This window comes from Kitasatospora sp. NBC_01266 (assembly GCF_036242395.1).
Classification (GTDB): domain Bacteria; phylum Actinomycetota; class Actinomycetes; order Streptomycetales; family Streptomycetaceae; genus Kitasatospora.
On sequence record NZ_CP108458.1, the window covers coordinates 2056779 to 2285793 of the forward strand.

Consider the following 229015-nt stretch of genomic DNA (forward strand, 5'->3'; position numbering starts at 1 on the left):
CATCAAGGGGTTGTGCACGCCGCACCCGCCGCGCGGGAAGGTGGGGTGGGAGAGCGGCCACTGGGCCGCGGCCGTGAACCGCCCGGCCCCGCAGGGCCGCACATCCGTCAGCAGCACCTCGGCCACCGAGAGGCGGTGTACCAACTCGCGCGGCACCGTGCGCGACCAGCTGAGGGGGCGGGTCGCCCCGGTGGCCGAGCGGTGTCCGCCATTGCGCGACGCGGATTCCCAATTATGCATACGAATAGCACATATCAAGCCTTCCGAAAACGCATGTGGGGTCCGTCCGCGAGCGGGGCGGAGCCGCTACTTTGTTCCCGTCAACGGGCGGCATCAACCTAGGCAGAGAACACGTGCAAGAACGGGCGACGACGACGCGCAGGGCGGTCCTGGAGGCGGCAGCGCACCTCTTCGACGAAAAGGGCTACGCCGGAACGAGCATCAGCGACATCAGCGCGCTGTCCGGGCGCACCAGCGGGGCGATCTACTTCCATTACACGAGCAAGGAGCACCTGGCGCGGGCCGTCATCGAGGAGCACTTCGCCACCTGGCCGGAGCTGATCGGCGGCGCGGCGCGGGACGAGCCGCCGCTGGAGCGGCTGGTGCTGCTGAGCTTCGCGGTGGCCAGGGCCTTCCGCGACGACGTGGTGGTGCGCGCCGGCGCCCGGCTCTGGTCCGAACGGAAGGCGATCGACGCGGTTCTGCCGGTGCCCTTCATCGGCTGGATCGACACGGTGGCCGAGCTGCTCCGGCAGACCCACGCGCAGGGCGGCCTGGCCGCCGGCCTCGACCCGGTGCCGACGGCGCACGCCGTGGTCTGCGCCTTCTTCGGCCTGCACACCGTCTCCGACGCGCTGGACGGCCGGCGCCGGATCGAGGCCCGGCTGACCGACCTCTGGCTGCTGCTGCTCCCCGCGCTCCAGGCGCGCCCGGACCCGGCGGCACTGCTCGCGCGGGTCCGCGAGCGGCTGTCGGGGACGACGCCGGCCGAGCCGTCCCCCGGCCTGGCCGCGACTGCGACTGCGACTGCGGGCGCGGGCGCGACTGCAGGCGCGGGCGCGGACGGCCTTGCGGGTGCGGCGATCGCACAGTCGGGTGGTCGCTAGGCGGCGCGCCCCGGGGCCGGGTGGTCGGTGCCGGGCCTCGGCTGGCGGTGCTGGCGGACCAGGCCGGCAGCCTCGCGGTGGGTGGCGCCACGCTGTGCCGGAACGCGGGGGTGGCGGCCGGCCCGGCGGCGCTGCTCCACCAGCCCGGCGAACTGGGCGGCCAGGTGACTGCCGGGCAGCGGCTGGTTGATGACCATCAGCGCGCCGCCCGGGGCCGTCTGGAGGCAGACCGTGTCGAGCTTGATCCGACCCAGCAGCGGGTGCTCGAAGGACTGGACCGAACTGTCGGACCGGCCGACGTCCGCCTGGGACCAGAGCCGGCGGAACTCCGGGCTGCGCCGGCACAGGCCGCTCACCAGCTCCGCGACCTCGGGCTGGGCCAACTGCTCGACCGCGTGGGTGCGGAAGCGGATCACCGTGTCACGGGCCCGCTCCTCCCAGTCCGGGAAGATCTCGGGTGCCCGCTCGTCGAAGGTGATCAGCAGCAGGTTCCGCTCACCGGCCCGCAGCGTCCCGAAGTGCGGCAGCAGCACCTCGAAGGCGCTGTTCCAGGCCAGGATGTCGAAGCGGTGGCTGAGGATGTAGGCGGGCAGTGCGGTCAGCCGCTCCAGTAGCTGCCGGTACTGCTCGGGAACCTCCTGAGCGGTCGTCACCCGGCAGCGCACCGGCGGTGTCTCACCGGCCAGTTGGAACAGGTGCGCGGTCTCCTCCTCGGTCAGCCGCAGCGCCGTGGCCAGGCCCTGAAGGACGTGGCGGGAGATTGGGATCGGCCTCGCCTGTTCGAGCCACTGGTACCAGGTGGGGCTGATCCCGGCGAGCTTGGCCAGCTCGGCCCGGCGCAGCCCCGGGGTCCTGCGGCGTTCGGTGTCCGTGGGCAGGCCCACGGTGGCCGGAGTGGTCCGGTCACGACGACTTCTCAGGAACACTGCCAATTCGCGGCGCTGTGGCTCAGCCACCTGACCATCCCCCGTCGAGGTGCGAAAACTGCTGACGTCGCTGACGCCCTGCGGAACCAGGGCCTCACACAGTCTGCAACAAGCGTGCCGCACCGTCTCTTCCCTTCCGGGCCGCACCGGCGGCCCCGCCGCACCGGCCCCGCGCCGCACGGCAGTTGCTGGGTGGTAGCGGCAGTGACACCCTCGGCCGCCGCAGTGCCGTGTTTCGGGCCGATGAACTCCGAGGCCAGTTCGGGGATCCGCGCACCGCGACCGGTCGGGGTGGAAAGTCGGACGCCACCTCGGGCATGCGTCGGCGCCTGTCCGTTGCTTACTGTCTCGAACAGCCCGACGACCACTGCCGTGCGCCTCTCCTCGCAACGACGCGATCACAGCACGCAGGAACCACCGGAGCGCCTCCGGTGGCGGACCCGTGTCCCGGCCGGCTCCTGACGGCCCTTCGAGCACCACGAGCCGGATGCGCACGGTCCACCTCTCGACCCGTGAGCGACGAACAGCCCTGGAGCGACCTGATGTCCAGTAGCGCCGACGTTCCGGACCAGCCGATCGTGGCGGACCCGAGCCGACCGTTCGAGCCTCCGAGGCCCACCCACGCTTTCCCGTGCCCGCGTCGCGCGGCACGGCCTGCCGCGCGACGTGCGCCGCAGCCGTGCTCCGCGCCGACCCGGACCACCGCGACCCGGACCACCGCGACCCTGAGCACGCCGGCCCGGCTCGCCGAGCGGGTGTTCGGCTACCTGCCGCGCGCCGACCAGCGCCGGTGGGCGCACGCCTACCTCTCCCGGCTGCTCGCCGAGCCGTCGTCCCGGTCCGCGGTGCTGCCGCAGGTCACCGATGCCGACCGGGGCCTGCGCCGGTTCATCAACAGCAGCCCCTGGGACTGGCAGCCGGCCCGGCGGGTGCTGGCTTCGGTCGCCGCCGAGGCGCTGGAGGCGCGGGCGCTGACGGTGGGCGTGGTGCGGATCCCCAAGCGCGGACCGCACTCGGTGGGCGTCGGCCCGCGCCCGGTCCCGGGACTCGGACGCACCGTCAACTGCCAGCTGGCGGTGGGACTCTTCCAGGCCGGCCCGGAGCACACCGTGCCGCTGGACTGGGCGCTGGTGCTGGACGGGCCCTGGGCCACGGACGCCGCTGCGCGGTCCCGGGCCCGGATTCCGGCCTCACATACCGCACGACCGCTCGTGCTGGAAGTTCGCGACCTGGTGACCACCGCGCTGGACCGCGGCCACGGCGTGGGCACCCCGCTGACGGCCGAGCTGCGCGAGGTCCCCGACATCACCCCGCTGGTGGTCGAACTCATCGCCCGGGGACAGGACTTCGTCATCGAGGTGACACCCGGGCAGCCGCTCCGCGAGGCCCTGACCCGGGCCGCGGTCGGGACGGCGGCCGAGGCGCGGCCGCTGACGGCGCAGACCCTGGTCCAGCGTGCCGCGCTGCGGCCGACCATCGCCCGCCGACCGCTCGCCCGCTGCGCGCTCCCCGGCGGTCCGGCGACCGGCCAGGTCACCGCCCGGGCCGTGCGGCTGCCCCTGGGCGGCGGGGAAGGCGGCGAGCCGCTGCCCGTGCTGCACCTGCTGAGCCGCCGTCCCGTCCACCCCGACGAGCCGCGCCGGTTCTGGCTCAGCAGCCTGCGCGAAGGCTCCGCCGAGGCGCAGTCGGCGCTGACCGGCCACGCCCGGCGCACCGGCGCGGTGCTCGACGAACTCGCCCAGGACTTCGGCGCGCTGGCCTTCGAAGGACGCTCGTATCCGGGCTGGCACCACCACATGACCATGGTGTCGGCCGCCTACCTGTACCGCAGCCTGGCCGGCCGCTCCGCCGCCGCGCCCGCCGACCGCTTCGAGGAGTCAGCTTGAGAACGCAGTGGCAGAGCGACACCGCCCGGTCGGACGAGGAGCAGCCACTGGCGTCGGCGCTCAGCCGAGCGGCCACGGCCGGCAGCGAGCCGGTCAGCATGCCGCTCGCCGCGCTGCGGCCGGCCGACTCGCCGCGGGCCGGCGAGCTGGACCCGCAGCACGTGCGCCGGCTCATGACGGTGCGCGATCTGCCGCCCGTACTGATCCACCGGGCCACGCTGCGGGTGATCGACGGCATGCACCGACTCGCCGCCGCCCGGCTCGCCGGACGTACCGAGGTCACCGTCCAGTTCTTCGACGGCAGCGACGACGAGGCGTTCGTGCACGCCGTACGGTCCAACATCCATCACGGCCTGCGGCTCTCCACGGCCGAGCGGTCGGCCGCCGCCCAGCGGATCATGGAATCCCAACCGGCCCTGTCCGACCGGGCGGTGGCCGCCACGGTCGGCCTGTCGGTGAAGACGGTCGCGGCGGTGCGCCGCCGTGCAAGCGGGGAGATTCCACAGTTGGACGCCCGGGTCGGCCTTGACGGGCGGGTGCGGCCGCTGGACGCGGCCCGGGGCCGCCGGGAGGCCGCCGCGTACATCGAGGCGCACCCGCACGCCTCACTGCGCCTGATCGCCGCGCAGACCGGCATCTCGGTGGGCACCGCACGCGATGTCCGCGACCGGCTGCGCCGCGGTGAGGATCCGGTGGGGCGTCGACCGGGGCGCTGCGCGGGCGGCGGGCCGCCGGCGGAACCGGGCGCCGTGGCACCGGCGGCCGTGGCACCTCCGGTGGCGGCAGCGCCGCGCACCGGCCCGGCGGACGCGGAACGGCCGCGCGAGCGCCCGGAGGACCGGCGGCACGGCCTCACCTCCGTGCCGACCGCCCAGCCGCCGCGCCGGGGCGGCCTCGACCCGCTCGCGGCGCTGGCCAAGGACCCCTCGGTGCGCTTCTCCGAGCCCGGCCGGATGCTGCTGCGGCTGCTCGACAACCGGGTGCTGGCCGGCCCCGAGGCCCAGCGCCTGCTGGCCGCCGTCCCCGAGCACAGCCGGGCCGCCCTCACCGCGGCCGTGCACCAGCACGTGAACACCTGGCTGGCCTTCGCCGACGTGCTGGCCAAGGCCGCCTGACCCGCTCGGCGCCCTCGCCGGCGCGCCACCGCGAACGCGGCGGAGCCGTCCACCCCGGATCCTCGGGGCGGGCGGCTCTGCCGCGTTCTGGGTGCCACAAGTCCGTTCCAGCGGGGCCCAGTTCGCGTGTTGCACGCCCCCACTCGTTGCCTAATCTCTGTCTTGCAAGCGAGACAACGGGACGGAGAAAGGGAACTGATGACGCGTCAGGAAACACCGAAACTGATCGACCGGCTCCCGGTCTCGCCGGAGACCACCGAGTGGCTCGGGCGGGTGGCGGAGATCGCCCCGATCATCGACAAGTTCCGCGAGGAGGGCGAGCGTCAGCGCTTCTCTCCGCTGCCGGCCTACGAGGCACTGCGCGACGCGGGCATGCACCGCATGCTGGTGGCCAAGGAGTTCGGCGGATCGCAGGTCTCCCTGCAGACCGGGTCCGCGGTGCTCCAGGCACTGGCCAGGATCGACCCCGCGGCCGCCTGGCAGATGGGCGTGCAGGCCGCGATCGGCCGGATCTCGGACTACCTGCCCGATGCCGCCGCCCGCGAGATCTTCGGCGGCCAGGACGGCCTGGTGGTCGGCTCGGTCAACCCGACCGGCAAGGCCGAGGTGGTGGAGGGCGGTTACCTGCTGCGCGGCAGATGGGGCTTCGCCAGCGGTTCGGCCCACGCCGGCTGGCTGGTCTGCGCGGCGACGGTGACCGAGGGCGGCACCCCCCGGACCACCGCGACCGGCCCCGAGCTGCGGATGCTCTTCGTCCCCAAGTCCCAGGTCACCATGCTCGACACCTGGCACACCCTGGGCCTGCGCGGCACCGGCAGCGAGGACTACGAGGTCGACGGCGTCTTCGTGCCGCAGGACCGCACCGCCTCGCAGGCCGACATGCAACTGCCGCCGCCCGCCCGGCCCTCACTCGGCTACGCCATCGGCTACTACGACTTCGGGCTGTTCGGCTCCTCCTCGACGGTGCTCGGCGCCGCCGCCGGAGCGCTGGACGCCTTCAAGACCCTCGCCGCCGCCAAGGCCCCCGCCGCCGGCACCAGCACCCTGGCCGCCAGCCACACGGTGCAGGAGCAGTTGGCCCGCGCCGAGATCCTGGTCCGCTCCTCCCGGCTGCTGCTGGCGGACGCCGCCTGGCACGCCGGCGAGTACGGCCGGGAGGGCGGGGACTCGCTCAGCGCCACCGTCCGGCTCGCGGCGGCCACGGTAGCCGAGAACGCCTGCACGGTGGTCGGCATCCTGTTCCGGCTGGCCGGCACCAGCTCCCTCTACGCCGAGAGCATGCTCGAACGCTACTTCCGCGACGTGCACTCGGCGACCAAGCACATCACCCTCTCGCACTCCAACATCGAGATGTCGGGCCAGTACCTGCTCGGCGGCGGCCTCAAGATGCGCCGGTGACCGCCGAGTTCGCCGGCAACGCCGCACCCTCCGCACACCGCTCGCCCCTACCTGACGAAGGATCAACCATGAAGACCATGAAGGCGCTCCAGCTCATCTCCCCCCGCAAGACCGTGCTGGCCGAGGTGCCGCGCCCCGAGGCGCCGACGGACGGGCTGCTGCTGCGCACCCGCTGCGTCTCGATCTGCTCGACCGACATCTCCTTCTACGAGGGCCACCTCTTCCCGTCCGACTACCCGGTCATCCTGGGCCACGAGTACCTCGGCGAGGTCGTCGAGATCGGCGCGGCCTTCAGCAACCCCGACATCAAGGTCGGCGACCGGGTCGTGTACTGGGGCCAGACGGACTTCGGCGGCTTCGCCGAGTACCGCTCGGTCCGGCCGATCTTCTCCGGCGAGGTCAAGGAGGACGTCTTCTGGGCGGACCGGAACTTCTCCGACGACCTGCGCGCCGCCGCCGTCAAGGTGCCCGCCGAACTGGACGACCTCCAGGCCTCGTTCATCGAGCCGGTGACCGGCGCGCTGCGCTCGATCCTGGCCAACCCGCCGAAGATCGGCGACCGGGTCCTGATCATGGGCACCGGCCCGATCGGAATCATCGCCGGCAGCGTCATCAAGCGCCTGCTCGCCCCCAACGCGGTGGTCTCGGTGGACGCCAACCCCGAGCGGAACAAGCACGCCGAGCAGCACTTCTCGCAGCGCGCCTACCTGCCGCAGGAGTTGATCGACGAGGTGGAGGAGAACACCTTCGACTACGTCTTCGACGCGCTGCCCACGGTGAAGGTGGACGACGAGGAGAAGGACCCGCGCCGGGTGGCCATGCGCCGGCTGAAGCCCAAGGGCACCTACGTGCTCTACGGCGCCTCGCAGGAGATGCAGAAGTTCGACACCTGGCTGATGCTCGCCAAGGGCATCAACATCACCGCCTCCCCCTTCGACGTCACCGCCTTCCCGATGCACAAGTCGGCGAACGTCATCCAGGCGGCCATGCAGATGCTGCTGTCGGGCATCGTGGACGGCAAGAAGCTGCTCTCCACGGTGCACCACTTCGACGACTACGACGGCCTGGTCGACATCTTCGAGTCGTACCGGTCCACCACCGACCTCAAGACGATCGTCGACTTCCGCAAGGCCGCCTAGCCAACCGCCGCACGGCGCCACGACCCCACCCGCTCGGGGGCGGGCCGGCCACCAGGTCCGGCCCGCCCCCGAGTGCGGCCCCGAGGAGGGGAACTCCCCGTGCAACATCCGACGACAGCTCAACCGCCGCTCGGACCGGCGGACTTCGTCATCGTCGCCAACCGGCTCCCGGTCGCCCTGCACCGGGCCGCCGACGGAAGCGAGCAGTGGCGGCACAGCCCCGGTGGGCTGGTCAGCGCCCTGGAGCCGTTCCTGCGCGCCCACCAGGGCGCCTGGGTGGGCTGGCCCGGCGTCGCCGACGCCCGACCGGACAGCTTCACCGACCAGGGGATGCGGCTGCATCCCGTTGCGCTCAGCCAGGACGAGATCCGCGACTACTACGAGGGCTTCGCCAACACCACCCTGTGGCCGCTCTACCACGACGCCGTGGTGGCGCCGGTCTTCGACGAGGCCTGGTGGGACTGCTACGTCCGGGTCAACCGCCGGTTCGCCGAGGCGGCGGCGAAGGTCAGCGCCCACGGCGCCACGGTCTGGGTGCACGACTACCAACTGCAGCTGGTGCCCGCCTTCCTGCGTGCACTGCGGCCCGACCTGCGGATCGGCTTCTTCCTGCACATCCCGTTCCCGCCGGTCGAGTTGTTCGAGCAGCTGCCCTGGCGCCGCGAACTGGTCGAGGGGCTGCTGGGGGCCGATCTGGTCGGCTTCCAACTCCCGGGCGGTGCGCTGAACTTCCGGAGGTTGGCCGGACGGATCAGCGGCCGGATCGGCCAACGGGCGCACGCTCCGCGTCTGGTGGACCGCGAGGTGCGCGCGGCCGCGTTCCCGATCTCGGTGGACGCCGCCGAACTCGACTCGCTGGCGCGCACCGAGCAGGTCCGCGAGCACGCCGGCCGGATCCGCGACCAGCTCGGCGGCCGACGGCTGCTGCTGGGCGTCGACCGGCTCGACTACACCAAGGGCATCGACATCCGGCTGCGGGCCTTCCACGAACTGCTGGCCGAGGGCCGGTTGAACGCCGCGGAGGTCGCCCTGGTGCAGATCGCCACGCCGAGCCGCGAGGAGGTCGCCCCCTACCGCCGGATGCGGGATCGGGTCGAGCAGGCCGTCGGCCGGATCAACGGCGAGTTCGGCGAGGTCGGCCGGCCCGCCGTGCACTACCTGCACACCACCGTGGGCCGCGAGGAGCTGGCCGCCCTCTACAGCGCCGCCGACGTGCTGCTGGTGACCCCGCTGCGGGACGGCATGAACCTGGTGGCCAAGGAGTTCGTGGCCTGCCGACCGGACCTGGGCGGGGCCCTGCTGCTCAGCGAGTTCGCGGGCGCCGCAGCCGAGTTGACCAGCGCGTTCCTGGTCAATCCGCACCACCTGGAAGAGGTCAAGACCGCCCTGCTGGCCGCGCTCTCGGTCTCGCCCGAGGAAGGCGGCCGACGGATGGCGGCGATGCGCCGCACCGTCCTGGCCAACGACGTCGACCGCTGGGCGCGCTCCTTCCTGACCGCCCTGGCCGGGCCCGCACCGCAGCCGGAGCTCTCCCGGCAGGCCGAGGAGGCAGAGCTGTGGCCCGTGCCGGCCTGAGCGCGCCCCGTCCCGCGCCCGACCCCGCCCCGAGGAGACAACGGCCATGAGCCGCACACCGATCAGCGTCCGCAAGGCCGTCATCCCGGCGGCCGGCCTGGGCACCCGCTTCCTGCCCGCGACCAAGGCGACGCCCAAGGAGATGCTGCCCGTCGTCGACAAGCCCGCCATCCAGTACGTCGTGGAGGAGGCCGCCGCGGCCGGCCTGAGCGATGTCCTGATGGTCACCGGCCGGGGCAAGCGGGCCTTGGAGGACCACTTCGACCGCAACGGCGAACTGGAGGAACTGCTCGCCCGCAAGGGCGACCTGGGCCGCCTCGACCTGGTCCGCGAGTCCTCGGACCTGGCCGCCGTGCACTACGTCCGCCAGGGCACCCCGCAGGGCCTGGGACACGCGGTGCTGTGCGCCGCCAACCACGTCGGCGACGAACCGTTCGCGGTGCTGCTCGGCGATGACCTGATCGACCCGCGGGAGCCGCTGCTCCAGCGGATGGTCGAGGTGCGCGAGGAGTACGGCGGCAGCGTGATCGCGCTGCTGGAGGTCTCCCCCGAGGAGATCCAGCGCTACGGCTGCGCGGCGGTGCGGGCGACCGGGGAGGCCGACGTGCTGCGGGTGACCGGCCTGGTCGAGAAGCCCGAACCGGCCCTCGCTCCCAGCCGGTTCGCGGTGATCGGCCGCTACCTGCTGGACCCCGCCGTGTTCGAGGTGCTGGCCAAGACCGGCCCCGGCCGCGGCGGCGAGATCCAGCTGACCGACGCGCTGCAGACCCTGGTCGAACAGCCGGCCCTGGGCGGCCCGGTGCACGCGGTGGTCTTCACCGGCCGCCGCTACGACACCGGCGACCGGGGCGAGTACCTGCGCGCGGTGGTCCGGCTCGCCTGCGAACGCGCCGACCTGGGGCCGGAGTTCCGCAGCTGGCTGCGCTCCTACACGGCCGGTGAGATGCCGCACTGACTCGCGCCGACTCGCGCTCACCCGCCGCACCCTTTCTGCTCACCAGTCCCAGCCCGGTTCCTTGTTGACCAGATCCGATGGAGATTCGGAGATTCCGATGCCTGTTGCACCCGAGGACTTCACCCGCGCCATGGCGCGGGTGCCCGGCCCAGTGGTGGTGGCCACCACCGTCGACCCCGACGGCCGCCGATTCGGCTTCACCGCAAGCTCGTTCAGCTCGCTCTCGATGACCCCGCCACTGGTGCTGATCTGCCTGGACAAGTCCGCCAGCACCCACACCGCGTTCACCTCGGCGGACCGCTTCATGATCAATGTGCTGGGCCAGGACCAGGCCGACGTCGCCCTGCGCTTCGCCCGCTCGGGCGTGGACCGCTTCGAGGCCGGCGACACCAGCCGGCTCGAACTCGGACTGCCCGGCATTCCCGAGGCCGCGGTGCGGGTGGCCTGCACGCTCGACCGGGTGATCGACGGCGGCGACCACAGCATCCTGCTCGGCCGGGTCGAGTCCACCCATGTGGGCGGCCAGGACCCGCTGCTCTACTGTGACCGCGCCTTCGCCCGCCCGGCCCAGGTCGACAAGGCGGTGGCCGCCTCCGGTGCCCGGTAGCGCCCTGCGGATCGCCCTGCTGGGCACCGCCCACATCCATCTGGCCGACCACCTGACGGTGCTGGCCGCACAGCGCGGCGCGGCCGCCGGGGCCGGGCTCTGCGCCGTCCACCACGGCCGCTCGCCGGGCGAGGGGCGCCTGGCCGGCGCGGTGGCCGAGGCGCTGCGCGGGGTGCCGGTGGCACCGTCGGCGGCGGAGGCGCTGGCCGGCGCCGACGCGGCCCTGGTCTGCTCGACCACGGCCGAGCACGGGCCGCTGCTCGCCGCGATCGCGGCGGCCGGGCTCCCCGCGCTGGTGGAGAAGCCGCTGGCGACGACCGGCGCGGCCACCGCCGCCCTGCTCCGGCTGACCGGCCGGACGGCGAACCCCGCCGTCCCGGCGATGTTCCTGCGCCGGGCGCCCTCGCTGCGCCGGGCCAGGACACTCCTGACCGCCGGCCGGATCGGTGAACTCCGGTTCGCCGAAGCCTGGTTCTGCCATGGCGGACTGCCGGCCGGCAGCTTCACCGGCACCGCCGCCTGGATGCTCGACCCGAGGCGGGGCGGCACCGGTGCGTTCGCGGACCTCGGTATCCACCTGCTGGACCTGCTGCGCTGGTTGCGCCCACGAGCCGCCATCACGGTGCACGCGGCGCGGCTGCGCCCGCTGCGCGGCGGGCGGGTCGGCCTGGACGAGGGCGGCACGGCCGAACTCGACTGGGGCGGGGTGCCGGTGGCGCTGCGGACCGACTGGGCCGCCGCTCCCGGCGGTCCGGCCGGCGGCGTCGGGATCGGCCTGCGGCTGCGCGGCAGCCGTGGTTCGGTCACCGTGCGCGGCGGCTCGCTGCTGCTGGCCACCGCACACGGCGTGCACGCCGAACGACATGCCGAACCGGCCGCCGGGCACGCGCTGTCGGCGTTCCTGGCGAGCCTGCGCGGCCGCACCTGCTGGCAGGCTCCGACGGCCCGGGACATCCTGGCGAGCGCCCACGCGCTCGACCGGATCGCCGAGGTGGCCGGAGTTCAGGCCGGCGCCGGTCACTGACCGGGGCTCAGCCGGGCCCTGTCGGACTCTACTGGTGCGGGTGCGCAGACCTGACCGATCGTCAGGATGCTGCCCGCTCGCGGAACGCCGCCTTCTTGGCCTGGTTGCCGCAGGCGTCCATCGAACACCAGCGCCGGGTGCCCGGACGGGAGCTGTCCAGGAAGAGCGCGGCGCAGGAGTCGCTCGCGCACTCGCGCACCCGGTCGGACAGCGGCGAGGCGGCCAGGTCCAGGGCATCGCGCGCGACCAGCGCGAGGGTGGCGGCGACCGGGTCGTCGGCGCGCCAACCGAGGCTGCCGCTCGCCTCCAACACGGGTACCGGAACAGATTGTTCGGCCGCCTGGTTGACCAGTTGCCGGGCTTCGGGCGGGCAGTGGGCCAGCCCTTCGGGAGTGCGGGCGGCGAGCAGCAGGGCGAGTACCGCCTCGCGCAGCTCGCGCGCCCACCCCAGCAGTTCGGTGGACGGGACGGGGGCCGGCGCATCCGGTGCGCACGGCCCCAGTTGCCGCACCCAGGCGGCGAGCGCCGCCGGGTCGGCGAGTTCGTCGACGGCCTCGGCGGTGCCGCGCAGCCGCAAGGTCCGGACGAAGTCCAGGCAGATCCGACCCGCTCCCTCCCGGAAGCGGAACGTGTCGGTGGAGTCAGTGAGAGCAGCCATGCGAACCAGCCTATCTCGGAACTGGTTTTACTGGTACGGTGGAACCAGTTAAAGTGGTTCTCACAACCCGGGCCCACTGCGGTGGACCCCGCACGTCCAGCGCACTCCCGGAACCAGCACGCCCGGCACGCAGCTCGGCAGCACACCGCCCGGCGCCCCCTTCAGGTACTCCTGCTTCCCGTACCCGGCGCCCGGCCCGCACCTCCGGTCCCGCTCCTTCCGCTCTCCTCAGTGCGAGGTTTGTGTCGTGTCTTCCTCCCAAGCGCCCAACGCCCAGCCGGGCCTGGGCCGTCGGCTGATCCTGCTGCTCGCCCTGGCCTGCGGCATCGCCGTTGCCAACGTCTACTTCCCCCAGGCCGTCAGCCCGCTGATCGCCAAGGGACTGCACGTCAGCCCGGGATCGGCTGCCCTGGTCGTGACCGCCGCCCAACTCGGTTACGCGGCAGGCATCTTCCTGCTGGTTCCGCTCGGTGACCGACTGCGGCACCGCAAGCTGATCGTCACCCTGCTGGCCCTCACCTGTGTGGGCCTGCTGGTGGCCGGCGCCGCCAACTCGCTGGCCCTGCTGGTCGGCGCCAGCGCCATGGTCGGCCTGACCACGGTGGCCCCGCAGATCATCATCCCGATGGCCGCCGGCCTGACCGCCCCCGAGCGGCGCGGCGCCGTCACCGGCACCCTGCTCAGCGGGCTGATCGGCGGCATCCTGCTGGCCCGCACCTTCAGCGGCACGCTGGGTCAGTGGCTCGGCTGGCGCGCCCCGTACCTGATCGCGGCCGGCCTGGTGGCCCTGCTCGCCGTCATCCTGGCCTTCGCCCTCCCGGACACCACCCCCGCCACCAAGGACCGCTACCCCGTCCTGCTCGGCCAGGCCTGGCGCCTGCTGCGCAGCGAGCCGCAGCTGCGCCGCTCGGCCTTCTACCAGGCCACCGTGTTCGCCGGCTTCAGTGCCGCCTGGACCGCGCTGGCCCTGCTCGTCACCGGCCCCGTCTACCACCTGGGCGCCCCGGCCGTCGGGATCATCGCCCTGGTCGGCGCCGGCAGCATGTTCTGCACCCCGCTGGCCGGCCGCCGCATCGACCGCAACGGACCTGACGCCGTCAACCTGATCTGCATGATCGGCGCCGTCGCCGCCGCCGCCCTGCTCCTCGTCGGCAGCCTGGGCGGAGCCATCGGCCTGATCGGCCTGGGCGCCGGCATGCTGCTGCTGGACGTCGCCATGCAGTCCGGCCAGGTCGCCAACCAGGCCCGGATCTTCGCCCTCAACCCGGCGGCCCGCAGCCGCCTCAACACCGCCTACATGACCTGCTCGTTCCTCGGCGGCAGCGTCGGCTCCTGGGTCGGCGTGCGTGCCTACAGCGCCTTCGGCTGGAACGGCGTCTGCGGCCTGATCGCCATCTGCGCCGGCCTGGCCCTGGTCCGGCACCTGCTGCGCCACACCGCCCTCGCCCCGGTCGCCCCGGCCGCGCCCGAGCCGGAGCCGGTCGCCGCCTCCCGCTGAAACACCTGAACAGAAGCACTGTTGACGTCCCGTCAGATCCTTTCTGGCGGGACGTCAGGCATGCCGGAACGCGTCCGGCCTCGCCACGCGTTCCTCTCAGCAGAACCGACTGCGCAAAGTCGTCGCCCGACCCGACGGTCCGGGCCCGTGCCGAGATACCGTTTCCCTGCTGGCACCGCCCGTTCGGCTCGCCCAACTGACGCACGAATGTTTCCAGTTGGCCGCCCACCAGCTTCTGATTCCGACCGGCGCCGGGCGCCGGGCCGCTCTTCCTTTCCGAGTCACACCGTTGTGGAGGTCTGCTCATGAGCGCCGCTGACTACATCATCGTCGGGGCCGGCTCGGCCGGCTGCGTCCTCGCCGACCGGCTGAGTGCCGACGGCACCAAGCAGGTCCTGCTCATCGAGGCCGGGCCTGCCGACCCCGAGCAGAACCCGGACGTGCAGGTCCCGATCCTCTTCCCGCGCACCTTCGGCAGTGAGCTGGACTGGGGCTTCGAGACGGTGCCGCAGGCCACCCTCGCCGACCGCGCCATCCCGATCCCGCGCGGCAAGGCGCTCGGCGGCTCGTCGGCCATCAACGCCCAGCTGTGGACCCGCGGCCACCGCGCCGACTACGACGGCTGGGCCGCCGACGGCTACCCGGGCTACAGCCACGCCGAGTTGCTGCCGTACTTCGAGCGGGCCGAGGAGCGGATCAAGCTGGCCGGCCTGCGCTACCCGGTGCCGGTCACCCCCGCCTTCCTGGACGCCTGCGCCCGGCTCGGCCACGCGCCGTCCGCCGAGCAGCAGGAGGGCTACGCCGTCGCCCGGGCCACCCACCGGGACGGCCTGCGGTTCAGCTCCGCCGACGCCTACCTGGGTGCCGCTCGCGACCGCGCCAACCTGACGGTGCGCGCCGACGTGCAGGTGAGCCGGGTCCTGTTCGAGGACACCCGCGCCGTCGGTGTCGAGCTGGCCGGCCCCGCGGGCACCGAGGAGATCCACACCGAGGGCGAGGTGATCCTGGCCGCCGGGGCGGTCGGCAGCCCGCACCTGCTGCTGCTCTCCGGGGTGGGCCCGGCCGAGCAGTTGGCCGAGCACGGCATCACGCTGGTCGCCGACGTCCCCGGGGTGGGCCGCAACCTGACCGACCACCTGCTGATCCCGCTGGCCTTCGAGGCGCAGGGCTTCAGCTCTCCGGGCAGCGACGCCGGACCGGAGCAGATCGAGCGGTACCTCAAGGACCGTACCGGCACGCTGGACTCGATCATCTCCGAGGCGCTGCTGTTCCTGCGGACCGACGAGGAGCTCACCGCCCCCGACATCGAGGTGGTCCACCTGGTGGTCCCGATCGGCGAGCACCAGCGTCCGGCGGACGACGGCCTGGCGCTGGGCGTCATCCTGCTGCGCCCCGACAGCCGGGGCAGTGTCAGCCTGCGCAGCGCCGACCCCGCCGACGCCCCGCTGATCGACCCGCACTACCTGACCGACGAGCAGGGACACGACCTGGCGACCCTGGTGGCCGGCGTGCGCAAGGCCCAGGCGATCCTCCAGGAGCCGGAGTTCGCGAAGTGGCGCGGCGAGGCGCTGACCGACGGCGCGCTCGCGGAGAGCACCGAGGAGATCGTCGACTACATCCGGCGCACCGGTGGCAGCATCCACCACCTGGTCAGCACCTGCCGGATGGGGCCGACGGAGGCGGACGTGCTGGACCTGTCGTTCAAGGTCCGCGGCACCTCGGGCCTACGGGTGGTGGACGCCTCCGCGATGCCGAGCATCGTCCGCGCCCACACCCACGCCCCGGTCACCATGCTGGCCGAGCGCGCCGCCGACGTGATCCTCGACGAGCGCTGAGCTCTCAGCCGAGCCCACGGCCACCGCCTGACGCACGGGCGGTGGCCGTGGTCACGACGTGCGCCACGGAATCAGCCCGCGGTCAGCCGGACCTGGCCAGCAGCGTCCACGGCTCGGGGCTGGCCAGCGCGAGGCGGGGCTTCTGCGCCGCCCAGTAGCGGACCGAGGCCGCCATCACCTGCGCCGGGTCCTCGACCGTCCGGGTGGGCTCGAAGGGCTCGGTCATGCTGGTGTAGCTCTGGAACATGGCGAGCAGCTTCACCGCCTGGCTCTGGAAGGGCGACAGGTACTGGTCGGCGAGCGGCCGGAAGAAGCGGTCCCAACTGTCGCCGGAGACCATCGGCGGGCGTTCGATGGGTGCCACGCCCTGGGCGGCCCGGCACTCGTTGAGGGTGTCGCAGATGACCGCGACCAGCGCGTCGAGGGTCAGGCAGGCACGGCCGGCGGCGACCACCTCGGTGCGCGGGTGCGCCGGGGGCACACCGAGCGCGGCCGTCGCGATCACCTCGGCGACCTCGTCCACCGGGCTGATCTCGGCGTAGCCGGCCGGGTCGCCGACCACCACGGCGGCCAGCCCGGAGACCAGCGCCTGCAGCAGCGTGTAGGGGCCGGAGAAGCGGGCGATCTCGCCGCTGCCGCGCCGGCCGACCACCAGCGGCGGGCGGACCAGCGTCAGCGGGCCGGGGTGCTCGGCGCGCGCCACCGCCTCGCAGGTCGCCTTGGACCACTCGTATCCGTTGCGGTAGCCCTCGAACTCGGCGCCGCGCAGGTCCTCGGGGTTGCGCACGCCGCCGACGTAGGCGGTGGAGACCTGGATCAGGTGGGTGTCGCGGTCGGCGAGGCCGATCACCGCCCGCAGCGGTTCGATGTTGGCGGCCACCGCCTCCTCGCGCCCCAGCGTCCAGCGGGTGCTGGCCGCTGCGTGCACGATCACGTCCCAGTGGCCGGCGAGGGCGGCGGGCGGCGGCTGCTCGCCGATCCGCCAGCGCACCAGGGAGTCCTCCTCGGCCCGCCGGGCCACCCGGACCAGGGTGTGCTCGCGGTGGCGGCCGGCGGCGCGCAGCCGCTGCGCGACTTCGGTGCCGATCACTCCGGTCGCGCCGGTGAGAAGGACTCGCATGGCTCCGCCTGTTCGTCTCGGTCGGTGATGGGCAAGGGCGGTGGTGGGCAAGGGCGGTGTTAGGCAAGGGCGGTGGTGGGCCGGGTCAGCGGTGGTCGGGGTCGGGGTCGGGCGGGTGCTCGGGGCCGGGCAGGTGGGCGGGTCCGGTGGTGGTCATGGTGCGGGGGCCAGCACCAGGCAGGCGTTCTGGCCGCCGAAGCCGAAGGAGTTGGAGAGCACATGGGCCGCCCCGATGGCGCGCGGCGCACCGCCGACCAGGTCCACCAGGTCGGCCTCCGGGCTGCCGATGAGGTTGGCGACCGGCGGCACCGTGCCGCGCGCGGCGCAGCGCAGCGCGAGCGCGGCCTCCAACGCGCCCGAGCCGCCGATCAGATGGCCGGTGACGCCCTTGACGGCGGTGACCGGAGGTGGTGCACCGTCGAAGCAGTGGTGGATCGCCCGGGCCTCCGCGCGGTCGTTGAGCACCGTCGAGGTCCCGTGGGCGTTGACGTGGCCGATGTCCGCCGGGGCGAGTCCGGCGTCGGCGATGGCCTGCCGCATGCAGCGGGCCGCGACCTCGCCGTTCTCGTGCGGGGCGACGATGTGGAAGGCGTCGCAGTTCTCGGCGTAGCCGGCGATCTCACCGTGGATCACCGCGCCACGGGCGCGGGCCGCCTCCCAGCGTTCGAGGACCAGGACGGCCGCGCCCTCCGCCATCACGAACCCGTCCCGGTCCGCGTCGAACGGCCGGCTGGCCAGCGCGGGGTCGCCGTTCCTGGTGGACATCGCCCGCATCCGGGCGAAGGCCCCCATCACCACGGTGGTGACCGCCGAGTCGACCCCGCCGGCCACCGCCACGTCGAGTTCGCCGTAGCGGATCTTCCGGGACGCCTCACCCAGCGCGGTGCTGCCGCTCGCGCAGGCGCTGGAGTAGGTGGTGCAGGCGCCCTGGAAGCCGTAGCGCAGCGCCAGTCGGCAGGCCGGCGAGTTGGCCATGGTGCGCGGCACCGTGTGCACGGGCATGTCGCGCGGCCGGTCCGCGTGGCTGATCGTGACGGCTTCCATGCTCGGCAGGCCGCCGATCCCGGTGCCGATCTGCACGCCCACCCGGTCGAGCCGCTGGTCGGCGGGCAGTTCGGCCTCGGCGAGGGCGTCCGCCGCCGCGCAGAGCAGCAGTTGGGTGGTCCGGTCGATCTGGCGGGACTCGCGGCGGGTCAGGTAGGCGTCCAGGTCGAACGGCGGGACCAGGCAGGCGAAGTGCACCGGCAGGTCCTGCTCGACCAGCCGCTCGAGGCGGGTCGCGGTGGATCTGGCGGCCAGCAGCGTGGCGAACGCGGCGTCGAGGTCGTTGCCCGCCGGGGACTTCAGGCCGATCCCGGTGACGGCGACCCGGTGCCCGCCCGAGGGATGCCGCCCGCTCACCGGGGTCCCGCCAGCCGGATCTGCAGCAGATCGATCGCGTGGCCCACGTTCTGAGCTGCCGTCAGATCCTGCAGCTCGATCCGCAGTTTCAGGCTGCGTTCCAACCTGGCCCCGATCTCCATGAGTTCCAGGCTGTCGATCCCGTAGTCGTCCAGCAGGCTGGTCCTCTCGTGCACCTCGTCGGGCTCGGTCCCGAGCACGTCCGAGATGACCGTCCTGACCGTTTCGGCCAGTTCCTCGCGAGTGGGCATGTCGTCGTTCCTTCCGCCGCGTTCTGCGGCAGTTCCGCCGGGTGGCGTCAACCAGCACTTGCGGCCGGCACGGTGCGCTCGGCCACCTCGATCGCGGTGTCCAGGATCTCGGCCGCCCGCGCGATGTCGGCCGCCGTGCTGACCAGTGGGGGCAGCAGGCGCACGGTGGTGGGGCGGCCCAGGCAGGGCGAGACCAGCAGTCCGGCGCCGGCCAGCTCCATCACCACCCAACCCGCGGCCTGCGGCGAGCTGAAGTCGATCCCGCGCAGCAGCCCGCGACCGCGCACCTCGCGCACCACGCCCGGGTGGCGTTCGCGCAGCCCGTCCAGTGCCCCGTCCAGCAGCCCGGACAGCACCCGGCCGTGGTCGGCCAGTTGCTCGATCGCGGGCAGCACCTCCGGCAGCACCGCGCAGGCCAGCGGGTGGCCGCCGAAGGTGGCGGAGTGCAGGAACGGGTCGGCGGCCAGCGGGGCGTACATCCGCTCGGTGCAGAGCAGCGCCGACAGCGGGAGCACGCCCCCGCCCAGCGGCTTGCCGAAGAGCACCGCGTCCACGGGCAGGCCGTCGGCGAGCGCGACCGAGCGTGCTCCGCACCGGCGCAGCCCGCACTGGATCTCGTCGGCGATCACGAAGGTGCCGTGCCGGGCGGCGTCCGCGCACCACTGCCGCAGCACCTCGGTGGCCAGCGGCACGGCGCCGTTCTCGCCCTGCACCGGTTCGAAGACGACGGCGGCCACCTGGCCGCCCGCCACCTCGCGCAGCACCGCCTGCGGATCCTGGGGGTCGAGGTGGACCACGTCCGTCAGGCAGCCGAGCAGGCCGACCCGGTAGAGCGGGCTGTGGGTCAGCGCGAGGGCGCCGAGCGACTTGCCGTGGAAGCCGCCGCGGACCGCCAGCACCCGCCCGCGCCCGGTGGCCAGCCGGGCCAGCTTGACGGCCACCTCCACCACGTCGGCGCCGTTCAGCCCGAAGTAGACCTTCGGCAGCGCATCGCCCAGGTACCCGGAGAGGCAGGCGGCGGCCCGGGCCGCGACCGGATTGGCCAGACTCCGGGTGGAGGTCGGCATGGTGTCGAGCTGCCGGCGGACCGCCGCGACCGCGGCCGGGTGGCGGTGCCCGAGCAGGGTGACGGCGTAGGAGCCGAAGTCGAGCACGGTGCGGCCGTCGGAGAGCGTCACCCGGCAGCCCTCGGCGCGCTCCTCCACCGCGCCGCGCCCGGCGAAGTTCCCGGTCAGCGCGAGCTTCGGGGAGAGGTGGCGGCGCAGTTGGTCGAAGGCCTCGGCGGCATCGGCGTGGCCGGCGCGCGATGTGCCGCTCACCGGACGGCCTCCGGCTCGGCCGGCTGGCGAGCGGGCAGCTGCTGGTCGGCCCCCTGCTGATCGGGCAGCTGCTGGTCGGGCAGTTGCTGGTCGGCTGTCTGCTGGTCGGGCAGCCGCCGCTCCAGCAGCCGCTGCTCGAGGGCTGCGAGCATCTGGGCGGCGCTCTCCCGCAGGGCGTCCGCCGCCACCGGGTTGAGCATCTCGGCGAGCAGCGGGATGCCGATGTCGAAGTCGACGTGCAGCGAGACCGTGCTGCCGCCCGAGGGCTCGGCCGCCACCGCCCAGTGGCCGACGAACTCCCCCAGGTCGCCGCTGATCTGCTCGAAGTCGAAGCGGCGCGCCTGCCGGTCGATCACCTCGGTCTCGGTCCAGCGCAGGACCGAGCCCTTGAGCCGGACCGACCAGGCGGTGGTCCGGTGGCTGTCGTCGCGCTGCTCGACGATCTCGACCGAGTCGACGCTCTCCATGCAGTCCGGGTAGCTCAACACGTCCACCACCGCCGCCCAGGCGTCCTCGGGCGGCACCCCGATCCGCAGATCCACTTCAACGCGTGGCATGACGCGACCTCTCTTCATGGCGTTCGGCTTCGGGACCTGCGGGCTCGGGACGTGCGGGCTCGGGAGGTCCAGGTGCCGCAGCGTGCGGTCGCAGCGCCTCGGCGAGCGCGGCGGACAGCGCCCGTGGCAGCAGCCGCCGCAGCACCGCGCGCGGCAGCGGGCGGACATGGGTCATCGCGTACCACTGCTCGACCAGCTCGCAGCCGAGTTCGAGCTTGGGCTGGTACGCGGTCTGGGCGAACCGGATGCGCCGGCAGCCGGTGGCCATCGCGAGCCGGATCGCCGCGTAGTGCACGTTGTGGTAGAGCCTGGCCTCGTGTGCGAGGCGGTAGTCCAGGCCGATCCGGGCGCCGGTCGCCCCCGAGCCCGCGAAGAGGCAGAGCAGGAAGGCGACCGGCCGCTCCCCCTCGAAGCAGACGACCAGGCGCCGGCGCAGGTCGACCCCGCCCTGCACGGCGGCCAGGAAGGAGGCGTCGAGCAGGTCGAGCGTCTGGTCGGCCCGGTCCATCACCTGCCGGTAGAGGGCGAGGAGTTGCGGCAGCAGGTGCTGGAAGTCGTCGAGCACCTCGATCCGCAGCTCGCTCCTGGCCTCGAACTTGCGGATCTTGCTGCGGGCGTTGCGCCGCGGCTTGGCCGGCAGCGCGGCCAGGTAGTCCTCGAACGAGCCGCTCTCCAGCGGGAGTTCGGTGTCCGGCAGGCTCGGCAGGAAGAAGAAGTCGGCATCCTGGAGCGCCGTCCGCAACGGGTCCAGATCCGCCGGTGCGAAGTCCTTGAAGACCACCGTGCCCAGCCGTTCACGCCGCGCGAAGTCGAGGACCGCCGCCACCAGCAGCCGGCTGGCCTCCTCCCCCAGCGCACCCGGCGCCAGCACGTGACCCTGCCCCAGCAGGTTGCCGCAGAACAGCATCGGCACCCGCAGCAGCCCGGGGGCCAGTCGGCGCAGCGGCGCGAGCAGGCGTCGCTCGCGCGGCCCGACCACCCGGTCCAGCCACAGCTCGCGGAACAGGCAGAGCGGTAGCACGGCCGCCAGTACATCGCCTTGACGGATCGTCAGATAGGAGTAGCCGTCCGGCCCGACCCGGCTGCGCTCGAGCGCGGTGAAGACGCCTCGGGACCACATCGGGTCGTCGGCGGGGGCGAGTTGCTCCCAGAGGTCGAGCGGCAGTTGCTCGACGCTGCGCAGCAGCTCGACGCGGTACCCGGGTTCGCGCTCGGCGGTGGACTCCGTCGCAGTCACCGGCTCAACCGATCCGCAGCGGACGGCCGTCCAGGAAGTCCCGCAGCGGGCGGGCCATCCGGCTGCGGGCCGGCGGGTGGAAGGTCAGGCCGACGGCGGCCGAGGCCAGGTACGAGCCGTCCGGGGAGCCGATGAACGCCATGCCGCCCAGCGCCGCCAGGCAGACCCTGGTGGTGCTGGCGATCGCGTCCTGCGCGGCATAGCGCACGCTCAGCGCCTGGACCAGCAGCGCTTCGCTCCACTCCTCCTCGGCCATCGCGCGGGCGACGGCCTCGACCGCGAGCATCGCCGCCTCGACCGCGACCAGGTAGGGGGTCGGATCGTCCTGCTCGCCGCCCCGGCGCCGCAGCGTGCGTTCCACCAGCGCGCTGGCCACTCCCAGGTAGCCGGCCGTCAGCAGCACCTCGAACCAGAGGAAGCCCGCCACGTTCAGCGCGTCCGGCACGGCGTCGGCGGTGACCTCGGTCGCCATCACCATCGCGGGATCCAACTCGACTTCCTCGAGGATGACTTCGTCGCTCTCGGCGCCCGCCAGGATCGGTGTTCCCCAGAACGGGCGCACCGTGATCCCCGGCGTGCCGGCCGGGATCAGCGCGATGCCCAGCCGGTCCACGCCGTCCTCGCCGCGCAGCACCACCGAGGCCGTCAGCAGGTCCATCGAACGGGAGAGGCTGCACGGCATCTTGCTGCCGTTCAGCACGATCCGGTCGCCGCGCCGCTCGGCGGTGATGTGCGGGCTGAGGATGTTCTGGCCCGGCCGGCCCTCGGCGAACCCCGAGGCCACCAGCATCCGGTCCTTCGCGACGGCCTCCAGCAGCAGCCCTTCCAGCCCGTTGCCGTACTTGGCGGCCTCGACCAGCCCCGCGATCGAGAAGTGGTGCATGGTGGTGGCCACCGCGAGCGAGGGACAGCGGGCGCCCACCGCGCGCTGCACCCGGACGGCCTGCAGCGCGCTCGCCCCGGCGCCGGCGTTGGCCGTCGGCACCAGCAGCCCGGGGCCGCCGGCCTCGCGGAACGCCTGGATCGCCGGGCTCGGCGACTGCTCCAACTCCGCCAGCGGGTACCGCGCGAGGGCCTGGTCCAGGCCGGGCATGAGCTCTTCGAGTGCGGCGCGTTCGCGATGCAGGAAGTTCACCGGGCGGGTCCTTCGGGAAGTGGCTGGGCGGAGCGAGGGCTTGGGCGAACGGGGCGCCAGCGGGCTGGCTCGGGGGCTAGCCCGTGGTGGTCAGCGGCAGGCGGTCGAAGGAACGCAGGGCGGCGGACCCCCGCCGCACCGGTGGTCCGGCCAGGCCGAGCGCCGGGAACCGGGCGAAGAGCCGTTCGAGCAGCACCACCCCCTCCAGCCGGGCCAGCGCGGCACCGAGGCAGTAGTGCGCGCCCGCGCCGAAGCTGAGCACCCGGACGTCGGGGCGCCGCACCAGGAACGCGTCCGGGTCCGGATACCGCGCGGGATCGCGGTTCGCGGCGCCGAGCACCACGGTCACGCTGCCGCCCGGCTCGATCGCCACCCCGCCCACCTCCAGCGGCCGGGCGGCCAGCCGCTCGGTCATCAGCGCCGGCCCGTCCCACCGCAGCGACTCCTCGACCGCGCCGGGCAGCAGCGCCCGGTCGGCGCGCAGCAGCGCCAGCTGCTCGGGGTGGGTGAGCAGTGCGAACACCGAGCCACCGAGCAGCCCGACGGTGGTCTCGAAGCCGGCCACGAAGACCAGCAGGAGCAGGTCCACCAGTTCCCGGTCGGTCAACTCCGCCGCCGCGGGGCCGGCCTGGGCGAGCAGGGTGGAGGCCAGATCCGCGGCGGGCCGCGCCCGCCGCTCGCGCAGCAGCCCGGTGAAGTACTCGCGCAGGGCCAGCACCGCCTGGTCGGCCAGCTTCCAGTCCGCCGCCGTCCGCACCGGCTCCAGCAGCCGCGCGGCGTCCCGCCCCAGTTGGTGGAACCGCCCCTGCTCCGCCGCGGGCACGCCGATCAGCCCGCCCACCACGGCGACCGACAGCGGATAGGCCACCAGTTCCTGGAAGTCGGCCACGCCACCGTCCGAGCCCGCGTCGGCGAACCGGTCGAGCACCGCGTCCACCTGCTCGGCCACGCTCGCCGACAGCGCCGCGATCCGCCGGGCGCTGAACGCCCTGAACAGCGGCCGACGCAACCGTTCGTGGGCGGCGGCGTTCGTACCGAGGAGGCAGGAGTAGAAGAAGTCCGCGGCGGGGTGCCCCAGCCAGTCGGGCCGCTTCCGGAGCAGCCAGACGCGGTCGGGTACCACGAAGTCGGGATTGGTCAGGACGGCCTGGCAGTCGGCGAACCGGGTCAGGAAACGGGTGTCAAGGCCTTCCCGCTGACAGTGGTAGACGGGGGCGGCTTCCCGGAGCAGTGCGAGCGATGCGTAGGGACTGTCGCCGTCCTCCGGCGACAGCGCCGAGAGCAGGGCGACCTCGGGGCTTGCCGGACTGTCCAGCAGGCTGTGCGCCGGACCATCCACCGGGCTGTTCAATGCGCTCGCTCGCCTTCGCCTGCGGCTGTGCATACCGAATTCAGCGGACGAGGATCGAGAAGTTCGCCAACGTCCGGATTCACCCTACCCTCAGCCAAGCAGCCTGCACCATGGCACAGTTGATCGAAGAAAAGGAGTCCCAAAAATACCGGTGCGATAATTCCGGATATCCCTTCCATCTTTTGTACGACTGTTTCTTGGGCACGTGCCGCCGAGACCCCGAGACCCCGCAGGCCCCCCGGCCCGAGCAGTCTCGGGCCGGGGGCCTGCGGGGTCGTGCGGAGTTGTCCAGGCAGCTCAGCGATCGGTCGTCCCGCTCCAGTAGGGGTCCGCCGTCGCGCCGGTGTACGGGTACGCGCCGGTGTACGGGTACGCGCCGGTGTCCGGGTACGCGCCGGTGTCCGGGCAGTGGTGCGCGTAGGCATCCGGGCGGGCGTCCTGAACGTGCCGCGGCTCCGGCGCCAACTCCGTTGCCTCGAACCGATGCTGCGGCGTGCCACGGCCCGCCGCCCGTCCCGGGCGCAGCGGCCACCAGATGCTCCGCCCGAGGATCGCCGCCAGCGAGGGCACCAGCACGATCGACAGCAGGAAGGCGGAGAGCAGGATGCCCAGCGCCATCGAGAAGCCGATCTGCTGGGTCGACGGCGACGGGTTGACCGCGAGGGTGCCGAACGAGGCGGCCAGCACCACGCCCGCCGTCGCGATGGCCGGCGCGGTGTGCCGCACGGCGCGGGCCACCGCCGCCCGGGCCGGTCCCGGCTGCTCCATCTCCTCCCGGATCCGGTCGCTGATCAGGATGTTGTAGTCGGTGCCCAGCGCGACCACGAAGAGGAAGAGCACCAGCGGGAGGGTGAAGTCGACGCCCGGCTTGTGCATCGCGTGCTGGAACAGCAGCGCGGCGGCGCCCAGGGTGGCCGCGAAGCCGAGGCCGACGGAGAGCATCAGGACCATCGGCGCGAGCAGGCTGCGCAGCAGCATGAGCAGGATCACCGCGATCAGCGCCGCCGCCACCGGGAAGACCAGCCGCAGGTCGTGGCCCAGCGCGGTGGAGACGTCGGCGAAGATGGCCGGCGTGCCGCCGACATGCGCCACCAGGCCGGGCGGCGTGTCCTTGGCGACCGCCGCGCGCAGCGGTCCGGAGACCAGGTCGCGGGCCTGCTGGGACTGCGAGTCCGCGGTCAGGAACAGGTCGATCCTGGCCGCCTGCCCGCTGCCGCTCAGCACCGGCGCGGCCACCTGGCCGACCCCCTTGACCTGCGCGAGGTCGTGGGCGAGCGCATCGACCGCCCCGCCGCCCAGCGTGCTGCCGTCGGTGGCCTCGACGAAGACGCTGGTCGGGTCCGACACGCCGGCCGGCAGCGCCCGGGAGATCTCGGCGGCGGTGCTCTGCGCGGCGGTGCGCGGTCCGCCGCCGCTCTGGCTGTAGTCCATCGTGATCCCGGCCAGCCCGGTGGCCAGCGCACCCAGCAGGGCGAGGGAGGCGACGGCCAGGACCACGGGCCGCCGCGCCACCAGGGCGCCGAACCCGGCCGCCGCGCCCTCGCGGGGTGCGCGCTTCAGGGCGCGCGAGGGCCAGAACAGCTTGCGCCCGGCGGCGGCCAGCACCGCCGGCATCAGCGTGAGGCTGGCCAGCAGCATCACCAGGACCGAGACCGCGACGGCCGGGCCGAGCACCCGGAACTCCCCGAAGCTGGCCACCCCGAGGGTGGCGAAGGCGGCGACGATGGTCAGCGCGGCCGAGCTGACCGCGGTGCCGACCCGGCCGCTGACCTCGGCGGCGACGGCGCGGTGGTGGCGGTCGGGGTGGGCGCGCAGCTGCTCGCGGAAGCGGAACAGCATGAAGAGGAAGTAGTCGATGCCGATGCCGAGCAGCACCACGCCGATCAGGCTCGGCACGCTCGGGTCGAGCTTGATGCCGGTGAGCAGCGCGGTGCCCACCACCGCCCCGCTCGCCGCGCCGCCGATGATGGACACCGCGATCAGCGGCACCAGGGCGGCCAGCACGCTGCGGAACACCAGCACGTGGATCAGCAGGATCAGGCCGACCATGCAGCCGGAGGCGATCGCGGCGAGGTTCTTCCCGGCGTCGGTGGAGTCGACCTGGTCGGCCAGGCCGCCGGTGAAGCCGGTCCGCAGGCCGACGCCCGCGAACTCGGCCCTGGTGCTGTCCCGGAACGCCCGGAAGGTGTCCTGCAGACCCGGGTCGGCCGAGTTGCCGGTCAGGTTGGCGGAGAGCAGCTCGAAGGACCGGTCCGGCGCCACCATGCCCGGGCCGATCTGCGGGATCTGCGAGTAGTTCCGCTGCAGCGGCGGCGCGTCCTTGGTCTTGGGCATGGTGACCTTCAGCCGGCCCAGCTTCTCGGCCTCGGTGCCGATCTGCCGCTGGTCCGCGGCGGTCAGCGGCCCGCCGTCCGCCCTGGCGACCAGTACGGTCACCGGGTTGGCGTCGGACTTCATCCCGAACTGGTCCTGGGCGATCTTCATGGCGGCGGCCGAGTCGTAGCTCTTCGGCAGGAAGTCGGCGGTCTGGGTCTGGGTCACCCGGTAGGTGAACGCCTGGCTCAGGATCATCAGGGAGATCCCCAGGACCAACCAGGTGGCGATGACTTTCCAGGGATTCCTGGTGGCGAACCCGGTCAGGGCGCGGATCACAATGTCCTCCGGCGATGGGGCAGTTGCCGGGGGGCTCCCGGCTGATCTCCAGACCATCACGGCGCACCCCCCGTTCTCGTCTGAGCGCAGGACGAGAACGCCACCAGGACCGGGGTCCGGCGGGCGGCCCGGACCAGGACCCTGGTCCTGGTCCGGGATCGGGCCGCGGTCCGGGCCCACGACCCCCAGCCACCTGCGAGAATGGCTGACGGACGACGGCGGTGGCTGCCAGCCGGCGGCCGGCGGCCCGCGGCCACCGGTGGACGGAGAGGACAGGCTCGGATGACGGGATCCCCGGAGCGGATCAGGGTGTTGATCGCGGATGACCAGCCGCTGGTGCGGCGCGGCCTGGCGCTGATCATGGCCCCCGACCCGACGGTCGAGGTGGTGGCCGAGGCGGAGCACGGCGAGCAGGCGGTCGAACTCGCCCACCGGCACCGGCCCGACGTCGTGGTGATGGACATCCGGATGCCGGTCCTCGACGGCGTGCGGGCCACCGAACGGCTCGCCCGGGAGCTGCCCGAGTGCCGGGTGCTGGCGCTGAGCACCTTCGACATGGACGAATACGTGGTCGCCGCCCTGCGCGCGGGCGCCTACGGGTTCCTGCCCAAGGACATCTCCCCGGAGGAACTGCTCGCGGCGGTGCGCACCGTGCACCTCGGTGAGGCCGCCGTCGCGCCGCGCCTGCTCACCCGGCTGATCTCCACCTACGTCACCGCGCCCCGGCACCCGGGACCGCCGCTCCAGGTCCCGACCCCGGCCGAACTGACGCCCCGTGAGGTCGAGGTGTGGCGCCTGCTGGCCGGTGGCCTGGACAACGCCGAGATCGCGCGGGCGCTGGGGATCAGCGTCTCCACGGTCAAGAACTACATCACCAGCATCTTCGGCAAGTTGAACGTCCGCGACCGCGCCCAGGCGGTGATCGCGGCCTACGAGTCCGGTCTGGTCGAGGCCCGGCCGGCGAGCTCGACAGGCTGACCGGGCCCGCGACGCGTGGTCAGATCACGCCGCTGCGCAGGGCGTAGACCACGGCGTGGGTGCGGTTGCGCAGGTGGAGCCGGGTGACCACGCCGTGCACCACGCTCTTCACCGTTCGCTCGGAGTAACTGAGCTTCGCGGAGATCTGCTTGGTGCTCAATCCCTCGGCCAGCAGGCGCAGTACCTCGATCTCCCGGTCGGCCAGCCCCGCGATGTTCAGGCCGGCCGGCACCAGCGCCTTGTCCCTGATCGATCTGATATGGGCGATCAGGGCCTGCTGCACCCCCACCGAGGCCTCCCGACCCCCGGCGGCGGCCTCCTGGACGGCGCGCTTGATGTCGTCGAAACCGCTCTCCTGCCGGTTGAGGTAGCTCACCAGGCCGAGGTCGATGGCCCGCAGCATGTGGTGCTCGGGAAACTCGTGGGCGACCAGCACCATCGGCAGCATGCGGTCCGGGGTTTCGTGCTGGACCCGTTCCACCCGCGACAGCGTGTCGCTGGTCACCTCGGTCGCCAGCACCAGCAGCACATCGGCGGGATGGCGCCAGGTCCAGTAGTTGGCGGTGACGTCCTTGCACGAGGAGAGCCACCAGACGGCGCCCTCACCGGTCACCTGATCGTTGGCGAGCACTGCCACCGTGACAGATTTCACCACTTTGTCAGTCATCAACTGTCCTCCGGCCACGCGTTGGACCAAATTCCCGGCGTGGGAATTCCCCAGGAGCCCGCCGCAGTCTTCGAGTGCCCCGGCCACTGCGCCGCTCTCACTTCCCTTGTGTGTCACTCCACTATCACCTCTGACGCCCAGTCACGAAAAATGGTTCGCCTGAGCACCTGCCGCGACGATCACCGGGGTGCTTCCTCGGGATCGACGAACCCGGCACTGGTGACACGGCTTCCAGCGCCCCGGGCGTTCACCGGTGCCCGGGGCGGGCCGACCACGGAGCACCCGGACCCGCGCCAGGGGTGGACCCGAACCACCCGAAGCAGCGGCATCCGCCGGCGCCAGGCCCCCGAACAGGCCAGATGCACCGAGACCGCGCCGAGACCTCGCCGTGATCACTCCCCGGCCCCGTCGCGGTTCACGCGCCCGCTGTCCCAAGGTGCAACGCTCCCCGCCCCAAAGGGCAGCACTGCTTGCGTTACGTCAACGTTGCGGTTCATCGTGGAATCGGGCCGAACCCCGCAGGCAGCGCTAACAGCTGTGCAACAGACCCGAATTGAAACCCTTCCAGACGTACTTCGGACAGAGAGGAAGCCTGCGGTCATGACCCCCCACGGGATATCGACGGACAACGCGGCGCGACAGCAGCCGGAAAGACCACCGGGCGGCCGTTCGCCGACCGCCGCGCAGTTGATCTCCCGAATGCCGTCGCCGAACTCGCTCAGCAGAAGCAGACGTTGGCCACCCGACTGGGCTGGGCGGCCAATGTCCCGAAATAGCCTCACGGACGACGCTGCAACAACCGCCGCAATCGCCGCAACCGCCCCGGCCGCCCCCAGTAGAGGCGGCTCAAGGCGGCGGTCGGCGCGGCGCGCTCAGGAGTTGAGGATCTGACTCTTCTGCGTCTCGAACTCGGCCTCGCTCAGCAGCCCCTGAGCCTTCAGGTCACCGAGCTGCTTGATCTGGGCGATCTTGTTGTCCATCGTGTCCGCGATCGGGGCGGCCGGGGACGGCGCGGCGGCCGGTGCGGGCGCCTGGGCCTGCTCGGCGTACGCCTGCTGGGAATCCTGCTCCGCCCAGCGGCCCGCCTGCCGACGCGACACGCGGTTGGAGACGGCGGTCGCCGTCCCGGCGATCACAGCGGTGCGGGCGACCCCGCGGATGAGGCGTGGCATGTGCTTCTCCTTCCAGCGCGGCCGGACGCGTCAGCCGCGCGCCTCGGCCGCCTCGAGCGCGGCGAGGACCTCCTCGTAGGGGATCCGCCCGCCGGCCACCAGCCGGGCCCCGCCGCGCCGCAGGGCGGCGGAGAGGGGTGCGGCCCAGAGGTTCTCGTAGACGACGATGCCCGCGGAACTCCCGGGGTCGAGCGCGTGGCCGGCCTCGCCGATGTCCTCCTCGTCCAGCAGGCCCGACGACGAGCCCTCGAAGACGGCCAGGTCGAGCGCGCCGTCCCCGGTCAGGTCGGCGAGTTCCACGGCGATGACGGACCCGTCCAGTTCCTTCCTCACGAAGGTGAGGTCCAGGATCCGGATGATCCCCCGGTCGACCAGGTCGACCAGCAGCGGCAGCCCCTCACCGGTCATCCGGCTGCCGGGAAACTCCACGATGAGGTAGTCGATGGGGCCCAACTCGTCATCATCGTTGCTCACGGTCGCTCCTCTCCTCACAAAGAGCGAAGTACCACCAGCAGCCCCCATCTGCTCGCCAACGCCCTTGCTTCCGGTTTACCACCGTTGCGCCGCCGATGCCCGCCACCGCCCGCGCGGCCCGGTCCACCGCCTCGCCGCTCCGGGCCCGCGAGGACTGTCCATGTCGGTTCGCCACACCCGCCGCCGGTCAGCGGCGGTCCCTGCCCACATACCGGCCCCGCCGTACGGCTCCTAGGTTTCGGAACAACTCCCGTCCGCCATCCGTCGTCCGTACAGCGGACGCTTCCGAGGAGGATCCCGAACCATGGACCAGCACGAGCTGACGGAGCGTCAATCCGACCTGGATCCGGCCTCCCCCGAGGAGTTCCGGATACCGGTGACCGGCGGTGGGCTCGCCGTGTTGCGCTGGCCGGCCCGGCGGGCCGACGCGCCGGTGGTGCTGGCCCTGCACGGCATCACCGCCAACGCGCTGAGCTGGGCCCGGGTCGCCCACCACCTGGCCGGGCAGGTCACCCTGGTCGCACCCGACCTGCGCGGCCGGGCCGGCAGCGGCACGGTGGCCGGACCGTGGGGCCTCGACGCGCACGCGGACGACGTGGTCGCACTGCTCGACGCCCTCGGCCTGGAGCGGGCGGTGGTCGCCGGGCACTCGATGGGCGCCTTCGTGTCCGTGCTGACCGCCGCCCGCCACCCGGACCGGGTGGCCTCGCTGGTGCTGGTGGACGGCGGTCTGGGCATTCCCGCCCCGGCGGGGCTGGACGGCGACGAGTTGATCGCCGCCGTACTCGGACCGGCCATGCACCGGCTCTCGATGACCTTCGCCGACCGCGCGGCCTACCGCTCGTTCTGGCAGGCGCATCCGGCCTTCGGCGCCGCCTGGAGCCCGTGGGTCGACGCGTACATCCAGCGCGACCTGGTGGGCGAGGAGCCCGAGTTGCGCTCCTCCTGCCGGCTGGAGGCGGTCCGCGCGGATGCCCGCCAACTCTTCGCGGCGCCGATCCTCGACGCCATCCGCGAGCTCGCCTGCCCGGCCGAACTGCTCTGGGCCGACCGGGGGTTGCTGGACGAGCCGCAGGGCCTCTACGACCGGCGGCGGCTGACCGCGGCCGACCTGGACAGCACCGGGGTGGTGCCGCTGCGGGTGGCCGGGACCAACCACTACACCATCCTGATCGCCGACCCGGGCGCCGCCGTGGTCGCCCGGCGGATCACGGCCGCCGCCTACTGATCTGACGTCAGGAGCTGTAACCGCAGGGCGAGTTGCAGTTCGAGCGCGCGGTCGGGGGAGCTCCAGTCGGGTCCGAGGATGGACTCGATCCGGTCCAACCGCTGGACCACGGTGTTGACATGGATGTGCAGCTCCTCCTTCGCCCTGGTCAGGTTGGCCCCGCAGGCGAAGTAGGCGCGCAGGGTGCCGACCAGGTCGGTGCCACGCCGGGCGTCGTAGTCCAGCAGCGGACCGAGCACCCCCCGCACGAAGCCGCCGACCTCATGCCCGTCACCGAGCAGCACGCCGAGGAAGCCGAGTTCGGAGGCGGCCGAGCCCTCGCCGGTGCGGCCCAGCACGTGCATGGCGCGCAGGCAGCGCACGGCCTGCGCGTGCGCGGCGGCCAGCGCGGCCGGGCCGGCGGCGGGTCCGGCGGCGGCGACCGTGACGGGGGCGCCGGTGAGCTGGGCCAGCTGGGCGGCGGCGGTCCGGGCGGCCTCGGCGGGCCCGGTGGTGCCGTACGGCAGCAGCAGGACCTCGGTGTCACCGTGCTCGGCGCTGATCCCGCCGCGACCGAAGAGGTGCTGCAGACCGGCGGCGGACAGCTTGGCGCGGGTCTCGCCCCGGCACTGGGCGACCAGCAGCAGCTGCGGGCGGTCCAGGTCGGTGCCGAGCCGCCGACCCCGGTCGACCAGCCCGGCGGGATCCCGGTCGGGCGCGGTGAGCAGCTCGGTGAGCAGCTCACCGCGGATCCGGTTCTCGGTCTCCGCGACGGTCCGGCGCAGGAGCAGCAGCAGCGCGGTGACCACCCCGGCCCGCTCGAAGAGGCGTCGGTCGGGGTCCTCCAGCCGGGGGTGGTCGAGCAGTACCAGACTGCCCAGCAGTTCGGGCCCGGCCAGCGCCGCGCAGACCCAGTGCGGGCCCAGCGGCGTGGCGCGGCCGGTCGCCCGGGAGTCGGCCGCGGCGGCGGTGACCGCCGCCGGAGCCGGCTGCGGGCCGTGGCCCGCGTGGGCGATCCGGTGGCCGCTGGGATCGTGCACGGCGATGGGGGCGCCCAGCAGCTCGGCGACGGCCGCCGCCACATCGGCCGTCGCACCGCCGCGCAGCACCAGGTCGGTGAGCCGGTCGTGGGCCTCCTCGGCCCGCTGCACGGCGGCGGCGTGCTCGCGGATGACGCCGTTGGCCTCGGCCAGCTCGGCCAGCGCGGCCCGGGTGTCGGCCAGCGCGTGGGCGGTGTCGATGGCGATGGCGGCGTGCGCGGCCAGCGAGCAGAGCAGCGCCACCTCGTCCGGTGAGAAGGTGCGCGCCGTGCGGTCGGCGGCGAACAGCACGCCGATGACCTTGCCGCCGTCCTGACTGCTGGAGCCGAGCAGCAGCGGCACACCCAGGATGGCGACCAGGCCCTCGTCCCCGACCCCGGTGTCGATCGCCGTGGTGTGCCGGAACCGCTCGTCGGTGCGGTAGTCGGGGGTGGCGTAGGGGCGGGCCGTCTGCGCGACCAGACCGCCGAGTCCCTTGCCCAGCGGCACCCGCAGGGCCTGGAAGAGCGGGGCGACGGAGCCGTCGGTCACCCGCATGTAGGTGTCGCCGGCCCGCTCATCGGGCAGCGTCAGGTAGGCGGTGTCGGTGCCGAGCAGCAGCCTGGCGCGGCGGACGATGGAGCGCAGCACGGCGTCGAGGTCGCGCAGCGCGGCGAGGTCGCTCGCGGTGTCGAAGAGCGCGGTGAGTTCGGCCTCCCGGCGGCGGTGCTGGCGCAGCGTGCGCTGCACCCGTAGGGCGAGCCAGCCGGCCTCGTCGATCTCGGCCAGCTCGTGGGCCGGCGCACCGCCGGCCCGGGCCTCGGCCACCGCCTGGCCGATCTCCTCGGCGCCGGCTCCGTCGGCGAGCAGCTCCAGCAGGCGGCGCAGGGCTGAGGTGACGCGGTGGTCGGACATGGTGGCCGCAATCGTTTCACAGGGGGTCCGGGGACGGCAGGGGTGGCTGTCAGCCGGCAACCGGCACCGTCAGTGGGCGGTCAGTGGGCGGTCCAACCGCCGTCCAGCGGCAGGGAAGCGCCGGTGAGGTAGCCGGTGTGCGCGGAGCAGAGCCAGAGCGCGGCCTGGGCGACCTCCTCGGGCTCGATCAGCCGCTTGATCGCCGAGCGCTCCAGCATCACCCGCTCGATGACGTCCTGCGCCGCGATGCCGTGGGCCAGCGCCTGGGCGGCGATCTGGTCCTCCACCAGGGGCGTTCGGACGTAGCCCGGGTTGACGCAGTTGCTGGTCACGCCGTGCGGCGCGCCCTCCAGCGCGACCACCTTGCTGAGCCCCTCCAGGGCGTGCTTCGCGGCGACGTACGCGACCTTGAACGGGCTGGCCCGCAGGCCGTGCACCGAGGAGATGTTGACGATCCGTCCCCACTCCTGCCGGTACATGTGGGGCAGCGTGCGGCGGATGATCCGGAACGGCGCCTCGACCATCACCCGCTGGATCAGCTGGAAGCGCTCCGGCGGGAACTCGTGGACGGGGGCGACGTGCTGCAGGCCCGCGTTGTTCACCACGATGTCGGCGTCGTCCGGCAGCCCGTCCACCGCGTCCGGGTCGGCCAGGTCGACCACCAGCGCGATGCCGCCGATCTGCTCGGCCACCGCCTCGGCCGCCCGCGCCGCGCGGTCCACCACGTACACCTGGGCGCCCGCCGCCGCGAAGGCCAGCGCGCAGGCCCGGCCGATCCCGCCGGCCGCCCCGGTGACCAGCGCGGTGCGGCCGGTCAGGAAGGGCTCGGGAACCGTGGCCTGCTGGATGCTCTCCATGACCGGCCACGGTAGGCAGCGGGGCGGGCCTCTCCTATGTGGGTGACCACCACAGTGGCCGGCCTGGTCATGGGTCAACCTGCCATGCGCACGGGCTCCTCGGGTGCCGGCCGGCTCGCACCCGAGGAGCCCGCCCGGTGGCTACGGAGCCGGCTGCGGCTGGGTGACGCAGTGGATGCCGCCGCCCTGCCCGGCGCCCGCCAGCAGGCTGCGCGCCGCCTCGATCAGCCGGGCCCGGGTCTGCTCGCCCTTGGCGGAGGCCCGTGGCCGGCGCGCCGGGCCACTGTCGGCCGTCGGCCCGGCCGGCCGGGGGTCGGCGGGGTGAACTTCCTCGGAACGCGTGGCCACGGCCCCACCCTAACGACTCGCCACATCGGTGCCACGGCTGGGCTCAGCCCGGCTCCGGCGGCCCGAGCCGCGCCGAGCCCCGGTCAGGCGGCCTGCCGCCGGCGGCGACGGCTGATGCTCTCGCCCCGGAGCAGGCTGCGCAGCCGGCCGAAACGGGAGAAGCGGTCGCGGTCGGCCGCGGAGGCCCGGTCCAGCTCCTCCATCAGGCGGCGGGAGCGGTGGTCCAGGTCCAGCTCGTCCAGGATCCGGTCGATCTCGGCCAGCAGGGAGCCGTGCAGCTGCCACGCCTGGGGGTGCTCCTGGACCCGGCGCAGCAGCAGCTGGGCGACGTTGTCCCGGCTGGCCCAGGCGGCGGCGAGTTCCGAGGTGAGCCGGCTCTCGGCCTCCTCGGCGTTGCTGCTGACCTGGGTGCTCACCAGGACGGCGAAGCTCACCAGCGCGGCCCCGACGTGACTCAGCAGCTCCTCCAGCTCCAGTGCCACGTCCGGCGGGAAGAGCGGTTCGTCCGCCGCCCGCCGCTTGGCCAGGTCGGTCAGCGAGCGGGCCAGCACCCGCACCACGACCACGCAGATCTCCAGGGTGTCCAGCCCGGTGCGCAGCACCAGCCGGGAGAGCAGCCCTTCGCTGATCCGCGGGTTCAGCCGCAGGCTGTCCTCGGCCTGGCGAAGCGCGGCGTCGACGTCCGCGATCGCCTGGTCGAGGCGGCGGGCCTCGTGCAGCCGCTCGGCCGCGCGCTCCACCCGGGCCGGCACGCCCAGCTCCTCACCGATCCGCAGCAGCAGGTGGCGGGCCCGGCGGGCCAGGTCCTCGATGGACTCGCCGGCCGTGTCCACCCAGACCGGCGGGGCGAACACCAGGTTGAAGAGCAGCCCCACCACCGCGCCCACCAGGGTCTCCAGCACCCGGTCCCAGGCCTGGGACGCCAACCGGGTCACCCCGAGCACCAGCATCGCGCTGATCGCGACCTCGTTGACGAACTCGTCGACCCGCACGAATCGCCCGATGGTCAGCGAGGCCAGGATGATCAGCCCCAGGCTCCACCAGCTCAGTCCCATCACCGAGCTGAAGCCGATGGCGATCACCACCCCGACGACGACCGAGTTCACCCGGCGGATGCCGGTGGTGAGGGTGGAGTACAGGGTGACCTGGACGACCAGCAGCGCCGTGAGCGGCGCGGTCAGCGGCGCCGGCTCGTTGCTCACCCGCAGCGCGACGACGTAGGCGAGGGTCGCCGCGACGGTCGCCCGCACGCTCTGCACGACCGCCGGATCGCGCCATCCGCGCCGGACAACCCCCACCACTGGCTCGGTCAAACCCACTCCTGGCATCCCCTCCTTCTTCCCGCTTCGGGGGCGAGTCGACACCAGGGGGGTCGAATCAGCCACACTTGCACCTGAAACGCCATCCCGGTGGCAGATCCACGACGCCGGGTACCCGTGTTCCGGGGGCGGACATGGGGCCAACCGGGCAAGCTGACTGCGATCCGCCCTCCGACGAGAAGGTAACTGCCTTGGCCACCGACTACGACGCTCCGCGCAACACCAACGACGACACGAACGACGACAGCATCGAGGAACTGAAGGGCCGCCGCGACGACAAGGCCGGCGCCACGATCGACATCGACAGCGAGGCCGTCGAGGGCATCGAGCTGCCCGGCGCCGACCTGTCCGGCGAAGAGCTCACCGTCCGGGTGGTGCCGATCCAGCAGGACGAGTTCACCTGCATGACCTGCTTCCTGGTCCACCACCGCACCCAGCTCGCCGGTGAGGACAAGAAGGGCCAGCCGATCTGCGTGGACTGCGCCTCCTGATCCCACGCGCTGCCGCCTGCTGGACACCGGCGTGTTCAGTGGGCGGCAGCGGGTACGGGGTCCTTATGGCACTCATTCGTGGACGCCGTGCCGGCGGCGGTCGGGCCCCCGCCAACGGGGACGACCAGGAGACCGCCGACGATCTCAGCTCGCTCACCGCCGGAATGGAGCACTGGGACCTCGGCCCGCCCGAGCAGGACGCCGCCCGGCAGGCGCGCGGGCGCCGGCGGATGACGGCGCTGATCCGCGACCTGGCGCACGGCAACGGCACCGGCCACGGTGAGCCGGGCCGGCGCGAAGCGGGCCGCGGCGTCGGGGTCGGTATCCGCGGGCTCACCGATCGCCTGCTGGCCCTCGCACCGCGCATCCCGGTGCGGGACCTCGCCACCCTGCGCGCGCAGCATCCGCACGTGAGCGGCCCCGAGGAGCTGGCCGACCGGCTGGTGGCCGGGGCGAGCCGGGCCTCCAGCGCCGTCGGCGCGGGGGTGGGCGCGGCCGCCATGGCGCCCGTACCGCCGGCCATGACCGTGGAGCTCGCCGCCGAGACGCTCGCGATCGCCGCGGTGGAGATCAAGCTGATCGCCGAACTGCACGAGGTCTACGGGCAGCGCCCGGCGGGCACCGGCTCGCAGCGCGCCACCGCCTATCTGGCCTCCTGGGCCAACCGGCGCGGCATCGACCGGGTGAGTCTGACCACCCCGGGCGGCCTGCTCGCGCTCAGCGCCGGCTCCCGGGTCCGCCGCCAGGTGGCCAAGCGGCTCACCCGCAGCTCGCTGCGGAAGCTGCCGACGCTCACCCCGTTCCTGCTCGGCGCGGTGGCCGGTGCCCGGCTCAACCGGCACGACACCCGCCGGCTCGCCGCCCGGGTCCGGGCCGACCTGCGGCGCGGCTACCCCGGCGGGCCCGGACACTGGGCCCCGCGGCCGCGATGAGTCCGCTGCGGATCGCCGTGGTCGGAGCCGGACCGGCGGGTCTCTACACCGCCGAGGCGGTGCTGAAGCAGACGGCGGCGGACGGGGCCGACGAGGTCGAGGTGGACGTGCTGGAGCGGCTGCCCACCCCGTACGGCCTGGTGCGCTACGGCGTGGCGCCCGACCACCCGTCGATCAGGTCGATCGCCGACTACCTGCGCCGGGTGCTCGAACACCCCCGGGTGCGGTTCCTCGGCGGGCTCTGCTTCGGCGTCGACGTGAGCCGCGAGACGCTGCTGGAGTGCTACGACGCCGTGGTCTACGCGACCGGCGCGACCCGCGACCGACGGCTGCGGGTGCCCGGCGAGGAGCTGCCGGGCAGCGCGGCGGCCGCCGAGTTCGTCCGCTGGTACTGCGGGCACCCGGATGTGGCTCCGGCGAGCTTCGACCTGGACGCCGTGTCGGTCGCGGTGATCGGCGCCGGCAACGTCGCGCTCGACGTGGCCCGGATCCTCGCCCGGCCGGCGGCCGACTTCCCGGCCACCGACGTCCCGGAGCCGGTGCTCGCCGCGCTGACGGCCAGCCGGGTCGAGTCCATCCACCTGATCAGCCGACGCGGACCCGCCCAGGCGAAGTTCACCCCCCGGGAGCTGCGCGCGCTCGGTGAGCTGCCGGGCTGCGACGTCCTGGTGGACCCGGGCGACCTCGACCTCGACGCCTTCGACCCGACCGGCGCGAGCAGCGAGGCGGCCCGCGCCGACCGGCGGATCCGCGACAACCTGGCGGTCCTCACCGACTGGGCGCACCGCCCGCCGCAGGGCCGCGGCAGACGCGTGTCGCTCGGCTTCTGGCGGCGCCCGGTGGAGCTCACCGGCCCCGACCGGGTCACCGCGCTGCGGGTCGAGCGGACGGCCCTCGACCCGCGAGGACGCCTGGTCGGCACCGGCGGGTGCGCGACCCTTCCGGTGCAGCTGGTGCTGCGCTCGGTCGGCTACCGCTCCGTACCGCTGCCCGGGGTGCCGTTCGACGAGCGGCGATCGGTCGTGCCCAACGCCGAGGGACGGGTGCTGGGGCCCGACGGCACCCCGCTGCCGGGCGAGTACGTCGCCGGCTGGCTGAAGCGCGGACCCACCGGGGTGATCGGCACCAACAAGTCCGACGCGGCCCAGACCGTCCGCGCCCTGCTCGCCGACCACCCGGTCACCGCTCCGACGTCCACCGCCGACCAGCCGGCCACTGCCCCGTCGGCCGCCGACCCGACGGCCCGGCGACCACGGCTGACCGAGCTGCTGGCCGCCCGCGGCGTGCGGCCGGTGAGCTACGACGCCTGGCTGGGCATCGACCGCCGCGAGCGGGAGCTGGCCACCGAGCTGGGCCGCGCCGCCCGGGTGAAGCTCTCCGGCTGGGCGGAACTGAACCGCGCGGCGGGACCGCAGGGGCGCACGACGGGACCGCAGGAGCGCGCCTGACCGGTGAAGGGTGCGCAATGCCATGCCCAAAGGTGAGCAATGCCACGCCCGTCAGCCGCTTAACACGCCCATGCCCTGATCACCGGATACGGAATGACAACGATCGGACAATCTGAGGTTCTTTTGAGGTTTGTGTCCGATTTTGTCGCTTAGTCTGCCCGGATTGCCCGGCCTGGACCGCGCCGACCCGGCGTCGGCGTTTCCCGGCTCGAGACGAAACGGAAGGACTGACACGTTGAGCGCGCCCGAGTCGACAACGGCGTCCCACCACAACTACCGCCGCACGCTCGGCACGATCAGCCTGACGGCCGTCGGCCTCGGCTCGATCATCGGCTCCGGCTGGCTGTTCGGCGCCGAGCGGGCCGCCAAGCTGGCCGGGCCCGCCGCGATCCTGGCCTGGGTGATCGGTGCGGCGGTGGCGCTGGTGATCGCCCTGACCTACAGCGAGCTCGGCTCGATGTTCCCCAAGGCCGGCGGCATGGTCCGGTACGGGCAGTACTCGCACGGCTCGCTGGCCGGCTACCTGGCCGCCTGGGCCAACTGGATCGCCATCGTCTCGGTGATCCCGGGTGAGGCGACCGCCTCCGTGCAGTACATGAGTTCCTGGCACTTCGGCTGGGCGCACCAGCTCTTCGACGGCGAGAAGCTCACCACCAGCGGGGTGGCGCTGGCCAGCGTGCTGCTGGTCGGGTACTTCGCGCTCAACTGGTTCGCCATCACGCTCTTCGCCAAGACGAACACCGCGATCACCGTGTTCAAGGTGGTCGTCCCGGTGCTCACCGCGGGCAGCCTGCTGCTGGCGCACTTCGACAGCCACAACCTGACCGCGCACGGCGGCTTCGCCCCGCACGGCTGGAACTCGGTCTTCACGGCGGTCGCGACCTCCGGCATCGTCTGGGCCTACAACGGCTTCCAGTCCCCGCTCAACCTGGCCGGCGAGGCCCGCAACCCGGGCAAGTCGCTGCCCAAGGCCGTGATCAGCTCGATCCTGATCGCGCTGGTGATCTACATCGCGCTGCAGGTCGCCTTCATCGGCGCGCTGCCGCACGACGGTCTGGCGCACGGCTGGTCGGGCATCGGCTACAAGTCCCCGCTGGCCGACCTCTCGCTCGCCTGGGGCCTGAACTGGCTGGCGCTGCTGCTCTACTCGGACGCCTTCATCTCCCCCAGCGGCACCGGCATGATCTACGCGGCCACCACCTCGCGGATGATCCACGGCGTCCAGGAGAACGGCCAGCTGCCGTCGATCTTCGGCCGGGTCGACCGCAAGACCGGCGTGCCGCGCCCGGCGCTGCTGCTCAACCTGTTCATCGCCTTCCTCTTCCTGGCCGTCTTCCGCGGCTGGGGCTCGCTGGCCTCGATCGTCTCGGTCGCCACCGTGATCTCCTACGTCACCGGCCCGGTCACCGTGATGGCGCTGCGCCGGCTGGCCCCCGACCTGGCGCGCCCGGTGCGGCTGCGCGCGATGCCGGTGATCGCCCCGGTCGCGATGGTCTTCGGCTCGCTGGTCCTCTACTGGGCCCGCTGGCCGCTGACCGGCAAGGTGATCGTGCTGATGGCCGCCGGCCTGCCGATCTGGGCCTGGTACGAGCTGCGCAAGCCGTGGGCCGAGCTGAAGCCGCACCTGAAGGCGGGCACCTGGATGATCGCCTACCTGCTGGTGATGGCCGCCGTCTCCTGGGCCGGCAGCACCGAGTACGGCGGGCAGGGCTACATCCCCGAGGGCGCGGACCTGGCGCTGGTCGCCGTGCTCGCGCTGGTCTTCTACTACTGGGGCGTCCGCAGCGCCTGGGCCAACCCGTCGCTGGCGCAGGTCCGCGAGGAGCTGGCGCAGGCCGCCGCCGAGCAGCCCGAGCCCGCGCAGCCGGCCGGCGTCTGAGGCCGCGGGACCCACGACAACGGGCGAGGCCTGCCGCAGCCGCGGCAGGCCTCGCCCGTTGTGCTACCCGACCATCCGTCAGCCGCAGAGGGCCGCCAGCTCGGCCGGCCGCTGTGGCGTGCCACCGAGCAGGCCGTCCAGCACGGCCGGGGCCAGGCCGAGCGCGGTGGTCATCCCGATGCCCGAGGTCACCGAGACCACCCGCACGCCCTCGGCGGGGGCGGCGACCAGGTAGGGGCGCACGCCGGAGGCGTACACGCCCCGCCAGCGCTCACGGACCGTCAGCTGCCCCACACCGAGCAGCTGGGCGGTCTCGCGCAGCACGGCGGCGTCCAGCTCCTCGGGGTCGAAGGGCGCCGGGGTGACGTCGTAGGTGTGGGTGTCGCCGATGGTCAGGGTGCCGTCGGGGCGCTGGGTGAACATCAGGTTGAGGCCGATCCGGATCAGCTCCGGGTGCTCGCGGGTGAGCCGCTCGCGCACCGCCGCCAGGCTCGGGCAGGCGGCGAAGCCGTCGTAGCGCAGCAGCGAGAAGCCGGTCTGCACAGCGGGCTCGATGTCCACCTGGTGCGGGTTGTCCACCCGCAGCATCCGCAGCACGCAGCGCCGCACGGTGGACTCGGCCGCCAGCTCGGGGAAGTGCCGGTCCACGTCATGGCCGGCGGCCAGCACCACCGCACCGGCCCGCAGCTCACCACGGCTGGTGCGGACCAGCCCCGGCTCGATCGTGTGCGCGGTGGTGGCCCAGTGGAACCGGACCCCGCGCTCGGCCAGGTGGCGCGCGATCGCGGGCACACACTCACGCGGGTCGACCCGCACGTCATCGGGCAGCCAGGCACCACCGACCACACCGGGACCGACCGGCACCCGCTCGGCCACCTGCGCGGCACTGAGCAGCCGCACCTCCTCGCCCCCGCGCACCTGCTGGAACTCGGTCAGCACGGCCAGCTCGTCCTCGGCCCGGGCAACCATCACGGTGCCGGTGCGGCGCAGCCAGAACCCGGCCCGCTCGGCCAACTTGATCCAGCGCGACCGGGCCTCCAGCCCATAGCCCAGCGCGACCCCGGCCTGCGCGGTGGCACAGGCATGCCCGAAGTTGCGCACCGAGGCCCCCGTGGCCCGCTCGTCACGCTCCACCACCGCTACCGACAGCCCGCGCTCCAGCGCCTCGTACGCGTGGGCGAGGCCGACGATCCCGGCGCCGACAACCACCACATCCGCCGAGCCCAGCGTGTCGTTCACGGTTCTCCATCCCGATGCGCCGGTGCGGTCGGCACATCCACTGCAAGCGTCAAGTTGTATGAACAACTTCCTTCGGGCTGAAACCTACGACCGCCCCCGGAACACCCCGAGAGACAGCCGATGAACACCCGGTGAACACCCGGGCGGCACCTCGGACCAGGCGGCGCTGGGGGCTCAAGCTCCGCGCAAGGAAGGGAAGCTGGCAGCAGAGAGCGCACTCAGAGATTTCGTACCTTCGGGGCCCCGCCCGCCGATCGGAGCCCCGGATCGCTGCTGCACTCAGCGGGTTGCCGGGACTTCGAGGAAGTCGTCGCCAGCACGGTGAACGATGGCGATGTCGTGACTGGCCAGCAGCTCTTGCAAATCCTGGTCAGGCAGCTCGGGAAGCAGAACAGCGCAGCGCGGATCCTCCGGATTCTCGTCCGTGTGCGCGAAGCGACGGTAGTCGAGCAACTGGCCAAGGGCCATCCGCACAGCTTCCCGACTGCTACTCCCCTTGGCCTCATAGAGGACATGCGCAGTCGCGTCGTAGAGATCCGTGATCAGGGTCGATGTCTTGCCCTTGATCCTTATCTGGAGGCGGCGCACGTCGTGCTCCTGGGCCGCGAGGTACTCCTCAAATGCGGCGCACAGCCCGGCCTCACGTCGCTTGGCAACGATCGCGGAGGTCGGCGCCCGGCGACTCTCGGCAGTCCGACTCTGCTCCGGCGGAACCAACCTACTCTCGGTCACCTCCAGCGGGATCTTCTGGGCCTTGGTCTCCTTGGCTGGCGGCACCATGTCTTCCGGCACCAGTGCAACGTCATCGGTCATCGGGCGCAGTCGGAAGACAATCGCCAGCCGCTCCTGACGCTCCACGTCCAGGGCCGGCCGCACCTCATAGGGGTTCTTGGGATCGAGGTAGAACTCCCCGACGTACCGGTGCTGCTTGGCGCCGGCCTTCAGCCCCTTGGGCTTGGGCACGGCGATGAAGAGGAGCAACCGCCGGTTCATGTCCTGGTGGTGCAGCACTGCGGCGTTGCCCTTCCCGGTCCTGCCGCCGAACTCCATCGGCCCCCGCTGGCCCGCTCCGGTGTACTCGAATACCTTCCCCAGCTCATCCCCTTCAGCGAGCCAACCATCGTGGTACCCGAAGCTCACGCCGACCTCATGGTCAGAGAAGACGAGGACGTTCTTCTCGTCCACAGCCGGACAGATGCCCCCACTGTACGGACTTCCCCCATAGAGCTTGTGAATTTGCTCTCGGGTAGCAATCTGACCGATCTGCAACTCTTTCTGCCCACTCGTCATGCCCCAACGTTAGTCCGGCTCCCCGTTGCCCTGGCATCGGCCTCGCCGCGCCCGCCCGCCCTGGTCGCCGTCGCGGTGGGGCGATACCGTGCGCGAGGGTGGGCGGCGCGGGGTCGCTCGCGGTCGGGGGAGGGAACCCGGATGCAGGACGTGGTCAAGGGCAGCACGATGCCGGTGCTGGAGATGCAGTTGGGGGCCGGTGAGTCGATCGTCTCGATGCACGGCGAGCTGTCCTGGATGTCGGCGAACGTCCAGATGTCGCAGACCACCAACTCCGGTGGCCCGGGCGGCGGTGGGCTGCTGAACACGCTGAAGCGGGCGGTCAGCGGCGGCGGGATCTTCCTGACGAAGTACCAGGCGCACGGCGCGCCGGGGCTGGTGGCCTTCGCCTCCAAGGTGCCGGGGCACATCGTGCCGGTGGACGTCATGCCGGGCCGCAGCGTGCTGGTGCACCGGCACGGCTGGCTCTGTGGGACGCCGGGGATCAGTCCGAGCATCGCGCTGCAGCAGTCGTTCCGCGGCGGGCTGTGGGGCGGCGAGGGCTTCGTGCTGCAGCGGCTGCAGGGGCAGGGCCGGGCCTGGATCGAACTCTCCGGCGAGCTCTGCCAGTACACCCTGGCGCCCGGGCAGACCATGCTGGTGCACCCCGGTCATGTGGGGATGTTCGACGAGTCGGTGCAGTTCACCATCACCCGGGTGCCGGGCATCGCCAACAAGATCTTCGGCGGCGACGGCTACCACCTGGTGGCGCTGACCGGGCCCGGTCAGATCTGGCTGCAGAGCATGCCGCTCTCCAGCCTGGCCCACGCCCTGCAGCCCTACCTGGCCGCGGAGGGCGCCGCGGCCGGGGCCGAGGGCGCGGGGCTGGGCGGGATCGTCGGCGGCATGCTGCGCAGCTGAGCGGGTCCGCCAACGCACAGGTGCTGGCCGGGACTTGCGCCCCGACCAGCACCTCGACCAGCGCGACTCAGAAGAAGTCCCGGTCGATGATCTCCTCGCGCTCGATGATCTCCTCACGACCGCCGCCGAAGAGGCCGTCGAAGAGACCCGGACGCTCGATGATCTCCTCGCGCTCGATGATCCGCTCACGACCGAACCGGTCGCGCTCGACGATCTGCTCGCGCTCGATGATCTCCTCACCACCGAAGAAGCCACGGTCGCGCTCGATGAACTCCTCGCGCTCGTAGAACTCGCGCACGATGTCTCCCCTGCTCAGGTCCGTATTGCTGACGATGCCACCGACGTTGCCGCCGACGCTGGCGCCGGCGTTCGGTGCTACAGGCGTGACGATAACGCACCACCCCTGGGCCGAACGCAACACCCGGGCAACACTCGTGTGCTGATGGCGTCACAGCCACGGGAGCGGCCACGGAAGCGGCCACCCGCACGGCAACGGGACGGTCAGATCTCGTCGCCGCCGAAGGTGTAGCTGCTGCCGTAGCCGGCCAGCACCCGGCGCATGCCGCGCGGCGGGTGCAGCCGGGTGGGCGAGGTGGTGTGGATCGGGAAGACGGTGGCGGGGCGCATCCGCTCCAGCATGTGGTGCAGATCGTCCTGGGAGGCGTGGCCCGAGCAGCCGATCTGGCGCAGCGGGATGCCCAGCGCGCCGAGCCAGTCGGTGAACGGCGCCCAGCGCGGCTCGAAGGGGCCGAGCGGTTCGCCGTTGGCGTGCACCAGGCAGGCGGCGGGGTAGCCGTCGCCGGCCGGCAGGTCGAGCAGCGAGGGCAGGTCGTCGGGGTCCGGCATCACCACGTAGCGGCCCGGCTCGGCGCGCAGTTCGGCGGCCGGCACCTCGGTCGGGGAGAGGACTCCTTCGACGCCGACCAGCCGCAGGAAGGCCGCGATCTGCTCGGTCCAGACGATCCGCCGCCCGGCCGCCTCGGCGATCCCCAGGAAGTCCTTCACCCGGTCGATGTCGCGCGGGTAGAGCGAGAGCAGCACCAGGCCGGCGGTCTCCTCCAGGGCGCGGGCGAAGTCGCGGGCCACGTCGCCCTCGCCGCGCTGGCGGCCGGTCGAGTTGTCCCAGCCGAGCGTGGTGCCCTCGGTGACCAGGACGGCGCTGCCCGCCGCCCGGTCGACGAAGTCCCAGGAGCGCCGCGGGTGGTGGCCGTGGAAGCGGTAGTCACCGGTGAAGACCAGGGTGCCGTCGGGCGTGTGCACCAGGTAGCCGCTGGCGCCCGGCACGTCGTGGTCGACCGGGACGCACTCCACCTCCATCGGGCCCACGGTGACCCGCTGACCGTCCGTCAGGCGCTGCCAGTCGGGCTCGCCGTGGGTCAGGCCCTGGCCGGTGGCGGCCAGCGCGGTCAGCACGTCGACCGCGTCGGTGTGCGCGTGTACGGCCACCTCGGGGCGGACGAAGCCGGCCAGGCCCACGTGGTCGATGTGCGGGTGGCTGACGAACACGGCCGTCTCGCCGACCTGTTCGGCCAGCGGGGAGCCGGGCTCCAGCGCGTCGGGGCTGAACAGGCCCGGCAGCGCCGGCGCGGCGCCCAGCCGCAGCCGGTCGGCCAGCTCCCGCCCGGGGCGCTGGCGCACCGGGCGGCGGAACAGGTCGGCGCCGGACGGGATGTCGATGCCGATGTCCAGCAGCACGCGGTACCCGTCCTGCTGGACCAGGATCTTGCTGCCGCCGATGACGCCGACTCCGCCCCAGAATTCGATGGTGGCCATAGGGGGTGATCAGTTCCTTTCGGTCGGCGCCTGGGCCGTGGCCCAGGTCCGGATGGAGTCGAGCAGCCCCTCCACAGCGGGGGCGATCGCGTCGGCGGGGCCGTCGGCCCGGCCGAACCGGTCGATGTAGGCGCTGTGCGCGCCGACCTCGCGACCGGGCTCGATGTCATTGCGCCAGTGGTCGCCGATCACACAGACGCGGCGGCCGTCCTGGCCGTTCGGGTTCTCCGCGCGTAGCAAGCGCCGCAGGCCCTCGGGCTTTCCGGTGCCGGAGACCACCGCGTCCAGCAGCGGCGGCAGTTCGAGCCGCCGCAGCAGCCCGTCCAGGCCCGCCGCCGGGCTGTTGGTGGCCAGCACCACCCGCACGCCCTCGCCGCGCAGTTCGGTGATCAGCTCGGCGTAGCCGGCCGGCACCTCCAGCGGGCAGCGGGCGGCGTCCAGCATCAGCTCGCGGGTCGCCGCGAAGGCGCGGTTCAGTTCGGGGGTGTCCAGCCCGGCCTTGCGGCCGAGCACCGCGACGGCCTCCCAGCCGTCGATCGCCTCGGCCAGCAGCGGCCCGGCGGCGGCGCCCACCGCCAGGAACCGCTCGACGCCGTCGAGCAGTTCGGCCCGGTCGGCGGCCGGCAGCGCGGCGCTCGCGTGCTCGGCATAGCGCCGGATCGGGGCGTCACCCCGGTACAGCGTGCCGTCGAAGTCGGTGATCAGCACGGGATATGACGTGGTGTCAGCCACGGACGCCTCCTGCGGTGGACATGGCGCCGGTGACGAAGTGCCGCTGCAGCACCAGGAAGAAGGCGAGCACCGGCACGGTGGTGAAGACCACCGCGGCGGCGAGCCCGGGGTAGTCGGTTCCGTCGGCCCCGGCGAAGGCGGCCAGACCCACCTCGACCGGCTGCACGTTCGGGTCCTGGGTCATGATGAACGGCCACAGGAAGGAGTTCCAGCTGGCCAGGAAGATCTGCAGGGCGATGATCAGCATCGCCGGGCGGACCAGCGGCATGCCGATCGACCAGAGCATCCGGAACCGTCCGGCGCCGTCCAACTCGGCGGCGTCGAAGAGTTCGGCGGGCAGGCCGAGGAAGAACTGCCGGACCAGGAAGATGCCGAAGACGCTGGCGCCCCAGGGCACGATCTGGATCCAGTAGGTGTCCAGCCAGTGGATGTCGGTGGCGATGAGGTAGTCGGGGATGATCAACACCGTGCCCGGCACCATCATCACCGCCATCACCAGCGCGAACAGCAGGCCCCGGCCGCGGAACTTCATCACCCCGAAGGCGAATCCGGCCAGCAGCGAGGTGGCCAGCGCGAGCACCACCGTGCAGGCCCCGATCAGCACCGTGTTGAGGAAGAGCCGGGGCCACGGCGCGGCGGCCCAGGCGCGGCTGTAGTTCTCCCAGTGCCAGTGCGGCAGCAGCAGGTCCGAGAGGGTGCTGGACTGCGAGGCCGAGTTCAGCGAGGTGACCAGCACGTAGTAGAACGGGAAGAGGAAGGCCAGCGCGACCAGCGCGGCCAGCGTGCGGCGCAGCGCGCCGCGCGGCCGGAGCGAACCCCGGCCGCGCGACACGGGCGGTGTTGCGAGGGTCACTGGCCCGCCTTCTGGTCCGCCAGGGCGGCCTGCTGGGCGGCGTTGGCCGCGGTGGCCGGGTCGACGCCCTCCTCCAGCACCTTCTGCAGCGCGACGACCTCCTCGCCCTGGGCCTTGGCGACCCACGGGAAGGCCGGCTGCGGCACGGCGTAGTCGAGCGCCGCGGCGGCGGTCTTCATGTAGGGGTTCTTGGCCAGGAAGTCGCCCATCAGGTCGAGCGCCTTCGAGGTGACCGGCAGGTACCCGGTGGTGCTGGACCACTGGGCCTGGCTCTGCGCGGAGGCCAGGAACTGCATGTACTTCCAGGCCGCCGCCTGCTGGGCCTTGGAGGCCGAGGCGAACATCGCGATGTTGGTGCCGGAGAGCACGTTGGTCGGCTGGCCGCTGGTGCCGGTCGGCAGCACCTCGGTGCCCAGGGTGAACTTGCCGCCCACCGCCTGGTTCTCGTAGTAGTAGCCGGCCGCGCTCGACATGTCGAAGGCGCCCTTCTTGGCCCCCAGCGCGGTCTCACCCGGGTAGTTGGTGCCGACCGCCAGCGCGCCGGCCTTCTTCAGGTCGGACAGGTAGGTCAGCGCCTGGATCGAGGCGGCGCTGTTGAGCTGCGGGGTGCCGTCGGCGGCGATGTCCGGGGTGCCGTTGGCCGCGCAGAGCGCGTCGTACAGGACCGCGCCGCCGGCCGGCGAGGCGGTGGTGCCCGGGTCGACGCTGATCGCGGTGACGCCGTTGCCGGAGACCGCCTTGGCGGCGGTGGCGAACTGGTCCCAGGTGGTGGGCGCGCTCTGGCCCTTGGCCTGCAGCATGTCCTGGTCGTAGAAGAGCACCTGGACGCTCTTGTTGAACGGCCACATCCACAGCTTGCCGTCGGGCAGCCGCTGGTCCTTCTGTACACCCTGGTAGAAGTCGCTCAGCCCGGCCGGGCTGTCGCTGCCCGCGTACTGGCTGACCGGCAGGATCACCTGGCTCTTGGCGTACTCGGCGGCCCAGCTCTCGTAGACCTGACCGATGGTGGGCGCGTTGTGGGCCGCGACGCCGGCCGTCTCCTTGGCGTGCAGGGTGCCGTAGTCCGGCTGGTACTCCAGGTCGACCTTGATGTTCGGGTTGGCCTGCTGGAAGGCGTTGGTCAGCGCGACCAGGGTGCTCTTCTGGGTGCCGCTGATCATGATCTGCATGAACGAGATCGTGGTGGTACCACCCGAACCCGCGTCGGCGCTGGACTTGCTGGACGAGGAGCAGGCACTCAGCGCACCGAGCACGGTGGCCGCGGCCAGCACGGTGGCGGCGGTGCGACGCAGCTTGCGGTTGGAGGACATCGAGGGTTCCTTTTCGCGTCTGGGGAGACCGACGGGGACAGGCGAACGGGACGAGCGGTACGGCGGGGAACGAACGACGAGCGGTGCGACAGGGGACGAGCGGCGGGTCGCACCCGGGTGCGGGTCAGAGGTCGGCGGCGATCCGGTCACCGAGGCGGCGCTGCAGCAGCGTGAAGGCGGCGGTGACCACGAAGAGCACCACGGCCAGCGCGGCACCGTACCCGGTGTCGAAGAGGACGAACGCCTCCTGGTAGAGCAGGTAGCTCAGCGTGGTGGTGGCGTAGGCCGGGCCGCCCTTGCTCATCTCGTAGAACTGGGTGAAGGCCTGCAGCGAGCTGATGCTGGTGATCACCACCGCGAAGAGCGTCACCGGCCGCAGCTGCGGCCAGGTGATGTGCCAGAACTCCTGCCAGGGGCCGGCCCCGTCGACCCGGGCGGCCTCGCTCAACTCCCCTGAGACGACGGCCAGTCCACCGAGGAAGAGCACCACGGTGAAGCCGACCTCGTGCCAGAGGCTGTAGACGATCACCGAGGGCATCGCCCAGGTGCTGGAGAAGAGGAACTGCGAGGTGGGCAGGTGCAGGTGCTTCAACACCTCGTCGATCAGCCCGAACTGGGGATTGAAGAGCCAGACCCAGGCGAGCGAGGTGGCCACGATCGGGGTGGCGTGCGGCGCGAAGATGGCGACCCGGCTGGCGTTCAGCAGCCGCCCGCCGCGCTGCAGCAGCACGGCCAGCGCCAGCGAGATCGCGGTGCCGCCGATCACCATGGCCGCGCAGTAGTAGAGCGAATTCAGGGCGCTGGTCAGGAAGCTGGGCGTGCTGGACTGGAACAGCGCCTTGTAGTTGTCCGCGCCGATGAAGCTGGACATCGACGGGTTGAGCGTGTTCCAGTGGAAGGTGCTGATGTAGAGCGTGTAGGCGGTCGGTCCGATGATGAAGACCGAGAAGATCAGCAGCGCCGGCGCCGTGTACAGCCACCCGGCCCATCCCTCACGCGGCCGGCTGCGCCGCCGGACCCGCTCGCTCAACTGCGCCATGGCACCGTCTCTTTGCACTCGTGCTTCTTCGACGGCTCAGAGTGAAACGCGCGTAGATAGCCTACAGATGGCTACCCGATGAACAATTGGCCAATCAGTATCGGATGATCAAGGACCTGTGAAATTCTGAAATATTGGCCACCCTCTACCCTCAGGCCGCTGAATACGGACCAATGCTGACAGATCGTCATTGGGTGATCGGGTCACGGTCGAGTCACGGTCGATAGGGCAACTGCGGGACCTCGAAGCAGTTGGTGTCCATGTCCGGAACCTGGGTGACCCAACCCGGCCCGCCCGCCGGGGTGCTGTCCTGCCAGCGGGCCACGTCCAGGCAGGCCCGGGTCGGCCCGCTGGGGCGCGGCTCGGGGGTGAAGTCGGCGGGGATCAGCAGTCCGTGGGCGTCATAGGGCTGGGCGCGGTTCATGAATCGCTCCGCACAGGCCCGGGTCAGCGCCGCCCCGCAGGAGTCCATCGCGTCGGTCAGCCACTGGGCCCCGGCCCAGCCCTCCAACTCCCAAGCCGACAAAAGCGGTTCGCGCTCCGGATAGTAGCGGCGCACGGCACTGCGGAACTGCTGGACTGCGGGGTACTGGGTGTCCGCGTAGTTGCGGCTGGCCGAGGTCGCCCACAGGGCGGCGCGGCAGCCCGGCGCCGCCGCGTAGTCGCGGCTGACCGTCTGGGTCCAGTTCTGCACGTTGGTGACCTTGGCGGCGAGTTTCACCCCGGCCGCGTCAAGTGCCTGGCAGAGCCCGGCGTTGCCCTGGGTGTCCATCGCGTCGAAGACGATCTGGGTCCCGTCGGAGGCCATCGCGGTGGCCACCGTGGCGAAGGCGGGCAGCGCCAGGTCCACCGTCTGCGTCAGTACGTGGTAGCCCTCGGCCGTCAGGCCCTGCTCGATCTGCTGCGCGTAACTCAGCGACTCCGCCTGGTTGTAGGCGACCACCGCGGCCCGCCGCACGCCCAGCCGCTGCTTGAAGAACCGGTAGACCTCGGTGGTCAGGAAGAGCGTCCCGTCCCAGCCGACCGACCGGCCGTCGCGCGGGGCGTTGCTCCCGTAGATCCCGTACAGGTGCGGGTAGCGCTGGTACTCGGTGCCCACCGGCTGGCTGCCCACGTCCGGCACCGCCTTGCCGCTGACGTACGGGGCGCCCGCGTAGTCCAGCACGCTGCCCGCGGCGAAGGCGAACACCCGGTCCTGGTCGATCAGTTGGTGGACGCATTGCTGGTTGCCGAGCCCGCTGCCGGAGTCGTCGCAGGTCACCACCCGCACGGTCCGCCCGTGCAGCCCGCCGGCCGCGTTCAGCGCCTGGAAGAAGGCCAGCGCGCCGTACCGGGGGCCGGAGAGCACCTCGGTGCCGAGCGGACTGGTCAGCGAGGTGACGATGCCGATCGTGATCTGACTCGGCGTCACCCCGGTGTCGCTGGCCGGGTTGCCGCCGGTGGCGGTCGGGCCCGGTGCGGCGAAGTCGCTCTCGGGCAGCCGGGTGCCGCAGCCGGACAGCGAGCCGCAGAGCACGAGCAGGGTGGCCGCCAGCGCGGCGGCCACCCTGCTCGGACGCGTGCAGGTCAGCTGCTGCACCCGGGCACCACGCTGGCCGCGGTGTTGCCGCTCTGCGCGACCAGCGCGCAGAGCGTGGCCTGCGAGACCACCCAGGTGCCGTTGATCAGCAGCGCCTGGCCCGCCGCGTTCGACTGCACCACCTGGCCCTGCACCGAGAGGTTGTAGGTGACCGTCGCGGTGCTGGCGGAGGTGAACTGGACGTTGGTGACCTGCGCGCTGATCTGCGAGATCTGCGGGTCGTTGGCGAAGCTCTGGAGCAGCGGCTGGAGCTGGCTGCCGTTCTGCAGCAGCGTGGCCTTGACGTTGATCGGCGTGCTCGCGGAGAAGAAGCTCTCCCAGTTCTGGGTGACCTGCGTGGTCGCCGCGGCCACATCGGCCGGCGCGGTGCCGGTCGGGGTCGGCGAAGCCGCGGAGGCGGAGGCGGCGGAAGCGGCCATGCTGCTCGCCGCAGGCGTCGGGCTGGCGCTCGAGCTGCTCTTCGTGCTGCTCGAACAGGACGCCACCAGCAGCAGCACCCCGAACACCGCGGCCACCGTCCGCAGGACCGGCAGACGTCCGGACGAGTGGGATCGCGGCTCTGCGGACGGGCTTCGCGCCGGGTCGGCCGGCCGGTCGTGGGGCATGGTGCGCATGGGTTTCTCCGCCTGGTGTCGCGCTGCGACCGAGTGTGACGCAGGTGACACTATGAAGGCCGATCGCCCGGTCACCCGCAACACGACAGCGAGGCGGCGGCCCCCTGACGAGCGACCCCTGACGGGGAGACCCCCTGATGGAGCGACAGGAGAGGACCGCGATGGACGGCTCGGGGCGCCCGGCCCTCACCCGCCTGCTCGCCGGCGCGCCGTTCGGCTGGCTGCTGGCGCTGCTGGGTGCGGCGCTGTGCGTGCTCGGCTGGTACGCCGTCTCCGGCGAGCGGCTGCCCGCCCGGCAGCTCCCCTACCTCGCCTCCGCCACCGCGCCGGGCGCGGCGCTGATCGTGGCGGGCGTGGTCTGGGCGGCGCTGCGCACACCGGGCGCGGGCGCGGTGACCGCCGCCGCTCCCGTCGCCGGTCCCCCGGCCGAGCGGACCGCCACCGAGGGGCAGCCGCCCGAGAGCGGCGACGAGCCGGTGGTGCCCGGCGGCGCCCTGGTCGCGGTGCCCGGCGGCACGCTCTGCCACCGCCCCGGCTGCCCGCTGGTGGCGGGCAAGCCGCAGGCCGTCCCGGTCGACGGCGAGGCGGTGCGGGCCCGCGGGCTGGCGCCGTGCCCGGTCTGCGAGCCGGACGTGCTGCCGGCCGAGGGCCCGGCCTGATGGCCGACCTCGGGCCGGCGGTCGACTTCGCGCTGGCGGGCGTGGCCGTCGGCAGCGCGGCGGCGCTCAGCGGGGTCGGGCTGGTGGTCTGCTACCGGCTGACCGGGGTGCTCAACCTCGCCCAGGGCGGCATCGCCGTCTTCATCGCCTATCTGCTGCGCGAGCTGGTGGTGGTGCGCGGCTGGCCGGTGGGCTGGGGCGCGGTGCTCTGCCTGCTGGTGGTCGCGCCCGGCCTGGGCGTCCTGCTCCAACTGGCCGTCTTCGGACCGCTGCGGCGGCGCCAGGCGGGGATCGGCGAGGTGGTGGTCGCCTGTGTCGGCGTGCTGGTGCTGCTGATCGGGGCGGTCGCGGCGGTCTGGGGCACCACGCCGCTGGCCGACGTGCCCGCGCTGGTCCCGGCGCGCACCGTCACGCTGCCCGGCGGCCATCTGCTGCGGGTGGACGCGGCGGCCCAGCTCGGCACCGTGCTGGTGATCGCGGTGGCGCTGTGGGCGGTGGGGCGGTGGACCCGGTTCGGGGTGCGGGCCAGGGCGGTCTCCGCCGATCCGGCGCTGGCCGAGCTGGCCGGGGTGAACGCCGGGCGGGTGGCGGCGGTCGGCTGGGCCTTCGGCTCCTTCATGGCCGCCCTGGTGGGCGTGCTGCTGGCGCCGTACGTGCTGCTCGACCCGTACGGGCTGCCGCTGCTGGTGATGGAGACCCTGGCGGTCGCCGTGGCGGCCCGGTTCTACAGCCTGCCGATCGCGGTGGCCGTCGGGCTGGCGCTGGGCATCGGCCAGTCCGAGCTGAGCTGGCCGCACCCGCCCGGCACGCTCGGGCCGCTGCTGAACGCCGTGCAGTCCAACCTCTTCGCGGTGGCACTGCTGGTGGCGGCCCTGGTGCCGTGGGGCTTCGTGCCGGGCTTCGACGAGCAGGGGCTGCTGGGCGGCGGCGGACTGCCGCAGCTCGGGGCGCGACGCCGCGGTGGCGGCGGCTGGGCGGCCGGTGCGTGTGCGCTCGCGCTGCTCACCCCGCTGGCGCTGCGGGCGGGCGGGGTGCGGGCCGTGCTGACCGTGCCGGGGCTGGCCCTGATCCTGCTCTCGGTGGTGCTGGTGACCGGCGGCGGCGGACTGGTCTCGCTGGCCCAGGGCGCCTTCGCGGGCCTCGGCGCGCTGGCCGCCGCGCTGCTCGCCTCCGGGCGGGTGCCGGTGGGCGCGGCGCTGGTGGTGACGGTGCTGGGGCTGGCGGCGGCCGGGCTGCTGATCGGCTGGCCCGTGGTGCACCGGCGCGGGCTGGTGCTGGCGCTGGTGACCTTCGCACTCGCGGTCGGGCTGAGCCGCTTCGTCTTCGAGCAGCCCTACGCGACCGCCGGGCTGACGGTGCGGCGGCCCGCCTTCCTCCGTGGCGACCACGCCTTCTACGCGGCCGAGCTGGCGGTGCTCGCGGTGGGAGCGCTGCTGGTGGCGGCGGTGCGGCGGGGGCGGCTGGGCCGCTCGCTGGTGGCGATGCGCGACCACGAGGCGGGCGCCTGGGCGGCCGGGGTGGCGGTCCCCCGGGTCAAGCTGCTGGTCTTCGGGCTGGGCGCGGGCCTGGCGGGTGCGGGCGGGGTGCTGCTCGCGCTGGGCGGCGAGGCCTTCGACGCCTCGGTCTTCGATCCGGTGCAGGGGCTGCTCTGGTTCGCGGCCGTGGTGGTGGCCGGGGTGGACAGCGCGGTGGGCGCGGTGCTGGCGGCGTTCGCCCTGGTGGGGCTGGACGCGGCGACCGTGCCGGGGATGTCGGCGGTGGTGGTGGGCGCCCTCGCGGCGGGGGCGGGGTGGCTGCCGGGCGGGCTGGCGGGGTGGGTGCGGCGGGCGGTGGCGGGGTGAGCGGGGCCGGGGTGAGCGGGGTCAGGGCGAGCGGGACCGGCGGGGCGACGCTGGCCGGGCGCGGGGTGGTGCGGCGGCTCGGCGGGGTGGCGGTGGTCGACGGGGTGGACCTGGTGGTCCGTCCCGGCCGGGTGACCGCGCTGGTCGGCCCGAACGGCGCGGGAAAGAGCGTGCTGCTCGACTGCCTCAGCGGGCTGGCCCGGCCCGACTGCGGGCGGATCCTGCTCGACGACCGCGACCTCACCCGGGCCCCCTGCCACCGGCGGGCCCGGCTCGGCATCGCCCGGACCTTCCAGCAGGTGGCGGTCTTCCCCGAGTTGACGGTCGCGGAGAACGTCCTGGTCGGCGCCGAGCAGCAGCATCCCAGCGGGCCGGCCGGCGCCGTGCTCCGGGTGCGGGCAGCGGCCTGGTCGCTGACCGGGGGCCGAGCTCCGGCGGCGGCTCCGGCGGCGGCTTCGGCGACGGCTTCGGCGACGGCTTCGGCGGCGGTGCACCACGGCCGGGTGGCCACCGCGCTGCGGCTGCTGGGCCTCACCCCGCTGGCCGACCGCTCGGCGGGCGACCTGCCGCTCGGGGTGCTCCGACTGGTCGAGCTGGCCCGCGCGCTGGCCGGGGCACCGCGGGTGCTGCTGGTGGACGAGGTCTCGGTCGGGCTCGACGCGGGCCAGGTCGCCTGGGTCGCCCGGGTGCTCGCCGGGGTGGCCCGCGAGGGGGCGGGCGTGCTGCTGGTGGAGCACGACCTCGGGCTGGTCGCCCGGCTCGCCGAGTTCGCCTACGTGCTGGACGCCGGCCGGGTGGTGGCCCACGGTCCGAGCGGGCGGGTGCTCGCCGACCAGCGGGTCCGGCGGCTCTGGTGAGCACCCGGGCGAGCGGCCTGGCCGCCGAGTTGCGCGGCGTGCGGGTCCGCGACGGGCTGGCGGAGCGGCTGCACGGGGTGGACGTGCGCTGCCCGAACGGGCGACTGGGGTTCCTGGTCGGCCGCAACGGCTCCGGGCGCTCCACCGTCCTGGCCACCCTGGCCGGCCTGGCCCGCCCGCACCAGGGCCGGGTCACCGTGGCCGGACGCGACGTCACCGCCCTGCCCGCCCACCGCCGGGCCGCACTCGGCGTGGTCCTGGTCCCGGCCCGCCGGGCGGTCTTCTCGACCCTGACGGTGGCCGAGACGCTGAGCCTGTCCGGCCGCCCCGAGCGCGCGGCGGCCGAATTCCCGGAGCTGAACGCGCTGTTCGGCCACCGCTGCACCGAACTCTCCGGCGGTCAGCAGCAGTTGGTCGCACTCACCCGAGCACTACTGAGCGACCCGGCACTACTGCTGCTCGACGAGCCCGAACGCGGCCTGGCCCCCGCCGTGGTGGCCCACCTGCGCCGACTGCTCACCGAGCGCGCCCGGACCGGCCGCGCGGTCCTGCTGACCGCCCGCACCCTGCCGGCCTGGGCGGACGACGACGCCCTGGTGCACGTACTGGAGCGCGGCCGGCTGGTCTGGCTCGGCGAGGCGGGTGAACTGCGGCACGGGCAGCGGACTTCCGTGAAGTGACGGTTGGTCAGGCCATCGCCGCCGGCCTGGAGCTGATCCTCACCGGCCTGCGAGCGCGCCTGCCGCGCCGAGCGTCACCAGCTTGCGGGCGCGCCTGCCGCGCTGAACTCCGCTACGCCGAGAGCAGCTCGGCACCCCCGGGCTCGAGCGGCGAGCAGAGCACCGCCAGCTCGTCCAGCGACAGGCCCAGCGCCCCGGCGATCGCAACCACCGTGAAGAAGGCCGGGGTTGGTGCCCGGCCGGTCTCGATCTTGCGCAGCGTCTCGGCCGACAGGCCCGCCTGCGCCGCTACCTCGACCATGCTGCGATCCCCCCGGGCCTGCCGGAGCAGGGTGCCGAGCCGTTCGCCGCGTTCGCGTTCCAGCGGAGTGAGAGGGGTGCGCACCATGCCAGTCAGTCTAGCTCCCGCGACCATCGAGACCGTGATAGAAATACCGGTATAAGAATTGGGTACGGTGGAGAGCAGAGGGCGGTCGGCCATGGTGGAGATCAAGACGGACGCGGCACTGGAGGCCATGCGCGAGGCCGGGCGGGTCGTCGGCGACGCGCTCGACGCCGTCCGGCGGGCGGCGGCGGTGGGGGTCTCGCTCAAGGAGCTGGACGAGGTGGCGCGCGACGTGCTGCGCGCCGCCGGGGCCACCTCGCCGTTTCTCGGCTACCGCCCCGACTTCGCCGACACACCGTTTCCCGGGGTGATCTGCAGCTCGGTCAACGACGCCGTGGTGCACGGCATCCCGACCGACTACCGGCTGCGCGACGGTGACCTGGTCGGCATCGACTGCGGGGCCCAGCTGGGCGGTTGGGCCGGCGACGCGGCGATCAGCTTCACGGTCGGCACGCCCCGCCCCGCCGACCTCGCGCTGATCGACACCACCGAGCGCGCACTGGCGGCGGGCATCGCCGCCGCCGTGGTGGACGCCCGGATCGGCGACATCTCGCACGCGATCGGCAGCGTGGGACGCGCCGCGGGCTACGGCATCCTCGCCGGCTTCGGCGGGCACGGCGTGGGCCGCAGCATGCACGAGGACCCGCACGTGGCGAACGACGGCCGCCCCGGACGCGGCATGCGGCTGCGGCACGGCATGGTGCTCGCCATCGAGCCGATGTTCCTGGCCGGCGGCCGGGACAGCTACCGGGTCGCCGCGGACGGCTGGTCGCTGCTGACCGACGACGGCAGCCGCGGCGCCCACGCCGAGCACACGGTCGCCATCACGCAGGACGGCCCGCGCTTCCTCACCCTGCCGTCCTGAGGCCGGCCCCGCCGACCTCACCTGCCTCGCCAGCCCCGCCGCCCCCGCCGACCGTGCGGGCCGCACCGATCCGCAGTACCCGCGCAGCCACGCCCAGGAGCCGAGTTCTCTTGACATCAAGATATACCGACGGCAAGCTTGTCCCGAAGATATCTTGATGTCGAGATAACTGGGAGCAAGCCATGACCAGCCCCGTCTGGGACCCTCAGCAGTACCTGCGCTTCGCCGACGAGCGCACCCGCCCGCTGCGCGAACTGCTCGGCCGGGTGCCCGAGTTGCCCGCCGCGCCCACCGTGCTCGACATCGGCTGCGGGCCGGGCAACTCGACCGCCGGGATCCGCCGCCGCTGGCCCGACGCGACGATCACCGGGATCGACAGCTCCGCCGAGATGCTCGCCACCGCGCGCGGCGAGCAGGGCGAACCGAGCGCGGACTACCTGCTCGCCGACGCCGCGAGCTACGACCCGGCACCCGCCGCGCCCGACCTGATCGTCTCCAACGCCACGCTGCAGTGGATCGACGGGCACCTGGCGCTGCTGCCGCGCTGGGCGGCGGCGCTGAAGCCCGGCGGGGTGATCGCCTTCCAGGTGCCGGGCAACTTCGAGGCGCCCAGCCACCTGCTGCTCGGCGAGCTGTGGCGCAGCGCCCGCTGGCGCGACCGGCTCGGCGAGGACGCGCCCCGGGCCGGCGTGCACCGGCCCGAGGAGTACCTGGCGGCGCTGCTGGCGGCCGGCTGCACGGCGGACGTCTGGGAGACCACCTACAGCACGCTGCTCACCGGCCCGGACCCGGTCCTCGAGTGGACGAAGGGGACGGCACTGCGCCCGGTGCTCAGCCGGCTCGCCGACGACGCCGAGCGCGCCGCGTTCGTGGCCGAGTACGCCGCCCTGCTGCGCGAGGCCTATCCGGCGGGGCCGCACGGCACGGTCTTCCCGTTCCGCCGGATCTTCGCGGTCGGCGAGCGGGTCTGACCCTCGCCCGCCGGGCGGTTACCCCAGCCACTCGCTCAACACGCCGGCACCCGCGCCGGCCTGGTCCGCTCCGCCCAGGCGGTCAGCGGCGGCCCGAGCAGCCCGAGCCCGGCGAAGAAGACAGCGAGCAGCAGCCAGCCGAGTTGCCCCAGTCCCAGGCAGAGCGTGGTCAGCACCGCCGGCGCCAGCGCCTGCCCGATGTCGAAGCCGAGCCCGAGCAGCCCCTGGTACTGCCCCTGCGCGTGGTCGGGCGCGAGGCCGAAGCCGAGCGCGAAACTGCCCGAGGACTGCCAGACCTCCCCCAGGCTGTGCGCGGCTATCGCCGGCAGCACCAGCAGGACCGCCGCCCAGGCCGGCAGGTCGGCGGTCAGCGCCATCAGCGGGCAGCTGACCAGGAAGAACAGCCCGGCCCAGCGCATCGCCCGGCCACCCTCGCCCGGCGTGCTCACCCGGGCTCCGACCGGTATCTGGAAGAGCACGCAGCAGAGCGAGTTGAGCGCGGAGACCGCCACGACCGTCCAGCGCGGCGCGGGCGTGTGCTGGGCCAGCCAGAGCGGCAGCAATAGCGAGGCCACCGGGTACTGCAGGCCCATCGCGCCGTCCACCGCCGCGATCAGCGCGAACGGCCGGTCCCGCAGCACCGTCCAACGGGCCTCCCGGTCCGGGCGGGGCAGCGCGGGGTAGGCCGGGATCCGGAACAGCAGCAGGCCGCAGCCCAGGTAGCTGGCGGCGTTCAGCAGGATCAGCGCGCTGTAGGCAGCCCGGTGTCGATCTGCACGGCGACGGCCGCGCCGACCGTACCGAGCACCACCCCGATGTTCACGAAGGTGCGCAACTTGGCCCGGAACTCCGCCGGTCGTTCGCCGCCGATCCGCGCGACCAGCGCCCCGCGCGCGGCGTTGCTGGCGGAGAGCGCGAGCAGGTCCAGGGTGGCGATCGCGGTGAAAGCGGCCCAGCCGTGGACGAAGAGGAAGGCCGTCATGGTCGCGGTCTGCACGGCCAGCGTCAGCAGCAGCACCGCGCGCGGCCCGCGCCGGTCGGCCAGTTCCCCGGCCGGCACCCCGGCGAGCAGGCCGATCAGCCCGGCGATGGTCAGTCCGAGCCCGATCCGCCCGGCCGGCAGGTGCACGACCCGGGTGAAGTAGAGCACCGAGGCGGTGTTGAACAGGCCGTTGCCGACCCGGTTCACGAAGCTGGACAGCACCATGGCGCGCTGCGGACCCCGCTCCGGCAGCACCTGGGCGAGCCGTGGGGCGGATATCCGTTCGATCATGGCGGTGAGTGTACTGACCACCGGTCAGCGCCGAGCCGGCCGGGGTCGGCCCACCGCCCCGCTCACACCCGGCGGATCTGACCCACCGTCAGGGAGCCAGCGCCTTGCCGAGCCGGCGCAACCCCTCGGCGATCTCCACCGGCGGGTGGGCGGTGAACGACATCCGCAGCGCCCGGTGGTCGGCGGCTCCGGCGAAGAACGGCGCCCCGGGCACGTAGGCGACCTCGTGCGCCACCGCCACCGGCAGCAGGGCGGTCGCGTCGTAGCCCTCGGGCAGCCGGACCCAGAGGAACATGCCGCCCTGCGGCCGGTTCCAGACGCTGCCGACGGGCAGTGCCTGGGGCAGCCCGGCGAGCAGCGCGTCGCGTCGCTCGCGGTAGGCGGCCTTCACCCGGGCCAGGTGGGCGTCCAGGTCGTTGTCCGCCAGATACCGCACGGCCGCGGCCTGGTCGACGGTGGAGGTGTGCAGATCGGCGGCCTGCTTGGCGATCACGCAGGCGCGCCGCAGCGCCTCGGGGGCGCGCAGCCAGCCGAGCCGCAGTCCGGGCGCCAGCACCTTGGAGAAGCTGCCGAGCAGCACCGTGCGGTCGGCCGCCTCCGGATAGCTCGCCAACCGCGCCACCGGCTCGCCCTCGAAACGCAGTTCACCGTACGGGTCGTCCTCGATGAGCCACAGCCCGTGCCGCTCGGCCACCTCGGCGATCGCCTGGCGGCGGGCGGCGGGTATGGTGCGGCCGGTCGGGTTCTGGAAGGTGGGGATCAGGTAGAGCAGCTTGGGCCGCTCGCGCTCGACCAGTTCGGCCAGCGCCGCCGGGTCGACCCCGTCCGCGTCGGTGGGCACCGGCAGCACCCGGGCGCCGATCAGGCCGAAGCACTGCAGCGCGGCCAGGTAGCTGGGGTCCTCGACCAGCACCACGTCACCGGGTTCCAGCAGCGCGGTGGCCAGCAGCGCCAGACCCTGCTGCGAACCGGTGGTGATCACCAGGTCGTCCGCCCCGGTGGCCAGCCCCTGCTCGGTGAGGCGGGCGGCGACGGCGGCGCGCAGGTCGCCGTCGCCCTCGGTGGTGGAGTACTGCAACGCCTGCCCGGCCCGCTCGGCGAACACCCGGTCGTAGGCGGCCCGCAGGCCGGCCGCGTCGAAGAGCTCGGGGGCCGGCAGGCCGCCGGCGAAGGAGATCACCTCCGGGCGCGGGCGGTCAGCGCGAGAAGATCGCGCACCGGTGACGTACCGACCCGGGCGACGCGGGCGGCCAGGGCGGGAGGAGCGACTCTGAGGCTCATGGGTGGTCAGCGTAGAGACACCGACAGACAGAAGATACCCCCGCTCACCTCGTGGGCGGGGGCACTTCTGACCTCATCGGCCGGGGGTGACTTCTGACCTCGTGAGCAGGCGGAAGTCCTGAGTTACCGTCAGAGAGCCAGGCCGGTCGGGTCGACACGGCACCGGACCGACACGGCGTCGGACCGACGCGTCAGATCAACGCAGCGTCAGATCGTCGCGACGTCGATCACGAAGCGGTAGCGCACGTCGCTCTTCAGCACGCGGGTGTAGGCCTCGTTGATCGCGCTCGCCTCGATCACCTCGATGTCCGCGCCGATGCCGTGCTCAGCGCAGAAGTCCAGCATCTCCTGGGTCTCCCGGATGCCGCCGATCATCGAGCCGGCCAGCGACTTGCGCTGCCCGATCAGCGCGAACGGCGCCACCGGCATCGCCTGCTCGGGGGCGCCGACCTGCACCAGGGTGCCGTTGGTGCGCAGCAGGCCCAGGTAGGCGTTGAGGTCGAGGTCGGCCGAGACCGTGTTGACGATCAGGTCGAAGCTGCCGGCCAGCCGCTCGAAGGTGTCCGGGTCGCTGGTCGCGTAGTAGTGGTCCGCGCCCAGCCGCAGGCCGTCCTCGCGCTTGCTCAGCGTCTGGCTCAGCACGGTGACCTCGGCGCCGAGCGCGTGGGCGATCTTGACGCCCAGGTGCCCGAGGCCGCCCAGGCCCACGACGGCCACCTTCTTGCCCGGGCCCGCCTGCCAGTGGGCGAGCGGCGAGTAGGTGGTGATGCCGGCGCAGAGCAGCGGCGCGGCGACGTCCAGCCCCAGGCCCTCGGGAATCCGCAGCACGTAGTTCTCGTCCACCACGATGTGGGTCGAGTAGCCGCCGTAGGTCGGCTCGCCGTCCCGGCCCTGGCTGTTGTAGGTGCCGATCATGCCGCCGCTGCCGGTGCAGTACTGCTCCAGGCCGGCGCGGCAGTTGTCGCACTCCCGGCAGGAGTCGACGAAGCAGCCGACGCCGACCCGGTCGCCGACCGCGTACCTGGTGACCCCGGGGCCGACCTCGGCGACCACGCCCGCGATCTCGTGGCCCGGGACCATCGGGTAGGTGCCCACTCCCCAGTCGGCGTTGACCTGGTGGATGTCGGAGTGGCAGATGCCGGCGAACTTGATGTCGATCAGGATGTCGTGCTCGCCCAGCGCGCGACGCGCGATGGTGGTCTTCTCCAGCGGTGCGCTCGGGGCGGGTGAGGCGTAAGCGGTGACAGTGGTCTGCGTCATGGCCACCAGCCTGCCGCCGACCGCTGCCGGGTACCAGGACCGGGTTCAACGTAGGCACACGGTTCCTACCACTGGCGGTAGCACCCTGCGGAGCGGGGCGCGAGCGCGGTCATACTGGACGGATGGACCAGCGCACCGAACTGAGCGAGTTCCTCCGCTCCCGCCGGGCCCGACTGCAGCCGCAGGACGTCGGGCTCATCTACTACGGCGGCCGCCGCCGGGTCCCCGGGCTGCGCCGGGAGGAGCTGGCCCAGCTGGCCGGGGTCAGCGTCGCGTACTACACCCGGCTCGGCCAGGGCCACGCCGAGAACGTCTCCAGCACCGTGCTGGACGCGATCGCCGACGCGCTGCGGCTCAACGGGGCCGAGCGCGAGCACCTGTCCCGCCTGGTGCGGCCCGTGCACCGCCGCTCCCGCGCGGCCGTGCGCCCGCAGCGGGTCCGGCCCGAAGTGCAGCAGCTGCTGGACACGATGCACGCGGTCCCCGCCTGCGTGCTGGGTCGGCGGATGGACGTACTGGGCTGGAACCCGCTGCTCTGCGCGCTCTACAGCGACTACCCCGCGCTCCCGGTCGAGCAGCGCAACCTGGCCCGGCAGGTCTTCCTCGACCCGGCCGCCCGCGAGTTCTTCGTCAACTGGCAGGGCAAGGCCGCCGATGTGGTCGCCTCGCTGCGCCTGGAGGCCGGCCGCTACCCGGACGACCCGCGACTGTGCGCGCTGGTCGGTGAACTCTCGGTGCAGAGCGAGGACTTCCGGCAGCTCTGGGCGACCCACAACGTGCAGGACAAGGGGTACGGCAGCAAGGATCTGCACCACCCGGTGGTCGGCCGGCTGTCGCTGCGCTACGAGACCTTCGCGCTGCCGGCCGACCCGGACCAGACCCTGCTCACCTACCACGCCGCGCCGGGGTCGAGCTCGGCCGAGTCGCTGCGGCTGCTGGCCAGCTGGTGGGCGAGCGAGCAGCGCGAGCGGTCGCGCACCGGCTGACGGCCCCGCTGCCCGGTGGCCCGGCGCCGCTCAGTAGACCAGATAAGCGGGTCGGTGCCCCTCGTCCTGGATCTCGCCGGCCGCCTGGGCCCGCAGCTTGTGCGACAGGTCGTCCAGCGCCCGCCAGGCGGCCACCTCCTCGCCGATTCTGGCCAGCGGGCGGTCGTCCGCACTGCGCAGCGCCTCGCCGTGACCGGCCAGCCCTGGCGCCCGGGCCCCGACCAGCCGGGCGTCACAGCGCGTGTGCACGCCGTCTTCCTCGAAACTCAGCTCGACATCCCAGTGATTACGCATGGCCCGCCTCCTGGTTCCCCTCCAGCCTGAACCCGGGGACCGGGGGTCGGCAAACGCCCGGCCCGCCCCGGCCACCGTGATCGGATCCGGCCACCCCCTTGTCGGCGCCCGCGCGGCCTGAGGATGATCTGACGGTACGTCCGCCATCGACGCCGCATCCTCCACTGGAGTCGCCTTGCCGATCCTGCCCGAGCCGCCCGAGCTCCCCGAACCTCCCGACCTCCCCGAGCCTCCTGAGCTGCCGGTATTCGGAGAGCTGCCGGTGCCCGGAGAGCTGCCCGACGCCCCGCACCTGCCGCTGCACCACATGCTCGAGTTCCACCACCTCGCCGAGCCGTCCGAACTGCCGCAACCGCCCGAGTTGCCCGAGCCGCCCGACCTCCCGGAGCCCCCCGAACTGCCCGAGCCGCCCGACCTCCCCGAGTGGACTGCTTGACGGAACGTCATCAACCCCCAATCATCAGAGCGCTCAGCGCCAACGATCACTCACTGGGAGACCTCACGACGCCCCGCCAGCCGGCCACCAGGCGCCGCCGGGGTCAGCGACCTCGGCACCGGGGATCCGGCCGTGGCCGACGGCCGGATCCGGGTCGGCAGCGTGACCAAGACCTTCGTCGCCACCGTGCTGCTCCAGCTCTCGGCCGAGGGCCGGGTCGGGCTGGACGACCCGATCGGGAAGTACCTGCCCGGCGTGGTCCCGAACGGCGACGCGATCACCGTGCGCGAGGTGCTCAACCACACCAGCGGCATCGTCGACTGCACCGAGGACCCGCGGTTCGACCTGACCACCGAGGACGATCCCGTACCAGCAGTCCGAGATCCCCGCCGCCACCCAGGCGGTGATGGGCCTGGCGCTGGAGACCTTCTGCGCCGCACCCAGCGCCGGCACCAGCACCGGCACTGCGGCGAAGTAGCCGCCCCGCGCCGGGTCCGCACGCACAGCCGCGGACCCGGCGCCCGGCTCACAGCCCGACGGCCCCGTCGATCCGCTCGCGCAGCAGGTCGGCGTGCCCGCTGTGCCGGGCGTACTCCCTGATCAGGTGCAGCAGCACCCAGCGCAGCGACACCGTCCCGCGCCACTCGTCCTGGCCCACCACGTCGAGGTCGGGCGCGGCGGCGATGAACGCGGCGGCGAACTCCTGCTCCACGGCCCAGACCCGCCAGGCCTCGGCGATCACCGCCGGATCGGGCAGCGCGCCGTCGAAGTCCCGGTCGGGGTGGGCGGGCGAGACGAAGAGCGGCGGCGCGTCCTGACCGGCCAGCACCCGGCGGAACCAGCGGCGCTCGACCTCCGCGAGATGGCGGATCAGGCCCAGCAGCGAGAGCGTCGAGGGCGGCACCGAGCGACGCGTCAACTCGTCTTCCAGGCCACGGCACTTGAGCGCCACGGTGGCCCGCCCGGCCGCCAGGAAGTCGAGCAGCAGGGTCCGCTCGTCACCGGTGGCGGGGCCGCTGTAGGTCCGGTCCCGCTGGGGATCGACGAAGAACTCGGCACGTCTGCGAGGGCTGCTCACGGCCGCCATCATGTCCCGGCGGGCAGTGCTGACGGGACACCGGGGGCACCGCCGGTCCCCTCCTGCGCCAGTGCCCGCACCGCCCGCCGCCGGACCGCCGCGACCGCCGGGCAGCCGTCGAAGGCCGCCGCGACCCGGATCAGCCACTCCGCCTCGGCATCCACCGTGCCGGGACCGGGAACGGGCTGCGGCACACCGGTCACCGTCGCGCTCCGGCAGCGCTGCCCGGCCCGCGCGGCCGCCAGGGCGGCGGCCAGCGTCGCCGCCTCCACCTCCGCGCCGTCCACCTGGCCGGCCGGGCCGACCGCCCGCACCTCCTCGGCGACCCAGGCCACCACCTGCGCACCCACGTAGGGGCGCAGCGCCAACTGACCGTCCCGGATCTCGATGATCCGCCGGTAGAGCGCGAACTCCGCGTCCCGCAGGGCCGGTCGCCGCCCGTCAGTGCCCTCGCCGAGGGCTATCTGCGGCATCGCGCCGTGCAGCGCCTCCCACAGCGGCCCGAGCGCCGTGTAGCGGCGACGGGCCCGCCACCAGCGCACCGGGGCGGTGATCCGCGCGCCCCAGCGGGTGCCGCCCCACACCGTCACCGTCGCCCCGCTCACCGTCAGGCTCGCGCAGATCAGGCCGATCACGTCGGAGACGGAGTCCTCGCCGCCCTTCTGCTGGGCGTGCAGCAGCACGTCGCGCACGTCGTCCAGCGTCCAGGCGCTCCACAGCACGCCGACGCCCGCCGCCAGGGTCATCAGCCACAGGCCGGTGCGCAGCAGGTTCCCGGCCACCTGCCGGGCCTGCCGGGTGAGCACCGAGCCGAGCACCACCAGGCAGCAGACCGAGAAGCCGCCGAAGAGCAGGTCGTAGCCGGCCAGCGGCCAGCACCGCCAGCCGCGCACCACGAACTCCTGGCCCTGGTCGGTGATGTCCGCGGTGCGGTAGAGCAGCGCCAGGCAGCACGGCGCCACCAGGACGGCCGCCAGCCAGCGCCGCAGCCGGGCCCGCGCGGCCACCGGATCGCCCTGCGGTCCCTGCAGCACCAGGGCGATCAGCACCAGCAGGCCGACCGCGCCGGTCTTCAGCAAGTCGCCGAACAGCAGGGTCAGTTCCCGGTTCGAGCCGATGCTCACCGCCGACAGCGTGCTGGGGGCCAGGATCGCCAGGCCGCCGGCCATGCAGAGCGCGAAGCCGCCCGCGTAAAGGCTCACCCGGTCGGCGCGGTTGCCGCGCAGCGCGACGAACCGCTGCACCGCGAAGGCCAGGAAGAGCGCGGCGGAGCCGTACTCCGCCAGGTCGGCGGGTCCGGGGGCGGCCACTAGACGCCCCCCGGTCTCCCGAACACCGACTCGGTCCACGAGGCCCGGCCGCCGCCCTCACCCCCGCGCCCGGTGGCGTCCAGCACGGCTCGGTGCAGGATCATCGAGGCGACCAGCTCCGCCTCGCGCTCCTGCGGCTCGGTGTACACCGTGCGTCCGAGCACCCGCTGCACCAAGTCCGAACCCAGGTGCGGCAGCAGCACCTTGGCGGCCGGCGCGCTCTGGTCGTGACGGCAGATCAGGTGCGCGGCCTCGTGCAGCAGGATGTGCTGCTGGTGCAGGGGCGTGGTGTCGGCGGAGTAGAGGATGCAGTCGGCCTGGTCGGTGGTGACCAGCAGGCCGCACGGCAGATTGGGGCGCCCGCTGACCGGGATCAGCTCGATCGGCCGACCGCGCCGTTCGGCCAGTCCGGCGACGAACCGCACGGCGTCGAACGGATCGGGTAAGTCCAGTGCCGCCACGGTCTGTTGGCACTGCTGCCAGGTCCGCCCACGCCGCGCCCGCCGCCCCCACACGTGCATTCCTCCCTCGCCGGGGCCGACGGGTCCGCCGCCCGTCCGACCCGCCGCCCGCTCAGCCCTTCTGACCGCCGCCCTCGCGCCGCGCGATGACGTCGATCATGTCGCTGATCGTCCCCACGCCCTCCGGCGAGAGGTTGACCGCGCGCAGCGCGACGCTGCGCACCCCAGCGTCCCGCAGAGCGCCGAGCAGTTCCAGTTCCTGGGCGATTCCGGCGCCCTGCTCGTCGTCGAAGAAGTACGCCACCGGGACCTGGAAGAACTGGGCCAGCGCCTCCAGATGCCGCTTGGTCGGATTGTCCCGCCGCCCGGTGCGCAGTTGCCAGAGGTAGGTGGCCGAGAAGGTTTCGCCGGTCGCCTCCCGGCAGGCCTTGGCGACCTCTTCGTGGCTGTACTGCTCGCGGTTGGGCCGCCGGACGACCCGGAACAGGCCGTCGATCTTCTCGGCCAGCGTGGTCGAGGCCCCCGTCATGATCGAACTCACCGTCGCGTCCCCCGTCGTCCGCTCTCCCGTCACCGCAAGGCCCGTCATCGAAATATCGGTCGTCGAAGTCCCGGTCCCGGCGTCAGGCGCCGTTCCCCGTACCGCGTCCTCGGCTTCCGTCATCGCACACCTCCCGGCCCGCCTGGCATGCACGGGTCCGACATCAGATGGCGTTCATCGTAGTTCACGCCGTGACCCGCTGTCAGTGCGGTGGTTCCGATACTGCCCAACCGTGCGGGCAACGCGCGTAGGCCCGCCGCGGGGGCCGCGACCGGTCCTCCGGTCACCCTTGCCAGCGGCTGCCGGACGGAGTTGGATTGACCGGTGCGGGACGAATTGCGCCGATTGGTCCGACCGGCGCTCGCTCCGGACCGAGGAGTGTCGCCATGATCACCGAACTGGCTGTCGAACATGTCGAGTTCACCTGCGGACACTGCTGGCACCGGTGGACCGCGGACTACGACGTCCAGCACTACCAGGACGAGGACGGGTCCGACTGGGAGAACTTCTCGCACTCCGGCGTCCCGACCCCCTCGCCGTACTCGACGGACGGCGCCCCGGCCTGCCCGCGGTGCCACCGCCACTGGGTCGGCCACCTCACCGAACGCCACCTGCTCCCGCTGCCGACGGCCACCCGGTAGCCGGTCACCCGGCAGCCGGCCGGTCAGCGCCCGGCGGTTCAGCCGGTGACCGTTCAACCGCTGACCGCCGAGCGGCTGACCGTTCAACCACTGACCGTTCAACCACCGAGGGCGGCGCCGGGTTCAGACCCCGACCGCCTCCTCCTCTTCCTCCACGATGTCCGCCGAGGAAGCCACCGCCGAGGAAGCCACCGCCGAGGGGGCCACCGCCGAGGGGGCCATCGCCGCGCGCTGCCGCCGCTCGTACCGACCCGCGCCCAGCAGCATCAGCAGCCCGGCCGCCAGCCAGAGCGCCAGCGTGAGCACCCGGCCGCCCAGCCCCGCGCCGCCGCCGAAGTAGAGCAGGTCGCGAGCCCCCTCGACGAACCCGGCGCCGTTCCAGAAGCCGTGCAGCGCACCGAAGAGACCGGGCTGCAGCTCGGGCCGGAAGATGCCGCCGGAGCTGGTGAAGTTGAGCATCACGAAGAGCACCATCAGGGCCAGCGTGGTCCACCGCTTGAGGAAGCTGTGCAGCCCGATCCCGACCAGCACGATGCCCGCCGAGTAGAGCCAGGCCAGCGCCCACAGACCCGCGTAGTCGTGGTCCACCACATGGAAGACCGGGCCCGCGGTCACCACGCCGATCACGCTGACCACCAGCGCGGTGCCCACGCCCACCGCCGCCCGCAGCCGCAGGCTCAGCGCGGCGCCGGCCGTCCCGATCACCGCGACGCTGCCGTAGGAGCCGATGCTGAGCGCCACCAGCAGGAAGAACAGGCCCTGCCCGGTCGGGTCGCCGGGCGCGGTCGGCACCAGGTCGGTGACCTGGAGCGGCGCCTCCCGCACCGCCGCGACCTGCCGGAACACCTGCTCGGCCGCCGTCGCCGAGGTGTCCGAGTTGGCCGAGGCGACCAGCAGTCGCGGGTCCTTGGCATCCGGCAGGAAGGCGCCGACCAGCGCGCGGTCCCGCAGCTGCTGCTCGGCCGCCGCCTGGCTGGGCAGCGTGCTGACCTCCAGCGCCGGGCCCGCCTTGGCCTGGATGCCCTGCGCCAGTGCGAGCGCCTGCGGCGACCGGCCGACCACCGCGACCTTCAGGTGGTGCGGGGTGGGCTGGTGGAACGCGCCCTGGTAGGCGAGCGCCATGCCGAGGCACATCAGCAGCGGCGTGAGCAGGTGGGTGAAGAGGTGGCGCAGCGTGTGCCACAGGTCGGGTCGGGCGGTCGCCGGGGCGGTCGTCGGAGTCACAGCGGGTCACCTTCCGTCAAGATAGGTGGTAAATGCAACCAGCTAGATGCACTTTACAACCGAATGTCCCGGGCGCCTATTCCGATCCCTCGGTGCGAAAATGGCCAGGCGGGGAGCGCGCCTCCGGACGGAGGGTCCAGGTATGGGCGAAGCCCAGCAGGAGAGAGCGCGGGGCGGCGGCACGGGCCGTCCCGGTGGGCTGCTGATGGTCCCGATCGCCACCGCCCTGATCCAGCACAACGGCCGCATCCTGCACTGGAGCGGGGACGCCGAGGCGCTGCTCGGCTACACCGCGGCGCAGGCCCTCGGCGCCCCGGCCGCCCAGCTGCTGGCCGACCCCGAGCACCGCAGCGAGGTGCTCGCGCTGTTCGAGCGGATCCTGGCCGGCTCCCCCTGGTCGGGGGTCTTTCCGGTGCGCCACCGCGCGGGCCACTACGTGAACCTGGAGTTCCGCACCCACCCGGTGATCGGCCCGGACGGTCAGCCGCTGGTGCTCGCGGTCGCCTCGGACGTCACCGCGGTGCGCCGGGTCCAGGCCGACCTCGCGGTGCTGGACGGCTTCTTCAGTCAGGCCCCGGTCGGCATGGCCGTCTACGACGACCAGCTGCGCTTCATCCGGCTCAACGAGGCGCTGGCGGCGATCAACGGCATCTCGGTGGCCGGCCACCTCGGCCGCCGGCTCACCGAACTCCTGCCCGGGATCAACGCCGCCGAGATCGAGGACGTGATGCGGCAGGTGCTGGCCACCGGGGAACCGGTGCTCGACGCCCGCTCGCACGGGCGCACCCCGGGCGATCCGGGGCACGACCACGCCTGGTCGGCCTCCTACTTCCGGCTGGAGGACCCGCCGGGGCAGGTCCTCGGGGTCAGCTCGACCATCATCGACGTCACCGAGCGCTACCTGGCCGAGTCCCGGGCCGCGCGGGCCCAGGAGCGGCTGGCCCTGCTGGTCGACGCGACCGCCTCGATCGGCACCACGCTGGACCTGCACCGCACCGCCCGGGAGCTGGCGGACGCGATGGTCCCCCGGGTGGCCGACCTGAGCGGCGTCTTCGCGCTGGAGCAGCTGGTCACCGGCGACCAGGCGGACGCCAGCCTCGGCCGGGTCCGCCGGCTGGCGCTGGCCAGCGGCGATCCCAGCTACCCCGTCGACCGCCTGCCGGTGGACGCGGTCTACGACATCGACCCCGACTCCCCGTACGCGCGGGCGATGAGCGGCGGACGCACCGTGGTGGTGCCGTCTTGGGACCTGCCGCCGCTCTCCGACGAGCTGCGCCCCGACTCGCTGCGCGCCTACCTGGGCGGGCGCTCGCGCTCGGTGCGGATCACCCCGCTGGTCGCGCGCGGCTCGGTGCTCGGCATGGTGGTCTACTCCCGGCGCGGGGAGCGGGAGTCCTTCGCCGAGGAGGACATCACGCTCGGCGACGAACTGGCCTCCCGGGCGGCGGTGGCGATCGACAACGCCCGGCTCTACACCCGCGAGCGCGAGGCGGCCGAGGACCGGAGCCGGGCACTGGACGAGGTCCGCACGGCCACCGAGCGGCTGGCCCTGCTGAACGAGGCCAGTTCGCGGATCGGCACCACGCTGGACCTTCACCGCACCGCCGAGGAGCTGGTCGAGGTGGTGATCCCGCGGTTCGCCGACTTCGTCACGGTGGACCTGCTGGACGCGGTGCTGCAAGGCGACGAGATGCCGGTGGTGCCGCCCTCGGGTTCGGCCACGATGCGCGCGGTGGCGGTCGGCGAACTCGGCGAGGACGGCCTGCTGACCGGTGCGGCCGACCCGGTGGGCGGCATCTCGCAGTCGGCGCGGCTGTACGCGCAGAGTCTGCGCAGCGGTCGCTCGATCCTGGTGGCCGAGGTGGACCGGGATTCGCTGACCCGGATCGTGGCCGCCCCCGAGCGGGTCCAGCCCGCGCTCGACTCCGGCCTGCACTCCTACCTGATGGTGCCGCTGGTGGCCCGCGGCCGGGTGCTCGGCGGGGCGGAGTTCATGCGGCTGCGCAATCCGCACGCGTTCAGCGCCGAGGATGTCGCGCTGGCCGAGGAGTTGGCGGCCCGGGCGGCGGTCTGCATCGACAACGCACGGCTCTACCGGCGCGAGCGGGACACCGCGCTGACCCTGCAGCGCAGCCTGCTGCCGCAGCGGGTGCACAACCCGCCGGGCCTGGAGGTCGCCCACCGCTACCTGCCGGCCAGCTCGCTCAGCGAGGTGGGCGGCGACTGGTTCGACGTGGTGCCGCTCTCCTGCGGGCGGGTGGCCCTGGTGGTCGGTGACGTGACCGGGCACGGCCTGCGGGCAGCCGCGATGATGGGCCAACTGCGCACTGTGGCAAGGACCTTGATCACACTGGACATGGATCCGGCCCGGGTGCTGCGCCGGCTGGACGAGGCGGCGGCCTCGGCCGGGGAGGGCGCGGGCGAGGGCCAGTACGCGACCTGCGTCTGCGTGGTGCTCGACCCGGTGGACCGGGCCTGCACGGCGGCCTGCGCGGGACACGTGCCGCCGGTGGTCTCCGGGCCGGACGGCTCGGTGCGGTTGCTGGAGCTGCCGACGGGCGCGCCGCTGGGCGTGGGCGGAGTGCCGTTCGAGAGCGTGGAGTTCGAGTTGCCGCTGGGCGGACTGCTGGTGCTCTGCACCGACGGGCTGATCGAGCGGCGGGACCGCGACCTGGACGAGGGGCTCGAACTGCTGCGCCGCACGGTCGCCGAGGAGAGCGACACCAGCCTGGAGCGGACCTGCGACGCCGTGCTGGCCACGCTGGTCACCGGAACCCGGGAGGACGACATCGCGGTGATCATGGCCCGCACCCAGCCGATCGGCCCGGACCGGATCGCCACCCTCTCGCTCACCGGCGACCACGCGATGGTCGGCCACGCCCGCCGGTTCGCCCGCCGCACGCTGACCGGCTGGGGCCTGAAGGGCCTGATCGACCAGACCGAGCTGCTGACCAGCGAGCTGATCACCAACGCCCTGGTGCACGCCGGAGCCCCCACCGAGCTGCGGCTCTTCCGCAACCAGGCGCTCACCGTGGAGGTCTCCGACGTGGACAGCCGCGCCCCCAAGCTGCGCCGGGCACTGGAGGACGACGAGGGCGGGCGCGGGATGCACCTGGTGAACGAGCTGGCGCACCGCTGGGGCAGCCGCGGCACCCGGCGCGGCAAGGTGGTCTGGTTCGAGCTGGAACTTCCACCGAGCAAGGATTTCTGACGTTCCGTCAGCCGTGCTGCGCGGTCAGCCCTGCCAAGCCGCCTCGGATCCGGTGAGCCGCGCGCGCAGATCGCGCTTGAGCAGCTTGCCGGAGGCGTTCTTCGGCAGCCCCGCCGCGAAGTGCACCGCCTTGGGCGCCTTGTGGGCGGGCAGCCGCTCCCGGGCGTAGGCGATCAACTCCTGGGCGCCGACCGGTTCGCTGACCACCACCACCGCCGTGACCGCCTCGATCCAGTGCGGGTGCGGGATGCCGATCACCGCCGCCTCGAGCACCGCCGGATGCCCGTAGAGCACGTCCTCCACCTCGCGCGAGGCGACCAGCACGCCGCCGGTGTTGATCACGTCCTTGAGCCGGTCCACCACGAAGAGGTAGCCCGCGGCATCGCGGCGGACCAGGTCACCGGAGTGGAACCAGTCCCCGTCGAAGGCCGCCGCGCTCTCCCCGGGCTTGTCCCAGTACCCGGCGCAGAGCTGCGGGGAGCGGTAGAGCACCTCGCCGACCTCGTCCGGGCCCACCTCGGCGCCCGCCTCGTCCACCACCTTGACCTCGACGAAGAGCACCGGGCGCCCGGCCGAGTCGGGGCGCTCGGCGTGCTCCTCGGGGCGCAGCACGGTGGTCAGCGGGCCGGCCTCGGACTGGCCGAAGGCGTTGTAGAAACCGGTGTCCGGCAGGGCCCGGCGCAGCCTGGCGAGCACCGGGGCGGGCATGATCGAGGCGCCGTAGTAGGCCTTCACCAGCCGGGTCAGGTCGGTGCCGGCGAACTCGGGGTGGGCCTCGATCGCGGTCCACACCGTGGGCGGGGCGAAGAAGCTGGTCAGCTGCTCGCCACCGAGCCGGGCCAGCAGCTCGCCCGGCTCGGCGGCGGCGACCAGCCGGTTCTCGGCACCGAGCAGCAGGTAGGGCATCAGGAAGACGTGCAGCTGACCCGAGTGGTAGAGCGGCAGGGCGTGCAGCGGGCGGTCCCGCTCGGTCAGGTCGAGCGCGACGACGGCCGAGAGGTACTCGTGGAGCAGCGCCCGATGGCTCATCATGGCGCCCTTGGGGGCGGCGGTGGTACCCGAGGTGTAGAGCAGCTGCGCCAGGTCGGTGTCCTTCACCCGGACCGCCAGCTCGGGGACCGGGCCCGCCGTCGCGGCCGCCAGCAGCTCGTCCAGGTCGGCCGCGGGCAGCGGGGCGAGCGCACCGGCGAGCGCCGCGTACCCGGCGTCGTGCAGCAGCAGCGAACTGCCCGACTGCGTGGTGAAATAGCGCAGTTCATCCAGGGTGACGTTGTAGTTGACCGGCACGTGGACCAGGCCGGCCCGGCCGCAGGCGAGGAAGAGGATCAGGTAGGCGTCGGAGTTGCGGCCGAGCGCGGCCACCCGGTCGCCCGGGCGCAGACCCCTGGCCAGCAGCCAGCCGGCGGCACGGGTGACGGCGGTGTCCAGCGCGCGGTAGGTCCAGTCGCGATCGGCGAAGCGCAGCGCGAGGCGGTCGGGCACCCGGGCGGCGGAGCGGCGCAGGACATCGGGAACGGTGCTCGCATGAGTCAGATCCATGCCAGTGGGTATATCCGCCCGAACCATCCGTGACGCCGCGCGAAGGTCCTTTGCCATGACGTGATCTGACGTTTCGTCAGCATACGTGCCGCCGCCACCGTGACCATGTTGCGATCTTCATAAAAAACGCACGGCGCGTCGACCTGCGACAGTACCTCCGATCTGCAATTGTCCGTCTATCGGACGGTCAGATCCGCTCTGCCGACTTCCCCATGCCCGTCAACCCCTTGTCGTGGCGGGCATCGACACGATGGAATACGCGAGCTTGTCGGGACGGGCGTTCCAGAAGCACACGTGCGTCCGACCCCGGTGCGTGCGGTCTGGCCGCGCCCCCTGACGTCTTATCAGACGAAGGGATGTTCATGATCGGCTGGCGCAAATCGCAGCTCGCAGCCGTCACGCTCACCGCCTCCGCCGTCGTTCTGGCCTTCGGGACCAGTGCGATGGGCGCCCCCACTCCGAACGCCCAGGCGGTTTCGGAGAGCGGCACACCGGCCCCGGTGATCGTGATTCTGAAGAACCAGCTCTCCAGCACCCCGGCGGACGCCGGCCACCTGGACGCGCGCAAGAAGGCCGCGAGCCAGGACCAGGCACCGCTGCTGGCCAAGGTGAAGGCCAACGGCGGCACCAACATCAAGAGCTTCGTGGTCGGCAACGCCTTCTCGGCCACGGTCAGCCCCGCGCTGCGGGCGCAGCTTGCCGCCGACCCCTCGGTCGCCTCGGTCATCGACGACCAGACCATCAAGGTCACCCCGCCCGCCCCGACCAAGGCCGGGACGGACAACGGCACCAGCGCCGGCACCGCGCCGACCGCCGGTGCCAAGTCCGCCCCCAAGGCCGCGGCCGCGCCGGACACCAAGGGCAGCGCCTACGACCCCAACGCGGTCTGCCCGACCGACCCGAACCAGCCGCTGCTGGAGCCCGAGGCGCTCTACTCCACCCACACGGAGAGCACGCCCGGCCAGCCGGGTGCGCACGAGATCGCCGACGGCAAGGGCGTCAAGGTCGCCTACATCGCGGACGGCCTGGACCCCAACGACCCGGACTTCATCCGCCCCGACGGCACCCACGCCGTGGTGGACTACAAGGACTTCTCCGGTGACGGCTTCTTCGCCCCCTCGGGTGCGGCGGAGGCCTTCGGTGACGCCTCGGCGATGATCGCCCAGGGCCGCACGAGCTACGACCTGTCGAAGTTCGTCAACCCGAGCCACCCGCTGCCGGCCGGCTGCAACATCCGGATCGAGGGCATCTCGCCCGGCGCCTCGCTGGTCGCGCTCAAGGCGGGCGGGGACCTGTTCCCGAACTCCGCGATCCTGCAGTCGATCGACTACGCGGTCACGGTCGCCCACGTCGATGTGCTGAACGAGTCGTTCGGCAGCAACATCACCCCGGACAGCGGCGCGCACGACACCATCTCGCTCTTCAACGACATGGCTGCCGCGGCCGGCGTCACGGTCACCGTCTCCTCCGGCGACGCCGGCGTGAACGGCACCATCGGCACCCCGTCCACCGACCCCAACGTGATCAGCGCCGGGGCCTCGACGGACAACCAGAACTACGCCCAGACCGGCTACGGCGCCTTCCAGTTCTCCAACGGGACCTGGGCCGACAACCGGATCTCGGCGCTCTCCTCCGGCGGTGTCACCCAGGCCGGACGGACCGTCGACCTGGTCGCCCCGGGTGAGTCGGACTGGGCGCTCTGCTCGCCGGACATCACCATCTACACCGAGTGCACCAACTTCAACGGCCAGGGCTCGGGCATCCAGCCGTTCGGCGGCACCAGCCAGGCCGCCCCGATGACCGCCGGCGCCGCCGCCGACGTCATCCAGGCCTACCGGGACAACCACAACGGCGCCTCCCCGTCGCCCGCCCTGGTGAAGCAGTTCATCACCGGCACCGCCACCGACCTCGGCCTGCCGGCCGAGGAGCAGGGCGCCGGTCTGCTGGACGTGCGGGCCGCCGTCGAGGCCGCCGCCGGCTACCAGAGCCCGGCCGGCGCCAAGGACAGCAACACCGTCGCGGTCACCACCGGTCAGATCAACGTGACCGGCCAGGCCGGCTCGAACCACACCACCGACGTCACCGTGGTGAACACGAGCTCCAAGCCGCAGACGGTCAGCGCCTCCACTCGCGTCTTCTCCCCGCAGAGCGACGCGCAGCAGACGGTGCAGATCAACTCCTCGACCGACCCGCAGTTCCCCTACGCCACCAACGGCGCTCCGTGGGTCTCGCACAAGGTCACCTTCAACGTCCCGGCCGGCGCCGACCGGCTCGCCGCGTCAATAGCGTGGCAGGGCGCGCCGCAGGCCTCCGGCAGCAACACCGTGACCCCCGTGGTCCGGCTCACGCTGCTCGACCCGTCCGGCCGCTACGAGACCAACACCCGTCCGCAGGGCGGCGCCACCTCGCCGAACTTCGGCGTCGTGGACGTCCCGCACCCGACCGCGGGCACCTGGACCGGCATCCTCTACACCCCGGCCGGCACCAACGGCTTCACCGGCCCGGTCCTGCTGGACACCTCCACCCAGCGCGCGGTCCCGGCCGGCGCGGTCAGCCCGCAGGTCACCAACCTGACCCCGGGTCAGACCAAGACCCTGCACGTCCAGGTGACCACCCCGGCCACCGGCGGTGACGCCACCGAGTCGGTCGTGGTCGCCGGCTCCAACGGCACCACCACCAGCGTCCCGGTCGTGCTGCGCAGCCTGGTTCCGCTCAGCGACAACACCGGCACCTTCACCGGCACCATCACCGGTGGCAACGGCCGCGCCTCCTCCCCCGCGCAGTCCTTCTCCTGGGCCTTCGACGTGCCGAAGGGCCACAAGGACCTGCGGGTCGGCGTGACCGTCGCGCAGGACCCGAAGGTGATCATGCAGGGCGTGCTGATCAGCCCCAACGGCACCCCGATCGACGCCGAGGGCAACGCGGTCACCGACGCCTCGGGCAACATCCTCTCCAGCGGTGCGGGCGTCTCCGCCACCGCCGTGGACCCGGCCGCGGGCCGCTGGCGCTTCGTGCTCAACGTGCTCAACCCGGTCAGCGGTGCCGAGCTCGGCCAGGCCTTCACCGGCGTGGTCGGCCTCGACCAGGACCAGGCCACCGCGCCCGGCCTGCCGAACAGCGCCGGCACCGAGCTGCCCGCCGGCCAGCCGGTCACGGTCAACGTGCAGTACACCAACAACACCGCCGCCGCCCAGCAGATCCAGGCCGACGGCCGGCTCACCACCAAGGTGAACCTGCCGCTGGTCCCGCTCGGCGCCTCGGCGACGGCCTCCCTGCCGCTGACCACCAGCACCCCGGTGCCGAGCTTCCTGGTGCCCCCGGGCACCGACGGCCTGACCGGTGTGGCGGCCTCCACCACCCCGGCCCAGTTCGAGCTGAGCGGCCCGACCGGTTCGCCCGACCTGTTCGGTGACCTCAAGAGCGCGCAGAACGGCTCGACCATCTCCACGGTCACCGACAACGGCAGCTCCGCGCAGCCGATCGTGCCCGGCATGTGGGGCACCTACGTGCAGCAGATCGGTCCGTTCCCGACCACCGGCGCCCCGACGGGCAGCTCCACGCTGACCGCCTCGGCGCACACCCTGGCGTTCGACCCGGCGCTGACCTCCAGCACCGGTGACCCGTTCGCCGCCGCGTACAACGCCACCGCGCCGGCCGTCACCCCGGTGACCGTCGCGCCCGGTGCCACCGGCAGCCTGCAGGTGACCCTGACGCCCAAGGGCGCCAAGGGCAGCGTGGTGCACGGCGTGCTCTACCTGGTCTCCGGCCCGGGTGGCGGCGTGCTCTCCAACAACGTGTACGCCACCACCGGGTCCGTCCTGGCGGAGATCCCGTACAGCTACACCGTGAACTGACCCTCGGGTCGGCGCACACCCCAGCTCCACACCGAGGCCGTCCCCGCGCACGCGGGGGCGGCCTCGGCCGTTGCCGCGGTTGCCCGGTGTGGCACCCTCGTGGGGTGAATCCCGCAGCTCAGCGCCTCCGCAATCCGATCGGCGCGCACGTCCCGGTGGCCGGGCGCGGCCTGGTCGGCACCGGACTCGCCTACAACGAGAAGATCGGCGGCGAGGCAGTCCAGGTCTTCGTGGCCAACCCGCGCGGCTGGGCCACCCCGGCCGGCGACCCCGCGCAGGACGAGGCCTTCCGGGCCGCCTGCGCCGAACAGGGCGTCCCCGCCTACGTGCACGCGCCCTACCTGATCAACTTCGGCTCCGACAGCCCCGCCACCCGCGAGCGCTCCACCGCCTCGCTGCGCCACTCCCTGCTGCGCGGCCACGCGATCGGCGCGCTGGGCGTCGTGGTGCACACCGGCTCCGCCGTCGGCACCGACCGCCGCGCCGAGGCGATGGCCCAGGTCCGTGCCGACGTCCGCCCGCTCCTCGCGGAGCTGGACGAACTCGGCGAGCAGGCACCCTGGCTGCTGCTCGAACCCACCGCCGGCCAGGGGCAGTCCCTCTGCTCCCGCCTGGAACAACTGGCCGAGTACGCCGAGGCGTTGGACCACCACCCCAGGCTCGGCGTCTGCCTGGACACCTGCCACGCCTTCGCCGCCGGCCACGACCTGGCCGCCCCGGGCGGCGTCGCGGCCGCCCTGGCCGTGCTGGAGTCCGCGATCGGCCCCGGCCGGCTGAAGCTGATCCACGCCAACGACTCCAAGGACGTGGTCGGCGCCCGCAAGGACCGCCACGCCAACATCGGCGACGGCCACATCGGCGCCGCCGCCTTCGGGGAGCTCTTCAGCCACCCCGCCACCGCCGGCGTCCCGCTGATCCTGGAGACCCCGGACCGCAGCGCCGCCCCGGGCTTCGGGCACGCGGCGGACGTGGTGCGGCTGCAGGAACTGCGCGCGGCGGCTGCCCGGCCGTGACGTAGCATCAACTTTCCGCTGTCGCACATCAGTCGGCTGCTCGTGCGCCATACGCGCGCCCCCTGCACCTGGTTCGCTCCCGCACCGCACCTGCGGTGCAAGGATTTTGCAAGGGTCAGGCAAGGCTTTCACCAGCGCCTCGGGAAAACCCCCAACCGGTCGCGAGTGAGCGACCGGACTTCGATGTGCCAAGGGGGAACTTGACCATGTCGTCGGTACAGCAACCGCCTGACTCGGCCCACCGTGAGCCGCACCGGTGGTGGACCATGCACGACTGCAAGAAGGTCCTGGTCGTGATCCACACCCAGGTCTACGGGATGCGGATCAAGGACCTGCTCGTGCTCTTCCACGGCGACCTGCGGGTCAGCGTGGTCTTCACCGTCGCACCGCACGCCTTCAATGACGGCACCGAGCGCGTCCTGGCCGCCCTGGGCGGCACGGTGCTGCCCTGGCAGTGCGCCATCGCCACCGAGTTCGACCTGATCCTGACCGCCGGTTCGCAGGGGATGGAGCAACTGCGCGGACCGCTGGTCCGGGTGTCCCACGGCGCGGGCCACATCTCGCTCTCCCGGCCGGCCGACGGCCCCGCGCGCGCCATCGGGAGCCTCAGCCGCAGCTACCTCACCTGGGACGGCAAGCTGGTGCCGCGGGCATTGGCCCTCGCCCACCGCGCCGACCTGGACACCCTGGCCGACAACTGCCCCGAGGCACTGCCGATCGCCGAAGTGGTGGGGGACGGCGGCTACGACCGGCTGGCCGCCGGGCTGCCGCACCGGGACGCCTATCGGCAGGCGCTCGGGCTCGCGGCGGACGAGCGCTTCGTCCTGATCTGCTCCACCTGGGGCCGCGGCTCCGCCTTCCACCGGCTGGACTCGCTGCTGCCCCGACTGCTCACCGAACTGCCGGGCCGGCAGTACCGGACCGCGCTGATGGTGCACCCCAACGTCTTTTCCGGCCACGGGAGTTGGCAGGTCAGATCCTGGCTGGGGAGTGCCACGGACGGACGGCTTGCACTGATCGCACCCGGGGCCGACTGGCAACCCCTGCTGATCGCCGCCGACTTCATCATCGGCGACCACGGCTCAGTGACCCTCTACGGGGCGCTGACCGGAGCCCCCATCCTGCTGGCGCAGTACCCCTACCGGCAGGTCAACCAGGCTTCCCCCGCCGCCCTGCTGGCTCGCACCGCCCCCGCACTCTCGCCGACCCGGCCGCTGCCCGAGCAACTGGCCTACGCCGCCGAGCAGTACCGGCCGCAGGAGTACACCGCGATCGCCGACCTGATCACTTCCGAACCCGGGGCGTTCAATCGGAACATGCGTCGACTCCTGTACCGCATCCTGGAGTTGGGCGAACCCGCGCATCGCCCCGAGACCGAGCCGCTGGCCCTGCCCAAGCGGCTCGACGCCAAGGAGGCCTGATGAGCGACCGGGTGAGAGTGGCGCTCACGCCGGACCCGGGTGGGCTGCTCGCGCAGCTGGAGCCGGCCGGGGCGGCCGACGCCGCACCGCTGCTCGCGCAGCTGACCGGCGGCCCGCCGCACCGGGGCCCAGGGGTGGTGGACGAGCACCTGAGCGCTGACCTGGCCGGGCCCTCGGCGCGGCTGCCGCTGGCCGACGTGCTGTACGGCGGGCCGCGCTTCGTCGGACGGGAGGCGGAGCTACTGGATCGCTACCCGGGCTGCCTGGTGGTGGCGACCGGGTGGGCGGACGGGGCCCTGCGCACCCAGGTGCGGACGGGCGCGCTGGTGGCGTGGCTGCCGGGGCTGGGCGGGCGCGGGGTGCCCGCCGGGATGCTGGGGTCGCTGCTGCACGCCTGGCTGGTAACCGGGGCGCCCGCCGGGGCGCTGGGCTCGGTGGCGCTGCTGGTCCCGGGCGGCGCGTTCCGGGTGGACGCTCAGCCGGCCAGCCGGCGCACTGCCTCGGCCAGCCGCTCGGCGTCGGGGGCGCCGAGCCGCCGATAGAGCACCAGGGCCGCCTCGTAGCGTTCCAGGGCACGCTGCGAGGCGCCCCTTGCCTCGTCCAACTCACCCTGAAGCTCCAGGGTCCGGGCCTCCCAGGCCGCGGATCCGGCGGCCCGGAACATCGTCGCGGCCCGCTCCAGCGCCTCCTGGGCGGCGTGCTGCTCACCGAGCGCGGCGTGGGCCCGGCCCAGCTGGGCGAGCGCCCGGGCGGCCTCGTAGGGCTCACCGAGGTCGAGCAGTACCTGGTACGCGTCGGTGAGGTCGGGCAGCGCCCGCTCCGGGTGTCCCCTGGTGATCGCGAGGTCGCCCAGGAGTACCCGGGTCAGCGCGGCGCCCCGGGAGTAGCCGACCGAGAGCCGCAGCTCCAGGTCCCGGTGGAAGCAGCCGGCGGCCTCGTCCAGCCGGCCGGCCAGCAGGTGCGCCTGGCCGATCCCGTGCAGCACCTGCGCCTGCCGCTTGAGGTTGCCGTTCGCCTCGGCCAGCGCGAGTGCCTCCTGGTAGCGGCTGATCGCCTCCTCGGGGCGCCCCAGGTTGCGCAGCCGGCCGCCGGTATCGGCCAGCATCCGGGCCAGGGCCCGCAGGTCACCGGTCCTGCGGGCCGCAGCGAGACCCAACCGGTGAGCTTCATCCTGGAGTTCAAAGGCACGCAGACGGTGGAAGAGCGGATACATCGCGTCCACCAGCTGCCAGGTGAGCACGTCCCAGCCCTGCTCGTCGGCCGCCCGGACCGCCGCCAGCAGGTGCCCTCGCTCCCGGTCCAGCCAGCGCACCGCGGCCGGCTCATCGGCTGGGTCGAAGGGCGGGCCGACCGGCGGGCCGGCGTACTCGCGGGCCAGACTCGCGTGATTGGCGGCCAGTAGCCGCTCGGCTGCGCTGGCGGTGGCCAGATACCAGTCCAGCACCCTTCGCAGCGCGGCAAGTTGATCCTGCTCCGACTCGTGTGCGCGGGCCCGCGCCCGCGCGTGCAGGCGGACCAGGTCATGGAAGCGGAACCGGCCGGTGCCCAGGTCCTCCACCAGGTTGGCTTCGGCCAACTCGTCCAGCCGCTCGTCAGCGTCCGGCGCGGAGCTTGCGAGCAGCGCGGCCGCGTCGTCGGCGGTGAAGTCGGTGAACGGGAGCAGTCCGAGCAGCTGGTAGAGGCGGGCCGATTCGGGGGTCAGGCCCGTACAAGAAGCATCCAGCGCGCTCTGCACCGCGGGCTCCCCCTTCAAGCGCAGCGCGGCCAAGCGCTCGCTGTCGTGCTCCAGCGCGGCGGCGGTGGCCGCCAGGGTCAGCCTGGGGCGGGCGGCCACCCGAGCGGCGACCAGCGAGACGGCCAGCGCCAAGCCACCGCAGCGGGCAGCCACGTCCTTGACGGCCTGCGGCTCGCGATCAGCCCGCCCCTCGCCGATCCGCCGGATGAGGATCTCGGCAGCCGCGTCGTCGTCCAACAACCCGAGCGGATGGAACGCCGCACCGTCCAGGGCCAGCCCGGAGAGGCGGTAGCGGCTCGCCACCACGACCAGCGCTTGCTCGGCACCGGGAAGCAGTTGGCGCACCTGAGCCGCGGTGACCACGTTGTCGATCATCAGCGCGAGCCGTCGCCCGGCACTGACGGACCGCCAGAGCGCCGCGGCCTCCGCCGCCGTTCCGGGCACCCCGGACACCCCGAAGGCGCGCACGAAGCCCCCCAACGTCTCGGTGGCGAGCGCCGGGCCGCCGGGCGCGTGGCCGCGCAGATCGGCGTAGAGCAGCCCGTCCGGGTAGTCGGCTGCCTGTTGCCGCAGCCACTGGAGCACCAGCGCCGTCTTGCCGACCCCAGCCGGGCCGTTCACCACCACCAGGCGGTGGTCGGCGCCCAGTTCGGTGAGTGCGGCCAGCTCCGCCGTGCGGCCGACGAACGGACCGGTCGGCGGCGGAAGTTGGCGGGGCACCGGTGGGGGCGCCGGCGCAGCCGCCGGCGCGGCGTGCAGGTGGACGGTGCCGTGCACCCGGCCGGCCTGCAGGACTCCGCCGGTGAGGTGAGCGGCGCCGGCGATGACGTTGCGGGCAGTCGTTCCGTCGTCTGCTGTTCCCATGGGCATTCCCCCTGGTCCACTCACCGACCTATCAACTGCCGACCAGTTGATGCTCTACTCGATCGTTCTGCCTCTCGTACTGTTCACAAATGGCAAGAGGTGATGCAGTGTTCTCTACCCCGCAACCACCCGTGCTAGAGCAGCTGCCGCCCTTGCACTCTGTCATGCACACCTGCGGGCCGGGCGGCACCCGACCGATAGGGGGAGCACCTTGCTGGCAGTACGACTCCTGGGAACGGTCGAACTCCTGGTCCAAGGGCAGCCGGCCCGGATCAAGACCGAGAAGGCCCGCTGCCTGCTGGCAGTGCTGGCCCTGGACGCCGGGCGCTCGGTGTCGCTGGACACCCTGGCCGACCGGCTCTGGGACGGGAACCTACCCGGTAACCCGGCCAACAGCCTGCACTCGCACGTCTCCAAGCTGAACAAGGCACTGCGCGTCGCAGCCGAGGACGAAGGTGACGGTCCGTCGGCTCGGATCGTCTCGCACGGCCGCGCCTATACCCTCGAGCTGGACCCGCAGAGCATCGACTGCCACCACTTCCGCCGACTGACCCAGTGCGCCCGCGCCGCCGCCGAGCAGGGCGACGACACCCAGGCCCTGGCGCAACTCGCCGAGGCCGACGCGCTGTGGACCGGCGAGCCGTTGGCGGGCCTGCGCGGGGAATGGGCCCACCGGGCCCGCACCACCCTGCTCGACGATCGACTTGCCGCCACCCTCACGCGCGTCGAAGTCGAACTGCGCATGCACCGGTTCACCGAACTGGTGGCGGAGCTGTCCAGCCTGACCGCCACCCGCCCCAGCGACCAGAGCCTGGTCGCCCACCTGATGATCGCCCTGCACGGCGCCGGTCGCCAGGACCAGGCTCTCGCGCTCTACCAGACCACCTTCCGCCTCCTCTACCAGGAGCTGGGAACGCGCCCGGGGCCCGAACTGACCGACCTGCACGCGAGAATCCTGGACGGGATCCCGGCAGCAACACTGGTACCCGGGGCCCGAGCCAAGGTGACCGCACCCGCCGCCGCACCTGCCGCCGCGCCCTCCACGCTGCCGCAACTGCGCCCGCTGGTAGGACGCGAGCAGGACCTGGCGGAGCTGGCCCTCGCGATCACGGGCGCGCGCGGGGTACGCGCGCTCTCCGTCACCGGCACCGGTGGGGTCGGCAAGACCGTGCTCGCCCTCCACCTCACCGAGCGGCTGCGCGACCACTTCCCGGACGGTCAGCACCTGGTCCGCCTGCACGGCTTCTCCGTCAGTCAGCAGCCGCTGACCACCGAGGCCGCACTGCTGGAGCTCCTGCGGGTCATCGGCATCCCGGCCGTGCTGCTTCCCGCCGGCCACCTCGAACGGGTCGAGCTCTGGTTCAGCATGCTCAGGGAGCATCGCTATGTGATCGTGCTGGATGACGTCGCCGAATCCGACCAGGTCAGGGAGTTGCTCCCGGTCACCTCGAATTCACTGCTGATCCTGACCAGCAGGCTCTATCTGAGCGAGTTGCCCGAGGCGCACCCGCACGAGGTGGGCGTCCTGCCGATCTCCGGTGCGGTGGAACTGTTCCAGCACCTGGTCGGCGAACGGGCGGCCGACCAGGATGTGGTCCGCGACATCATCGCGCGCACCGACTGCCTGCCACTGGCGATCGAAATCCTCGCGACCCGTTTCAAGTCACGGGCCACCTGGACCCTGGAGCAACTCGCTCATCGCCTGTCCCAGGCGTCCCCGGTGATCGACGAATTCCACTACCGGGAAAGAGATCTGACCAGATATCTGGAGGTCTCGTACCGGACTCTGACACCTGACCACCAGCGGGCTTTCCGACTGCTCGGCCTGCACCCCGGACCGCACTTCGACCGATTCGCCGCAGCGGCCCTGCTCGGGACGCCACTGCGTGAGTCCGAGCGGGCGGTGGAAGCCCTGCTCGACGGCCATTTGATCCAGGAGCCCTCCTTCGACTCCTACGCGTTCCATGACCTGCTCCATGAGTTCGCGGCCGGGCTGGCCGCGCTGGAGAGCTCGGCCACCGAGCGGGCAGCCGCGACGGACCGACTGACCACCTTCGCGCTCTCGGCAACGGACCGCGCCGACCGGTTGCTCTACCCGCACCGCCTGCGCCTGCCGCTCGCCGGGTCCGCGCCCGCGTCGGGCCCTGCCGCTGGTCCGGACCTCAACTCCCCCGCGCAGGCCAGATCCTGGCTCCGCCACGAGCAGACCTGCCTGCTCGCGATCCAGCGACAGGCGATGGACGAGGGCGACCTCACCGACGCCCACCGGCTCACCAACCTGCTGGCCGGCTTTCTCGACGCCGAGTGCTTCTGGGCCGACGCCGTCCGCCTCCACCAGGCCGCCGCCGAGCACTGGCACAGCACGGGCGAGCGGGTGGCCGAGGTCCGCTCCCTGCTCGACCTCGGCTACGCGCAGCAAAGGGGGGCGCAGTACGTACAGGCCGAGGCGAGTGCGGCTCGGGCGCTGAGCATTGCCAGGGCGGCCGAGGATCTGGAGGGCGTGGCGGAAGTACTGAACCAGAGCGGGGTCATGCACGCGCGGGCCGGCGACTCCGAGATGGCACTGAATCTTCAGCAGCAGGCATTGGCCGTCTGCCAGGATTCCGGAAATCTGCGGCAACGTGATCGGATCGTCAACAACATCGGAATCTCACATATGCATCTGGGCCACCACGCACGGGCGGTCGCCGCCTACGAGGAGGCGCTGGCCGGATTCAATTCCGCCGGAAATTCGCGACTGGCGGCCCAGTTGCTCAGCAATCTAGGCCAGGTCCGAGAGCAGGTAGGCGATATCGCCACCGCGCACGCCGCCTACGAGCGTGCTCTGCGGATCGGAGACGGAGTTCTCTCCGAACTGGAGACCGCCCTCATCCAGAACAACCTCGCACCGACTTTCAGGCTGCCGGCCGAGCTCGATCAGGCCCGCGCCCTCCAGGAAGCAGCCCTGGCCACCTTTCGGCGCCTCGGCGAGCGACGGAGCCTGGCCGAAGGTCTGCTCACCCTCGGCGGCCTCTACCAGCAGGCCGACCTCCCCTACGAGGCCGTGGCCATGCACCGCGACGCCCTGGCCCTCACCACCAGCATCGGCGCCGATTTCAAGCAGGCCCGCGCGCTGATCGGCCTCGGCATCGCGGAAGCAACGCTCGGTCGCGCCGAAGCCGCAAGGCGACACCTCACGGCAGCCGCGAACCTCGCGCGTCACATCCAGGCCCCCGTCGAGGAAACTCAGGCGCACGCAGCCCTCGCTCGACTGTCCAGCCGCCATGAGCACGGCTTTGAATTCCCGAGCCGGGGTCGCGACACGGCATGACTATCGAACACGCGAACGTTTCCATAGGGCATGACGAACAGCCCGTCGCTCGCTTTATCGTATTTTCATGCCGATACTGCGTGCTGTCAGCGCCCATCCAATCGGCATATGCCAACCCATCGAACATTTGCATCGCCCAGGGGCCAGCCGCTAGGTTCTCACTCATCTGAGGATCAGTCAGCTCCCAGATCTCGGTAGAGCCATCCCCTGGAGAGCAACAAGTGAAAGCCCTCTCGCGCGCCATTGCCCCGTTCATCCTGATCGGAGCAGTGGCCGCAGGCAGCACAGCCGTCATATCCGCGACGGAAAGCGGCGCGACCGCACACCCTTCGACAGTGGCCGTGGCCGGATCCGCGGACTTGGCCATGGCTCCGGCCTTCTCCATCGAAGCCAGCTGGGCCTCGCCCTGCTCCGACTCGTTCTGGATGTGACGACAGAGTCCCTCCCGCACCTCGTGCGGGAGGGACTCGTCTCATCCGGGGGCTTGCCCGCAGCGGGGCGACCCAGCGTCAGCTTCCTGCTTCGAACTCCCCCGCCCGAACGCCCGCCACGAACGCCCGCCACGCGTCGGCCGGAAAGGTCAGCGCGAGGCCGCCCTTATCCTTGCTGTCCCGCACCGGCATCAGGCCGCGGAAGCCATCCGCGACCTCGACGCAGTTGTTCGTGGAGCCGCTGTAGCTGGACTTCCGCCAGCCGGCCGTGTGGAGATCAGAGGTGTGCATCAGTTGGACCCTTCAACCCTTCCATTATTTCGCGCATCATGCGACGGCTCGCACTCGCGTTGAGCGCAGCGGACCGCAGGTTCTCGAAGACCGTGCGGTATCTTTCGGCACGCTCCGGGTGTCACGCGACCACCCGCCCGCGCAGGATGACGCGGCTCGGGTGGGCCAGCGCCGTCGGGTCGAGGGTCGGGTCGGTGTCGTAGGCGACGAGGTCGGCCGGCGCCCCGTCGGCCAGGCCCGGGAGGCCGAGCCAGGAGCGGGCTGCCCAGGATGCCGCGCCCAGTGCCGCCTGGGCGGGCAGGCCGGCGCGGATCAGCCAGGCGACCTCCGTGCTGACGGTGCCGCACGGGAGGCTGTCGGTGCCGGCCAGCACGGTGACGCCGGCTTCGTGGGCGGCCCGGACGTTGGGCAGCATGCCTGCCCAGCCGGCCAGCCAGGCATCCCGCGCGGCGCTCGGCTCCCCGGCCCGGCGGCGGTCGGCGCCGGCGCCGAAGACGCTGAGGGTCGGGACGAACGCGGTTCCCTGAGCGGCCATCCGGTCGATCAGGTCGGGGTCCAGGTGCATGCCGTGCTCCAGGCTGTCGGCACCGGCCAGCACGGCGTTGCGGCTGCCCTCGGCGGTCTGGCAGTGCACGGCGACCCGGCCGCCGATCGCGTGCACGGCCCGCACCACGGCGGTGAGGATCTCCAGTGGCACCGCCGGCTCACCGTGCTTCCAGTCGCCGATCACCTTGCACCAGCCCGAGGACGACCTGGCTTCCTCCACGGCGGCCCGCACCAGGTCGGCCTCGCTCACGTCGCGGCCGAACCCGGGGAAGAACCGGCCGGGGGTGGCCAGCCAGCGTCCGGCCGAGCGGACCCGGGGCAGTGCCGGATCCTGGTCCACCCAGGCCGGAATCCGGGCCGCCGAGCCGGGCGTCCGGACCAGCAGCACCCCGGCGTCGCGGTGGTCGGTCAGCTGCCGGCGGAGCACCTCGTCGCTGAACGGGAGGTCGCGGCTCTCGGTGCCCGGATGGGTGTGCACGTCGACCAGCCCGGGGAGCAACCAGCTACCGTCGACCACGAGTTCCGCGCCCGGCACCGGATCGGTGCGCAGGCGGTCCCCGTCGATCCAGAACGTCCGTCGCTCCCGTTCCGGGAGCACCACACCTCGCACCTGGAGTACCACCCGGCCACCGCCCCCGAACCCACGTGCACGTCATCGGCTGATCCGTCGATCCTACGGGCTGCTCGGCAGTGGCGGTCTGCCGTGGCGGCGACAGCGGAGTCCCGCGTGTCGGGCGGGCCCGGGGGATGATCCGGGACCAACCTGGAAGGTACGGGAGAAACCGGAGAACAGTGCGAGGAGTCGCGATGACCAGCAAAGGCTTCACCACCTGCCTGTGGTTCGACGGCCAGGCCGAGGAGGCGGCGAACTACTACCTGTCGATCTTCAAGAACTCGAAACTCGGCCGGATCGGCCGCTACACCGAGGCGGGCCCCGGTCCGGCCGGCGACGTGCTGGCGGTCGAGTTCGAGCTCAACGGGCAGAAGTTCGTCGGGCTGAACGGCGGACCGCAGTACACGTTCAACCCGGCGATCTCGTTCCAGATCAGCTGTGCCGACCAGGCCGAGCTGGACTACTACTGGGACCGGCTGACCGACGGCGGCCAGCCGGTGGCCTGCGGCTGGGTGACCGACCGCTACGGGGTGTCCTGGCAGGTGGTCCCGGAGATGCTGATCGGCCTGATCAGCGACCCCGACCCGGCGAAGGCCGAGCGGACCACCGCCGCGATGCTCTCGATGGTCAAGCTCGACATCGCCGCGCTCAAGCGGGCCCACGCGGGCGACTGACGCGCGGGCGGCTGAGCGGCGGGAATCCGAACACCGAGGAGCCGTCGGGCAGTTGGTTCGCACCAGTGCCCGGCGGCTGCTCGACGGCTGCTCGACCACAGAAAAGCGCCGGAACCCCTGGCGTGGAGTTCGGCGCTTCGTTTAGAGTCGCTCTTTCGGGAACTTCTGACGGACCATCAAAACCCTTTCCCGAAAAACATTTTAGCGCCCGGGGGGCCGAATTGTCAATCCGTGAAATCGATGTCGAGCAGGCCTGTGTCGACCGGCTCTACGCCTGCCTGGACGACCTCCGGGCCCGCGTCGGCGACCGGCTCGGCCGGACGTTGGCGCAGCTCGGCAGCGGTCATCAGGCACTGGTCGAGCGCGAGACCGCAGCCGCCGAGTACGCCGAGCAGTTGGCCCGGCTCAACGCGGTGGAAAGCGGCCTCTGTTTCGGACGGCTCGATCTGATGGACGGTCAGATACACCGCATCGGCCGCCTCGGACTGCGGGCGGAGAATTCCGGTGAACCACTGCTGATCGACTGGCGGGCCCCCGCCGCGCGGCCGTTCTACGTGGCCACCGGAATCGTGCCGGAAGGCGTCCGGCGGCGCCGGCATCTGAGCACGGACGGGCGGCGGGTGGTCGACCTACAGGACGAACTGCTGGAACTGACGGACCATCAGGAGCATGGAGAGCTGACCGGCGAGGCCGCGTTGCTCGCCGCGCTCAACGCGAGCCGGACCGGGCGGATGAGCGACATCGTGGCGACCATCCAGGGCGAGCAGGACCGGATCATCCGCGCCGACCATCGTGGCGTTCTGGTGGTGCAGGGCGGCCCGGGTACCGGCAAGACCGCCGTCGCGCTGCACCGGGCCGCCTACCTGCTCTACACCCGGCGCGCGCAGTTGGCCAAGCAGGTGGTGCTGATCGTCGGCCCGAACGCCGCCTTCCTGCGCTACATCGACCAGGTGCTGCCCTCGCTCGGCGAGACGGGTGTGCGGCTGGCGACGATCGGCGAGCTGTTCCCCGGGGTCGCCGCCGAGCGGGCGGAGCCGGCCCGGACCACCGAGGTCAAGGGCCGGGCGGCGATGGCGCGGGTGATCGCCGCCGCCGTGCGCGACCGGCAGTGGGTGCCGGGCTGGGAGCCCGAGGAGACCTTGCTCGTCGAGTACGAGGGCGAGGTGCTGCGGCTGGCCCGACCCGTCTGCGCGGGCGCGCGGGAGGCGGCCCGGTCCGCCGGCCTGACCCACAACCAGGCCCGGCCGATCGTCGAGCAGCGGATCGTGGCCGCGCTGGCCGAGCAGTACGCCGAGCTGATCGGGACCGACCCGCTGGGCGGCGAGAACCTGCTGGACGCGGGCAGCCTGGCCGCGATCCGGCAGGAGCTGCGGGCGAGCCCCGGGGTGCGGGCGGCGCTCGACCGGCTCTGGCCCAGGCTCACCCCGCAGCGGCTGCTGACCGAGCTGTTCGCCTCCCCGGGCCGCCTCGCCACCGCGGCGCCGCAGCTGTCGGCGGTCGAGCGGCAGGCCCTGCTGCGCGCGCCCGGCGGGGGCTGGAGCCAGGCGGACGTCCCGCTGCTCGACGAGGCCGCCGAGTTGCTCGGACCCGACGAGGAGCGGCGGCAGGCGCGGCGGGCGGACACCGAGCGCGCGCGGCAACGGCGGCTGGCGTATGCGCAGGAGGCGCTGGACGTGGCGTACGGCTCGCGCTCGGTGGACCTGGAGGACGGCGAGGAAGCTGAACTGCTCTCCGCCTACGACCTGGTGGACGCCGACCGGCTGGCCGAGCGGCAGCAATGGCGGGACCCCCGCACCGCCGCCGAGCGGGCGGCGGCCGACCGTGCCTGGGCGTACGGCCACCTGATCGTGGACGAGGCGCAGGAGTTGTCCGCGATGGACTGGCGCATGCTGATGCGCCGCTGCCCGAGCCGCTCGATGACCCTGGTCGGGGACGTCGCGCAGACCGGCGCGCCCGGCGGCGCCGACTCCTGGGCGGAGGCGCTCGATCCGTACCTGGCGGGCCGCTGGCGACTGGCCCGGCTGGACGTCAACTACCGTACGCCGGCCGAGATCGCGGCGGTGGCGGCGGACGTGCTGGCAGCGCTCGATGCCGGCTCGGCGGCGCCGAGCGCGGTCCGGGAGACCGGCGTGCGGCCGTGGCACGCGCCGGAGGAGGCGCTGCCCCGACTGGTCGCGCAGGAGACGGCGGCGGTCGGCGAGGGCTCGCTGGCGGTCATCGCGCCCACGGCGGACGCCGCCACCCTGGCGCAGCTCGGGCTGCCGGCGCTCAGCGTCCAGCGGGCCAAGGGGCTGGAGTTCGACTCGGTGATCGTGCTCGACCCGGCCGGCATCGTCGCCGAGTCGCCGCGCGGGCTGAGCGACCTCTACGTCGCGCTGACCCGGGCCACCCAGCGCCTGGGGGTGGTGCACCCGGGCGAACTGCCCGCGCCGCTGCGGGCGGAGCGGTTCGACCGCTGACTCCGCTCGCGCCGAGCGCCGACCGAGTACGCCACCGTCACAGCTCTTCCCTGGCCGGCTGTCTACTCGCCGGCTGCCGAAGCCGACGCCACCGATGCGGAGACCACCGAAGCGGACACCACCGAGGCCGACACCGCCGCCACACCCCGCCGCCCCCACCCGAGGTGGTTGAAGAGCAGGTTGAGCGTGACCGCCGCCAGGCAGCCCGCCGAGATGCCCGAGCCCAGGACGGTCGCGAGTTGCTGCGGGAAGGCGTGGTAGAAGCCCGGGTAGGCGATCGGGAAGATGCCGAAGGCCAGGCCCACCGCCACGATCAGCGCGTTCGGGCCCGCCGACAGGTCGGCCTTGCCCAGCGTCCGCAGGCCCGCCACCGCGACCGAGCCGAAGAGCACTACGCCCGCCCCGCCCAGCACCGGCTGCGGCACCAGCGAGACCAGGCCGCCGACCACCGGCAGCAGGCCCATCACGATCAGGAAGCCGCCGCCCAGGGCCACCACGAAGCGGCTGCGGATCCGGGTCAGCGCGACCAGGCCGATGTTCTGCGCGAAGGCCGAGCAGATGAAGCCGTTGAACACCGCGCCGAACGCGGTGGCCAGACCGTCCGCGCGCAGTCCGGCCGCGATGGTGCGGTCGTCGGCCGGCCGCTCGACCACCTCGCCGAGCGCGATCATGTCGGCGGTGGACTCGGTCATCGCGACCACCATCACCACCAGCATCGAGACGATCGAGGAGACCTCGAAGCGCGGCGCACCGAAGGCGAACGGATGCGGCAGCGCGAAGACCGGCAGCGCGCTGAGCGCGTGCAGGTCGACCTTGCCGAACGGGATCGCCGCCAGGGTCCCCGCCAGCAGGCCGAAGAGGATCGCGATCCGCTGCGCGAAGCCGCGCAGGAAGCGGTTGAAGAGCAGCACCGCGAGCAGCGTGAACGCCGCCAGGCCCAGGTCGCTCGGCGAACCGTAGCTGCGCGCCTGCGCGTTGCCGCCCTGCGCCCAGTTGCCCGCCACCGGCAGCAGTGAGACGCCGATCAGGGTGATCACCGTCCCGCTGACCACCGGCGGAAAGAATCTGACCAGGCGACAGAAGAGCGGCGCCGCCAGGAAGCAGCACAGGCCGGCCACCAGGGTGGAGCCGAAGATCAGCGGCAGTGCGGCGCCCTTCTTCGCCGCCACCACGGCCAGCACCGGCGAGACGGTGGCGAACGACACCCCGTTGACGAAGGGCAGTCGGGAGCCGATCCGCCAGACGCCGAGGGTCTGCAGCAGGGTGGCGATGCCCGCGATGAACAGGGCCGCCGCCAGCAGCGTGGTCAGCTGCGCGGGGTTCAGGCCGACCGCCCCGCCGATGATCAGCGGCGGGGCGGCGACCCCGGCATACATGCTGGCCACGTGCTGCAGGGCGACCGCCGACATCCGGCCGGGCGGCAGCAGCTCGTCCACCGGGTGGACGGCCGCGCCGGCCCGGCGGTCGGCGTCGAGCTGCTCGGGGTCCGGTTGGAGCGCAAGGTCCTGACGAGCCACGGCTGTTGTCCCTCCACATCGGATGGTGGCTTCGGGCCCGGGAACGACGACCGGAGTGCGGGACGGAGCACGGTGACGCTGGGACGACCCTGGCGGACGGCGCTGCCGTCGCCCACCGCCGACTCCTGCGGCGAACAGGAGACCGGCCCAAGTGAAACAGAACATCCACGATGCGGAAACTTGCTTCCGCGTTGGAGTGAATCTAGGAAGCCCGCCCTCGCTCGTCAATAGGTCCTGCCGGATCACCGGGTTCGCCCACCGACTCTTGGATGAACCTCCAAGGATCAGTACCGCATCCCCATCGCCGCCGTCACCTCCGCGAGCGTCACCTCCGCGATCTCGTTGGCCCGGGTGTTGCCCCGCGCCAGCACCGCGCGCAGGTGGCCGCGGTCGCCCGCCAACTCGGCCCGGCGCTTGCGGATCGGCCGCAGGTGCTCGTTCACCGCCTCGGTGACCAGTGCCTTGAGCGCGCTCGCCCCGCCGTCGCCGAGCTCCTCGGCCACCGAGTGCGGGTCCCGGCCCTGGCAGAGCGCGACCAGGCTGAGCAGGCTGGAGACCTCGGGCCGGCGCTCGGGGTCGAAGCTGATCCGGCGCTCGGGGTCGGTCTTGGCACCCCGGATCAGCCTGGCCGTCTCGTCCTCGCTCGCGCCCAGCGCGATCGCGTTGCCCCGACTCTTGCTCATCTTGCCGCCGTCGGTGCCCAGTAGCAGCGGCATCGCCGAGAGCAGCGCCTCCGGCTCCGGGAAGATCGGCGAAGCCCCGTGCGCGTAGCGGGCGTTGAACCGGCGGGCGATGGTCCGGGTGGCCTCCAGGTGGGGCAGCTGATCCTGGCCGACCGGCACCAGGTGCGCCTTGCAGAACAGGATGTCGGCGGCCTGGTGCACCGGGTAGGTCAGCATCAGGCCGCTGACCTGCGCCTGCCGGGAGTGCGCGATCTCGTCCTTGACCGTGGGGTTGCGCTGCAGTTCGGCGATGCTGACAAGGGAGAGGAAGGGCAGCAGCAGCTGGTTGAGCGCGGGCACCGCGCTGTGCGTGAAGATCACCGCCTGCTCGGCGTCAATCCCGACGGCCAGGTAGTCCAGAATCAACCCCTCGACGCGCTCCTGGAGTTGCTCGGCCACATCGCGGTCGGTGAGCACCTGGTAGTCCGGGATCACCACGAACAGCTCGGCGCCCTCGGCCTGCAGGCGTACCCGGTTCTGCAACGAGCCGAAGTAGTGGCCGAGATGGAGCGGTCCGGTCGGGCGGTCGCCGGTCAGCACGCGGGGGCGGAAGGCGGGGTGGCTGGTCATCTGGCTTCTCCTCTGCACGGGGCGGGGCGGGGAAGCCGCCCGGACGAGGGCCCGTGGGGAGCAAGCGAAAGGGCCGTCCGTCCGGACGGCCCAGGGCATGTCGAATGCGCGGCCGTCCTAGGACGGCCACCAGCTCAGCGAAAGCAGCGGTGCGCGCATGCCATCACTGTAACCCGTGAAAGCGTTCAGTGGGGCGCTGGTTCCCGTTCACCGGCCCGGGGTACGCCGCCGCTAGCGTGAGCGGCCTTCAACGACCCCTAGGCGAGGAGTTCCTGTGGACCAGCCCTTCGAAGCCCCTGAGCCGAGCACCGGCGGCGACCGCGACGGCACCTTCAGCCGCCGCACCGCGCTGCGGCTGAGCGCCACGGTGGGCGGTGCCGCGCTGACCGCCGGCCCGCTGCTCGCCGCCACCCCGGCCTCGGCTGACGGCAGCTCAGGTGACGGCTCGTCGGGTCAGAACTCGCCGCTGCTGCTCACCCGCCCCGAGTCGCTCGGTGCCCCGCCGGTCGAGGGCCTGCACCTGACCTTCGGCGCGGACCCGACCCGGCAGATGACCGCCTCCTGGAGCACCGAGGGACCGGTGCGCAACCCCCGGGTCCAGCTGGGCACCCTGGAGGGCGGCTTCGGGCGCACCGTGCAGGCCGACACCCGCACCTACACCGACGGCGCCAGCAACCGGGTGGTCTACACCCACCACGCCCGGATGGAGAACCTGCGCCCGGGCACCTACTACACCTACGCCGCGCTGCACGACGGCGGCCGTCCCGACGCCGGCACCTTCCGCACCGCCCAGCGCGGCCGGCAGGCCTTCACCTTCACCAGCTTCGGCGACCAGAGCGTGCCCGACACCACCTGGCAGCCGGACGGCAAGGGCGGCTTCACGGCCGTCGCCAACGGCATAGCCTCGCCGGCCGCGGCCGACATCGTGGGCGGCATCGAGCAGGTCGACCCGCTCTTCCACCTGCTGAACGGCGACCTCTGCTACGCCAACATCACGCCCGACCGGCTGCGCACCTGGCAGGGCTTCTTCGCCAACAACACCCGCTCGGCGCGGTACCGCCCGTGGATGCCGGCGGCCGGCAACCACGAGAACGAGAAGGCCAACGGCCCGATCGGCTTCTCCGCCTTCCAGACCCGTTTCGACCTGCCGGGCAACGGGGGCGACGACGAGACCGAGGGCCTGTGGTACTCGTTCACGGTCGGCTCGGTGCACGTGGTGGTGCTGCAGAACGACGACGTCGCCTACCAGGACGCCGGTGACACCTACGTGTACGGCTACAGCGGCGGCGCCCAGCGCGCCTGGCTGGAGCAGGACCTGCGCAAGGCGCGGGCCGACCGCTCGATCGACTGGGTGGTGGTCTGCATGCACCAGGTGGTGATCAGCTCCTCGGACGCCAACGGCGCCGACCGGGGCGTGCGCGAGCAGTGGGGCCCGCTCTTCGACCGCTACCAGGTGGACCTGGTGGTCTGCGGCCACGAGCACGACTACGAGCGCTCGCTGCCGGTGCGCGGCACCATCTCCGGCTCGGAGACGCTGACCCCCAACCCGGTCTCCACCGCGACCGACGTGATGGACACCTCGCAGGGCACCGTGCACATGGTGCTCGGCGGTGGCGGCAACTCCTCGACCAGCAACGGCAAGTTCTTCGCCCCGGCCAAGGCCAAGGTGATCACCGGGGTCGGCCCGGTGGGCAGCACCGGCAAGCGGGCGCCCATCTACGTGAACGAGGAGGCGCCCTGGGTCGGCGTGCGCGACGTCGACCACTCCTACGGCTTCGCCGCGTTCACCGTGGACCCCGGCACCAAGCCGGGCGGCACCACCAGCATCCACGTCACCTACTACACGGTGGCCCAGCCGGACGGGTCGATCAACCCGCTGGAGACCTTCGTCCTGCAGCGCAAGCGCTCCGACGGCCACTGACCGCTCGAGCCGCAGCCAGGCCGCGTCCACCACCGGTGGGCGCGGCCTGCCCGTTTCCGTTGACATCTCCTCCCTCGGGCGACAATCTAAGCAAGCGCTTAGTCAGTCTCACTCCCGAAGGACGCCATGACCGACAATCCCCCCGGACTCGACCTCGCCGCGCTCCAGGCCCACCTGGGCACCGGCCCGCTGAGCGCCGAGCTGATCGAGGGCGGCCGTTCCAACCTGACCTACCGGCTGACCGACGGCACCGAGCGCTGGGTGCTGCGCCGCCCGCCGCTCGGGCACGTGCTGGCCACCGCGCACGACATGGCCCGCGAGTACCGGGTGATCGGCGCGCTGCACGGCTCGCCCGTCCCGGTGCCGCGCACCGTGCGGCTGACCGAGGACCCGGCGGTGATCGGCGCGCCGTTCTACCTGATGGAGTTCGTCGAGGGCACCGCGCACCGCGACAGCACGGCCCTGGCCGCGCTCGGGCCCGCGCGGGTGCGGGCGCTCGCGGACCACCTGGTCGACACGCTGGTCGCGCTGCACGCGATCGATCCGCAGGAGGTCGGCCTGGCCGACTTCGGACGCCCCGAGGGCTTCCTGGCCCGCCAGGTGCAGCGCTGGGGCAAGCAGTTGGCCGCCTCCCGCAGCCGCGAGGTGCCCGGGATCCAGACCCTGGCCGAGCGGCTCACCGCCTACCTGCCGCACTCCCCCGCGCCCGCGCTGGTGCACGGCGACTACCGGCTGGACAACGTGCTGGTGGGGCCGGACGACCGGATCACCGCCGTGCTGGACTGGGAGATGTCCACCCTCGGCGACCCGCTCACCGACCTCGGGCTGCTGGCGATGTACACCGACCTGGCCGGGCAGTTCGCCGGGGTGATCCCGGGCGTCGCGCTGGCCCCCGGCTTCCCGGGCGGGCCCGAACTGATCGAGCGCTACGCGGCCGAGTCCGGGCGCGACGTGCGCCAGGTCGACTGGTACGTGGCCTTCGCCTCGTTCAAGCTCGCGGTGGTACTGGAGGGCATCCACTTCCGCTACAGCCAGGGACGCACCGTCGGGGCCGGCTTCGACCGGGTCGGCGAGCTGGTCCCGCTCTTCGTCGAACACGGCCTGACCGCACTCAAGGAGCGCTGAGCAGCATGGACTTCGCCTTCGACGCCCGCACCGAGGAGCTGCGCGAGCAGCTCACCGCCTTCCTGGCGGAGTGCGTCTACCCGGCCGAGCAGCGGCTGGAGACCAACGACGACTGGTCGACCCCGGCGGTGATCCGCGAGCTGCGCACCGAGGCCAAGGCACGCGGCCTGTGGAACCTCTTCTACGAGCTGCCCAACCTGCAGTACGCCCCGCTCGCCGAACTCACCGGGCGCAGCATCCTGTTGGCGCCGGCCGCGGTCAACTGCGCGGCGCCCGACACCGGGAACATGGAGCTGCTCGCCCAGTTCGGCGACGAGGCGCAGCGCAAGCAGTGGCTGGAGCCGCTGCTGGCCGGTGAGATCCGCTCCGCCTTCGCGATGACCGAGCCGGACGTGGCCTCCTCGGACGCCGGCAACATCGAGACCCGGATCGAGCGGGACGGCGCCGACTACGTGGTCAACGGCCGCAAGTGGTACATCACCGGGGCGATGAACCCCGAGTGCGCGGTCTTCATCGTGATGGGCAAGACCGATCCGACGGGCGACGCGCGCCGCCAGCAGTCGATGATCCTGGTGCCGCGCGACACCCCGGGCGTCACGGTGAAGCGGGCCATGACGGTCTTCGGCTACGAGGACCGCGACCACGGCGGCCATGCCGAGGTGCTCTTCGAGAACGTCCGGGTGCCGGCCGCCAACCTGATCGGCGAGCCGGGCTCCGGCTTCGCGATCGCCCAGGCCCGGCTCGGTCCCGGCCGGATCCACCACTGCATGCGGGCCATCGGGATCGCCGAGCGGGCACTGGAGTTGATGTGCCGCCGGGTCACCGAGCGGGTCGCCTTCGGCAAGCCGCTGGCGGCGCAGGGCGTGGTGCAGGACTGGATCGCGGAGTCCCGGGTGCGGATCGAGCAGGCCAGGCTGCTGGTGCTGAAGACCGCCTGGCTGATGGACACCGTGGGCAACAAGGGCGCGCACACCGAGATCCAGGCGATCAAGATCGCGGTCCCGCAGACCGTCGAGTGGATCCTGGACAAGGCGGTGCAGGCACACGGCGCGGCGGGCGTCAGCCAGGACACCCCGCTGGCCCAGCTCTGGGCCGGCAACCGCACCCTGCGGCTGGCCGACGGCCCGGACGAGGTGCACCGCCGCTCGCTGGCGCGGCGTGAGCTGCGGAGGTACCAGGGATGACCGACCTCGATCCGACGGCGCGGACGCGGGAGCTGCTGGCGGCCTTCCCGCCCTCGGAAGTCGACCGGCTCGACTTCCTGCGCGCGCGGTTCGATGCCGGACTGGCCTGGGTGCACTTCCCGGTCGGACTCGGCGGCCTCGGTGCGCCGCGGGCTCTGCAGGCCGTGGTGACCGCCGAGTTGGCCGCCGCCGGCGCGCCGGACAACGACCCGCGCCGGATCGGCATCGGGCTGGGGATGGCCGCGCCGACCATCCTGCGCTATGGCACGGCCGAGCAGCAGCGGCGCTGGCTGCGGCCGTTGTGGACCGGCGAGGAGGTCTGGTGCCAGCTGTTCAGCGAGCCCGGCGCCGGCTCCGACCTGGCGGCGCTGGCCACCCGCGCGGTGCTCGACGCGGACGGGGTCTGGACGGTGGACGGCCAGAAGGTGTGGACCTCCAGCGCCCACACCGCCCGCTGGGCGATCCTGATCGCCCGCACCGACCCGACCGTGCCCAAGCACCAGGGCATCACCTACTTCGTCTGCGACATGACCGACCCCGGGGTGGAGGTCCGCCCGCTGCGGCAGATCACCGGCGAGGCCGAGTTCAACGAGGTCTTCCTGACCGGCGTGCGGATCCCCGACACCGACCGGCTCGGCGCCGTCGGCGAGGGCTGGCGGGTCGCCCAGACCACGCTGAACAACGAGCGGGTGGCGATCGGCGGTCAGGCCGTCCCGCGCGAGGGCGGGCTGATCGGCATGGTCGCCGAAACCTGGCGCACCCGGCCCGAGTTGCGCACCCCCGAGCTGCACCAGCGGCTGCTCCAGCACTGGGTGGACGCCGAGGTGCTGCGGCTGACCGGCGAACGGCTGCGCCAGCAGCTGGCGGCCGGCCAGCCGGGCCCGGAGGGCGCCGGCGGGAAGCTCGGATTCGCCCGGCTGGCCCAGCAGTTGACCGGTTTCGAGGTCGAGCTGCTGGGCGAGGAGGGCCTGGGCTACGACGACTGGACGCTGCGCCGCCCCGAACTGGTGGACTTCAACGGCCGCGAGGCCGGCTACCGCTACCTGCGGGCCAAGGGCAACTCGATCGAGGGCGGCACCAGCGAGATCCTGCGCAACATCATCGCCGAACGGGTGCTGGGACTGCCGCCCGAGCCGCGCACGGACAAGGACGTCCCGTGGAAGGAGCTGTCCCGGTGAACCTGCTCTACTCCGAGATCGAGGAGGAGCTGCGGGCCAGCGTCCGCGACCTGCTGCGCGACCGCAGCCCGCAGGACGTGGTGCTGGCCCGGGTCTCGGCCGGCCTGGGCTACGACCCGGCGCTCTGGCGGGCGTTGGCGGTGGACCTGGGAGCGGCCGGGCTGCAGGATCCGGCGGTGGGCGGGACGCTGCGCGAAGTGGCCGTGGTCATGGAGGAGTTGGGCCGCTCGGTGGCGCCCACGCCGTTCCTCGGCAGCGCGGTGCTGGCGACGGCGGCACTCGGCTGGGAGCGGGTGGGCGAGCGGACCGCGACGCTGGTGGTGCCGTTCTCCGGCGGAGCGCCGAGCGTGCGGGCGGCCGGCGGCCGGCTGAGCGGGCGGGTCACCTCGGTGGCCGACGCACTCTCAGCCGACCTGCTGGTGGTGCCGGTGGTGGGCGGCTCGCTCTGGGTCGTCGAGCGCGCATCGGTGGACAGCGGGGTCACCGTCACCCCGCGCACCTCGCTGGACCTGACCCGGCCGCTGGCCGATGTCGAGTTCGAGGGCGCCCCGGGCCAGTTGGTGACCGAGGACCCGGCAGTGTTGGATCGCGCGCTGCTCACGGGTGCCGGGCTGCTCGCCTCCGAGCAGCTGGGGATCGCCGAGTGGTGCCTGGCCAGCACCGTCGAATACCTGCGCGAGCGGCGGCAGTTCAACCGCCCGGTGGGCTCCTTCCAGGCGCTCAAGCACCGGCTGGCCGACCTCTGGCTGGAGGTGGTCGGCGCCCGCGCCGCCGCCCGGGCCGCCGCCGACGCGCTGGCCACCGGCGCGGCGGACACCGAGATTCTGGTCGCGGTGGCCGCCTCGCACTGCGGCACGGTGGCGGTGCGGGCCGCCGAGGAGTGCGTGCAGCTGCACGGCGGCATCGGGATGACCTGGGAGCACCCGGCCCACCTCTACCTCAAGCGCGCCAAGGCGGACCAGCTGGCGCTGGGCACCCCGGGCCGGCACCGGGCCCGGCTGGCCGAGCTGGTGGACCTGCCGGCCTGAGACGCAGGGTGTCCCCGGGGAGTTCGCTTCCCGGGGACACCCTGCCTTCAGAGCCCGATCACCACGCGCCCGGTGGTGCCGCCTTCGGCCACCCGCTGCACGCCGTCCGCCGCCGCCTCGAACGGCAGCCGCTCGCTCACCAGCGGGCGCACCACGCCCTGCTCGGTGAGCTTGGTCAGCTCGTCGTGCGCGGACCGGACGGCAGCCGGGTCCTTGGTGTTGTAGAGGCCCCAGTGCAGGCCGAGGACCGAGTAGTTCTTCACCAGGGCGTGGCCCAGCTGCGGCGCGGGGATGGTGCCGCTGGCGAAGCCGACCACCACGATCCGGCCCTCGAAGGCGACGCACTTGGTGGAGCCGGTGTAGGCGTCGCCGCCCACCGGGTCGAAGACCACGTCGGCGCCACGGCCGCCGGTGGCCTCCTTGACCGCCGCCACGAAGTCCTCGGCCTTCCGGTCGATCACCACGTCGCAGCCCAACTCACGGGCCACGGCAGCCTTCTGGGCGCCGCCGACGACGCCGATCACGCTCGCGCCGGCCGCCTTGCCGAGCTGGACGGCCGCGCTGCCGACGCCGCCGGCCGCCGCGTGCACCAGCAGGGTCTCCCCCGCGCGCAGGGCGGCCCGGCGGTGCAGGGCGAACCAGGCGGTCTGGTAGCCGATGTGCAGCGCGGCGGCCTGGGCGTCGTCCAGCGCCTCGGGGGCCGCGAAGAGTGCCCGGGTGTCCAGCAGCGCGTACTCGGCGAAGGCGCCGGTGCCCGCCACCGGGTTGCCGATCACCCTTTCCCCACTGGGCAGTTCACCGCACAGCTCGACGCCGGGCGTGAACGGCAGCGGCGGCTTCACCTGGTACATCCCCAGGCACATCAGCGCGTCCGGGAAGTTGACGGCCGCCGCCCGGACCTTCACCAGCACCTGGTGCTCGCCCGCGACCGGCCGCGGCACGTCCTCGACCAGCCGCATCACCTCGCGCGGCAGCCCCAACTCGCCCACCTGCCATGCCCTCATGCCGCGTCACCCGCCACGAACTTGCGCTGCAGCCGGTTCATCGCCGCCAGCCAACCGTCCGGCTCGGTCGCCCGCGCCGCGTAGTAGCCGGCCACCTCGGGGTGCGGCAGGATCAGGAACCGCTCCTCGGCGATCGCCCGCAGCACGTCCTCGGCCACCGCCGCCGGCTCCAGCGCGGTGGCTCCCATCAGCGCCTGGCCCAGCTCACCGGACGCCTCCAGGATCTTGGTCCGCACCCCCTGCGGGCAGAGCGCGTGCACCTTGACGCCCCGGTGGCGGTAGGTGGCGGAGAGCCACTCGGCGAAGGAGAGCGCCGCGTGCTTGCTGACCGAGTACGGCGCCGAGCCGAGCATGGTGAGCAGCCCGGCCGCCGAGACGGTGGCCACGAACCGCCCCTCGCCGCGCTCCAGCCACTCGGGCAGCAGCAGCTCGGCCGCCCGCACGTGGGCCATCACGTTGACCTCCCAGGAGGAGGCCCACAGCGCCTCGGGCGCGTCCGCGCCGCCGCCGTGCGCCACCCCGGCGTTGGCGCAGTACACGTCGATGCCGCCCAGCTCCGCGCGGGCCGCCTCGATCAGCGCCGCGACCCCGTCCCGGCTTGCCGCGTCCCCGGGCACCGCCACCGCGCCGAGCCGAGCCGCCGTCTCGCGGGCCGCGTCGGCGTCCAGGTCGTTGACCACCACCGACGCGCCCTCGGCCGTGAAGGCCTCGGCCAGCGCGGCGCCGATGCCGCGCCCGGCGCCGGTGATGACGCAGCGCCGACCGGACAGCCCGGCGGTCACAGCCCACCGCCCAGCGTCACGCCACCGTCCAGCACCAGGGTCTGCCCGGTGATCCAGCCCGCCTGGTCGGAGAGCAGGAAGGCCACCGCGCCCGCGACGTCCTCGGGCACCCCGAGCCGCTTCAGCGGGTAGGGCGCGGCGGCCTCCTCCTCGCGTCCCTGGTAGAGCGCCTCGGCGAAGCGGGTCTTGACCACGGCGGGGGCCACCGCGTTCACCCGGACGTTCGGGCCCAGCTCACCGGCCAGCTCCATGGTGAGCCGGGTGAGCGCGGCCTTGCTGACCCCGTACATACCGATCCCGGGCGAGGTGCGCAGGCCCGCGATGGAGGAGACGTTGACCACCGCGCCGCCGTGCTCGCCCATCCAGGCCTGGTGGGCGAGCCGGGTCCAGGCGAGCGGCGCGAGCACGTTGACGGCCAGGATCTTGGCGGCGGCGGCCAGGTCGGTGTCCAGCACCGGGCCGAAGACCGGGTTGATGCCGGTGTTGTTGACCAGCAGGTCCAGCCGCCCGAAGGAGGCCATCACCTGCTCGACGGCGGCCTGCTGGTGCGCGGGGTCGTCGGCCTTGCCGGCCACGGCGATGGCGTGCGCCTCGCCGCCCAGGTCGCGCACGGCCTCGGCGAGCGGCTCGGGGTTGCGGGCGGTGATGCAGACCCGGGCGCCGCGGTCCACCAGCTCACGGGCGATCCCCAGGCCGATGCCCCGGCTCGCGCCGGTGACCAGGGCCACCTGTCCCTTGAACGTAAACGTCATGGCCGTCCTCTACTCCTAGGTAACTAAGCGCTTGCTTAGCATCTTGTCCCCGGGCCACACTGTCAACCGTCCGCCCGACTCCGCCGGGCCCCGTGCGAGGATGTTGACCATGACCACCGAGCCGCACCTCGCCGACCTGTGGCCCGGGGAGCGCCCCGAGGCCGCGCGCCGGCTGCTGCTCGCGGCCATCGACTCCTTCGCCTCCCGCGGCTTCCACGCCACCACCACCCGGGACATCGCCACCGCCGCCGGCATGAGCCCGGCCGCGCTCTACATCCACTACCCCTCCAAGGCCGCGTTGCTCGCCGAGATCAGCCGCAACGGGCACGCCGCCACCCTCACGCTGATCGAGGAGGCGGTCGCGCGGGACGCCGATCCCGCCACCCGGATGCGCGCCCTGGTCGAGCGGTTCACCGCCTGGCACGCGCGCGGCCACACGGTCGGCCGGATCGTCAACTACGAGCTGCGCGCCCTGCCGGAGGAGGACTTCGCGGTGGTCGCCGAGCTGCGCCGGCGGATGGAGGACGCGGTGATGCGGCTGATCGAGGAGGGCGTGTCAACGGGCGTCTTCACCGTCGCCGAGACCCGCACCGCCGCCCGCGCGGTCACCTCGCTGGGCATCGACGTGGCCCGCTGGTACAACGAGCGCAGCAGCGAGAGCCCCGAGCAGCTCGGCGCGCGGTACGGCGACCTGGTCCTGCGGATGCTCGGCGCTTCGGTCTGACCTTCCGTCAGATACTGCTGCTCAGCGTGTTGTTGAGGTGCGGCCCGAGGTAGCCCAGGTAGACCAGACCGCCGTGCCCGGTGGCGTCGTGGAAGTGCAGCCGCGGCGCCTTGGCGTTGCCCGCGCCGATCCGCAGGTGCGCGCCCATGAAGACGGCGCCGCTCGGGTCCACCGACTCCGGGACCGGGAAGGTCCGCTGCAGGCGCCAGGCCTTGCGGCCCGAGGTCTGCGGCGACTCGTCGCGCACCACCTTCCCCGGTGGGAAGCGGTGGCCGCCGGGCGGCGTCTCGCGGCACCAGTGCAGGAAGTCGCGCAGGTGCCCGCCGTCCCGCTTGGCCCGCGCGTAGTCCCGCAGTGCCAGCAGCGCGTCCCAGGCGGTGGCGGCCCAGTCCGCACCCAGCGCCTGCGCGTCCAGCTGCACGGTGACCCGGCGGCTGCCGGTGAAGCGCAGCTCGGGCAACTCGGCGAACCGGTCCAGCAGTTCCTCGAAGCTGACCGGCCCGCCGTGCGGTGCGCGCTGCGCGCGGTAGGCGGCGCGGTAGCCCGCCCCGGCCTCGCCGAGGTCGATCAGGTACCGCTGGACCTCGCGCAACCGGGCCTCGGCGTGCCGCAGTTCGTCGGCCCGCTCGGCCAGCTCCGTGCTCAGGTCGGCCGCGTGCTCCTCCTTCTCCCGCAGCTCCTGGCGCAGTTCGCCGATCTCCCGCAGCCGCGCGGTCTCCTCGTGCGCGGCCTCGTCCAGCAGGGCGTTCAGCACGGCGTTGTCCGCGCGCAGGTGCTCCAGCTCGGAGCGGCACGCGTCGGCCGCGGTGCTCGGCCGGGTGCGCAGCGCGGGCAGGGCCGCCAACTCGGCGGGCAGCGGGGCCCGGACCGCGAGCCGGCGCGGCAGCCTGGCCAGCAGCCGGGCCGCACGGGCCAGTTCGTCGCCCTGGCCGAGCCGGGGGAAGGCCGGGATCGCCGGATGCCGGAAGCCGTCCACGGCCTGCTCCGGTTCGACTCCGGGCAGGTAGCAGCGGGCGCCACCGGGCGGCACCCGGTGGTTCACCAGCACCTGGTTGACCGCCGCCGCCACCTCCGGGTTCAGCAGGTACCCGACGGCCAGTCCGGCCAGTTCACCCGCGAGCGGCTCGGCGAGGGCGGGCGGGACGGCGAGCAGCACCACGGGCAACCGCCGCCGCCGATCGCGCAGTTCGTCGAGCAGCCGGGGCAGGTCGGCCTCGGACAGCACGACGGGCCGGGCGGTGACCGCCACCGGGCCGTCCGTGGCCCGCACTTCGGTGAGCAGGGCGGCGGCCAGTTCCGGCGCCCCGCTGCGGGCGGGCTGTCCACCGGCGACGGCCGGCAGGTGCTCGACCTCGAGCCGCACCCACGGACCGGTGTCACCGGACCGGGCGCGGACCACCAGGGTCAGCTGGCGGATGCCGTCCGGGCCGCTCTCGCGCAACCGCCAGCGGGTGTACGCACCGTGCAGGTCGGCCGCCGAGTCGGTGTCCAGCCGGACCCCGGGCGGCAGGTCGTCGGGGTCGAGCTTCTCGACATCGCGCAGCCAGCGGCGCAGTTGGCCATCGGCGATCGAGCCGGTGCTGACGTAGTCGTACCCGCTGGTGACGACCATCCGGTAGTTGCTGGCGTCCACCGCACCGACTCTGCCACCCGGTCGACCGGGCCACCATCGATCGGCCGCAGCCCACCCGCACTACCTGGAGTCGGGTGGGATCGCCGAGGTCAACTCCTACCTGCCGCTGACGCCGGGCAGCCCCGCCGGGCCGTGAGCCGCTGGGCGCGGACCACCGCACCATGCGGCGCCGCACGCCAGACCACCGCGGCCGGGTCGGCCTGCGGTCCGGCGGGCTGGGGCGTGAAGCCGACGGCGGCGGTGCGGGCACCGTGCTCAACACGGGCGGCTCGGGCGGCTTGGGCGATCCGGCCGACGTGGCAGACGTGGGCGGTCAGGCCGGCCCGGGCGGCGGGGCCGACGGAGACGACCACCGGTGCGGCGACCTGCGCGGAGGCGACCACCAGCAGGGCTCCGGTCGCGCTCACGGCACCCAGCAGGACCGCCGCCAGCGGCCCGAGAAGGGACTTCTGCACAACGGGGCTCCTTGTCCTGGGGTGGATCCCGTGCTTCCCGCTTCCGGTAAATTTGTCGCGCACATGCCCACCTGTCAAGAGCGCCCCGCCCGCGAGCACATCGCGCCGGCCAGCCGGCGGGCCACCAGACCCGTGAAGCGGACCGCCTCGGCGGCCGCCGGCAGCGGGTCGTCGGCGTGCAGCCAGGACCGCTCGATGCCGCGGTGCGGCAGCACGGCGGGCGGCAGGCGACGGTGCACCCGGGCCCAGTCGAGCGCCGAGGGCAGGTCGAGCTGGCCCACCACGAAGGTGCGCGAGGTGAGTTGACCGGCCGCCTCGACCCGCCGTCCGGTCAGGTCCAGGTGCATGGCCCGCACCACGTCGACCCCGCGCAGGTTCTCGAAGGCGCGGAACTGGGCTCCGGTCCTGGGGTTGAAGTCGACCAGCTTGAAGCGGCCGTCCCGCAGGTCGAGCCGCCAGTCCAGGTCGGCCGCCCCGCTGTAGCCGAGCGCGCGGCACAACCCGGCCGCGAGCCGGGCCAGTTGTTCGTCGCGCTCGGCCACCGCGCGGGACGCGATGCCGCTCTCGGGCGGCCAGCAGCGCAGCTTGCGGCCGGTGAAGACCACCCGGACCGCACCGCCCGCGCCGCAGTAGAGGTGGGTGGTCCAGTCCTGCGAGGACTCGGGCGGCAGGTACTCCTGGGCCAGCACCGAGATCTCGCCGTCGCGCGGCACCACGGCGCGCAGCTCGTCCTCGTCGCGCACCAGCGTGGTGTGCCCGACCACCGGGGCCCGCAGCCTGGTGTACGCCTCCAGGTTCTTCAGCACCAGCGGATAGCCCCAGTCCCGGCAGAGTTCGAGCAGCGCGGCGCGGTCGGGCGGCGCGCAGGACCGGGGGGTGGGCACCCCGTACTGCCGGCAGATCCGGTACATCCCGGCCTTGTTGGCCAGCCGGCGCGGCAGCCCGGCACGGACCGGCGGCAGCAGGAAGGAGCCGGCCAGCCGGTCGGCGTGCTCGGCCAGCAGGACTGCCGCCTCATCGTCGGTGGGCACCGCCACCGCCGGGCGGCCGATCGCCCGGCCGATCGCCAGCAGCGCCGACACCAGGTGCTCCGGCGGCTCCAGGCCGCTGGTCGGATGGACGAAGCGGCCCGCCAGGTAGCGCGAGAGCGCGACCGGCGTGTAGCGGTCCTCGACCATCGCGTACACCGGCACGCCGGCCCGGGCCAGCGTCCGCACCACGCCCAGGCCCCCGTGGTGCTGCGGGTAGTGGCCCACCTTGACCAGCAACGCCGGTACGGTGCGGTCCAGTTCGGGACCGGCACAGGTAAGGGTGTCCATCATGGTTACCTCGATTCGATCCGGTGCCTCGCGGTCAGTGCTGCCAGACCCGCACCCAGTCCACGGTCAGCGCGGCCGAGTTGACCGAGGCCGGCGGCGCGCTCGGGTAGCCGACGGCCAGGTTGACCAGCAGTTCCATCGGGACGTCGGGGATCTGCTGCGGATCGGTCACCCGCCACTGCTGGACGCCGTCCACGTACCAGGTGATCGCGCCCGGCTCCCAGTCCATCGCGAAGACGTGGGTGGCCGCCGGAAAGTCGACCGGGCCGACGTTGTGGCCGACGTGCTGGTCGCTGCCGTCCGCGCCGCGCCAGTGCACGTTCATGGACACCTGCTGGGTGCTGCCGGCGAACTCGGCCACGTCCAGCTCGGGCGGGGTGGTCCGGGTGTCCGGCATCAGCCAGAAGGCCGGGAACATCCCGCTCTGCGGCGGGATCCGCAGCGCGGCGGCGAAGTAGCCGTGGGTGAAGGTCTCCCGGGGCGTGGCGTTCCAGGAGTCCCGGCCGGTGGTGATCATGCCGGAGGTCCACGGATAGGTCTTGCCGTCGCTGCCCACGGTGTCGCGGCGCGCGGCCGTCAGGGTGGCGGCGCCGTCGCCCACCGAGACCTGGCCGGGCAGGTACCACTCGGCCTCGTGGTTGCCCGCGTTGGTGCAGCCCCCGTCGTTCCAGTCGTAGCAGCGGGCCCAGCGGGCGGTGTCCAGCTCGGTGCCGTTGAAGTCGTCCTGGAGGACCAGGCGCCAGGGGCCGGCGGCGGCAGGGGCGGTCGCCGCCGCGGCGACGGGGACGGGCGGACCACCGCCGGTGGTCGAGCCGCTCAGCGCCGGGACGCCGCCACCGGTGCAGGCGGTGGCCAGCAGCAGCACACCGGCCGTCCCCGCCCGGGGCAGCGCCGCGCGCGGCGCGGTGGGCGCTGCCCCGGGTGGCCGGCCGCCCGACGAGCGCTCACCGCCACCGGCGGGACCCGCCGCGTCCGCCCGAGCCGGGCGGCGCGGGCCCCGGCGCCCCGGCCAGAGCGCGGCCACCGTGGTGACGACGGCCAGCACGCCCAGCGCACGCGGCACGGTGAACGCGTGGTTCAGCAGGAACGCCTGCGCGACCAGCACCGCCAGCGCCAGGCTCACGGCGGGCGTCAGCACCAGGTCCTCCAGCAGGTCCAGCGCGGTGCGTCCGCCCGCGTCCGCCGCCCGTGGCGACAATGCCGGGCGGAGCACCGCGGCCCCCGGGCAGACCAGCACGAAGGCGGCCGTCAGCACGGTGCGCAGCGGCCCGGCGGCCGGCAGTGCCGTGGCGAGCAGCGCGATCCATCCGGAGAGGGCGAGCGCGATCCGTACCGAGCGGTTCATCAGGGGGCTCCCGCGGAAGTGGACGGCAGGTAGCGGTAGACGTCGGCGTCCGGCCCCCGGTAGACGGGCGTCAGCTCCGGCGAGGCGTCGGCCGCGGCCTTCACCCGCGGCACCGTGTCGGCGGGCAGCACGCCGGTCAGGTAGCACTCGGCGCTCTGCCCCCGGGTGAGGATCAGGTAGGCCGGTCCGGAGAACCCGGCATCGGCCTGCGCCAGCGCGGCGGCCGGATCGCTGACCAGCAGCTGCCGCTGGCCCAGCGTGCCGTCGGTGAGCACCAGCTGCTGATGCTGGTCGTAGCGCAGCTCGTCGCCGGGCAGGTTGCCGGTGACCGAGACGATCCGCGCGCCGGGCGGCGCGCTGTCCACCAGCTCGCGGGTGGCGGTCACCTCGTCGCTGGTGAAGTAGTTCATGCTCTCCTTGCTGTCGTAGCCGAAGAGCAGCCCGCCGACCAGGCCGCAGGCCACCAGCAGCACCAGCGACCCGCGCAGCCGCGAGCGCGGGCCGGGTCGCAGGACCAGCGTCGCGGCCAGGAAGGCGATGGCGGGCAGCGCGAAGAGGTAGACCCGGAAGATCATCTCCCCGCCGTAGGTGTTGGCGACCAGCAGCAGCCCCGGGGCCACCGCGGCGGCCGGCAGGCCGGTGCGGCGCACCCACGGCCGGCGCACGAAGCCGCCGATCGCGAGCAGCAGGATCCCCGCCGACATCACCCGGTCCACCCAGGCCACCAGCACCTGGCCCGGCGCGGCGGCGCCCAGGCCCGCCAGCCCGGCGACCGCGTTGTCGTCCGGCCGGGCCAGCGCCGACAGGAAGTCGTGCAGATTGGCCGACACGTACGGCCAGGCCACCGTGGTGTCCCAGCCGACCGTCATGATCAGCGCCCCGGCCAGCACCGGCAGCACCACCCGGCGGTTGCGGCGCGGCAGCGCGAGGGCGAACAGGGTCACGATCAGCATCACCGGCGTCAGCTGGTGCGAGCTGACGATCGCGGCCTCCAGCAGCAGCACCAGGACGAGCCGGCGCCACGGCCAGCCGCCCGCGTCGGACCGGGCCGGCGGTGCGGGCGAACCGGAGGAGGAGGCCCCGACCGGTGCCTGCTGCCGCTGCAGCCGGCGCACCACCATCGCGAGCACCGTGACGTACAGCACGAACGCGAAGGCCTGCGGCGAGAAGTAGTCCTGCCCGACCCAGGAGGCCGAGAAGAAGATCCACACCGCGCCCCAGACCAGCCGCCGGTCCCGGGTGACCGAGCTGAAGAGCAGCAGCAGCGGCGGGATCAGCAGCACGTTGAAGATCACCGGCCCCCAGACCGCGTACCCCAGCGCCGAGGAGTGGCCGGTGACCCGCAGCAGCAGCACGTTGAGCTGGAAGAAGCCCGGCCACTGGTTGTAGATCTCCAGCCCCTGGGCGTTGGGCACGGTGCCGTTGTGGCGCAGCATCGCGTCCACCACCGCCACGTGCTTCCAGGCCCAGGAGTAGCGCAGCGCCGGGTAGAGCAGGCTCGGGGTGGCGTGGATCATCGCGATCAGGCCGAGCACGTACCCGGCCGGCCAGGCGTTGCCCAGCCGGGTGCCCTGCCGCAGCAGCGTCACGAAGCCGAGCAGCAGCAGGGCCAGCGCCACCCAGTAGAGCGCCGGCAGGACCTGGAGCAGGCCCAGGTCGCCCATCCGGTCCAGTCGGACGTGGCGCAGCGAGAGCAGCCACAGGACGAGCGCGGCGGGCAGCAGGATCCGGGGCAGCGGGCCGGGCGGGCGCCGGGCCGGGTCTCGCCGGCCGGGGCGCGCCGGGGCCGGCCCGCCCACCACCTCGGTGGGCGGCGCCGTGGCGCCCGGCCGGGAGAACATCAGCCGACCCCGCGGGCGGTGTGCCGGTACCGGCACGGTCCGCCCGCCGGCCCGGTCCGGGTCAGTGCGTTGATCATGGTTCAGCCTCCCAGTCGGCCACGGCGGACGCATCCGAGCGCCGCCACAGGTGTGAGCGGGGCGACGGGCCGGGGCTCATCCCCACGGGGACCCACCGGCCCGGCCGCCGACGGGGCTGCCCAGGGCGGCCCGGACGCGGCGGTACAGCCGCCAGCTCCTGGTCCGCAGCCGCTCGCCGCGCGGGGCGAGCGGGGCGCCCAGGCCCTCGGCCCAGTGCTGGAACACCTGCGGCGGGGTGTCGGCGCGGACCGTCAGGCGGGCGATCAGGAACGGGTCGTCGCCCGCGGAGCTGAAGCAGTCCGCCGTCGCGCAGGCCGAGGACCAGCCCGCCGCGCGCACCCGCCGGCGCACGGTGGCGCTGGAGTAGCCGTGCGGGTAGGCGTAGCTGGTGACGGGGTGGCCCAGGGCCTCCTCCAGCTCCAGCTTGCAGCCCTCGATCTCGGCGTCCAGCCGCCCGCGCGGCAGGGTGTCGAGCTGCGGGTGGGAGCGGCTCTGCCCGCCCAGGTCGACGAAGCCGTAGGCGTCCAGGGTGGTGACCTGGCGCCAGTTCAGCATGTCGGCGGGTGGCAGCAGGCTGCCCGCGGCCTGCTCGCCCGGCGGGTGGATGGCGCCGGTGGTGAGGTAGAGGGTGGCCGGCAGGTCGCGCTCGCCGAGCAGCGGGGCCACTGTCCAGTAGAAGTCGGCGAAGCCGTTGTCGAAGGTCAGCACGACGCTGCGCTCGGGGAGTTGGTGCCCGCCGCGCTGGGCGGCGACCAGCCGCCGCAGCGGCACCACGGTCCGCCCGGCGTCGGCGAGTCGGCTCAGCTGCTCCGCGAAGACCTGCGGGGTGACGGCGTAGCGGGCGACCCAGCCCGGCGGGTCGGCGCTGACGCAGTGGTAGCGCAGCACGGGCACGGCGGTCATGGCCCACCACCCCCCAGGGCGGGCCGCAGCGAGCCGGTGTCACGCGCCGGCCGGGCGGCGGCCCAGCTGCCGGTCAGGAATCCGAGCACGGTGGCCCCGGTGCCCAGGCAGAGCGCGGCCAGGGTGCGCACATCGCCCGCCGCGCCCGGCCGCACCGCGCGCAGCGCGGCCTTCGGCAGGGTGGCCCGCAGGTAGCGCCGCTCGCTGGCCAGCGCCGCCCCGGGCCCGCTGTACCGGGCGACGATCGCCTTGGAGCGGCCCTCGGCGTAGCAGCGGGCGCGGAAGTAGGTCCACCGGGCCCGTGCGGCGGGCACGTGGTGCCGCACGGCCGCGGCCGGCTCGTAGCGCAGCACGGCGCCCGGGTTGCGGGCCGCCAGCCGCAGGCACAGCTCGGTCTCCTCGCAGCCGGTCGGCCGGGTGCCGACCCGCCCGAGGTCGACCCGGAAGCCCCCGGCGGCGAGCAGTTCGGCGCGCCGGAAGGACATGTTGGCACCGATGAAGTTCCTTACTCCGCAGGCCTCTTCGGGCAGGCCGCGGTAGGAGCAGCCGACCACCCAGTCGAACTCGGGCGGGAACCAGGCCGGTCGGCCCCGCTCCCAGGCGGGCCGGACCAGCCCGCCCACGCCCAGCACCGCGGGTTCGCGGTAGCCGGCCAGCAGCTGCCGGGTCCAGTCCGGGTCGGCCGCGGCGTCGTCGTCCAGGAACGCGACCACCTCGCAGCGCGCGGCGGCCACCCCGGTGTTGCGGGCCCCGGAGAGCCCTTGCGCTTCTTGATTGACCGTCACTTCGACGTCCGAAAAGGCCTGTTCGGCGCGCTCGGCGAGTTCGGGGCAGTGGTCGACCACCAGCAGCAGCTGCTCGGCCGGGTGCCGCTGGCCGCGCACCGAGCGCACGGCGGCGGTCAGGTCGTCCCAACGCCGGGTGGTGTAGGCGCAGATCACGACGGAGAGGGTGGGCAGGGTGTTCATCACGTCCTCCGTTCGGGGAGCCAGCGCCGCATGGTGAGCAGCAGCGGCAGGGCCAGCACGCACTCGGCGAGCAGCCAGGCCAGCGCCACTCCGGTCAGCCCGAGGACGGGCATCAGCACGGTCACCAGGCCCAGCACCAGCACGCAGAGCGCGCCCTGCAGGCCGACCGCCCAGCCGAGTCGCCGCCGGGCCCGGGCCACCGCGATGGCCACGTCCAGCACCAGGTTGGGCAGCGCGGCCAGCGCCAGCAGCCGCAGCGGGGTGGTGCCCTCGGCGGCATAGCCGGGACCGAAGACCCGCAGCACCCAGGGGGCCAGCGCGATCACCAGCACGACGCCGGCGCCGATCAGCGCGGCGTTGTGCCGCAGTACGGTGCGGGCGTGCTCGGCCAGCCGGGCGGGTTCGTGCGCGGCCTCCACGATCAGCGAGGCGCTCATGTTCCAGGCCACCTGGAAGAGCGCGTAGGCGATCACCCAGGCCAGCGAGAAGTAGGCGTTGTGCTCGGGGCCGAGCTGGTTCAGCACCAGCAGCGGCACCACGTTGTAGGCGCTCAGCCGGAACAGCGAGCCGAGGTAGTCGGCGGCGGCGTAGCGCAGCAGCCCGGTCGGCAGCGGGTCCGGGTGCCGCTGCCGTCGGCGCTCGGGCAGCGCCCGGCCGAACAGGTAGCCGCTGGTGACGGTGAGCGAGACGGCCAGCGCGCCGGCCCAGGAGAGCAGGATCCCGGAGCGCACCACCAGCAGCCCGCAGAGCAGCAGGAGCAGCGTCTTGACCACCGCGAAGACGCCGTTCTCGGCGAGCACCCAGCCGGGTCGGCGCAGCCCGGTCAGCGCGCCGTCCTGGATGACGAAGATCGCGTATCCGGCGGTGCCCGCCACGAAGCCCAGCGCGGCCGGCCAGCTCCGCAGGAAGTCGAGCCCCGGGGCGAGCCTCGGGATCAGCAGCAGGAATCCGACAGCGGCCAGCGCACTGGCCGTCCCGGCCGCGAGGTAGCAGCGCAGCACCAGCCGGGCGGGCCGCCGCCCGGCGGCGGCGGGCAGGAAGCGGATCAGCACGTCGTTCAGGTTGAGCTGGCCGAAGCCGGCCAGCAGCGTCGCGGCGGAGACCACCGCATAGGCCAGGCCCACGTCCCGCACGCTGTACCAGGAGGTGGCGAAGAGCCAGAAGACCGCGCCCAGCGAGGCGGTGAGCAGTGAACTGAGGGTCAGCAGATGGCCGTTGCGCAGCAGCCGGCCGCCGTCGGCGGGCTCGGCGCGCAGCCGGCGCACGGCCGGCAGTCCGCGCACCCGGGTGCGCAGCAGTTCCGGATAGCCGCACTGCGCCGCCGGCAACCCTGGTGGTCGCGACGCCGGAGTGCGCAGGGCGGCCATGGTTCAGGCCTCGATCCGCAGTTCCCTGGCGCGGCTGCGCAGGTAGCCGAACGGGCCGTAGGCCAGCCCGCGCAGCTCCTGGCGGACCAGTGTGTCGCCGGTCGGCTCGACGCCGGGCGAGGCGGCCTGCTGGTAGCGGGTGCGGCGGCGCAGGGCGTGCCGCACGCCGCCCGGCAGCCGGCGCACCAGGGCCGGGAGCATGCCGGGTTCGGCGGCGAGGGCGGCGAGCAGGAAGGCGCCGCAGCCGGCGCCGTAGCCGAACGCCTGGTTGACCACGGCCGCCGAACGGCGTTGGTGGCGGTGCCAGATCAGCGCCTCCGGCTGGTAGGCCAGCGTCCAGCCGGCCGCCAGCGTCCGGAAGAAGGCGAGCAGGTCGTCCCCGCCCTTGGCCGGCGTGCCGACGCCGGTCGCCGGGTCGAAGCCGCCCATCCCGCGCAGCGCCGCGGTGCGGAAGGCCATGTTCGCGCCGGTGCCGAAGGATCCGGCGGTGAACGGGAAGAGCGGGTCGCGCGGCGGCCGGGCCAGCGACCAACTGGCCGGGCGGAAGCCCTTGGTGAAGCCGCAGAGCCGTTCCTGGGCAGCCTGCGCCGGAGTCTGCAGCTCGGCCGGCAGGACCAGCCCGGTCACGCAGCCCACCCGCGGGTCGGCGGCGAAGGTCCGGGCCAGCGCGGCCAGCCAGCCGGGATCGGCCAGCGTGTCGTCGTCGGTGAAGGCGCAGATGGTGCCGCGCGCGGCGGCCAGGGCCCGGTTGTGGGCCCTGGCCAACCCCGCCACCGGCTCGCGCAGGTAGCGCACTTGGCTCGGGTAGCGGGTGCGGACCAGGGTGCGGGCGTCGTCGCTCGACGGCGCGTTGTCCACCACGATCAGCTCGTGGCGCGGATAGTCACCGCGCAGCAACGAGTCGAGGCAGAGCTGGAGTTGGTCCACCCGGTTGTGGGTGGCGACGATCACGCTGATCAGCGGCGGGGCGGCGGCGGGGCCGGGCGGCACGGCTGCCGCGCGGGCCGCCGAGCTCGCCGGCAGGTCCGCCGGCTGCGCTGCCTGGTGGGCGAGTTCACGATGTGCGGCATCGACCAGCAGTCGGCACAGTCCGGCCCGGTCGCCGGGTGCGCCGCTGGCGGTGACCAGCCCGAGCGGGTGTCCACGCAGCCGCACCAACGCCAACACGCGTCCGTCAGGGCCGGTCGGCGCCTGGCCGCCGGGCGAGCGCAGCTCGCCGGGCGCCTCCAGGTCCAACTCGACGACCTGCACGGGGGTGTAGAGCGAGTCGCGGGCGGCAGGGCGGGGGCAGGCCGGGTTGGGACGCCGGTCGGAGCCGTTCATCGCTCCCCCACGGCCTTCGTCCGTGCGGGCCGGGCACCCGGGCGCTCGGCGATCAGGGTACGCAGTACCCGTCGGCCGTCCGATACCGCGTGCAGGTGCGAGCGCCCACCGCGGCGAGGGAGTTCGAAGCTGGGGACCTCGGCGATCCGAAGTCCCTTGCGCAGGGCGTGCGCGACCATCTCGGCCTCGATCTCGAAGCCGGTGGCGCGCAGCTCCAGGGTGTCCAGGAAGCCGCGCCGGAACGCGCAGAAGCCGTAGCAGAGGTCGGTCAGCCGGGCCCCGTAGAGCCGGTTGACCACGGCGAGCAGGGCCCGGTTGCCGAGAGACCGCACGGTGGTGAGGTCACTGGAACCGCCGCCGGAGAGGTAGCGCGAGCCCTTCACGAAGTCGTAGCCGTGGTCCAGGAAGTGGATGTAGTGCGGGATCTCGCCGGGCGACATCGAGCCGTCGGCGTCGATCATCACGACGTACTCCCCGGTCGCGGCGGCGAAGCCGGTGCGCAGCGCGTTGCCCTTGCCGGGGCCGCTCTGGCGCACGGTGCGCACGGACGGCAGGCAGCTGGTGGCCATCCGCAGGGTGGCGTCGGTGGAGTCGCCGTCGACCAGCAGGACCTCGTCCACGCAGCGCGGGATCTGTTCGAACACCCAGGGGATGTTGCGGGCCTCGTCACGGGCCGGGACGACCAGGCTGACGGTGTGTCGCACCGCGGCCCGGTCCCCGGCCCGGCGCAGCACGCGATCGTCGGCGCGACGGCCCTTGGGCATGGTGGTACTCATGGGTGACTGCCTCTCGGAGGCACAGAGCTCGGCCCGCGCGGAGCGCGACCCGGCGATGAAGGGTGAACGGGGCAGGCCGCCCACCACGGGTGACTGGCCGATCGGGCGCGTCAGCAGGAGGTGGTGAACACGTCTCCTGAATCCCGGAGAGGCTCAACCCCCGCGCGCCCCCGCGAGCCTCTGACGCCCGCCGCAACCGCCGGTCGGAACACCCCCCGCGGTGCGGTACCAGGCCCCCATCATGGGCACCGCGTTCACACGGAGTCAAGGGCTTTTCTATGCAATTCCAGTAATTTGCCGAGGTATTTGCTTAATGTCCGCTTTTCTGGGACAGCCTTCGGGGCAGCCGTCGGGACGGCCTTCGGGCGGCCTTCGGGCGGCCTTCAGGGGGACCTGTCGACGGATCGTCGAGCCGGTCAGCCGTCGGCCGCGATGATCCGCCGGGCGATCTCCTCGGGCCGCATCGGCCGCCCGAAGTGCCAGCCCTGCGCCTGGTCGCAGCCCATCGCGCGCAACCGGTCGGCGTGGTCGGCGTTCTCCACGCCCTCGGCGGTCACGGTCAGCCCCAGGGTGTGCGCCAGCGACACCAGACCGCCGATGATCCGCCAGCCCAGCACCTGCTCGCGCCCGGACTCCTTGAGGTCGCTGACGAAGGAGCCGGCGATCTTCAGTCCGGAGACCGGCAGGTCGCGCAGGTAGGCGAGGTTGGACCAGCCGGTGCCGAAGTCGTCCACGGCGAGCGAGACCCCCATGTCGACCAGCGAGTGCAGGGCCCGCAGCGACTCGTCCTCCGGTCCGACCACCGCGCTCTCGGTGATCTCCAGGGTCAGCCGCTTGGGGTCCAGACCGGTGCCCCGCAGGATCCGGTCGATGTCCGGGACCAGTCCGGCGTTGCGCACCTGACGCACCGCCAGGTTGACGTTGACCTGCGGCGCCCGGTCGCCGAACCGGCTTACCCAGTCGGCCGCCTGACCGCAGGCCTGTTCCAGCACCCAGCGCCCGAGCGGCATGATCAGGCCGGTCTCCTCGGCGGTGCCGATGAACTCGTCGGGGCCGAGCACGCCCAACTGCGGGTGGCGCCAGCGGACCAGCGCCTCGACCGCCGAGAGCGAGCCGTCGGCGAGCGAGCAGAGCGGCTGGTAGTCGATGAAGAACTCGCCGCGGTCCAGCGCGACCGGCATCCGCACCGAGACCGCGTAGCGGCTCACCGCGCGGGCGTTGCGCTGCGGGTCGAAGAGGGTCCACCGGCCGCGGCCCTCCTCCTTGGCCCGGTAGAGGGTCAGGTCGGCGGCCCGCACCGCCGCCATCGGCGTGGTGGCCGCCACCGGCCGCTCCAGCACGCCGACGCTGGCGCCGACCGCCAGCCGGTGCCCGTCGACCGGCACCGGCTTGGCGAGCGCCGCCAGCACCGTCTTGGCCGCCGCCACCGCCTCCTGCTCGCCCCGGCAGTCCTCCAGCAGCACCACGAACTCGTCGCCGCCCAGCCGCGCCACCAGGTGCCCCAGCGGGCGCAACGCCGCCTCCAGGCGCAGCGCGACCGCGGCCAGCAGCTGGTCGCCCGTCTCGTGGCCCAGCGAGTCGTTGACCACCTTGAAGCCGTCCAGGTCGACGTAGCACAGGCCGAACCGGGCGCCGGGCGCCGGATCCTCGAAGATCGCCTCCAACTGCTCGAAGAAGGCCGAGCGGTTGGGCAGGCCGGTCAGCGGGTCGTGGGTGGCCTGGTGGCGCAGCCGCTCCTGGAGGCGGTAGCGGTCGGTGATGTCCTCCAGCATCGCCACCTGGTAGACCGGCGTGCCGTCGTCGTCGCGGATCAGCGAGCAGGTCAGGTGGGTCCAGACCACCTCGCCGTCCTGGCGGTAGTACGGCTTGTCGAAGGAGAAGTGCTCGCGCTTGCCGCTGACCAGCTCCTCGTAGGCCTCCCAGACCCCCGGGGTGTCCTCCGGGTGCACCAGGTCGTTGACCCGGCGGCCCTGCATGTCCTCGGGGCGGGCGCCGAAGATGTCCTGCAGCGCCTTGTTCGCCGCCAGGATGTTGCCCTCGACGTCGCCGATGCCGATGCCGATCGCGGCGCTCTCGAAGAGCGCCCGGAACCGGGCCTCGGACTCGCGCAGCGCCCGCTCGGCCTCCCGGCGGGCGCTGTCGGCGGCCAGCCGGATGGCCTCCTGCTCCTGCAGGGTGCGCTCGCGCAGCGCCGAGGCCCAGCCGGAGGCGAAGGCCCCGGCGAGTTCGGCCGCCTGCTGCCGGCGCTCACCGTTGACCAGCAGGCCGATCGCCCGGGAGAGCAGCTCGGGATCGGTGAAGTGGGCCTCGACCAGCAGCGCGCCGGCCTCGGCGGCGGCGCCGGTGTCCAGCGGTCGCGCCCGCTGGGCGTCGTGCAGCAGCTCGACCGTGCGGCTGACCAGCCGGTTCAGCGCGCCGGGGTGCATCGCCGCGCCCTGGCTGCCGCGCAGCAGCCGGGCCCACTGGTCCGGGTCGGGGGTCTGCGACACGGTGGGGGACACGGCAACCGCTCTCTCGCCGGCCGGCTGCGGCCCAGTCACGTCAAGAGCCCCACACCGGCCAGGCCGACCATCCGCTCGGGGTGCTCGCCGACCGCGGTGGGCTCGTCCGGGCGCCACTGCGGCAGGTAGACCACGCCCGGCTCGACCAGCTCGAAGCCGTCGAAGAAGCCGGTGATCCGCTCGACCGAGCGCATCGTCAGCGGAGTGGGCGTGCGGTTGTACAGGTCCTGGTGGGTCTCGGCCTGGTCGGGGCGGCCCTCCAGGGAGGCGTGGCAGATGGCCAGCGCGCTGCCCGGCGGCAGCGCCGCGCGCAGGGTGCGCATGATGTCTTCGGGGTCCTGCTCGTCGGTGACGAAGTGCAGCACGGCGACCAGCAGCAGCGCGACCGGCTCGCCGGCGCCGAGCAGCTCGGCCACCTCGGGGCGGGCGAGCAGGTCGGCGGGGTTGGTCAGGTCGGCGTCGACCACGGTGCTGAGCGGGTCGTCCTGCAGCAGCAGGCGGCTGTGCGCGACGGCGACCGGGTCCTTGTCGACGTAGACCACCCGGCTGTCCGGCTGGATCTCGCGGGCCACCTCGTGCACCGCGCCGAAGGTCGGGATGCCGGAGCCTATGTCCAGGAAGCGGGTGAAGCCCTGTTCGGCGAGGAAGGTGACCGAGCGGCGCAGGAAGGCCCGGTTGGCCCGCATGATGTGCGGCAGGTCGGGCCACATCTTGATCGCCTTGCGCGCCATCTCCCGGTCCGCGGCGAAGTTGTGCGAGCCCCCCAGGTAGTAGTCGTAGACGCGGGCCGCTGCCGGCCGGTCAAGATCCATACCCTCGGGCACCCACGGTGGTCGCCGCATCAGGGACCCCTTCCGACACAGAAATAGACAAGAGGCATTTAGATCATCCTATGAACAATGGGTGACTGCAACCGACGGCGGGCGGCCCCCGGGGCGCCGGAACAGCGCGCGCCACCCGCCGCTGACCTGCTCCGCGCGCCCGGCGGCCGGCGCGGCGGAGAATGGCGGCATGGCGGGACACATCGAGGACTACGCCCTGATCGGTGACCTGCAGACCGCTGCCCTGGTGACCAGGGACGGCTCGGTCGACTGGCTCTGCCTGCCCCGCTTCGACTCCCCCAGCTGCTTCGCCGCCCTGCTCGGCGACCAGCGGCACGGTCACTGGCGGCTGGCCCCCACCGGCGGCGACTACCGGGTGGAGCGCGCCTACCGCCCCGGCACGCTGGTCCTGGAGACCCGCTGGGAGGGCCCGCACGGGGCCGTACGGGTGACCGACTTCATGCCGCAGCGCGAGCACGAGCCGCGGCTGATCCGGATCGTGACCGGCCTGCGCGGCGCCGTCGAGCTGTCCGGGGAGCTGCGGCTGCGGTTCAACTACGGGCGGGTGGTGCCCTGGGTGCGGCGCACCGACCACCACCGGGTGGCGGTGGCCGGGCCCGACGCGGCCTGGCTGCGGGTGCCCCCGGGCGTGCACACCTTCGGGCAGGACGGCGCGACCCGCTCGGAGTTCACCGTGCGGGCCGGGGAGGTGCTGCCGTTCACCCTCACCTGGCAGCCCTCGCACCGGACCGGCACCCGGCGGGTGGACCCCGAGCAGGAGCTGCGCGAGACCACGGCGCGCTGGCAGGGCTGGTCGGACGGCTGCCGCTACCAGGGGCCGTGGCGGGACGCGGTGCTGCGCTCGCTGATCACCCTCAAGGCGCTCGCCTACGCACCGACCGGCGGGATCGTGGCCGCGCCCAGCGCCGCCCTGCCCGAGGTGCTGGGCGGGGAGCGCAACTGGGACTACCGGTACTGCTGGCTGCGGGACTCCAGCATGACCCTCTCGGCCCTGCTGCGCGGCGGCTTCCGCGAGGAGGCGGCGGCCTGGCGGCGCTGGCTGCTGCGGGCCATCGCGGGCGACCCCGGTGACCTGCAGGCCGTCTACGGGGTGGCGGGCGAGCGCGGGCTGCCGGAGACCGAGGCCTCCTGGTTGCCCGGGTACGCGGACTCCGCGCCGGTGCGGTTCGGCAACGCGGCGGTCGGGCAGCTGCAACTGGACGTCTACGGCGAGGTGGTGGACACCCTGCACCTGGCCTGGGCCGCCGGGGTGCCGATGGAGCGCCAGGTCTGGGGGCTGCTGAAGGCGCTGATGGCCTACCTGGCCGAGCACTGGCGCGAACCGGACGAGGGCCTGTGGGAAGTGCGGGGCCGGCGGCAGCACTTCACCCACTCCAAGGTGATGTGCTGGGTGGCGGCGGACCGCGCGGTGCGGCTGGCCGAGGCCACCGGGCTGCCGGCTCCGGTCGAGCAGTGGCGCGCGATGCGCGCGGCCGTCCACGCCGACGTCTGCGCCAACGGCTACGACGCGTCCCAGGGTGTGTTCGTCCAGGCTTACGGCGGGCGGGAGTTGGATGCCGCGGCGCTCTTCGTGGCGAAGACCGGCTTCCTGCCGCCGGACGATCCGCGGGTGCGGCGCACGGTGGCGGCGGTGCGCGAGGGGCTGGACCACGGCGGGTACGTGCGACGCTACCGGGCCGACGCGCCCGACGGGCTGGCCGGGCAGGAAGGGGCCTTCGTGGCCTGCTCGTTCTGGCTGGCCGACGCACTGGCGACGATCGGCGAGCCGGCCCAGGCCAGGGAGCTGTTCGCGCGCACCGTGCGGCTGGGCAACGACCTGGGACTGCTCTCGGAGGAGTGGGACCCGCTCACCGGGCGCCAACTCGGCAACACCCCGCAGGCGTTCAGTCATGTGGCGCTGGTGAACGCGGCCTTCACGCTGGCCGGCCAGGGGTGACGGTCCGGCGCGCGGCCGTCGTCCCGGGCCCCTGCCGTCGGTGGACGGCAGGGGCCCGCAGCGACGCGGGGCGGACTACTCGACGGTGACCGACTTGGCCAGGTTGCGCGGCTTGTCGACGTCCCGCTCCAGCACCACGGCGGCGTGGTAGGCGAGGAGTTGGAGCGGGATGTTGAGCAGCAGCGGGTCCAGCTCGGGCTCGTTCTTCGGCACCAGCACGGTGTGGTTGGCGAGCTTGGCGTCCGGCGCGCGGTGGGCGATGGCCAGCACCCGGCCGGCCCGGGCCCGGATCTCGCCCAGCGTGGTGAGGTTCTTGTCGAGCAGCTCGTCGTCCGGCACCAGTGCCACGGTGGGGATCTCGGGGCTGATCAGGGCCAGCGGACCGTGCTTGAGCTCGCTGGCCGGGTAGGCCTCGGCGTGCACGTAGCTGATCTCCTTGAGCTTCTGCGCACCCTCACGGGCCACCGGGTAGCCCCGCACCCGGCCGATGAACATCATCCCCTGGCAGTCGGCGTACTCGGCGGCCAGCGCGGCGATCTCCTTCTCCTGCTCCAGGATCTCGCGGATCTGGCCGGGCAGCGCCTTCAGGCCCGCCACGATCCGGCGGCCGTCGGCCGGCGAGAGGTCGTTGATCCGGCCGAAGTGCAGGGCGAGCAGCGCGAAGGCGACCACGGTGGAGGTGAAGGCCTTGGTCGAGGCGACCGAGATCTCCGGTCCGGCGTGCAGGTAGATGCCGCCGTCGCAGGCGCGGGCGATGGCGCTGCCGACCGTGTTGACCACGCCGAGCACCTTGCCGCCCTTGCGCTTGATCTCCTGGACGGCCGCCAGCGTGTCGTAGGTCTCGCCGGACTGGCTGATCGCGAGGTAGAGGGTGTCCGCCTCGATCACCGGGTTGCGGTAGCGGAACTCGGAGGCCGGCTCGCTGTCGGCCGGGATCCGGGCCAGCTCCTCGATCAGCTGGGCGCCCATCTGCCCGGCGTAGTAGGCCGATCCGCAGCCGATGACCTTCACCCGGCGGATCTCGCGCAGCTCGCGGGCGTCCATGTTGAGCCCGCCCAGGTGCGCGGTGGCGAAGCGCTCGTCGAGCCGGCCGCTCAGCGTGCGCTCGACGGCGCCCGGCTGCTCGTGGATCTCCTTGATCAGGTAGTGCGAGTAGCCGTCGGTGTCGTAGGAGTCGATCTCCCAATCCACGGTGGACGGCTGACGGTTCGTCGGACGCGCGTCCTCGGTGTATGTGCGGAAGCCGTCGGCGCGGATCACCGCGAGCTCGCCGTCCTCCAGGTGGACCACCTGGCGGGTGTAGCGGACCAGCGCGGCGACGTCGGAGGCGACGAACATCTCCTTCTCGCCGATCCCGAGCACGATCGGGCTGCCGTTGCGGGCCACCACGATCCGGTCGGGCTGCTCGGCGTCGACCACGGCGATGCCGTAGGTGCCGACCACCAGGGCGAGCGAGGCGCGCACCGCCTCCTCCAGGTCGGCGCCCTCGGCGCTGTGCGCGGCGATCAGGTGGGCCAGCACCTCGGTGTCGGTCTCCGAGCCGAACACCGCGCCCTCGGCGGTCAGCTTGGCGCGCAGCTGGTCGGCGTTCTCGATGATGCCGTTGTGCACGACGGCGATCCGGCTCGCGTTGTCCAGGTGCGGGTGGGCGTTGGCGTCGCTCGGCTCGCCGTGGGTGGCCCAGCGGGTGTGGCCGATGCCGGTGGTGCCCTTGAAGCGGGCCGGCACGGTGGCGGCGAGGTCGGCGACCCGCCCCTTGGCCTTGCGCAGCTTGAGGCCGCTGCCCTTGCCGGTGACGGCCACGCCGGCGGAGTCGTAACCGCGGTATTCCAGGCGTTGCAGACCTTCGAGCAGGAAGGGGGTGGCGTCCTTGGGACCGATGTAAGCGACGATTCCGCACATGCTGGACGGGCTCCTTGAGGGTGAGGGGCAACCTTGAGAGTGACGAACGGACGGGCGCGGCCGAGGACCGCGGTGCTCAGCCGTAGACGATGCGGCGCAGCTGGCGGGCGGACAGCTCCGGGGCCGCCACCCGGCGGGCGGGCAGCTCCTCGGCGATCCGGGCGAAGATCTGCTCGTTGGTCAGGCCGCGGGCCTGCAACTCGCCGTGCCGCCGCTGGACGAACTCGGTCGTGGTCTCCGAGAAGTACGCGAGCACCTCGGCCACCACTCGGCCAGCCTCCGCCGGGCCCAGCACGCTGGTCCTGGTGAGGTGCGCGAGCAGGTCCGCGAAGAGGGGCTGGGCTGGTTGCGGTGAGATCGGCACGGAGAGTGAGCCTAGGTTGAGGAGCTGAAAAAACAAAGATCCCTGCCCGGAATCGGGCAGGAATCTCAGTTCCCGTCACACGGAGGGCCTACTGGGGCGACGGGGCACCCCTGCGACGGGCGAGCAGCCGGCGGCGGGCGGGCTGCTCGGGGAGCCAGCCGAACGCCAGGGTGCTGCCGATCAGGCCCAGCAGCAGGCCCAGCAGGAAGCCGCCGAGGTTGGAGGTGACCCAGGTGGCCAGGGTGAGCAGCACGGCCAGCACCGAGTAGAAGAGGCGCTGGGCGGGGCTGAAGAGCAGCAGCAGGCCGCAGAGCACCAGGACCAGCGGGACCAGGAAGCCCGCCAGGCCCTGCATGCCGACGTGCAGGATCACCGGGAGCGGGGCCTTCATGGTGAGCAGGATCTCGCCGCCCGCGAGGGTGACCAGGACCCCGCCCCAGAACGGGCGGCGACCGCGCCAGGCCTTGAAGGAGCGGCCTGGCACGGGTGGGGGTGGCGCCGCGTCCGGGGCGGGGGCCGATTCGGAGGTGGTCTCGGTGGCGGGGTCGGGCTCGGCGGCGGGCGGCTCGGCGGCGCGCTCGGCGGCGGGCGGCTCGGCGGCGCGCTCGGCGGCGGGCGGCTCGGCAATGGCGAAGGCGAGCTGCTCGGCCGCCTCGGGCGCTGCGGCCGGCTGCGGCTCGCCGGGCTCCGGCGGGGGCGTGTCCGCCCCCGCCGTCGGGGCGTCCGTCATGCTCAGCAGCCCGTGTCGCTGAAACTCAGGTGCAGGCCGGGGAGCGTGAAGGAGGCCGCCGTGGTGGCCCAGTTGTCCTGCCGCAGGTTGTTGATGATCACGGTGTCCGCCTGCTGGCCGAAGACGCCCGCCGGCCCCTGGACGCCCGCCTCGGTGAAGGTACTGGCGTCGCCGCCGATCTGGATGTTGGTGAACTGGGCGTCGCCGGAGAGCACGTCCGAGTCGGTGGTCAGGCCGGTCGCGGTGACCGGGGTGCTGCCGCCGCCGGCGGTGATCTTCAGGTTGGTGCCGCCCAGGTTGACGCTCTGGCAGAGGTTGGTCAGCGTGGCGGTCTTGATCGCGGAGACCGCCACCAGCACCTGGCCACCGGTGTTCCCGGCGTTCGGGCTGTTGTCGATCATGTTGTCCATGCCGCCGAACTGCTCGAAGCCGGTGCCGTTCAGCTGGTCGGCGGTGACGGTGAACGGCATGCCGGAGATGGAGAACTGAGCGGCCAGCACGCCCTGTGCGGTGAGTGCCATCAGGACGCCGCCGGCCACGCAGGCGGGGATCGCCATCAGCGCCGCGCGGCGCAGCCGGACCCGGCCGCGTGGTACGGGTGCCGCGGCGGCTGGTTCCGCGGTGAGCTCTTCGGACCGAGCCATGAATGCTCCAGGGAGGTAGTGGGGGACCTGTGATCACATCGGCACGTTGTCCTGGCGCGGACAGCCCACGCTCGGCCGTCTGGTGGGTGATCAACTACCTTCCCTGGCAGGGGATTTCGTGATCGTGGCCAATAGCGTGGCAGCTGACTGGAAGTTACCTCGGGGTAAGCGGAGGGTCAAGGGTTCGCGCTCGCCCCGGCCTGCGCACTGTCGGCCGCCTCCTCCCGCACGCACGGCAGCAGCGGCTTGCGCCAACTCACCCCCGCGGCCTCGGCCTGCGCCACCCGCCGGGCCGCCGCCGCGGGCCCGAGGAAGGCGGTCAGCGCGAAGTGCGCCAACGTGGGTAGCAGGTCCGGGAGTTCGGCGTGCCGACCGGCGGCGATATAGCGGTAGATGGTGGAGTAGATGCCGCCCACCACGGTGTCCACCAGCAGCTCGCCCGACACCCCGTCCGGCGGCCTGGGGCAGCCGACGAACAACCGCCGCATCCGCACCCGCAGTTGCTCGCGCACCAGCCGCCCGGCCGGCCCCACCGCGTCCACCTCGACCACCGCGACCGTCGCGAAGGCCGGCACCTCGGCCAGGATCGCCAGCACCACCCGCAGCGCCGCGTGCAACCCGTCGCACCAGTCGGTCCGCGCCGCGAAGGCCTCCTCCATCCGCCGGATCACCACGGCCGTACCGTGCCGGTGCGCGGCCAGGAACGCCTCCTCCTTGCCGCTGAACTGCTCGTAGAAGACCGGTCTGGTGACCCCGGCGGCCTGGCAGATGTCGCTCACCCGGGCCCGCGCGTAGCCGCAGGCGGCCACCGTGTGGACCACCCCGTCCAGCAACCGCTCGCGCTGGGTGGCGGCCACCACCTCGGCCGGCAGCCGGCTCGGGCCGCGCCGGATCGAGCGGGCCGGATCGCGACCACTGCGCGTGCCGGGAAGGATGAAGTCTCCTGTGACTCCCAGGAGTTCGCCGGATTCAAGATTTGTCTGCAACTTCCGCACCATCCCTTGACGCTGGCGTGAGGCAGGTTTAGAACCTTCCCAGGTTTTCAATTTTTCCGGCGCTGTCGCGGCTGCTCCGCCCCGGCGTCGTGCAGGGTCTGTCTGACAGTTCGCGGCGCCCGGCGGGAATTTGTCAGACAGACCCCGGGGCTCGACCGGCTCGGCCAACGGGACCGGCCGGCCCGCCCCGCTCCCCATGGGCGTCGGTGATCGGCGGTGGCAGCCGCCGGGCCGGCCCTCCCGGTTGCGGCAACCGGGATGCCGGACCGCTCGTGGCGCCGAGCGGTCCGGCGGTACCCGGCCCGGCCGCGCCCGCACTCCCGTCCACCCACCCGTGCCACGAGGAGTCCCACCGTGCCCCGAACCCCGCTGCCCTCAACAATGGTGTCCCGCAAGCGACTTCTGCCCGCGTTCGCGCTCGCCGCGGCCGCCGCGCTGCTGGCCGCCGCCGCGCCCGCCCAGGCCGCGGCACCCGCCGCCCCCGGCGGCCCGTACACCGGCATGGGCGACTGCCCGGTCGGCGCACCCGCGATGACCGACCCGAGCAACCTCCAGGTGGGCTGCGTGGTCTCGGTCACCAACGCTGGAAGCTTCACCATCGGGTCCACGACCGTGCCCCTCACCTCGCCGATCACGCTGCAGTTCGGGGTCTACTGGGACAAGTCCGCCCCGGTTGTCACCTTCCCCGACGGCAGCACCGCCAACCAGTACGCCACCGTCGCCCCCACCGGCACGCAGCTGCTGACCGCCCAGCCGGCCCAGATCGCCATCCCCGGCATCATCAACTTCCTGCCGGGCATCACCAGCGTCTTCGCACAGGTCGAACTCGCTGGCCCGGTCACCGACTTCACCCCGCTGGCGGCCGGCGAGTCGTACCCGGTCTTCAAACTGCCGGTCAAACTCCACCTGTCCAACGCCTTCTTCGGCAACAACTGCTACATCGGCTCCGACAGCTCGCCGATCCTGCTGCAGCCGACCACCGGCACCACCGCCCCGCCCGCGCCCGGGCAGCCGATGACCGGCAACCCGGGGACCATCGCCGTCAACAACGACCCGAACGGGCACAGCACGCTGATCGCCTCGTTCACCGGCGCCGCGCTGGTGGACAACACCTTCAGCGTGCCGGGCGCCTCCGGCTGCGGGCTCGGCGGCATCCTCGACCCGATCATCGACTGGACGATGGGCATCCCGTCCAACGCGGGCCAGGGCTCGGTGAACTTCCAGCAGACCGACACCACGCTCGCCCTGGACAGCAGCCTGAGCGACCTGACCGCCTCGCTGAGCGCCTCGGCCGGGCAGACGCCGGGTGCCGCCGCCCGCCACTGAGCGCTGGGGCCTGTCGTCAAACCCCCACCAGACCCGTGCGCGCCCCCACCGCGCGTACGTCCTCCCCCACCAGAAAACGAGGAACCCCGTGCGAAAGCGTCTCTACCTCGGCGCGGCCACCGCCGCCGCCGCACTCGCCGCCCTGACCGCCCTGCCCGCCTCCGCCACCTCCGCCAACGTGCTGACCTACGGCAGCGCGGGCGGCACCGCGGTGGCCGCCGGTGACGTGCTCACCGCCTCGCTGCCCAGCGGCTCCTACGCCACCCTCTACTCCACCGCGGCCGGCGGCACCGGTGTGAAGTGTTCGTCCTCCGCCTTCAGCGCCACCGTGACCAGCAACCCGACCGCGCCCGGCACCGCCGTGGAGACGCTGAACAGCCAGACCTTCGGGGGCTGCAGCGCCGTCAACATCCCCGGCGTCACGGGCGTCACCAGCGTCACCGTCAACAACCTGAGCTACACCAACAGCGTCGGCGACGGCAGCGGCAACCCGGTCACGCTCAGCCCGGGCAGCGCGGGGCCGATCCAGACCACCATCAAGCTGCGCACCCTGCTCGGCAGCGTGACCTGCACCTACCAGGCCAACCCGACCAGCCTGTCGGGCACCACCGACAACACCGCGCAGACCATCAGCTTCAGCAACCAGTCGTTCGGCCTCAGCAGCGGACCCGGCACCTGCTTCGCCGCCGGGTACTTCACCGCCGCCTACGGCCCGGTGCAGGACACCAGCCAGTCCGGCAGCCCCTCGGTGTACGTGAACTGACGCTGAGTCACTTCTGCGATCCGAGCTGGGCGACCGCCTTCCGGGCGGCCACCAGGACCGGGTCCCAGACCGGGGAGAACGGCGGTGCGTAGGCCAGGTCCTGGAACACCAGCTCGCGCACCGTCAGCCGACAGCCCAGCGCAACCGCGGCGACGTCGATCCGCTTCGCCGCGCCCGCCCCGCCGACGATCTGCAGGCCGAGCAGCCGCCCGCTGCCCCGCTCGGCCAGCAGCTTGACGGTCAGCTTCGCCGCGCCCGGGTAGTAGCCGGCCCGCGCGGTCGACTCGATCACGACGGCGGTCCAGTCCAGGCCGGCCGCCGTCGCCTCGCGCTCGTTCAGCCCGGTCCTGGCGATCTCCAGGCCGCGGATCCCGGTGATCGCGGTGCCCACCACGCCCGGGAAAGCCGCCTCCTCGCCACCGAGGTTGCTGCCGATCACCAGGCCGTGCTTGTTGGCGTGGGTGCCCAGCGCGACGTGCTGGTGCCGCCCGGAGACCAGGTTGCGCACCTCCACGCAGTCCCCGCCGGCCCAGAGCCCGGGGATCGGCTCGCCGCCGGCGTCCAGCACCCGCATCCGCTCGTCGGTGCGCAGCCCGCCATGCACCCCGAGCGGCAGGCCGGCCGCGCGGGCCAGCCCGGTGCGCGGGCGCACCCCGAGGCCGAGCACCACCAGGTCGGCGGGGTGCTCGCCGGCCGTGCTGCGCACCGCGCGCGGGCGCCCGTCCGGGCCGAGCAGCACCTCGTTCGCCTCGGCCGCCGGGACCACCTCGATCCCCAGGTCGGTCATCGCCCGCCGGACCAGCGCGCCCATGTCCGGGTCCAGGCCCGGCATCGGCTCGGGCGTGCGGTGCACCAGGGTGACCCGGTAACCGCGCAGCAGCATCGCCTCGGCCATCTCGATGCCGATGTAGCCACCGCCGACGACCACGGCCCGGCGTCGCCGGCCACTCTCGCCCTGGCCGCCCTCGACCGGGCCGCCCTCGACCGGGGCGACGGCGGCCAGCGTGTCGAGCAGCGCCCGCCCGTCCGGGAGCGTGTGCGCGAGGTGCACGCCGGGCGCGTCGAAGCCCGGCAGCGCGGGGCGGACCGGCTCGGCGCCGGTGGCGATGACCAGTTGGTCGTACGGGTGCCACGCCTCGGCGCCACTGGCCAGATCGCGGCTGCGCACCCGGCGCCCGGCCAGGTCCAGCTCGGTCACCTCGGTCCGCAGCCGCAGGTCGATGCCGTGGGCGCGGTGCTGCTCGGGGGTGCGGGCGATCAGCTCCTCGGCCCGCGCCACCTCGCCGCCGACCCAGTACGGGATGCCGCAGGCCGAGTACGAGGTGAACGAACCACGCTCGAAGGCGGTGATCCGCAACTCCTCGGCCCCACGCCGCCGCCGGGCCTGCGCGGTGGCGGACATGCCGGCCGCGTCCCCACCGATGACCACCAGCTGCTCCGCCATGTCCGCTCCGCTCCCGTTCGCGCCGCTTCGGCCTGCCGTCCGCCGTCCGCCGTCCGCCATCCGCCGGACAGGTCTCCAGCCTGTCACGATCACCACTTGGCGGTTCGGTCGACTCCCGCCCGACCTGCGCGGATGCGGGCGATCCAGGGTCGGTCAGAAGTCAAGTGACCCGCGGGTATTGACATGGACGTGATTGATAAAGAAGCTTTCCTAACTTTCCCTCATCTGCTTCTCATCCCCCACGAGGAGTCCCTGATGCCACGTCAGTTCCCGCTCGCCTCCGCACGCCCGCTGCTCGCCGCCGGCACCGCGCTGGCCACCGCGGCGCTCGGCCTCGGCCTGGCCGGTGCCGCCCCCGCCGGGGCCGCGAGCACCGCCCACCCGTTCCCGACCCATGTGAGCTACCAGGTCGGCGTCATGCCCTCGGCCTCGCAGTCCGCCCGGGACGCCGCCGTGGAGAAGGAGTACAACTCCTGGAAGGCCACCTACCTGCACCACGGTTGCGCGAGCAACGAGTACTACGTCTCCACCAAGGGCGACGACGACGCCCGCAACGACGGCCCGGTCTCCGAGGGCCAGGGCTACGGCATGAACATCGTGCCGCTGATGGCGGGCTACGACCCCGACGCGCAGAGCGAGTTCAACGGCCTGTGGCAGCTGGTCAAGGACCACAAGGACCAGTGGGGCCTGATGCAGTGGCAGTTGGACGGCAAGAGCTGCCAGTACTACAGCGGCGGCACCCCGGACGCGGCCACCGACGGCGACCTGGACATCGGCTACGGCCTGATCCTGGCCGACAAGCAGTGGGGCGGCTACACCGCCGACGCCAAGGCCTGGCTGGCCTCCTTCTACGCCCACGACGTGGCCCCGGACGGGCACTTGAAGTGCGAGGACGACGGGCCGAACACCGACACCCGCCCGTCCGACATGATGCTCGACCACCTGCGGGCCTTCGCGGCCTACGACACCTCGCACGACTGGAACAAGGTGATCCAGCGCACCGAGGCGGTGATCAGCTCGTTCACCAAGTCCAACTCCCCGAGCGCCGGCCTGCTCTCCGACTTCGTGGTGAACGCCAACACCAGCAGCCCCAAGCCGGCGCCCGCCGACTACCAGGAGGACCAGCCGGACAACATCGTCGGCTACAACTCGATCCGGGTGCCCTGGCACCTGGGCACCGACGCGCTGCTCTACGGCGGCAGCACGGCGGCCGTCTCGCTGCGCACCGCCAAGCTCGAATCCGCCTGCCTGAAGGGCGAGTCGGGCGGCAACCCGCAGAAGGTCTACCCGCACACCAAGCTCAACTGCACGCCCTACAGCACCAGCGACCAGGCCGAGGAGGCCGGCGACTCGGTCGGCCCGGCGGCGATGGCGGCGGGCGACCAGGCGTGGACCGACGCGATCTGGAAGCAGCTGGGCAGCAACCCGTTCGGTGACGGGTACTACGGCGAGACCATCAAGACCCTGGTGTACATCGTGATGGCCGGGGACTACTGGAAGCCGTAACAGCCTTTGGGGCACAGGGCGGTGGCCGGGCCCCCGAGCCCGGCCGGCGCCGTCTCAGCGCTCCCGCACGTGCAGGTGCCCGGGGTCCGGCCACCGCGGCTGGGGCGGGAGTTCGGCCTCGAGCGGATAGCCCGCCTTCTGCGCCACCCGGCAGGAGGCGGAGTTGTCGACCGCGTGGTAGAGCTCCAACCGCCGCAGGGCGTGAGCGCTCAGCGCCCAGTCGGTGAGCAGTTCCGCCGCGCGCGAGGCCACCCCCTGGCCGCGCGCGGCGGCGGCCGTCCAGTAGCCGACCTCGCCGGTGTCCGAGGCGGGATCGGGGCGCTTGAGCACCACCTGCCCGGCGAGCCGATCGCCCGTCAGCACCGCGAAGCTGAACCGCACGCCCTGCTCCCACCCGTGGCGCTGCGCCTGCAGCCAGCGGTCCGCGTCGGCCCGGTCGGCCACCTTCAGGGTCAGCAGCCGGGCGCGCAGCTCGGGGTCCCCGGCCACCGCCAGCAGCGCCTGCGCGTCCTGCGCCGTCCAGGGGCGCAGCAGCAGGCCGTCGGGGTCGCCCAGGGTCACCGTCAGTGGCACGGTCATGATCCTCTCCATTCGGTCGGGCTCATTGGACCACAGCGCACCGGGCGCCGCCGCAGAGTTCTTACGAGCCGCGAACGGCCAGCGCCGTGAGCGCAATTCAGGCCGCATCGGCGCCTAGCGTGGTGGTCACCGAGTTCCCGGACCTCCTCGAGGAGAGACAGCCATGCGTTCTTCCGTTCTGCGTTCCGTCACGGCCCTGGCCGCCGCGGCCGGCTTCGCACTCGCCGGCCTGACGCTGGGCGCCGGCTCGGCCTCGGCGGCCGCCGGCTCGCCGGTCTTCGTCCAGAGCGACGCGGCCGGCGGCAACACCGTGGTCGCCTACACCCACGGCTGGGACGGCAGCCTGCACCAGGCCGGCGTCTACCCGACCGGCGGCCGCGGCGGGATGCTGCAGGGCTCGATGGTCGACCACCTGGCCTCCCAGGGCTCGCTGACCTACGACGCGCGCCACCAGCTGCTCTACGCCGTCAACGCGGGCAGCGACACGGTGACCGTCTTCGCGGTGCACGGCGACCGGCTGACCCGCACCCAGGTGCTCCCCTCCGGCGGCAGCTTCCCGGTCGGCGTCGCGGTGCACGGCAACCAGGTCTACGTGCTCAACGCCCAGGGCGGCGGCTCGGTGCAGGGCTTCGAGCGGGTCGGCGAGCGGCTGCGCCAGGTGGCCGGCTGGCACCGGACGCTGGGCCTGGACCCGGCCGCCGTGCCGCAGTTCACCCACACTCCGGGGCAGCTCGCGGTGACCCCGGACGGCCGCGACCTGGTGGTCACCACCAAGGCGGGCGGCCAGAGCATCGACGTCTTCCCGCTCGGGCGCGGCGGCGCCCCGGCGGCGATGCCGGTGGTGAACGCCGAGCCGGGCGCGGTGCCGTTCGGCTTCGTCTTCGACGCCCACGGCCGGCTGCTGGTCACCGAGGTGGGTCCGGAAGCCGTGGCCTCGTTCTCGGTGGGCCGCGACGGGCACCTGACCGCGCTCGGCCAGGTGCCCACCGGCCAGGCGGCGACCTGCTGGCTGGTCGCCGCCGGTGACAAGGTGTACGCCTCCAACGCGGGCAGCGGGAGCCTGTCCGGCTTCCGGGAGGACGGGAACGGCATGCTGACCGCGCTCGGCAACACCGCGACCGACCCGGGCACCGTGGACGCCGCCGTCTCCGGCGACGGCCACCACCTCTACGTGCAGACCGGCGCCCAGGGCGTGGTGGACGAGTTCCAGGTGCACGCGGACGGCTCGCTGACCCGGATCGGCTCGGTCACCGTGCCGGACGGCATGGGCGGTGAGGGGATCGTCGCGCTCTGACGGCGGCGGCCTGCCGGGTCTCGGCCACCGCCAGCGCGGTGACCGAGAGCAGCAGCAGCGCGGCGCCGGCCAGGGTGGCCGGCGCCAGCCGCTCGCCGAACAGGGTGACCGCGAGGACCGTCGCGCTGACCGGTTCGATCAGCGCGATCACCGCGGCGGTGGTGGCCCGCACGGCGGTGACGCCGGCGAAGTACAGCGCGTAGCCCAGCACCGTGGGCACGGCGGCCAGGTAGAGGAGCACCACCAGCGTCCGGCCCAGGTGGTGCTGGCTCGGCCACAGCCCCTCGGCGAGCGCGAACGGCAGCAGCAGCACCGAGCCGATCAGGAACGAGTGCAGGGTGGTGGTCAGCGCGTCCGGGCGCGGCCCGGGGCGCGCGGCGGTGGCCCGGCCGTACAGCGTGATGCAGGCGTAGCCCGCCGCCGAGAGCAGCGCCCAGAGCACCCCGGGGACGCGCACCGTGGTGCCCGCGCCGGTGCCGCCCAGGATCAGCACCGCGAGCCCGCCGAGCGCGCCCAGCACCGCCACCGCACCTGCCCCGCCCAGGCGTTCACGCAGCAGCAGCCCGGCCCCCAGCGCCACCAGGACGGGGGCCGCGCCGAGCGTGACCACCGTGCCGACGGCCAGGCCGGTGGCGTGCACGGCCTCGAAGTAGGCGATCTGAAAGAGCGTCAGACCCGTTCCGTTGACGGCGAGATCGAGTGCCCTGGTGGGCCCGGCCGGTCGGCGCCGCAGCAGCCGCAGGAGCAGCAGCAGCGCGGTGCCGCCCGCCGAGCGCCAGAAGGTGAGCGCCACTGGGCCCAGCCCGCTGGAACCGAAGAGCAGTGCGGCGGCGGCCCCGGCGGTGCCCCAGGAGGCGGCCGAGAGCAGCAGGTAGAGCAGACCCCGGTCTGCGGACAGGGGTGATCGAGATACGGACACGGGTGTTCTCCCACCGATGACGTGAACTGGTCGCGTGATCCCGTCTGCGGGCAGCACCGACCGCCCGGGGGCGCACCCCGGTTCAGTCACTCAGTGGCCTCGCCGCCCGCTCAGGCGGCGGGAGGTGGCAGAACAGCGCTCGTCGGCATACCCGCCAGCCTACCCACCGCCCGGGGCGGACCGGTGACCGCCCGGTAGGCTGCCCCGGTGCACCTGTCCGGAGCTGGGAGGAGACCCCGTTGAGCAGCGCCCTGTCGGCCCCATCGATCACCGTGGTGGGCATCGGCGCGGACGGCTGGGAGGGTCTGTCGACCGTGGCCCGGCAGGCGCTGCGAGCCGCCGAGGTGGTGGTCGGCGGCCCCCGGCAACTGGCGCTGCTGCCGGGCGAGCTGGCGGCCGAGCCGGTCGCCTGGCCCTCGCCGCTGCGGCCCGCCGTGGCCGGGCTCTTCGCCTCCCTCGACGGGCGGCGGGTGGCGGTACTGGCCAGCGGGGACCCGATGTTCTACGGGATCGGGCGCACCCTCACCGAGGAGCTGGGCGCGGGGCGGCTGCGGGTGCTGCCGCATCCCTCCTCGGTCTCCCACGCCTGCGCGCGGCTCGGCTGGGCGGTGGAGGAGACGGCGGTGGTCAGCCTGGTCGGGCGCGACCCGGCGGCGCTGGCCGGCGCGCTCTTCGACGGGCGGCGGCTGCTGGTGCTCAGCGCCGACGCGAGCACCCCGGCCACGGTCGCCGCCCTGCTGGCCGAGCGCGGCTACGGGGCGAGCGAGCTGCGGGTGCTGGAGCAGTTGGGCGGCGCCGGTGAGCGGCTCGGCGCGAGCGGCACGGCGGCGGGGTGGACGCAGCCGCCCGGCGACCCGCTGAACCTGGTCGCTGTGACCTGCCGGGCCGCACCCGGCACCGTCCGCCCCGCCCTCACCCCCGGCCTGGCCGACGAACTCTACGAGAGCGACGGCCAGCTGACGAAGCGTCATGTCCGGGCGGCGACGCTTGCCACCCTCGCGCCCGCACCCGGCGAGCTGCTCTGGGACGTGGGCGGCGGTTCGGGCAGCATCGCCATCGAGTGGCTGCGCGCGCACGGCAGTTGCCAGGCCGTCAGCATCGAGCGCGACCCGGTGCGGGCCGCCCGGATCGAGCGCAACGCGGCGGCGCTGGGCGTGCCCCGGCTGCGCGTGGTGACCGGCGCCGCACCTGCCGCACTGGCCGAACTGCCCACGCCCGACGTGGTGTTCATCGGTGGCGGACTCACCGTCCCGGGGCTGCTCGACGCCTGCTGGGCCGCCCTGCCGGTCGGCGGCCGGCTGGTCGCCAACACCGTGACCCTGGAGTCGGAGGCCCTGCTCACCGAGTGGTACCGCCGCCACGGCGGCGAGTTGCTGCGCCTGGCCGTCGCCCACGCGGTCCCGGTGGGCGGGTTCACCGGGTGGCGGCAGGCGATGCCCGTGACCCAGTGGTCCGTCGTCAAATCCCAAGCACCGGAAGCTGGAGAAGCCCTGTGACCGTCTACTTCATCGGCGCCGGCCCCGGCGCCGCCGACCTGATCACCGTGCGCGGCGCCCGGACCCTGGCGCGCTGCGGGGTCTGCCTCTACGCGGGCAGCCTGGTGCCGGTCGAGCTGCTGGCCGAATGCCCGCCGGACGCCCGGCTGGTCGACACCGCGAAGCTCAACCTGGACGAGATCATCGCCGAGTTGGTCGCCGCACACCAGGCCGGCCTGGACGTGGCCCGGCTGCACTCCGGCGACCCCTCGGTCTTCAGCGCGGTCGCCGAGCAGATGCGGCGCCTGGACGCGGTCGGCGTGCCCTACGAGGTGGTCCCCGGCGTCCCCGCCTTCGCCGCCGCAGCGGCAGCGCTGAAGCGGGAGTTGACCGTGCCGACGGTCGGCCAGACGGTGATCCTGACCCGGATCGCCCAGCAGGCCACCCCCATGCCCGAGGGCGAGGACCTGGCCACCCTGGGCCGCAGCGGCGCCCTGCTGGTGCTGCACCTCGCGGCGCGCTACGTCGACCGGGTGGTGGCGGAGCTGCTGCCGCACTACGGCGCCGACTGCCCGGCGGCCGTGGTCGCGATGGCCAGCCGCCCCGACGAGCTGGTGCTGCGCGGAACGCTGGCCGACATCGCCGACCAGGTGAAGGCGGCGGGCGTGGTCCGCACGGCGGTGATCCTGGTCGGGCGCACGCTGGGGGCGGAGCAGTTCCGCGACAGCCACCTGTACTCGACGGAGCGGGACCGGGAGTGCCAGTTGCCGTAGCGACAGGCGGACCGTCACCGGCCGTCCCACCAACGCGCCGCCGCATCGTCCGGCACCTCGGGGCTGGCGAAGTGGAACGGCACCGCGAAGCGCTCCGCCAGCGCGCGCCCGACCGTGCTCGCCGCCACCGCCTCCGGCCAGGGCGGGACCGCGCCGTTGAACAGGCGCAGGTCGCCGCCGAACCGGATGAGCGCCAGGCTGTGCTCGGTGTTCGGTGCGGTCGTGACGGCGACGAGGTGCACGCACCACCCCTCGGTGTCGCCGTCCCAGAGCGCCTCGATCGCCGCCGGACGGCTGGGCATTGCCTCGACCCGGGCGGCCAGGGTGTCGACGTTCAAGGGTGCGGTCGGCGCGCGGTGAACGGGCTTCCCGAGTGCGGCGTAGCGCTCGCCGAGCAGGTCCAGGCACTCGGGGAGGCCGGGGAGCGGCTCCGGGGCGGCGTCGCGGATCACCTTGACCGCCTGGATCCGATGGCCCTTCAAAAGCAACTCATCGATTCGATCCCGCACGTGTGCGGACAGCACGCCCCAGAGTGGATTTTCCATGGTCACATTAGAACGTGGAAGCCGCCTCGCAGCGCCCCACGATCGCGCCCGCCCGGTCGATGCAGATCACGTCCACCGCCACCGGCGCCTCGCGCAGCACCCCGAGAGCCGTGCCCCGGGCCGCCTTCGCCACCAGGTCGCCCAGTGGGACGCCGGCCGCGCCGCACAACTGCACCGCTTGCAGGCCGGTGTTGGCGGCGGCCACCGCCGCGACCAGGTCGGGGTCGGCGCCGGCGGTGCGGGCGAGGTCGGCGAGGAAGGTCTTGTCGACCTGGGAGCGGGCGGAGTGCAGGTCGAGGTGGCCGGCGGCGAGTTTGGAGAGTTTGGCGAAGCCGCCCGCGATGGTCAGGCGTGGGATCGGGTGCCGGCGCAGGTACTTGAGCACGGCGCCCGCGAAGTCGCCCATGTCGAGCAGGGCGTCCTCGGGCAGGCCGTACTCGGCGGTCGCGACGCGTTCGGAGGTGGAGCCGGTGCAGCCCGCCACGTGGGTGTGGCCGGCGGCGCGGGCCACGTCGATGCCGCGGCGGATCGAGTCGATCCAGGCGGAGCAGGAGTAGGGGACCACGACGCCGGTGGTGCCGAGCACCGAGAGGCCGCCGAGGATGCCCAGGCGCGGGTTCCAGGTGCTGCGGGCGATCTCGGCGCCGTGGTCGATGGAGATCTCGATCTCGACGTCGGCGGCACTCCCGCCGCTCCCGTGCCGGGCGGCCACGCCCGCCACCGCCTCGCGCATCAGCTGCCGGGGCACCGGGTTGATCGCGGGCTCCCCCACCGGCAGCGGCAGGCCGGGCTTGGTGACCGTGCCGACCCCCGGCCCGGCCCGGAAGACCACGCCCGTGCCGGGGGCGCCGTGCCGCACGGTGGCCCGGATCACCGCGCCGTGGGTCACGTCCGGGTCGTCGCCGGCGTCCTTGACCACGGCGGCCATGGCGAACTGATGCTCCGTCAACTCCTCTCCGGCCAGCGCGAAGGCGGGCCGCTGGCCCTTGGGCAGGGTGATCGTCACCGGGTCGGGGAACTCGCCGGTGAGCAGCGCGGTGTAGGCGGCCGTGGTGGCGGCGGTGGCACAGGCGCCGGTGGTCCAGCCCGGCCGCAGGCCGCTGCTGGAGAGCTGGCCGGCGCGACCGCCGGTAACCTCAGACATTCATCGCTCCGGAGGGAACACGCGTGCGGCACATCCTGATCCTCGGCGGCACCACCGAGGCCCGGCAGCTGGCCGAGGCGCTGGCGCCGTCGCCCGGGCTGCGGGTGACCAGCTCGCTGGCGGGACGGGTGAGCAGTCCGCGGCTGCCGCCGGGCGAGGTGCGGGTGGGCGGCTTCGGCGGCCCGGCGGGCCTGGCCGACTGGCTGCGCGAGCAGCAGGTGCACACCCTCATCGACGCCACGCATCCTTTCGCCCAGGTGATCAGCCGCAACGCGGCCGAGGCGGCCGCCGCCGTCCATGTTCCCCTGCTCGCGCTGCGTCGGCCCAGCTGGGTCCCGGTTGCCGGTGATCGCTGGCACTGGGTCGACTCACTGGAGCAGGCCGCGACCGTGCTGCCGACGCTGGGCAGGCGGGCGCTGCTGACCACCGGGCGGCTGGGCCTGTCCGCCTTCGCCGGGGTCACCGGGGTGCACCTGGTGGCCCGCTCGGTGGAGCCGCCGGACCCGCCGCTGCCCGCGGAGCTGACGGTGCTGCTGGAGCGCGGCCCGTTCCGCGCGGAGCAGGAGCGGGCGGTCTTCCGGCAGCACCGGATCGACGTGCTGGTGACCAAGGACAGCGGCGGCGCGGCCACCGCGCCGAAGCTGGCGGTGGCCCGCGACTTGGGGCTGCCGGTGCTGATCGTGCGGCGGCCCGCGCTGCCCGCCGGTGTCCGAGAAGTGGCCGATGTGGCCGGAGTACTGGGCGAATTGGGGGTGGTCTCCGGTAACGTCTGGTCGTCCGGACCAGCGGACGGCTGAGCGCTTGCCGAAGGGGACGTGCCAGTGGCGTGCAGAGTCGAGAGGAACCGGTGATGGCCCGTCGGATCAAGGACATCGCGGTACCTGACCAGCGCGGCCGGCTGGCCGTGGTGACAGGATCGAACAGCGGAATAGGGTTCGAGACCGCGCGCCGACTGGCGCTGGCGGGCGCGGAAGTGGTGCTGGCGGTCCGGGACGAGGCCAGGGGCGAGTCGGCCGCCGAGCGGATCCGGGCGGACGGCGGGAAGCGGGTCAGCGTGATGGCGCTGGACCTGGCCAGCCTGGCCTCGGTGGCCTCCTTCGCCGACGTGCTGCACGAGCGCGGCCGACCGGTGGACCTGCTGATCAACAACGCCGGGGTGATGGGCGTGCCGACCCGGTGCACCACCAGGGACGGCTTCGAGCTGCAGTTCGGCACCAACCACCTGGGCCACTTCGCGCTCACCGGCCGCCTGCTGCCGCTGCTGCGCGCGGCTGCCGCGCCCCGGGTGGTGACCGTCTCCAGCCTCTCGCTCTGGCTGGCCAGGCTCGACCCGCCGGGCCTCAACGGCGAGCGCCGCTACCGCCCGATGGGCAGCTACGCCAGGTCCAAGCTGGCCAACCTGATGTTCGCGCTGGAGCTGGACCGGCTCAGCGCCCGGCAGGGCTGGGGCGTGCGCAGCATCGCCGCGCACCCCGGGTCGTCCCGGACCAACATCGCGATCAGCGGCCACGGGCTCGGGCGGGCGCCAGGGGCGTTCAACCCGCAGGCCCTGATGATGAACGTGCCCGGGGTCTGCCAGCACCCGGCGCGCGGGGCGCTGCCGCTGCTGGTCGCGGCGACCAGTGCGGCGGCGGTCGGCGGCGGGTACTACGGGCCGGACGGGATCGGCGAGTTGGCCGGTCTGCCGGCGGCGGCCCGGGTGCCCAGGCGGGCGACCGAGCTGGCTGCCGCGGTCCGGCTGTGGCGGCAGTCGGAGGAGCTGACGGGCGTGGCCTTCCCGGCCTGACCGGGGACGGGCGGGTGCGCCGCCGCCTCGTTCCCGGACCGAACGGGGACGGGCGGTGTGCCCCGCCACACCGGGCCTCCCCCGTGAGCGGCCCGACGAGGCGGGCGCCCGTCCCCGTTCAGGGACGACAGGCGCCACGCCACCGGGCCGCGTACAGCGTGGGGTTGACGTTGCGGCCAAACCCTGGCGGCATCCCGGACCGCCGGGCTCAGCGCTCGGGGCTCAGCGCTCCGGGTAGCGGCGCGGGGTCCAGACCACCTCGGTGCCGTCGCCCCGGTCGACCGCCTGGGTCTGCGAGGAGCCGATCAGCAGGATGGTCCGCATGTCCACCTCGGCCGGGTCCAACTCGCCCAGCCGCACGGTGCGCACCCGCTCGGTCGGGCCGCCGACGTCGCGGGCCAGCACCACGGGGGTGTCCGCCGCGCGGTGCTCCAGCAGCAGGTCGCGGGCCAGGCCCACCTGGGTGGTGCGGCTGCGCGAGCCGGGGTTGTAGAGCGCGAGCACCAGGTCGGCCGCGGCCGCCGCGCGCAGCCGCTCGGCGACCACCGACCAGGGCTTGAGCCGGTCGGAGAGCGAGACCACCGCGTAGTCGTGGCCCAGCGGCGCGCCGGCCCGGGAGGCGGCGGCGTGCGCGGCGGTCATCCCGGGCAGCACCCGCACCGGGACCTCGCGGTAGGGCTCGGCGCAGGCGGCCTCCAGTACGGCGGTGGCCATCGCGAAGACGCCCGGGTCGCCGGAGGAGACCACCGCGACCCGGTGGCCGCGCCGGGCCAGGTCCAGCGCGAACTCGGCGCGCTCGGCCTCGACCTTGTTGTCCGAGCCGTGCCGGCGCTGACCGGCCCGGACCGGGACCCGGTCGAGGTAGGTGGTGTAGCCGACCAGGTCGGTGGCGCCCGCGAGCGCGCCGCGCGCCTCGGGGGTCAGCCAGAGCGGACCGGCGGGGCCGGTGCCGACCACCACCACCTCGCCCTGCTCCGGTTCGGGCTTGGGGTGGTTGATCCTGCTCGGCAGCACCGCGACCGAGAAGTACGGCACGGTCTGCGGGTCCACCTCCGCCAGCGGCGCGGTCCGCTCGCCCGGCATCGTGGCGCGCTCCACGTAGCGGGCCTCGTCCAGCCGGCCCGAGCGCTCCAGCGCGCGGCGCACGGTCGGGAAGGTGCGGCCCAGCTTCATGATCACGGCGGAGTCGGTGGCGGCCAGCCGGGCGGTCAGCTCCTCCTCGGGCAGCGTGCCCGGGATGACGGTGAGCACCTCCTCCGCCTCCACCAGCGGGGTGCCGAGCCGGGCGGCGGCGGCGCTGATCGAGGTGACGCCAGGGACCACCTCGGTCGGGTAGCGGTGCGCGAGGCGCTTGTGCATGTGCTGGTAGGAGCCGTAGAAGAACGGGTCGCCCTCGGCGAGCACCGCCACGTCCAGGCCGGCGTCCAGGTGGGCGGCCAGCCGGGCGGCGGCCTCCTCGTAGAAGTCCTCCAGCGCGCCCCGGTAGCCGCCGGGGTGGTCGGTGGTCTCCACGGTGATCGGGTAGACCAGCTTCTCCTCGAGCTGACTGCCCGTCAGATACCGTTCGGCGATGGACCGGGCGATCGACCGGCCGTGCCGGGCGCTGTGGTAGGCGATCACGTCGGCCTTGCCGATCAGCTCGGCGGCGCGCACGGTGAGCAGCGAGGGATCGCCGGGGCCCAGCCCGATCCCGTAGAGCCGGCCCGTCATTCGACCTCACTCGCAATCGCGTTGAGCGCGGCGGCGGCGATCGCGCTGCCGCCCCGCCGGCCGCGCACCACCAGGTGCTCCAGTCCCGAGGGGTGCTCGGCCAGCGCCTGCTTGGACTCGGCGGCACCGACGAAGCCGACCGGCACGCCGATCACCGCGGCCGGGCGCGGCGCGCCCGCCTCGATCATCTCCAGCAGCCGGAAGAGCGAGGTCGGCGCGTTCCCGACGGCCACCACCGAGCCCTCCAGCCGGTCCAGCCAGAGCTCCATGGCCGCCGCGCTGCGGGTGGTCCCCAGCTCGGCCGCCAGGCCCGGCACCCGCGGATCGGAGAGGGTGCAGATGACCTCGTTGTCGGCGGGCAGCCGCTTGCGGGTCACCCCGCTGGCCACCATCGAGACATCGCACAGGATGGGCGCGCCGGCCCGCAGCGCGGCCCGGGCGTCCGCCACCACGCCGGGGGTCCAGAGCAGGTCGGCGACCAGGTCGGTCATCCCGCAGGCGTGGATCATCCGCACCGCGACCTGGGCGACGTCGGCCGGCAGGCCCGCCAGGTCCGCCTCGGCGCGGATGGTGGCAAAGGACTCGCGGTAGATCGCCGCGCCGTCCTTCTCGTACTCGATCACGTGGTCCTCCGGGCCGCAGCGACCGCTGCCGCCATCTGTTGGTTCGTCACTTCGATTGCACTGCCGAGGTGGGAGACGCGGTAGCCGTCGCCGGTGGCCAGCACGTCGACGAACGGGCCGGCCGGGTGGCCGCAGCGCCGTTCGCAGCCGGACCAGTGCACCGGGCGCAGCTCCCCAGCCGCCGCCGCGTCCAGTGCCGCCGCGTCCAGTGCCGTTGCGTCCAGTGCCGTTGCGGCGTGCGCCCGCACGTCCGCCAGCGACTTGGCGCAGCCGGGTGCGCCGGTGCAGGCGGTGGCGCCGGTCCAGGGTGAGGCGGGGTCGGTGCGCAGCCCGGCCGCCGCGAGCGCGGGCAGCGCCTCGGCGCCGGCGCCGGGCAGCACCACCGCACGCCACGGGGTGACCCGCAGTTCGGTGCGCGCGTGCTGCGCGAGCAGGCGCCACTGGGCGGCGGCGCCGCGCCCGAACCGCAGGCCGACGCAGACGCCGGACCCGACGCCGTCGCCGGGCCCGAAGGCGCCGACCGCCGGGCGGTTGCCGGGCAGCGCGGGCAGTGGCCTGGGGGCCAGGCCGAGGCGGCCGGCGAGCAGCGTGCCGTCCGGGTCGGCCTCGCGGATCCGCCAGGAGCCGCTGCGCAGCCGCACGAACTCCTCGGCCGCCCGCAGCGCCGTCGCCGGACCGACCGCGTCCAGCACGGTGGCGGCCCGCCCCAGCCGCAGCAGCGGGCCGTCGGGGTGGGCGATCAGCGTGACGTCCGCGTCCAGCGCGGCCACGTCGCCGCGGCCGTCGTCCAGCGCGAAGAGGAAGCGCCCGGACAGCTCCCGGGCCGTCCCGCTCGCCAGCAGCAGTTCGTCCAGTTCGCGCACCCACGGCCGCAGGTCCGCACCGCCGTCCAGCCCCGCCAGCGGCGAGGCGACGATGTTGCGCACCCGCTCGTGCGAGTCCGAGGGCAGCAGGTCGACCGCGCGCAGCCGCCGGGCCAACTCCGTGCCCGCGTCCGCGCGCAGCCCGCGCAGTTGGACGTTCCCGCGCGAGGTGGCCTCCAGCGCGCCGTCGCCCAGTTCCTCGGCGGCCAGTGCCAGGGCCCGCGTCTGAGCCACCGACAGCAGCCCGCCGGGCACCCGGACCCGGGCCAACGCCCCGTCATCGGCGGCGTGCAGCCGCAGCGCGCCCGGGCAGGCGTCGTCACGTCCCCGGTCCCGGCCCAGGCCGATCCGCGCAGCGGCAGGCTCGAGGGCGTCGGGTGAGGGAGACATGGCGGCGAGCATACCGATGATCGGACCGCACGTATGCCCCCTGCCAGGCGTGATCAGCATCTCCGCCACACCGCGCCGCACCCGCCCCAGCCGCCCGTCGGCCGTCGGAGCCCGCCTGTCGGTCCCCCTCACTAGGCTGAATTCCGTGGCCCACCTTCCCCCCGCGCGCCATCTGCTGCGCGCCAAGGACCTGGTCGACGCCCGGTACGCCGAGCCGCTCGGCGTCGCCGAGCTGGCGGCTGCGGCCGGGCTCTCCCGGGCGCACTTCAGCCGGGAGTTCCGCCGCGCGTTCGGGGAGTCACCGCACGTGTACCTGCTCACCCGGCGGCTGGAGCGGGCCGCTGCCCTGCTGCGCACCACCGACCACCCGATCGCCGGCATCTGCTGCGACGTGGGGCTGACCAGCCTGGGCTCGTTCACCACCAGCTTCACGCGGATGTACGGGCTGGCCCCCGCCGCCTACCGGGCCGCCTTCCCGCCGGCCGCCGCGCACGCGATCGTGCCGGGCTGCGTGCGCCGGGCCTACGGGCGTCCGCAACACCGCACGTTTCGAGAAGACGGCGCCACCGGTGGCGACATAGCGTGACATTACCGCCGCAAGCAACACGGACCAGGAGAAAACCCGATGATCAAGATCGCCACCGCACAGCTCTGGGTCCACGACCAGGACGAGGCGCTCGCCTTCTACACGCAGAAGGTGGGCATGGAGGTCCGGTCCGACGTCACCGTGCCGGAGATGGGCGACTTCCGCTGGCTCACGGTCGGCCCGGTCGGCCAGCCGGACGTCTCGCTCGTGCTGATGGCCGTGCCCGGCGCGCCGGTCTTCGACGCGGACACCCAGGCGCAGATCCGCGAACTGACCGCCAAGGGCGGCGCCGGCTCGGTCTTCCTGACCACCGACGACTGCGACGCCGCGTACCAGGAGCTGTCGGCGCGCGGCGTGGAGTTCAACGAGAAGCCGACCGACCAGCCCTACGGGCGCGACTGCGGCTTCCGCGACCCGTCCGGCAACAACATCCGGCTCACCCAGCTCGCCCCGATGTGACGCCGTCGAGCGGCAGCCGCGCCCGGCCGACCCGAGAGCGGGTCGGCCGGGCGCTGTCGTGGCCATGCCGCGGGGGACCTGTGAGGGATCGGCGCACGCCGTAACGAATGCCGTGGTCTCCGTCACGAACGGGGCTGCCGAGTGGAGTCGACCGGTCCTGTTGCGCTATCAACTATGCCTACACGGTCGTCCGCTGACGGCCCATGGCAAACAACGGGGCATAACTTCATGAGCACCATCAGCAGCACCAAGGCTGTCCGCGGCATGATCGGACTGGCCACCGTCGGCGTCTTCGCGCTGACCGGCTGCGGTCCGGACGAGGTCACCAGCACCACGCCGCCCGCCAGCGCCGCGGCGAGCGGCGGGTTCAAGGACACCACCGCCAAGCCGAGCGCACCGGCGAGCGGCGGCGCGACCAAGGCGGCCAAGCCGACCACGTCGGCCGCGCCGACCGCCACCGCCGACACGGGCGGTGGCGGCGACGACGGGAAGGTGGCCACGGCCGGGCAGAGCTTCAAGATCGGTCAGACCGCGCAGCTCCCGTTCGTCTACGGGGACACCAAGGGCACCATCGCGCTGACCGTCACCACGATCGAGGCGGGCGACCCCGCCGACCTGGCCTCGCTGAAGCTGGGCGACCAGGTCTCCGGCAAGATCCCGTACTACATCCGCTACACGATCAAGAACGTCGGCAGCACCGACCTCTCGTTCAGCACCGTGGACCACATGACCGGCCTGCTGCCGGACGGCACCCAGGGCCAGGACGTGATGGTGATCGGCGAGTTCGACAAGTGCAAGACCGACTCGCTGCCCAGCGGCTTCACCAACGGCCAGACCGCCCAGGGCTGCGCGGTGGTGCTCGCACCGTCGCCCGCGGTGAAGATCACGACGGCCCAGTACTGGGGCGAGCCCTTCTCGCTGGAGAAGGGGCTGACCTGGAAGTAGTCCGCAGGGCCGGCGGCTGAGCCGGCCTCGAGGCGGTGCGGAGAGTGCGCTGGTGCGCGCTCCCCGCACCGCCTTCGCGCCGTCGGGTGCCCGTTAGGATGTCCGCCGGGTGGGCCGCCTGGTCCGCTCACGCCCGAGACGGCGTCAGGGGAGGAAACCGGTGCGACACCGGTGCGGTCCCGCCACTGTGACCAGGGCTCAACGGGCCTTGGGAGCCAGGAACTCCCGCCGTCTCCCCCAGCACCCGGGGCGCGGACCCCGAGGAAGGCCAGCCGCGTGATCCTGCTGCTCTCCACCTCCGACACCGACCTGCTCTCGGCCCGCGCCAGCGCCGGGCCGGTCCCCTACCGCCTGGGCAACCCGGCCCGGCTGCGCGCCGAGGACCTGCCGGAGCTGCTGGACGGCACCGACCTGGTGGTGGTCCGGCTGCTCGGCGGCCGACGCGCCTGGCAGCAGGGCCTGGATGCGCTGCTCGCCGGGCCGCGCCCGGTGATCGTGCTCAGCGGCGAGCAGGCGCCGGACGCGCAGCTGATGGAGCTGTCCACCGTCCCGGCGGGCCTGGCGGCCGAGGCGCACGCCTACCTCGCGCACGGCGGCGCCGCCAACCTGGCCGAGCTGGCCGCCTTCCTCTCCGACACCGTGCTGCTCACCGGGCACGGCTTCGCGCCGCCCGCCTCCGCGCCCGACTGGGGCCCGCTGGAGCGCACCGCCCGCCGCGCCGAAGGCCCGCTGGTGGCCGTCCTCTACTACCGCGCGCACCACATGAGCGGCAACACCGCCTTCGTCGACTCGCTCTGCGCCGCGATCGAGGACGCGGGCGGGCGGGCCAAGCCGCTCTACTGCTCCTCGCTGCGCGGTGCGCCCGCCGAGCTGCTGGCCGAACTCGGCAGCGCCGACGCCATCGTGACCACCGTGCTGGCGGCCGGCGGCACCCGGCCCGCCGACGCGCAGGCGGGCGGCGACGAGGAGGCCTGGGACGCGGGCGCACTGGCCGCACTGGACCGGCCGATCCTTCAGGCGCTCTGCCTGACCTGGTCGCGCGAGACCTGGCAGTCCAGCGACGACGGCCTCTCCCCGCTGGACACCGCCACCCAGGTCGCGGTGCCGGAGTTCGACGGGCGGCTGATCACCGTGCCGTTCTCCTTCAAGGAGCTGGACGAGGACGGGCTGACCGTCTACGTCGCCGACCCCGAGCGCTGCGCCCGGGTGGCCGGGATCGCGGTCCGGCACGCCCGGCTGCGCCACATACCCGCCGCCGAGCGGCGGTTGGCCGTGGTGCTCTCCGCCTACCCGACCAAGCACGCCCGGGTCGGCAACGCGGTCGGCCTGGACACCCCGGCCAGCGGGGCCCGCCTGCTGCGCCGCCTGCGCGACGAGGGCTGGGAGCTGGGCGAGGGCTTCCCGGGGATGGAGCCCGTCGAGGGCGAGCACGAGGGTGACGCGCTGATCAAGGCGCTGATCGACGCCGGTGGTTACGACCAGGACTGGCTCACCGAGGACCAGCTGGCCCGCAACCCGGTGCGCATCCCCGCCGCCGACTACCGCCGCTGGTACGCCGAACTGCCCGCCGCGCTGCGCGAGCGGGTCGAGGAGCACTGGGGTCCGGCGCCCGGCGAGCTCTACCTGGACCGCAGCCGGAACCCGGACGGCGACCTCGTGCTGGCCGCGCTGCGCGCGGGCAACCTGCTGGTGCTGGTCCAGCCGCCGCGCGGCTTCGGCGCCAACCCGGTGGCCATCTACCACGACCCCGACCTGCCGCCGAGCCACCACTACCTGGCCGCCTACCGCTGGATCGCCGCCGCACAGGCGGACGGCGGCTTCGGCGCCGACGCCGTGGTGCACCTGGGCAAGCACGGCAACCTGGAGTGGCTGCCCGGCAAGACCTCCGCGCTCTCCGCCGAGTGCGGGCCGGACGCGGCGCTCGGCGACCTGCCGCTGATCTACCCGTTCCTGGTCAACGACCCGGGCGAGGGCACCCAGGCCAAGCGCCGCGCGCACGCCACCCTGGTCGACCACCTGGTGCCGCCGATGGCCCGCGCCGACTCCTACGGTGACATCGCCCGGCTGGAGCAACTGCTCGACGAGCACTCCAACATCGCCGCGATGGACCCGGCCAAGCTGCCGGCCATCCGGGCGCAGATCTGGACCCTGATCCAGGCCGCCCGGCTCGACCACGACCTCGGCCTGGAGGAGCGCCCCGAGGACGACGGCTTCGACGACTTCCTGCTGCACGTCGACGGCTGGCTCTGCGAGGTGAAGGACGCGCAGATCCGCGACGGCCTGCACGTGCTGGGCGAGGCGCCGAGCGGCGAGGCCCGGGTCAACCTGGTGCTCTCGATCCTGAGGGCCCGTCAGATCTGGGGCGGTGTCAGCGCGTTGCCGGGTCTGCGGGAGGCCCTCGGGCTGGACGAGGCGGCCCTGACGCTGGGCGCCACCGACGCCGCCGAGGCGAAGGCGCGCGAGCTGATCGAGGCGATGGAGGCCGCCGACTGGGCGCCGGAGGCCGTCGAGAAGGTCGCCGCCGGGCACCCGGTGGCCGTGGCCGAGGTGCTGGACTTCGCCGCCCGCCAGCTGATCCCCCGACTCGCCGCCACCACCGACGAGTTGGACGCCGTGATCCACGCGCTGAAGGGCGGCTTCGTGCCGGCCGGGCCGTCCGGCTCGCCGCTGCGCGGGCTGGTCAACGTGCTGCCGACCGGGCGCAACTTCTACTCGGTGGACCCGAAGGCGGTGCCCAGCCGGCTCGCCTGGGAGACCGGGCAGGCGCTGGCCGAATCGCTGGTCGCCCGTTACCGGGCCGACAACGACGGCGCGGTGCCGCCCTCGGTGGGCCTCTCGCTCTGGGGCACCAGCGCGATGCGCACCGCCGGCGACGACATCGCCGAGGCCTTCGCGCTGCTCGGCATCCGCCCGGTCTGGGACGACGCCTCCCGCCGGGTCACCGGCCTGGAGCCGATCCCGCTGGCCGAACTCGGCCGCCCGCGCGTCGATGTGACGCTGCGCATCTCCGGCTTCTTCCGCGACGCCTTCCCGCACGTGGTCGCCCTGCTGGACGACGCGGTGCGGCTCGCGGCGGCCCAGCAGGAGGCCGACGAGGACAACTTCGTGCGGGCCCACGTGCAGGCCGACCTGGCCGAGCACGGGGACGAACGCCGGGCCACCGTGCGGGTGTTCGGCTCCCGTCCGGGCACCTACGGGGCCGGCCTGCTGCAGCTGATCGACAGCCGCGACTGGCGCACCGACGCCGACCTCGCGGAGGTCTACACGGTCTGGGGCGGCTACGCCTACGGCCGGGGCCTGGACGGGCGGCCGGCCCGCGAGGAGATGGAGACCGCCTACAAGCGGATCACCGTCGCTGCCAAGAACACCGACACCCGCGAGCACGACATCGCCGACTCGGACGACTACTTCCAGTACCACGGCGGCATGGTGGCCACCGTCCGGGCACTGACCGGCTCGGCGCCCGCCGCCTACATCGGCGACTCGACCCGCCCGGAGACGGTGAAGACCCGCACCCTGACCGAGGAGGCGGCCCGGGTCTTCCGGGCCCGGGTGGTCAACCCGCGCTGGCTGGAGGCGATGCGCCGGCACGGCTACAAGGGCGCCTTCGAGATGGCCGCGACGGTCGACTACCTGTTCGGCTACGACGCCACCACCGGCGTGGTCGCGGACTGGATGTACGAGCGGCTGACCCAGGAGTACGTGCTGGACCCGGTGAACCGCGAGTTCCTCACCGAGGCCAACCCCTGGGCGCTGCACGGGATCAGCGAGCGGCTGCTGGAGGCGGCCGAGCGCGGGATGTGGGCCGAGCCGGACCCCGCCCTGCTGGCCGAGCTGCAGGCCGCCTTCCTGGAGGCGGAGGGCGACCTGGAGGAGGGCGCCGACAGCCAGGCCTGACGCTACGTCAGCTTCCGTCCGCCGGAACCGAGATCAGCAGCTGACCGCTCGCCAGGTCGCGGACCTCGAAGTGGCTGATCTCGCCCGGCTGGAAGCCGGTGCCGCCCGAGGTCTGCAACTGCGGGCCCGACTGGCTCTGACCCTGGGCCCGGTCCTGGGCCTGATCCTGGGCCGGGGAGTCGGGCCCGTAGCCGGCCGGCGGGACGGTCCAGCTGGTGACCGTCTGGCTCGCGCCCTGGGCCGAGACGGCCACCAGGTCACAGCTGCGCGGTCCGCCGACCCCGGTGAGCCGCAGGGTGATCGCGCTGCCCCAGGCCGTCGGGGTCACCGCGACGGTCGCGGCGACCCCGGTCGCGGCGGTGGCGCGGTGCTCGACCGCGGCGGCGGACGGCGCGCCGGCCACCGGGGCCGAGGCCAGCACGGCCGCCGTGACGGCCGGGCCGCCGAGTACCAGCACCGCCGCCACCGCCACCAGCCAGCGCCGCCGCACCCGGGCGCGGCGGCGGGTGGCGGCGGCCTCGGCGAGCAGCGCCGCGAGCGGCGGCGGATCGAGCGGCAACGGGTCGAACGGCAGCGGACCGAGCGGCAGCGGACCGGCGGCGGATGCGCCGACCGCCGCGCCGTCGGCCTTGAACTCGGCCAGCAGCGGCTCCAGTTCGCCCAGTGAGGCGACCTCCTCGGCGCACCTGGGGCAGTCCGCCAGATGCTCCTCGAAGCGCGCCCGGTCCGCCGCGTCGAGCACGCCGAGGACGTAGGCACCGGCCTCCAGATGCCGGTCCGGCCCGGCCGGCGGGTCCCAGGGACCCTGGGGCGCTGTCACGACGTCACTCCCCGTTCCTCCAGCGCGATCTTCAGCGACCGCAGCGCGTAGAAGATCCGCGACTTCACCGTACCTTCCGGAATGCCCAGTTCGGCCGCCGCCTCGGCGACCGTGCGGCCCTTGAGGTAGGTCTGCGCGATCACCTCCCGGTGCGCCTCGGTGACCGCGCCGAGTGCGTCGGTGATCGCCATCAGCCGCAGCGCCCGGTCCAGTTCGTCCGCGGCGGGGAGCAGCTCCAGCGGCGCCGCGTCGGTCTCCGGCGGCCGGGCGACGGACCGCCGGTGGTCGTCGATGACGATCCGCCGGGCCACCGTGACCAGCCAGGGCCGCACCGATCCCGCCGCCGCGTCCAGCCGGTCGGCGTGCTTCCAGGCGCGCACCAGGGTCTCCTGGACCACGTCCTCGGCACGCTGCCGGTCGCCGCCGACCAGGTGCAGCACGAAGCCGAGGAGCGGGCCCGCGTGGTCCCGGTAGAGGGCTCGGATCAGCTCCTCGTCGGCACCCGCCGCGCCGCGGCGACTGCGGGGTTCATCGGTCACGAGGTCATCCTGGCGCACCACAACCTCCGGTCGGACACCGCCTGCCGACCAGGGGTACGCACCGAACGGCGCCACCGTTCAACGCGGCGGGAGATCAATGCGGCAGGAGATCAATGCGGCAGGAGATCAACGCGGCGGGAGAGGGTGCCCGGTCACTCGTCCCCCAGCGCCAGCAGCAGTTCGCGCAGCGCGCCCGCGAGCTCCGCCCGCCCTGGCGCGTCCAGGGCGGCCAGCAGCCGCCGCTCGGTGGCCAGATGGTCGGGCAGCGCCCGGTCGACCAGGGCCCGCCCCTGCTCGGTCAGCTCGACGTGCACCACCCGGCCGTCGGTCGCGCTGGGCCGGCGGGTGACCAGACCGCGCTCCTCCAGCTTCTCCAGGCGCTGGCTGACCGCACCGGAGGTGACCATCGCCGCCCGCATCAGCTCGGCCGGGGTGAGCCGGTGCGGCGGGTCGCTGCGCCGCAGGGTGGCGAGCACGTCGAAGCCGGCCATGTCCAGGCCGTGCGTGGCGAAGGTGCGGCGCAACTCGCCCTCGATCAGGCGGGTGAGCCGGGTGAGCCGGCCGATCACCGCCATCGGCGAGACGTCGAGGTCGGGGCGCTGCCGGGCCCACTGGGCGAGGACGAGGTCCGCGTGGTCCCCGCCGGTCGTATCCGTCATGCCGAGAAGACTAGCCAATCTCTTAGCGCTGAGATACTTTATCTTAGTGCTAAGAGACCGATCGGGTACCGTCCTGCTGACCGCCCTGGCCCCCGCCGTCTGGGGGACCACCTACTACGTGACCACCCAGTTCCTGCCGCCCGACCGCCCGTTGCTCGCCGCCACCGTCCGCGCCCTGCCGGCCGGACTGCTGCTGGTCGCGGTGACCCGGCGGCTGCCGCACGGCGTGTGGTGGTGGCGCGCGCTGCTGCTCGGCGCGCTCAACATCGGCGCCTTCTTCGCGCTGCTCTTCGTCGCCGCCTACCGGCTGCCCGGCGGGGTGGCCGCGACCATCGGCGCGCTGCAACCCCTGCTGGTCGCCGCCCTGTCGGCGGGCCTGCTGGGCGAGCGGCTGCGGCTGCGCACGGTGCTGACCGGACTCGCCGGGGTGGCCGGGGTGAGCCTGCTGGTGCTGCAGGCCGGTGCCCGGCTGGACTGGCTGGGCATCCTGGCGGCGATCGGCAGCGCGGTGGTGATGGCGACCGGCGTGGTGCTCAGCAAGCGCTGGCCCTCCCCCGCACCGCTGCTGGCCACCACCGGCTGGCAGTTGGTCGCCGGCGGGCTGCTGCTGCTCCCGCTCTCCCTGCTGGTCGAGGGCCCGCCGCCGCACGCGCTCTCCGAGCGCAACCTGCTCGGCTACGGCTACCTGACCCTGATCGGCGCCGCGGTCGCCTACGCGCTCTGGTTCCGCGGCCTGCGTGCGCTGGCGCCGACCCAGGTCACCTTCCTGGGCCTGCTCTCCCCGCTGGTCGCCACCGTGGTCGGCTGGCTCGCCCTCGGCCAGCACCTGACGCCCGTCCAACTGCTCGGCGCGCTGGTCATCCTGGCCGCGCTGGTGATCGCCCAGACGCAACCGAGGCGCAAGGCCGGACTCCCGGGCGCCGAACTCCCGGAGGTCGACTTCGCGGACGCCGAGCCGGTGCAGGAGCAGCGGCCCCACTCCACGGTGAGCTGACCGGGTCCGGCGACGGCAGCAGGCCCGCGCCGGTTGGTGCGACGAGTGATTCGTCGCACCACCCGGCGCGGGCCTGCTGCTGCGGTGCGTGAGGACCGGTGCGCTCCCCGAGCGTGCGCCCTGGTAGCGCGCCCGCCCCGGTCAGGAAGTCAACCGCCAGGAGGTCAACCGTCAGGAGGTGATCGGGCCGATGGTCAGCGAATGGATGGTCGGGCCCGCGCAGTGCTGGGTCTGCCAGGGCAGGAAGAGCGAGGCCTTCTCGCCGGGCGGGTAGATCCGCAGGCCCTGGGCGGGGCTGAGCTGGCACTGGGTCGGGTCGTAGCCGCCCACGCCGTTGGCGTCGTGCAGGGTGGCCTTCGCGGTGCCCTTCGGGGCCAGCGTCACGGTGGTGTAGGGCTCACCGGTGCGGGTGGCGGGATTGCCGGACTGCTGCCCCGCGGTGGCGACATAGGAGACGCCCGGGTAGCCGGCGAGCGTACAGCTGTGGCTGGAGGTGTTGGTGAAGACCAGGGTGGAGTAGTACTGGCCGGCACCGATGCCCGCGCCGCTCTGCGCGACGCTCAGGTCGCTGCTGGTGCAGGCCCCCGGACCGGCGGGCGCGTCCGGCGTCGAGGCGGAGACGGGCGCGGCGCCGGAGGTACCGGGCGCACCGGTACCCGCCGAGCCACCGGGCGTCGTGGCCGTCCCGGACCCGCCGGTCGTCGAGGAGGACCCGCCGGTCGTGGCGGAGGACCCGCCGGTCGTCGAGGAGGACGAGCCGGGCGCGCTCGACCCGGCGCTTCCGGCGGCGGCCGGCGCCGACGAGCCCTGGCCGCTCGCCGACGGCGACGACGACGAGGAGCAACCGACCAGGGCGAGCGTCGCCGCCGCGGCCACCAGGGTGGCGGTTGCTATCGAGGTCCGAGCGGGCCTGCGGGACATGGTGCTCCTCCTTCGCCGGGCAAATCAGCCTGTCAGGCTTCAGTCTTGCCCCTGTCGGGCCGCACAATCCGCTCTGATACAGAGCTGTGGCAGAACCCGGGCAGCACCGTGACGGCGCCGCCCGGGACCACACTCGCGTGCCCCGGCGCACAACGCGCCGGTCAGAGAAGGGTCTTCCAGTAGTACCAGAACCGCCCCAGGATCATCAGCGCGATCACGGCGTACCAGAGCACCGGAACCACCCAGTGGTACCGGTTCAACTCCCGCACCACCGGCTTCATCCGCTCCCCGACCGGGATCACCCCGGTGCGCAGGTTGGCCAGCGTGGTGTACCAGAAGAGCGCGATGGTCACCGCCCAGACGCCCATGCAGTACGGGCAGAGCGCACCGATCGAGTAGAGCGACTGGCTCATCAGCCAGTGGATCAGGACCAGCGCGAACACCGTCCCGAACTGCAGGCCCAGCCAGTACCAGCGGCGGTACCGGGCACCCGCCAGCACCCCGGTGGCGATCGCCAGCACCACCCCGAAACCGACCAGGCCGATCAGCGAGTTCGGGAACCCGAACACCGAGGCCTGGTGGCTGGTCATCACCGAACCGCAGGCGATGATCGGGTTGATGTTGCAGTTGAGGACGGTGTGCGGGTTCTGCAGCAGGTGGATCTTGTCGATGGTCAGCACGGCCGAGGCGGCCAGGCCGATCGCGCCGGCGATCAGCAGCAGCCAGGCGAACGCGCGGCCCGGGTCGGGCCGGGCCGCGATCTCCTCGGCCGCCGCCGTCCCCTCGATCTCGCCGGCGGTGGTCACTTGGTCCCCGTTGTCTGCTGGATCAACGCGGTGTACTGGTCGGCGGTGATCGGGTTGCCCTGGCTGTCGAAGAGGGTCAGCGCCTTGCCGTCCAGCTTCATGGTCGGGGTGCCGGTCACTCCGCTGGTGTTGAAGGCGGCGGCCACCTTCTGCGCCCAGGGCAGGTAGGTGCCCGCCTTGACCGCGTTGACGAAGGCGTCGGTCTTCAGCCCCGGCACCTGGCCGGCCACGTTGAGCAGGGTGTTGACGTCGCCGTAGCCGTCGGTCTCCTCGCTCGGCTGGTTCGCGTAGAGCGCGTCGTGGAACTTCTTGAAGTCGTCCGCGCTCTGGTTCAGCGCCGCACCGGCCGCCGCCAGCGCCTGGATCGAGCCCTTGCCGCCCAGGTTGTCGTCCAGGAACGCGGCCATGTGGTACTGGATCTTGTACGTGCCGTTGTCGGCCAGTTGCTGCACGGTCTGGCCGTCGGAGGTCTCGAACTTCTTGCAGATCGGGCAGCGGAAGTCCTCGTAGACGTCCAGCGTGTGCGCGGCGTCGGCCTTGCCGTAGGTGATCACCAGACCGTTCGGGCCAGTCGTGTTGGCCGGGACGACCACCGGGGCGCTCGCGGCCGAACTGCCGCCGCTGTGGCCGCCGCCACTGTTCACGGCGATCGCCACCCCACCGCAGAGGGCCAGCACCACCGCCACCGAGGCGCCGATGACGATCCGGCGGCGCGTCTTCTCGGCCCGCTGCTCGCGCAGCCGGGCCTCGTGCAGCTTCGCGCGGCGGTCGGCGCTCTTCTGCTCGTACGACTGCTGGGACTTGTTCTGCTTGTTGCTCATGGGTGTGTCGGTCCTGTCCGCGTCAGACGGCACCGCGCGAGGGGCGGGCCGGACGCTAGCAAGCTGGAGGTGGGCGTCGGCGGCGCACACCGCCGGCCCGGCTGCCCGCCGCGAGGCGGCGGGAGGGGCTCAGCAGGCGAGCGCGAAGGACGCCGGCGGACCGCGGCGGCGGGAGGGTGCGAGCGGCAGGTCCTCGGTGGGCGCGTGCTCCGGCCGGGGCTCGGGCAACGCGACCCCGGGCGCCGGACGGGCCGGCAGCGGGGCGATCAGCAGCAGCGCGCGCAGCGCCCCGGGGGACAGCGCGGCCAGCGCGCCGACCAGTTCGGGCAGCCCCACCAGGGCCGCGTCGGCCAGCCGCAGGCAGAACGCGGCGAGCACGGTGACCACCGCCTGCACGACCAGCAGCACCACTTCGAGCAGCGTCGGGGCCAGCGAGAGCCCGCCCGTACCGCTGCCCACCTGGCCGCCGCCGCAGACCATCAGGTCCAGGCCGCCGCCACTGTGGTGCACGGGCCGGTCACAGGTCTGCTGCCCGAGGTTGAACGTGGTGTTGAGCAGCAGCTCCACCGGCAGCAGCAGCGCGGCGATCTGCAGGAAGCCTCGGTCGCTGCCGGCCAGCACCGCGGCCAGCAGGAAGACGCCCGCACCGGCCGCCAGCACCACGGTCAGCGGCAACGGCTGCCCGGTGACGACCACATGACCGGCCGCGGACAGCGGAACGGCCAGCGCGGCGAAGAGCATCGCGCGCAGCGTCCGGGTCAGGCGGCAGGTGGTCACGGTTTCGGAGTATGCCATGCGCTGCTGAGCGAGCACGAGGGTGCGGAACGTGAGGAATCCCTTAGGCCCTCTCTGACAAAAGTCTCCGGCGTCACTCAAGGTTGACGTGGGAGCATGCGGCTGTGACAACGGGGATATCGCAGACACGACAGGTGCGCAGGCCGGGGTGGGTCAGGCCGCGCACCGCGATCATGGTGGCGGGCGCGCTGGTCTTCGCCGTGCTGCTCTACTTCCAGGGCACCCACTCGAAGGTCGACCCGGTGCACCTGGTGCTGAGCGCCGATCCGGGCTGGTCGCTGCTCGCGCTGCTGGCGATGGCGGCCAGCTACCCGGCGGCGACCATCGGGTTCCTCGGGTTCGTGCCGGAGCGGATCGGCTTCGTGCGGGCGGCGCTGGCCCAGCTCGCCGGCTCCTTCGTGAAGCTGGTCGCGCCCGGCGGCTTCGGCGGGCTGGCGCTCAACACCCGGCTGCTGCTGCGGGCCGGGATCGCGCCTGGCCCGGCGGCCTCCAGCGTCGGGGCCGGGCAACTGCTCGGGCTGGTGCTGCACATGGCGCAGCTGGCCGTCTTCCTCTGGCTCACCGGTTTCCAGCCGGGCCACCACGCGAACGGCGTCGGCGAGCTGATCGCGCTGGCCGGCGCCGGGCTGCTGGGCGCGTCGGCCCTCGCGCTACTGGCGGTGCCCGGACCGCGGCGCTGGGCGCTGGCCCGGCTGCGGCCGTTGACCGAGGGCTCGCTGCGCCGGCTGCGGGACCTGGCGCGCCACCCGGGCCGACTGGCCGGCGGGGTGCTCGGGCAGCTGGTGATCTCGATGACCATGGTGAGCTGCCTCTACTGCTGCGTGCGGGCCACCGGCCTGGCCGCGAGCTTCGCCGCCGTGGCGGTCGCCTACCTGCTCGGCAACGCGCTGGGCTCGGTGACGCCGACGCCGGGCGGCGTGGTCGGAGTGGAGGTCACCACCGCGGCCCTGCTGTCGGCCACCACCGGGATCGGCAACGCGCAGGCGTACGCGCCGGTGGTGCTGTTCCGGCTGATCACGCTGCTGCTGCCGGTCCTGCCGGGCTGGGCCGCCTTCGGGCTGCTGCAACGCCGCAAGGCGCTCTGAGTCAACTTTTCGCGCTCCCGGTGCCGCAGGATGGCTGACAGAACGTCAGCCACCCCCGAGGGAGAACGCATGACCACCGAGTACGACGTCATCGTGCTGGGCGCCGGGCCGACCGGCGAGAACCTGGCCGCCCGGACCCGGGCCGCCGGGCTGAGCACCGCCCTGGTGGAGAGCGAGCTGGTCGGCGGCGAGTGCTCGTACTGGGCCTGCATGCCGAGCAAGGCGCTGCTGCGCCCGCCGGCCGCGCTCGCCGCCGCCCGCGCGGTGGCCGGCTCCCGCGAGGCCGCCACCGGGCGGTTGGACGCGGCGGCCGTGCTGGCCCGCCGGGACTCCTTCGCCTCGCACTGGAAGGACGACGGGCAGGCCGCCTGGGTGGCCGGGACCGGCGCCGAGCTGGTGCGCGGCGAGGGCCGGCTGGACGGCGTGCGGCGAGTGCTGGTGCGCACCCCGGAGGGCGGCGAGCGGGTGCTGACCGCCCGGCACGCGGTCGCGGTCTGCACCGGCTCCCGGGCCGTGCTGCCCGCCGGGGTCCCCGGGCTGGCCGCCGCCCGGCCGTGGACCAGCCGGGAGGCGACCAGCGCCAAGGCCGCACCGGACCGGCTGCTGGTGGTGGGCGGCGGGGTGGTCGGGGTCGAGATGGCGACGGCCTGGCAGGCGCTCGGCTCCCGGGTCACCCTGCTGGTCCGCGGCGGCGGCCTGCTGCCGCGGCTGGAGCCGTTCGCGGGCGAGTTGGTGGCGGCCGGGCTGCGCGCGGCGGGCGTCACGGTGCGCCTGGGCGCGCAGGTGGCGGCGGTCGAGCGGGACGGCGCGGTGGTGACCGTCCGGCTCGACGACGGCACCGAGCTGGCCGCCGAGGAACTGCTCTACGCCACCGGCCGGGCGCCGCGCACCGAGGGGCTGGGCCTGGGCACCGTCGGCCTGCGCGACGGTGACTGGCTGGCGGTGGACGACCACTGCGCGGTGCGCGGCGTCGAGGGCGACTGGCTGTACGCGGCCGGTGACGTCAACCACCGCGCGCTCCTCACCCACCAGGGCAAGTACCAGAGCCGGATCGCGGGCGCCGCGATCGCCGCGCGGGCGCTGGGGCGGGCCCTCGACCCGGCGCCCTGGGGTCCGCACACGGCCACCGCCGACCTGGCCGCGGTGCCGCAGGTGATCTTCACCGAGCCGGAGGTGGCCGCCGTCGGGCTGTCGGCCGAGGAGGCCCGGCAGGCCGGGTACCGGGTCAAGGTGGTCGACTACGAGCTGGGCCGGGTGGCGGGCGCCTCGCTGGCCGCCGACGACTACCAGGGGCGGGCCCGGATGGTGGTCGACCTGGACCGCCAGGTGCTGCTCGGGGTCACCTTCGCCGGCCCGGGGGTGGGCGAGCTGCTGCACGCGGCCACCGTCGCGGTGGTCGGCCAGGTGCCGATCGACCGGCTCTGGCACGCGGTGCCGGCCTACCCGACGGTCAGCGAGATCTGGCTGCGGCTGCTGGAGACCTACCGGGACTCGGAATAGCCGGGTGGCGGGGGTGGTTGAGCCCGGCATGACTACCGTGGAACTCACCAAGGACAACTTCAACGAGGTCGTCAACACGGACTCGTTCGTCCTGATCGATTTCTGGGCGTCCTGGTGCGGTCCCTGCCGTAGCTTCGCCCCGGTCTACGACAAGGCCGCCGAGGCCCACCCGGACCTCGTCTTCGGCAAGGTCGACACCGAGGCGCAGCAGGAGCTGGCGGCCGCCTTCGACATCACCTCGATCCCGACCCTGGCGATCATCCGGGAGAACGTGATGATCTTCGCGCAGGCGGGCGCGCTGCCGCCGGCCGCGCTGGAGGACCTGATCCAGCAGGCGAAGCAGCTGGACATGGACGAGGTGCGGGCGAAGATCGCCGCAGAGCAGGCGCAGTAGGCACGCTGGCCCGCGCGGGAAGTCGAGTCGGTCGACTTCCCGCGTGGGCCAGCGTGCCAACTCACGGACGGTGACCGGGCGCCCACAGAATGGGCGGATGTTCCCCATGCGCACCGCCGTCGCCGCGGTCTCCGCCCTCGCCCTCGCCGGACTGCTCGCCGCTCCCGCCGACGCGGCGCCGCGGCAGACCCGGGCCGAGGACCAGGTAAACACGTTTTTCAGCCAGTACCGGGACGCCGTACTGGGCCCGAATCCCAGCACGGAGCCCGGCAGAGTCCGGCACGAGTTCCTCACCACGGAGCTCAACAACGAGCTGGACGCGTGGGCCGACTCGCACCAGGCCGACCCGGTCTTCCGCTCCCAAAACGTACCGAACGCCTGGTCGGTGCGGTACGAGGGCAGCGGAGCCGGCCACTCGACGGTGGTCCTCACCGAGCAGTGGGCGGCCGGTGACAGCACCGACGTCTGGTACCAGGTACGTCTGGCCGATCTGGTCATCGACGGGCTCCAGGACCCGCCCGCATAATCGCCTGTCATGCAAGTCACAACCCACCCACCGCCCCCGGCCAACTAACCTGGTGGACGTGCTCATTCTCGTCAGGCGTCGCCACGTGGACCTGCTCCGCGTCACGAGCATGTCCTGTCGCGGCCACCGCTGACCCCGATCCCCTCACCTTCCAGGACCCCGGCACCGGGGGCGCCGCGCCATCACCCGCCGCGTCCCCGGTCCACCCGGCCACCGCCGGGAGCAGCCGGGCCGAACCCAGCGGATGTCACCCTCATGTCGCAGCAGCACATAGCCACCCCCGCCGCCGGCCTGCCGGTGATCGACCTCTCCGCCGCCTCCGGGACCCCCGAGCAGCGGGCCGCGTTCCAGGCCGAGCTGAACCGGGCCGCCACCGAGGTCGGCTTCTTCCATCTGACCGGCCACGGCGTCACCGAGCGCGAGACCGCCGAACTCACCGAGGCGATGCACGCCTTCTTCGCCCTCCCGGAAGCCGAGCGGCTGGCCATCAGCAACCTCAACTCCCCGCACTTCCGCGGCTACACGCGCACCGGCACCGAGCGCACCCAGGGCCGCAGCGACTGGCGCGACCAGATCGACATCGGGGCCGAGCTGCCCGAGCACCGCCCCGCCCCCGGCGAGCCGGACTACTGGTGGCTGGAGGGGCCCAACCAGTGGCCCAAGGGGCTGCCCGAGCTGCGCGAGGCCTCGCTGCACTGGATCGAGCGGCTGAGCGGTATCGCCGAGCGCCTGCTGCACGAGCTGCTGGCCGCGATCGGCGCCCCCGCCGACTTCTACGACGACGCCTTCGCCGGCCACCCGCACCTGCGCCTCAAGCTGGTGCGCTACCCCGGCAGCGCCCCCGACGGCACCGGCCAAGGGGTCGGCGCGCACAAGGACTACGGCTTCCTCACCCTGCTGCTGACCGACGGCGTGCCCGGGCTGCAGGTGGAGATGCCCGACGGCGACTTCCTGGACGTGCCCTCGATGCCGGGCGCCTTCGTGGTCAACCTCGGCGAGCTGCTGGAGGTCGCCACCGACGGCTACCTGAAGGCCACCAACCACCGCGTGGTCAGCCCGCCCGGCGGCCGCGAGCGCTACTCGGTGCCGTTCTTCTACAACCCGCGCCTGGACGCCCACATCGCGCCGCTGGAGTTCCCGCACGCCCACCACGCCCCCGGCGCGACCGAGGACCCGGCCAACCCGCTCTACGCCGAGTTCGGCCGCAACGAGCTGAAGGGCTACCTGCGCGCCCACCCCGAGGTCGCCAGGCGCCACCACGCGCAGCTGGTGGGCTGACGGTGCCTCAGCACGGCGGTTGACCGCTGTGGCCGTCGCCGATCCGCCGGGTGGCCTGTGCCACGGCCACCCGGCGGAGCCGGTGCGTAGAATCGCGGCCATGCCGCAGCAGGCTCACATCCCGCCGACCACGATCAGCCGCGACGGCATCCCGTCTTCGAAAGCCTCGGGTACAATCCACGATTCGCGCGACAGCGGACAGCGGACAGCGGACAGCGGACAGCGGACAGCGGACAGCGGACAGCGGACAGCGGACAGCGGACAGCGGACAGCGGACAGCGGACAGCGGACAGCGGACAGCGGACAGCGGACCGTGCTCTTCGCGGTTCGCTCGGCGGGCGCCTTGCATCGGCTGCTGGATGTGCTGCCGGCCTTCGAGGGTGACGAACGCATCGTCTGCCGCTTCACGCTGGTCCCGGGTTCCGACTTCGACGTGGACGCGCTGGCCGCCGTGGAGCGATCGGGCATCCGTTCGGTCAGCTGGACCGAAGCCCGCCGCCGCGCGCACGACCTGATTCTGGCCGCCAGCCCGAAGGGCGCGCTGCGGGTGCTCTCCGGGCCACGCGTGCTGCTTCCTCATGGCGCGGGGTTCAACAAGGCGATCCCGCATGAGGGTTCACCGCGGCTCCCGTCCGGGCTCGACCCCAGCTACCTGCTCGCCGACGGCCGACCCTGGGTCAATCTGCACGCGCTGGCCCACGAGAGCCAGCTCGGCAGGCTCGCCGAGTCCTGTCCGCCGGCGGCGGCCCGAGCGAGGGTGGTAGGGGATCCGACGCTGGACCGAGTGCTCGCCTCGGTCCCGCACCGCGAGGAGTACCGCGCCGCCCTGGGCACCGGCGAACGCCGGCTCATCGCGCTCACCTCGACCTGGGGTCCGGAGTCGCTGCTGGCCCGGCGGCCGCGGCTGCCCGCCGCGCTGGTCGGTGGCCTGCCCCACGACGCCTACCAGGTGGCCCTGCTCCTCCACCCCAACGAGCACAGCAGGATCGGCACCTTCGACCTCTCCCGGCACCTCGCACCCGCGCTGGCGGCAGGCCTGGTCCTGGCCGGGCCCTACCAGGAGTGGGCCGCGCTCCTGGTCGCCTGCGACGCGGTGATCACCGACCACGGCTCAACCGCCCTGTACGCGGCGGCACTCGGCCGGCCGCTGATCGGTGCGTACGACGGCGGACAGGAGTTGATCGCGGGCAGTCCGATGGCCGACGTACTCGCGCAGGCACCCTGGTTGGCCGATCCGGCCGGCCCCGCCGAGCTGACCGACGCCCTGACCGACGCCCTGACCGAGGCGCGGCTGCGGGACTCCCGCCCGTTCGCCGCAACGGCGTTCGCCCTGCCGGGCGAGTCGCTGCCGCGCCTGCACCACGAGCTCTACCGGCTGCTGGAGCTGCCGCCCCGCTCCCGGCCGGCCCACCCGCACCCGTTCCCGGCCCCCGGCGGACCGGCCCGGCACCCCACGGCGTACGCGGTGCGGGCCGAGGTGACGGGGCAGCGGGTCCGCGTCGAGCGGTTCCCCGCGTTCGCCCCCGGTCCGGCGCATCATCTGGCCGCCGAGTCCCCGGCGGCCGACCCGCGGCAGCAGCAGAGCGCGGCGGTGCTCTGGCGCCGGGCCGCTGCGGGCCCGCACCCCCCGCACAGCAGCAGCTGGACCGCGGGCGGTTGGACGGCGCGGATGCTGGACGAGGCGCCGGGACGCCGGACCGTCGCCGCGATCCTCACGCCGGAGCGCTGCCTGGTCAGACATCGCTCCGGCGCGGTGCTCAGTGTCCGCGTCGAGCCGTGCACGCTGGACGGCCGGGTGCTGCGGGTCGACCCGGCGGCAGCGGTCTCGGCGGTCCACGCCTGGCTCGGCAGCACCGCCGAGTGGCCCGGACCCACCACGCTGACCTGCGAGTTCGGCCCGCTCACCGTCCGGGTCGAGCTGACCGAGGCCGACGACGCGGACCTCGGCTACGAAATCTGATCGGTGCTGCTGCCGGGCAACGCGCCGGAGCGTTCGGCCAGCAGCCGCGCCGCTGTCCGGTGCTCCTCGGCCTCGGCGCCGCGGCCCGCCTGCTCGGCGAGGTCGGCCAGCTCCGTCAGAACGCGTACCTCGTCGGTGGTCGACCCCCGTTGCCGCGCGTTCGCCAGGGCCGAGCGGGAGAGCACGACCGCCTCCTCCAGGCGTCCGACCCGCCGCAGGACACGGCCGAGTTCGAACCCGGTCCGCGCGGTCATCCGCTCCCGCTCCTGTTCCTGTGCCATCCGGTGGGCCCCGCCCAGGAGTTCGACCGCGCGGTCGAACTCGCCCGTGGCGAGCGCGGCACGGCCGAGCAGATAGGTCTGGAGCAGCACGCCGTACGCGTTCCCGATCGCCTCGTGCTCCTGCCGGGAGGCCTCGAAGTCCGCTGCCGCGCCGGCCCAGTCGCCCTGGACGGACTTCAGGATGCCGCGGAACTCCACCGCCGACGCCTTCAGCTTGCGCTCCTGCGTGGAGTCGCCGAGGGCAGAAGCGGTGTTCAGCGCCTGGCGCAACTGCTCGGCCGCCTCCGGGTAGCGGGCCTGCTCCCACAGCGGCCTGGCCAGCTGGCAGCGCAGCCGCACCACCGCCGCCAGGTGCTCGGCCCGCTCGGCGGCGGCCACACCGGTGGTGAAGGCATCCGTGACGTCGGCGTAGTGCTGGTGGTCGAGGAAGTGAGTCCACAGCGGCTCGCACAGTGCCCAGGCATCGTCGTGGCGCCCGGCGTCGAAGGCGAGTCGGACACAGCCGTAGAGGGCGAGCCGCTGGCCCTCCAGCCAGCGCAGCGCCTCCGGCTTGGCGGTGAATTCCACGTCGGCCACGCCCGCGACGGGCGGTTCGACCGCCGCCAGGGTCAGCCGCGCGCCGGCCGCCAGCAGGTCGGCCCGCGCGGCCTGGCGGCGGTACCAGCGGATCAGCCGGCCCCGTGCCTCGGCCGTCCGCGCCCCGTCGGCGTCCGCCTCGCGGGAGCGGCGGACGGCGTGCCCGCGCAGCAGCTCGTGCATCCGGTAGCCCTCGGGCCGGTTCTCCAGCAGACCCGCCGCCTCCAGCTCCTCCAGCGCGTCCTCGGCCGGCAGCAGCGAGCCGCCCAGCAGCGCGGCGGCGGCGGGGGCCGAGACGACCGGTGCGGGGAACTGCGGCAACAGGCGGTACAGCAGCGCGGCCTCGGGGCCCAGCGAGGCGTACGCGGCATCCCACACGGCCTCGACCATCGGGATCCCCTTCCCGTGCAGCTCCGCGGTGAGCTCGGCGACCAGCCGGGTCAGGCTGCGGCGGCGGTACCTGCGGACCCACTGGCCGGCCACCTGGAGCGCCGCGGGCAGCCCGCCGCACCCTCGGACCAGCTCCAGCAGGGCATCCGGCTCGGCCGCCAGCCGCGGATCGTCGACGATGTGCCGCAGCAGCCGGGTGGCGTCCTGCGGCGCCAGCGGGCTCATCGGCACCTCGACCGCGGCAACGCCGTCGAGGTCGTAGAGCGGCCCCTGGCTGGTCACGATCGCCAGACTCGCCGCCGAGGAGGGAAGGAGCGCCGCGACCTCGGCACCGTAGCGGGCGTTGTCGATCACCACGAGCAGCCGCTTGTCCCGGGTGCGGGTCCAGTACTGCTTCGAGCGGCCCGCGAAGGAGCGCTCCAGCCAGCCCGGATCGACCCCCAGGTCGGTCAGCAGTTGGGCGACCGCGTCAGCGACCTCCACCACACCCTCGCGGCGCAGGTCGTCGAGGTCGACGTACAGCACCCCGTCCGGGAACCTCTCGCTGAGGCGCCGGGCGACCTGGAACCCGAGCGCGGTCTTTCCGATCCCGCCGATCCCGGTCAACGCGACCACCAGCGGCCCGTCCGGACCGCGATGGCTCTCGGCGGCCCGCAGGATCCGCTCCTGCTCAGCCGTTCGATCCGCGAAGTACGCTGGAGCGGGCGGAAGTTGGAAAGGAACCGGAAGGACGGGGGCGGGCGCCGCGTGCACATGGTGATGGACCTCGCCGATCCGCCGGGCCTGGAAGACCGCCCCCACCTGCGCGTGCCCGTCCACCCTGTTGTACGTCTCCTCAGCCACGGGCCAACCCTACGCCCCGGTGGACCGCTTGACGGGTAGGCAGGCGCCGGTTCACCGCACGGGTCCGACCATCCGCTCGCACTCCTGGACCGAGCGGATGGTCACACTGCTACTGTCACAGCAGGACTGTCCCACCAGGAGCCCCACCGTGCTGCGTCTGACCGTCGACGAACTCGCCGCCCGCGCCGGGGTGACCGTGCGGACCCTGCGCTTCTACAGCAGTCGCGGCCTGCTGCCGCCGCCGCAGCTGGGACCGCGCCGGGTCGGCCTGTACGGGGCCGAGCACCTGGACCGCCTGGAGCTGATCGAGGAGTTGCAGCGCCTCGGGCTCACCCTCGCCGCGATCGACCGCTACCTGGACCAACTCCCGTCCGACATCAGCGCCCTGGACCTGGCCATCCACCGGGCGCTGATCGCCGTCTGGGCCCCCGAGACCGCCGAGCAGGCCACCGCCGAGCAGCTCTCCCGCCGGGTCGGCCGCACCCTCTCCGAAGCCGACCTGGACCAACTGGTCGCCATGGGCGCACTCCAACGCACCGAGCAGGACGGGGAGCTCCTGGTCGACCCGGGCCTGCTTCCGCTGGGCGCCCGGGTGTTGGACCTGCCGATCCCGCTGGAGACCATCGTCGCCACCCGCGCCGTGGTCCGCCTGCACAGCCAGGCCACCGCCCGCGAACTGCACCGCCTCTTCCGCGAGACCGTCTGGAAGCCCTTCCGCGAGAGCGGCGCCGACGAGGCCGAGGTCGACCGGATGCGCGAGCAGGCCGGCCAGATCGAACCCCTGCTGACCCAGGCCCTGGTGACCGCCTTCCACCGCTCGCTCGCCGAGCAGCTGGCGGCGGGGGGCCAGCCGGAGGGCGGTTGACGCCGGCCAGTTCGAACACGCCGGGACCGGGCCCGACCATCGGACCGACAGCGATTGACGGTGCGTCAGCCGGCTTTGTACGCTACGTGACAGTGCGGCCACGCGTTCGGACCTCTGGAGGAGTGATGAGCCAGCCCTGGGAGGCGGATCCCACCGCCGTACTGACCCGCCGCCTGGGCAAGTCGCCGACCGAGCTGGGCACCACCGGGGGCCGGGACGGCTGCCCCGACATCTGGGAGCTCGACAACGGCGACATCGCCGTCATCGGACGGGATCTGACTGCGGCCTACCCGGCCGGCCTGCCATCGGACCTGGTCATCGGCCCAGGCGAGCGCCTCGTCGTCATCCCGCGGGTCACCCTGCTCGCCGCGAAGGCGGCCCTGCCGGATGCGTGACCTCCTCACCGCTTCGCCGGGTGCACGGCTCGCCCTCGACGCCTATCGAGCCGACTTCCGCAAGCGCGACTTCGCGGTCGACGGCTACGACTCGTGGAAGCTGGAGCGCCGCCAGCACTTCGAGGAGCCCGAGGACACCAGTTGGCGGGCCTACGTCGAAGGCGACTGGGCGCAGGCGCTGCAGCTGATCGAGGCCAGGCGTGCCGACCTGCTCCAGCTCTCCCGCGAGGCAGCCGACCACGGCTGTCGGCTACTGCGGGTGCGCGTCGTCGAGTTCCCGATCAGCGCGTATCTCACCTGGGAGCTACACCTCCTGCGACTACGCGCCGAATGCGGGGAGTTGATCCGCATTGTCGGCCCCGGGCAACTCGCCCCGTACGAACGTGGCGGGTCGCTTCCCGAACTGATCACGCTGGGACCGGACACCGTCTACGACATCTCGTACGACGCGGCCGGCCTCGCCGACGGCGCCACCCGCTACACCGACCGCACGACCAGGGAGCGGGTCGCCCGGTTCATCGCCCACCTCTACGAACAGGGCGAGGACATCGCCGACTTCATGACCCGCGAAGCCGCCGGCCTGTCACCGGCGGAGCGCTGAGCGGTGGGACGAGGAGAGGCAGCCGAGGGCTCTTCGGGCAGCACGAGTTCATCGCTCTCCGGATCTGCCGGCCATGTCGTGCAGGCCCGGGACATCAAGGGACCGGTTCACTTCCACGCGGCCTCGCCCACCACCCGGCACAGCGAACCCGTGCCTTGGCAACTGCCCACGGATGTAGGCGGCTTCGTCAACCGGACGGCGGAGCAGGAGGCCCTGGACCGGCTGCTGGTCGAGCATCCGCCCGCGGCCCAGGTCCTGGTGATCACCGGGACGGCTGGAGTCGGCAAGACCTCCCTGGCACTGCACTGGGCGCACGCCGTCCACGGGCACTTCCCGGACGGGCAGTTGTACGCGAACCTGCACGGCCACGATCCGCACGCACCCGTGGCTCCCGTACAGGTCCTTGACCGCTTCCTGCGCACCCTTGGCCCCCCAGCCGCCGCGATCCCCACCGACCTTGAAGCCATGGCCTCGAGCTATCGAACCCTGCTGGCCGGCCGCCGCATGCTGATCGTGCTCGACAACGCCTCCAGTGCCGCCCAGGTCCGCCCGCTCCTGCCCGGCGGCCCCGGCTGTCTGGTCGTGGTGACCAGCCGCCATCGCCTCTCCGGCCTGAGCGTGCGGGAGGGTGCCCGCCACCTGACCCTGGAGGTCCTGGCGGAGCACGACGCCGTCGAACTCCTGCGGACAGTGACGGCGGACTACCGCAGCGGGGACGACCCGGCTGAACTCGCCCAGTTGGCGCGGCTCTGCGCCCGACTCCCGCTGGCGCTGCGGATCGCGGCCGAACGCGCCGCCTGCCGTCCACGCATGCTGCTGGACGACCTGATCCAGGACCTGCGGGATGAATCCAGCCTCTGGGACGCGCTCTCCGGCGAGGACGAGGAGGAATCGGAGGCCGTTCGCTCGGTCTTCGCCTGGTCCTACCGAGCCCTGCCAACCGACGCCGCGCGGCTGTTCCGGATGCTCGGCCTGCACCCCACCGGCGAGTTCAGCACCTCGGCCGCCGCCGCACTCACCTCAGCGAGTACCCGGCAGACCCGCCGTCTGCTGGACGGACTCGCCGCGACTCACCTGGTCGAGCAGAGCGCTGCGGACCGCTACCGCTTCCATGACCTGCTGCGTGCCTACGCCGTCGACCAGGCGCGCAGCGAGCAAGCGCCGCAGGAGAGCGAGCGAGCCGTTCGGCGGGTGCTCGGCTGGTACCTGCACGCAGCCGACGCGGCCCAGGCACTCATGGCTCCGAATGAGCCCCGGGTTCCGCTGGATCCCGTCGAACTGACGCCGGAGCCGCCGGTGTTCGGCGACGAAGCGAGCGCGCTGCAGTGGTTCGAGGTGGAACACGAGAACCTGGTGGCTGCCACCCGGACCGCAACCACCATGGGCCTGGACGACGTCGCCTGGCGACTCGCCGTCGTGCTGCGCGCCTTCTACATGATCCGCAATCCCTTCCAGGACTGGCTCGCGACCTCACAGTTGGGCTTGGCAGCCGCCCAGCGCGACGCCGACCGCCACGGCCAGGCGGAGCTGCACGAGAGCCTCGGCATGGCGTACACCCAGTCGAACCACCTCGACCTGGCAGCCGAGCACTACCAGGCGGCGCTGGCGTTCCGCAGGGAGCTCGGCGGCTCCTTCGGCGAGGCCCTGACCCTCAACGGACTTGGCCTCGTGGAGCTGCGTCGCCGTCGGCCGGCCTTCGCGCAGGACGTCTTCGAACACAGCGTGGCCCTGTTCCAGGATCTGCACGACGCCTACTGGGAGCCGCGGGTGGCAGTCAACCTCGCCGAGGCTCGGTTGGCGCTCGGACGATCCGCCGACGCCGAGCGACTCGTGCGCGCCGGCCTGGAGACCTTCCGGGAGAAGGGCGACCGTTGGGCCGAGGGCAACGCGTTGCGCGTCCTCAGCGAGATCCAGCTCGAAGCCCGTCGCGAGAACGAGGCGTTGGACAGTGCACTGAGTGCGGTCGACCTCGCACTTGAGCTGAACAACTCGGTCGCAGAAGGCCATTGGCTGACCCAGCTCGGACACGCCCAACGCGCCACTGGCCGAGCGGCCGACGCGCTGACCTCCTACCACCGCGCAGCCACCCTGCAGCGACGTCTCGCGGACCGCAGCCGCGAAGCTCTGGCCTGGGACGGCACCGGCCAGGCCTACCTCGCCCTCGGCCGAGGCAAGGAAGCAAGCGAGTTCCACCGCCGCGCGCTGGCCGTTCACCGGGAGCTCGGTGACGGGTGGCAATGCGCCGTGGTCCTCTGCCACCTTGCCGACGCCCTGGACAACGGTGATGCGCCCACGGACGTGCAGCGCTACCGGCTGGAAGCACTCGGACTACTGGACGGATTCACCGATCCCGGCGCCGCACGCCTGCGCGAACGGATCACGAGCAGTCTGCAACAGGATATCTGACTGTCCATCAGTCGTCCGCCAGCCAAACCCCTCGTGGTGGCACGGGGACCGACTCCACGATCCACAGCGGCCCATCCGCGCACTCGAGCCGTACCCCGTCACCGGGACCGGTACGGGATTTGAGCACAGCGACCCACTGGCCATCGACAACGGCCAAGGGGCCAGGGATCGGGAACAACCCGAACCGGAAGGCGCGGATGAGATTGTGGACGTCGCGGCGGCTCGCGGACGTGTCGATGACCGCACTCTGCGGCCCCATGACGCCTTCGTACGTCGCACCTTCCGCACGCTGTGCGGTTCCCGCGCAGCCACGGGCGGCCAATGCCAGCGCCTCGGGGAGAAGCTCGCGGGAGAGGGCCTGGATCCGGGCGAAGACACGGTCGCCGTCCACCTCGTCCGGCAGCCCGATACCACCGCGCTGCACGAGGATCCGACCGGTGTCGAAGTCCTCGTCCATCCAGTGGATCGTCACGCCGGTCTCAGGATCACCGTGCCGGACCGCCCAGTGAATCGGCATCGGCCCACGATGACGCGGCAGCAGCGACGGGTGGATGTTCAGCGCGCCGAGCCGTGGCACGCGAAGGACCTCGGCCGACAGCTTCCACGGAAACCCGTCGCAGACCACGAGGTCAGGCTGATAGCCCGCGAGCGCACGGGCCAGCCCCGCGACGCTGCGCGGCAGCAGCAGGTCCGGCCCAGGCGGCAACTGTGCCAGGACACGGCCGACCGCCGCGCCCGAGGCAGCCGCCGCCGGCTCACCGGGCCGCCTCGGGGCGGCATACACGCAGGCGACCGGCTGATGGCCCGCCGCGACACACGGCTCGAGCAGATTGGCGAACCCCTCGGCGCCATAGGACATCAGAACGACCCGCAAGGGATCCGACACGCTTCCTCCCGCCAGCCGAGAACACCGCGCGTGCAGGATACTTGACGCTCAGTACGCGGCATCGTGCGAGCAGGCGCAGCCCCCGCGCCGTCTCGGCGGCTCCTGCTCCGGCGTCGCCCGCCCGCGCTACCGGTCCCAGGCCGTGCCGAGGGCCAGCAGGCGCTCGCGGTACTCGATGACCTCGACCCACTGCGACGGCCACGCCGCCGCCCCGTGGCACGCGCCGGCGAACGCCCCGGCCAGTGCCGCGATCGAGTCGGAGTCGCCGGAGGAGTAAGCGGCGCGACGCACGGCGGTCACCGGGTCGTCGGGGTACTGGAGGAAGCAGAACAGCGCGGTGGCGAAGGCCTCTTCGGCGATCCATCCGGCGCCGGTGGCCAGGCAGGGGTCGGCGTCCGGATCGGCGGCGGGCAGCGCGGCCTCGACCCGGTCGAGGACGGCCAGGCAGTCCGCCCAGCCACGGGAGATGAAGGAGGTCCGGTCGGGATCCTGGGCGTGTTCGGCCAGATCGCCCAGCCAGTCGGCCCGGTACACCTCCCGGTTCTCCAGCGCGTAGGCGCGCAGCAGCGGCAGCAGGTCGGTCGGCGCCGTGCCCTGGACCAGCAGGTGGACGGCGTGCGCGGTCAGGTCGCTGGCGGCGAGCGCGGTCGGGTGGCCATGGGTCAGGCCCGACTGCAACTGGGCCGCGCCGGAACGCTGTTCGGCGCTCAGCCCCGGGATCAGGCCGATCGGCGCGACTCGCATGTTCGCCCCGCAGCCCTTGGACCCGACCTCGCTGGCCTGCTGCCAGACGCCGCCGCGATCCAGGGCCTCGCAGGCCCGCAGGCAGGTGGCGCCGGGGGCCCGGTTGTTCTCCGGCGAGTGGTACCAGGCCAGGAAGTGCTCCCGCACCGGCGGTTCCATCCGCTCGGCGGTGAACGGGCCGGTCAGGAGCACCGGTTGCAGTACCTCTTGCAGGGCCTCGCCGAGCGCGAGCGTCATCTGGGTGTCGTCGGTGACGTAGGCCGTGCCCGAGGAGACCGGGAGCGGGAGGGAGCGCCAGGGCCCGAACTTCGCCTCGATCTGCGCGAGGGTGTTGAACTCGGCGGGGAAGCCCATGGCATCCCCGATGGCCAGCCCCAGCAGTGTTCCAGTCGCGCGTGTCATCCCGTAGCCCCCGTCTCGTCGTTCCGGCCCGCCGATCCTATGCCGACCGCGCGGACCACCTCGGCTGCCGGGAATCGGCCGCCGACACGGTGAGCGGGCTGGCCGGGACCTACGTCGACGGCCTGGCCGTGGGTCCCGACGGTCACACCCTGTACGTGACCGACACCAACCTCGGGACGAACGTCGAAAACCTGCAGATCATCAACAACTGACCCGTCAGCCGGGCCACCCAGGCGTCGAACGAGCCCGGAGTCATCGTCGAGCCGCCCACTGATTCTTGACGCGCAGTCAGCTCAACCGCAAGTAGCTGCCCGGCGCGCGTGGCGACAACGGCTCTCGGCGCGCCCGAGCGATCACAATTGGGGCGCGGTGCCCGTTCGGGCCGCACCCACCGGAATCCACGCCTTGGGAGTACGCAGCGATGGAAATGAACCTCACCGGCAAGGTCGCCGTCGTCACAGGTGCGAGCAAGGGCATCGGGCTGGCCGTCGCGGAGGCGATGGCGCTCGAGGGGGCGCGGGTGGTGGCCGGGAGCCGCACCGAGACGGCGGAGCTCGCCGCGCTCCGCGAGCGGTACGGGGTCCGCGTCGTTGCGGTTGATCTGGCCGGCGTGGACGGGCCAGCGCAGTTGGTCCGGGCTGCGGCCGAGCAGTACGGCGGGGTCGACGTTCTCGTCAACAACCTCGGCGCCACCAGTGCGCGCTCCGGCTTCCTGGACGTCGAGGACGACCAGTGGCAACGGATCTTCGAGCTGACCTTCTTCAGTGCGGTGCGAGCCAGTCGCGCCGCACTGCCGCACCTGCTCGACGGCGGCGGCGCGATCGTCAACGTCAGTTCGATCAACGCCCGGCTGCCGTTCCCCTCCGTCGTGGACTACTCCGCGGCCAAGGCCGCGCTGAGCAACCTCACCAAGGCCCTCTCCGAGGAGTTCGCTCCCCAGGGGGTGCGGGTCAACGCGGTGGCCCCGGGTCCGGTCCGCACCCCGTTCTGGACCGCGCCGGGCGGCTTCGCCGAGGCCGTCGCGGGCGACTCGGGCAGCAGCACCGAGGACGTTCTGGACAAGGTGCTCCCCCGCGAGATGGCGATCTCCACCGGACGGGTCACCGAGCCACAGGAGATCGCCGACCTGGTGCTCTTCCTCGCCTCGCCACGCGCCGCCAACATCACCGGTGCCGAATTCGTCATCGACGGCGGGCAGATCAAGAGCACCTGACCGGGCATCGGGCCGCCGAGCGGGCGTGATGGATCAGAGGAGGTGGTCGGCCTTGCCCGCCTTGATGTCCAGGATCAGGGCGCGCAGGGCCTCGAGGGAGTCGGTGATGGGGCGGTCCTCCTGGCCGACGACGGCGATGTAGGCGTTGCCGCCGGTGTCGGTACCCAGGCGGAAGCATGAATTGCCCTCGCCGCAGAACGGATCTTCCCAGGTGATGGCGGGCATCGCACTCCCCTCGAAGGCGGCCAGGGCAACGTTGAACCACCGCCCTGGCCGAGGTGACCTACAGCAGATGGTCGGCCTTGCCAGCCTTGATGTCCAGGATCAGGGTGCGCAAGGCCTCGAGAGAATCGGTGATCGGGCGGTCCTCCTGGCCGACGACGGCGATGTACGCGTTGCCGGAGGTGTCGGTACCCAGGCGGAAGCAGTTGTTGCCCTCCGCGCAGAAGGGATCTTCCCAAGTGATCTGAGGCACTGGTCTCCTAAAGTTGGCGGGCGATGGCGTGGATGAAGTCCCGCGACTTCTCGGGCGTCAGTGCAGCCTCATCCATCCAGTCAAGATGTGCACGGTATTTGGCGAGCTGGGCCTCGGCATGGGTGAACTCCGGTCCGTGGGCGGAGTCCAACTGCACAGTGTCGAGTTGAGGGACACTGCCCTCGGCGTAGAGAAGCGCGTGACCGGCGCCAGGGAAGGCACCTCCGGCTACAGGGATGACGCGCAGGATGATGTTCTCTCGCTCTGACGTGGCACAGAGATGATCGAGTTGAGCCTGGGTCACCTTCCGGCCTCCGAACTGCATACGAAGAGCCGCCTCGTGCACGAATCCGATGTAGGGGCGCGCGAAGGGCGCTTCAAGCACGCGTTGGCGCTCCAAGCGGTGGTTCACGCGCAGCTCGACCTCCAGCCTCGACATCGGCGGGAGTCCGGCACTGAAGACGGTCCGGGCGTAGTCCTCGGTGTGGAGAAGACCTGGCAGATGAACAGTCTGCGCGGTGAGCAGCCGCGTTGCGTTCCACTCAAGTTCGGCGATGTCGAGCAAACCCTGTGGGAGGGTCCCTCGATACTGCTCCCACCAGCCACGCTCTGACTTGTCGGCCATCGTCACCAGGGCATCGACATAACCAGCTTCCGAACAGGCGTAGTTGCTGGCCAGGGTCCGCACTCGGTCGGGCCCGATGGCACGAGTGCCCGACTCCATGTTGGAGATTCTCGTACGGTCGATGCCCAGCAGGCCCGCCGCATAGTCGGTGCTCGCACCTGCCGCAAGGCGGAGTTTACGCAGTTCGGCGCCCAGGCGCTTCTGGCGCTCCGTGGGTGTTGGTCGCGTCGGCATGCGGTCCTCTCTGGCGTGGGCTGGCCTCAGTCTGCCGCGTTCGACGGTCCACGGTCCACCTCGATAGGGGTAATTGCACCCTGAGCTGATGGCTTTCTGCACCGCAGCACGCTAGCTTCAAGTAGCACGCAGATCACAGAAGGCAACCGCCGGAAGTGCACCGCGCGAGCATGCCCACCTTCCCTGGAACGGCCATGCCCGCGCCCAGGGAGGCAAGCCACCGGCGCCGCCGTGTCAACCACCGCACACCCGCGAGGAGTCAGCCATGCCTGGAATCCCGCTCCCCTCCCCTGCCAACGCCCCCACGGCGCCCACCACCCCCGCCACTCCCACCATCCCCGCCGTCCCGCTGTACTGGCGGTTCCCCGCCCGCCTCGCCTCGGTGCCCCGCGCGCGACAGGCCGTCCGGGACGCGTTGCCGCACCACTGTCCACCCCAACTCTCCTACGAGCTGCGCCTGCTGACCTCCGAGCTGGTCACCAACGCGATCCGCCACGGCGCCCGCCCTGACGAGGACGAGGTGATCGAACTGGTCTTCTGGACCGCCGACGGCCACTACTGGCTCGCGGTCTCCGACCCCAGCTCCACCCGCCTCACGCCGACCCCCAACTCTCCCGGCCCGCAAGCCTGCAGCGGGCGCGGCCTGCTGCTGGTCGACGCGCTCTGCGACGCCTGGGGCGTCCTCCCCCGCCGCACGCGCGGCAAGTCGGTCATCGCGGGGATCCGTACGTCCTGACAAAGCCTGCGAGCGGCCGTCCTGCCTGGAGGGGACAGAACGGCCGCTCGCAGTGCCACAACAGACTCGTTCCGGTGATATCTCAGCTGCCTCAGGGCGGCCACCAGCGATCCACTGCCAGCCCCTGCTGGCCCTCTTGACCAACCGCCGGCTCTGCACGACGGTGGCGCAGACTCACCCGGCCAGCTTCTTATGGGAGGGCGCTCGACGATGCAGAACGTGACGGACACTTCACGCATCATCAACGCGAAGTCGCAGCCGTCCGACCCCGACATCAGGGCCTGGTGTGCCGCCTGCGGAGCGGACGACCAGGCGGACGACCTGATCGCCACCGCGCGGGCGGTCGAGTCGATGTACCTGGAGTGGCGCCGCATCCACCGCGGCGGCATGCGCCGCGTCCAAGAGCAGACCCTGGCGCAGTATGCCGAGATCGCCCTGAACCGCGTCTACGTCTCCAATGTCGTCCCCGGGTTCTTCCAGACCGTTCCCTACGCCACCGCGCTGCTGAAGGCCATCACGCGATTCCAAGGAACCCCCGACGATGTCGCCGAAGCGGTCGCCGCCCGCGTCGCGCGCAGCCGCTACCTGTACGAGGGCAATCACCGCTTCGTCGTGGTCCTGGAGGAGGCCGTCCTGCGCAACCGCATCGGCACCCCCGCGACCATGCGTGGCCAGCTCCAGCACCTGCTCACGGTGCTGCCGCTGCCCTCGGTCGCCCTCGGCATCATCCCCACCGGAGCCGAGCGCACCATGTGGCCGTTGGAAGCGTTCTACTTGCAGGACAGCAGTGCAGCCGTGGTGGAAACGCTGACCGCTGAGATCAACGTGGTACAGCCACGCGAACTCGCCGACTACGCACGGGCGTTCGACGAGCTGGCGCGGATGGCTGTCTATGGCCGAGCCGCCAGCAGATGGCCTGCGGTCGGGGCTGTGCTGTTTCCGCTCCCTCGACGCATGAGGGTTCGTCATTATCCCTGACGCACTGTCGACTTGTCCGAACTTCGTCAATGTCCTGTAGTCCGCTCAGGCAGGGGGGATGATCCCCCTCGTGGGGCGTGTGCCCTGCGAACTCACGGACCGAAAGAGGCGATCTTGAGCGAGACGACGGACAGCCTGCCAGCCCTGGCCGACATCCTGGCGTCCCTGGCGGACGACCCGGCCACATTGGAGCTGGTGGCCTCGTGGGTGGGCAGCGGCCCCAACGAGTCCCTGACGGCAGAGGTGCTCCTGGCCCACATCGACCCCGACCAACTCCAGGCCCTGGCCACTGAGGCGGGCACCAGCCCGCAGGAGGCCGCAACCGAGCTGGCGTCCTCCATCCCCCAGCTCATCGACCTCAGCACACCGCCGCCGACCCAGGAGGCAGAGGCCACCGACGACGCGGGCGCCGTGGCTGTCTTCGCCGCTGCCGTCGACTACCTCTACACCGACGAGATCACCACCGCCGCGTCACAGGACCCCCAGCAGCCCCAGGCGCGCGTGAACGTCATGACGGCGATCGACGCCAACTCCTCCATCGCGAAGATCGACGTCGCGATCAAGGCCGTCACCGACCAGAGGTCCAACCTCGGCGCATTCTCCAACCGCCTGGAGTCCGCGATCCGCAGCAACGACTACGCGGTGGAGAACCTGACCGCCTCCGACGCGCGGATCCGCGACACCGACATGGCCGGCGAGATGGTGCACTTCACGAAGAACAACATCCTGACCCAGGCCTCCCAAGCCATGCTCGCCCAGGCCAACCAGCTCCCCCAAGGCGTCCTCCAACTGCTGCGCTGACACCATCGACCGTGCGTTCGAATCATCCGATGCTGCAGATCTGACTCACAGTCATGGGATGGGGAACCGGCAAGGGCGGCAGTTCCGGCGGCGGAACCGGCAGCAACGACGGCGGCCAGGGCAAGCACTCGGGGGACAAGGACCCGGGCACCTCTGCACCGAACCAAGACAGTCAGAAGAGCAAGCCCGCCCCGAAACGCGGGAAGTAGTACGAAGAGTGACGGAACACCAGAGCCACCCGGGGCAAGGGTCGCCATGCGCGGCCTGCTTCGGGCCCTCGCGGATGAACTCGGCCACCCCGTGGCCCCCGAGTGGCAGGCCGCCGCCCTGGCCGTCCGTTCGCCGTCGGTATGCGCCTCGGCGACGTCTGGCATGCCTGGCAGGTGGAGCCGCTGGACGGGGTCGCTTCGCGGCTGTGGGTCGCGACCACGGACGCCACGTCCTGGGCCGCGGTGGACTACGACGGCTCCCGCGAACAGGAGTTCGTCGTCTACCAGCACGGCCCGCGCCGACTGTGGGACGAGGTCGAAGCGGCCTACCGCTGGTGGGCGGCGCAGCGCAAGCCGGGACCGGGGCGGTTCGGGCTGACGGTAACCTCCGACGGTACCCACCGGGCATGGCTGGACGCCCCGGCCAGCGCCTGGTCCGTGTGAGGAGGATGCCGTGGACGAGTTCGAGGAGCCGCTGGAGCTGTGGGCCGCGCGGCGGGACGCCCGCCGTCGCCAGGTCGGTGAGCGGCGCGTCAGCCATGCCGACGGGGTGCGGCGCGGCGCCCACGTCGACCCGGCCGCGCCACGCGTCGTGGAGGAGTGGGACGGCGTCCAGTGGGTGGTGGTCGGCGCGGCGGAGGGTTACGCGGCGGCTCAGCGCGCGCTGCACGGCATCGCCGGTGACGGGGTGATGCGGGGGATGATGCCGCGCCCGGAGAGCACCGTACTGCGCGATCCGACGGCGCCTGGCCGAGGGCGCCACCGGAAGCCGTAGCGCGCCGACCGTGCGGCGCCCCCGCACCCGAGCGGCGGGTGCGGGGGCGCCGGGCCGTCAGTCCTTGAACACCCCGCCCTGCACGGCCAGTTGCTCCAGCAGCGCCGGCGGCGTGAACCGCTCGCCGTAGGCGGCGGCCAACTCCCGGGCCCGTGCGGCGAATCCGGCCGCGCCGCCGGGGTAGCCGTTGATGTACTGCAGCACCCCGCCGGTCCACGCCGGGAAGCCGATCCCCAGGATCGAGCCCACGTTCGCGTCCGCGACCGAGGTCAGCACGCCCTCCTCCAGGCAGCGCACCGAGTCCAGCGCCTCCGCGAAGAGCATCCGCTCCTTCATGTCCTCGAACGGGATCTCGACCCCGCCCGCGCGCCCGAAGTGCTCACGCAGTCCAGGCCAGAGAGCACCGCGCCTGCCGTCCGCGTCGTAGTCGTAGAAGCCCGCGCCGCCGCTGCGGCCCGGACGGTCGAACTCCTCGACCATGCGGTCCATCACCGTGTCGGCGGGGTGCGGCTGCCACTCGCCGCCGGACTCCTCGACCGCCCGCCGGGCCTCGCCCCGGATCTTGCGCGGCAGCGTCAGCGTCAGCTCGTCGAGCAGCGAGAGCACCTTGGCCGGGTACCCGGCCTGCGCCGCGGCCTGCTCGACGGAGGCCGGCTCGACGCCCTCGCCGACCATCGCCACGCCCTCGTTGATGAACTGCCCGATCACCCGCGAGGTGAAGAAGCCGCGCGAGTCGTTCACCACGATCGGGGTCTTGCCCAGGCGCCGCACCAGGTCGAAGGCGCGCGCGACCGCTTCCGCGCCGGTGCGCTCGCCCTTGATGATCTCGACCAGCGGCATCTTGTCGACCGGCGAGAAGAAGTGCAGGCCGACGAAGTCCGCGTCCCGCTCGACTCCCTCGGCCAGCACGGTGATCGGCAGCGTGGAGGTGTTGGTGCAGAGCAGCGCGTCGGCGTCCACCAGGCCCTGGATCTCCTGGAAGACCTTCTGCTTCAACTCGACGTTCTCGAACACCGCCTCGATCACGGCGTCGCAGCCCGCCAGGTCGGCGGCCTCGGCCGTCGGGGTGATCCGGGCGAGCAGTTCGTCGCGCTGCTCCGCCGTGCTGCGCCCGCGCGCCACCGCCTTGTCCAGCAGCCCGGCCGAGTACGCCTTGCCCCGCGCGGCCGCCTCGACACTGACGTCCTTGAGCACGACCTCGAGACCGGCCCGCGCACAGGAGTACGCGATGCCCGCGCCCATCATCCCGGCGCCGAGCACGGCGACCTTGCGCACCTGCCGCTCCGGCACCGAAGCGGGCCGCGAGGCACCGGAGTTGACCGCCTGCATGTCGAAGAAGAGCGCCTGGATCATGTTCTTCGCGGTCTGCCCGCAGGCCAGCTCGGTGAAGTAGCGCGCCTCGACGACGAAGGCGTTGTCCACGTCCACCTGGCTGCCCTCGACCGCCGCCGCCAGGATGTTGCGCGGGGCCGGGTACGGCGCGCCGTTCAACTGCTTGCGCAGGTTGGCGGGGTAGGCGGGCAACTGCGCGGCCAGCGCCGGGGTGGCGGGGGTGCCGCCGGGGATCTTGTAGCCCTTGACGTCCCAGGGCTGCTCGGCCGTCTCGTGGGCGGCGATGAAGTCCCGCGCCTTGGCCAGCAGTTCCTCCGGCGAGGTGGCCAGCTCGTGCACCAGTCCGGCCTCCACCGCGGCGGCCGGGCGGTACTGACGGCCGGTCAGCAGCCACTTCAGCAGCGCGTCGGCCAGCCCGAGCAGCCGCACGGTGCGCACGACGCCGCCACCGCCCGGCAGCAGGCCCAGCGTGACCTCGGGGAAGCCCAGCTTGCTGCCGGGCGCGGTGAGTGCGATCCGGTGGTGGCAGGCCAGCGCCAGCTCCAGGCCGCCGCCCAGCGCGCTGCCGTTGATCGCGGCGACCACCGGCTTGCCGAGGGTCTCCAGGGTGCGCAGCGCGCGCTTGAGCCGCAGCGTGCTCTCGAAGAACTCCTCGGCGTCCTCGGGGCCGACCGCCGAGAGCATGCGCAGGTCGCCGCCGGCGAAGAAGGTCTTCTTGGCGGAGGTGATGATCACGCCGCGCAGACCCTCGAACGCCGCCAACCGGGCTACCACGGCCTCGAAGTCGGCGGTGAAGGCGGCGTTCATGGTGTTGACGGACTGGTTGGGATCGTCCAGGACGAGGGTGACCACGCCCTCCTGATCCTGCTCCCAGCGGATAACGGTCAGCTCGCTCATGGGAAATGTCTCCAGGAATCCAGGAAAGTCAGGAAGGGGGTCAGATGCGCTCGACGATGGTGGCGATGCCCATGCCGCCGCCCACGCAGAGGGTGGCCAGGCCGTAGCGCAGCTCGCGCCGCTCCAACTCGTCGATCAGGGTGCCGAGGATCATCGCGCCGGTGGCGCCCAGCGGGTGGCCGAGCGCGATGGCGCCGCCGTTGACGTTCACCTGCTCGTGCGAGAAGCCGAGTTCGCGCATGAAGCGCAGCGCGACCGCCGAGAAGGCCTCGTTGATCTCCACCAGGTCGATGTCGGCGGCGTTCAGCCCGGCCTTGGCGAGCGCCTTGCGGGTGGCGGGCGCGGGGCCGGTGAGTATGATGGTGGGCTCGGAGCCGCAGACCGCGGCGGAGACGATCCGGGCCCGGGGGCGCAGCCCGTAGCGCTCGCCGATGGCCGGCGAGCCAATCGCCACCAGCGAGGCGCCGTCCACGATGCCGGAGGAGTTGCCGGCGGTGTGCACGTGGTCGATCTTCTCCACCCAGTGGTACTTCTGCAGCGCCACCGCGTCGAAGCCGCCCGCCTCGCCGATGCCCGCGAAGGCGGGCTTCAGGCCGGCCAGCGTCTCCACCGTGGTGCCCGGGCGCAGGTACTCGTCGCGCTCCAGCACGATCAGGCCGTTGCGGTCGCGCACCGGGACCACCGAGCGGTCGAAGAGGCCGTCGGCCTGAGCCTTCGCGGCGCGGGCCTGCGACTCGGCGGCGAAGGCGTCCACGTCGGCGCGGCTGAAGCCCTCGATGGTGGCGATCAGGTCGGCGCCGATGCCCTGCGGGATGAAGGAGACGTCGAAGTTGGTCATCGGGTCCATCGCCCAGGCGCCGCCGTCGGAGCCCATCGGGACCCGGGACATCGACTCGACGCCGCCCGCCAGCACCAGGTCCTCCCAGCCCGAACGGACCTTGGCAGCAGCCAGGTTGACCGACTCCAGGCCGGAGGCGCAGAAGCGGTTCTCCTGGACCCCGGCCACGGTGTCCGGCAGGCCGGCCACCACGGCGGCGATCCGGGCGATGTCGGAGCCCTGGTCGCCGAGCGGGCTGACCACGCCGAGCACCACGTCGTCGATCGCGGCCGGGTCCAACTCGGGCAGCCGGGCGCGCATTTCGTGGATCAGCCCGACCACCAGGTCAACCGGCTTGGTGGCGTGCAGCGAACCGTTCCTGCCACGGCCGCGCGGGGTGCGGATCGCCTCGTAGACGTACGCTTCGGTACTCACGGTTGCTGCCTCTCGGGGGAGTTGGTGGGGTCGACAAGCGGTGCGGCGGGCGGTGCCGCGAAGGGGGCGGCGTGCGGACCGGCGTGCGGACCGGCGAGCTCGGGCAGCCCCCAGTCGCGGGCCACCTCGGCGGTGTCGGCGCCGGGGCGGGCCGGTGGGCGGCGCAGCGCGGCGGGGGTGGCGGAGAACCGCGGGGCCGGGGCGGGCTGGGTCACGCCGCCCTGGGTCGGATAGGTGCCACGGGCGGCCAGGTGCGGGTGTGCGGCCGCCTGACGGAGCGTCAGCACCCGGGTGACGCAAGCATCGGTGCCCGCGAAGACGGCATCCCACTCGGCGCTGGTGCGGCTCGCGAAGCGGGTGGCGATCAGCGCGCGCAGCTCGGGCCAGCGGGCGGTGTCGTACTGGCCGGGCGCCTGCGGGCCGAGGTCGAGCAGCCGGGCGAACTCGGCGTAGAACTGCGGCTCCAGCGCGCCGACGGCGAAGTGGCCGCCGTCGCTCGCCTGGTAGACGGCGTAGCAGGGAGCGCTGCCGTCGAGGAAGTTGACGCCCCGGCGGTCCTGCCAGCGGCCCTCGGCGAGCAGGCCCCAGAACAGCGTGGCCAGATGCGCGGTGCCGTCGACGATCGCGGCGTCCACCACCTGGCCCTGGCCGGTGGCGCGGGCGTGCTGGAGTGCGGCGAGCAGGCCGACCACCAGGTAGAGCGAGCCGCCCGCGTAGTCGCCGAGCAGGTTGGCCGGCACGGTGGGCGGCCCGTCGGCCGGGCCGATCATCGAGAGCACGCCGCTGAGCGCGAGGTAGTCGATGTCGTGCCCGGCGGTGGCGGCCAGCGGTCCCTGCTGGCCCCAGCCGGTCATCCGGCCGTAGACCAGGGCGGGGTTGCGGGCCAGGCAGGGCTCGGGGCCGACGCCGAGCCGTTCGGCCACCCCGGGGCGGTAGCCCTCGATCAGCAGGTCGGCGCGCCCGACCAGGTCGAGCAGCCGGTCGGCGCCGTCCGGCGCCTTGAGGTCGAGCAGGACCGAACGCTTGTTGCGGTTGGTCAGGTCCAGCGCCGGGTCGCCGGCCAGCGGCGAGCCGTTCGGGCGGTCCACCCGCACCACATCCGCGCCCAGGTCGCCGAGCAGCATCGCGGCGAACGGGCCGGGGCCGATCCCGGCCAGCTCGACCACCCGCACCCCGGCCAACGGCCCAGTCACCCGGTCGCCTCCTCGCAAGCGTGACAGTAAAGCTGTAACACTCGGGATGGTATGCCGGTGACCGGCGAGTAACAAGGGCGGTGGACCCGGTCCGGAAACGGCTCGACGATGATCTTAGGGCCTGTCGTCGGACCCCCTTCGTCGCCCGCAGGGCGGCATGGCGGCGCCGAGCAGTTGGAGCACCGTGGTCAGCCGGCCCGCCTGGCGGTCGCCCGCTCCCGCCGCCCATCGGCCCTCCCCCGCGCGAGGGAGCCGGCTCACTCCGAAGCGGGACGCCACGCCAGTTGACGATCCGTAAAGTCGGCGGCATGGAACGGATCGCGACCGCGCTGCTGGGGCGCCGGGCCCGGGTGCGGTGGGTGCATCTGGTGCTCGGTGGAGCGCTGTTGATGCCCTTCTGGCTGCTGGCGACGGTGCTGACTCCGCTGCTGATGCCGACCGCCCCGGGGTGGCACGCCCTGCTCGCGCAGGGGCTCGCGCTGCTCATCGCGCTGCCGATGGCCTGGGTGGCAGGTCTGCTGCCGATGGTCCGGGTCCTGGTCAGCACGGCGGCCCGGGCGCTGGCCGCCGTTCCGGCCGGCGAGTTGGCGAGCGGTCCGGCCACCAGTTGGGCGGCCCGGCGTCGCACCGCGCACTGGTTCGCCCTGCACGTGCTGCTGGGCGGCGTGGTCAGCGGTATGTCGATCTCGGTGCCGCCGACCGTGGCGGTGCTCTGCTTCGACCCGCACGCCGTGTTCGCCGCCCCGCGGCTGGCCTGGGCCCGCCCGGCCGCCCCGGTCCACCTGCTGATCGGGGTCGGCCTGCTGGCGCTGCTGCTCGCCACCAACGCGGGCGCCGGCGCGCTGTTGGCCCGCTGCGCGCCGGCGCTGCTCGGGCCGACGCCGGCCGAGCGGCTCGCGGTGTCCGAACAGCGCGCCGTGGTGCTGGCTCAGCGCAACCGGTTGGCCCGCGAGTTGCACGACTCGGTCGGCCACGCGCTGAGCGCCGTCTCGATCCAGGCAGCGGCGGCGAGCCGAGTGCTGCGCAGCGATCCCGAGTTCGCCGCCGAGGCGCTGGCGGCGATCGAGGAACTGGCCCGCGAGGCGGTCGGCGAGCTGGACGGGGTGCTCGGCGTGCTGCGCGAGGAGGAGAACGAGGCGGGCCGGGGCGGCGGGCCCACGCTGGCCGGGCTCGATCCGCTGGTCCGCCAGCTCGCGCTGGCGGGCGTGACGGTGGAGACCCACACCGGGGCCGGCCTGGCGCTGCTGCCGGCGCCGGTCTCCCAGGAGGCGTACCGGATCGTGCAGGAGGGGCTGACCAATGTGCTGCGGCACGCCGGACCGGTGCCGGCCACGCTGCGCCTGGAGGTGCGGGGCGGGCGGCTGGACGTGGAGTTGACCAACCCGATCGGCGCGGGCCGCCCCAGCCGCCCGGGCGGCGGACGGGGCCTGCGCGGAGTTGCCGAGCGGGCCGCCGCGCTGCACGGCGGCTGCGAGAGCGGGCGCACGGCGGACGGGGCGGGCTGGCGGCTGGCGGTCTGGCTGCCGGTGGCGGCGGCGGTTTGAGGGCGGCCAATGGTTTGACCGGTGACAGTGGTTTGACGGGTGGCAATAGTTTGACCGGTGACAGTGGTTTGACGGGTGGCAATGGTTTGACGAGTAACAGTGGTTTGACAGATGGCTATAGCTTGAGAACGGACAGTAGCGGCATGCACGGAGCCAACGAGCCGAACGAGCCGATCCGGGTGGTGATCGCCGACGACGAACGCCTGGTCCGGATGGGCCTGCGCGTGGTGATCGATGCCGAACCCGACCTGACCGTGGTGGGCGAGGCGGCTGACGGCAGCAGCGTGCTGCCGCTGGTCCGCGAGCAGCGCCCGGACGTGGTGCTGATGGACGTGCGGATGCCCGAGGTGGACGGGATCCGGGCCACCGCCCTGGTGTTGGACGCGCTGCCCGAACCGCCCCGGGTGCTGGTGGTGACCACCTTCGAGAACGACGACTACGTGTACCAGGCGCTGCGGGCCGGCGCGGCCGGCTTCCTGCTCAAGCGGGCCAGGGCAACCGAGCTGGTGCAGGCGATCCGCCTGGTGGCGCGCGGCGATTCACTGCTCTACCCGGCGGCGATCCGCGAACTCGCGGCTGCCCGGCGCAGCACGATCGGGTCGGGCCCCGCCCGGCGGGCCGACCCGACCGCCCGCCTCACCGAGCGCGAGGGCCAGGTGCTGCGGCTGATCACGACCGGGCTGAACAACGCGGAGATCGCCGACCAGCTGCTGCTGAGCCACGAGACGGTGAAGACGCATGTGGCCAACGTGCTGGCCAAACTGGGCGCGCGGGACCGGACCCAGGCGGTGATCATCGCCTACGAGGTGGGCTTCGTCTCGCCGGGCTGAACCTCGCGCCGCCGGCGACCCGTGGGTACAGTGCGACGATCGGCCCGCGCGACAGACGCACGCGACCGACGCGACAGACGTGACAAGAACGGACCGGCGAGCGCCCTGTGAACATCTGGACCCGACCCGCGCTCTGGTGGCGCCTGGCCATCGTCCTCTCCAGCGGGCTGGGCCTCGTCCTCGGCACCAGCTCGCTCGTCTACTTCACCGTCGAGAGCAACACGCTGATCTTCGGCTACTTCCTCGGCGCGGTCTACTGGATGACCAGGCGCGGCACGGTGGCGGCCCCGGCGCCCCGACTGCGCGGCGCGGCCACCCTCTACATCCTGATCACCGGCCTGGTCGCACACATCCTGCTCAACCACGGCGCCAACCCGCTGCCCGGCCTGGTCTCCGGACCGGACCGGCTGTCCAACTGGTCCAACTTCCTGCTGCACTACACCACTCCGGTGCTGGTGCTGCTCGACTGGCTCTGCGCGCGCCCGCGCAACGCCTCCCGCTGGCAGGACATCCCGCTCTGGCTCTCCTTCCCGCTCGGCTACGCGGCGGTGACCATGGCCCGGGCGGCGCTCTTCCCGAGCTTCCCGAACAAGTACCCGTACTTCTTCTTCGACCCGAGCAGCCAGGGCTACGGCTACGTCTGGCTGCAGATCGCCCAGCTGACGGTGGAGTTCATCGTGCTGGCGGCGGCGGTGGTCGGACTCGACCGGCTCGGTACGACGGTCCGCGGCCGGCTGCGGCCCGCCGCAGCCGAGGTGTGACGGATCGAACCGGCGTACCGGCGTACCGGCGTACCGGCACAGCTGACCGGCACACCAGGTCAGATCCGCCACTCCCGGATCCGGTCGGCCGCCCCGAAGATGTCCGCCTTCGCGTCGGCCACATCGCGGGCCAGCTCGACCAGGGCGCCGTACGGCGGGTCGATGCCCTCCTTCGCCGCGTGCATGTACGCCGCGGTCGCCATGCAGGCGTAGAGGTTGTTGCGCACCGGCAGCGGGCGCAGCAGCACGATGGTGTGCATCAGCGCGGCGGCGCACCAGGCCGGGTCGGCGTCATGGCCCAGTTGGGCGGTGTTCACCCGGTGCCGGGCGACGGCCGCCTGCAGCGCGGAGTAGTCGCGCACGCTCAAGTCCTCAGGGGAGGCCTGCTCCTGGACGTCGAGGAGCCAGCGGATGTCGACGTGCAGGATCATCACGCCGCACTGCGCCGAGCGGCGGGCGTGTCCTCCGGGAAGGCGGCGTCGAACTCCTCCAGGTGCGCGTTCCAGAACGCCACCGCGTGGTTGACGAAGGTTCGGCGCTGCTGCTCACGCACGCTCAGGTCGTGGACGTACGCCTTGACGGTCTTTCCGTCGGCCGCCGCCGCCTCGCGGATCGCGGCCAGTTCCGCCTCGGTGTACTCGATGTTGAGAGCCGGCATGCACCTCAGGGTACCGGAGCGGTACCGGACCCGGCAGGGTTCTGGGAAATCCCCGGGAAACCCTGCGACTTTCCTGCAACAGCACCGCGGGCTCGGCGCGTTAGTCGGGCATGGACCACTCACCGAACCCGGACGAGGCGCCGGCGGGCCCGCTGGGCTTCCGCGAGTTCACCGCGGCCCGCAGCGGGCAGCTCTTCCGAACGGCCTACCTGCTGACCGGTGGTGACAGCCACCTGGCCGAGGACCTGGTCCAAGAGGCGCTGAGTCGGATGTACGTGCGCTGGAAACGGGTCAGCCGACTGGAGAACCCGGCCGGCTACGCGCAGACCGTCCTGGTCAACACCTTCCTGTCGGTTCGCCGTCGGCGCAGCAGCCGGGAGCAGGTGACCTTCGAGTTCCCGGAGGTCGCGGTCAACGACCAGGACCCCACGTTGCGGCTCACCCTGCTGCGCGCGCTGGGCGAACTCTCCGCACCGGACCGGGCCGTGCTGGTGCTGCGGTTCTGGGAGGACCGCAGCGTCGAGGAGACCGCCACCGCGTTGCGGCTGAGTTCCACCGCCGTCCGCTCCCGCAGCCACCGCGCGCTCGCCCGGATGCGCGCGCTGCTGGCCGACAACTTCGCCGATCACACCGACCGTTGCTGACGCCCGTTACTGACGCCCGTTACTGGCGACCGTTACTGGCGACCGTTACTGGCGACCGCCCAGCACTGACGCCGGACCAGCTACCGCAGCCACCGAGAAAGTGATGCTCTGCCATGCCATCTGCCCTGCCATCGGATGATGAGACGCAGTTCGAAACGGAGTTCTGCAACGCGCTCCGCGAAGCGGCCGAGGGGGCCGTCGCGCCACGGGCCGACCTGATCGCCACCGGTGCCGAACAGCGCGGACGGCGACACAAGCGCCGCCGCACGCTGCTGGTGAGCGCCGTGACCGTGGTGGCGCTGGTGGGCGGCGGGGTGCTGACCACCGGCCTGGACCACGGCAGCGCGGCGCCGGGGCCGACAGCCACCCCCGCCAACGGCGCGATCACCAGCGCCCAACTTTCGGCCCTGCTCAGGAGCAAGCTGCCCGCGAACCTCCGGTTGGGCACCCCGCTCGGCCCGGGGCCCGGGGACGCGCAGCCCACGACAGACGGCTCCTCCCCCTTCGTCGCGGCCGGCTACACCGTCGACAACGGCGACGGGGGCCACGGCACGGTCCAACTCATGATCCACCGCTACCCGAGCCCGCTCGCCGTGGACTCGCCCGACTTCTACTGCGGGACAGAGCCGCCCGGCAGCACCTGCACCCGCACCCAGCAGGCCGACGGCTCCTACCTGACGGTCACCCAGGACGGCGGCGACGCCAACTCCCCGGGCCGGCTGGGGTGGCGGGTCGAGTGGGAGCGGCCGGACGGGACCGTGGTCACCGCCACCGCGCTCAACACCGCCCCGACGGCGACCCCGCCGGCGGCCCTGGCGGCGGCGGGATCGCAGACGCCGCCGCACGGCGCGCCCCCGCTGACCGACACCCAGCTCACCGCCCTCGCCATGGATCCGGCCTGGCCGGCGATCGGGGCGAAGCTGCCGGTCGACACCACGGCCTCGGGCCAGGTCACCTCGATCGACCACGTCTGGCGCCCGCTCCCGCTCGACCAGATCCTGCGGACCGCCGCCCCGCTGCTGCCGGCCGGCCTGACCGAGGGCGACACCGGCGGCTCCCCCGGCCTGGGCAGCTTCCTCGTGGACGACGGCCACGGCAAGAGCCTGGTCGAGGTGACCGTCCAGGACTGGAGCGTCTTCCAGCAGACCCGCTCCAGCGGCCCCCCGATCAGCCTCAGCTTCACGGACGCGACGCAACTGCCCGACGGCGACCGGATCCTCACCACCGACGGCCGGTACACCGGCGACGAGCACACCGTCAGCGACTCGGTCGACCTGCTGCGGCCCGACCACCTGCGGATCAAGGTGGAGTGCTTCAACGGCACCGCCTACGGCAGCGGCACCCGCGACCAGCCGGCCCTGACGCTCGACCAGCTGAAAGCGATCGCGCTCAGCCCCAGCTGGCACGCACCGACGCCGTAACGGGCAGCCACGCGCCGACCACCCCCATCCGGGCCACCGCGCCGCCCTACATCGGCGCCACCTGCCGCAACCCGGACTCGTCCAGCCGCAGCCACCGGGTCAGCCCGAGCCCGCGCAGGAACGGCAGGTCGTGGCTGACCACCACCAGCGCGCCCTGGTAGGACTCCAGCGCGTCGGTGAGCTGGCCCATGCTCGCCAGGTCGAGGTTGTTGCTCGGCTCGTCGAGCAGCAGCAGTTGCGGCGGCGGGTCGGCGAGCAGCAGCGCGGCCAGCGTGGCGCGGAACCGCTCGCCGCCGGAGAGGGTGCCGGCCCGCTGGTCGGCCCGGGCGCCGCGGAACAGGAACCGGGCCAGCCGGGCCCGGATCTGGTTGTCCGAGACGCCGGGGGCCAGCGCCTTGACGTTCTCCGCCACGCTCAGCGAGTCGTCCAGCAGGTCGAGCCGCTGCGGCAGGTACCTGATCGGCACCGGGCAGGTGATCTCGCCCTCCAGCGGCGGCAGTTCACCGGCGATGGTGCGCAGCAGGGTGGACTTGCCGGCCCCGTTCGCCCCGACCAGGGCGATCCGCTCGGGCCCGCGCAGGTCCAGCTTGACCTGGTGGCCGTAGGCGAGCCGGACGTTCTCCATGGTCAGCACGGTGCGCCCGGCCGGCACCTCGGTGCGCGGCAGGTCGATCCGGATCTCGGCGTCGTCGCGCACCGCCTCCTCGGCGGCGTTGAGCCGGTCCCGGGCTTCGGCCAGCCGCTCGCTGTGCATGCCACGCACCCGGCCCGCGGTCTCCTCGGCCTGCCGCTTGAGCGCGCCGGCGATGATCTTCGGGTCGTTGCGGGTGACCGAGCGCTTCTTGCCGTAGCTGGCGCTGCGGGCCAGCCGGACGTTGGCCTCCACCAGATCGCGCTGCTGGCGGTGCACCTCGGCCTCGGCCACCCGCACCATCCGCTCGGCGGCCTCCTGCTCGGCCGCCAGGGTGCGCTCGTAGTCGTCGAAGTTGCCGCCGTACCAGGTGACTTCGCCATCCCGCAGGTCGGCGATCTGGTCCACCCGGCGGAGCAGCTCGCGGTCGTGGCTGACCAGCACCAGCACCCCGGTCCAGCCCGCCACCGCCTCGTAGAGGCGCTCCCGGGCCGCCCGGTCCAGGTTGTTGGTCGGCTCGTCCAGCAGCAGCACGTCGGGGCGCTCGATCAGCAGCCCCGCCAGCCGCAGCAGTACGGCCTCGCCACCGGAGAGTTCGCCGGTGGTGCGGTCCAGGTCGAGCCGGCCCAGGCCCAGCTTGTCCAGCGTGGCGCGGGCCCGCTCCTCGACGTCCCAGTCGTCGCCGAGCACCGTGAAGTGCCGCTCGTCCACGTCCCCGGACTCGATCGCGTGCAGCGCCTGGCGGCGCTCGCGGATGCCCAGTGCCTCGTCCACCCGCAGCCCCGTGTCGAGCGCCAGGTCCTGCGGCAGGTAGCCGATCTCGCCGCCGATCCGCACGGTGCCGCCGGACGGCGTGAGTTCGCCCGCCAGCAGCCGCAGCAGGGTGGACTTGCCGGCCCCGTTGAGGCCGATCAGGCCGGTCCGGCCGGGGCCGACGGCGAGGTGGAAGCGGTCCAGGACGGGCTTGCCGTCCGGCCACTCGAAGCTGAGGTCGGTGCAGAGGATCGCGGTGGTCGTCGATGCCATAAGGGCCTCCTGCGGGGTTGCTCGGGGGATGAATGGGCAACACGGAGACACCGCGGGAGGGCAGCAGGGGCGGACGGCGGAACAGGGGCAGCTCCGGACCGAGGCCGAGCACACTCATCGACCGCGCGAGTACTCAGCGCGGGAGCGGTGTCTCATGACCTCAGTAGAGCAACGGCCTTCTCCTGTTCCGGTGAACCAACGGGCTCAACGCTACGACGGCGACCCGACCCCGGCAACGGATTTATTCGCGCCATCCCGGGCCGTTTAGGATCGACCCCATCATGAGTGCCACTCTCGTAACCAAGGACCTGGCCGCCGGCCACGGCGACCGCACCCTCTTCTCCGGGCTCGACCTGGTCGTCGCCCCCGGCGAGGTGACCGGCCTGGTCGGCGCCAACGGGGCCGGCAAGTCGACCCTGCTGCGGCTGCTGGCAGGTCTGGACCGTCCCGAGAGCGGCTCGATCACGCTCAGCCCGCGCAGCGCCAACGTCGGCCACCTGCCGCAGGAGCCCGAGCGCCGCCCCGGCGAGTCGGTGCGCGCCTTCCTGGCCCGGCGCACCGGTGTCGCCGCCGCGCAGGCCGCGCTGGACGAGGCCACCGAGGGCCTGGTCGAGGGCCGGCCGGGCGCCGACGACGCCTACGCGGAGGCGCTGGACCGCTGGCTGGATCTGGGCGGCGCCGACCTGGAGGAGCGCGCCGAACAGGTCGCCGACTCGCTCGGCCTGGCCGTCGGCCTGGACCAGGAGATGACCTCGCTCTCCGGCGGCCAGGCGGCCCGGGCGGGCCTGGCCTCGCTGCTGCTCTCCCGCTACGACGTCTTCCTGCTCGACGAGCCCACCAACGACCTGGACCTGGCTGGCCTGGCCCGGCTGGAGGAGTTCGTCACCGGCCTGCGCGCCGGCACCGTGCTGATCAGCCACGACCGCGAGTTCCTGGCCCGCACGGTGACCCGGGTGCTGGAGCTGGACCTGGCCCAGCAGCAGGTCAACCTCTACGGCGGCGGCTACGACTCCTACCTGGAGGAGCGCGCCCGGGCCCGCCGGCACGCCCGCGAGGAGTACGAGGAGTACGCCGACACCAAGGCCGGCCTGGAGGCCCGGTCCCGGATGCAGAAGGGCTGGGCCGACAAGGGCGTGCGCAACGCCCTGAAGAAGAGCCCGGACAGCGACAAGCTCCGCAAGACGGCCTCGACCTCCTCCTCGGAGAAGCAGGCCGCCAAGGCCAAGCAGACCCAGCGGATGATCGAGCGCCTGGACGTGGTCGAGGAGCCGCGCAAGGAGTGGGAGCTCCAGATGGAGATCGCCGTCGCCCCGCGCTCCGGCTCGGTGGTCGCGACGCTCCGTCAGGCCGTGCTGCGGCGCGGTGAGTTCGGCTTCGGCCCGGTGGACCTGCAGGTCGACTGGGCGGACCGGGTGGCGATCACCGGCGCGAACGGCGCGGGCAAGTCCACCCTGCTGGCCGCGCTGCTCGGCCGCCTCGAACTCGACTCCGGCCAGGCCACCCTGGGCTCCGGCGTGGTGGTCGGCGAGGTGGACCAGGCCCGCGGGCTGTTCTTCGGCACCGAGACCCTGCTGGCGGCCTTCGAAGCCGCCGTCCCCGAGCTCTCCCCCGCCGACGTCCGCACCCTGCTCGCCAAGTTCGGCCTCAAGGCCGCCCACGTGCTGCGCCCCGCCGACACCCTCTCCCCCGGCGAGCGCACCCGGGCCGCGCTGGCCCTGCTCCAGGCCCGCGGCGTCAACCTGCTGGTCCTGGACGAACCGACCAACCACCTCGACCTCCCCGCGATCGAGCAGTTGGAGTCGGCGCTGGCCTCCTACACCGGCACCCTGCTGCTGGTCACCCACGACCGCCGGATGCTGGAGACGGTCTCGGTCAACCGCCGCCTGGCGGTGGCGGACGGGCGGGTCACCGAGCTGTAGGAGCTCACTGAAAGCCTCGTCGCGCCGGCTGCCCCGCAGGTCAAGCCGCTGCGGGGCGCCCACCCGGGGACGCTTGGCCAGGCTCAGGGCCGTCATGCGGGGTGAAGACGAAAGCTGAGGTATCGCCGTCCAGATCGATGGTCAGCGACGCGTCCAACGCCTTGGCAAGGCGGGTGAGCAGTGGCAAGGTCGGCACGGAGTCGCCTCCCTCGATGTTGGAGATCTGCGGCTGGGTCATGCCCGCGCACCGCGCCAGCTCGGTCTGGGACAGGCCAAGTCGGGTCCGGCGGTCATAGACGGCCTGGCCAAGTGCGAACGCATACCCGGCTTCCCGGTAGGCCGGGGACTCCTCGACCGACTCTCCCAGGAGCTTCCTGGCCTGGCGGGTCTTCCACTGCGAGTGGTTCACGGACTCTCCTCCTTGATCCGGTCGTACCTGTGCTCCGCAGAACCGTGATCCGCCTCGCACGCCTTCTGGGCCTGCTGAGCGCGCTCGACCTCGGCCGCCTCGCGCTGCCTGGTCTTGCGGAACACAGTCAATAGGACGATGCGTCGGTCGGGCGCGAGCCAGTACGTGACGCGCACACTGTTGCCGTCCGTGGTGAAACGCAACTCGCGCACTTTACCGCCGAGGTGGCGGAAGTACGGCTCCGCAAGCGTGGTCGGCTGGGCCGCGAGCATGTCGGCCGCCCGCTCGACCTTGTCGTACTGGGCGTCGGACAGAAGTTCCAGCCACTGCCGGACCTCCGGTTCGATCTCGATCTGCCACGGGCCGCTCACGGAGGCAACTATACAGAAATCTATATGCGTCCGCAGTCCGACCGAGGCAGCACTACGGCGCACCGCCTCCCTGCCGACGACACCCGGCCACGCCCCCACCGGGACCGCCAGCAGGCCCGACAGCGGCGACAACCCGCCATCCTGTGCAGCACCTGTCCGCCGACGTCGCCCGACCGAGTGCCCGCTTTGGTTTAGACCATCTCCGGGCTTCCCATACAGGTCATATGACGACCTCCCACCCCACCGTCCCGCTGCACCCCCTGCACGTCCCCGCCCACGAGGCCGAGGGCCGGGCCCGGGACTTCCACCAGGTGATGGACCAGCGCCGGACCGTCCGCGACTACGACCGCCGCCCGATCCCCGAGGGGGTGATCGACTGGGCGGTCCGCACCGCCGCCACCGCGCCCAGTGGTGCGCACGTCCAGCCGTGGCGGTTCGTGGTGATCACCGATCCGGAGCGCAAGCGGCGGCTGCGCGAGGCGGCCGAGGCGGAGGAGCGCGAGTTCTACGACCACCGGGCCTCGGCGGAGTGGCTGGCCGCGCTGGCGCCGATCGGTACCGACTGGCGCAAGCCGTTCCTGCAGGACGCGCCGGCCGTGATCGTGGTGTTCGAGGTGCACAAGGGGCCCAGCTCGCCGCGGCCGTACTACACCAAGGAGTCGGTGGGGATCGCGGTCGGCCTGCTGCTGGCCTCGCTGCACCAGGCCGGGCTGGCCACCCTGACGCACACCCCGAGCCCGATGAAGTTCCTCAACGAGATCTGCGAGCGGCCGGCCGAGGAGCGGGCCGCCTATGTGATCCCGGTCGGCTACCCGGCCGCCGGGGCCGAGGTGCCGGACCTGCGGCGCAAGGAGCTGGACGAGGTGCTGGTCAGGCTCTAGCCGCTACCCGAAACTACCTGGTCGGCGGCGCGGAACGGCTGACATCATGCCTGTCATGAACCACATCGCCGATGGCCCTGTCAGCGCCGCACCGCCCGCCCTCAGCCACCCGCCCGAGTGGCTCGACCTGCCCGGCGGCTTCGCGCTGCGCCGCCGGACGGGGGCGGACGCCGGCGAGATGAACAGCGTGATCGCGCGCAACATCGAGCATCTGCGGCCGTGGATGCCCTGGGCGGCCAGCGCGCCGAGCCTGGCGCACACCAGCGAGATGATCCGGCTCGGCTCCCAACTCTGGGAGCAGGCCACGGACTTCCTCTACGTCCTGGTGTCGGCCGAGCGGCCCGGCGAGATCCTGGGCATGTTCGGCCTGCACCGGCGGATCGGGCCCGGCGGCATCGAGATCGGCTACTGGATCGACCAGGCGCACACCGGCCGCTCGCTGGCCACCCACGGCGCGGCGGCGCTGACCGAGGCGGCGCTGCGGTTCCCGGAGGTCGAGCGGGTGGAGATCCACTGCGACGAGGCGAACGCGGCCAGCGCCACCGTGCCGCGCAAGCTCGGCTACCGGCTGGACCGGATCACCGAGCAACCGGCGGTCGCACCGGCCGAGACCGGACGCAAGCTGATCTGGATCCAGCGCCGGGCGGCCGACTGAGCATCACCCGGGGCGGCGTAACGGCCGGCCGCCGGCCGGCCGTTACGCCCGGTGCCCCAGGGGCTGTCGTCAAACCCCCTTCGTCGCCCGCAGGGCGGCTTGGCGGCGTCAGGTGCGTGCTCTCGGCGTGCCGGGCGCAGGCCCTCGTACTGGACGTACTTGGGCCTGTGCCCGGTGCGGCGAGAGTGCGTGCATGGCGTCGCCGAGCAGAAGGGGGTTTGACGACAGCCCCTACGCCGGCACCATCCGGGCCCGCGCGATCACCGCTTCGGTGTCCACCCCGGCCGGCAGGGTGCCGAAGGCGTTGCCGTGGTCACCGCCCAGCCGCGAGGCGCAGAACGCGTCCGCCACCGCCTGGTCGCCGTGCCGCACCAGCAGCGCGCCCTGCAGGGTGAGCGCCATCGTCTCGACCAGTCGGCGGGTGCGGTACTCGACCTCGCCCGGGTCGCCGAGTTCCTTGCGCAGCCCGGCCACCGCCGCGTCCAGCCGGCGGTCGGCGCCCGCCACCGCGTCCAGCTCGGCGAAGTAGGCCTCCAGCGACTGCGGGCTGCGCGCCATCGCGCGCAGCGCGTCCAGCGCCGCGACGTTGCCCGAGCCCTCCCAGATCGACACCAGCGGCGCCTCGCGGTAGAGCCGGGGCATCCCGGACTCCTCGACGTAGCCGTTGCCGCCCAGGCACTCCAGCGCCTCGGCGGCGTGCGCCGGACCGCGCTTGCAGACCCAGTACTTGGTCACCGCGAGCGCCAGCCGCTTGAACAGCGCCTCGCCCTCGTCGCCGGCCATCGCCCGGTCGGTGGCCTCGGCCAGCCGCAGCGCGACCGTGGTGGCCGCCTCCGACTCGATCGCCAGGTCGGCCAGCACATTGCGCATCAGCGGCTGGTTGACCAGCTCGGTGCCGAACGCCCGCCGGTGGGTGGCGTGCTGGACGGCACGCTGGACGCCGAGCCGCATCCCGGCGGCGGCGCCGAGGGTGCAGTCGAGCCGGGTCATGTTGACCATCTCGATGATGGTCCGCACCCCGCGCCCCTCCTCGCCGACCAGCCAGCCGACCGCCTCCTCGTACTCCAGCTCGGCGGAGGCGTTGGAGCGGTTGCCCAGCTTCTCCTTGAGCCGCTGGATCCGCAGCGCGTTGCGCGTGCCGTCCGGCAGCACCCGGGGCAGCAGGAAGCAGCTGAGCCCGCCGGGCGCCTGGGCCAGCGTCAGGAAGACGTCCGACATCGGCGCGGAGGTGAACCACTTGTGGCCGGTCAGGTGGTAGGTGCCGTCCCCGGCCGGCAGCGCGACCGTGGTGTTGGCCCGGACGTCCGAGCCGCCCTGCTTCTCGGTCATCGACATGCCGGCGATCAGGCCGCGCTTGCCGAGCGGCTCGCGCAGCCCGAAGTCGTAGACGGTGGAGGCCAGCAGCGGCTCGAACCGCTCGGCCAGCCCCGGGGTGGCGCGCAGCGCGGGCACGGCGGCGTAGGTCATCGAGATCGGGCAGCCGTGTCCGGCCTCCACCTGGCTCCACAGGTAGAACTTGGCGGCCCGCGCGGTGTGCGCGCCCGGACGCGGGTCGCGCCAGGGGGCGGCGTGCAGGCCGTGCTCGACCGCGACGTTCATCAACTGGTGCCAGGCCGGGTGGAACTCGACCTCGTCGATCCGGTGACCGAACCGGTCGTGGGTGTGCAGCACCGGCTCGTTCTCGTTCGCCAGCCGGCCCCACTCGGCGGCCTGCTCGGTGCCGGCCAGCGCGCCCAGCTCGCGCAGCTCGGCCTCGGCCCAGCCCGCGCCGGCCCGGTGCAGCGCGGCGAGCAGGGCCGGGTCCTCGGCGAGGTTGTGCCCGTAGGGCGGCGGGACCTGGTTGGTGACCTCGTGGGTGTGCGGCACGGCCTACTCCCTACTCATGAGTAAGTGGACACCTACAGAGTAGGGGGTCGACCCCGCCGCGTCCCCGGTCCGACGACGCCACCAGGCGACGGCCGTGCGGAGACGGCCGTGCGGAGACGGCCGTGCGGAGACGGCCGTGCGGAGACGGCCGTGCGGAGGCGACGGCCCTCACCAGGCCAGCGGCAGCTCCAGCGGGAAGCGCCAGATCGACGTGGCGTTCCAGCGCACCTGTTCGACCGGCACCGCCAGCCGCAGCTGCTCGAAGCGCTCCAGCAACGCCCCGATCGCGACCTGGAGTTCCAGCGCCGCCAGCGGGGCGCCGAGGCAGCGGTGCGCGCCCCAGCCGAAGGTCATGTGCGGCTGGGGCGGGCGGTGCGGGTCCAACTCGTCGGGCCGGTCGAACTTCGCCGGGTCCCGATTGGCCGTCAGATAGGACACGTGCACGAACTCGCCCGCCCGGATGGTCACTCCGCTCAGCGTCACGTCCTCGGTCGCCACCCGCGGGATGCCGACGCCCTTGCGGAACGGGATGAACCTCAGCAGCTCCTCCAGCACCTGCGGCAGCCGTTCGGGCCGGGCCCGCAACTCGGCGAGCAGGGCCGGGCGGGTGAGCAGCGTGTAGGCGATGTTCCCGATCTGGTAGGTCGTGGTGTCCTGGCCGGTGACCAGCAGCACCATCGCCGCGACGGCCAACTCGTCGTCGCCCAGCAGCTCGTCGCCGTCCCGGGCGGCGGCCAGGACGCTGATCAGGTCCTCGCCCGGCTGCCTGCGGCGCTGCGCCGCGAGGGTGTCGAAGTACTCGCGCAGCGCGCGCTTGGCCCGCACGGCCCGGTCCCGGCCGCCCGCCACCGTGTCCATCATCGCCCAGGCGTGGGTGCGCAGTTGCGGCCGGTCCGGCGCCGGGATGTCCAGCAGCTCGCAGATCGTGGTGAGCGGCAGCGGCAGCGCCAGGTGCGCCATCAGGTCCGCCGGGGAGCCGGCCGCGGCCAGCTCGTCCAGCAGGCCGTCCACCACGTGCCGGGTCCGCGCCCGCATCGCCTCGACGCGCCGCGGCGTGAAGCCCTTGGCGATCAGGCCGCGCAGCCGGGTGCTGACCGGCGGGTCCATCACGTTGATCGCCTCGGGCTGCACGATCGGCTCGGGGGTCAGCCTCGGGTAGTCCAGGCCCACCACGGCGGCCCGGCTGAACCGCCGGTCGGTGGTGACGGTGCGGACGTCGTCGTACCCGGTGACCAGCCAGGCCTCGCCGCTGCCGTAGCGCAGCCGGATCCGGGCGACGGGTTCCCCCGCCAGCAGCGTCGCGAGCGAGGGGTCGAAGTCGAGCGCGTCGGCGAAGTCGAAGGGGCAGAACCGGACTTCACCGTCGCTTGCGGGGGTACCGGAGGGCCCGGGCACCGCGGTGCGCGGCAGGGGGGCGCTCACTCCTCGGTCCAACGGCCCAGCGCCATCTCGGCGGTGATCCCCGGCCCGAAGCCGGCCAGGATGCCCCGGTGGTCGGCCACCGAGCTGCCCTCGGCGAAGAGCCGGCCGAGCGCGTCCAGCACCACGGCGCTGGCGATGTTGCCGTACTCGGTCAGCGTCGCCCGGCTGTGCCGGAACGCCTCGTCGGGTACCTCCAGGAAGCGGCCGAGGTCCGCCAGGATCCGCGGGCCGCCGGCGTGCACGAGGTAGAAGTCGAGGTCGGAGACCTTCCAGTGGTGCTGGTCGGCCAGTTCGGCGAGTGCCGGGGCGAGCGGCGCCATGGTGCCCGGGACCCGGCGGTCCAGCTGGAAGTGGAATCCGGTGGGGCGCACCGCGTAGGAGATCCAGTCCTCGGTGTGCGGGATCAGGTACGAGCCGTTGCGTTCCAGGCGGATGCCCTGGCCGCCCTCGCCGCGCAGCACCACCGCCGCCACCGCGTCCCCGAAGAGGCCGTTGGAGAGCAGCTGGCCCACCCCGAGGTCGGTGGGCTGGTAGCAGAGCGAGCAGAACTCGCAGGCGACCACCAGGGCGTTGGCGCCCGGGTAGGCGGTGCAGAAGTCGTGCGCGCGGTTGACGGCCGCACTGCCGGCCGCGCAGCCGAGCTGGGCGATCGGCAACTGCCGGGTCTGCGGGCGGAATCCCATCGTGTTGATCAGCCAGGCGGTCAGCGAGGGCATGCTGAACCCGGTGCAGGAGACGAAGACGATCAGGTCGATCCGCTCGGCCGGTAACCCCGCGTTCTCCAGGGCCCGTTGGACCACGCGCGGCACCCGCCGCTTCGCCTCGCTGAGGAACAGCTCGTTGCGCGCCCCGAACCCGGGGTGCTCCAGCACGCGTTCGACCGGCTGGATCAGGTGGCGCTTGCGGATCCCGGTGCGGCTGATCAGCCGGAGCACCAGCTCCAGGTCCGGGTGGTCCCGGTGCAGCCGCCGCGCCAGCGACAGCGTCTCGTCCATCGTGATGACGTGTTCCGGGACCTCGGTCACCGGCCTGCAGAGCACTGCCACGAAGTCAGTTCTCCCCGCGCCTGTCGCTTTGAGCTGATCTGTCATCAGTACCTTGGCACAGGCGGCACCGAGCGGCGGACCCCGACTACGATCACCCGATGACCGAAACCACCGATCTCCAGACCCCGTCCGAGGACCGCTTTCCCGCGCTGTTCGCGCCGCAGCGCTGGGAGTGGGGCGGCATCGACGCCCAGTTCGCGCTCGAGCTGCCGCCGGACGAGCTGATCACCAACATTCACCTGATCGGGTTCATCGGCGAGTCGGTCGTGCTCTGCCGGGACGCGCGCGGCCACTGGTTCCTGCCGGGCGGCACCCGGGAGGCGGCGGAGTCGATCGACGACTGCCTGGTCCGCGAGTTGCGCGAGGAGGCGGGGGCCCGGCTGCTCGGCGAGCCGGTCTGGCTGGGCGCGCACCTGGCGGTGACCGACCGTCCCACGCCGTACAAGCCCTGGCAGCCGCACCCGCGCAAGGCCTGGCTCTGGGGCTGGGCCGAGGTGGTGCTGGACGGTGAGCCGACCAACCCGGCGGACGGCGAGCAGGTGGTGGAGGTGCGCGCGATGCCGGTGGCCGAGGCGGCCGGGCTGCTGTCGCGCGGGCGCGAGCAGTGGTGGGCCGAGCTGATCGCGCTGGCGGCGGCGCGACGGAGCTGACGGAGCCGAGGGGGCGTGGGACCCAGGTCCCACGCCCCGTCAGCGGGTGCCTACTTGCCGAGGCCCGCCCGGCGCAGCGCGTCGGCCATCGCACTGTTGACCACCGGCGCGGGCTTGGCGCCGGCGCCCCCGCCACCGCCACCACCACCGCTGCTGCCGCCGCCGCGCCGGTCCTGGCGCGGCGGGCGCGGCCCGCGCTCGCCCCGCTCGCCCCGGTCGCCCCGGTCGGCGCGCTCGCGCGGTGCACCGGCCGGCTTGGCGCTCTCCTCGTCCAGCCGCAGGGTCAGCCCGATCCGCTTGCGCTGGACGTCGACCGAGACGACCTTGCAGGTCACCACGTCACCGGGCTTCACCACCTCGCGCGGATCCTTGACGAACCTCGCCGAGAGCGCCGAGACGTGCACCAGGCCGTCCTGGTGCACGCCCACGTCGACGAAGGCCCCGAAGGCGGCGACGTTGGTCACCACGCCCTCCAGCACCATCCCCACCTCCAGGTCGCCGATCTTGTCGACGCCCTCCTTGAAGGTGGCGGTCTTGAACGCCGGACGCGGGTCGCGCCCCGGCTTGTCCAGCTCGCCCAGGATGTCGGTGACGGTCGGGATACCGAAGGTCTCGTCCGCGAAGTCGCCGGGGCGCAGCGCCCGCAGCGCGCTGCCGTTGCCGATCAGCCCGGCCATCGTGCCACCGGTCTTCGCCAGGATCCGGCGCACCACCGGGTAGGCCTCGGGGTGCACGGCGGAGGAGTCCAGCGGGTCGTCGCCGTCCGGGATCCGCAGGAAGCCCGCGCACTGCTCGAAGGCCTTCGGTCCCAGCCGCGCCACGTCCTTGAGCGCCTTGCGGGTGCGGAACGGGCCGTTGTTGTCCCGGTGCGCCACGATGTTGTCGGCCAGCGTGGCGGTCACCCCGGAGACCCGGGTGAGCAGCGGGGCGGAGGCGGTGTTGACGTCCACGCCGACCGCGTTCACGCAGTCCTCGACCACCGCGTCCAGCGACCGGGAGAGCTTCAACTCGCTCAGGTCGTGCTGGTACTGGCCGACTCCGATCGACTTCGGGTCGATCTTGACCAGTTCGGCCAGCGGGTCCTGCAGCCGCCGGGCGATCGAGACGGCGCCGCGGATCGACACGTTGAGGTCGGGCAGCTCCTGCGAGGCGAAGGCGGAGGCGGAGTAGACCGAGGCGCCGGCCTCGGAGACCATCGCCTTGGTCAGCTTCAGCTCGGGGTGGCGCTTGATCAGGTCCTCGGCGAGCTTGTCGGTCTCCCGCGAGGCGGTGCCGTTGCCGATCGCGACCAGGTCGACCTGGTGCGCCTTGGCCAGCGCCGCCAGGGTGGCCAGCGCCGCGTCCCACTTGTTGGCGGGCTGGTGCGGGTAGATCGTGTCGTGCGCGACCACCTTGCCGGTGGCGTCCACCACGGCGACCTTGACGCCGGTGCGGAAGCCCGGGTCCAGACCCATGGTGGCCCGGGTGCCGGCCGGCGCGGCGAGCAGCAGGTCGCGCAGGTTGGCGGCGAAGACCCTGACCGCCTCGTCCTCGGCCTCCTGGCGCAGCCGGCCGCGCAGGTCCAGCCCCAGGCGCACCAGGATCCGGGTGCGCCAGGCCCAGCGGACCGTGTCACCCAGCCACTTGTCGCCCGCACGCCCGTGGTCGGCCACCCCGAAGCGGGCCGCGATCCGCTGCTCGTAGTCGCTCGCGCCGGGCAGGTCGCCCTCCTCGTCGCCGTCGAAGGGCGACAGGTCGAGGTCGAGCACCTCCTCCTTCTCACCGCGCAGCATCGCCAGGATCCGGTGCGAGGGCAGCTTGGTGAACGGCTCGGCGAAGTCGAAGTAGTCGGCGAACTTCGCGCCCTCCTGCTCCTGGCCGGACCGCACGGTGGCCACCAGCCGGCCGCGCGTCCACATCCGCTCGCGCAGCGTGCCGATCAGGTCGGCGTCCTCGGCGAACCGTTCCACCAGGATCGCCCGAGCGCCCTCCAGCGCGGCGGGCGCGTCGGCGACCTGCTCGTTCAGGAAGCCCGCGGCGAGCGCGGCCGGGTCCTGCGCGGGGTCGGCGAGCAGTTGCTCGGCCAGCGGCTCCAGGCCCGCCTCGCGGGCGATCTGCGCCTTGGTGCGGCGCTTGGGCTTGAACGGGAGGTAGATGTCCTCCAGTCGGGCCTTGGAGTCGGCGGCCAGGATCTGGGCGCGCAGCGCGTCGTCCAGCTTGCCCTGCGCCTCGATCGACTCCAGCACCGCGGTCCGGCGCTCCTCCAGCTCGCGCAGGTAGCGCAGCCGCTCCTCCAGGGTGCGCAGTTGGGCGTCGTCCAGCTCGCCGGTGACCTCCTTGCGGTACCGGGCGATGAACGGCACGGTCGCCCCGCCGTCCAGCAGCTCGACGGCCGCCTTCACCTGCCCTTCCCGGACCCCGAGTTCCTCGGCGATCCGCCGCCCGACGGCCTGTTCGGCTGCGGCTGCTGCCTGTGCTGACTGCTCGGCTGGCGTGGTCACGAAGCCGGTCACCTTCTCATGAGTTGCGTTGCGCGTACGCCCCGCATTCTGTCAGCTGTACAGTCCGGCCATGGATGACGCGCTGCTGGAGCAGCTGGGCCGGGGCAAGTACCTCTTGGTGACCTCGTACAAGAAGGACGGCACGGCGGTGCCCACCCCCGTCTGGGTGGTGCGGGACGGAGGCGCGCTCGGCATCTGGACGGTCGCCGACTCGTGGAAGGTCAAGCGGATCCGGCGCCGCTCCGAGGTACTGGTCGGGCCGTGCGACGTGCGCGGGCGGCCGACCGGGGCGTCCGTGCCGGCCACCGCCGAACTGCTGGACGCCGCCGGGGCCGTCCGCTACCGGCAGCTGCTGGGCCGCAAGTACGGGCTGCTGGGCCGGCTGACCCTGCTGGGCAGCCGACTGCGGCGGGGTGCCGACGGGACGGTCGGCATCCGGATCACGCTCACCCCCTGAGCACCTCAGCCCTTGAGCTCCTCAGCCCCTGAGCTCCGGGAACTGGTCGTCGCGCCACTCCTGGCCGCCGACCGGCCCCTCGGCCTCGCGGGCGCGCAGCTCGACCCGGCGGATCTTGCCGGAGATCGTCTTCGGCAGCTCGAAGAACTCCAGCCGCCGCACCCGCAGGTAGGGCGCCAGGTTCTCGCGGGCGTGGCGCAGGATCGCCAGCGCGGTCTCCCGGTCCGGCGCCCAGCCGGGGGCCAGCGCCACATAGGCCTTGGGCACGGCGAGCCGGGTCGGGTCGGGAGCCGGCACCACGGCGGCCTCGGCCACCGCCGGGTGCTCGATCAGCACGCTCTCCAGCTCGAACGGCGAGATCTTGTAGTCCGAGGCCTTGAACACGTCGTCGGTGCGGCCGATGTAGGTGATGTACCCGTCGGCGTCCCGGCTCGCCACGTCCCCGGTGTGGTAGTAACCGCCCGCCATCACCTGGGCGTTGCGCTCCGGGTCGGCGAGGTAGCCGGTCATCAGGTTGACCGGGCGGCGCGCCAGCTCCAGGCAGATCTCGCCCTCCTCGGCCGGCTCGCCGCTCACCGGGTCGACCAGCACCACCGGCACGCCCGGCAGCGGGCGGCCCATCGAGCCGGGCTTGACCGGCGCGCCGGGCGTGTTGCCGACCAGCAGCGTGGTCTCGGTCTGCCCGAAGCCGTCCCGGATGGTCAGCCCCCAGTGCCGCTCGATCTGCGCGATCACCTCGGGGTTGAGCGGCTCGCCGGCCGCGATCAGCTCGCGCAGCGAGCCGGGGCCACCCGACAGGTCGGCCTGGATCAGCATCCGCCACACGGTCGGCGGAGCGCAGAAGGTGGTGACCCGCGCCCGGTGCAGCTGCTCGACCAGCCGACCGGCGTCGAACCGGGTGTAGTTGAAGACGAAGATCGTCGCCTCGGCGATCCACGGCGCGAAGAAGCAGCTCCAGGCGTGCTTGGCCCAGCCGGGCGAGCTGATGTTGAGGTGGACGTCGCCCGGGCGCAGCCCGGCCCAGTACATCGTGGTCAAGTGGCCGACCGGGTAGGAGACCTGGGTGTGCTCGACCATCTTGGGACGGCTGGTGGTGCCGGAGGTGAAGTAGACCAGCAGCGGATCGGTGGGCGCGGTGGTGGCGGTGAACGGGGCCGGGTCGGCGATCCGGTACGCGTCCTCGAACGGCGTCCAGCCCTCGACCGCGCCGCCCACCACGATCCGGGTGCAGCCGGTCCCGGTGAACTTCGCCGTGTCACCGACGTTGGCCACCACGTGCCTGGCCTGGCCGCGGTCGATCCGGTCGGCCAGGTCGGCGGGGCCGAGCGCGGTGGTGGTCGGCATGATCACCGCGCCGAGCTTCAGCACCGCGAGCATCGCCTCCCACAGCTCGACCTGGTTGCCGAGCATCAGCAGCACCCGGTCCCCGGGGCCGACACCCTGCGCGGCCAGGTGGTGGGCGAGCTGGTCGGAGCGGTGCGCCAGTTCGGCGAAGCTGTACTTCGCCTCCCGGCCGTCCTCCTCCACGATCCACAGCGCGGTGCGGTCGTTGCCCCGGGCGATCACGTCGAACCAGTCGACCGCCCAGTTGAAGCGGCCTTCGATCGCGGGCCAGGCGAACTCGGCCTGGCCGTCCTGACCCAGCAACAGGTCGCGGGCGGCACGGTAGCTCTGGGTGGCGGTGGGGTTGGTCACGGCGGCTCCTTGAGGGCGAGGTGCGGCTGATCATAGGGCCCCACCGGGCGGCCGTCTTGGCGAGGGCATGCCATCAAAGCCCGGCGGGGATCAGCCGCCGGCCGCCGGCCCCGGCGCGGCGGACCGGACCTGCTGGGCCAGCTCGCGGACGCAGTCGCGCAGCCAGCGGTGACCCGGCTCCCCGTCCTGCCGGGGATGCCACAGCCGGCTGATCCGCAGCGGCTTGAGCCGCATGGGCAACTCGAAAGCGCAGACGCCGAGTTCCGGCCCCAACGCGGCGACCAGGCCGGCCGGCGCCACCGTCACCGCGTTGCCCGCCGCGACCATGCGCAGGGCGCCGGCGAAGTCCGGCAGCGAAGCGCTGACCGTGCGCCGCACCCCCGCTTCGGCCAGCAGCGGGTCCAGGGCCGAGCGGAGCCGACCGCTGCGCGGGACCAGCAGGTGCTCGTAGCGGGCCAGTTCGGCGCAGTCCACAGCACCGGTCGCGAGCGGGTGCGCCCGGCGAACGGCGCCGACCAGCGGCTCTCGGCGATCCCGCCGGCCTGCTCGTCGCCCAGCAGCGCCCGCGCGGCCGCCACCAGCGCGCGGACCTGCGGTCGCAGCGCCAGCGCGACCGAGGTCGGCACCAGCCCGCGCCCGGAGCGGACCAGCAGCGGGTCGCCGAACGCGCGCCGCAGCCGTCCCAGCGCGCGGCTGGCGGCGGGGACCGACAGGTCGAGGCGGCGGGCGGCACCGGTGACGCTGCCCTCCTCCAGCAGCGCGTCCCCAGGTTCGATGGCATCCCCCGCCGATCCCTGCCGAAGGGCCCGCCATGCACGACACCGCGACGCACCAGACCGCCACCGGCCACCCCGCCGAACTCACCGCCCTGGGCAGCCGGGCGCTGGCCCTGGCCGGCCACGCGGTCATGGTCTGGGGCCACCTGGCCGTGCGCGACCCCGACGGCAACGGCGTCTGGCTGAAGGCGCCCGGCTGGGGAGGAGATCCGGCCGGACCGCGTGCAGTTGGTCTCCTGGACCGGCGAGGTCCTGGCGGGCCACGGGGCGCCGCACCTGGAGTTCCCGATCCACACCGAGATCATGCGGGCCCGCCCGGAGGTCGGGCCTCGGTGCACACCCCCTCGGCGGCCGTGAACGCGTTCAGCGCGCTGGGCCTGCCGCTGCGCCCGCTCGGCCACGACGCCGTCGCCTTCGCCGAGCACGGGCTGCCGCGCTTCACCGCGACCGCGAACCTGGTCCGCTCCCCGGAGCTCGGCCGGGCGCCGGCCCGCGACCTGGAGCCAGCCCGGACACCGCCCACGCGGTGATGTTCGCGATCCTCCTCGAGCGGTCCTGCGCCACCCAGCTCAGCGCGCTGGCGGCCGGCACCGTTCGACACTGGACCGGCGAACGGGAGAGCCTGGAGAAGGCCTCCCTGGTGTGGGCGACGGGCCAGATCGAGGCCGGCTGGCGGTACTGGGCACGGCGCGCCGCGGCGCCCGCGACCCGGTGACCGCCCGCGCGCACCGCCCGGCACCCCCATCTGGAGCGCTCATGACCGCGACCGAGAGCAGCGACACCCGCGACCGCCGGATCCGCACCCGCCGCGGCGCGGCGACCGCCGTGGTCGCGGCCGCCTTCTGGGCGACGATGGTCGGCACCACCATCCCCACCCCGCTCTACCCGCGCTACGAGCAGGCCTTCGACTTCTCCTCCCTGATGGTCACGGTCGCCTTCGCGGTCTACGCCCTGGGCGTGGTGGCCGGGCTGCTCTGCTTCGGCTCGCTCTCCGACCGGCTGGGGCGCCGCCCGGTGACCGCCACCGCGCTGCTGCTGGCCGGGGCCGCCGCAGGTGTCTTCCTGGCGGCGGACGACCTCGGGCTGCTGCTCTTCGGCCGCGTGCTGTCGGGCCTGGCCGCCGCCCTGGTGACCGGCGCGGCCACCGCGCACCTGACCGAACTCGCCGAGCCCGGCCACCAGGTGCGGGCCGGCCGGATCGCGCTGGCCGCGAACATGGGCGGCCTGGCCGCCGGGCCGCTGCTGGCCGGCGCGCTGGCCCAGTGGGCACCCGACCCGCTGCGCCTGGTCTGGACGGTCGACGCCGCCCTCGTCCTGGTCACCCTGCTGCTCCTGACCGGCGTGCCGGAGACCGTCACCCGCCGCGCGGGCGGGCGATTGCTGGCGCTCTCGCTGCCCCGGGTCCCCGCCGAGATCCGCCCGGCCTTCCTGCGCTGCGCGCTGGCGGCGGGCTCCGGGTTCGCGGTGCTCGGGGTGCTCACCGCGACCACCGGGCTGTTCTTCGCCGACGTCCTGAAGCTCAGCACCCCCGCCCTGTCCGGGGCGACGGTCGCGCTCGCCTTCCTGTGCACCGGCGCCGGCCAACTGCTGGCCCGGACCCTGGCGCCCCGGCCGGTGCTGCCCGCCGCCTGCCTCGGCCTGCTCGTCGCGGCCGCGCTGATCGCCACCGCGATGCTGGCCGGCGCGCTCGCCCCGCTGCTCGCCGCCGCCATCTGCGTCGGCCTGGCGACCGGCCTGGCGCTCGGTGACGGCATCGCGCTGATCACCGGGCGGGTGGCGGCGGCGGTCCGCGGCCAGGCGTTCTCGGCGCTGTTCGCGGTGCTCTACGCGATGCTGGCGCTGCCCGCGATCGGCGTCGGCGTGCTGATCACGGCCGTCGGGCGCACGGCCGGCACGGTCTTCGCCGCCGCCGTGGCGGCGCTGGTGCTGGCCGTCATGGCGAGTCTGCCGCGCCGCCCGTGACATCCGGCCACGGGCGCTCGCCCATGGCCGGCATGCCCAGCCAGCTGATCACCGTCGGTACGGCCTTGCCCAGCTCGGCGTCGAAGTGGGCGCCGGCCCGTCCGTCCCCGGAGGAGCGGCCGGTCAGCCGCCGGCCCAGCCAGGGCAGCACGTGGATCCGCAGCCAGCGCAGGTCGCCGCGCAGCTTCGCCCAGCGGCCCACCGGCGCGGCGGTCGGCAGCGGCGCCCGCCAGTCGAAGGCCGACGGGCGACCGAGCGCCTGGCGCGCCGCCTCGGCGACCCGGCGGTGGCCCTCCGGCGACAGGTGCAGCCGGTCCTCGGCCCAGAGCCTGCGGTCGTCGAAGCAGGCGGCCGGGAAGAGGTCGACCACCGCGACCCGGGGGTGCGCGCCGAGCTCCGTCACGAAGGCCCGCAGCTGGTGGATGGCCGGCATCAGCCGCGCGCTGCCCGCCATCCGGCGGCTCGGGTCGGTGCTGGTGAAGAGCACCACCACGGCGCCGGTGGCCAGCAGCCGCTCCACCGCCGCCCCCAGCCGCCGCTGCACCACGGCGATCTCGCAGCCCGGCCGGAGCACGTCGTTCAGCCCGCCCGCCAGCGTGACCAGCTCCGCGCCGCAGGCGAGCGCCGGGTCCAGCTGCTCCTCGACGATCTGGCCGATCAGCTTGCCCCGCACCGCGAGGTTCGCGTACCGGAAGTCACCCCCGTCGACTTCCGGGTCCAGGACCTCCAGCGCGAGCGCGGTGGCCAGGCGGTCGGCCCAGCCCCGGTAGCGGCCGTCCGGGCCCAGGTCGTCGCACATGCCCTCGGTGAACGAGTCACCGAGCGCGAGGTAGCTGGTGAAGCGCAGGGGGGCGGTCGTCTGGTCCATGGCCCGTCGATGCTACCCGTCCGTACCATGAGGCCATGACGAGGGATCAGCCACCGGCGCTCAGCATCGGCATGCTCGCCGAAGCCGCCGGGGTCAGCGTCAAGACCGTGCGCTACTACTCCGACCAGGGACTGCTCCCGGACACCGTCGAGCGCAGCTCGGGCGGCCACCGGCGGTACGGCGCGGACGCGCTGGAGGTGCTGCGCACGCTGCGCGGGCTGCGCGCGCTCGGACTGCCGCTGCCGCTCGCGGGGTCGGTGGTGCGCGGCGAGCTGACGCTCGACCAGGCGCTGGCCGGGCAGCGCGAGCAGGTGGACCGCCAGCTGACCGAGCTGCGCTGGCGGTCGGCCGCGCTGAGCGCCGCCGCCACTCCCGAGCACCTGGTGCTGCTCGGCGAGGCGCTCAAGGACGGGCCGGTCCGCGACAGCTTCGCCACCTTCTGGCGCCGGGCGCTGCCACTGCGGATCCCCGCCTCGCTGCGCACCGCGATCGTCGACGCGGCGCTGCCCGAGCTGCCCACCGACCCGACCCCGCGCCAGGCGCTCGCCTACGCCGAGCTACGCGCGCTGACCTGCGACCGGGCCCGCGCCGCCGAGGCGCGCTACCTCGAGCACAGCGGCTGCGACGCCACGCTGGTCTACCAGGGCGTCGGCGAGGCCTACGACCTCGCCCGCGCCGAGCTCGCCCGGGGCGCGGCCCCCGCGCCCGGGGACGCGGTGGACGCCTTCGTCTCCGTCTTCGCCCGCGCGGAGCGAAAAGTCGACAACACCGACTTCCGGCGCGAGTTGGCCGCACGCCCCTCGGGGCCGCAGGTCATGGTCCGCTACTGGTCCCTGTCCACCCTGCTCGACCCGCGCCCGAACATGGGCGCGGCGCACGAGTGGATCACCGCCGGCCTCAGCGACTGGGCCGCGCGGCTGTAGCCAGTACAGCTACGACCAGTACTCGGGGCCGTCCGAGCTTCCCTCTCGAACGGCCCCGAGCATCCGTGGGCACCCCAAGACCTTTCGGTCTAGGACGCCGGTTCGAGGGCCGCGCCGGTCACCCAGTGCCCGCGCACCGCGTCGGTCGGCCGCTGCTCACCGAGCGCCGGCAGCCCCCAGACGCCCAGCGCCGCGACCACGGCGCGCAGTTCGGCGCCGCGCTCGGTCAGCTCGTAGACCGTGCCGTTGGCCGGCCGCTCCAGCCGGCGGCGCAGCAGCACGCCCTCGCCCTCCAGCTGCTTGAGCCGGGCGGCCAGGATGTCCGTGCTGACCCCGGGCAGGTCGGCGTGCAGGTCCGTGTACCGGCGCGGGCCGTCGAGCAGCTCACGGACGATCAGGAGGCTCCAGCGCTCCCCCACCGCGTCCAGGGCGCGGGCGACGGCGCAGTACTGGTCGTAGCTTCGGCGTGACATGCCATCAGCATAGCCAAAAGGTTGGACTTTCCAAGTGCCTACTTGGTAGAACAAAGTAATCCAGTCGGTGAGGCCGGGAGGCAGCAGTGGAGTTTCGGCAGTCCAGCAAGCTCGCGGGCGTGTGCTACGAGATCCGCGGCCCGGTGGTCGACCAGGCCAACGCCCTGGAGGAGGCCGGGCACAGCGTGCTGCGGCTGAACACCGGCAACCCGGCGACGTTCGGCTTCGAGGCGCCCGAGGAGATCCTGCAGGACATCATCCGCAACCTGCCGAACGCGCACGGCTACAGCGACTCGCGCGGGATCCTGCCGGCCCGCCGCGCGGTGGTGCAGTACTACCAGCAGCGCGGGGTGACCGGGGTGGGCGTCAACGACGTCTTCCTCGGCAACGGCGCCTCCGAGCTGATCCAGATGGCCGTCCAGGCCCTGGTGGACGACGGCGACGAGGTCCTGGTGCCGGCCCCCGACTTCCCGCTCTGGACGGCCGTGGTGCGGCTGGCCGGCGGCAAGGCGGTGCACTACCTCTGCGACGAGGAGGCCGACTGGTACCCGGACCTCGACGACATCGCCGCCAAGATCACCTCGCGCACCAAGGCGATCGTGGTGATCAACCCCAACAACCCGACCGGCGCGGTCTATCCGAAGGAACTGCTGACCGGGATCCTGGAGCTGGCCCGCCGGCACGGCCTGATGGTGCTGGCCGACGAGATCTACGACAAGATCCTCTACGACGGCGTCGAGCACCACTGCCTGGCCGCGCTCGCCGACGACGTGCTCACCCTCACCTTCAACGGGCTCTCCAAGGCCTACCGGGTGGCCGGCTTCCGCAGCGGCTGGCTGGTGGTCTCCGGGCCCAAGCAGCACGCCAGGGACTACCTGGAGGGGCTGACCATGCTGGCCGGCATGCGGCTGTGCCCCAACGTGCCGGCCCAGTACGCGGTGCAGGCCGCGCTCGGCGGCCACCAGTCGATCCACGACCTGACGCTGCCGAACGGGCGGCTCACCGAACAGCGCGACGTCACCTGGCGGGCCCTCAACGAGCTGCCGGGGGTGAGCTGCGTCAAGCCCAAGGGCGCGCTGTACGCCTTCGCCAAGCTGGACCCGGCGGTGCACAAGATCAAGGACGACGAGCGCTTCGTGCTCGACCTGCTGCTCCGCGAGAAGATCCACATCGTCCAGGGCACCGGCTTCAACTGGCCCCGCCCGGACCACTTCCGCTTCGTCACGCTGCCCCGGGCCGACGACCTGGAGACGGCGATCAGCCGGATCGGCCGCTTCCTCGCCACCTACCGCCAGTAGCTCCCCGGCGTCCGCGAACCGACGGATCTTCACCCGAAAGACCAAGGCACGACCGGGATCTCACGCCGCCACCGCGCTGCCGTACGCGTCTTACGGGCCGTCGATCACCCACCGACACTGGGGAAGATCGACGGCCATCTACTCCGGCGTGGCCGAATGTTCCCGGTGGGGGGATCCCATGGCACAGCCTTTCGAACTACCCGACTTCTACCTACCGCATCCGGCCACCCTCAACCCGCATCTGGAGCCCACCCGCGAGCACACCCGCGGCTGGGCGCGCGAGATGGGCATGCTGGAGGGCAGCGGCATCTGGGAGCTCCAGGACCTGGAGGACCACGACTACGCGCTGCTCTGCGCCTACACCCACCCGGACTGCGACAGCTCGGCGCTCGACCTGGTCACCGACTGGTACGTCTGGGTGTTCTTCTTCGACGACCACTTCCTGGAGACCTTCAAGCGCAGCCTGGACCGGCGCGGCGGCCAGGCCTACCTGGACCGGCTGCCGCTCTTCATGCCGATGGACCTGTCGGACGGCTTCCCCGAGCCGACCAACCCGGTCGAGGCGGGCCTGGCCGACCTGTGGGCGCGCACCGTGCCGCACATGTCGCTGGACTGGCGGGCCCGGTTCCGGGAGAGCACCGAGCACCTGCTGAACGAGTCGATCTGGGAGCTGTCCAACATCGACCAGGGCCGGGTGGCCAACCCGGTGGAGTACATCGAGATGCGGCGCAAGGTCGGCGGCGCGCCCTGGTCGGCCGGCCTGGTGGAGTTCGCGGCCCAGGCCGAGATCCCGGCCCGGGTGGCCGGCAGCCGGCCGCTGCGGGTGCTGCGCGACACCTTCTCGGACGGCGTGCACCTGCGCAACGACCTCTTCTCCTATCAGCGCGAGGTGGGCGACGAGGGCGAGTTGAGCAACGGCGTGCTGGTCCTGGAGACCTTCCTCGACTACACCACCCAGCAGGCCGCCGACGCGGTCAACGAGCTGCTGACCAGCCGGCTGCACCAGTTCGAGAACACCTTCTTCACCGAGCTGCCGCCGCTCTTCACCGAGCACGCGCTGACCCCCGACGAGATCGCCCGGGTGCTCGCCTACGCCAAGGGGCTGCAGGACTGGCAGTCCGGCGGCCACGAGTGGCACATGCGCAGCAGCCGGTACATGAACGACCACGCCAACCAGCGCACTTCGGCCTTCTCCATGGTGCCGGTCGGCCTGGGCACCTCCGCCGCCGAGATCGGCCGATTCCTCGACCCGGCCGCGCTGCGCAGCTTCACCCACGTGCCCTACCAGGACGTCCCGCCGTACCAGGTCCCGGAGATGTACCTGCCGTTCGCCCCCGCGCTCAGCCCGCACCTGGCGAGCGCGCGGCGCAACTCCGCCGCCTGGGCCCGGGAGATGGGCTACCTCGACGTGCTCCCGGACGTGGTGGATTCCGGCGTCTGGAGCGACCGGCAGATCGCCGCCTACGACCTGGCCCTCTGCTCGGCCGGCCTGGACCCGGACGCGACCCCGGCGGAGCTGGACCTCTCCGCCGAGTGGCTGATCTGGGGCACCTACGGGGACGACTGGTTCCCGATCGGCTACGGCCACCCCGCCGACGTCCCGGCCGCGCGGGCCTGCGTCGACCGGCTCGCGCGGTTCCTCACCCTCTCCCCCGCCGAGCCGGTGCCCACCCCGGTCACCGCCCTGGAGCGCGGCCTGGCCGACCTGTGGCCGCGCACCACGGATCCGATGCCGCCGCGCGCCCGCAAGGCCTTCCGTGACGCCGTCAACGTGATGCTGGACAGCTGGGTCTGGGAGATCGCCAACGTCGCCGAGCACCGCATCCCCGACCCGGTCGACTACATCGAGATGCGCCGCCACACCTTCGGCTCCGACCTGACCATGAGCCTGGCCCGGTTCGCCAACCAGCGCACCGTGCCCGACGAGGTGTTCCGCTCCGGCACCATCGAGGCCCTGGAGCACGCCGCCGCCGACTACGCCTGCCTGATCAACGACCTCTTCTCGTACCGCAAGGAGGTCCAGTACGAGGGCGAGATCCACAACGCCGTCCTGGTGGTGCAGTCCTTCCTCAACTGCGACTTCCCGCACGCCCTGCGGGTGGTCTCGGATCTGCAGACCTCCCGGATGCGGCAGTTCGAGCACCTGATCGCCCATGAACTGCCGCAGCTCTGCGAGGACCACCGGCTCGACGCCGCCCAGCGCGCCGAACTCGAGGACTACGTCCAGGACCTGCGCAACTGGCTGAGCGGGATCTACGTCTGGCACCGGGACGTGGGCCGCTACCGCGACTCCGAGCTGGAGTACCAGCCCGCCGCGCACCACCGGCGACTGGCCACCGCCGCGGCGGCCGGCCCGGTCACCGCCTTCCGGATCCCGGTCCCCAGCGGCCTGGGCACCTCGGCCGTCCGGATCGCGGCGCTCGGCTGACCGGGCGCCCGCTGTCGGGTGCCCGATGCTCACGCCGGGCACCCGACTAGGCTCCCCTCATGAGCACCCTCGACCACCGCACGCTCGTCGCCGAGCAGACCGCCCGGTTCGTGACCCTCACCAAGGGCGCCGACCTGGCCACCCCCGTTCCCAGCTGCCCGGGCTGGACCCTGCTCGACCTGATCCGGCACACCGGCAGCGTGCACCGCTGGTTCTCCGTGCTGCTGCGCCAGCAGGTCCAGCAGCCGCCGGCCAGCCGCGAGGTCGAGCTGGCGCTGCCCGCCGAGGAGGACGGCTACCGCGACTGGCTGGCCGCGGGCGCCACCGTGGCCGCCGAGGCCTTCGCCACCGTCGAGCCCGACGCCCCGATGTGGGCCTGGGGCGCCGACCAGCACGCCCGCTTCTGGGCCCGCCGGATGCTCTGCGAGACCCTGGTGCACCGGGTCGACGCCGAACTCGCGCTGGGCCTGCGGCCGGAGATCGACCCGGCGCTCGCCGCGGACGCCGTCGAGGAGTTCCTGGTCAACCTGCCGTACGCGTTCATCTTCGCCCCCGGGACCGCCCGGCTCCGCGGCACCGGCCAGACCCTCCGGTTCACCGGCACCGACGGCACGGGCAGCTGGCTGGTCCGACTGGACCCGGACAGCTTCGGCCTCACCCCGGACGCCGACGCCCCCGCCGACGCGACCGCCGACGTGACCGTCCGAGGCACCGCCGCCGACCTGCTCCTCTTCCTCTACGGCCGGCTCCCCGCGACCGCGGCCGCCCTCGAGGTCACCGGCGACGAGGAGTTGCTGGCGCGCTGGGTGGCCGACTCGAAGTTCTGACGCCCGCTCCCCGGCGCCGGCGGGGCGACCCTCAGTGCCGGGGACCGTACATGATCACGCCCACGCCCAGCAGGCAGATCACCGCCCCGATCAGGTCGAAGCGGCTGGGCCGGTAGCCGTCCGCCACCACGCCCCAGGCCAGCGAACCGGCCACGAAGACCCCGCCGTACGCGGCGAGCACCCGGCCGAAGTGGCTGTCCGGCTGGAGCGTGGCCACGAAGCCGTAGGCGCCCAGCGCCACGATCCCGGCCCCGATCCAGGCCCAGCCCCGGTGTTCGCGCACCCCCTGCCAGACCAGCCACGCGCCGCCGATCTCCAGGATCGCGGCGAGGACGAAGAGCAGGGCGGAACGCAGCACGGTCATGGGCCGGGATTTTACGGCCCGCGCGGCTACCGCTTGCCGTCACCGAGCAGCTGGGCCACCGCCGCCGACAGCTCGGCCGCCACCGCCGCCGGATCGCGCAGGCCCGCGCCGACCATCGCACCGTCGCGCAACAGCATCAGGGTGGCCGCCAGCCGTTCCGGCTCGGCCAGGCCCTCGGCCTCGAAGAGGCCCAGGAAGAGGGCGCGCAGCCAGGCCCGGTGCTCGGTGATGGCCCGGGAGACGGGGTGCTCGGGGTCGGGGTACTCGGCGGCGGCGTTGATGAAGGGGCAGCCCCGGTAGGTGGCGCCGCACATCTCCTCACCGAGCCGGACCACCAGCAGTTCCACGGCCTGGACGGCGGTCAGCCCCGGCATCTTCGCGGCGGCCTCGGCGCGGATCCGGCCGTCCCACGCCTGGATGTAGGCGCGGACCAGCTCGTCCTTGCCGGGGAAGTGCCGGTAGAAGGTGGCCCGGGTGACGTCCGCCTCGGTGACGATCCGGTCCACGCCGACCGCGCGGATCCCCTCGGCGTAGAAGAGCCGGGTCGCGGTGTCGAGGAGGCGCTGTCGGGCGGGGGAAGGTGTACGCACGCCCCCGACCGTACTACTATCCCGCATTGGTAGAACGAACGTTCTACCTCCTCTTCGCGCGAAGGGTTTCCCATGGCCAAGTCCCCCGAGGTCGGCACCCCCGCCCCCGACTTCACCCTCCCCGGCCTGCACCTCACCGGAACCACCGCCGAGCGGCGTGACTACCGCCTCGCCGAGACCAAGGGCGGCCCGCTGGTCCTGGTCTTCTACCCGGGCGACGACACCGCCGTCTGCACCAAGCAGCTCTGCTCCTACACCTCGGACCTGGAGCGCTTCAAGGGCCTGGGCGCCACCGTCTGGGGCATCAGCCCGCAGGACCTGGACAGCCACGAGTCCTTCGCCCGCAAGCACCGCCTCGGCTTCCCGCTGCTCGCCGACACCGACCGCGCGGTCGCCAAGGCCTTCGGCATCGCCGTGCCCGGCCTGGGCCTGCGCCGTTCGGTCTTCATCCTGGACACGGACGGCATCATCCGCTGGAAGCACGTCGCCCTGGCCGGCCTGACCTTCCAGCACAGCGACACCCTCACCGAGCAGCTCGCCGCTCTGTGAGGGTGCGCCGGCCGGCCCGCGGTCAGTGACCCCGGGCGATCCACTCCTCGAGCTGCGGGGCCTCGTCGCCGATCGTGGTGGTCGGGCCGTGGCCGGTGTGCACCACCGTCTCCGGGGGCAGCGTCAGCAGCCGCTCCCGGATGGAGTCGATGATGGTCGGGAAGTCGGAGAACGAGCGCCCGGTCGCCCCCGGACCGCCCTGGAAGAGCGTGTCGCCGGTGAACACCGCGCCCAGCGCGGGCACATAGACGCTCACGCCGCCGGGGCTGTGCCCGGGGGTGTGGCGGATGTGCAGGTAGAGGCCGCCGACCGTGATCCGCTGACCGTCCGTCAGCTCCTCGTCCGGGTGGTCGCCGGGGTGGACCTGCTTCCACAGCGGCAGGTCGGCCGGGTGCAGCAGGATCGGCGCGCCGGTGATCGCCGCCAGCGCGGGCGCGGCGTTCACGTGGTCGTTGTGCGCGTGGGTGCAGATGATCGCCAGCACCCGCCGGTCGCCGACCTTCGCGGCGATCGCCTCGGCGTCGTGCGCCGGGTCGATCACCACGGCGTCCCGGTCGTTGGCGATGATCCAGACGTTGTTCTCCACCTCCCAGCTGCCGCCGTCCAGTTCGAAGGTGCCGGCGGTGACGAGGTGCTCGATCTCGGGCTCGGGGGGCAGCATGTGCATCAGAACACCACCACCGAGCGCAGCACGTCGCCGCCCTGCATCCGGGCGAAGGCCTGCTCGACCTCGTCCAGTCCGATCGTCTCGGTGACGAAGGCGTCCAGGTCCAGGCGCCCCTGCAGGTAGAGGTCGATCAGCATCGGGAAGTCCCGCGAGGGCAGGCAGTCGCCGTACCAGGAGGACTTCAGCGCGCCGCCCCGGCCGAAGACGTCCAGCAGCGGCAGTTCCAGCTTCATCTCCGGCGTCGGCACCCCGACCAGCACCACGGTGCCGGCCAGGTCCCGGGCGTAGAACGCCTGGCGGTAGGTCTCGGGGCGGCCGACCGCCTCGATCACCACGTCCGCGCCATGACCGTCGGTCAGCGCGCGCACCGCCTCGACCACATCAGCGCCGCCCGAGGCGTCCACCAGGTGGGTGGCGCCCAGGCCGCGGGCCCGCTCCAGCTTCCGCTGGTCCAGGTCGACCGCGATGATCTTCGATGCACCGGCCAGCCGGGCGCCCAGCACGGCCGCGTTGCCGACCCCGCCGCAGCCGATCACCGCGACGCTGTCGCCACGGCTCACCCCGCCGGTGTTGATCGCGGCACCCAGCCCGGCCATCACGCCGCAGCCCAGCAGCCCGGCCGCGGCCGGCGAGGCCGCCGGGTCGACCTTGGTGCACTGCCCGGCGGCGACCAGCGTCTTCTCGGCGAAGGCGCCGATGCCCAGCGCGGGCGACAGCTCCGTGCCCTCAAGCAGCGTCATCTTCTGCTTCGCGTTGTGGGTGGCGAAGCAGTACTGCGGCCGGCCCCGCCGGCAGGCCCGGCACTGGCCGCAGACCGCGCGCCAGTTGAGGATCACGAAGTCACCGGGCGCCACCTCGGTGACCCCGGCGCCCACGCTCTCCACCACGCCGGCCGCCTCGTGCCCGAGCAGGAACGGGAACTCGTCGTTGATCCCGCCCTCCCGGTAGTGCAGGTCGGTGTGGCAGACCCCGCAGGCCTGCACCTTGACCACCGCCTCGCCAGGTCCGGGATCGGGCACGACGATCGTCGCCACCTCGACCGCTTCGCCCTTGCCCCGGGCGATGACGCCCCTGACCTGCTGTGACATCCGGTCTACCCTTTCGCAGCGCAGCCGAGAAGCCGAACGGCCCCTCGGGAGAGCATTCTCTCCCGAGGGGCCACCCGCGACGCCCATCCGTCAGTCGGCGCCGAACCGATCAGGGCCTACCAGCCCCAGCCGCCGCCCTCGCCGTCGTCGTCCGAGTCGCTGTCCCAGCCCTCTCCGACGGTCCGCACGATGGTGTAGTGGTCGATCTGCTGCCCGGTCTCGGTCAGCGCGGTGACCTTCATCGAGGACTTCTGACCCAGGTGCGCCGGGGTCACGTCGACCTTGATGAAGGAGTAGCCGAGGTAGCGCACCCGCGACCACTCGACCGTCTCGTCGACCTTGGTCTGGCCCTTGGCGTTGTAGAAGGTCTGGATCGAGTCGACCTCCTGCTCGTGCCCCTCGTAGCTCTGCGGCGCGCCGAAGGAGTAGAGGCTGCGGCCGGCCGCGCCCGCGGTCACGTAGACCACGCCGTCCTTCTCGGGGTCCAGGGTGGCGCCGCTCGGGATCGCCTTGGAGACCTTGTTGCCGAGGATCGCGTCGGTGCGCTCGTACACGTGGTTGTGGCCGTTGATCACCAGGTCGACCCGGTACTTCTCGAAGATCGGCACCCAGGCCTCGCGGACGCCGCCCTCGGAGGCGTGCGCGACGGTGGTGGAGAAGGCGCAGTGGTGGAAGAAGACCACCACGAAGTCGATCGTCTCGTCGTTGCGGAAGTCCTTGATCGTGCGCTCCAGCCAGCTGGTCTGGCGACCCGCCGTCAGACCCAGGTTGGCCGGGATCTCGTAGCTGACGTCGTTGGCGTCCAGCGAGATGACACCGACGTTGCTGTAGCGGAACGCGTAGACGCCGGGGGCCTTGCGCGGGTCCGGGCCGTTCGAAGGCAGGTACCAGCGGGCGTCCTCGCCGCCGTAGCCGTTGTGCGAGTACCAGGCCTCCATGTCGTGGTTGCCGTAGGCGACCATCCACGGGATCTTCGAGGAGATCGGCTCGGTCTGCACCAGGAACGAGTCCCAGGTCCGGGGGTTGAAGTCGACCTTGTCGGGGTCGGTGCCGGTGCCGTCCGGGTCGGCGTAGCAGATGTCGCCCGCGTGCAGGTGGAACTTGGGGTTCTGGGCCAGGATCACGTGGTCGTTGTTGGCCGCGTGGGTGCTGACGCCCTGGTCGCCGAAGGCCGTGAAGGTGAACGGCTCGTAGACCTTGCCCCAGCGGTTGTCGCGCGAGGCGGCGGTGTGGAAGCTGCCGAGGGTGGAGATGGCCTGCTGGGCGGCCGGGTCGAAGCCCTGGTGGCCGACGCCGTAGTAGTACGTGGTGTCGGCGTCCAGGTCCTCCAGCGCCACGTGCAGGTAGTACTGGTCCACCGGGCTCTGGCCGGGCACCAGCGCCGGGGTGTGCAGCGAGCGCAGCTCGGCCTCGACCTTGTGGCTCAGGTCCCACGGGGTCCTGCCGTAGCGCAGGAAGGGCTTCTTGACCGGGACCGGGACCTGCCAGGAGATCCGGAACTCGGAGTCCGGCTCGGCGCCGAACTGCAGGTGGCGGCCGACCGGGATGACCTGCGAGCCGTCGACGGCCGAGGCGGCGGCGTCGGTCACCAGGGTCGGGGTGGCCTTCGGCGCGGCGTAGGCGCTGCCGGTGCTGAGCGCTCCGCCGACCGCCAGGGCGCCGACCGTGATCGCGCTGGACCGCAGGACCCGGCGGCGGGAGAGCCGGCTCCGCAGGTAGTCGTGCTGCTCGGCCATGCTCATACGGGCGGCGAGTCGCTCGGGCACGCCCATGTTCGGGATATCCGTCTCCATGGCCGGGACTTTGCCAGCAGTGGCTGTCCGGCGCCAGACCGCCTGGTGAACAGGCCCTGTCGAGTCGATGGCCGCCGCTGCCCTCGCGTTGCCACCAGGCCTTCCTGACGGTGGGTCAGCCATCGCGCCGGGAGATTCACCGGGGCCCGGAGCGCCTCCCGGGAATCTCCACATCACGAGGACCCGCGACACACTTGACGACTAGCGGCCAACGACCGCGGAAGCCTTGCCCGGTCCCCCGGCCTCATCTTGACTCGCCCTCATCAGCCGTCACCGACGAGAGGCACCGTCATGCCCACAGACTCCGAGCGCCCGGGCTCCGAGCGCAGCGCAGCGGCCGGGAACCCCTCGGCGGCCGCGAACCGAGCGCCGGTGGCGAACCGCCGCGGCGTGATCCGCACGCTGCTGGCCGGCAGCGCGGTCGCGGCCGTGGCCGGCTCGGCCGCGCTCGGCGCCTCGGCCGCCGCCCAGGCGGACCCCAGCACCCCCGCCGCCACCGACCCGTTCGCGCTGGAGCAGCGGCCGGCCGGTCAGGTCCGCGAGTACTGGGTCCAGGCGGAGTCCTTCGAGCACAACCCCGTCGCCAACGGCTACGACGGCATGATGGGCACCCGGTTCGAGGCCGCCCAGACCACCTTCTGGGCGATCGGCTACCGCGCCTACACCCCCAACTGGGGCACTCCGCTGCCCGCCGACACCAGCCCGCAGGGCATCGGCGAGAACAGCGGCATACCCGGCCCCGTCCTGCGCGCGCAGGTCGGCGACACCCTGGTGATCCACTTCCGCAACAACGACGAGCACTACCAGTGGCCGCACAGCATGCACCCGCACGGCGTGCTCTACGACCGGAACAACGACGGCGGCTGGCTGGCCGACGCGCCCACCGTCCCGGGTACCGCCGTCCCGTTCGGCGGCAGCTACACCTACACCTGGAAGGCGCTGCCCAGCTCGGTCGGCACCTGGCCCTACCACGACCACTCGGTGCCGCAGACCCTCGCGGCCCCCGGCTCCGCGCCCACCTCGGGCGGCATGTCGATGGGCAGCAACCTGGTGATGGAGCTCGGCGCGGAACTCGGCCTGCTCGGCATCATCGCGGTGACGGACAAGCACACCCCGCCGGTGGACCGGGAGTTCGTGCTGATGATGCACGACGCCTGGCAGAACGACATCCCCTCGCTCGCCCAGAACCTCAACATGTTCAACGGCGGGGCCTTCCTGGACAACACCCCGACCTACACCGCCAAGCGCGGTGACCGGGTGCGCTGGCGGATCGCCACGCTCGGCTCCGCCTTCCACGTCTTCCACCTGCACGGCCACCGCTGGCTGCGCAACGGCCAGTACGTGGACTCCGAGACGATCGGCCCCGCCACCACGCTGACGGTGGAGTACACCGAGGACAACCCCGGCGACTGGATCTACCACTGCCACGTGGCCGACCACATGAGCGGCGGCATGGTCGGCCGCTACCGCGCCTCCTGACACCTTCCCGGCACCAGCTCGGGTCGGGTGGCGGCTGCCACCGCCGCCCGACCCGCCCGACCCGTCAGGCCGTCGCCGCCGCCGCCGCCGCACGACCCGCCACCCGGCCGCTGAACAGGCAGCCGCCCAGGAAGGTCCCCTCCAGCGAGCGGTAGCCGTGCACCCCGCCGCCGCCGAACCCGGCCACCTCGCCGGCCGCGTAGACGCCGTCCAGCACCGTGCCGTCGGCCCGCAGCACCCGGGCGGACAGGTCGGTCTCCAGGCCGCCGAGCGACTTGCGGGTGAGCACGTGCAGCCGCACCGCGATCAGCGGGCCCGCCTTGGGGTCCAGCAGCCGGTGCGGACTCGCGGTGCGGACCAGCTTGTCGCCCAGGTACCGGCGGGCGCCGTGGACCGCGGTCACCTGCAGGTCCTTGCTGAACGGGTTGGCGATCTCGCGGTCGCGCGCCTCGATCTCGCGGCGCAGCGCGGCCTCCTCGACGAGCTCCTCGCCCGCCTTGCGGTTCATTCCGCGCACCAGCTCCGCCAGCCCGTCGGCGACCACGAAGTCCGCCCCGTAGCGCTTGAACGCCTCCACCGGACCGGGCGCGCCGGGCAGCGCGCGGCCGAGCACCTGGCGCAGGCTGCGGCCCGTCAGGTCCGGGTTCTGCTCGGAGCCGGAGAGTGCGAACTCCTTCTCGATGATCTTCTGGGTGAGCACGAACCAGGTGTGGTCGTAGCCGGTGCCCCTGATGTGCTCCAGCGTGCCGAGCGTGTCGAAGCCCGGGAAGAGCGGGACGGGCAGCCGGTTGCCGCGCGCGTCCAGCCAGAGCGAGGAGGGGCCGGGCAGGATCCGGATGCCGTGCCGGGCCCAGATCGGGTTCCAGTTCTCGATGCCCTCGGTGTAGTGCCACATCCGGTCGCCGTTGATCAGATGGCCGCCGGCCGCGCCCGCCACCTGCTGCATCAGGCCGTCGACATGCGCGGGCACCCCGCTGAGCAGGCGCGCGGGCGGCGCGCCCAGCCGGGCCGGCCAGGCCTTGCGGACCAGCTCGTGGTTGCCGCCGATGCCGCCGGAGGCGACCACCACGGCCTGTGCGCGCAGCTCGAACTGCCCGGCCACCTCGCGCGAACTGGCCACCCCGCGCTCGACTCCGCTCGGCACCAGCAGCTCGCCGCGCACCGTGTCGGTGACACCCGCGGTCGCGGCCAACTCGGTGACCCGGTGCCGGAACAGGGTGCGGACCAGGCCCTTGGCCGCTGCGGTGCGCACCCGGCGGGCGAACGGCTCGACCAGTCCGGGCCCGGTGCCCCAGGTGATGTGGAAGCGCGGCACCGAGTTGCCGGGCCCGCTGGCCAGCAGCCCGCCGCGCTCGGCCCAGCCGACCACCGGGAAGAACCGCACCCCCTGCGCGTGCAGCCAGGCGCGCTTCTCGCCGGCGGCGAAGTCCAGGTAGGCCCTGGCCCACTGGCGCGGCCAGTGGTCCTCGGACCGGTCGAAGCCCGCCGTGCCGAGCCAGTCCTGCCAGGCGAGTTCGTAGGAGTCGCGGATCCGCATCCGGCGCTGTTCGGGCGAGTCGACCAGGAAGAGGCCGCCGAAGGACCAGTGCGCCTGGCCGCCGAGCGAGGCGGCCGGCTCCTGGTCGAGCAGGATCACCGTGCGTCCCGCGTCGGCGAGTTCGGCGGTGGCGGCCAGGCCCGCCAGGCCCGCTCCGATCACGATGACGTCGGCGTCCAGTGCCATCGGCGGACTCCTCCAGACTCGGGCGCGCTGCGCGGAAACCCCGATCCTGCGGCCTGCGTCCCGGTGCGTCAACCGGGGCCGGGCAGCGCCGCCCGGAACACCCGGGAATTCCGCCGCTTCGAATTTCGCTCCACCGCGACGCGAAATTCACCCGGGAATTGCACTCGCCGAATTCAGCGACACATTCAGTAGACGCGCACGAAACCTGACGGTAACTTACTTGGCAGTAGCAGCCGCGGCAGTGCGCACTAATTCCCCACCCACCCCCAGTTTCTCTCCCCCAGGAGGAACCATGCTCAGCCCTGCCCGGAAACTCCTCGGCGGCCTGGCCCTGGCGGCCACCCTGGTCGGCCTGTCAGCGAACTCCGCCGTCGCCGACACCAATCCGTACAGCTCCTATGTCGCGCTCGGCGATTCGTACGCGGCCGGTGCCGGCGTACCCGGTCAATCGGACGGCCTCTGCCTGCGTTCCGACCACAACTACGGCCACCTGGTGGCCGCCGCCCTGGGCACCGGCTCCTACACCGACGTGACCTGCTCGGCCGCCAAGATCAAGGACCTCACCGGCTCGCAGACGGACCTCGGCATCACGGTCAACGGTCCGCAGCTGAACGCCGTCTCGGCCGGCACCAAGCTGGTCACCCTCGGCATCGGCGGCAACGACCTGGGCACCTCGGACCTGGGCATCGCCGACGTGATCGCCACCTGCATCGGCGGCGCGGTGGTCAACCCGACCGGCACCCCGTGCAAGGACGTCTACGAGGACGGCCACTGGGCCTGGGACTGGAACACGCTCAGCTTCACCTGGCAGTACGGCGAGGACACCCTGGTCGACCGGATCAACGGCGCCGCGCCCCAACTCGCGAGCGTGCTGCAGCAGATCCACGCCAAGGCCCCCGGCGCCAAGGTGCTGCTGGTCGGCTACCCGTCGGTGCTGCCGGCCGACGCCTCGACCTGCGCGGGCCGCCAGCCGGTCACCGTCGGCGACGTGGCCTACCTGCACGGCGTCCTGGCCCAGCTGAACACCATGCTGGCCACCACCGCCGCCGCCAACGGCGCCACCTACGTGGACACCGAGACCCCGACCGAGGGGCACGATGTCTGCTCGAACGACCGCTGGATCGAGGGCGCGCTGCCCTCCTCCCCCGCCGTTCCGTTCCACCCGAACGCCACCGGCGAGCAGGTGATGGCGAACGCGGTGCTGGCGGCGCTGCGCTGACGCGACGCCGGCTGGACGCGCCGTGGGGGTGGCCCGGGTCCCGGGCCACCCCCACGGCCGTGGTCCCGGGGTCACTTCGCCTCCGGCGCCGCCCGGTCCGCGATCGGCGCCGACCACTTCTCCTCCACCCGGCCGAACTTCCAGAAGGCCAGCGCGCCGGCCCAGGTGATGACGAAGAGCCCGACGATCGCGAAGCCCACGTTGTTCAGGTCCAGCGAGGCGATCCAGCCGATCGGGCCGCCGGTGATGCCGTACCGGTCGGCCAGCAGCCCGACCAGCTCGATCACCCCGATCACCAGCGCGACCAGCACCGACAGGCCGGTCACCGTGAGGTTGTAGTAGATCTTGCGGACCGGCTTCGAAAAGGCCCACTCGTAGGCGAAGTTCATGAACGAGCCGTCGATGGTGTCCAGCAGGCTCATCCCGGCCGCGAACAGCACCGGCAGCACCAGCAGCGCGTACCAGGGCAGCGAGAAGGCCGCCGCGCCACCGGCCAGCACCAGCAGCGAGACCTCGGTGGCGGTGTCGAAGCCGAGGCCGAACAGCACCCCGACCGGGTACATGTGCCAGGACTTGGTGACAGCCCTGGTGACCCGGCCCAGGATCCGGTTCATGAAGCCGCGCTTGTCCAACTGCTGCTCCAGCTCCGCCTCGTCGAACTCGCCGCCGCGCATCTTCCGGAAGACCCGCAGGATCCCGTTGAAGGCGCCCAGGTTGATCAGGCCGATCAGCAGCAGGAAGGCGCCCGAGACGCTGGTGCCGATCAGGTTGGTGGTGCGGTGCAGCTGCGAGTCGTCGGCCTCGACCGAGGAGGCCAGCGAGCGGACGCCGAAGGCCAGCAGCGCGCAGAGGCCGAAGACGATCGAGGAGTGGCCGAGCGAGAACCAGAAGCCGACCGAGAGCGGCCGCTTGCCCTGGCCCATCAGCTTGCGGGTGGTGTTGTCGATGGCGGCGATGTGGTCGGCGTCGAAGGCGTGCCGCATGCCCAGGGTGTAGGCGGTCAGGCCGATCCCGGCGCCGAAGGCCTGGTTGCCGATCGAGTAGTGCCTGGGGGCGATCACCGCCAGCAGCGTGAACCAGCCGACCACGTGCAGCGCCAGGACGAAGCCGCCCATCCCGGCCAGCCGGACCCACTCCTCGCGGGTGAGACGGGCGGTCCAGCGGGGCCGGGCGGCAGGAGCCGGTGCGCTGCTCATGGGCGGCGACCTCTTTCGGGGGGTGCGGAGCGACAGAACTCGGACATCCTTCCTCCCCTCCCTGCGCAGTTGCAAATAATGTGCAACTAGCTCCGATACATGAACACGATTACTGCCGGTTCAACACTTTTGTCCGCTTTCTCCTCTATGGTCGGTGCATGCGACACCCCGTCAGCTACCCGCACCACGTCACCCGCGTTGACCTGCGGATCCCGGTGGCCGAGGGCGTCGAGCTGCACGCCCGGATCTGGCGTCCCGTCACCGAGCAGCCGGTGCCCGCGCTGCTCGAGTACCTGCCGTCCCGGCTCGGCGACGCCACCGCCGAGCGCGACGCCGAACGCCACCCCTGGTACGCGGGCCACGGCTACGCGAGCGTGCGGGTCGATGCGCGCGGGCACGGCAACTCCGACGGCCTGCCCGGCGAGGAGTACGGCGCCCAGGAGTTGGCCGACGGCCTGGCGGTGCTCGGCTGGCTGGCCGGCCAGCCCTGGTGCACCGGGCGGCTCGGCCTGATCGGGATCGGCCGGGCCGGCGGCACCGCGCTGCGGCTGGCCGCGCTGGCCCCCGAGCCGCTGCGCGCGGTGGTCACCGTCGGCGCCAGCGACGACCGCTACGACAACGACGCGCACTACTTCGGCGGCTCGCTGCTCGGCCCCGCCGGCCACGCCCGGACCGCCGCGCTGCTCGCCTTCGCCGCGCGCCCGCCGGACCCCAAGTACGTCGGCGAGCACTGGCGGCCCCGCTGGCTGGAGCGGCTGGCCGCGATCGAGCCCGCCCTCTTCCCCTGGCTGGCCCACCAGAGCCGCGACGACTACTGGCGCCGGGCCGGCGTCGAGGAGCGCTACGGCGCGATCAGGGCCGCCGTGCTGGCGGTGGGCGGCTGGGCGGATCCGTCCCGGGACACCGTGCTGCGGCTGGTCGAGCGGCTGGACGCGCCGGTGCGCGGGCTGATCGGCCCCTGGGCCCGCCAGTACCCGGACCGCGCGCAGCTGCCCGGCCCGCCGATCAGCTTCCTCCAGGAGACGCTGCGCTGGTGGGACCAGTGGCTGAAGGAGACCGACACCGGGATCATGGCCGAGCCCGCGCTGCGCTGCTGGCTGGGCGAGCCGGGCGGCGCCGGGCGCTGGGTCGGCGACGACCAGTGGCCCTCCGACGACGTCCGGGAGATCCACTACGGCCTGGCCGACACGCTGCGCACCGCCGGCACCCCCGAGGGCGAGCGCTTCGTGCCGGTCCGCTCCCCGCAGCACACCGGGGTCGACGCCGGGAGTCACGTCCCGCTGGGCAGCGCCGCCGACCTGCCGCCCGACCAGCGCGAGGAGGACGGCCGCTCGGTCTGCTTCGACAGCTCCCCGCTCGCCGAACGGCTGGAACTGCTCGGGCGCCCGGGAGTTCGGCTGCGGGTGCGCTGCGCCGAGCCGCGCGGGCAGGTGGTCGCCCGGCTCTGCGCGGTGGCACCCGACGGGGCGTCCACCCTGATCACCCGGGGCGCGCTCAACCTCGCGGCCCGGCACGGGCGGGAGGTGGCGGTGCCCTGGGAGCCGGGCGCGGTGGCCGAGGTGGAGTTCGAGCTGCTCTCCACCGGCTTCGCCGTGCCGCCGGGCCACCGGCTGCGGCTGGCGCTCTCCTCCGCCTACTGGCCGTGGCTCTGGCCGCAGCCGCAGCACCAGGGCTTCACCGTCGACCCCGGCCCCAGCGTGCTGACCCTGCCGGTGCGCCACCTGGCCGCCGACGTGGGCCGGGCGCCGATCGCCTTCGCCGAGCCCGAGCAGGCCGAGGCACTGGCCGTGCGGCACGGGACGGCCGCCGAGCCGCGTCCCGAGCGGCTGGTCGTGCACGACCCGGCGGCCGGCGAGTGGCGCCTGGAGCTGGCCCCGCGCACCGGCGGCTCGGACAGCCACCCCGACGGCCTGGCCAGCACCGAGCAGGCCTCGGTCAGCTGCCGGATCCGCGCCGAGGACCCGCTCAGCGCCACCACGCACGCCGAGTGGACGATCCGCCTGGAGCGGCCCGAGCACGGCTGGGACGTCACCGTCCGGACCAGCTCCGAACTCGGCTGCGACGCCGAGGCGTTCACGGCGCGCAGCCGGCTCACCGCCTGGGAGGGCGGCGCGGTGCTCTTCGAGCGGGACTGGGAGCGGCGCATCCCGCGCACCGCGGGGTGAGCGCCGCCGGTTACGGGACGGGGTAGGAGTCCGGCGGCACCGCGTCGGTCTGCGCGTTGCCGCCGACGCTGGCCGACAGGGTGAGCGTGTAGGTCTGGTAGGTGGTGGCGGTGGTGGTGAAGTCGGCGGTGTCCTGGAACTTGGTGAACGCGCAGTTCTCGGTGAACTTCTTGGTCGAGTCGTCCCAGTCGGTGCCGCCGGTGAAGTAGATGGCGTAGCTGCCGTCCTCGATGCCGGACACCTTCGCGCTCTGGCCCTTGCCCACGTAGAAGGAGTAGGCCGACTGGCCGTCCTTGGTCAGGGTCAGCACCGCGTCCGTCGAGCCGGCGCTGTTGTCCACCGTCAGCACGCCGCTGCCGTCGTCGTGGCCCTCGCGCACCCAGGCGCCGTTGTTCAGCGCGCGCTGCTGCGGCTGCGGCAGCTGCGGGAGGCTGAAGGTGCTGGTGTAGCCGGCGGTGGACAGCGTCTGCAGCGCGCTGACCGTGTCCTTGAGGCCCTGGGACTGGCCGGTCTCGGCGAGCGCCGAGGAGGTGGCGCAGACCTTGCTGGTGCTGATGTCGGTCTGCACGTCGCCGAGGTCGGTGGCCAGGTCGCCGAGCGCCACGTAGAGCTGGCGGTGCGCGTCGGCGACGGCGGACGGCGCGTCGGCACCCTGCAGCCCCTGCGCGCCGGCGCTCGCGGCCTGCTGGGCGCCGGCCAGCGCGGTGTTCAGGTCGTCCAGGCTGCCCGCCTGGGTGAGCTGGCCGAGCGCGGTGCTGAGCGGCGCGATGTAGGACTCCAGCGCCAGCCCGTACGGGACGGTGGTGGGGCTCGGGCTGCTGCTCGGCAGCGGTCCCATCGAGCCGTCCGGCACCGGGCCGGCGTCCTGGCCCGGGTAGCGGGCCGAGCTGCAGGCCGTGGCCAGCAGCAGCGCACCGGCCAACACCGCCGTCCGCCGCAGCGGGTGGCGGGTTGCGCCGCGGCCCGCGGTGCTGATGGTGCGTGATGATCCGGGCAAGGTGAAGCCCCCCAGTTAAGGCTCGCGTAAGCGTGCGCGCACAGCGTCCCAAAATCCTGCTGACCAGGTCAATGGTCCGCACACGGCTGGTGAAAGCCCGCACACGAAGGGTAGCCAGCTCGCGGAGGGGGTGACCTGCGCCTTCAGGAGCCCTTCATCTAGGATCGGCCACTGTGCTCGCGCTGACCGGACTTCCCCTGCAGATCATCACCGGCCTGCTCGCCGTGATGGCCTTCGTCGCCACCATGTGGCTGTGGCCCAAGCTCGGTGGCAAGGGCGCCAAGCCCCTGCTCGGCCGACTCGGCGCGTTCTTCGGCACCCAGGTGCTGGTGCTGGTGGCGATGGCCCTGGTGGCCAACTCCTACTTCGGCTTCTACACCAGCTGGACCGACCTGCTCGGCACCGCCGGCGGTCCCGGCACGGTGGTGGACCACCAGCCCGGCGACTCGCTGAAGGTCACCGGCCAGGAGAAGTTCTACTCCAAGCAGGGCTCGGCCGAGGACCGCTCCGGGGTGATCCAGAAGGTCTCGGTGACCGGCGCCGCCTCCGGCCTGACCAATGACGGGTTCGTCTACCTGCCGCCGCAGTACTTCCAGCCGGCCTACGCGAACCAGAAGTTCCCGATGGCGCTGGTGCTCTCCGGCTACCCGGGCACGGCCGAGAAGCTGATCACGCTGATGCAGTACCCGGCCAGCACGCTCAAGGCGATCAACGCCAAGCAGCTGCCGCCGACCGTGCTGGTGATGATGCGCCCCTCACCGATCGCCAGCCGGGACACCGAGTGCATGGACGTCCCGCACGGCCCGCAGGTGGAGACCTTCTTCACCCAGGACCTGCCCAAGGCCCTGGCCGCCGGCTACCGGATCGCCCCGCAGGCCTCCGCGCACGCCGTGATGGGCGACTCCACCGGCGGCTACTGCGCACTGAAGTTCGCGCTGCGCAAGCCCGACGCGTACCACGCCGCGATCGCGCTCTCCGCCGACTACAGCGTCTCCAACGACCCGACCACCGGTGACCTGTTCGGCGGCAGCGCGCAGCTCAAGCAGGAGAACGACCTGCTGTGGCGGCTGCGCAACACCGCGCCGGAGCCCGTCTCGCTGCTGCTGGCCACCAGCCCCAACGAGGGCAACTACCAGGCCACCCAGGAGATGGTGAGCGCCTTCAAGGCGCCGACCAAGCTCTCCACCATCACCCTGAACAGCGGCGGCCACAACTTCCACACCTGGGGCCGGGAGATCCCGCCGGCCCTGGAGTGGCTGGGCAAGCAGCTGTCGGTGCCCGGCCTGACCGAGGCGCAGCCGACCGCCGCCTGACGGATCGTCGGGCGGCGGACAGCGGGCGGCCTTGCGGGCGGTCCCGGTCAGCTGGTGAGGTCGGTCGAGCAGTGCGTCCCGGCGGCCGGCATGGTGCCGTTCAGCAGGAAGCCGTTCACCGCGCTCTGCACGCAGCTGCTCTTGTCGTAGCCGGTGTGCCCGTCGCCGTCCCGGGTCAGCAGGGTGGCGTTGGCCAGGCTGCTCGCCAGGTGCTGGGCCCAGGCGTACGGGGTGGCATCGTCGCCGGTGGAGCCGACCACCAGGATCGGTGCGCTGCCGGCGGCCGTGATGGCGTGCGGCGGGGCGGCGTGGGCCGGGAAGGCGCTGCAGTCGTTGCCGACCCGCAGGTCGTCGATGGTGACCCGGCGGTTCAGGTAGGGGGCCTTGGACTGCAGCTGCTGCAGGGCCTGCTGGAGCTGGTCGTCGGTGGGGGTCGGCGCGCCGTCGTCGGCGCAGTTGATCGCCGTGTTGGCGTCGGCCTCGTTGCTGTAATGGCCGTTCTGGTCCCGGCCGTTGTAGTTGTCGGCCAGCGCCAGCATCAGGTCCGGCGAGTGCTGCTTCATCGCCCGGGTGAGGCCGATCCGCAGGTAGTCCCAGTCCTTGGCGGAGCCGTAGAGCATCCCCAGCGCTCCGGTCCAGGCTTCGGCGGAGGTGAGCGTGCGGCCGTCCTTGGCGGAGGTCAGCGGGTGGGCCTGCAGGCTGTCCAGGAAGTCGGCGGCCTTCTGGGCGGCGGCGCCGGCATCCGAGCCGAGCGGGCAGTCGCTCTGCTTGACGCAGTCGCTCGCGAAGCGTTCGAAGACGCCCTCGAAGCCGATCTGCTGCTGGACGTCGGCGGTGAGCGGATCCAGGCTCGGGTCCATCGCGCCGTCCAGCACCAGCCGTCCGGTGCGGCCGGGGAACTCGTCGGCGTAGACGGTGCCGAGGTAGGTGCCGTAGGAGAAGCCCAGGTAGTTGAGCTTCTGGTCGCCCATCACCCCGCGCAGCACGTCCAGGTCGCGGGCCGCGTTCACGGTCCCGACGAACGGCAGCAGCTTGCCGGAGTCGGCCGCGCAGCCGCTCTCGAAGTCCTTCATGGTGGTCGCGGTCGCGTGGTCCTGGGCGTTGAGCTTGTCGCGGTCCGCGTCGTCCAGGCAGTGCACCGCGGTGCTCCGGCCCACTCCGCGCGGGTCGAAGCCGATCAGGTCGTAGCGGTCGTTCAGGGCCTTGAACTCGTCGGCCGCCGTCTCGCCGAGGAACTCCACGCCCGAACCGCCGGGACCGCCCGGGTTGAAGAAGAGCGAGCCGAGCTTCTGGTCCTGGTGCACGGCGGGCTTGCGTATCAGTGCTATGTCGATGGTGTCCGCGCCCGGGTTGGCGTAGTCCAGCGGGACGTGCGCGGTGCCGCACTGGAAGGCGGACAGGTCGGCGTTCTGGTCCTGCGGGTCGGCCGGGCAGCTCGCCCAGCTGATCTGCTGCCCGTAGAAGGACTTGAGCGCCGGGTCGTCGGCGCCGCTCGCCGTGGGCGAGGGGGAGGGCGCGGGCGGGGTACTGGCGGCAGCCAAGGTCGGGGCGGTGGCCGAGGCCACCGGCGGCGTGGCCGGGCCCTTGGCCGCGGTGGACCCCCCGGAGCCGCCGCAGCCGGCGACCACGGTGACCCCCAGCACGGCGGGCAGGATACGGCGCGACGCGCGCGCCAGTGTGATCTTCACCGCATAGGGATACCACCTTCTCTTCATACGAACACCCACTGGGGGTCAGTCATCCGCCAGACCCTGCGGCAGCGCCTCGCGCAGCGCCTCCAGCTCCGGCCCCGGGCCGTGCAGTCGCAGGTACCGCAGCCCGTGGCGCAGATAGGCGCGCGGGTTGGTGGTCAGCTGCCCGGCCCAGTCGGGCTTGCGCTCCCCGCGCAGCCAGGCGTAGCAGGCCAGCCCGTAGCCGAACTGCTGCTCGGAGAGGTAGCCGAGCCGCTGCCAGGACTGCTGCCGGTGGGTCCTGGTGGTGGCGAAGGCCGAGTTCGCGCTGAAGACGCCGAGCCCGAAGTAGACCGTCAGCAGGTCGGTGAGCGGCTCGTGGTCCTCCCGCTCGGTGCTGATCCGGCCCTCGCCCAGCAGCCGGACATGGCCCAGCTCGTGCGCGATGGTGGCGACCAGGGCCATCGGGCGGGCCGCCATCCGCTGGTCGATGCCGATCACCGCCAGGCCCTCGCGCAGCCGGTAGTGACCGGCCGCGTAGCGCGAGCGGCTGGTCAGGCCGAGTTCGGCGACCATCGCGTCCTCGCCGGAGTCCGGCTCGATCTCGACGGTGATGGTCTCGGGATGGACCCCGGCGACCTTGCAGATCCGCTGCACCAGCCCGCGGATCTCGGCGGGCGTGCCCGCGTACGGCCCGGGGAAGTGCTCGGCGGTCGGCAGCACCGGATCCCGCAGCAGTGGAGCCGGGCCGAACTCATCGGCCAGCCAGGCCGTCGAGCGCTCGATCCAGTCCCGGGCCTCGGGCCCCACCGGGCACGCGGTGACGCGCGTCCA

207 protein-coding genes, 2 pseudogenes and 1 riboswitch (2 of these 210 only partly in view) are annotated in these 229015 nt (G+C 73.0%); of the genes and pseudogenes, 95 read left to right on the forward strand and 114 right to left on the reverse strand.

All coding sequences use genetic code 11. The annotated features are described in order from the left end of the window. A protein-coding gene (locus OG403_RS08400; RefSeq protein WP_329562758.1) for a ScbA/BarX family gamma-butyrolactone biosynthesis protein crosses the window boundary here: on the reverse strand, positions 1–240 show its 5' end (the start). It extends 732 nt beyond the left edge of the window; the window shows 240 of its 972 coding nt (coding positions 1–240); the start codon lies at positions 238–240; its stop codon lies beyond the left edge, outside the window. A 113-nt stretch (positions 241–353) separates the two neighbouring features. Here OG403_RS08400 and OG403_RS08405 point away from each other — a divergent pair, with 113 nt between their 5' ends. After that, positions 354–1106, forward strand: coding sequence for a ScbR family autoregulator-binding transcription factor (locus OG403_RS08405; protein ID WP_329562759.1), 753 nt, complete (start codon positions 354–356; stop codon positions 1104–1106). Here OG403_RS08405 and OG403_RS08410 read toward each other — a convergent pair. Continuing rightward, complete coding sequence (locus OG403_RS08410) at positions 1103–2527, reverse strand: helix-turn-helix transcriptional regulator (RefSeq protein WP_329562761.1); 1425 nt, start codon at positions 2525–2527, stop codon at positions 1103–1105. The genes OG403_RS08405 and OG403_RS08410 overlap by 4 nt on opposite strands. 17 nt (positions 2528–2544) lie before the next feature. Here OG403_RS08410 and OG403_RS08415 point away from each other — a divergent pair, with 17 nt between their 5' ends. The 8 genes from OG403_RS08415 (at position 2545) to OG403_RS08450 (ending at position 11731) form a co-directional block, all read left to right on the forward strand. Beyond that, positions 2545–3918: an IS701 family transposase gene (locus OG403_RS08415; RefSeq protein WP_329562763.1), complete on the forward strand. Its 1374-nt coding sequence runs from the start codon at positions 2545–2547 to the stop codon at positions 3916–3918. Then, positions 3915–5033, forward strand: coding sequence for a ParB/RepB/Spo0J family partition protein (locus OG403_RS08420; protein WP_329562764.1), 1119 nt, complete (start codon positions 3915–3917; stop codon positions 5031–5033). The genes OG403_RS08415 and OG403_RS08420 overlap by 4 nt, the downstream gene beginning before the upstream one ends. A 198-nt stretch (positions 5034–5231) precedes the next feature. Beyond that, complete coding sequence (locus OG403_RS08425; protein WP_329562766.1) at positions 5232–6431, forward strand: acyl-CoA dehydrogenase family protein; 1200 nt, start codon at positions 5232–5234, stop codon at positions 6429–6431. A gap of 68 nt (positions 6432–6499) precedes the next feature. Further along, positions 6500–7570 (forward strand): zinc-dependent alcohol dehydrogenase, encoded by a 1071-nt coding sequence (locus OG403_RS08430; protein ID WP_329562767.1) that lies wholly within the window; start codon positions 6500–6502, stop codon positions 7568–7570. Between the two features lie 99 nt (positions 7571–7669). Continuing rightward, positions 7670–9145, forward strand: coding sequence for an alpha,alpha-trehalose-phosphate synthase (UDP-forming) (locus OG403_RS08435; RefSeq protein WP_329562769.1), 1476 nt, complete (start codon positions 7670–7672; stop codon positions 9143–9145). A 46-nt stretch (positions 9146–9191) separates the two neighbouring features. After that, on the forward strand, positions 9192–10100 hold the full coding sequence (galU, locus tag OG403_RS08440) for a UTP--glucose-1-phosphate uridylyltransferase GalU (RefSeq protein WP_329562771.1): 909 nt from the start codon (positions 9192–9194) through the stop codon (positions 10098–10100). 97 nt (positions 10101–10197) lie between these two features. Further along, positions 10198–10707, forward strand: coding sequence for a flavin reductase family protein (locus tag OG403_RS08445; protein WP_329562773.1), 510 nt, complete (start codon positions 10198–10200; stop codon positions 10705–10707). After that, a complete protein-coding gene (locus tag OG403_RS08450; protein WP_329562775.1) occupies positions 10697–11731 on the forward strand; it encodes a Gfo/Idh/MocA family protein in 1035 nt (344 codons plus the stop codon). Before OG403_RS08445 ends, OG403_RS08450 begins: the two co-directional genes overlap by 11 nt. A 61-nt stretch (positions 11732–11792) precedes the next feature. Here OG403_RS08450 and OG403_RS08455 read toward each other — a convergent pair whose 3' ends face one another. Beyond that, entirely contained in the window at positions 11793–12389 is a 597-nt protein-coding gene (locus OG403_RS08455) for a CGNR zinc finger domain-containing protein (protein ID WP_329562778.1), read from the reverse strand. A 247-nt stretch (positions 12390–12636) separates the two neighbouring features. Between OG403_RS08455 and OG403_RS08460 the strand changes: the two genes are divergently transcribed. Beyond that, complete coding sequence (locus OG403_RS08460; protein WP_329562781.1) at positions 12637–13887, forward strand: MFS transporter; 1251 nt, start codon at positions 12637–12639, stop codon at positions 13885–13887. Between the two features lie 305 nt (positions 13888–14192). Continuing rightward, on the forward strand, positions 14193–15722 hold the full coding sequence (locus OG403_RS08465; protein ID WP_329562784.1) for a GMC family oxidoreductase: 1530 nt from the start codon (positions 14193–14195) through the stop codon (positions 15720–15722). An 82-nt stretch (positions 15723–15804) separates the two neighbouring features. Here the strand turns inward: OG403_RS08465 and OG403_RS08470 are convergent, their stop codons facing one another. The 9 genes from OG403_RS08470 to OG403_RS08510 all read right to left on the reverse strand — a co-directional run bounded on the left by OG403_RS08470 (position 15805) and on the right by OG403_RS08510 (position 26745). Next, on the reverse strand, positions 15805–16842 hold the full coding sequence (locus OG403_RS08470) for an SDR family oxidoreductase (protein WP_329562786.1): 1038 nt from the start codon (positions 16840–16842) through the stop codon (positions 15805–15807). Between the two features lie 153 nt (positions 16843–16995). After that, a complete protein-coding gene (locus OG403_RS08475; RefSeq protein WP_329562788.1) occupies positions 16996–18243 on the reverse strand; it encodes a beta-ketoacyl-[acyl-carrier-protein] synthase family protein in 1248 nt (415 codons plus the stop codon). Continuing rightward, the gene (locus OG403_RS08480; RefSeq protein ID WP_329562789.1) at positions 18240–18494 is read right to left on the reverse strand and encodes an acyl carrier protein; all 255 of its coding nucleotides are present in this window, start codon (positions 18492–18494) and stop codon (positions 18240–18242) included. The genes OG403_RS08475 and OG403_RS08480 overlap by 4 nt, the downstream gene beginning before the upstream one ends. A 47-nt stretch (positions 18495–18541) precedes the next feature. Further along, the gene (locus tag OG403_RS08485; protein ID WP_329562790.1) at positions 18542–19813 is read right to left on the reverse strand and encodes an aspartate aminotransferase family protein; all 1272 of its coding nucleotides are present in this window, start codon (positions 19811–19813) and stop codon (positions 18542–18544) included. Then, positions 19810–20370 (reverse strand): type II toxin-antitoxin system RatA family toxin, encoded by a 561-nt coding sequence (locus tag OG403_RS08490; RefSeq protein ID WP_329562792.1) that lies wholly within the window; start codon positions 20368–20370, stop codon positions 19810–19812. Before OG403_RS08490 ends, OG403_RS08485 begins: the two co-directional genes overlap by 4 nt. Next, positions 20357–21607 (reverse strand): GNAT family N-acetyltransferase, encoded by a 1251-nt coding sequence (locus tag OG403_RS08495; protein ID WP_329562794.1) that lies wholly within the window; start codon positions 21605–21607, stop codon positions 20357–20359. Before OG403_RS08495 ends, OG403_RS08490 begins: the two co-directional genes overlap by 14 nt. A gap of 4 nt (positions 21608–21611) precedes the next feature. After that, complete coding sequence (locus OG403_RS08500; protein ID WP_329562796.1) at positions 21612–22742, reverse strand: acyl-CoA dehydrogenase family protein; 1131 nt, start codon at positions 22740–22742, stop codon at positions 21612–21614. Positions 22743–22818: 76 nt separating this feature from the next. Continuing rightward, on the reverse strand, positions 22819–24093 hold the full coding sequence (locus OG403_RS08505) for a cytochrome P450 (protein ID WP_329562797.1): 1275 nt from the start codon (positions 24091–24093) through the stop codon (positions 22819–22821). Positions 24094–24390: 297 nt separating this feature from the next. Further along, complete coding sequence (locus OG403_RS08510; protein ID WP_329562798.1) at positions 24391–26745, reverse strand: MMPL family transporter; 2355 nt, start codon at positions 26743–26745, stop codon at positions 24391–24393. A gap of 282 nt (positions 26746–27027) precedes the next feature. Here OG403_RS08510 and OG403_RS08515 point away from each other — a divergent pair, with 282 nt between their 5' ends. Continuing rightward, a complete protein-coding gene (locus OG403_RS08515; protein WP_329562799.1) occupies positions 27028–27723 on the forward strand; it encodes a response regulator transcription factor in 696 nt (231 codons plus the stop codon). Between the two features lie 19 nt (positions 27724–27742). On the opposite strand, the gene OG403_RS08520 is transcribed toward OG403_RS08515, so the two are convergent. The 3 genes from OG403_RS08520 to OG403_RS08530 form a co-directional block, all read right to left on the reverse strand. Continuing rightward, positions 27743–28390: a helix-turn-helix transcriptional regulator gene (locus tag OG403_RS08520; protein ID WP_329562801.1), complete on the reverse strand. Its 648-nt coding sequence runs from the start codon at positions 28388–28390 to the stop codon at positions 27743–27745. A gap of 872 nt (positions 28391–29262) precedes the next feature. Next, positions 29263–29562: an SHOCT domain-containing protein gene (locus OG403_RS08525; protein ID WP_329562803.1), complete on the reverse strand. Its 300-nt coding sequence runs from the start codon at positions 29560–29562 to the stop codon at positions 29263–29265. A 30-nt stretch (positions 29563–29592) separates the two neighbouring features. Beyond that, positions 29593–30036, reverse strand: coding sequence for a DUF6325 family protein (locus tag OG403_RS08530; RefSeq protein WP_329562804.1), 444 nt, complete (start codon positions 30034–30036; stop codon positions 29593–29595). Positions 30037–30340: 304 nt separating this feature from the next. On the opposite strand from OG403_RS08530, the gene OG403_RS08535 reads away from it, so the two are divergent. Then, the gene (locus OG403_RS08535; RefSeq protein WP_329562805.1) at positions 30341–31264 is read left to right on the forward strand and encodes an alpha/beta fold hydrolase; all 924 of its coding nucleotides are present in this window, start codon (positions 30341–30343) and stop codon (positions 31262–31264) included. On the opposite strand, the gene OG403_RS08540 is transcribed toward OG403_RS08535, so the two are convergent. The 4 genes from OG403_RS08540 to OG403_RS08555 all read right to left on the reverse strand — a co-directional run bounded on the left by OG403_RS08540 (position 31258) and on the right by OG403_RS08555 (position 35710). Further along, the gene (locus tag OG403_RS08540; RefSeq protein ID WP_329562807.1) at positions 31258–33177 is read right to left on the reverse strand and encodes a helix-turn-helix domain-containing protein; all 1920 of its coding nucleotides are present in this window, start codon (positions 33175–33177) and stop codon (positions 31258–31260) included. The genes OG403_RS08535 and OG403_RS08540 overlap by 7 nt on opposite strands. 80 nt (positions 33178–33257) lie before the next feature. Further along, entirely contained in the window at positions 33258–34034 is a 777-nt protein-coding gene (locus OG403_RS08545; protein WP_329562809.1) for a 3-hydroxybutyrate dehydrogenase, read from the reverse strand. 141 nt (positions 34035–34175) lie between these two features. Next, a complete protein-coding gene (locus tag OG403_RS08550; protein WP_329562811.1) occupies positions 34176–34382 on the reverse strand; it encodes a hypothetical protein in 207 nt (68 codons plus the stop codon). 83 nt (positions 34383–34465) lie between these two features. Further along, positions 34466–35710 (reverse strand): FUSC family protein, encoded by a 1245-nt coding sequence (locus OG403_RS08555; RefSeq protein WP_329562812.1) that lies wholly within the window; start codon positions 35708–35710, stop codon positions 34466–34468. A gap of 182 nt (positions 35711–35892) precedes the next feature. Here OG403_RS08555 and OG403_RS08560 point away from each other — a divergent pair, with 182 nt between their 5' ends. The 4 genes from OG403_RS08560 (at position 35893) to OG403_RS08575 (ending at position 40451) form a co-directional block, all read left to right on the forward strand. Continuing rightward, on the forward strand, positions 35893–36192 hold the full coding sequence (locus tag OG403_RS08560; RefSeq protein WP_329562813.1) for a DUF4193 domain-containing protein: 300 nt from the start codon (positions 35893–35895) through the stop codon (positions 36190–36192). 65 nt (positions 36193–36257) lie between these two features. Continuing rightward, positions 36258–37124, forward strand: a complete 867-nt coding sequence (locus OG403_RS08565; protein WP_329562815.1) for a hypothetical protein — start codon at positions 36258–36260, stop codon at positions 37122–37124. Beyond that, the gene (locus OG403_RS08570) at positions 37121–38572 is read left to right on the forward strand and encodes an FAD-dependent oxidoreductase (protein WP_329562816.1); all 1452 of its coding nucleotides are present in this window, start codon (positions 37121–37123) and stop codon (positions 38570–38572) included. Before OG403_RS08565 ends, OG403_RS08570 begins: the two co-directional genes overlap by 4 nt. A 235-nt stretch (positions 38573–38807) precedes the next feature. Further along, positions 38808–40451, forward strand: a complete 1644-nt coding sequence (locus OG403_RS08575) for an APC family permease (RefSeq protein ID WP_329562818.1) — start codon at positions 38808–38810, stop codon at positions 40449–40451. 78 nt (positions 40452–40529) lie between these two features. On the opposite strand, the gene OG403_RS08580 is transcribed toward OG403_RS08575, so the two are convergent. Further along, positions 40530–41690, reverse strand: coding sequence for a TIGR03364 family FAD-dependent oxidoreductase (locus tag OG403_RS08580; RefSeq protein WP_329562820.1), 1161 nt, complete (start codon positions 41688–41690; stop codon positions 40530–40532). Between the two features lie 279 nt (positions 41691–41969). Beyond that, a complete protein-coding gene (locus OG403_RS08585; RefSeq protein WP_329562822.1) occupies positions 41970–42980 on the reverse strand; it encodes a hypothetical protein in 1011 nt (336 codons plus the stop codon). 141 nt (positions 42981–43121) lie between these two features. Here OG403_RS08585 and OG403_RS08590 point away from each other — a divergent pair, with 141 nt between their 5' ends. Then, entirely contained in the window at positions 43122–43880 is a 759-nt protein-coding gene (locus OG403_RS08590) for an AIM24 family protein (protein WP_329562824.1), read from the forward strand. A gap of 67 nt (positions 43881–43947) precedes the next feature. On the opposite strand, the gene OG403_RS08595 is transcribed toward OG403_RS08590, so the two are convergent. The 8 genes from OG403_RS08595 to OG403_RS08630 all read right to left on the reverse strand — a co-directional run bounded on the left by OG403_RS08595 (position 43948) and on the right by OG403_RS08630 (position 51780). Continuing rightward, on the reverse strand, positions 43948–44178 hold the full coding sequence (locus OG403_RS08595) for a hypothetical protein (RefSeq protein WP_329562826.1): 231 nt from the start codon (positions 44176–44178) through the stop codon (positions 43948–43950). 203 nt (positions 44179–44381) lie between these two features. Then, on the reverse strand, positions 44382–45653 hold the full coding sequence (locus OG403_RS08600; RefSeq protein WP_329562828.1) for an MBL fold metallo-hydrolase: 1272 nt from the start codon (positions 45651–45653) through the stop codon (positions 44382–44384). A 9-nt stretch (positions 45654–45662) separates the two neighbouring features. Then, positions 45663–46361, reverse strand: coding sequence for an HAD family hydrolase (locus OG403_RS08605; protein WP_329562829.1), 699 nt, complete (start codon positions 46359–46361; stop codon positions 45663–45665). Between the two features lie 16 nt (positions 46362–46377). Further along, positions 46378–47238: a carbohydrate ABC transporter permease gene (locus tag OG403_RS08610; protein ID WP_329562831.1), complete on the reverse strand. Its 861-nt coding sequence runs from the start codon at positions 47236–47238 to the stop codon at positions 46378–46380. After that, on the reverse strand, positions 47235–48548 hold the full coding sequence (locus OG403_RS08615; protein ID WP_329562833.1) for an extracellular solute-binding protein: 1314 nt from the start codon (positions 48546–48548) through the stop codon (positions 47235–47237). Before OG403_RS08615 ends, OG403_RS08610 begins: the two co-directional genes overlap by 4 nt. A gap of 124 nt (positions 48549–48672) precedes the next feature. After that, positions 48673–49587: a carbohydrate ABC transporter permease gene (locus OG403_RS08620; protein WP_329562834.1), complete on the reverse strand. Its 915-nt coding sequence runs from the start codon at positions 49585–49587 to the stop codon at positions 48673–48675. Between the two features lie 214 nt (positions 49588–49801). Further along, complete coding sequence (locus OG403_RS08625; RefSeq protein ID WP_442911054.1) at positions 49802–51157, reverse strand: ABC transporter substrate-binding protein; 1356 nt, start codon at positions 51155–51157, stop codon at positions 49802–49804. After that, entirely contained in the window at positions 51154–51780 is a 627-nt protein-coding gene (locus OG403_RS08630; RefSeq protein WP_329562836.1) for a hypothetical protein, read from the reverse strand. The genes OG403_RS08625 and OG403_RS08630 overlap by 4 nt, the downstream gene beginning before the upstream one ends. A gap of 161 nt (positions 51781–51941) precedes the next feature. On the opposite strand from OG403_RS08630, the gene OG403_RS08635 reads away from it, so the two are divergent. Genes OG403_RS08635 through OG403_RS08650 form a run of 4 tightly spaced genes read left to right on the forward strand, consistent with a single transcriptional unit; the run spans position 51942 to position 55817 of the window. Next, positions 51942–52439 carry a hypothetical protein gene (locus OG403_RS08635; RefSeq protein WP_442911055.1) on the forward strand — a complete coding sequence of 166 codons (498 nt, stop codon included), beginning with the start codon at positions 51942–51944 and terminating at the stop codon, positions 52437–52439. Next, complete coding sequence (locus OG403_RS08640) at positions 52439–54280, forward strand: ABC transporter permease subunit (protein ID WP_329562839.1); 1842 nt, start codon at positions 52439–52441, stop codon at positions 54278–54280. The genes OG403_RS08635 and OG403_RS08640 overlap by 1 nt, the downstream gene beginning before the upstream one ends. 11 nt (positions 54281–54291) lie before the next feature. Continuing rightward, positions 54292–55137 carry an ABC transporter ATP-binding protein gene (locus OG403_RS08645; RefSeq protein ID WP_329562841.1) on the forward strand — a complete coding sequence of 282 codons (846 nt, stop codon included), beginning with the start codon at positions 54292–54294 and terminating at the stop codon, positions 55135–55137. After that, the gene (locus tag OG403_RS08650) at positions 55134–55817 is read left to right on the forward strand and encodes an ATP-binding cassette domain-containing protein (protein ID WP_329562843.1); all 684 of its coding nucleotides are present in this window, start codon (positions 55134–55136) and stop codon (positions 55815–55817) included. The genes OG403_RS08645 and OG403_RS08650 overlap by 4 nt, the downstream gene beginning before the upstream one ends. A 112-nt stretch (positions 55818–55929) precedes the next feature. Here the strand turns inward: OG403_RS08650 and OG403_RS08655 are convergent, their stop codons facing one another. Beyond that, a complete protein-coding gene (locus OG403_RS08655) occupies positions 55930–56205 on the reverse strand; it encodes a helix-turn-helix domain-containing protein (RefSeq protein ID WP_329562845.1) in 276 nt (91 codons plus the stop codon). Between the two features lie 91 nt (positions 56206–56296). Between OG403_RS08655 and map the strand changes: the two genes are divergently transcribed. Next, positions 56297–57067: a type I methionyl aminopeptidase gene (gene map / locus OG403_RS08660; protein WP_329572185.1), complete on the forward strand. Its 771-nt coding sequence runs from the start codon at positions 56297–56299 to the stop codon at positions 57065–57067. 182 nt (positions 57068–57249) lie between these two features. Next, positions 57250–58038, forward strand: a complete 789-nt coding sequence (locus tag OG403_RS08665) for a methyltransferase domain-containing protein (protein WP_329562846.1) — start codon at positions 57250–57252, stop codon at positions 58036–58038. A gap of 35 nt (positions 58039–58073) precedes the next feature. Here OG403_RS08665 and OG403_RS08670 read toward each other — a convergent pair whose 3' ends face one another. From OG403_RS08670 to OG403_RS08685, 4 genes and pseudogenes are all read right to left on the reverse strand, one after another. After that, on the reverse strand, positions 58074–58784 hold the full coding sequence (locus OG403_RS08670; protein WP_329572187.1) for an MFS transporter: 711 nt from the start codon (positions 58782–58784) through the stop codon (positions 58074–58076). Continuing rightward, positions 58781–59311, reverse strand: coding sequence for an MFS transporter (locus tag OG403_RS08675; RefSeq protein ID WP_329562847.1), 531 nt, complete (start codon positions 59309–59311; stop codon positions 58781–58783). Before OG403_RS08675 ends, OG403_RS08670 begins: the two co-directional genes overlap by 4 nt. An 88-nt stretch (positions 59312–59399) precedes the next feature. Beyond that, a pseudogene (locus tag OG403_RS08680) lies at positions 59400–60592 on the reverse strand (aminotransferase-like domain-containing protein). A gap of 207 nt (positions 60593–60799) precedes the next feature. Further along, positions 60800–61852: an NAD(P)-dependent alcohol dehydrogenase gene (locus OG403_RS08685; protein WP_329562848.1), complete on the reverse strand. Its 1053-nt coding sequence runs from the start codon at positions 61850–61852 to the stop codon at positions 60800–60802. A 122-nt stretch (positions 61853–61974) separates the two neighbouring features. Here OG403_RS08685 and OG403_RS08690 point away from each other — a divergent pair, with 122 nt between their 5' ends. Further along, positions 61975–62838 carry a helix-turn-helix domain-containing protein gene (locus tag OG403_RS08690; protein ID WP_329562850.1) on the forward strand — a complete coding sequence of 288 codons (864 nt, stop codon included), beginning with the start codon at positions 61975–61977 and terminating at the stop codon, positions 62836–62838. A gap of 30 nt (positions 62839–62868) precedes the next feature. On the opposite strand, the gene OG403_RS08695 is transcribed toward OG403_RS08690, so the two are convergent. Continuing rightward, a complete protein-coding gene (locus OG403_RS08695; protein ID WP_329562852.1) occupies positions 62869–63132 on the reverse strand; it encodes a dsRBD fold-containing protein in 264 nt (87 codons plus the stop codon). Between the two features lie 175 nt (positions 63133–63307). On the opposite strand from OG403_RS08695, the gene OG403_RS08700 reads away from it, so the two are divergent. Further along, positions 63308–63568 carry a hypothetical protein gene (locus tag OG403_RS08700; RefSeq protein ID WP_329562853.1) on the forward strand — a complete coding sequence of 87 codons (261 nt, stop codon included), beginning with the start codon at positions 63308–63310 and terminating at the stop codon, positions 63566–63568. A gap of 132 nt (positions 63569–63700) precedes the next feature. Continuing rightward, positions 63701–64168, forward strand: a complete 468-nt coding sequence (locus OG403_RS36685) for a serine hydrolase domain-containing protein (protein ID WP_442910882.1) — start codon at positions 63701–63703, stop codon at positions 64166–64168. Here OG403_RS36685 and OG403_RS08710 read toward each other — a convergent pair. From OG403_RS08710 to OG403_RS08725, 4 genes are all read right to left on the reverse strand, one after another. After that, positions 64095–64655 (reverse strand): DinB family protein, encoded by a 561-nt coding sequence (locus OG403_RS08710; protein ID WP_329572189.1) that lies wholly within the window; start codon positions 64653–64655, stop codon positions 64095–64097. The two genes, OG403_RS36685 and OG403_RS08710, sit on opposite strands and share 74 nt — an antisense overlap. Next, the gene (locus tag OG403_RS08715) at positions 64655–65956 is read right to left on the reverse strand and encodes an MAB_1171c family putative transporter (RefSeq protein WP_329562855.1); all 1302 of its coding nucleotides are present in this window, start codon (positions 65954–65956) and stop codon (positions 64655–64657) included. The genes OG403_RS08710 and OG403_RS08715 overlap by 1 nt, the downstream gene beginning before the upstream one ends. Further along, on the reverse strand, positions 65956–66417 hold the full coding sequence (locus OG403_RS08720) for a ParH-like protein (protein WP_329562857.1): 462 nt from the start codon (positions 66415–66417) through the stop codon (positions 65956–65958). Before OG403_RS08720 ends, OG403_RS08715 begins: the two co-directional genes overlap by 1 nt. Positions 66418–66529: 112 nt before the next feature. Beyond that, the gene (locus OG403_RS08725; protein WP_442911056.1) at positions 66530–66946 is read right to left on the reverse strand and encodes an XRE family transcriptional regulator; all 417 of its coding nucleotides are present in this window, start codon (positions 66944–66946) and stop codon (positions 66530–66532) included. Positions 66947–67344: 398 nt separating this feature from the next. Between OG403_RS08725 and OG403_RS08730 the strand changes: the two genes are divergently transcribed. Continuing rightward, positions 67345–67599 carry a hypothetical protein gene (locus tag OG403_RS08730; protein ID WP_329562860.1) on the forward strand — a complete coding sequence of 85 codons (255 nt, stop codon included), beginning with the start codon at positions 67345–67347 and terminating at the stop codon, positions 67597–67599. Positions 67600–67722: 123 nt separating this feature from the next. On the opposite strand, the gene OG403_RS08735 is transcribed toward OG403_RS08730, so the two are convergent. After that, positions 67723–68823, reverse strand: coding sequence for a hypothetical protein (locus OG403_RS08735; RefSeq protein WP_329562862.1), 1101 nt, complete (start codon positions 68821–68823; stop codon positions 67723–67725). 142 nt (positions 68824–68965) lie between these two features. On the opposite strand from OG403_RS08735, the gene OG403_RS08740 reads away from it, so the two are divergent. Next, the gene (locus OG403_RS08740) at positions 68966–72034 is read left to right on the forward strand and encodes a SpoIIE family protein phosphatase (RefSeq protein ID WP_329562864.1); all 3069 of its coding nucleotides are present in this window, start codon (positions 68966–68968) and stop codon (positions 72032–72034) included. Positions 72035–72058: 24 nt separating this feature from the next. On the opposite strand, the gene OG403_RS08745 is transcribed toward OG403_RS08740, so the two are convergent. Then, entirely contained in the window at positions 72059–73573 is a 1515-nt protein-coding gene (locus OG403_RS08745) for a fatty acyl-CoA synthetase (RefSeq protein ID WP_329562866.1), read from the reverse strand. 362 nt (positions 73574–73935) lie between these two features. On the opposite strand from OG403_RS08745, the gene OG403_RS08750 reads away from it, so the two are divergent. The 4 genes from OG403_RS08750 (at position 73936) to OG403_RS08765 (ending at position 80403) form a co-directional block, all read left to right on the forward strand. Continuing rightward, positions 73936–77427 carry a S8 family serine peptidase gene (locus tag OG403_RS08750; RefSeq protein ID WP_329562868.1) on the forward strand — a complete coding sequence of 1164 codons (3492 nt, stop codon included), beginning with the start codon at positions 73936–73938 and terminating at the stop codon, positions 77425–77427. Between the two features lie 104 nt (positions 77428–77531). After that, positions 77532–78440 (forward strand): deoxyribonuclease IV, encoded by a 909-nt coding sequence (locus OG403_RS08755; protein ID WP_329562870.1) that lies wholly within the window; start codon positions 77532–77534, stop codon positions 78438–78440. 266 nt (positions 78441–78706) lie between these two features. Continuing rightward, positions 78707–79861 (forward strand): hypothetical protein, encoded by a 1155-nt coding sequence (locus tag OG403_RS08760; protein WP_329562872.1) that lies wholly within the window; start codon positions 78707–78709, stop codon positions 79859–79861. Beyond that, on the forward strand, positions 79861–80403 hold the full coding sequence (locus OG403_RS08765; RefSeq protein WP_329562874.1) for a hypothetical protein: 543 nt from the start codon (positions 79861–79863) through the stop codon (positions 80401–80403). Before OG403_RS08760 ends, OG403_RS08765 begins: the two co-directional genes overlap by 1 nt. Here OG403_RS08765 and OG403_RS08770 read toward each other — a convergent pair. Beyond that, positions 80337–82460 (reverse strand): regulator, encoded by a 2124-nt coding sequence (locus OG403_RS08770; RefSeq protein ID WP_329562876.1) that lies wholly within the window; start codon positions 82458–82460, stop codon positions 80337–80339. The two genes, OG403_RS08765 and OG403_RS08770, sit on opposite strands and share 67 nt — an antisense overlap. A 211-nt stretch (positions 82461–82671) precedes the next feature. Here OG403_RS08770 and OG403_RS08775 point away from each other — a divergent pair, with 211 nt between their 5' ends. Continuing rightward, on the forward strand, positions 82672–85770 hold the full coding sequence (locus OG403_RS08775) for an AfsR/SARP family transcriptional regulator (RefSeq protein WP_329562878.1): 3099 nt from the start codon (positions 82672–82674) through the stop codon (positions 85768–85770). A 509-nt stretch (positions 85771–86279) separates the two neighbouring features. Here the strand turns inward: OG403_RS08775 and OG403_RS08780 are convergent. Together OG403_RS08780 and OG403_RS08785 are read right to left on the reverse strand one after the other, a co-directional pair. After that, positions 86280–86492 (reverse strand): DUF397 domain-containing protein, encoded by a 213-nt coding sequence (locus OG403_RS08780; protein WP_329562880.1) that lies wholly within the window; start codon positions 86490–86492, stop codon positions 86280–86282. 121 nt (positions 86493–86613) lie between these two features. Beyond that, positions 86614–87639: an amidohydrolase family protein gene (locus OG403_RS08785; RefSeq protein ID WP_329562882.1), complete on the reverse strand. Its 1026-nt coding sequence runs from the start codon at positions 87637–87639 to the stop codon at positions 86614–86616. Positions 87640–87845: 206 nt separating this feature from the next. Between OG403_RS08785 and OG403_RS08790 the strand changes: the two genes are divergently transcribed. Both OG403_RS08790 and OG403_RS08795 read left to right on the forward strand, forming a co-directional pair. Then, positions 87846–88325, forward strand: coding sequence for a VOC family protein (locus OG403_RS08790; protein WP_329562884.1), 480 nt, complete (start codon positions 87846–87848; stop codon positions 88323–88325). Between the two features lie 221 nt (positions 88326–88546). Continuing rightward, positions 88547–90784: a HelD family protein gene (locus OG403_RS08795; protein WP_329562886.1), complete on the forward strand. Its 2238-nt coding sequence runs from the start codon at positions 88547–88549 to the stop codon at positions 90782–90784. Between the two features lie 62 nt (positions 90785–90846). Here the strand turns inward: OG403_RS08795 and OG403_RS08800 are convergent, their stop codons facing one another. Continuing rightward, positions 90847–92193 (reverse strand): nucleobase:cation symporter-2 family protein, encoded by a 1347-nt coding sequence (locus OG403_RS08800; RefSeq protein WP_329572191.1) that lies wholly within the window; start codon positions 92191–92193, stop codon positions 90847–90849. Positions 92194–92585: 392 nt separating this feature from the next. Next, entirely contained in the window at positions 92586–93593 is a 1008-nt protein-coding gene (gene trpS / locus OG403_RS08805) for a tryptophan--tRNA ligase (protein ID WP_329562888.1), read from the reverse strand. Positions 93594–93867: 274 nt separating this feature from the next. On the opposite strand from trpS, the gene OG403_RS08810 reads away from it, so the two are divergent. The 5 genes from OG403_RS08810 (at position 93868) to OG403_RS08830 (ending at position 100029) form a co-directional block, all read left to right on the forward strand. After that, complete coding sequence (locus OG403_RS08810; protein WP_329562890.1) at positions 93868–95514, forward strand: purple acid phosphatase family protein; 1647 nt, start codon at positions 93868–93870, stop codon at positions 95512–95514. A gap of 126 nt (positions 95515–95640) precedes the next feature. Beyond that, a complete protein-coding gene (locus OG403_RS08815; RefSeq protein ID WP_329562892.1) occupies positions 95641–96639 on the forward strand; it encodes a phosphotransferase family protein in 999 nt (332 codons plus the stop codon). A 5-nt stretch (positions 96640–96644) separates the two neighbouring features. Further along, positions 96645–97823, forward strand: a complete 1179-nt coding sequence (locus OG403_RS08820) for an acyl-CoA dehydrogenase family protein (RefSeq protein WP_329562894.1) — start codon at positions 96645–96647, stop codon at positions 97821–97823. Beyond that, entirely contained in the window at positions 97820–99001 is a 1182-nt protein-coding gene (locus tag OG403_RS08825) for an acyl-CoA dehydrogenase family protein (RefSeq protein WP_329562895.1), read from the forward strand. The genes OG403_RS08820 and OG403_RS08825 overlap by 4 nt, the downstream gene beginning before the upstream one ends. Further along, complete coding sequence (locus OG403_RS08830) at positions 98998–100029, forward strand: acyl-CoA dehydrogenase family protein (RefSeq protein ID WP_329562896.1); 1032 nt, start codon at positions 98998–99000, stop codon at positions 100027–100029. Before OG403_RS08825 ends, OG403_RS08830 begins: the two co-directional genes overlap by 4 nt. 47 nt (positions 100030–100076) lie before the next feature. Here the strand turns inward: OG403_RS08830 and OG403_RS08835 are convergent, their stop codons facing one another. The 3 genes from OG403_RS08835 to OG403_RS08845 are packed head-to-tail and all read right to left on the reverse strand — an operon-like array spanning position 100077 to position 102567. Beyond that, complete coding sequence (locus tag OG403_RS08835) at positions 100077–101033, reverse strand: NADPH:quinone oxidoreductase family protein (RefSeq protein ID WP_329562898.1); 957 nt, start codon at positions 101031–101033, stop codon at positions 100077–100079. Next, a complete protein-coding gene (locus OG403_RS08840) occupies positions 101030–101815 on the reverse strand; it encodes an SDR family oxidoreductase (protein ID WP_329562899.1) in 786 nt (261 codons plus the stop codon). Before OG403_RS08840 ends, OG403_RS08835 begins: the two co-directional genes overlap by 4 nt. Beyond that, entirely contained in the window at positions 101812–102567 is a 756-nt protein-coding gene (locus tag OG403_RS08845) for an SDR family oxidoreductase (protein ID WP_329562901.1), read from the reverse strand. The genes OG403_RS08840 and OG403_RS08845 overlap by 4 nt, the downstream gene beginning before the upstream one ends. Positions 102568–102676: 109 nt before the next feature. Here OG403_RS08845 and OG403_RS08850 point away from each other — a divergent pair, with 109 nt between their 5' ends. Then, the gene (locus OG403_RS08850) at positions 102677–103291 is read left to right on the forward strand and encodes a TetR/AcrR family transcriptional regulator (RefSeq protein ID WP_329562903.1); all 615 of its coding nucleotides are present in this window, start codon (positions 102677–102679) and stop codon (positions 103289–103291) included. 7 nt (positions 103292–103298) lie between these two features. Here OG403_RS08850 and OG403_RS08855 read toward each other — a convergent pair whose 3' ends face one another. From OG403_RS08855 to OG403_RS08910, 12 genes are all read right to left on the reverse strand, one after another. Beyond that, on the reverse strand, positions 103299–104924 hold the full coding sequence (locus OG403_RS08855) for a hypothetical protein (RefSeq protein WP_329562905.1): 1626 nt from the start codon (positions 104922–104924) through the stop codon (positions 103299–103301). Positions 104925–105013: 89 nt separating this feature from the next. Then, positions 105014–105379 (reverse strand): hypothetical protein, encoded by a 366-nt coding sequence (locus tag OG403_RS08860; RefSeq protein WP_329562907.1) that lies wholly within the window; start codon positions 105377–105379, stop codon positions 105014–105016. A 74-nt stretch (positions 105380–105453) separates the two neighbouring features. Further along, positions 105454–106701, reverse strand: coding sequence for a carboxylate--amine ligase (locus OG403_RS08865; RefSeq protein ID WP_329562909.1), 1248 nt, complete (start codon positions 106699–106701; stop codon positions 105454–105456). 31 nt (positions 106702–106732) lie between these two features. After that, a complete protein-coding gene (locus tag OG403_RS08870) occupies positions 106733–108043 on the reverse strand; it encodes a family 16 glycosylhydrolase (protein ID WP_329562911.1) in 1311 nt (436 codons plus the stop codon). Further along, entirely contained in the window at positions 108043–109884 is a 1842-nt protein-coding gene (locus OG403_RS08875; protein ID WP_329562913.1) for a glycosyltransferase, read from the reverse strand. Before OG403_RS08875 ends, OG403_RS08870 begins: the two co-directional genes overlap by 1 nt. A 153-nt stretch (positions 109885–110037) precedes the next feature. Beyond that, positions 110038–110865 carry a polysaccharide deacetylase family protein gene (locus OG403_RS08880; protein WP_329562915.1) on the reverse strand — a complete coding sequence of 276 codons (828 nt, stop codon included), beginning with the start codon at positions 110863–110865 and terminating at the stop codon, positions 110038–110040. Further along, positions 110862–111833, reverse strand: coding sequence for a glycosyltransferase family 2 protein (locus OG403_RS08885; protein WP_329562917.1), 972 nt, complete (start codon positions 111831–111833; stop codon positions 110862–110864). Before OG403_RS08885 ends, OG403_RS08880 begins: the two co-directional genes overlap by 4 nt. Further along, complete coding sequence (locus OG403_RS08890) at positions 111833–113200, reverse strand: lipopolysaccharide biosynthesis protein (protein ID WP_329562918.1); 1368 nt, start codon at positions 113198–113200, stop codon at positions 111833–111835. Before OG403_RS08890 ends, OG403_RS08885 begins: the two co-directional genes overlap by 1 nt. Before the next feature lie 3 nt (positions 113201–113203). Beyond that, positions 113204–114523, reverse strand: a complete 1320-nt coding sequence (locus OG403_RS08895) for a glycosyltransferase (RefSeq protein ID WP_329562920.1) — start codon at positions 114521–114523, stop codon at positions 113204–113206. Further along, positions 114520–115299, reverse strand: coding sequence for a glycosyltransferase family 2 protein (locus OG403_RS08900; RefSeq protein WP_329562921.1), 780 nt, complete (start codon positions 115297–115299; stop codon positions 114520–114522). The genes OG403_RS08895 and OG403_RS08900 overlap by 4 nt, the downstream gene beginning before the upstream one ends. 416 nt (positions 115300–115715) lie before the next feature. Beyond that, the gene (locus OG403_RS08905; protein ID WP_329562923.1) at positions 115716–117800 is read right to left on the reverse strand and encodes a putative bifunctional diguanylate cyclase/phosphodiesterase; all 2085 of its coding nucleotides are present in this window, start codon (positions 117798–117800) and stop codon (positions 115716–115718) included. Between the two features lie 35 nt (positions 117801–117835). Then, entirely contained in the window at positions 117836–118642 is an 807-nt protein-coding gene (locus OG403_RS08910) for an SAM-dependent methyltransferase (protein WP_442910883.1), read from the reverse strand. 169 nt (positions 118643–118811) lie between these two features. Between OG403_RS08910 and OG403_RS08915 the strand changes: the two genes are divergently transcribed. Further along, positions 118812–120578, forward strand: coding sequence for a glycoside hydrolase family 15 protein (locus tag OG403_RS08915; protein WP_329572194.1), 1767 nt, complete (start codon positions 118812–118814; stop codon positions 120576–120578). 75 nt (positions 120579–120653) lie between these two features. Here OG403_RS08915 and glmS read toward each other — a convergent pair whose 3' ends face one another. From glmS to OG403_RS08940, 5 genes are all read right to left on the reverse strand, one after another. Beyond that, positions 120654–122480, reverse strand: coding sequence for a glutamine--fructose-6-phosphate transaminase (isomerizing) (gene glmS / locus OG403_RS08920; protein WP_329562925.1), 1827 nt, complete (start codon positions 122478–122480; stop codon positions 120654–120656). A gap of 76 nt (positions 122481–122556) precedes the next feature. Beyond that, positions 122557–122844, reverse strand: coding sequence for a hypothetical protein (locus tag OG403_RS08925; RefSeq protein ID WP_329562926.1), 288 nt, complete (start codon positions 122842–122844; stop codon positions 122557–122559). An 88-nt stretch (positions 122845–122932) separates the two neighbouring features. Then, positions 122933–123328 carry a DUF6114 domain-containing protein gene (locus OG403_RS08930; protein ID WP_329572196.1) on the reverse strand — a complete coding sequence of 132 codons (396 nt, stop codon included), beginning with the start codon at positions 123326–123328 and terminating at the stop codon, positions 122933–122935. A gap of 248 nt (positions 123329–123576) precedes the next feature. Next, positions 123577–124218 carry a DUF6230 family protein gene (locus OG403_RS08935; protein ID WP_329562927.1) on the reverse strand — a complete coding sequence of 214 codons (642 nt, stop codon included), beginning with the start codon at positions 124216–124218 and terminating at the stop codon, positions 123577–123579. Between the two features lie 176 nt (positions 124219–124394). After that, on the reverse strand, positions 124395–125204 hold the full coding sequence (locus tag OG403_RS08940) for a TetR/AcrR family transcriptional regulator (protein WP_329562928.1): 810 nt from the start codon (positions 125202–125204) through the stop codon (positions 124395–124397). Positions 125205–125567: 363 nt separating this feature from the next. Here OG403_RS08940 and OG403_RS08945 point away from each other — a divergent pair, with 363 nt between their 5' ends. Both OG403_RS08945 and OG403_RS08950 read left to right on the forward strand, forming a co-directional pair. Beyond that, entirely contained in the window at positions 125568–126539 is a 972-nt protein-coding gene (locus OG403_RS08945; RefSeq protein WP_329562930.1) for a hypothetical protein, read from the forward strand. Between the two features lie 88 nt (positions 126540–126627). Beyond that, positions 126628–127302, forward strand: a complete 675-nt coding sequence (locus OG403_RS08950; protein WP_329562932.1) for a Tat pathway signal sequence domain protein — start codon at positions 126628–126630, stop codon at positions 127300–127302. Between the two features lie 7 nt (positions 127303–127309). On the opposite strand, the gene OG403_RS08955 is transcribed toward OG403_RS08950, so the two are convergent. After that, complete coding sequence (locus tag OG403_RS08955) at positions 127310–128746, reverse strand: FAD-dependent oxidoreductase (RefSeq protein ID WP_329562934.1); 1437 nt, start codon at positions 128744–128746, stop codon at positions 127310–127312. A 255-nt stretch (positions 128747–129001) separates the two neighbouring features. Here OG403_RS08955 and OG403_RS08960 point away from each other — a divergent pair, with 255 nt between their 5' ends. Then, positions 129002–130252 carry a glycosyl hydrolase family 8 gene (locus OG403_RS08960; protein WP_329562936.1) on the forward strand — a complete coding sequence of 417 codons (1251 nt, stop codon included), beginning with the start codon at positions 129002–129004 and terminating at the stop codon, positions 130250–130252. A 54-nt stretch (positions 130253–130306) separates the two neighbouring features. Here the strand turns inward: OG403_RS08960 and OG403_RS08965 are convergent, their stop codons facing one another. Further along, positions 130307–130831 (reverse strand): GNAT family N-acetyltransferase, encoded by a 525-nt coding sequence (locus OG403_RS08965; protein ID WP_329562938.1) that lies wholly within the window; start codon positions 130829–130831, stop codon positions 130307–130309. A 163-nt stretch (positions 130832–130994) separates the two neighbouring features. On the opposite strand from OG403_RS08965, the gene OG403_RS08970 reads away from it, so the two are divergent. Next, positions 130995–132125: a lactonase family protein gene (locus OG403_RS08970; RefSeq protein ID WP_329562940.1), complete on the forward strand. Its 1131-nt coding sequence runs from the start codon at positions 130995–130997 to the stop codon at positions 132123–132125. On the opposite strand, the gene OG403_RS08975 is transcribed toward OG403_RS08970, so the two are convergent. Further along, entirely contained in the window at positions 132079–133044 is a 966-nt protein-coding gene (locus OG403_RS08975) for a DMT family transporter (protein WP_329562943.1), read from the reverse strand. The two genes, OG403_RS08970 and OG403_RS08975, sit on opposite strands and share 47 nt — an antisense overlap. A gap of 239 nt (positions 133045–133283) precedes the next feature. Here OG403_RS08975 and cbiE point away from each other — a divergent pair, with 239 nt between their 5' ends. Both cbiE and cobM read left to right on the forward strand, forming a co-directional pair. After that, positions 133284–134540: a precorrin-6y C5,15-methyltransferase (decarboxylating) subunit CbiE gene (cbiE, locus tag OG403_RS08980; RefSeq protein ID WP_329562945.1), complete on the forward strand. Its 1257-nt coding sequence runs from the start codon at positions 133284–133286 to the stop codon at positions 134538–134540. Further along, entirely contained in the window at positions 134537–135292 is a 756-nt protein-coding gene (cobM, locus tag OG403_RS08985) for a precorrin-4 C(11)-methyltransferase (RefSeq protein WP_329562947.1), read from the forward strand. Before cbiE ends, cobM begins: the two co-directional genes overlap by 4 nt. A gap of 14 nt (positions 135293–135306) precedes the next feature. Here the strand turns inward: cobM and OG403_RS08990 are convergent, their stop codons facing one another. Both OG403_RS08990 and OG403_RS08995 read right to left on the reverse strand, forming a co-directional pair. Then, positions 135307–135837: a hypothetical protein gene (locus tag OG403_RS08990; protein WP_329562949.1), complete on the reverse strand. Its 531-nt coding sequence runs from the start codon at positions 135835–135837 to the stop codon at positions 135307–135309. A 7-nt stretch (positions 135838–135844) separates the two neighbouring features. Further along, positions 135845–136981: a cobalt-precorrin-5B (C(1))-methyltransferase gene (locus OG403_RS08995; RefSeq protein ID WP_329562950.1), complete on the reverse strand. Its 1137-nt coding sequence runs from the start codon at positions 136979–136981 to the stop codon at positions 135845–135847. 23 nt (positions 136982–137004) lie between these two features. On the opposite strand from OG403_RS08995, the gene OG403_RS09000 reads away from it, so the two are divergent. Both OG403_RS09000 and OG403_RS09005 read left to right on the forward strand, forming a co-directional pair. After that, complete coding sequence (locus tag OG403_RS09000; protein ID WP_329562951.1) at positions 137005–137778, forward strand: cobalt-precorrin-6A reductase; 774 nt, start codon at positions 137005–137007, stop codon at positions 137776–137778. Positions 137779–137831: 53 nt separating this feature from the next. Continuing rightward, positions 137832–138767 carry an SDR family oxidoreductase gene (locus tag OG403_RS09005; RefSeq protein ID WP_329562953.1) on the forward strand — a complete coding sequence of 312 codons (936 nt, stop codon included), beginning with the start codon at positions 137832–137834 and terminating at the stop codon, positions 138765–138767. A 222-nt stretch (positions 138768–138989) separates the two neighbouring features. Here OG403_RS09005 and OG403_RS09010 read toward each other — a convergent pair whose 3' ends face one another. Genes OG403_RS09010 through OG403_RS09020 form a run of 3 tightly spaced genes read right to left on the reverse strand, consistent with a single transcriptional unit; the run spans position 138990 to position 142365 of the window. After that, on the reverse strand, positions 138990–140477 hold the full coding sequence (locus tag OG403_RS09010; protein ID WP_329562955.1) for a precorrin-2 C(20)-methyltransferase: 1488 nt from the start codon (positions 140475–140477) through the stop codon (positions 138990–138992). Then, on the reverse strand, positions 140474–141100 hold the full coding sequence (locus tag OG403_RS09015; RefSeq protein ID WP_329562957.1) for a precorrin-8X methylmutase: 627 nt from the start codon (positions 141098–141100) through the stop codon (positions 140474–140476). Before OG403_RS09015 ends, OG403_RS09010 begins: the two co-directional genes overlap by 4 nt. Beyond that, entirely contained in the window at positions 141097–142365 is a 1269-nt protein-coding gene (locus OG403_RS09020) for a cobalamin biosynthesis protein CobG (RefSeq protein WP_442910884.1), read from the reverse strand. Before OG403_RS09020 ends, OG403_RS09015 begins: the two co-directional genes overlap by 4 nt. Before the next feature lie 133 nt (positions 142366–142498). On the opposite strand from OG403_RS09020, the gene OG403_RS09025 reads away from it, so the two are divergent. The 4 genes from OG403_RS09025 (at position 142499) to cobN (ending at position 148240) form a co-directional block, all read left to right on the forward strand. Next, the gene (locus OG403_RS09025; protein WP_329562961.1) at positions 142499–142939 is read left to right on the forward strand and encodes a helix-turn-helix transcriptional regulator; all 441 of its coding nucleotides are present in this window, start codon (positions 142499–142501) and stop codon (positions 142937–142939) included. A 39-nt stretch (positions 142940–142978) separates the two neighbouring features. Then, a complete protein-coding gene (locus OG403_RS09030; protein WP_329562963.1) occupies positions 142979–143398 on the forward strand; it encodes a VOC family protein in 420 nt (139 codons plus the stop codon). A 228-nt stretch (positions 143399–143626) separates the two neighbouring features. Then, entirely contained in the window at positions 143627–144343 is a 717-nt protein-coding gene (locus OG403_RS09035; protein ID WP_329562964.1) for a hypothetical protein, read from the forward strand. Between the two features lie 122 nt (positions 144344–144465). Further along, positions 144466–144590: riboswitch (cobalamin riboswitch) on the forward strand. Positions 144591–144619: 29 nt separating this feature from the next. Then, entirely contained in the window at positions 144620–148240 is a 3621-nt protein-coding gene (gene cobN, locus OG403_RS09040; RefSeq protein ID WP_329562966.1) for a cobaltochelatase subunit CobN, read from the forward strand. Positions 148241–148247: 7 nt separating this feature from the next. On the opposite strand, the gene OG403_RS09045 is transcribed toward cobN, so the two are convergent. The 3 genes from OG403_RS09045 to OG403_RS09055 form a co-directional block, all read right to left on the reverse strand. Continuing rightward, positions 148248–149060, reverse strand: coding sequence for a zf-HC2 domain-containing protein (locus OG403_RS09045; protein WP_329562967.1), 813 nt, complete (start codon positions 149058–149060; stop codon positions 148248–148250). Beyond that, entirely contained in the window at positions 149057–149617 is a 561-nt protein-coding gene (locus OG403_RS09050) for a sigma-70 family RNA polymerase sigma factor (protein ID WP_442910885.1), read from the reverse strand. Before OG403_RS09050 ends, OG403_RS09045 begins: the two co-directional genes overlap by 4 nt. Before the next feature lie 134 nt (positions 149618–149751). Then, a complete protein-coding gene (locus OG403_RS09055; protein WP_329562971.1) occupies positions 149752–150258 on the reverse strand; it encodes a MarR family winged helix-turn-helix transcriptional regulator in 507 nt (168 codons plus the stop codon). 46 nt (positions 150259–150304) lie between these two features. On the opposite strand from OG403_RS09055, the gene OG403_RS09060 reads away from it, so the two are divergent. Next, complete coding sequence (locus tag OG403_RS09060) at positions 150305–151252, forward strand: EamA family transporter (RefSeq protein ID WP_329562973.1); 948 nt, start codon at positions 150305–150307, stop codon at positions 151250–151252. Positions 151253–151423: 171 nt separating this feature from the next. Here OG403_RS09060 and OG403_RS09065 read toward each other — a convergent pair whose 3' ends face one another. The 4 genes from OG403_RS09065 to OG403_RS09080 form a co-directional block, all read right to left on the reverse strand. Beyond that, positions 151424–152173, reverse strand: coding sequence for a DUF4232 domain-containing protein (locus OG403_RS09065; RefSeq protein WP_329562975.1), 750 nt, complete (start codon positions 152171–152173; stop codon positions 151424–151426). 161 nt (positions 152174–152334) lie between these two features. Further along, a complete protein-coding gene (locus OG403_RS09070) occupies positions 152335–152979 on the reverse strand; it encodes a vitamin K epoxide reductase family protein (RefSeq protein WP_329562977.1) in 645 nt (214 codons plus the stop codon). After that, positions 152976–153800 (reverse strand): DsbA family protein, encoded by an 825-nt coding sequence (locus OG403_RS09075; protein ID WP_329562978.1) that lies wholly within the window; start codon positions 153798–153800, stop codon positions 152976–152978. The genes OG403_RS09070 and OG403_RS09075 overlap by 4 nt, the downstream gene beginning before the upstream one ends. Positions 153801–153929: 129 nt before the next feature. Continuing rightward, a complete protein-coding gene (locus OG403_RS09080; RefSeq protein WP_329562980.1) occupies positions 153930–154577 on the reverse strand; it encodes a hypothetical protein in 648 nt (215 codons plus the stop codon). A gap of 152 nt (positions 154578–154729) precedes the next feature. Here OG403_RS09080 and OG403_RS09085 point away from each other — a divergent pair, with 152 nt between their 5' ends. The 6 genes from OG403_RS09085 (at position 154730) to OG403_RS09110 (ending at position 161338) form a co-directional block, all read left to right on the forward strand. Further along, the gene (locus OG403_RS09085) at positions 154730–155680 is read left to right on the forward strand and encodes a lysylphosphatidylglycerol synthase transmembrane domain-containing protein (RefSeq protein ID WP_329562982.1); all 951 of its coding nucleotides are present in this window, start codon (positions 154730–154732) and stop codon (positions 155678–155680) included. A 69-nt stretch (positions 155681–155749) separates the two neighbouring features. Beyond that, positions 155750–157180 carry a dihydrolipoyl dehydrogenase family protein gene (locus tag OG403_RS09090; protein ID WP_329562983.1) on the forward strand — a complete coding sequence of 477 codons (1431 nt, stop codon included), beginning with the start codon at positions 155750–155752 and terminating at the stop codon, positions 157178–157180. 28 nt (positions 157181–157208) lie between these two features. After that, entirely contained in the window at positions 157209–157574 is a 366-nt protein-coding gene (gene trxA / locus OG403_RS09095; protein ID WP_329562985.1) for a thioredoxin, read from the forward strand. 97 nt (positions 157575–157671) lie between these two features. Then, entirely contained in the window at positions 157672–158100 is a 429-nt protein-coding gene (locus OG403_RS09100) for a hypothetical protein (protein WP_329562986.1), read from the forward strand. A gap of 255 nt (positions 158101–158355) precedes the next feature. Beyond that, entirely contained in the window at positions 158356–159378 is a 1023-nt protein-coding gene (locus OG403_RS09105; RefSeq protein WP_329562988.1) for an isopenicillin N synthase family dioxygenase, read from the forward strand. Positions 159379–159691: 313 nt separating this feature from the next. Beyond that, positions 159692–161338, forward strand: a complete 1647-nt coding sequence (locus OG403_RS09110; protein ID WP_329562989.1) for a translation initiation factor 2 — start codon at positions 159692–159694, stop codon at positions 161336–161338. On the opposite strand, the gene OG403_RS09115 is transcribed toward OG403_RS09110, so the two are convergent. Beyond that, complete coding sequence (locus OG403_RS09115) at positions 161326–163428, reverse strand: NB-ARC domain-containing protein (protein WP_329562992.1); 2103 nt, start codon at positions 163426–163428, stop codon at positions 161326–161328. The two genes, OG403_RS09110 and OG403_RS09115, sit on opposite strands and share 13 nt — an antisense overlap. 97 nt (positions 163429–163525) lie before the next feature. On the opposite strand from OG403_RS09115, the gene OG403_RS09120 reads away from it, so the two are divergent. From OG403_RS09120 to OG403_RS09135, 4 genes are all read left to right on the forward strand, one after another. Next, positions 163526–164293: a MerR family transcriptional regulator gene (locus tag OG403_RS09120; protein ID WP_442910886.1), complete on the forward strand. Its 768-nt coding sequence runs from the start codon at positions 163526–163528 to the stop codon at positions 164291–164293. A 125-nt stretch (positions 164294–164418) separates the two neighbouring features. After that, positions 164419–164688 carry a hypothetical protein gene (locus OG403_RS09125; RefSeq protein ID WP_329562996.1) on the forward strand — a complete coding sequence of 90 codons (270 nt, stop codon included), beginning with the start codon at positions 164419–164421 and terminating at the stop codon, positions 164686–164688. Further along, positions 164681–165289, forward strand: coding sequence for a DUF6879 family protein (locus OG403_RS09130; RefSeq protein ID WP_329562997.1), 609 nt, complete (start codon positions 164681–164683; stop codon positions 165287–165289). Before OG403_RS09125 ends, OG403_RS09130 begins: the two co-directional genes overlap by 8 nt. A gap of 150 nt (positions 165290–165439) precedes the next feature. Continuing rightward, positions 165440–167695, forward strand: coding sequence for an ATP-binding protein (locus OG403_RS09135; protein ID WP_329562999.1), 2256 nt, complete (start codon positions 165440–165442; stop codon positions 167693–167695). A gap of 7 nt (positions 167696–167702) precedes the next feature. On the opposite strand, the gene OG403_RS09140 is transcribed toward OG403_RS09135, so the two are convergent. Next, entirely contained in the window at positions 167703–168581 is an 879-nt protein-coding gene (locus OG403_RS09140; protein WP_329563001.1) for a methionyl-tRNA formyltransferase, read from the reverse strand. Positions 168582–168707: 126 nt separating this feature from the next. Further along, positions 168708–169727, reverse strand: coding sequence for an ADP-ribosylglycohydrolase family protein (locus tag OG403_RS09145; RefSeq protein ID WP_329563003.1), 1020 nt, complete (start codon positions 169725–169727; stop codon positions 168708–168710). Here OG403_RS09145 and OG403_RS09150 point away from each other — a divergent pair. Together OG403_RS09150 and OG403_RS09155 are read left to right on the forward strand one after the other, a co-directional pair. After that, positions 169721–169939: a hypothetical protein gene (locus OG403_RS09150; RefSeq protein ID WP_329563004.1), complete on the forward strand. Its 219-nt coding sequence runs from the start codon at positions 169721–169723 to the stop codon at positions 169937–169939. The genes OG403_RS09145 and OG403_RS09150 overlap by 7 nt on opposite strands. A gap of 209 nt (positions 169940–170148) precedes the next feature. Further along, entirely contained in the window at positions 170149–170940 is a 792-nt protein-coding gene (locus OG403_RS09155; protein ID WP_329563006.1) for an SDR family NAD(P)-dependent oxidoreductase, read from the forward strand. A 33-nt stretch (positions 170941–170973) separates the two neighbouring features. Here the strand turns inward: OG403_RS09155 and OG403_RS09160 are convergent, their stop codons facing one another. From OG403_RS09160 to OG403_RS09170, 3 genes are read right to left on the reverse strand one after another with little or no spacing between them, the layout of a single operon-like run. Beyond that, positions 170974–171165, reverse strand: a complete 192-nt coding sequence (locus OG403_RS09160; protein ID WP_329563008.1) for a hypothetical protein — start codon at positions 171163–171165, stop codon at positions 170974–170976. Positions 171166–171223: 58 nt separating this feature from the next. Further along, complete coding sequence (locus OG403_RS09165) at positions 171224–171415, reverse strand: hypothetical protein (RefSeq protein ID WP_329563010.1); 192 nt, start codon at positions 171413–171415, stop codon at positions 171224–171226. Between the two features lie 7 nt (positions 171416–171422). Next, the gene (locus OG403_RS09170; protein WP_329563011.1) at positions 171423–172274 is read right to left on the reverse strand and encodes a helix-turn-helix domain-containing protein; all 852 of its coding nucleotides are present in this window, start codon (positions 172272–172274) and stop codon (positions 171423–171425) included. A gap of 265 nt (positions 172275–172539) precedes the next feature. On the opposite strand from OG403_RS09170, the gene OG403_RS09175 reads away from it, so the two are divergent. From OG403_RS09175 to OG403_RS09195, 5 genes are all read left to right on the forward strand, one after another. Then, a complete protein-coding gene (locus OG403_RS09175) occupies positions 172540–173010 on the forward strand; it encodes an ATP-binding protein (RefSeq protein WP_329563013.1) in 471 nt (156 codons plus the stop codon). 210 nt (positions 173011–173220) lie between these two features. Continuing rightward, positions 173221–173988: a DUF5753 domain-containing protein gene (locus OG403_RS09180; protein ID WP_329563015.1), complete on the forward strand. Its 768-nt coding sequence runs from the start codon at positions 173221–173223 to the stop codon at positions 173986–173988. A 114-nt stretch (positions 173989–174102) separates the two neighbouring features. Next, positions 174103–174789 (forward strand): flagellin, encoded by a 687-nt coding sequence (locus tag OG403_RS09185; protein ID WP_329563017.1) that lies wholly within the window; start codon positions 174103–174105, stop codon positions 174787–174789. Positions 174790–175139: 350 nt separating this feature from the next. Then, positions 175140–175442 (forward strand): hypothetical protein, encoded by a 303-nt coding sequence (locus OG403_RS09190; protein ID WP_329563019.1) that lies wholly within the window; start codon positions 175140–175142, stop codon positions 175440–175442. A 10-nt stretch (positions 175443–175452) separates the two neighbouring features. After that, on the forward strand, positions 175453–175773 hold the full coding sequence (locus OG403_RS09195; RefSeq protein ID WP_329563021.1) for a DUF6087 family protein: 321 nt from the start codon (positions 175453–175455) through the stop codon (positions 175771–175773). 57 nt (positions 175774–175830) lie between these two features. On the opposite strand, the gene OG403_RS09200 is transcribed toward OG403_RS09195, so the two are convergent. The 3 genes from OG403_RS09200 to OG403_RS09210 are packed head-to-tail and all read right to left on the reverse strand — an operon-like array spanning position 175831 to position 180447. Beyond that, on the reverse strand, positions 175831–178002 hold the full coding sequence (locus OG403_RS09200; RefSeq protein WP_329563023.1) for a 3-hydroxyacyl-CoA dehydrogenase NAD-binding domain-containing protein: 2172 nt from the start codon (positions 178000–178002) through the stop codon (positions 175831–175833). A gap of 40 nt (positions 178003–178042) precedes the next feature. Beyond that, on the reverse strand, positions 178043–179254 hold the full coding sequence (locus tag OG403_RS09205) for an acetyl-CoA C-acetyltransferase (protein WP_329563025.1): 1212 nt from the start codon (positions 179252–179254) through the stop codon (positions 178043–178045). Further along, the gene (locus tag OG403_RS09210; RefSeq protein WP_329563027.1) at positions 179251–180447 is read right to left on the reverse strand and encodes a CaiB/BaiF CoA transferase family protein; all 1197 of its coding nucleotides are present in this window, start codon (positions 180445–180447) and stop codon (positions 179251–179253) included. The genes OG403_RS09205 and OG403_RS09210 overlap by 4 nt, the downstream gene beginning before the upstream one ends. Before the next feature lie 308 nt (positions 180448–180755). On the opposite strand from OG403_RS09210, the gene OG403_RS09215 reads away from it, so the two are divergent. The 3 genes from OG403_RS09215 to OG403_RS09225 all read left to right on the forward strand — a co-directional run bounded on the left by OG403_RS09215 (position 180756) and on the right by OG403_RS09225 (position 183582). Continuing rightward, the gene (locus OG403_RS09215; RefSeq protein WP_329563029.1) at positions 180756–181991 is read left to right on the forward strand and encodes a sensor histidine kinase; all 1236 of its coding nucleotides are present in this window, start codon (positions 180756–180758) and stop codon (positions 181989–181991) included. A 143-nt stretch (positions 181992–182134) separates the two neighbouring features. Further along, positions 182135–182821 (forward strand): response regulator transcription factor, encoded by a 687-nt coding sequence (locus tag OG403_RS09220; protein ID WP_329563031.1) that lies wholly within the window; start codon positions 182135–182137, stop codon positions 182819–182821. Between the two features lie 107 nt (positions 182822–182928). Then, positions 182929–183582, forward strand: a complete 654-nt coding sequence (locus tag OG403_RS09225) for a Pr6Pr family membrane protein (protein WP_329563032.1) — start codon at positions 182929–182931, stop codon at positions 183580–183582. Between the two features lie 59 nt (positions 183583–183641). Here OG403_RS09225 and OG403_RS09230 read toward each other — a convergent pair whose 3' ends face one another. Continuing rightward, positions 183642–184013, reverse strand: a complete 372-nt coding sequence (locus OG403_RS09230) for a toxin Doc (RefSeq protein WP_329563034.1) — start codon at positions 184011–184013, stop codon at positions 183642–183644. Continuing rightward, positions 184013–184240, reverse strand: a complete 228-nt coding sequence (locus tag OG403_RS09235; protein WP_184934788.1) for a hypothetical protein — start codon at positions 184238–184240, stop codon at positions 184013–184015. The genes OG403_RS09230 and OG403_RS09235 overlap by 1 nt, the downstream gene beginning before the upstream one ends. A 110-nt stretch (positions 184241–184350) precedes the next feature. Here OG403_RS09235 and OG403_RS09240 point away from each other — a divergent pair, with 110 nt between their 5' ends. Beyond that, positions 184351–184884 (forward strand): SigE family RNA polymerase sigma factor, encoded by a 534-nt coding sequence (locus tag OG403_RS09240; RefSeq protein WP_329563038.1) that lies wholly within the window; start codon positions 184351–184353, stop codon positions 184882–184884. A gap of 113 nt (positions 184885–184997) precedes the next feature. Beyond that, entirely contained in the window at positions 184998–186305 is a 1308-nt protein-coding gene (locus tag OG403_RS09245) for a hypothetical protein (RefSeq protein WP_329563040.1), read from the forward strand. A 46-nt stretch (positions 186306–186351) separates the two neighbouring features. On the opposite strand, the gene OG403_RS09250 is transcribed toward OG403_RS09245, so the two are convergent. Then, on the reverse strand, positions 186352–187962 hold the full coding sequence (locus tag OG403_RS09250; RefSeq protein WP_329563042.1) for an ABC-F family ATP-binding cassette domain-containing protein: 1611 nt from the start codon (positions 187960–187962) through the stop codon (positions 186352–186354). Positions 187963–188243: 281 nt separating this feature from the next. Between OG403_RS09250 and OG403_RS09255 the strand changes: the two genes are divergently transcribed. Then, positions 188244–189881, forward strand: coding sequence for an ABC-F family ATP-binding cassette domain-containing protein (locus OG403_RS09255; protein WP_329563044.1), 1638 nt, complete (start codon positions 188244–188246; stop codon positions 189879–189881). Positions 189882–189921: 40 nt separating this feature from the next. Here OG403_RS09255 and OG403_RS09260 read toward each other — a convergent pair whose 3' ends face one another. Then, positions 189922–190290, reverse strand: coding sequence for a helix-turn-helix domain-containing protein (locus OG403_RS09260; RefSeq protein WP_329563046.1), 369 nt, complete (start codon positions 190288–190290; stop codon positions 189922–189924). Continuing rightward, positions 190287–190661 carry a type II toxin-antitoxin system RelE/ParE family toxin gene (locus OG403_RS09265; RefSeq protein ID WP_329563048.1) on the reverse strand — a complete coding sequence of 125 codons (375 nt, stop codon included), beginning with the start codon at positions 190659–190661 and terminating at the stop codon, positions 190287–190289. The genes OG403_RS09260 and OG403_RS09265 overlap by 4 nt, the downstream gene beginning before the upstream one ends. Positions 190662–190885: 224 nt before the next feature. On the opposite strand from OG403_RS09265, the gene OG403_RS09270 reads away from it, so the two are divergent. Together OG403_RS09270 and OG403_RS09275 are read left to right on the forward strand one after the other, a co-directional pair. After that, the gene (locus OG403_RS09270; RefSeq protein WP_329563053.1) at positions 190886–191542 is read left to right on the forward strand and encodes a nitroreductase family protein; all 657 of its coding nucleotides are present in this window, start codon (positions 190886–190888) and stop codon (positions 191540–191542) included. Between the two features lie 55 nt (positions 191543–191597). After that, a complete protein-coding gene (locus OG403_RS09275; protein ID WP_329563055.1) occupies positions 191598–192197 on the forward strand; it encodes a GNAT family N-acetyltransferase in 600 nt (199 codons plus the stop codon). 231 nt (positions 192198–192428) lie between these two features. Here the strand turns inward: OG403_RS09275 and OG403_RS09280 are convergent, their stop codons facing one another. The 3 genes from OG403_RS09280 to OG403_RS09290 form a co-directional block, all read right to left on the reverse strand. Continuing rightward, positions 192429–194063: an acyl-CoA dehydrogenase family protein gene (locus OG403_RS09280; RefSeq protein WP_329563057.1), complete on the reverse strand. Its 1635-nt coding sequence runs from the start codon at positions 194061–194063 to the stop codon at positions 192429–192431. A 168-nt stretch (positions 194064–194231) separates the two neighbouring features. Beyond that, complete coding sequence (locus OG403_RS09285; RefSeq protein WP_329572198.1) at positions 194232–195458, reverse strand: cytochrome P450; 1227 nt, start codon at positions 195456–195458, stop codon at positions 194232–194234. Between the two features lie 23 nt (positions 195459–195481). Further along, positions 195482–196531, reverse strand: coding sequence for a type III polyketide synthase (locus OG403_RS09290; protein ID WP_329563059.1), 1050 nt, complete (start codon positions 196529–196531; stop codon positions 195482–195484). A gap of 98 nt (positions 196532–196629) precedes the next feature. Between OG403_RS09290 and OG403_RS09295 the strand changes: the two genes are divergently transcribed. Next, positions 196630–197181 carry an NUDIX domain-containing protein gene (locus OG403_RS09295; protein WP_329563060.1) on the forward strand — a complete coding sequence of 184 codons (552 nt, stop codon included), beginning with the start codon at positions 196630–196632 and terminating at the stop codon, positions 197179–197181. A 50-nt stretch (positions 197182–197231) separates the two neighbouring features. On the opposite strand, the gene OG403_RS09300 is transcribed toward OG403_RS09295, so the two are convergent. After that, positions 197232–199595: a Tex family protein gene (locus tag OG403_RS09300; RefSeq protein ID WP_329572200.1), complete on the reverse strand. Its 2364-nt coding sequence runs from the start codon at positions 199593–199595 to the stop codon at positions 197232–197234. A 136-nt stretch (positions 199596–199731) separates the two neighbouring features. On the opposite strand from OG403_RS09300, the gene OG403_RS09305 reads away from it, so the two are divergent. After that, on the forward strand, positions 199732–200118 hold the full coding sequence (locus tag OG403_RS09305; protein ID WP_329563062.1) for a PPOX class F420-dependent oxidoreductase: 387 nt from the start codon (positions 199732–199734) through the stop codon (positions 200116–200118). Between the two features lie 21 nt (positions 200119–200139). Here the strand turns inward: OG403_RS09305 and OG403_RS09310 are convergent, their stop codons facing one another. The 3 genes and pseudogenes from OG403_RS09310 to OG403_RS09320 form a co-directional block, all read right to left on the reverse strand. Beyond that, a complete protein-coding gene (locus tag OG403_RS09310; protein WP_329563065.1) occupies positions 200140–201813 on the reverse strand; it encodes an AMP-binding protein in 1674 nt (557 codons plus the stop codon). Between the two features lie 90 nt (positions 201814–201903). Then, positions 201904–202287, reverse strand: coding sequence for a LysR substrate-binding domain-containing protein (locus OG403_RS09315; protein WP_329563067.1), 384 nt, complete (start codon positions 202285–202287; stop codon positions 201904–201906). A gap of 200 nt (positions 202288–202487) precedes the next feature. Beyond that, positions 202488–202589 (reverse strand): annotated as a pseudogene (locus OG403_RS09320) (helix-turn-helix domain-containing protein); the annotation flags it as partial. Positions 202590–202624: 35 nt separating this feature from the next. Here OG403_RS09320 and OG403_RS09325 point away from each other — a divergent pair. Genes OG403_RS09325 through OG403_RS09335 form a run of 3 tightly spaced genes read left to right on the forward strand, consistent with a single transcriptional unit; the run spans position 202625 to position 204551 of the window. After that, the gene (locus tag OG403_RS09325) at positions 202625–203119 is read left to right on the forward strand and encodes a hypothetical protein (protein ID WP_329563069.1); all 495 of its coding nucleotides are present in this window, start codon (positions 202625–202627) and stop codon (positions 203117–203119) included. Then, the gene (locus OG403_RS09330; protein ID WP_329563070.1) at positions 203119–203304 is read left to right on the forward strand and encodes a hypothetical protein; all 186 of its coding nucleotides are present in this window, start codon (positions 203119–203121) and stop codon (positions 203302–203304) included. The genes OG403_RS09325 and OG403_RS09330 overlap by 1 nt, the downstream gene beginning before the upstream one ends. Positions 203305–203345: 41 nt before the next feature. Then, on the forward strand, positions 203346–204551 hold the full coding sequence (locus OG403_RS09335; RefSeq protein ID WP_329563072.1) for an MFS transporter: 1206 nt from the start codon (positions 203346–203348) through the stop codon (positions 204549–204551). Here the strand turns inward: OG403_RS09335 and OG403_RS09340 are convergent. Beyond that, positions 204523–205419 (reverse strand): SGNH/GDSL hydrolase family protein, encoded by an 897-nt coding sequence (locus tag OG403_RS09340; protein WP_329563074.1) that lies wholly within the window; start codon positions 205417–205419, stop codon positions 204523–204525. The genes OG403_RS09335 and OG403_RS09340 overlap by 29 nt on opposite strands. 35 nt (positions 205420–205454) lie before the next feature. Between OG403_RS09340 and OG403_RS09345 the strand changes: the two genes are divergently transcribed. After that, positions 205455–206342, forward strand: coding sequence for a helix-turn-helix domain-containing protein (locus tag OG403_RS09345; RefSeq protein WP_329563076.1), 888 nt, complete (start codon positions 205455–205457; stop codon positions 206340–206342). 89 nt (positions 206343–206431) lie between these two features. Here OG403_RS09345 and OG403_RS09350 read toward each other — a convergent pair whose 3' ends face one another. Beyond that, positions 206432–206815, reverse strand: coding sequence for a winged helix-turn-helix transcriptional regulator (locus OG403_RS09350; protein WP_442910887.1), 384 nt, complete (start codon positions 206813–206815; stop codon positions 206432–206434). Positions 206816–206901: 86 nt separating this feature from the next. Between OG403_RS09350 and OG403_RS09355 the strand changes: the two genes are divergently transcribed. The 3 genes from OG403_RS09355 (at position 206902) to OG403_RS09365 (ending at position 211368) form a co-directional block, all read left to right on the forward strand. Continuing rightward, complete coding sequence (locus OG403_RS09355) at positions 206902–208113, forward strand: pyridoxal phosphate-dependent aminotransferase (RefSeq protein WP_329563078.1); 1212 nt, start codon at positions 206902–206904, stop codon at positions 208111–208113. 178 nt (positions 208114–208291) lie between these two features. Further along, entirely contained in the window at positions 208292–210541 is a 2250-nt protein-coding gene (locus OG403_RS09360; RefSeq protein ID WP_329563080.1) for a terpene synthase family protein, read from the forward strand. Between the two features lie 59 nt (positions 210542–210600). Continuing rightward, on the forward strand, positions 210601–211368 hold the full coding sequence (locus OG403_RS09365) for a maleylpyruvate isomerase family mycothiol-dependent enzyme (protein ID WP_329563081.1): 768 nt from the start codon (positions 210601–210603) through the stop codon (positions 211366–211368). Positions 211369–211399: 31 nt separating this feature from the next. Here OG403_RS09365 and OG403_RS09370 read toward each other — a convergent pair whose 3' ends face one another. Together OG403_RS09370 and OG403_RS09375 are read right to left on the reverse strand one after the other, a co-directional pair. Continuing rightward, positions 211400–211732 carry a YnfA family protein gene (locus tag OG403_RS09370; RefSeq protein ID WP_329563083.1) on the reverse strand — a complete coding sequence of 111 codons (333 nt, stop codon included), beginning with the start codon at positions 211730–211732 and terminating at the stop codon, positions 211400–211402. A gap of 26 nt (positions 211733–211758) precedes the next feature. Next, positions 211759–212322: a TetR/AcrR family transcriptional regulator gene (locus OG403_RS09375; protein WP_329563085.1), complete on the reverse strand. Its 564-nt coding sequence runs from the start codon at positions 212320–212322 to the stop codon at positions 211759–211761. A gap of 72 nt (positions 212323–212394) precedes the next feature. Here OG403_RS09375 and OG403_RS09380 point away from each other — a divergent pair, with 72 nt between their 5' ends. After that, positions 212395–212871 carry a peroxiredoxin gene (locus OG403_RS09380; protein WP_329563088.1) on the forward strand — a complete coding sequence of 159 codons (477 nt, stop codon included), beginning with the start codon at positions 212395–212397 and terminating at the stop codon, positions 212869–212871. A 22-nt stretch (positions 212872–212893) separates the two neighbouring features. Here the strand turns inward: OG403_RS09380 and OG403_RS09385 are convergent, their stop codons facing one another. From OG403_RS09385 to OG403_RS09395, 3 genes are all read right to left on the reverse strand, one after another. Further along, entirely contained in the window at positions 212894–213538 is a 645-nt protein-coding gene (locus OG403_RS09385; RefSeq protein ID WP_329563090.1) for an MBL fold metallo-hydrolase, read from the reverse strand. Continuing rightward, positions 213538–214626, reverse strand: coding sequence for an S-(hydroxymethyl)mycothiol dehydrogenase (locus tag OG403_RS09390; protein ID WP_329563092.1), 1089 nt, complete (start codon positions 214624–214626; stop codon positions 213538–213540). The genes OG403_RS09385 and OG403_RS09390 overlap by 1 nt, the downstream gene beginning before the upstream one ends. Before the next feature lie 116 nt (positions 214627–214742). Then, positions 214743–216419 carry a purple acid phosphatase family protein gene (locus OG403_RS09395; RefSeq protein WP_329563093.1) on the reverse strand — a complete coding sequence of 559 codons (1677 nt, stop codon included), beginning with the start codon at positions 216417–216419 and terminating at the stop codon, positions 214743–214745. A 291-nt stretch (positions 216420–216710) separates the two neighbouring features. Between OG403_RS09395 and OG403_RS09400 the strand changes: the two genes are divergently transcribed. Further along, positions 216711–217898 (forward strand): multicopper oxidase domain-containing protein, encoded by a 1188-nt coding sequence (locus OG403_RS09400; RefSeq protein WP_329563094.1) that lies wholly within the window; start codon positions 216711–216713, stop codon positions 217896–217898. Positions 217899–217962: 64 nt separating this feature from the next. Here the strand turns inward: OG403_RS09400 and OG403_RS09405 are convergent, their stop codons facing one another. After that, the gene (locus tag OG403_RS09405; RefSeq protein WP_329563095.1) at positions 217963–219621 is read right to left on the reverse strand and encodes an FAD-binding dehydrogenase; all 1659 of its coding nucleotides are present in this window, start codon (positions 219619–219621) and stop codon (positions 217963–217965) included. 292 nt (positions 219622–219913) lie between these two features. Between OG403_RS09405 and OG403_RS09410 the strand changes: the two genes are divergently transcribed. Then, entirely contained in the window at positions 219914–220840 is a 927-nt protein-coding gene (locus tag OG403_RS09410) for an SGNH/GDSL hydrolase family protein (RefSeq protein WP_329563097.1), read from the forward strand. A gap of 71 nt (positions 220841–220911) precedes the next feature. Here the strand turns inward: OG403_RS09410 and OG403_RS09415 are convergent, their stop codons facing one another. After that, on the reverse strand, positions 220912–222036 hold the full coding sequence (locus OG403_RS09415; protein WP_329563098.1) for a HoxN/HupN/NixA family nickel/cobalt transporter: 1125 nt from the start codon (positions 222034–222036) through the stop codon (positions 220912–220914). A gap of 158 nt (positions 222037–222194) precedes the next feature. Here OG403_RS09415 and OG403_RS09420 point away from each other — a divergent pair, with 158 nt between their 5' ends. After that, positions 222195–224201 (forward strand): CocE/NonD family hydrolase, encoded by a 2007-nt coding sequence (locus tag OG403_RS09420; protein WP_329563099.1) that lies wholly within the window; start codon positions 222195–222197, stop codon positions 224199–224201. Between the two features lie 10 nt (positions 224202–224211). Here the strand turns inward: OG403_RS09420 and OG403_RS09425 are convergent, their stop codons facing one another. Continuing rightward, positions 224212–225198, reverse strand: a complete 987-nt coding sequence (locus OG403_RS09425) for a hypothetical protein (RefSeq protein ID WP_329563101.1) — start codon at positions 225196–225198, stop codon at positions 224212–224214. 173 nt (positions 225199–225371) lie between these two features. Here OG403_RS09425 and OG403_RS09430 point away from each other — a divergent pair, with 173 nt between their 5' ends. Beyond that, positions 225372–226511 (forward strand): alpha/beta hydrolase, encoded by a 1140-nt coding sequence (locus OG403_RS09430; protein ID WP_329563103.1) that lies wholly within the window; start codon positions 225372–225374, stop codon positions 226509–226511. Between the two features lie 47 nt (positions 226512–226558). Here OG403_RS09430 and OG403_RS09435 read toward each other — a convergent pair whose 3' ends face one another. Beyond that, positions 226559–228199: an alpha/beta hydrolase gene (locus tag OG403_RS09435; protein ID WP_329563105.1), complete on the reverse strand. Its 1641-nt coding sequence runs from the start codon at positions 228197–228199 to the stop codon at positions 226559–226561. Between the two features lie 45 nt (positions 228200–228244). Then, positions 228245–229015, reverse strand: the 3' portion of a protein-coding gene (locus tag OG403_RS09440; RefSeq protein ID WP_329563107.1) for a hypothetical protein. It continues 3 nt past the right edge of the window; the window shows 771 of its 774 coding nt (coding positions 4–774); its start codon lies off the right edge, out of view; it ends in the stop codon at positions 228245–228247.

Coding starts and splice junctions, on each gene's coding strand:
- OG403_RS08815 (WP_329562892.1), top strand. CDS start 95,641: ATGACCGACAATCCCCCCGGACTCGACCTCGCCGCGCTCCAGGCCCAC.
- OG403_RS09010 (WP_329562955.1), bottom strand. CDS start 140,477: ATGACGGGCCGGCTCTACGGGATCGGGCTGGGCCCCGGCGATCCCTCG.
- OG403_RS09420 (WP_329563099.1), top strand. CDS start 222,195: ATGCGACACCCCGTCAGCTACCCGCACCACGTCACCCGCGTTGACCTG.
- OG403_RS08665 (WP_329562846.1), top strand. CDS start 57,250: ATGACCAGCCCCGTCTGGGACCCTCAGCAGTACCTGCGCTTCGCCGAC.
- OG403_RS09075 (WP_329562978.1), bottom strand. CDS start 153,800: ATGAGCAACAAGCAGAACAAGTCCCAGCAGTCGTACGAGCAGAAGAGC.
- OG403_RS08730 (WP_329562860.1), top strand. CDS start 67,345: ATGATCACCGAACTGGCTGTCGAACATGTCGAGTTCACCTGCGGACAC.
- OG403_RS08955 (WP_329562934.1), bottom strand. CDS start 128,746: ATGGCGGAGCAGCTGGTGGTCATCGGTGGGGACGCGGCCGGCATGTCC.
- OG403_RS08630 (WP_329562836.1), bottom strand. CDS start 51,780: ATGCGCACCATGCCCCACGACCGGCCGGCCGACCCGGCGCGAAGCCCG.
- OG403_RS09055 (WP_329562971.1), bottom strand. CDS start 150,258: ATGACGGATACGACCGGCGGGGACCACGCGGACCTCGTCCTCGCCCAG.
- OG403_RS09035 (WP_329562964.1), top strand. CDS start 143,627: ATGAGCACCATCAGCAGCACCAAGGCTGTCCGCGGCATGATCGGACTG.
- trpS (WP_329562888.1), bottom strand. CDS start 93,593: ATGACCAGCCACCCCGCCTTCCGCCCCCGCGTGCTGACCGGCGACCGC.
- OG403_RS08745 (WP_329562866.1), bottom strand. CDS start 73,573: ATGGATCTGACTCATGCGAGCACCGTTCCCGATGTCCTGCGCCGCTCC.
- OG403_RS08635 (WP_442911055.1), top strand. CDS start 51,942: ATGGACGGCTCGGGGCGCCCGGCCCTCACCCGCCTGCTCGCCGGCGCG.
- OG403_RS08685 (WP_329562848.1), bottom strand. CDS start 61,852: ATGACGCAGACCACTGTCACCGCTTACGCCTCACCCGCCCCGAGCGCA.
- OG403_RS09160 (WP_329563008.1), bottom strand. CDS start 171,165: ATGCCCGCCATCACCTGGGAAGATCCGTTCTGCGGCGAGGGCAATTCA.
- OG403_RS09020 (WP_442910884.1), bottom strand. CDS start 142,365: ATGCTCGCCGCCATGTCTCCCTCACCCGACGCCCTCGAGCCTGCCGCT.
- OG403_RS09180 (WP_329563015.1), top strand. CDS start 173,221: ATGCAGAACGTGACGGACACTTCACGCATCATCAACGCGAAGTCGCAG.
- OG403_RS08480 (WP_329562789.1), bottom strand. CDS start 18,494: ATGCCCACTCGCGAGGAACTGGCCGAAACGGTCAGGACGGTCATCTCG.
- OG403_RS08900 (WP_329562921.1), bottom strand. CDS start 115,299: ATGAGTACCACCATGCCCAAGGGCCGTCGCGCCGACGATCGCGTGCTG.
- OG403_RS09360 (WP_329563080.1), top strand. CDS start 208,292: ATGGCACAGCCTTTCGAACTACCCGACTTCTACCTACCGCATCCGGCC.
- OG403_RS08540 (WP_329562807.1), bottom strand. CDS start 33,177: ATGTCCGACCACCGCGTCACCTCAGCCCTGCGCCGCCTGCTGGAGCTG.
- OG403_RS08885 (WP_329562917.1), bottom strand. CDS start 111,833: ATGAACACCCTGCCCACCCTCTCCGTCGTGATCTGCGCCTACACCACC.
- OG403_RS09385 (WP_329563090.1), bottom strand. CDS start 213,538: ATGCACATGCTGCCCCCCGAGCCCGAGATCGAGCACCTCGTCACCGCC.
- OG403_RS08545 (WP_329562809.1), bottom strand. CDS start 34,034: ATGGAGAGCATCCAGCAGGCCACGGTTCCCGAGCCCTTCCTGACCGGC.
- OG403_RS08600 (WP_329562828.1), bottom strand. CDS start 45,653: ATGGCCACCATCGAATTCTGGGGCGGAGTCGGCGTCATCGGCGGCAGC.
- OG403_RS09395 (WP_329563093.1), bottom strand. CDS start 216,419: ATGGAGACGGATATCCCGAACATGGGCGTGCCCGAGCGACTCGCCGCC.
- OG403_RS08825 (WP_329562895.1), top strand. CDS start 97,820: ATGACCGACCTCGATCCGACGGCGCGGACGCGGGAGCTGCTGGCGGCC.
- OG403_RS09295 (WP_329563060.1), top strand. CDS start 196,630: ATGACCGAAACCACCGATCTCCAGACCCCGTCCGAGGACCGCTTTCCC.
- OG403_RS08425 (WP_329562766.1), top strand. CDS start 5,232: ATGACGCGTCAGGAAACACCGAAACTGATCGACCGGCTCCCGGTCTCG.
- OG403_RS08725 (WP_442911056.1), bottom strand. CDS start 66,946: ATGACGGGGGCCTCGACCACGCTGGCCGAGAAGATCGACGGCCTGTTC.
- OG403_RS09170 (WP_329563011.1), bottom strand. CDS start 172,274: ATGCCGACGCGACCAACACCCACGGAGCGCCAGAAGCGCCTGGGCGCC.
- OG403_RS08455 (WP_329562778.1), bottom strand. CDS start 12,389: ATGGCTGCTCTCACTGACTCCACCGACACGTTCCGCTTCCGGGAGGGA.
- OG403_RS08790 (WP_329562884.1), top strand. CDS start 87,846: ATGACCAGCAAAGGCTTCACCACCTGCCTGTGGTTCGACGGCCAGGCC.
- OG403_RS09380 (WP_329563088.1), top strand. CDS start 212,395: ATGGCCAAGTCCCCCGAGGTCGGCACCCCCGCCCCCGACTTCACCCTC.
- OG403_RS08655 (WP_329562845.1), bottom strand. CDS start 56,205: ATGGTGCGCACCCCTCTCACTCCGCTGGAACGCGAACGCGGCGAACGG.
- OG403_RS09215 (WP_329563029.1), top strand. CDS start 180,756: ATGGAACGGATCGCGACCGCGCTGCTGGGGCGCCGGGCCCGGGTGCGG.
- OG403_RS09125 (WP_329562996.1), top strand. CDS start 164,419: ATGAGCCAGCCCTGGGAGGCGGATCCCACCGCCGTACTGACCCGCCGC.
- OG403_RS08525 (WP_329562803.1), bottom strand. CDS start 29,562: ATGCCACGCCTCATCCGCGGGGTCGCCCGCACCGCTGTGATCGCCGGG.
- OG403_RS09270 (WP_329563053.1), top strand. CDS start 190,886: ATGACGACCTCCCACCCCACCGTCCCGCTGCACCCCCTGCACGTCCCC.
- OG403_RS09410 (WP_329563097.1), top strand. CDS start 219,914: ATGCTCAGCCCTGCCCGGAAACTCCTCGGCGGCCTGGCCCTGGCGGCC.
- OG403_RS08990 (WP_329562949.1), bottom strand. CDS start 135,837: ATGGAAAATCCACTCTGGGGCGTGCTGTCCGCACACGTGCGGGATCGA.
- trxA (WP_329562985.1), top strand. CDS start 157,209: ATGACTACCGTGGAACTCACCAAGGACAACTTCAACGAGGTCGTCAAC.
- OG403_RS09230 (WP_329563034.1), bottom strand. CDS start 184,013: ATGATCCTGCACGTCGACATCCGCTGGCTCCTCGACGTCCAGGAGCAG.
- OG403_RS09100 (WP_329562986.1), top strand. CDS start 157,672: ATGTTCCCCATGCGCACCGCCGTCGCCGCGGTCTCCGCCCTCGCCCTC.
- OG403_RS08620 (WP_329562834.1), bottom strand. CDS start 49,587: ATGGCGCAGTTGAGCGAGCGGGTCCGGCGGCGCAGCCGGCCGCGTGAG.
- OG403_RS08875 (WP_329562913.1), bottom strand. CDS start 109,884: ATGTTCTCCCGGCCGGGCGCCACGGCGCCGCCCACCGAGGTGGTGGGC.
- OG403_RS08555 (WP_329562812.1), bottom strand. CDS start 35,710: ATGCCAGGAGTGGGTTTGACCGAGCCAGTGGTGGGGGTTGTCCGGCGC.
- OG403_RS08690 (WP_329562850.1), top strand. CDS start 61,975: ATGGACCAGCGCACCGAACTGAGCGAGTTCCTCCGCTCCCGCCGGGCC.
- OG403_RS08960 (WP_329562936.1), top strand. CDS start 129,002: ATGCCACGTCAGTTCCCGCTCGCCTCCGCACGCCCGCTGCTCGCCGCC.
- OG403_RS09335 (WP_329563072.1), top strand. CDS start 203,346: ATGACCGCGACCGAGAGCAGCGACACCCGCGACCGCCGGATCCGCACC.
- OG403_RS08780 (WP_329562880.1), bottom strand. CDS start 86,492: ATGCACACCTCTGATCTCCACACGGCCGGCTGGCGGAAGTCCAGCTAC.
- OG403_RS08970 (WP_329562940.1), top strand. CDS start 130,995: ATGCGTTCTTCCGTTCTGCGTTCCGTCACGGCCCTGGCCGCCGCGGCC.
- OG403_RS08880 (WP_329562915.1), bottom strand. CDS start 110,865: ATGACCGCCGTGCCCGTGCTGCGCTACCACTGCGTCAGCGCCGACCCG.
- OG403_RS09105 (WP_329562988.1), top strand. CDS start 158,356: ATGTCGCAGCAGCACATAGCCACCCCCGCCGCCGGCCTGCCGGTGATC.
- OG403_RS09365 (WP_329563081.1), top strand. CDS start 210,601: ATGAGCACCCTCGACCACCGCACGCTCGTCGCCGAGCAGACCGCCCGG.
- OG403_RS08995 (WP_329562950.1), bottom strand. CDS start 136,981: ATGTCTGAGGTTACCGGCGGTCGCGCCGGCCAGCTCTCCAGCAGCGGC.
- OG403_RS08865 (WP_329562909.1), bottom strand. CDS start 106,701: ATGATGGACACCCTTACCTGTGCCGGTCCCGAACTGGACCGCACCGTA.
- OG403_RS08895 (WP_329562920.1), bottom strand. CDS start 114,523: ATGAACGGCTCCGACCGGCGTCCCAACCCGGCCTGCCCCCGCCCTGCC.
- OG403_RS08490 (WP_329562792.1), bottom strand. CDS start 20,370: ATGCCACGCGTTGAAGTGGATCTGCGGATCGGGGTGCCGCCCGAGGAC.
- OG403_RS09245 (WP_329563040.1), top strand. CDS start 184,998: ATGCCATCTGCCCTGCCATCGGATGATGAGACGCAGTTCGAAACGGAG.
- galU (WP_329562771.1), top strand. CDS start 9,192: ATGAGCCGCACACCGATCAGCGTCCGCAAGGCCGTCATCCCGGCGGCC.
- OG403_RS08535 (WP_329562805.1), top strand. CDS start 30,341: ATGGACCAGCACGAGCTGACGGAGCGTCAATCCGACCTGGATCCGGCC.
- OG403_RS09090 (WP_329562983.1), top strand. CDS start 155,750: ATGACCACCGAGTACGACGTCATCGTGCTGGGCGCCGGGCCGACCGGC.
- OG403_RS09155 (WP_329563006.1), top strand. CDS start 170,149: ATGGAAATGAACCTCACCGGCAAGGTCGCCGTCGTCACAGGTGCGAGC.
- OG403_RS08445 (WP_329562773.1), top strand. CDS start 10,198: ATGCCTGTTGCACCCGAGGACTTCACCCGCGCCATGGCGCGGGTGCCC.
- OG403_RS09350 (WP_442910887.1), bottom strand. CDS start 206,815: ATGTCACGCCGAAGCTACGACCAGTACTGCGCCGTCGCCCGCGCCCTG.
- OG403_RS08640 (WP_329562839.1), top strand. CDS start 52,439: ATGGCCGACCTCGGGCCGGCGGTCGACTTCGCGCTGGCGGGCGTGGCC.
- OG403_RS09405 (WP_329563095.1), bottom strand. CDS start 219,621: ATGGCACTGGACGCCGACGTCATCGTGATCGGAGCGGGCCTGGCGGGC.
- OG403_RS09415 (WP_329563098.1), bottom strand. CDS start 222,036: ATGAGCAGCGCACCGGCTCCTGCCGCCCGGCCCCGCTGGACCGCCCGT.
- OG403_RS09235 (WP_184934788.1), bottom strand. CDS start 184,240: ATGCCGGCTCTCAACATCGAGTACACCGAGGCGGAACTGGCCGCGATC.
- OG403_RS08590 (WP_329562824.1), top strand. CDS start 43,122: ATGCAGGACGTGGTCAAGGGCAGCACGATGCCGGTGCTGGAGATGCAG.
- OG403_RS08935 (WP_329562927.1), bottom strand. CDS start 124,218: ATGGCTCGGTCCGAAGAGCTCACCGCGGAACCAGCCGCCGCGGCACCC.
- OG403_RS08515 (WP_329562799.1), top strand. CDS start 27,028: ATGACGGGATCCCCGGAGCGGATCAGGGTGTTGATCGCGGATGACCAG.
- OG403_RS08910 (WP_442910883.1), bottom strand. CDS start 118,642: ATGCGGCGACCACCGTGGGTGCCCGAGGGTATGGATCTTGACCGGCCG.
- OG403_RS08965 (WP_329562938.1), bottom strand. CDS start 130,831: ATGACCGTGCCACTGACGGTGACCCTGGGCGACCCCGACGGCCTGCTG.
- OG403_RS08570 (WP_329562816.1), top strand. CDS start 37,121: ATGAGTCCGCTGCGGATCGCCGTGGTCGGAGCCGGACCGGCGGGTCTC.
- OG403_RS09340 (WP_329563074.1), bottom strand. CDS start 205,419: ATGGACCAGACGACCGCCCCCCTGCGCTTCACCAGCTACCTCGCGCTC.
- glmS (WP_329562925.1), bottom strand. CDS start 122,480: ATGTGCGGAATCGTCGCTTACATCGGTCCCAAGGACGCCACCCCCTTC.
- OG403_RS09120 (WP_442910886.1), top strand. CDS start 163,526: ATGGTCACACTGCTACTGTCACAGCAGGACTGTCCCACCAGGAGCCCC.
- OG403_RS09345 (WP_329563076.1), top strand. CDS start 205,455: ATGACGAGGGATCAGCCACCGGCGCTCAGCATCGGCATGCTCGCCGAA.
- OG403_RS08850 (WP_329562903.1), top strand. CDS start 102,677: ATGACCACCGAGCCGCACCTCGCCGACCTGTGGCCCGGGGAGCGCCCC.
- OG403_RS09190 (WP_329563019.1), top strand. CDS start 175,140: ATGCGCCTCGGCGACGTCTGGCATGCCTGGCAGGTGGAGCCGCTGGAC.
- OG403_RS09330 (WP_329563070.1), top strand. CDS start 203,119: ATGTTCGCGATCCTCCTCGAGCGGTCCTGCGCCACCCAGCTCAGCGCG.
- OG403_RS08915 (WP_329572194.1), top strand. CDS start 118,812: ATGGCGGGACACATCGAGGACTACGCCCTGATCGGTGACCTGCAGACC.
- OG403_RS09130 (WP_329562997.1), top strand. CDS start 164,681: ATGCGTGACCTCCTCACCGCTTCGCCGGGTGCACGGCTCGCCCTCGAC.
- OG403_RS09145 (WP_329563003.1), bottom strand. CDS start 169,727: ATGACACGCGCGACTGGAACACTGCTGGGGCTGGCCATCGGGGATGCC.
- OG403_RS08770 (WP_329562876.1), bottom strand. CDS start 82,460: ATGGGAACAGCAGACGACGGAACGACTGCCCGCAACGTCATCGCCGGC.
- OG403_RS08710 (WP_329572189.1), bottom strand. CDS start 64,655: ATGGCGGCCGTGAGCAGCCCTCGCAGACGTGCCGAGTTCTTCGTCGAT.
- OG403_RS08820 (WP_329562894.1), top strand. CDS start 96,645: ATGGACTTCGCCTTCGACGCCCGCACCGAGGAGCTGCGCGAGCAGCTC.
- OG403_RS08750 (WP_329562868.1), top strand. CDS start 73,936: ATGATCGGCTGGCGCAAATCGCAGCTCGCAGCCGTCACGCTCACCGCC.
- OG403_RS08520 (WP_329562801.1), bottom strand. CDS start 28,390: ATGACTGACAAAGTGGTGAAATCTGTCACGGTGGCAGTGCTCGCCAAC.
- OG403_RS08800 (WP_329572191.1), bottom strand. CDS start 92,193: ATGTCGGCGGTCGCCCTGCAGCACGTGGCCAGCATGTATGCCGGGGTC.
- OG403_RS08890 (WP_329562918.1), bottom strand. CDS start 113,200: ATGGCCGCCCTGCGCACTCCGGCGTCGCGACCACCAGGGTTGCCGGCG.
- OG403_RS08760 (WP_329562872.1), top strand. CDS start 78,707: ATGCACGACTGCAAGAAGGTCCTGGTCGTGATCCACACCCAGGTCTAC.
- OG403_RS08615 (WP_329562833.1), bottom strand. CDS start 48,548: ATGTCCTCCAACCGCAAGCTGCGTCGCACCGCCGCCACCGTGCTGGCC.
- OG403_RS09175 (WP_329563013.1), top strand. CDS start 172,540: ATGCCTGGAATCCCGCTCCCCTCCCCTGCCAACGCCCCCACGGCGCCC.
- OG403_RS08740 (WP_329562864.1), top strand. CDS start 68,966: ATGGGCGAAGCCCAGCAGGAGAGAGCGCGGGGCGGCGGCACGGGCCGT.
- OG403_RS09220 (WP_329563031.1), top strand. CDS start 182,135: ATGCACGGAGCCAACGAGCCGAACGAGCCGATCCGGGTGGTGATCGCC.
- OG403_RS09030 (WP_329562963.1), top strand. CDS start 142,979: ATGATCAAGATCGCCACCGCACAGCTCTGGGTCCACGACCAGGACGAG.
- OG403_RS08565 (WP_329562815.1), top strand. CDS start 36,258: ATGGCACTCATTCGTGGACGCCGTGCCGGCGGCGGTCGGGCCCCCGCC.
- map (WP_329572185.1), top strand. CDS start 56,297: ATGGTGGAGATCAAGACGGACGCGGCACTGGAGGCCATGCGCGAGGCC.
- OG403_RS09065 (WP_329562975.1), bottom strand. CDS start 152,173: ATGTCCCGCAGGCCCGCTCGGACCTCGATAGCAACCGCCACCCTGGTG.
- OG403_RS09240 (WP_329563038.1), top strand. CDS start 184,351: ATGGACCACTCACCGAACCCGGACGAGGCGCCGGCGGGCCCGCTGGGC.
- OG403_RS08870 (WP_329562911.1), bottom strand. CDS start 108,043: ATGAACCGCTCGGTACGGATCGCGCTCGCCCTCTCCGGATGGATCGCG.
- OG403_RS09005 (WP_329562953.1), top strand. CDS start 137,832: ATGGCCCGTCGGATCAAGGACATCGCGGTACCTGACCAGCGCGGCCGG.
- OG403_RS09275 (WP_329563055.1), top strand. CDS start 191,598: ATGAACCACATCGCCGATGGCCCTGTCAGCGCCGCACCGCCCGCCCTC.
- OG403_RS08470 (WP_329562786.1), bottom strand. CDS start 16,842: ATGCGAGTCCTTCTCACCGGCGCGACCGGAGTGATCGGCACCGAAGTC.
- OG403_RS08845 (WP_329562901.1), bottom strand. CDS start 102,567: ATGACGTTTACGTTCAAGGGACAGGTGGCCCTGGTCACCGGCGCGAGC.
- OG403_RS09325 (WP_329563069.1), top strand. CDS start 202,625: ATGCACGACACCGCGACGCACCAGACCGCCACCGGCCACCCCGCCGAA.
- OG403_RS09400 (WP_329563094.1), top strand. CDS start 216,711: ATGCCCACAGACTCCGAGCGCCCGGGCTCCGAGCGCAGCGCAGCGGCC.
- OG403_RS09390 (WP_329563092.1), bottom strand. CDS start 214,626: ATGTCACAGCAGGTCAGGGGCGTCATCGCCCGGGGCAAGGGCGAAGCG.
- OG403_RS08430 (WP_329562767.1), top strand. CDS start 6,500: ATGAAGACCATGAAGGCGCTCCAGCTCATCTCCCCCCGCAAGACCGTG.
- OG403_RS08465 (WP_329562784.1), top strand. CDS start 14,193: ATGAGCGCCGCTGACTACATCATCGTCGGGGCCGGCTCGGCCGGCTGC.
- OG403_RS08585 (WP_329562822.1), bottom strand. CDS start 42,980: ATGACGAGTGGGCAGAAAGAGTTGCAGATCGGTCAGATTGCTACCCGA.
- OG403_RS09200 (WP_329563023.1), bottom strand. CDS start 178,002: ATGAGCGAGCTGACCGTTATCCGCTGGGAGCAGGATCAGGAGGGCGTG.
- OG403_RS09255 (WP_329563044.1), top strand. CDS start 188,244: ATGAGTGCCACTCTCGTAACCAAGGACCTGGCCGCCGGCCACGGCGAC.
- OG403_RS08695 (WP_329562852.1), bottom strand. CDS start 63,132: ATGCGTAATCACTGGGATGTCGAGCTGAGTTTCGAGGAAGACGGCGTG.
- OG403_RS09250 (WP_329563042.1), bottom strand. CDS start 187,962: ATGGCATCGACGACCACCGCGATCCTCTGCACCGACCTCAGCTTCGAG.
- OG403_RS09305 (WP_329563062.1), top strand. CDS start 199,732: ATGGATGACGCGCTGCTGGAGCAGCTGGGCCGGGGCAAGTACCTCTTG.
- OG403_RS08765 (WP_329562874.1), top strand. CDS start 79,861: ATGAGCGACCGGGTGAGAGTGGCGCTCACGCCGGACCCGGGTGGGCTG.
- OG403_RS08835 (WP_329562898.1), bottom strand. CDS start 101,033: ATGAGGGCATGGCAGGTGGGCGAGTTGGGGCTGCCGCGCGAGGTGATG.
- OG403_RS09370 (WP_329563083.1), bottom strand. CDS start 211,732: ATGACCGTGCTGCGTTCCGCCCTGCTCTTCGTCCTCGCCGCGATCCTG.
- OG403_RS08675 (WP_329562847.1), bottom strand. CDS start 59,311: ATGATCGAACGGATATCCGCCCCACGGCTCGCCCAGGTGCTGCCGGAG.